The following is a 230,686-nucleotide window of genomic DNA, read 5'->3' as shown; positions in this document are numbered from 1 at the left end:
TGCCCGGGGGCGCGACGGTGGTGGAGGAGGTCATCGGAGGCTTCCGGTGTCGAGGGTCGTCAGGAGGTCGCCTGCGCCGAGGGCGCGGCGCGGGGGCGCGGCGGGCGGCCACGGTCGTCCACGCCCGCCGCGCCCCGGCCGTCAGCCGTTGAGCGTCCTCTCGATCGCCGCGTCGAGCGCTGCGGCGATCTCGGTGACGTCACCGCCCTGGGCGAGCCTCACGAACGAGTCCTCGAGCACGCCCGAGGCCTCGACGTCGGCCCACTTCGGGGAGGCCGGCGTGCTGATCGCCTCGGCGGCAGCAGCCGCGGAGGCCTGCGCGAACACGCCGTCCGGCATGAGGTCTGCCTGCGAGACCTTCGCGGGGACGAGGCCGGCCTCGGCCAGGAGCCCCTGGTACTCGTCCGAGAGCATGATCTTCAGCGCCTCGTAGGCCAGCTCCTTGTTCGCCGAGCGCATGGGGATCGCGATGTTGGAGCCGCCCGCGAGGACGGGGGCCGCCTCACCCGCGGTCTTGCCGGGCGCAGCGAAGGCCGACAGGTTCTCCGGCGAGCCGATGCCCGAGCCGCAGCCCGGCACCTCGGCGTCCTCGTCCGCGCCGATCGATCCCGACACCCACGCCGGGGCGGCGAGGTAGGCGACCTGGCCGGCGCAGAACGGCACCTGCGGCTCCTGCTCGTCGGAGTCGGCGGGCGCGCGGTTGGCGGTGAGCATCACGTCCTGGAGCTGCTCGAGGCCCTTGATGCCCTCGGGGGTGGAGAAGCCGCCCTCCCAGGTGCCGTCGGAGGCCTGCGTGGCGATCTGCCCGCCGTTGGCCCACACGAACGTCATGCCGTTGCGCCAGTCCTTGCCCGGCGTCCAGAGGCCGGAGACGGTGTCGGTCGTGGCGGCCTTGACGGTGGCCACGTACTCGTCCCAGGTGGTGGGCACCGGCGTGTCACCGACGACTTCCTTGGAGTACACGACCACGCGGGCGCCCGAGTAGTACGGCGCGGCGTAGAACTTGCCGTCGTAGGTGCCGTCCTCCACGAAGCTGGGCAGCAGGTCGTCGCCGCCGAGCTCCTCGTACCGGTCCGTGAGGTCCTCGAAGGCACCGGCAGAGGTGAACGCCGCGGCCTGCGTGTTGCCGATCTCGATGAGGTCGGGGCTGTCGGAGCCCGACAGCGCGGTCGTGTACTTGTCCACGAGCCCGCCCCAGGACTGCTCCTCGATCGTGAGCGTGGAGCCAGGGTTCTCGGCCTCGAAGGTCGTCTTGAGGTACTCGCGGGCCTCGTCGGGCGTGTCGGAGCCGACGAGCCAGACGCGGATGTCGCCGGCGCCGCCCTCGGACGTGCCGTCGGTGCCGGTGCCGGTGCTGCCGGACGCGCAGGCGCTCAGGCCGAGCGCCAGGGTGGTGGTCGTGGCCACGGTGGTGGCGACGAGACGGTTCCTCTTCACTGGGGTAGTTCCTCTCGCTGGTGCCGGCGGCGTGCCGCCGGCCGGGTGGCGCTGCACCGTGCGGTGCTCCCTGCGTCGTCGCAGGCGGGGTGGTGACGTCGTCGTCGGTGAGGTCGTTCGTGGGTCAGGGACGATGCCGGGCCGGCGGGGTCACGAGATCCCCAGCTGGGCGGCGAGGACGAGCACGGCGGCGCCCGAGAGCACCACGTCCTCGTCGAGGGTCGCCATCCGCACACGCAGGCCGGTGTGGACGGCGGGCATGGTGCGCTCGACGACGGCGGCCTCGGCCGCCTCGCGCAGGGCGCCGTCGAGCAGGTCGGCAGGGCCGCTGAGCAGCACCTCGCCGAGGTTCAGGGCGGAGACCACGGGGGCGAGCGTGACTCCGAGCGTGCGGCCCACGGCGGCGAGCGCCACGTCGGCCGCCTCGGTGTCGAGGCCGGCGACGGCACGGCGCAGGGCCGGGGCGGAGAGCAGGGTCTCGAGGCAGCCGCGGCGTCCGCAGGCGCACGGCAGACCGTCGTCGGCGACGGTGACGTGGCCGAGCTCGCCGGCCGCGTGACGCACGCCGTGGACGCGCGCGCCGTCGACCATGACGCCGGCACCGACGCCCTGGCCGACGGCGACCAGCAGCATGGAGCCTTCGGCGCCGCCGAAGGTGTACTCCCCCAGGGCTGCGACGTCGGCGTCGTTGGCGACGTGGACGGGCAGGTCGAGGCGCTCCGACAGGAGCGCGGCGAGCGGCAGGTCGGTCCAGCGGCGGTTGGGGGCCTCGAGCACGCGCCCGTCGACGTCGATGACACCGGGCGACCCGATGCCGACGCCGACGACCGGCTGGGTCGCGGCGTCGAGGAGCCCGCGCGTGAACTCCTCCACCAGGTCGACGAGCTCGTCGCCGGTGCGGTCGTCCACCTCCAGGCAGCGGCGCTCCACGGCCTCGCCGGTCAGGGTGAGCACGGCACCGCGCATCACGGTGTCGTCCGACAGGTCGACGGCCACGATCTGGAACGCGTGGGTGCGCATCCCGACGAGCATCGCCGGCTTGCCGACCCCTCCCCCGCGCTGCACGCCCAGCTCTTCCACGAGCCCTTCCGCGATGAGCACGCTCACGAGGTCGGAGATGGTGACGCGAGTGAGGGAGGTGGCGCGGGCGAGGTCGGCGCGCGAGGTGGGGCCTGCGTGGAACAGGTGCTGGAGCACCATCGCGCGGTTGTGGGCGCGGGTGTGCTCGGGGAGCACCTTGGCGGTGGCACGCAGGCCGAACCCGAGTGCTCGCCGGGTGGCGCCGGTACCGGTCGTCGCGGACATGTTTGTTAGTAAAGCGGCTTAACCAAGGTCGGTCCATACCCTGTCGACGCCGATGCCGAATCGTGACCGCCTCGAAACACGGCCGTCGCAAGCCTCTCCCGCCCACGACACAGACAGGGCATGAGCACCCCCCGCACCGCTCCGACCGGCAGCACCCGGGCGGCAGCCCGCCCCCGCGAGGCCGCTGCCCGGGCCTCGGCAGCCCTGCTCCTGGCCGTCTCCCTCGTCACCGTCACCGCCGCCTGCGGCGCCCCGCCGCACGGTGCCGCCGAGAGCCTCGCCGGCGACCACGTCGCCCCGGGCGGCGCGGTGGTCCAGCACCACGCCTCTGCCGGAGCGCCCGACGCCGCAGCCGCCGGCACCGCCGACACCGCTGAGACCCCGGCCACCGGCGCCGCTGCTCCCGAGGCCGCCGAGGGCACGGGCCCCGAGGGCGCCGTCCACGGCACCGCCGAGGAGACCGCCCGCGAGGTGATCACCCGCGGCACCGCCTCCGTCGTCTCCGCCGACCCGGCCGCCGCCGCCCAGCGGCTCTCCGTGCTCACCGAGGAGGCCGGAGGGCACGTCGAGAGCCGCGAGGAACGGCGCGGATCCCCCTCCACCGCACCCAGCGCCACGCTCGTGCTGCGCCTGCCGGCCGATCATGTGAGCCGCACCGTCGACGCCCTGGCCGATCTCGGTGAGGTCGCCGACGTCTCCGTCACCAGGGAGGACGTCACCGCCACCGGACGCGACCTCGACGCCCGCGTCGCCGCCCTCACCACGTCCACCGACCGGCTGCGGGAGCTCATGGTCCAGGCCGCCGACACCGCCGACCTGCTGCGCGTCGAGAAGGAGCTCTCCGACCGCCAGGCCGAGCTCGACGCGCTGCGCTCCCGGCGGGCGTCGCTCAGCGAGCAGGTCGCGATGTCCACGCTCGAGGTCTGGATCACCGCGGACGCGAGCGCGCTGGCCGCGACCGCGCCTCCCCCGCCCGGGTTCCTGGGCGGGCTCAGCGCAGGCTGGGAGGCGCTGGTGGTCGCCGGCCGCTGGGCGCTCGTGGTGGTGGGCACGCTGCTGCCGTGGGCCGCGGCGGCAGGGGTGCTCCTGGCCGTCGGCCGCCTGGGGTGGCGCGCCCTCCTCGAGGTCCGTGCCCGTCGCAGCGGCTCGGCCCCCGCCCCCACCGCCCCCTGAGGCTGACGGCGAGAGCGAGGGCACGGGCGGGCACGGGGGCGGGCGGTGTCAGTCCACGACAGCCAGGGCGTCGATCTCCACGAGCATCTCCTCGCGCGGCAGCCCCACGAACACCGTGGTGCGGCTGGGCAGCACGCCCGACGGGGAGTGCGCCGCCACGAAGGCGCCGTAGGCCTCGTTCATCGCCGCGAAGTCCTCGCGCTTCGTCAGGTACACCCGCAGCATCACCACGTCGTCGAACGTCGCGCCCGAGGCCTCGACGATCGCACGGACGTTCTCCAGCGTGCGCGTCGTCTGGGCGGCCACGTCCCCCGGGTACAGGTACTCGCCCGTGGCCGGGTCCTGCGGGCCCTGACCGCTCACCTGGACGAACGGCCCCTTGCGCACCCCCTGGTGGAAGGTGTGCGCGGGCGCCGGCGCGCCGGTGGTGGACAGTGCGGTCTTGACGGTCATGCGAGGTCCTCCCGGAGGTCGAGCGGGTAGTGCGCGACGACGGCGTCGCCGCGCGTGACGACTGCGGTGCGCCACCGGTCGAGCGTGGTGCACGGGTGCGAGACGCCGAAGGCGACGACGTCCCCGGGCTCGATCCCCTGGTCTTCCGTCACGGCGAGGTAGGCGTGCTGGTCGTTGAGGGCGGTGACCCGCGCGCCCGCGAGCTCCCGCGGGGTGCCGAGGCGTCCGTCCTCCCCCACGGGCCGGACGGCGAGCGGCGTGGGCAGGTCGATGTCGTACGAGACGTCGCGCCGTCCGACGCCGCACACGACGAGGCCCGGCTCGGGCACCGAGAGCACCTGGCCCCACACGGTGATGGCCGGGCGCAGCGGGGCCGCGCCCAGCCGCGTCCACGGGTCGGTGCGCGCGTAGTGGCCGTGGTCGTGCGTGACGTAGGCGCCGGACCGCAGCACCACCCGGGTCGCGGCGCCTGCCGGCGCGACGAGCTCGCGCAGCACCACGTCGGCGAACGCGCTGCCGCCCGCGCTGAGCACGACGGGCCCCTCGACCAGGCCGGCCACCCCCGCCGCCGCCTCGCGCAGCCCGGCGCACCACGCGCCGACGGCGGCGAGCTCCGCCTCGCTCGTGCCGGCGGCCACGGGTCCCTCGTAGCCGGCCACGCCGACGAGCCGCAGACCGGCGTCGTGGACGGCGCGACCCAGCGCGACGGCGGCCTCGACACCGCGCACCCCCGTCCGCCCGCCGGGCACGCCGAGCTCGACCAGCACGCCCAGGCGCGCCGTCGTCGCCGCCGACGCGCCCGCGAAGGCGCGGGCGAGCAGCTCGACGCCGCGCGCCGAGTCGACGTAGAGCCACACCTCGGCGGCCGCACCGGCGTCGAGGACCTCACGCAGCCACGCCAGCTCCCGCGGGTCCACGAGCTCGTTCGCCAGCAGCGCCCGCACGCCGTCCCGCTCCCGGGGCAGCCCCCAGCGCACCAGCGTGCGCAGCTGCGCCGGCGTCGCCACGGTGCCGCCCCACGCGCCGGCAGCCAGCTGCCGGGCGAACAGGTCGCGGGACATCGCCGTCTTCACGTGCGGAGCGTGCTCGGCACCCGCCGCGGCGACGGCGGCCGCCACGGTGGCGAGGTTGTGCTCCAGCGCGTCGTCGTCGAGCGTCAGGAGGGGCCAGGAGTACGCGGGGTCGTCGATCCGGGTCACGCGAGCGACCCTACTGGCGTCCCGGCGCCCGCGGGACGCCCACGGGCGCCGGCCGCAGCGGCCGTCCCGGTGTCGCCCCGGTGAGCCGGCCGCGGGCGAGCACGGGCACCCCCGCCACCACGACGTCGTCGATGCCCGACGCCGGCCGGCGCGGGTCGGCGTACGTGGCCTGGTCCTGCACGGCCTGCGGGTCGACGAGCACGACGTCGCCCGCGGCCCCGGGCGCGAGCGAGCCGTGCCCCGCCAGCCGGAACCGGCGCGCCGCACGGGCAGACATGTGCTCGACGGCGTCGGCCCAGCTCCACCGTGGGACCGCCTCCTCCTGCGGGCCGGGCAGGCCGAGCAGGTCGGCCCCGGCGCCGTCGTGCAGGTCGGTGGCGCGCCCCAGCACCCGGCCCGCCAGCAACCGGGCGAAGGCGCCCCAGCCGCGCGGGTGCGGGAACCCGCCGCCCCCCACCTCGCCGCCCGCCTCGGCCGCGAGGCCGAACGGCGCGTAGATCGCGTCGGACCCGGCGACCTGCGCCGGGTGGTCGGCCAGCACGCGCACCGACTCGGCGCTGTTGGTGGGCGGCTGCGCGAACACGCACGAGGCGCGCAGCCGGGAGGCGACCAGCAGGCGCAGCGCCGCGTCGGCAGGCCGCACACCGAGGCCCTCGGCCACCTGCGGCACCGTGAGCCCCTCCGCCCAGCGCAGCGCCTCCCCCGTCACCGGGTCTGTGCCCGGCACCCAGGCGAGCGTGGTGCGGGGCCACAGGTCGTCGAGCGTGGCCAGGTGCGCGTGCAGGCGGTCGGCCGTGGCGGGGCCGGTGAGCGCCGCGAGGGTCGCGTCCGGGTCGGCGAGCGGGAGCCAGGTGGGCAGGGCCACCATGGCGAGGATCGAGCAGCCCCGCAGGTAGGGGTAGGAGTCGAAGGTGACGTCGAGACCGGCCAGGCCGGCATCCTCGACCATCGCGCCCAGCGCGTCGGAGGGACCGTGAAGGTGGGAGACGTGCGTGGCCACGCCCGTGGCGCGGGCGATGCGCACCAGCTCGGCGAAGGCCGTGGGGGCGGCGGCCTCGTAGCCGCGCATGTGGGAGACGTGCGGCAGCCCGCGCTCCGCCACCACCCGGGCGAGGGCCACGAGCTCGGCCTCGTCGGCCCAGGCGGCGGGGACGTACTCGAGCCCGGTGGAGAGGCCGACGGCGCCGTCGTCGAGCGCCTGCCCCACGATCGCGGCCATGCGGCCGGTCTCGTCGGCCGTCGCGGGCCGCTGGGCGGCTCCCATGACGAGGAGGCGCACGGTGCCGTGCGGGACGAGCGTGGCCACGTTGACCGCCGTCGTGCCGTCGTACGTGGCCAGCAGCTCGGCGACGCTGCCGCCGCGGAAGGTCGGGTGGACGCCGTCGATCCCGGCGAAGTATTGCGCCGCCCAGGCGCAGGTGCGCTCGTCCGACGGGGCGAAACCCACGCCGTCCTGCCCGACGACGATGCTGGTGACGCCCTGGCGCAGCATCGCCAGCTGCACGTCCGGGTCGAGCACGGCGGCGGCGCCGTGCACGTGGGCGTCCACGAACCCCGGCACGGCGACGCGTCCGCCCGCGTCCAGCACCCGGACGCCCGGCGGCGCGGGCCTGCCGGAGGGCACGACGGCGGAGACCCGGCCGCCGGCCAGGTGCAGGTCGTGCGGGGCGCTCAGGCCGCGGTCGGGCTGCGGGAGCAGGGCGCCGCGCACCACGAGGTCCGTCATGCGCCGTCCTTCCCGTCGTCAGGGGCTCCGGCCGGTGCGGGCTCCTCGACCCAGCCCCCGACGCCCTCCCAGCCGCCCGCGGCGAGCTCGGCGTCGAGGTCGCGCGGGTGGCCGGCCACCCCCGGGCGGGTCTGCCAGGGCCGGGGCCCGTCGAGCGGGCGGTGCTCCACGCCGGCGGCGTCCAGGCGTGGCAGGTGGTCGCGCCGGAGCCGCTCGACGAACGCCGTGGTGGCGGGCGTACAGGGACCGCGCCGCCCCGGCAGGGTGCTGGTCCAGGCCGCCTCGGCGAACGCGGCGAGTCGCGGGAAGGTGGCGTAGTCCACCCGGCGGGCGGAGTCGAGGTGCTCGGTCCACACCTGCGCCTGCACCCCGAGCAGCCGCCCGGGCCCGTCCGGCACGTCCATCCCCGCGGGGAACGGCTCGAAGCCGTGCACGTCCTCGAGGGTGCGCACGAACCCCACGGGCACGGGTTCGCCGGGGTGGTCGGACTGGCGGTGGTCGAGGTAGACGGACTGCTCCGGCGCCATCACCACGTCGTGCCCGGCCGCGAGCGCCCGTGCCCCGACCGCCCACCCGCGCCAGCAGGTGACCACGGCGTCGGCGGGAAGGTCCGGCCCGAAGGCCTCGTCCCACACGACCGCACGCCGCCCGTGGGCGCGCAGGTGCGCGGCGAGGCGCGCCAGGAACCAGCCGTGCAGGCGGGCGACGTCCGGCTCACCCGCATCGTCCACGAGGCCGAGCCGAGCGGCCCGCGCGACGACCTGGGGGCTGGCGCGCCAGAGCGTCGTGGGCACCTCGTCGCCACCGAGGGCCACCCAGGGCGCGTCGAACACCTCGCAGACCTCGTCGAGCACGTCGCGGAAGAACGCGAGCGCCTCCGGGGACGGGTCGAGCACGTCCGTGCTGACGCCCCACGTGGTCCGTACCTCGTGCGGCACCTTGCGCGTGCCCAGCTCGGGGTAGGCGGCGACGGCTGCCTCGACGTGGCCGGGCACGTCGATCTCGGGCACCACGGTGACCCCGCGCTCGCGGGCGTAGGCGACGATCTCGCGCAGGTCGGACTTGGTGTACCAGCCGCCGTGCGGCTGCCCGTCCGGCGTGCCGGTGCGCCACGTGCCGACGGTGGACTCGCGCCGCCAGCCGCCGACCTCGGTCAGCCGGGGGTACCGCTCGATCTCGACGCGCCAGCCCTGGTCGTCCGTCAGGTGCAGCTGCAGGACGTTGAGGTGGTGGGCGGCGGCCAGGTCCACGAAGCGCAGCACGTCCGCCTTGGGCAGGAAGTGGCGGGCGACGTCGAGCAGCACACCGCGCCAGGGGAACCTCGGTGCGTCCTGCACCGTGCCCACGGGCAGCACCAGCGGCGCTCCGGACGCCGCCCGGCGGAACGCCTGCGGGCCGGCGAGCTGGCGCAGCGTCTGGGCGGCGGCGTGCGCCCCGGCGAGGTCGGCGCACGCGGCGTGCACGAGGGCGGTGCGCCCGCCGGTCTCGAGCCGGTAGCCGCCCACCGGCAGCGCCGGGTCCAGGTCGAGGACGACGGCGGTACCGCCCGCCGGGAGCCGAGCCGGCGCCTGAGCCGGTGGCCGGACCGGTGCCTGAGCGGGTGCCTGCACCGGGAGGAGCGTGACGGCGAACGCCTCGTCGATCACTCGCCGCCACCAGCGCGCCGCCGGCGCGAGCTCGGGCGCGCAGACAAGCGGGGTCCCGTCGGGCACCACCACGGAGCCCTCTCCCCCGCTCGCCGTCGCGGGAGCAGGGACGAGTCCGAGGTTCGGGTCGGTCGGCGGAGCAGCCACGCGGCCACCCTAGCGATGTGGTGGAGGCCACAGCTCCCCTGGCACCGTGGTCGCGTGCCCGCTGGTCCGGCCTCGTCGGCAGACGGCCGGCACTACCGGCGGGCCGCCCTCCGGGCGCCCGCCCGCCTCGGCCGCTGCACCACCAGGAGCGCGGCGACCGCCACCGCCGTCGTGGCCACCAGCGTCGGCCATCGCACGGGCACCACGCCCAGCACGTCCAGGCCCAGGGCCATCACCATCTGCCCGCTGACCACGGTGATGGTCAGCACGAACGTGCCCAGGTGGCGCACCGCGTACGCCGCCGCGATCGTGATCAGGGTGCCCAGCGGGCCGCCCAGGTACAGCCACCACTGCGACGGCAGACGTACGCCGTCGAGCAGCCCGAACGGCACCAGCACGGCGCACACCGCCGAGATGCCCACCAGGCCGCCGGTGACCGACGTCAGCGTGGCCAGCACCGGGTCGCCCGTCAGGTGCGTCACCCGTCCGTTGCCCACCTGCTGGACGCACAGCAGCGCACCGCTCAGGAACAACGCCGCCACCGCGACCACCACCGGCCAGCCCGCACCCGACGCCGACGCGCCGCCCAGCACCGCGAACCCCAGGCCCGCCAGCGCCAGCGCGCCCGCCAGGAGCCGCCGCGGCGACAACCGGATCGGGGCCGGCACGGCGACGCCGCGCGCGTCCAGGGCCAGGCCCGCGATCGTCTGCCCTGCGACCGTGCACACGGACGCCACCGCCACGCCCACCAGCGGGATGCCCGCGGACATCGCCACCACCAACGGGACGCTGCACAACCCCACCGCGAACCACCACCAGGCGGCCGCGCCGCGCAGCAGGCTGACGGTGACCGCCACACGCCGTCGGGCCACCACGAGCAGCACGGCTGCCAGGAGCGTGCCCACGTACGAGAACCACGTGGCGAGCACCGGCCCCGTCCCCGCCGTGGCGAGGTCGCCGTTGAGTCGGCCCTGCAGCGAGATGAGCGCACCGCTGCCCACCGCCACCAGCACCGCGACGGTCAACCGGGCGCCCACCCGCGGGTCCGTGGCCCCCTCGGCGGCCGGGTGGGCGTCGCCCGGCGTCACGGCGGGGCGCACGAGCTCGTCGCGCGCGGGTCGGGGTCGGTTCACAGGGCGCCTCTCGGGGTGTCAGCTCTCGGAGAGGGCGACGCTACCGGGGCTGAGGGCCCCCGCGCCGACGCCACCATGGTGACCGCGCGCCGCGGCGTGCGCGAGCGGTGCCCCGGCCACCGCCGGGGCCACCGTCAGTGGCACACGAAGGTCATCGTGACGCCGCTCCAGGACGCCACGGGGATCATGCGGCAGCCCGCGCCGCCGTCCGACGCCCCGCTCCCGCCCGAGGACGCACCGGTGCTGGAGGACCCGCCGCCGGAGGACCCGGCGGCCGCACGACGTGCCGCGGCCTGGCGGGCAGCGGCCTCCTCGGCGGCGACGACCTCGGCGTGAGAGGCCCGCACCGCCTCCGCGGCGGCCCCCAGCTCACGCACGCGGTCGGCGGCGCCAGGGTCGAGCCCGAGCGCCGCGCCACGCACCTCGGGGGCGGTCGCGGCGTCCGAGGGCACGAGCGCGCCCAGCTCCTCGACGGCCGCGGCCGCCGCCGCCAGGCGCGCGCGGGGCTCCTCCCCCGCGCGCTCGTGCTGGTGCGGCGTGGCGCGTGCCGGCTCGACGACGGCCGGCGCGACCGCGGCCAGCAGCCCCACGTAACCGCGCGCAGCAGCGTGGACCTCGGTCTCCTGCGCGCGAGCCTCCGCCGCCACCGCTGCCAGCCGAGCCACCTCGGCGTCACGCACCCGCTCCGCCTCGGCCAGCGCGGCGTCGTCGCCCGTGCCGACGTACCGGGCGGCCAGGACGTCGGCGAGCGGCTTCTCGTCGAGGTCCGGCGCGAGGGACGGGAGCGGCTGCTCCTCGGACGTCAGCACGGCCGCCAGCGCCTCGACCCCTGCGCTCAGGCGCCCTGCCGTCTCCTCGTCGGCGACCTCCATCGCCGCCTCGGTGAACGGCAGCGCCACGTCGTCGAGCAGGTCGCGTGCGGCGGACTGCGCGTCCTGCCGTGCGGCGACGGCTGCGCGGGCCTCCTCCAGGGCGTCCGTGAGCAGCCGGGCGTCGGCAGCGGCGAGCGCCGTGAGCCGCTCGACGCGCTGCCGCTCCAGGTGCGCGGGCACCAGCACGGCGGCTGCCACGGTCGCCGGGACGAGCACGGCGAGCGCCGCGACGAGAGCCACGAGCGCGGGCCGGCGGCGCCGTGCTGGCGATCGGCCGGCGCCGGAAGGCTGGGTCAGGGCGTCCATGTCGCCGAGCGTAGGGCGCGAGCCGGCCCGTGCGGCCCCGGCCCGGGGCGGAAGGTTCCGCCGTCCGCACGGGCGGCCCAGGACACCGCGGCGCGAACAGCAGGAGGGCGAACAGCACGAAGGCCGCACCCCGAGGGGTGCGGCCTTCGTACGACAACTGTCGGTGGTGGAGCTGCAGGGAATCGAACCCTGGTCCGGTGACGCTTGTCGAGGACTTCTCCGGGCGCAGTCTGCTGTGGATTTTCTCGGCCCCTACGCTTGCGCAGACACATTCGTAGACGGGCCCAGTCGTCTAAGAGTCCCCCTAGCCCCGACGACGTGGGCTAGGAGCAGTGGCTCTCTAGATGACGCGAGCTACCGGGTCGAGAGCGATCCCGGGCTCACGGACTTCGAGGCTCGCTCAGGCGGCGAGGGCGAAGTCGTTGCGCGACTTATCGGCAACTATTGGTTCGCAGGCAATGCGTTTACGAGATGAGCCTGCATCCTCGGCCCGCTTCTCCTCGAGGCACGACCACCGTCGAAACCGATCAGCCCCATGTGCAGTTGTCAATCTTGCCCTGACCGAGGCCAGGTCCCGGGGCGTGCCCCGGGAGTCCCATCGTAGTGGGTCAACCGGACGTGGTGCGAGCGTATTCCGCCGCAGCCCCGGCTCAGCCCAGCATCTCCTTGTGCCGCATGGCACGCTGCGCCTCGCGCATGTCCTGCTTCTCGCGCAGCGTCTGCCGCTTGTCGTACTCCTTCTTGCCTCGGGCGAGGGCGATCTCCACCTTGGCCCGCCCGTCGAGGAAGTACAGCGACAGCGGCACCACGGTGTGGCCCTTCTCCTGAGCCTTGGACTGCAGGCGCAGGATCTCGTCCTTGTGCAGCAGCAGCTTGCGCTTGCGCCGCGGCGCGTGGTTGTTCCAGGTGCCCTGGAAGTACTCGGGGATGTGCACGCCCTCGAGCCACGCCTCGCCACGGTCCACCAGCACGAACCCGTCCACGAGCGACGCCCGGCCCATGCGCAGGGCCTTGACCTCGGTGCCGGAGAGCACGATGCCCGCCTCGTAGACGTCCTCGATCACGTAGTCGTGGCGCGCCTTCTTGTTGTTCGCCACGATCTGGCGCGCCGGTCCCTGCGGGGCCTTCGGCTTCTGCTTCGGCTGAGCCTGCGGTACCTGCTTGGGCGCCTTGGCCACGGTGTGCTCCTTCCTCGTCGCACGCTCCTGCCGGTGCTACGAGGCACGACGGCGGAGCGCGACGTCCCAGGATACGCGCAGCGCCGCGGGGAGCCAGGGAATTCCTGGTCCCCGCGGCGCGGGCGGCCGGGCCCGGTTAGTCCCGGCGGGTCCGCCGCGGCGCGGTCGTCGCCGCACGCGTCACGGCAGCCAGGCCACCGGGTTGGTGGAGGAGCCGTTGACGTACACCTCGAAGTGCAGGTGCGGTCCGGTGATGCGGCCGGTGCCGCCGGAGTACCCGATGATCTGCCCCTTGCGCACCCACTGGCCCACCTGGGCGCGGCCGTTGTTCGCCAGGTGCAGGTAGCGGGTGCGCACGTTCTGGCCGTTGTAGCTGCCGTGGTTGATGCGCACGTTGCACCCGGGACCGTCGGCGCAGTAGGAGGCGTCGACCTCGCCGTCCTGCGCGGCGTAGATGGGCGCCCCGTAGCCGGCGCGGAAGTCCGAGCCCGCGTGCAGCATCCACACGCCGTACGTGGGGCTCAGGCGCATCCCGTAGTGGCTCGTCACCACGCGGGAGTCAGTGGGCCATCCGAGGAAGCTCCTGGAGCTGGAGCCCCCGCCGCCCCCGCCGCCCCCGCCGGCGGAGCCGCCTCCGCCACCGCCGGACCCGCCACCGGAGGTGCTGCCCGACCCTCCGCCCGACCCGCTGCCCGCGTTGGCCTGCTCCCGGGCGGCGGCGGCCGCCGCCGCCTCCTGCGCACGCCGCGCCGCGATCTCGGCGTCGCGCTGCTTCTGCTGCTGGATGAGCTGCTTGATGTCCGCCTCGACGGCAGCCTGCTCCTTCTTGTTCTGCTCGATCTCCTGCAGGGCTGTCGCGCGCTCGGCCTCGACCTCGGCCTTGAGCCGGCGCTGCTGGGCGATGAGCCCCTCGACCTCGGACTTGCGCTGCTGGGCCTGCTGCTGGGCGCTGCGGGCGACCACCACGTTGTCGTCGGCCGCCTTCTTCAGCTGCCCGATGGTCTGCCGGATCGCCTCCAGACGGGCCTGCTGGTTGCGCGCGACGGCCTCGGCGTCCTGCAGCTCGGTGAGCGTGCGCGCCTGGCTGCGGGCGGCGGAGGACGTGACGGCGTAGCTCTGCAGGAACTCCTCGGTGCTCTGCGCACCGGTCACCAGGCCGAGGGCGGAGACCTCGCCCTTGCCGCGCGCGGCCTCCCGCGCCATCTGCACGATGTCGGCGCGGGCCGCGTCGACCTGGCCGGCGCCCGCCTGGATCTGCGCGGTGACGGACGCCTCCTCGTCCTGCGCGTCCTGCAGGCGCTGGGCGAGGATCTCCGCCTCGCGGCGCGCCTTCTCGAGCTTCGCCTGCGCGGCGGCCAGCTCCGCCTCCGCGAGCGGCAGCCTGCCCTCCACCTCGTTGAGTGCGAGCACGGCCTGGCTGAGCTTCGCGTTGGAGTGCTCCAGGTCGTTCTGCAGCTCCTCGCGCTCGGCCTTCTTGGCCCGCGCCTGCGCCTCGGCCGCAGCACGCCGGTCGTCGATGTCGTCCGCGACGGCCGTGGCCGCCACCCCGAGCCCCAGGGTCGCGGCGAGCACCCCGGCCATCGCGGCCCGGAGGATCCTGGTCGTTCTCATGTCACACCCTCGTGTAGCGGTTGAGCGTCACCACGGACGACACCACCGCGAGCGCGACGGCGATGCCGACCAGGAGGGGGGCGACCTGCAGGACGTCGGTGGTGCCGATGTAGGCCACCCAGTCCACGGACTTCTCGAGCCAGTCGGTCACCAGGTACCGCACTCCCAGCCACAGGCCACCGACGGCGAGCAACGAGCCCACGACGGCGGCGATGGCCCCCTCCAGGATGAACGGCAGCTGGACGAACAGGTTGGAGGCACCGACCAGCCGCATGATGCCGGTCTCGCGCTTCCGGGACACCGCCGAGAGGCGGATCGTCGTCGTGATGAGCAGGCCGGCCGTCAGCAGCATGACGACGGCCAGGCCCGCCGCGATGAGCGAGGCGCGGTTCAGGGCGAGGAACAGCGGCTGGAAGACCGCCCGCTGGTCCTCGACCACCTCGACACCGTCACGGCCGGACAGGACGTCGGAGACCACCTCGAAGCTCTCGGGGTCGGCCAGCTTGAGCCGGAACGACGCCTGCATGTCGTCCTCGGTGAGCTGCGTGCCCTGGTACCCGTCGGGGTAGCGCTCCTGGAACGCGGCGAACGCGTCGCCCTTGGACTCGAAGTAGGTGTGTGCCACCTCGGAGCCGAGCTCGGTGGAGATGACGTTCTCGATCGTGTCGATCTGCTCGGGCGTGGCCTCCCCCGCCGCGCACGTGGCGGCGGTCGAGCCGGTGGGGCACAGGAAGACGGAGACCTCGACGAGGTCGTACCAGTCGCCCTTGAGCTTGTCGACCTGCTTCTGGATCAGGGCCGCGGAGCCCACGAACCCGAGGGAGACGAAGGTGACGAGCACGACGGAGACGACCATCGAGAGGTTGCGGCGCAGACCGTGCGCCACCTCGGTGAGGACGAACTGGAGACGCACCGCTCAGCCCTCCCGGCCCGCGCGGACCGCGTTCTCGCGCAGCACCTGCTGCACGACGTCGTCGGCGTCCGACGGCGGGCGGCCCGCGGGGTCGGTGCGGCGACCGGCGCCGTAGGGCGCCGGGCGGCCATAGGTGACGGGCTCTGCCGGGGTCGGCGGCTCAGGCGTGGGCTCCGCGGCGGGCTGCGGCACGACCTGCTGGACCGTCTGCTGGAGCGGCTGCTGGACCGTCTGCCGCTCGTGCACGGGCGCCACCTGCGGCAGCGTCCCGGTGTGCGTGGCGGCCCACTGCGGCCGCATCGGGGTCGCGGGCACGGCGGGGACGGGGGCCGACGGCGTCGGCTGGCCCGGAGCGGTCACGGTGCCGAGGCTGATGCGCCGCTCGGCACGGCTGAGGGCGCCCTGGCGACGCCGGCGCGTCGGAGCGGCGGGGCTGGCGGGCGCCGTCGGGGCGCTGACAGCGGGCAGCGGAGCGCTGGCGGTCGGCACCGGAGCGCCGGCGGCCGCCTCCTGCGCGGCCCGGGCGGCGGCAGCCTCCGCAGCCCGCTCGGCCTCGATGTCTCCCACCTCGGGCGTGATCTCGATGCGCGGCTCGGCCGAGCGGGCCACCTTCACCGGGGCGTCGAGCACCGGCGTGGCCGCGACGTCGGGCAGGATCCGCTCCCGCTCGCCGTACACGCCGGCGGCCTCGTCGCGCACCACGTGCCCCGCGGACAGCTCGACGACGCGCTTGCGCATCTCGTTGACGATCTCGTCGTCGTGGGTGGCCATGATGACGGTGGTGCCGGTGCGGTTGATCCGCTCCAGCAGGCGCATGATGCCCAGCGACGTGGTGGGGTCCAGGTTTCCGGTGGGCTCGTCGCACAGCAGGATCGGCGGCCGGTTGACGAACGCGCGGGCGATCGCCACGCGCTGCTGCTCACCACCGGACAGCTCGTGCGGGCGGCGCTTCTCCTTGCCGTCGAGGCCCACCATCTCCAGCACCTCGGGCACGGTCGTCTTGATGACGTGACGGGGCCGGCCGATCACCTGGAGCGCGAACGCGACGTTCTCGTAGACCGTCTTGCCGGGCAGCAGGCGGAAGTCCTGGAAGACCATGCCGATGTTGCGGCGCAGCGACGGCACCTTCCAGTAGGACAGGCGCGAGAGGTCGCGGCCGGCCACGTAGACCTTGCCGCGGGTGGGACGCTCCTCGCGCAGGGCCAGGCGCAGGAAGGTCGACTTGCCGGAGCCGGAGGCGCCGACGAGGAAGACGAACTCGCCACGGGCGATGTCCACGCTCGCCTCATCGAGCGCAGGCCTCGCCCCCCTGGCGTAGACCTTCGTCACGTTCTCGAATCGGATCACGGCGCGGGCTCCCGTGCTCGGGGACAGTGCTGCGGGACCGACGACGACCGGCGGTCCCGGTCAACGAGAGTCGCACGCACGCCGCCCGCGCCGGGGCAGTGACACGCGGCGTGCCGCGGATCACCGCGTCGCCCGGGGCAACGTCACCCGCTGCGCGGCGTTGACGACGGGCACCACCGCTCCCCCGACCGTCCCGGCACCCGGGGCCGGAGAGACGGCGGAGGGACCCGGCGCGGCTGCGCCCGGTCCCTCCGTGGTCCGCGGTCACCCCGTGCTGGGGCCACCTCGCGTCGCGCTCGTGGCTCAGGCGTCGGCGGTCTGCGCCGAGCGGCGCCAGCGGATGCCCGCCTCGATGAAGTCGTCGATCGCGCCGTCGAACACCGCGGCCGGGTTGCCCGACTCGTGCTCCGTGCGCAGGTCCTTGACCATCTGGTACGGCTGCAGCACGTAGGAGCGCATCTGGTCGCCCCAGCTCGCCTTGATGTCGCCGGCGAGCTCCTTCTTCTTGGCCGCCTCCTCCTGCTGGCGCACCAGCAGCAGGCGCGACTGGAGCACGCGCAGGGCGGCGGCGCGGTTCTGGATCTGCGACTTCTCGTTCTGCATCGACACGACGATGCCCGTGGGGATGTGCGTCATGCGCACGGCGGAGTCGGTCGTGTTGACCGACTGCCCGCCCGGGCCCGAGGAGCGGAACACGTCCACCTTGATCTCCGACTCGGGGATCTCGATGGAGTCGGTCTGCTCGATGAGCGGGATCACCTCGACCGCCGCGAACGACGTCTGGCGGCGGCCCTGGTTGTCGAACGGCGAGATCCGCACGAGGCGGTGGGTGCCGGCCTCGACCGACAGGTTGCCGAACGCGTAGGGCGCGTTGACCTCGAACGTGGCGGACTTGAGGCCGGCCTCCTCGGCGTACGAGGTGTCCATGACCCGCGTGGGGTAGCCGTGCCGCTCGGCCCAGCGCAGGTACATGCGCATGAGCATCTCGGCGAAGTCTGCGGCGTCGACGCCGCCGGCGCCGGCGCGGATGGTGACGACGGCCTCGCGGGCGTCGTACTCGCCGGCGAGGAGCGTGCGGATCTCGAGCGCGTCGAGGTCCTTGCGGATGGCGGCGACCTCGGCCTCGGCCTCCTCCAGCGTCGCCTCGTCCTCCATCTCCTGGCCCATCTCGACCAGGGTCTCGACGTCGTCGATGCGCTGGCCGAGGTCCTTGACGCGGTTCAGCTCGGCCTGCGTGGCCGAGAGCGCGGAGGTGACCTTCTGGGCAGCCTCGGGGTCGTCCCACAGGTCGGGGGCCGAGGCCTGCTCGGAGAGCTCGGCGACCTTCCGGCGCAGCACCTCGGGGTCGCTCACACCCTCGATGGACTCGAGGGTGGCGCGGAGCGCCTTGATCTCTGCGGGGAAGTCGATGGATGCCACGAGGTTCAAGGTTACCCGCGCCGAGCGGGTCGGGCGTCCGGCGGCGCCGGGTGCGGTGCGGCGCCGCCGGAGGGGCGGGTCAGGCGACGGGCCGCTCGGGCAGGGTGCGCCCGAACTGCTGCGCCGTCTGGCGGGCGGTGGGCACCCCGACGTCGGGGTCGGCGCCGAGCTCCACGAGCGCCTCGATCACGGTGTCGTTGGCCTTGAAGACGGCGCCGGCGAGCGGCGACTGGCCGCGCAGGTTGAGGGCGTCGACGTCGGCGCCGCGGGCCGCGAGCCCGCGGACCAGCTCGGCGTGCCCGTGGTAGGCGGCGAGCATGAGGAGGCTGTCGCCCTGCTCGTTGGTGAGGTTGGGGTCCACGCCCGCGTCGACGAACTCCAGCAGCAGGTCGGCGCCCGCCCGGGCGAGGTCGAACATCTGCGCGAGGTCCACGGGCAGCCGGTCCGGCTTCTCGGAGGTGCCTGCCGTGGGGTCCGGGCCGGGGGTGTTGGCGTCGCTCATGGCCGTGACGTTACCGATCGTGGCGGCGGCTCGCCTCGCGCCCGGCGCGCGACGGCCGGGCGGCGAGGGCGTGGACGGCGGTGCGCGCACGCAGCGGCAGCACCGAGCCCAGCAGGGCCATCGTGCGGGCCTTGACCGAGCGCACCACCACCTTGTCCTTGCCGGCGAACAGGGCGTCGCAGGCGTCCCTCGCCACCTTGGCGGGGCTGTCCTTGGGGCCCCGGCCCATCGGCGTGGTGGTCTGGGGGCCGCCCGCGAAGTAGTCGGTGGCGGTGGGGCCGGGCAGCAGGGCGGTGACGGTGACACCGGTACGGCGCAGCTCGTGGCGCAGCGCCTCGGCGAACGAGAGGGCGAAGGCCTTGGAGGCCGCATAGGTGGCGTAGTAGGGCCCGGGCATCAGGGCTGCCACGGACGACGTGACCAGCACCCTCCCCCGCCCGCGCTCCGCCATGGGCGGTACCAGCCGCTTGGCCAGGTGCACCAGGGCGGTGACGTTGACCGCGACGACGTCGAGGTCCTTCTCCAGCGGCGTGTCCACGAACGCCCCGGAGTTGCCGACGCCGGCGTTGAGCGCCAGCACCTCGACCGGGCGCCCGACGGCGAGCACCGCCTCCTCCAGCGCCCGCAGCCCCGCCGTGGTGCGCAGGTCCGCCTGCACGGGCTGCACCCACGCCCCCGCCTCGGCGAGGTCGCGGGGACGGGCGAGGTCGCGGGGAGGGGCGAGGTCGCGGGTCGCGGCGGCGACGTCGTCCTCGGCGGTGGCGACGACGTCGAACCCGCGGGCGACGAGCTCGCGCGCCAGCTCCAGGCCGATGCCGCTGGACGCGCCGGTGACGACGGCGAGCGGCCGGGCGGACGCCTGGTGGTGCAGGACGCCGGGCGTTCGGTCCGTGGTCGCGCCTGGGACGTTCCTGGGGTCGGTGGTCACCGGTACAGGTGACCCGCGGCCAGCGCGGGTCGCAATCCGAGAGCGAGCCCGGGCCACCCGTCCAGGGTGGGTGCGAACAGAGGCCGGCCACCTCCTCCGGAGGTTCTCCACAGGCCGTTCCCGGAGGTCACCCAGTTCCCCTACCCTCTGGGCTTGGCTCCGCAGCAGGCGGCGCTGCAGCGGCTGGGACGGTCGCGCACCGAAGCACCGACCAGAGGAAACGCATGACTGTCGCGAGCCAGGACGCAGGGGCGACGCTCCTCGAGCGCGAGGTCCGCGAGCTCGTGCGCCGCCGCGGGATCGACCCGGTCCGCGAGCGCCCCGAGCTCGCCAGCCTCGTGGCCGAGGCCGTGGGCGACTACGTCGAGCGCAGCGCGCGCGGGCTCGTGCCGCCGCTGCACGACGCCGACGCCACCGCGCGCGTCATCGTCGACGCCCTGGCGGGGCTGGGCCCGCTGCAGCAGTACCTGGACGACCCGTCCGTCGAGGAGATCTGGGTCAACTCACCCGCCCAGGTGTTCGTGGCACGCGGCGGGGTGTCCGAGCTGACGACGACCCTCCTGACCACCCAGCAGGTGCGCGACCTGGTGGAGCGCATGCTCAAGGCCAGCGGGCGGCGCCTGGACCTCAGCTCGCCGTTCGTCGACGCGGCGCTGCCCGACGGTTCCCGGCTCCACGTGGTCATCCCCGACGTCACCCGCGAGCACATGGCGGTCAACATCCGCAAGCACGTGGTGCGCGCGACCCGGCTGGAGCACCTCGTCCGGCTGGGCTCGCTCACGCCGCACGCGGCGGCGTTCCTGGACGCGGCCGTGCGCGCCGGCCTGAACATCCTCGTGGCCGGGGCGACGCAGAGCGGCAAGACGACGATGCTCAACGCGTTGTCGGGCTCGATCCCGTCGGGTCAGCGCGTCATCACGTGCGAGGAGGTGTTCGAGCTGCGGCTCGACGTCCGCGACCTGGTGGCGATGCAGTGCCGCCAGCCGAGCCTCGAGGGCACCGGCGAGATCCCGTTGCGCCGCCTGGTGAAGGAGGCCCTGCGGATGCGGCCCGACCGCATCGTCATCGGCGAGGTCCGCGAGGCGGAGAGCTTCGACATGCTCGTGGCGCTGAACGCGGGGATCCCGGGGACGTGCACGCTGCACGCGAACAGCGCCCGGGAGGCCATCAACAAGATGTGCACCCTGCCGCTGCTGGCGGGCGAGAACGTCACGCACCACTTCGTGGTGCCGACGGTGGCCTCGGCGATCGACGTCGTCGTGCACCTGGGGGTGACGCCTGACGGCGAGCGGCAGGTCCGGGAGATCGTGGCCGTCACCGGCCGGGTCGAGGAGGGCAGGGTCGAGACGGCGGGTCTGTTCCACCGCCTGCCGGCCTCGCAGGGCGGGCAGCTGGTGCGGGGTGACGGTTTCCCCACGGGCGAGGAGCGGTTCGCCCGGGTCGGTGTGGACGTGCGTGCGCTGCTCGCGTCGTCGACGGCGGAGGTGGCGGGCTGACATGGGCGTGCTCGTCGGGCTGGTGCTGGGGCTGGGGCTCTTCTGCGTCTGGTGGTCCTTCTGGGAGCCGCCGGCGAGATCGACACGCGTCGCCGCACGCCGTGCCCGCACGCAGGACCTACTGGTCCAGGCGGGGGCGAGCGGTGTGACACCTGGTGCGCTCTACGGCGCGAGCGCCGCGGTCGCGTCCGTCGTCTTCCTGGCCGTGCTGGCCACCACCCGGTCACCCGCCATCGCCGTGTGCTTCACCGTCATGGCCGCTGCCGCGCCGTCCGCCCTCGTCCGCGCTCGGGCGCGCAAGCGGCGGCGGGACCTGCGGGACGTGTGGCCGGAGGTGGTGGACCATCTGGCTTCCGGCGTCCGCGCCGGGCTCTCCCTCCCCGAGGCGGTGAGCCAGCTGGGCGAGCGGGGGCCGGCGGAGCTGCGGGAGCCGTTCACGCGGTTCGCCGCCGACTACCGGGCCACGGGCCGCTTCTCCGAGTGCCTCGACCTGCTCAAGGCACGGCTGGCCGACCCGGTGGCGGACCGGATCATCGAGGCGCTGCGGCTCACGCGGGAGGTGGGCGGTACCGACCTGGGGCGCCTGCTGCGCACCCTGTCGACGTTCCTGCGCGAGGACGCACGCACCCGCGGCGAGCTGGAGGCCAGGCAGTCCTGGACCGTCAACGGGGCCCGGCTGGCGGCTGCCGGGCCGTGGCTCGTGCTGGCGTTCCTCGCGACCCGGCCGGAGACGGCGCGCGCGTACGACTCCGCCGCGGGCGTGGCCGTGCTGGCCGGAGGAGCGGCGTGCTCGGTGGTGGCCTACCAGATCATGATCCAGATCGGCCGGCTGCCCGAGGAAGGCCGGGTGCTGCGATGAGCGAGTGGTTCTCGCCTCTCGGGGCGCTGCTGGGACTGGTGGGCGGTCTGGGCGTGCTGCTGGTCGTCGTCGGTGTGCGGGCGCGCCGCATGACGTTGGTGGAGCGGCTCGCCCCTGCCCTGCGACCGCGGGACTCGACCAGCGGGCTGCTGCGCGAGATGCCTGTCCGCTCACCGTTCCCCGTGGTGGAGCGGCTCTTGGCACCGTGGGCTGCGGACGTGGCCCACTGGTTCGAGCGTCTGGGCTCGCCGCGGGCCGAGGTGCGGCGGCGGCTGGACCGGGCCGGGTCGTCGGAGACCGTCGACCAGTTCCGTGCACGCCAGGTGGTGTGGACGGTCGCGGGTCTCACGGCCGGCCTCGCGCTCGCCCTCCTCATCGGGGCGACGCGCGGGTTCGCTGTGCTGCCGCTGCTCCTGCTGGTCGTGATCAGCGGGGCGTGCGGGTTCGTGGCCTGCGACCAGGCGCTCAGCCGCCAGATCACGCAGCGCGAGGAACGCATGGCGGCGGAGTTCCCGACTGTCGCCGAGCTCCTCGCCCTCGCCGTGACCGCTGGGGAGGCGCCGGTGTCGGCGCTGGAACGGGTCGCCACGACCGCGCGCGGCGAGCTCTCGGTGGAGATCGGGCACATGCTCGCGGCGGTGCGTGCCGGTGCCCCCATCGCGACGGCGCTGGTCGACATGGCCGACCGCACCGGCCTGCCCTCGCTGACCCGCTTCGCGGAGGGGGTCGCCGTCGCCCTCGAGCGCGGCACACCGCTCGCGGAGGTGCTGCGCGCACAGGCGCAGGACGTCCGGGAGGCGGGGCGCCGCGCTCTCATGGAGGCGGGTGGCAAGAAGGAGGTCGCGATGCTCGTCCCGGTCGTCTTCCTCATCCTCCCCGTGACCGTCGTCTTCGCCGTCTTCCCCTCGTTCGCCACGCTCCGCATCGGTCTGTGACCGATGCAGCCCAGGAAAGGAACCCCCATGACCGAACTTCGCGACACCCCCGCCTCGACGGAGCACGACACGGCGCTGCCCGCCGTCCACGACCCTGAGCGCGGGGACGTGCCCGGCTGGGTGCTCGTCACCCTCATGACGGCGGGCCTCGTCGTCGCCCTGTGGGCTATCGCCGGGCCTCTCCTGGAGGACGCGTTCCGTCAGGCGATCTCGAGCGTCACGGGGTGAGGGCGGTGCCGCGTGGCGGCGTCCGCGCCCCTGGCTCGGCGGGTGCGAGCAGCTCAGAACCCGACCCGGGTCATGGCGGTGCCGACGAGCGGGGGTCGGCCGTGGCCGAGTTCGCCATGGTCGCGGCCCTCGTCGTCGCGATCTTCCTCGCCGTTGCCCAGGTGGGGTTCGTGCAGCACGTCCGCGCGCTGGCGATCGACGCCGCGGCCGAGGGTGCGCGTGTCGCCGCACGCGCAGACCGCACGGCGGCTGACGGCGCCGCGCGGACCCGTGAGCTGCTCAGCACGTCGTTGTCGGCCCGCTACGCGAGCGACGTGACCGTCGGCCGCACCCACGTGGACGGCCTGCCGGTGGTGGAGGTGACGGTGCGGACGCCGTTCCCGGTGGTCGGCGTCCTCGGGCCGTCGGGGGCCATGACCGTCCAGGGTCACGCGCTGGAGGAGGGATGAGCGTGCAGGACGAGCCACCGCAGCAGCAGGGCGACGGCGAGCGCGGCAGCGCCGTGGTCGAGTTCATCGGCACGGCGGTGCTCCTCCTGATCCCCCTGATCTACCTCGTGCTGGTGGCCGGGCGGTTGCAGGCAGGAGCCTTCGCGGCCGAGGGCGCCGCGCGGGAGGCTGCCCGCGCGATGGTGACGGCGTCGAGCACCGGTCAGGGGCTCGCCCGGGCCCACACGGCGACGGCCATCGCCTTCGCGGACCAGGGCTTCGACCGCGGGGCGGCGCACGAGCCGGGCGTGCTGACGTTCGAGTGCTCGGCGGACCCGTGCCTGACCCCGGACGCGAGCGTGGGCGTGCGGGTACGGCTGGAGGTGCCGCTGCCGTTCGTGCCCAGCGGCCTGCGCGGCTGGGTCCCGCTGGCCGTCCCGGTCGAGGCGGGCCACGTGGCGGTCGTGGACCGTTACGCCGACGTCGGCGGGTAGCCACCGGCGTCCCGGGCTCCCCGCGGCACCCGGTGAGACGCCCCGGCCTGGCCACGTGCTCAGGGCTAGTCTCGCGACCATGACGTCCCTCCCCCGCGGCGCCTGGCAGGACGTCGCCCGCGCCACCGGACTGCTCTCCCCCGGCGGCGAGGTCGCCGCCACGGTCTTCGCGGAGATGTCCGCGCTGGCCGCGCGCACGGGAGCGATCAACCTGGGCCAGGGGTTCCCCGACGTCGACGGGCCGGACGACGTCAAAGCAGCCGCGGTCGCGGCGATCCAGGCGGGCGTCAACCAGTACCCGCCCGGGCCTGGCATCCCCGAGCTGCGCGCCGCCGTCGCCGACCACCAGCGGCGCCGCTACGGGCTCGACGTCGACCCGGACACCGAGGTGCTGGTCACCACCGGGGCCACCGAGGCCCTGGCCGCCTCGGTGCTCGCACTCGCCGGACCTGGCGACGAGGTGATCACGCTCGAACCGTTCTACGACGCGCACGCCGCCGTCGTCGCGCTCGCCGGCGCCACGCACGTGCCGGTCGCGCTCGCACCCACCCCCGAGGGCTTCCGTCTCGACGTCGAGGCCCTGCGCGCCGCGGCCAGCGACCGTACCCGGATCATCCTGGTCAACACCCCGCACAACCCCACCGGCACGGTGCTGACGCGCGCCGAGCTGGAGGTGGTGGCGCAGGTGGCGCGCGAGCGGGACGCGATCGTGGTCACGGACGAGGTCTACGAGCACCTCACGTTCGACGGTGCGGTGCACGTGCCGGTCGCGACCCTGCCGGGCATGGCCGAGCGCACGCTGACGATCTCCTCCAGCGGCAAGACGTTCAGCCTCACCGGGTGGAAGATCGGGTGGGTGCACGGCCCTGCGGAGCTGGTGACGGCGGCGCGCACGGTGAAGCAGTTCCTGACGTTCGTCTCGGGGGCGCCGTTCCAGCCAGCGATCGCGCAGGCGCTGGCCGACGACGAGACGCCGCGTGCGCTGGCCAGGTCGCTGGCGGCGCGCCGGGACCTGCTGTGCAGCGGGCTGCGCGAGGCGGGCTTCGACGTGATCGTGCCTCGCGGCACGTACTTCGTCGTGGCGGACGGCGCGCGCCTGGTGGAGCGGCTCGGTCTCACGGACGTCGAGGGGTCACCGGCCGGCGGCGTCGAGCTGTGCCGCCGGCTGCCCGAGCTCGCCGGGGTGGTGGCGATCCCGATGACGGCGTTCTGCCGGGCCGGCTCGGCGACGCACGAGCGTCTTCGCACGGCGGTGCGGTTCACGTTCGTCAAGCAGGAGCACGTGCTGCGGGAAGCGGTGGACCGCCTGGTCGCGTTGCGCCACCCGTAGGCCCGGCGCCCCGAGCCACCCGGGCGCGCGAGGCGCGGACGCAGGCCCAGGCCGACCGCCGTCGTGCACCGCCCTCGCCCACCGCCGTACGCCGACCCCAGGCGGCGACCACCGGTGGTCCTTCGAGCGGCCGTGCCGCTGTCAGCCGCAGACGCCGGGCAGCAGGGACGGTGTCGGGCTGGGCGACGGCTCCTCGGCCGCGGGGGCGCTGGAGCCGGGCGACGGCACACCGGTGTCGCCCGGGGCCGGCTCGTCCGGCGGCGGGCTGGCGGCGTCGGGCGCGGACGGCGCCGGCGACCCGGACGGGCCGGTGGAGCTGCCCCCTGCGTCGCCACCGCCGTCGGACGGCTCGGGCTCCTGGGACGGATCCCAGCCCGGTGGCTGGTCGGCGGCGATGCGTTCCCAGATCTTGTCCGTCTCGCGCTCGACCCACACCACGCGGTTGGGGTCGCGCGGCGCGTTGACCACGGGCAGCGAGGTGAACACGATGTCGGCCGGGTCGATGCCGCGCACGCTCCAGGCGAGGCCGGCGAGCGCCGCGGGGTCGGCGAGGCCGGGGTTGGTGGAGATGGACTTGAGCACGGCCTGGACGAGCCGGTAGAGGCGCGGCGAGTCGGTGATGACGTTCTGGGCGAGGATCTCGCGGACCATCGCGTCGACGAAGGACTGCTGGCGCTGGATGCGAGCGAGGTCGCTGCCCAGCTCCAGGCCCATGCCGCGGCCCTTGCGGGCGCGGAGGAAGTTGATGGACTGGTAGCCGTCGAGGCGCACCTCGCCGGCGGGCAGGTCGAGGTCCACGTGGTTGTTGCCCTTGACGGGCTCGGGGAGGCACATGGGCACCCCGCCGATGGCGTCGACCACGCCGATGACGCCGTTCATCTTGACGACGACGTGGTCGGTGATGGGCACCCCGGTGAGGGTCTCGACGGTGCGGATGGTGCATGCGGCGGCGCCGGTGACGTCCTTGCTGGGCCCGCCGCCGATGGCGAAGGCGGAGTTGAACATGGCGTTGCGGCGCGGGGAGCTCTGGCCGCCGCCGGGCAGCGGGCAGGCCGGGATGTCGACGAGGGAGTCGCGCGGGATAGAGACGATCTCCATGCGGCTGCGGTCCCCGGCGACGTGCACGAGCAGCGTGGTGTCAGAGTGGAACTCGTCGCCGTCCCCGGCGAGCGCGTCGTTGCCCTCGCCGCGGTAGTCGGTGCCCATGACGAGGATGTTGAGGGCTCGTCCGCTGAACGGGTCGTCAGGGTCGCGCGACGGCGTCGCCCTGTCGGTGCCGAGGAGCGCGTCGACGTCGGAGACGTCGATGTCGTCCTTGAAGTCGAGGTATGCGGCGACGGCGCCGGTTCCGGCGAACGCGAGCACGGCGGTGAGGACCATGGCGGTGCCGCGCGCGATGCGGTGGGCACGCCGGTGGGCCGCGTGCCGCGGCAGGGTGGTGGGCACGCTCCGACCCTAGGGGGTGGGAGGCCGATCACGCCGGTGGGGACGGGGTGTGGCGGGGCCCGGGCCGCGGTGGCGGCCCGGGCCCTGCCGGGTAGGTGGTGCCGGTGGGTGGGTCAGGGGCGCAGCGCGGCGACACCCAGGTCGGGGTTGTCGGTGAAGAACCCGTCCATGCCGGCGCGCAGGAACGCACGGATCTCGCCCTCGACGTCGCCGATGCCGTGGGGGTCGGCAGAGGAGCGGTGCTCGGCGGGCAGGAACTGGTTCTCCCGGCGGAAGGTCCAGCCGTGCACCTCGAGACCGGCGCGGTGCGCGTCGCGGATCACCGGCGTCGGGCGGCCGAGGGTGCCGTCGGCCTGGCGCGGGATCATGACGTTCTTCTCGAGCCCGACGGCGTCGGCGTAGCGGGCGATCTCGCGCAGGCCGGCGGGGGTGACCAGGTCGGCGTAGGTGCGCCGGTCCCCGGCGGCGACCAGGTCGTAGGGTGCGCCGCTGCTGGAGACCAGCTGCGCGAGACGCACCTTGGTGAGCCGGTCGAGCTTGCGCAGGTTGCCGGTCTCGAACGACTGCACGATGACAGGCGCCTTGGCGGAGTCGAGGCCGTTGTTGCGCAGCTCGTGGACGAGGGGTTCCTCGAGGGGCAGGCCGATGGAGGCGAAGTACGTGGGGTGCTTGGTCTCGGGGTAGACGCCGACGGGCTTGCCGGTGAGGGTGCGCGAGTGGCGTGCGAGGTCCATGACCTCGTCGAGCGTGGGCACCTGGTAGAGGCCGTCGAACTCGGTGTTCTGGGGCCGGGTCGCGGGGATGCGCTCCTTGGCGCGCAGGGTGCGCAGCTCGGCGAGGGTGAAGTCCTCGGTGAACCAGCCGGTGACGGGCCGCCCGTCGATGGTCTTGGTGGTGCGGCGGTCGGCGAACTCGGGGTGGTCGGCGACGTTCGTGGTGGCGCCGATCTCGTTCTCGTGGCGGGCCACGAGAACGCCGTCCTTGGTGGCGACGACGTCGGGCTCGATGTAGTCGGCGCCCTGGAGGATGGCCTCCTGGTAGGCGGCCAGGGTGTGCTCGGGGCGGTAGCCGGAGGCGCCACGGTGGGCGACGACGGGCACGCCGGCGTCCTGCGAGCGCACCTTCTTGAGCTCGACCACCACCATCTCGGTGTCGTCGGGCGTGCCGGGCACGCGCGAGTCGTTGCCGGGATAGTTGTTGTCGTTGCCGATCAACACGCGGCCGTCCTTGAGGCGCAGCACCGTCTCGAACGACTGGACGGGCAGCGAGTACGTCTCTCCCAGCCCGTAGCCCTCGCCGGCGTCGATGCGGTGCGGGTTCTCGATCCGCAGGGCGTCGAGCACGAGCGACTTGGTGACGTACCCCTCGTGGTCGGTGCGGCGCAGGTCCACCTCGTAGACGCGCTTGGTCACGGAGGCGGCGCCCTGGAAGTCGTCACGCTCCACGAACCAGAACCGGTCCTTGCCCACGGTGAACGAGTCGCCGATCACGTTGGCCTCCTGGTCGGCCTGGTAGCTCCAGGTCCGGCCGGTGTACTGGCCCTTGCGGGTGTCGAACTCGAGCACCTCGCGGCGCCGCTGGTCCGGGTCGTCCGGGTAGACGCCCTCGGCCACCGGGTACAGGTAGCGACCGTCGGGCGAGGCGGACATGGCCTCGAAGCCTCGGCTGGAGCGCACGGTGGGCTCCTCGTCCTGCCCCCGGTACGGGTTGTCGGCCGCCTTGCGGCCGCCCGGCATGGGGTACGGCTTCGACAGCAGCGTGCCGTCGGCGTCGAAGTGGAGGATGAAGGGCCCGAACTCCTCCCCCACCCAGAACGTGCCGTCCTTGGCGAGCACCACGGACTCGACGTCGAAGTCTGCGCCGGTGAGCAGCCGGTCGGGCGTGTCCTCGTTGACGATCGGGAAGTCGAGCACCCGGTTGCGGTCGTTGTAGGTGATGTGGCGCAGCACGTCGATGTCACCGCTGCCCGTGCCCGGCTTGCCGCCCTTGCCCTTGCCCTTGCCCTTCGCCGCCTCGCCGGTGTCCCAGTGCGGTTTGACCAGGTAGTTGCGCAGCAGGAAGTCGGCGGAGTTGCTCTTGGAGCCGAACCCGTTGTCCGGCTGGGCCCAGAAGGTGCCGTCGCCGTTGTCGACCATGGCGGAGAAGCCGGGGATCACCTGGCCGGGCAGCGGGCCCTGGCGCCCGTTGGCGGGTGTCATGGCGGCGCCCGACGGCGGCCCGTCCGCGAGGAAGTCGGCCGGCAGCGTGGCGCGGCCGACCAGGGTGGGCTGGACGTGGGTGGTGGTGGAGCCCTTCCCACCACGAGCGGCGTCGCCGTGGCCGGCGCCCTTCTCGGCGGCGACCGCGGCCGAGGGAAGCAGGAGCGTCGCGGCGATGGTGGCCGCGACCGTGCGCACGAGTGTGGTTCGCATGCCCGGATCTCACCCCGACCGGGTGAGGGCGCCACCACGAGCCTGTGAACCGCCGTCGGCGAGCGGGTGAATTCCTGGATGCCCGCTGGGCGTCGTGGTGCCCTGGCGTCAGGCGGCCAGGTGCCACCCGCCCTTGCGGAAGGCGGGCGTGGCGGCGGCGAGCACCACGATGGCACCCAGCACCGCGGCGAGCATGACCACCGACATCGCCACCGCGCCACCGCCCAGCAGGCCGACGAGCGGGCTGACCAGGCCGGACACCCCGGACTGCACGGCGCCGATCACGGCGGCGGCCGACCCGGCGATCTCCCCGTGCCGGGACATGGCGAGCGCCGAGGCGTTCGCGGGGATCAGCCCCTGGAAGGCGAGCACGCACCACAGCACCACGAGGAGCCCCAGCAGCCCGCCGGCCTCGGTGACGGCGACGACCAGGAGCAGCACGGCGCACAGGGCCTGGAGCACGAGGCCGGCGCGCAGGAGACGCACCGGGGCCACACGGCGCACCAGCGCGGCGTTGATCTGGGCGGAGACCACCAGCCCGAGCCCGTTGACGGCGAACAGGAGCGCGAACTGGCCCTTGCCGAGACCGAAGTGCTCCTGGAACACGAACGGGGAGCCGACCACGTAGCTCATGAGCACGGCCATGCCGAGGCCGGGGATGACGGCCAGCGCCATGAACTGGCGGTCGCGCAGGAGGGTGCCGTAGCCGGTGAGCGCGGAGCGGGCACCACCCGGGCGACGCCGCGCGGGCGGCAGCGTCTCGGGCATGACGAGGAGGACGACGAGACCCAGCACGACGCCGAGGAGGGCGAGGACGGCGAAGATCCAGCGCCAGGAGGTGTGGGCGGCGATGGCCGAGCCCAGCGTCGGCGCGAGCATGGGTGCGACACCGATGACGAGCATGAGCCGGGACAGGATGCGGGCGGCCTCGGCCCCCACGAACCGGTCGCGGACCACCGCGACGGCGGCCACGCCGCACGCGGCGTTGCAGAAGCCCTGGAGCAGGCGCAGCGCGATGAGCACGCCCATGTCGGTGGCGACGGCGCACAGGATCGAGGTGACGACCTGCAGCACCAGGCCCCACAGCAGCGGGGTGCGGCGGCCGAACCTGTCGGAGAGCGGCCCGATGACCAGCTGCCCGACACCACCGCCCACGAGCATGGCGGAGATGGTCAGCTGCGCGAGCGTGTCGGTCGAGCCGAGCTCCCGGGCGACGTCGGGCAGCGACGGCAGGTACATGTCGACGGTGAACGCCGGCAGCGCGGCCAGCGCCCCGAGCATGAGCACCCACTTGGCCGCGCTGCGGCCGTGCGCGCGTGAGGACGGAAGCTGGTCGGGCATGGCCGCCATCCTAGTCGAAACGTTACGAGCCCTTCGCCGTCGGAGGCTGACGGGAAGATGGAGGCATGTGCGGCAGATACGCCTCCTTCCGTGACGCCCAGGACCTCGCCGACGACGTCGCCCTCGCCGAGCTCGCCGAGGACGCCCGGCTCCTGCCGCCGTCGTGGAACGTCGCTCCCACCGACGACGTGCGCATCGTGGTGGAACGCCCCGCTCGCGTCGAGGGCCGCAGCACGGGCGAGATCACGCGGTCGCTGCAGGTCGCCCGCTGGGGGCTGGTGCCCGGCTGGGCCAAGGACCCCTCCGTCGGCCCGCGCATGATCAACGCCCGCTCCGAGACGCTGCTCACCAAGCGGGCCTTCGCCAAGCCGCTCGCCGTGCGCCGCTGCCTGGTGCCGGCTGACGGCTACTACGAGTGGCGCCGGCTGCCGCTGCCGCCCGGCGCCGCGCCCCGGGCGAAGGCGGCCAAGCAGCCGTACTGGATCCACCGCGGCGACGACCCGGTGCTGCTCGCCGGGCTGTACGAGTTCTGGCGCGACCCGTCCAGGGCCGACGACGACCCGGACCGCTGGCTCGTCTCCACCACGATCGTCACCACCGCCGCGAGCGCCCCGATGGCGCACCTGCACGACCGGATGCCCGTGGCGCTGCCCGGCGAGGCGTGGGACGAGTGGCTCGACCCCGCGGTGGGTGCCGAGCAGGCTGCCCGGCTGCTGGGCTCCCCGCTCGAGGAGTTCGACCTGCGCCCCGTGCGCCCGCTGGTGAGCTCGGTGCGCAACGACGGGCCGAGCCTTCTCGATCCGGAGCCCGAGCCGCTCGACGCCGACCTCCCCCGCACGCCGGCAGCACCGGCACCGCCGCGGTCCCGGTAGCTGTCAGGCAGTCAGGCCGTCACGCCCCGGTGTAGGAGCGCTGGAGCCGCACCGGCCGCAGGGAGCCGAGCCCCTGGACCTCCGTCTCGGGCTGCTCGGTGAGGGCGTAGCGCGACGAGGTGGCCAGCAGGGCCGCGGTGGGCGGGTCCACGAGGACCTGGCCGGAGTCGGAGAGCTCGGTCAGCCGCGAGGCGAGGTTGACCGAGGGGCCGAACACGTCGCCGAACCGGGAGAGCACCCGGCCCCAGACGAACCCGACGCGCACGGGGATCTCCATGCCGCTGGGGTGGGGGGTGGCCAGGCCGAGGGCCACCTCGGCCCCCGTGGTGACGTCGTCGGCGATGAACAGGACGGCGTCGCCCACCGTCTTGACCACGCGCCCGCCGGCCTCGATGACGACGTCGCGGGCCCGGGTCTCGAAGTTCTGCACGAACTCGCTGAGCTCGTGCGACCCGAGGCCGGCGGTGCGCTTGGTGAAGCTGACGATGTCGGCGAACCCGACGGCGCGCCTCAGGGGCAGCTGGTGCTCGTCGGCGCGGTCCTCGCCGCGAGCGCCGGCGAACTCGGTGGCGAGCCGGCCGGTGACGGCGGCGAGCTGGCGGCGCCAGGCGTGCTCGAGCTGGCGGGCGAGCACGTCGGCCAGCCGCGGCATGCGGTCGATGGTCGTGAGGCGGGCGCTGACGTCGTCGAGCGAGTACTCGCGCCCGAGATGCTCGACGAAGGCCTCGACCTGCCACAGCGCGAGACGCTCGGTGCTGTGGCCGAGGGAGCGCACGAGGGTGCGCAGGGCCTGCTCGTCGAGGTTCTCGTCGGACGAGAGCTCGGCGATCTCGCGCAGGGCGTCCATGTCGGACTCGGTGAACCAGCGGGCGGTGGGGTGCTGCACGGGCAGGCCCAGCCAGCGCCAGTAGCCGGCGATGAACTCCGCCGAGAGTCCGGTGCCCTCCACGAGGTCGTCGAGCGTGTACCGGCGGGGGCCGCCGAGGATCTCCTGGTCGATGCGGGCCGCGGTGTCGACGCTGGCGTCGGGCGAGACCGCGGGTTCGCCGGCGCCGGTGGAGGTGTCGCTCGTCACGTCGCCAGTCTAGGGGCGCAGCCTGGGAGCGGGCCGGGAGCGCTCAGACCGTGGCCGGGGTGGCGGCGTCGAGCAGCGTCGCGGCGGCGGCGCCCGCCTCCCGGGCGACGTGCGGGTCGCCGCTGATCGCCGCCGTGGTCTGGGCACCCTCGGCCAGGAGCGCGATCTGCACGGCGGCCTGGGGGGTGCCCCCGGCGGCGACGACGAGCTCGGTGACGAACTCCCGGAAGGCTGCCTTCTGGCGGCGCACGGCGTCGGCGACGGCGGGGGTGGTGGAGCCGAGCTCGCCGAAGGCGTTGATGAAGCCGCAGCCGCGGAACCCGGGCTCGCAGAACCAGGCGTCGAGGAAGTCGAAGACGGAGAGCACCTTGGCGCGGGCGTCGCCGGCGCGGTCGGCGCTGGCCTCGAGGGCCTCCTGGAGCGCGCGGGCCCGCCGCCGCAGCACGGCCACGACCAGCTCGTCCTTGGATCCCACCAGCGCGTAGATCTTCTTGAGCGAGACGCCGGCGGCCTCCCGCACGGCGTCCATGCCGACGGCCTGGATCCCACGAGCGTAGAAGAGGTCGTCGGCGGCCTCCACGAGGCGCTCGCGCAGCTCGTCGTCCGCGGTTCGTCCGCTGGTCACATCTTCCCCCTTGCGCTGAGAACGATCGTTCTCTACCGTACTGCACATCAGGGGAGAACGCTCGTTCTCCCCGCGATCGAAGTGGAGCAAGGTCATGGCACACATCACCGTCGGCACCGAGAACAGCACCGCCGTCGAGCTCTACTACGAGGACCACGGCACCGGCCAGCCCGTCGTCCTCATCCACGGATACCCGCTGGACGGCACGAGCTGGGAGCTGCAGGCGCGCGAGCTGCTGGACGCCGGGTACCGCGTCATCACCTACGACCGCCGCGGGTTCGGCCGCTCCTCCAAGGTGGGCGCGGGCTACGACTACGACACGTTCGCCGCCGATCTCGACGCCGTGCTCACCACCCTCGACCTGCACGACGTGATCCTCGTCGGCTTCTCCATGGGCACCGGTGAGCTCGCCCGCTACACCCGCACGTACGGCACCGGCCGCGTCGCCAGGCTCGCGTTCCTCGCCTCGCTCGAGCCGTTCCTCGTCCAGCGCGACGACAACCCCGAGGGCGTCCCGCAGGAGGTGTTCGACGGCATCGTCGAGGCGGCCCGCAGCGACCGCTACGCCTGGTTCACCAAGTTCTACGAGGACTTCTACAACCTCGAGGAGAACCTGGGCTCCCGCATCAGCCAGGAGGTGGTGACCGCGAGCTGGAACACCGCCACCGCGAGCGCCCCCGTCGCCGCGTACGCGGTGGTCCCGAGCTGGATCGAGGACTTCCGCGCCGACGTCGAGGCGGTGCGCGAGGCGGGCCTGCCGACCCTGATCCTGCACGGCACGGCCGACAACATCCTGCCCGTCGACGCCACGGCCCGCCGCTTCCACGCCCTGGTGCCGGACGCCGAGTACGTCGAGATCGAGGGAGCGCCCCACGGGCTCCTGTGGACGCACGCCGGCGAGGTGAACGAGGCCCTGCTGCGCTTCGTCACGGCCTGACGCCCGCCCGTCCCCGCCGCCAGGCGGGGCCGGGCGGGCTCACGCCCGACGCAGGTGGTGGACGTCGCCGGCGGCGACGACGCGCTCCCCGTCGCCCCCGGCGACGACGAGCGCGCCGTCGTCGTCCACACGCACGGCGACGCCCTCGATCACCCCGGCACCGCCGGCCAGCTCCACGCGCACGCCCTGCCCCAGCGTGGCCGACGCCGCCGCGTACTCCTCGGCCAGCGGCGTCTCCCCGCCCGCACCGGCCGCGCCGACGCCGTGCGCCTCCCAGCGGGCGACGACGGCGGCGAGCTCGCGCAGCAGCGCGACCAGCAGCCCCGTCCGGTCGCCCGCGAGGCACCGCGCACCAGACCCGCCGCCACCGGCCCCCGCGAGGGCCAGCGACGTGGCCGTGGGCACCGGCAGCTCGTCGGCCGTCTGGGACACGTTGAGGCCGATGCCGACGACGACGTCCACCGACCCCGGTCGCCCCGCCTCACCCCGCGCCGGGGGCCGGGCGCCCGGGGCTGCGGGCACGACCTGGGCCAGCACGCCGGCCACCTTGCGCCAGGCCCCGAGCCCCGGCACGGGTCCGGCCGCGGGCAGGAGCACGTCGTTGGGCCACTTGAGCGCGGCCGCCACGCCGGCGTCGCGCAGCACGCGCACCACGGCCAGCCCGCTCAGCAGCGGCAGCCAGCCGAGCCGCTCCGGCGGCACCTGCGGGCGCAGCAGGGCCGAGACGGTCAGAGCGGCCCCGGGCGGCGTCGTCCAGGTGCGGCCGGCGCGACCCAGGCCCGCCGTCTGGTGCTCCGCCACGAGCGCCGCCGGCGCGGGGAGGCCGCCCGGCCCGCTGCCGGCACCGGTCCGGGCGGCGTGCGAGGCGAGCTCGACGAGCCGCGCGTTGGTGGAGGGCACGGACGGGACGACGTCGAGGCTCGCCCACGCCCCGGCGGGGCGCAGCAGCTCGCGGCGGAGGCGGTCGGCGTCGAGGGGCTCGCGGGCAGGGGTGCTCACCCGGGCATCCTGCCGCACCCACCGCACCGCGCACGCCCCGCCCCGCATGGCGGTTGTGGGGAACCGCCAAAGAACTGGGCCCGGGCGCGTCGCGCCGCGCATCGCTGTGTGCGACTCCCCCAACTAGGCTCACCTGCGTGAACGACGCCACCGAGACCCTCGCCGGCACCGCCGCCAAGCTCGCCGACCTCGAGCGCCGCCGTGCCGCAGCCATCACCGAGCCGGAGGAGACCGCGCAGGCCAAGCAGCACGCGCGCGGCAAGAAGACGGCCCGTGAGCGCATCGAGGCGCTGCTCGACGAGGGCTCGTTCGTCGAGCTGGACGCGCTGGCCGCGCACCGCAGCCGCAACTTCGGCCTCGACAAGAAGCGCATCCCGGGCGACGGCGTGGTGACCGGCTACGGGACGGTGGACGGGCGCCAGGTGTGCGTGTTCAGCCAGGACTTCACGGTGTTCGGCGGCTCGCTGGGCGAGGTGCACGGGCAGAAGATCGCCAAGGTGCAGGACCTGGCGCTGCGCACGGGCGTGCCCATCATCGGCATCTCCGACGGCGGCGGGGCCCGCATCCAGGAAGGCGTCGCGGCGCTGACGCAGTTCGCGGAGATGTTCCGGCGCAACGTGGCGGCGTCGGGCGTGATCCCGCAGATCTCCCTCATCCTGGGTCCGAGCGCGGGCGGCGCGGTCTACTCCCCCGCGCTGACGGACTTCATCGTCATGGCCGACGGCACGTCGAACATGTTCATCACCGGCCCGGACGTGATCCGTGCGGTGACGGGCGAGGACGTCGACTTCGAGACGCTCGGCGGCGCGCGCACGCACAACGAGAGGTCGGGCGTGGCGCACTACATGGCCGCCGACGAGGACGACGCGATCGACTACGTGCGCCACCTGATCGGCTACCTGCCGCAGAACAACCTCTCCGACGCGCCGTCGTTCCCGCCGGAGGACATCGACCTGGAGCCGTCCGACGACGACGAGGCGCTCGACGTCCTCGTCCCGGACAGCGACAACCAGCCCTACGACATGCGCACGGTGATCGAGTCGGTGCTGGACCCGGACTCGTTCCTGGAGGTGCAGCCGCTGTTCGCGGGCAACGTGCTGGTGGGCTTCGGGCACGTGGAGGGCCAGGCGGTGGGCATCGTCGCCAACCAGCCGATGGTCATGGCCGGCACGCTGGACATCGACGCCGCCGAGAAGGCCGCCCGGTTCGTGCGCACCTGCGACGCGTTCAACATCCCCGTCCTGACGTTCGTGGACGTGCCCGGCTTCCTGCCCGGCGTGGGCCAGGAGCACCAGGGGATCATCCGCCGCGGCGCCAAGCTGATCTACGCCTACGCCGAGGCCACCGTGCCGCTGGTCACGGTCATCACCCGCAAGGCGTACGGCGGGGCGTACATCGTCATGGGCTCCAAGCAGCTGGGCGCGGACGTGAACCTGGCGTGGCCGACGGCGCAGGTGGCCGTCATGGGCGCCGGCGGTGCGGTCAACATCCTCCAGCGCCGCGCGCTGGCCGACGTCGAGAAGGCCGGGGGCGACGTCGAGGCGGAGCGCGCGCGCCTGACCGCGGAGTACGAGGAGGCCATCGTCAACCCGTGGGACGCAGCCGAGCGCGGTTACGTGGACGCGGTGATCCGCCCCTCGGAGACCCGTGGACAGGTGGTGCGGGCGCTGCGGGCCCTGCGCACCAAGCGCGCCAGCCTGCCGCCCAAGAAGCACGGCAACATCCCGCTGTGACCACCCCCCGCACCTGAGGGACAATCGCCCGATGAGTCACGAGGACGCCACGCACGGCCCGGCGCCGCTGAACGCCGTCGACCCCGAGCCCATGCACCGCGCGGTCGACGCGCTGGCCGCCGCCCTGCACGAGTACGTGGGCACCGCCGTCGGCGTGCGGGCCGAGTTCGGCGCGGCCGAGGCCGACGAGGACCCGCGGATCCTCGCCCTGGAGAACCGGGTGGGGACGCTGAACGCGGGCCTGTTCGACGCGCTGCACGACGCGCTGGGCATGCACCCGGACCTGACCAGCTCGGTGTGGGAGCCGGAGGACGACGACCACGAGCACCCGCACGAGCACGAGCTGCCCGAGGGCATCGAGCGTGCGGAGGCCTTCTACCTGGGCTTCGTGGTCGCCGCACCGCGCGAAGGGGCGGACATGACGCTCGACGGCGTCATCGACATGCTGGACGAGGCCGGCGAGCAGGCCACGGCGCGGCTGGCCGAGGGCGGCTACGACGTCGTGGAGTGGGCCGCCTCGCGCGGCGCCGCCCCGGGGTTCGGCGACGACGAGGACGAGGAGGACGACGAGTGACCGGTGAGCAGGCGGGCGACCGCCCGGGCGAGGCCGCACGGGCCGTGCGCATCGTGCGCGGCGAGCCCGACGAGGTGGAGGTCGCCGCGCTGGTGGCGGGACTCGCCGCCGTGGCGGCCTCCAACGGGCTCCCGGACGACGTCGAGCCGATCGACGAGTGGACCAACCGGTCCCGCTCCGTGCGGGGCAACGGTGCCGGCGTGACCGCGAAGAGCTTCGGCGGCCGCTCGGGGCGGCACCACGCCGACGCCTGGCGCTGGAGCCTGCGCTCCTGAAACACCCTCACCTCCCTGCGGGCAGGTGAGTAGGCTCACGCCCGTGACCGACGCGCACCCCACCCGCACGCCCACCGCGATCGACGCCGTCGCCGACTCCTACGTCGAGCGCGCGGCCGCGCTCGACCCGCTCACCGCGACGGCGATCGGGCTGGCCGGCTACGACCACCTCATGACCGACCTCTCGCCGGCCGGGCGCGAGGCGCAGGCGGACCTGGACCGGGCCACGCTGCGCGAGCTGGGCGCCCTCGAACCGGCCGACGACGTCGACCGCGTGACGCTCGCGGCGATGCGCGAGCGCCTGGGTCTGGCCCTCGAGCTGCACGACGCCGCCGAGGACCTCGCGGACCTCAACAACATCGCCTCGCCGCTCCAGGGCCTGCGCGACGTGTTCGACATCATGCCGACGGGCACGGTGGAGGCGTGGGAGAACGTCGCTGCCCGCCTCAACCTGCTGCCCGGCGCGATCGACGGGTACGTCGCCGCGCTGCGCGAGGCCGCGGACCGCGGCAACGTCGCCGCGGTGCGGCAGGTGCGCGAGGGCGTGGCCCAGGCGCGCGAGCTGGCCGGCGCCGGCTCGTTCTTCACGAGCCTGGTCTCCGGCCCCGAGGCCGCGGCCGTCCTCGACGACTCCGCGGCGTGCTCGCTGGTGCGCAAGGAGCTGGAGCACGGCGCCGCCGCGGCGCGGGAGGCGTACGGGCGCCTCGCCGACTTCCTCGAGCGCGACCTGGCCCCGCGGGCCCCGGAGGCCGACGCCGTGGGTCGCGAGCGCTACGCCCGGTTCTCCCGCGCGTTCCTCGGCGCCGAGGTCGACCTGGAGGAGACGTACGCGTGGGGCCTGGACGAGCTCGCGCGCGTCGTGGCCGAGCAGACCGCCGTGGCCCGCGAGATCGCCGGCCCGGGCGCCACGGTCGAGGACGCGGTGGCCCGGCTCGACGCCGACCCCCGCTACCAGCTGCACGGCACCGACGCGCTGCGCGCCTGGATGCAGGAGACGGCCGACCAGGCTGTGGCCGACCTGCACGGCGCCCACTTCGACATCCCGGAGCCGGTGCGCACCATCGAGTGCATGATCGCGCCCACGCAGACCGGCGGGATCTACTACACGCCACCCAGCGACGACTTCTCCCGGCCCGGCCGCATGTGGTGGTCGGTGCCGCCGGAGGTCACCACGTTCAGCACGTGGCGCGAGAAGACGACGGTGTTCCACGAGGGCGTGCCGGGTCACCACCTGCAGGCCGGCGCCGCGGTGGTGGAGCGGCACACGCTCAACCGCTGGCGCCGCCTCATGTGCTGGGTGTCCGGGCACGGTGAGGGCTGGGCGCTGTACGCCGAGCGGCTCATGGACGAGCTGGGCTACCTGGACGACCCGGGCGACCGGCTGGGCATGCTCGACGCGCAGCGGATGCGTGCCGCCCGCGTGGTGTTCGACATCGGGGTGCACCTGGGCCTGCCCGCGCCCGCGGAGTGGGGCGGGGGCACCTGGGACGCGCAGAAGGCCTGGCCGTTCCTGAAGGCGAACGTCAACATGGCCGAGGGGTTCGTGCGCTTCGAGTACACCCGGTACCTGGGGTGGCCGGGCCAGGCGCCGAGCTACAAGGTGGGTCAGCGCCTGTGGGAGCAGGCGCGCGAGGACGCCCGCCTCGCCGCGCGGGCGCGCGGCGAGGACCTCGACGTCCGGGCGTTCCACGCCCGCGCCCTGGCCCTGGGCTCGGTGGGCCTCGACGTCATGCGCGACGCGCTCGCCTGACGGCGCGGGCGCGACGACGGCGGGAGGGGCATGGGCGGCATCCTGACGGGGTTCGCGATCATCGCGGTGGTGGTCGCGGCCGGGTACGTCAGCGGCCGCCTGCGCATCGGTGGGCCGGGCGCGCAGGAGGCGCTCAACCGGATCGCGTTCTTCGTGGCGAGCCCGGCGCTGCTGTTCACGGTGATCGCGGACGCCGACCTGGCCGAGCTGTTCCACGCCCCCCTGCTGGTGCAGGCCTGCGCGGCGCTCGCCACGGCGGGCCTGTTCCTCCTGGTGCACGCGGCTCGCCTGCGCCTGACGGCGTCCGAGGCCACCGTGGGCGCGGTCTCGGCCGGCTACGTCAACGCCAACAACATCGGGCTGCCCGTGGCGGTGTACGTGCTGGCCGACCCGACGGCCGTGGTGCCGGTGATCCTGCTGCAGCTCCTGGTGCTGGCCCCGGTGACCCTGCTGCTGCTCGACGCGCAGACCGCGGGCCGCGTCTCGTGGGGGTTCGTGCTGGCCCAGCCGGTGCGCAACCCGATCATCCTGGGGTCGGTGGCCGGGGCCGTGGTGTCTGCCACGGGGTGGTCGCTGCCCGACGTCGTGCTCGCTCCCCTGGAGATCCTGGGCGGCGCCGCGATCCCGATGATGCTCATGGCGTTCGGCATGTCGCTGCACGGCTCGCGGCCCCTGGCGCGCGGCACGTCGCGCGCGGCCACCGCCACCGCCTCGGTGCTCAAGGCGCTCGTCATGCCCGTGCTGGCCTACCTGCTGGCCCGGTACGCGTTCCGGCTCGACGACGCCGCGGTGCTCGCCTCGGTCGTCCTTGCCGGGCTGCCCACGGCCCAGAACGTGTACAACTACGCCGCCCGGTTCCGACGCGGTGAGGTGCTGGCCCGCGACACGATCCTGGTCACCACGGTGGTGTCCCCTGCCGTGCTGCTGACTGCGGCGCTCCTGCTCGGCTGACCGGCGGATAGGCTGGCCACGTGCCGCACGTCGTCCTCGCCTCCGCCTCCCCCGCCCGCCTGACCACGCTGCGCTCTGCCGGCGTGGAGCCCACCGTCGTCGTCTCCGGCGTCGACGAGGAGGCCACGCTCGCCGCCGCCCGCGAGCGGTTCGGGGGGCTGGAGCCTGCCGACGCCGTGCTGGTGCTCGCGCAGGCCAAGGCGGAGGACGTCGCCCGGCGGCTGGAGGACGAGGAGGCGGTGGCCGACATGCTCGGCGCGCAGGTCTCCGACGCCGTCGTGATCGGCTGCGACTCCATGCTCGAGCTGCCCTCGGACGAGGGCGAGGGCGGCAGCCAGGTGCTGGGCAAGCCCGCCGACGCCGACGAGGCCGTCGCCCGCTGGAAGGCCATGCGCGGCCGCTCCGGCGTGCTCCACACCGGCCACTGGCTGGTCGACGTCCGCGACGCCGACGCGGGTGGCACCGGCGCCACCCTGGGCGCGACGTCGTCCACCACCGTGCACTTCGCCGACGTCGACGACGAGGAGATCACCGCCTACGTCGCCACGGGCGAACCGCTGCACGTGGCCGGGGCCTTCACGATCGACGGTCTCGGCGGCCCGTACGTCGAGCGCATCGAGGGCGACCACCACGGCGTGGTGGGCCTCTCGCTGCCGCTGCTGCGCGAGCTGCTCGCCGAGATCGACATCCCGTTCCACACCCTGCGGGACTGAGGCCGCGGCCTGGGCCCCGGCGTCCTCGGGCAGGCCCGGCGGGCTCAGCTCCCGACGAGCGCGAGCTCGGCGGGTCCCAGCTCCGGCACGGGGCGGGAGTAGAAGTACCCCTGCCCGTGCGTGCACCCGCGGCTGCGCAGCCAGTCGGCCTGCTCGGCCGTCTCGATGCCCTCGGCCACGACCTCGATCCGCAGCGCGTCGGCCATGGCCAGGATCGCCGTGACCACCGGCATCGGCTGGTCCGGCCCGGTCAGGGCCCGCACGAACGAACGGTCGATCTTGAGGATGTCCACGCGTAGCTGGTCGAGCCGGCTCAGGCTCGAGTAGCCGGTGCCGAAGTCGTCGATCGCCAGGCGCACCCCGGCGTCGGTGAGGCTCATGAGGTTCTCCCGGACCGACCGCGAAGACAGGCTGTAGTTGCTCTCCACCAGCTCGATCATCAAGCGGTCGGGCGTCAGCCCGGCGTCGGCGACGTGCCGCAGCACCCGCCCGGCGTACGAGGGGTCCTGCAGCTCGGTGCCCGAGGCGTTGACGCTGACTGCCACGGGGCGCCCGTCCACCGTGGTGGGCCAGGTCGCCGCGGTGCGGCAGGCGGTGGCCACGACCCAGTCGCCGAGCTCGAGCATGGCGCCGGTCTGCTCCGCCAGGTGGATGAACTCGTCCGGCGGGACGGTGCGGCCCCCCGGCTGCACCCAGCGCACGAGGGCCTCCGCCTTGTCCACCGTGCCCGTCGTCAGGTCCACGACCGGCTGGTAGTGCAGCACGAACTCGCCGCGCGCCAGAGCGTCACGGATGTCCGAGCCGCTGCGCACGGTGCTGGCCCCCACCGCCGCGACCGTCTGCCCGTAGCCGCGGCGCTTGGCCTGGAAGATCGCGCCGTCGGCCCGCAGCATGAGCATGGTCAGCGTCTCCCCGGCCGCGCACCAGGCCACGCCGGCCGTGAAGGTCAGCTCGGGGGTGGCGGCCCGCATCTTGGCGAGGATCGCCTCCAGCCCCTCCGGGCTGATGTCGTCCACCATCAGGGTGAACTCGTCGCCGCCGTGGCGGGCGAGCAGGGCGCCGTCGGGCAGCACGGCGGTCCACGCCCGGCCGAGCCGCAGGATGAGGTCGTCGCCGTAGTCGCTCCCCCGCCGCTCGTTGACGGAGTCCAGGCCGTCCAGGTCGATCACGACGAGCGCGGCGCGGCTGCTGCCGTCGTACCCCTGCAGGAACGCCTGGGCTCGTCGCTCGAACCCGCGCCGGTTGGTCAGGCCGCTGGTGAAGTCCCGCTCCGCCAGGTCACCGGCCCGCACCAGCCACCCGATGACGACGGCCAGCGCCACTCCCACACCGACGCCGCGCACCACCGACGGCGCGTCGAACGAGCCGTGCGCGTACAGGGTCACGAGCGCCAGGACGCCGACGGCGATGCTGTGGCTCCACGCTACCGAGCGGGGATACAGGTAGAAGGTGGGCAGCGTGACCAGCAGGTACAGGATGGCGACCGAGGCCGCGCCGGGCCCGCTCTGGGTCAGGAGCACGGCCAGGGTCACCAGGCCGGCCCCCACCGTGGTGGCCACGTTCACCACCCACGGCACCACGCGCCGCATCCGCAGGAACAGCGGTGCGAGGGCCAGGACGAGGAGGTTCCCGGCCAGGCGCCACACGTCGCCGTCCCCCGACTGCGCGAGGTGGATGCCGTTGGCGGCCAGCCCGATGATCGCGCTGGACCCGTAGAGGATCGCCAGGAGCCGCCCGATGACGGGCCCGCTCGCCACCGCCGGCCTCCGGCAGGTTCGCTCCAGACGTGTGCTGCGCCGTGCATCCCTGCTGCTCATACCACGCAGATCGGCACCTGAGAGCCGAACCTGAGCAGGGGCGGTGGCGGGCTTGCGCCACGGCACGGCCCGGGGCGTGGCGCGGAAGGTCCTGGACGATTCCACCAACCGCGAGGCCCCCGGCAGCGCTCACGTCCCTGACGCCATGTCGGATCCCTCCAAAGCGCCCGGACCGCGCTTGGCACCGCGTACAGACTTCTGACGGGAGCCCCCGCGCGGCTCCGGAGCGCGCACGGCCAGGCGTTACGGTGAGCCGTGCCCATCACCAAGGTCCTCATCGCCAACCGCGGCGAGATCGCCGTCCGTGTCGCGCGCGCGTGCGCCGACGCCGGGCTCGCGTCCGTCGCGGTCTACGCCGACCCCGACCGCGAGGCGCTCCACGTGCGCCTGGCCGACGAGGCGTTCGCCCTGGGCGGCGCCCGCGCGCAGGAGACCTACCTCGACGCGGCCAAGCTGCTCGACGTCGCCCGCCGCTCGGGCGCCGACGCGGTCCACCCGGGGTACGGGTTCCTGTCCGAGAACGCGCAGTTCGCCCAGGCCGTCATCGACGCGGGCCTGGTGTGGATCGGCCCGCCGCCGGCCGCGATCGAGTCGCTCGGCGACAAGGTCAGCGCGCGGCACATCGCACAGAAGGCGGGCGCTCCCCTGGTCGCGGGCACGCCGGACCCGGTGCAGGACGCCGCCGAGGTGCGGGCGTTCGCTGCGGAGCACGGCCTTCCCATCGCCATCAAGGCGGCGTTCGGCGGCGGCGGCCGCGGCCTCAAGGTCGCGCGCACCGCGGACGAGATCGACGAGCTGTACGAGTCCGCCGTGCGTGAGGCCGTCGCGGCGTTCGGCCGGGGCGAGTGCTTCGTGGAGCGCTACCTCGACCGGCCCCGCCACGTGGAGACGCAGTGCCTGGCCGACGCCCACGGCAACGTCGTCGTGGTCTCGACGCGGGACTGCTCCCTCCAGCGCCGCCACCAGAAGCTCGTCGAGGAGGCACCCGCGCCGTTCCTCACCCCCGAGCAGGAGGCGGAGCTCGACCGTGCCTCCAAGGCCATCCTGCGCGAGGCGGGCTACGTCGGTGCCGGGACGTGCGAGTTCCTCGTCGGCCAGGACGGCACCATCTCGTTCCTCGAGGTCAACACCCGTCTCCAGGTGGAGCACCCCGTGAGCGAGGAGGTCACCGGCATCGACCTCGTGCGCGAGCAGCTGCGCATCGCCGCGGGCGAGCCCCTGGGCTACGACTCGACCACGGTGCGGGGCCACTCCCTGGAGTTCCGCATCAACGGCGAGGACCCCGCCGCCGGGTTCCTCCCCGCGCCCGGCAAGATCAGCACGCTGCGCTGGCCGTCCGGCCCGGGCGTGCGCGTCGACACCGGCGTGGTCGAAGGTGACGCCGTCTCCGGCGCGTTCGACTCGATGATCGCCAAGCTGATCGTCACCGGGGCCACCCGTGCCCAGGCGGTGGAGCGCGCCCGACGGGCCCTGCGCGAGCTCGAGGTGCAGGGCATCCCCACGGTGGTGCCCTTCCACCGGGCGGTGCTCGAGGCCGAGGACTTCGTGCCGAAGGACGGCGAGCCGTTCCGGGTGCACACCCGCTGGATCGAGACCGACTTCGCGGACACGCTCACCACGCTGGCTCCGGCCACGCCGTCGGTCCCCGAGCCGGAGGCCGAGGAGCTGCAGCCGCAGTCCGAGCGTGTCGTCGTCGAGGTGGGCGGACGCCGCCTCGAGGTGGTGCTCCCCGCGGGCCTCGGCGTCGCTGCCGGCCGTGCCCGCACCGCCAACGCGCGTGGGGCCGCACGGCGTCCCGCCCGCCGCGGCGCGGCGCGGGCCGGTGCCGCGAACGGCACCACGCTCGCCTCCCCCATGCAGGGCACCATCGTCAAGGTGGCGGTCGGGGAGGGCGCGGAGGTGGCCGAGGGCGACCTCGTCGTCGTGCTCGAGGCGATGAAGATGGAGCAGCCGCTGCTCGCGCACCGTGCCGGCACGGTGCGGTCGCTCGCCATCGCGCCGGGCGACGGCGTCACCGCCGGTGCGGCGATCTGCGAGATCGTCTGACCTGACCACGACGGAGGGGGGCGCACGCCGCGGCGTGCGCCCCCCTCCGTCGTGTGCGGCGCAGTCAGCGTGCGCGGCGCCGTCAGGCTCTCGCGGCCGGGGCCTCGGCGTCCGCCGACGACGCCGGAGCCGACGCCGGAGCCGCCACCTGCGCGAGCGAGCGCCGGGCACCCGGCAGCGCGAGCACCGTCACCACGAAGGCCACGAGCAGCGCCCCCGCCACCACCAGCAGCGACTCCACGCTGTACCGGTCGGCGAGCGGCCCGAAGACGACCATGCTGGCGGGCATCGCGACCGTCATCACGATGCCGACGAACCCGAAGACCCGGCCCTGCATCTCGGGCTCGACCGTCTCCTGGAGGATGGTCACGGCCGGCGCGTTCATGCACGAGAACGCAGTACCCACCAGGAGGCCGAGGGCGAAGAACACCCACATGTTGGTCGCCAGGCCCAACCCGGTGGTCAGGACCCCGGCGGCCAGGATCGCCCCGACCAGCAGGGCGACGCGGTTGGTGACCCGGGTACCGACCACGGCCATCACGACACCGCCGGCGAGCATGCCCACGGCCCAGAAGATCTCGTTCGCGGTGAGCTTCCAGACCTCGTCGCCGAAGGTGCGGGTCACCATCAGCGGTGTCAGGTAGGACGGCGCGCCGACGAGCACCATGGTCACGCCGAACAGCACCATCAGCCAGCGCACGGGGCCGTGCCGCCCGATGTAGCGGACGCCCGCCACGAGGTCGCCCAGGTAGGAGACGGGGGCGCCGTCCGCCCCGGTGTCCTTGCGCACGATCCGCGGCACGGAGACCAGGAGCAGCATGCCGATGCCGATCACGGCGGTGACGACGTCGACGAAGAACACCGCGACGATGTCGAGGTTGGCGTAGATGGCTGCCGCCACCACGGGGGCGAGCAGCATCATGCCGGACTGGATCGACTGGTTGATCCCGTTGATCCGGATGAGCTGGGACTGCGGCACGATCTGCGGGATCATCGCACTGACCGCCGGCGTCTGGATGCCGGCGAACGTGGAGCGCACGGCCAGGGCCGCGAAGATCACCCACAGGTCGTCGACGCCGGAGAGCATCAGCAGCGCCAGGGCGAGGGTGGCGGTGGCGATCGCGGCGTCGGCACCGATGATGAGCAGCTTGCGGTGGTGCCGGTCGGCCCACACCCCGCCGAAGACGGAGACGAACGCCTGCGGCAGCATGCCGAACACGATCGACCACATCATCACGGTGCCGGACTGCGTCTGGATGGTCAGGTGCCACATGACGGCGTACTGCACCAGCATCGAGCCCAGCAGCGACACCGTCTGGCCGGTGAGGAAGACGGCGACGTTCCGCTTCCAGCCGGGCATGCTCTCGTCCATGTCGGGGGCAGACCGCGCCGGGTCGCGGAACTCATCGGTGGTCGTGTCGCTCACCGGGACATCCTCACCGTTAGCCTGACGAGGTGCCCAACCCTTTTCCGTCTCGTGACGCGCTGCACCGCCACGGCGGTGACGGGTGGGTGGAGTGCACGTTCGGCACCGCGGACGGCGGCGAGCCGCACCGGCACTGGGGCCGATTCGGGGCGGCCGGGCTGCTGCTGGCCCGCCGGGACCGGTCAGGGGCCGTGTCAGACGTGGTGCTGCAGCACCGGGCCCTCTGGTCGGACCAGGGCGGCACGTGGGGCGTGCCGGGCGGCGCGCTGGACGCGGGCGAGAGCGCCGAGCAGGGTGCGCTGCGCGAGACGCGCGAGGAGGCGGGCATCGACCCGGCCGCCGTGGCGGTGCGCGGCACCCACGTGCTCGACCACGGCGTGTGGCGGTACACCACGGTGGTGGCGGAGGTCGCGCCGGGGGCGCAGGTGGTGCCCGCCGCCACCGACCCGGAGAGCCTCGAGGTGCGCTGGGCGAGGGTCGGCGAGCTCGCGGGGCTGCCTCTGATGCCGGCGTTCCGCGAGGCGCTGCCAACCCTCCTGGCTCTCCTGGACGGCTGACTGCCCTCAGCCCACCGACGCCTCGACCACGACCTCCTGCCCCTCGACCGCCAGGCGCGTGACGTCGAGGCCGGGGGCCTTCTGCTCGAGCAGCGCCGCGACGTCGACCGCCACCGTGGCGTCGCTGCGGATGTCCACCGCCCCGGCGGGCAGTCCCTGCCTGACCAGGGCGCGCTCGAGGGGCTCGGCGGCCAGGCGCAGCAGCTTGTGCGCGGGCAGGCCGGCGGCGTTGACCTCGACCCCCACCGTGGCCACGCCCGCGGCGAAGGACAGGACGCGCAGCTCGGCACGCACCACCGGGGCCAGCCGTGCAGCCAGCCGCAGCGGGCCCGGCAGGTCGTCCAGGCGGCGCAGGTCGGCGCTGACGCGCACCACGCCGTCGTCGGCCGCCACGGAGGTGACCACGGGCGGGACGTCGACGTCGGCCAGGCGGGCCAGGCCGAGGGCCTCGGCGGGGGTGAGTCGCAGGAGCATGCCCCGAACCTACCCGCCCGGCCACCACCCGCCGGACACCCGAGGCTGCCCCGGTGGGCCTAGCCGTCCTGGCCGCGGACCTGTCCGTGCAGCACCCGGGCGCCCTCGCCGATCGACCCGGACAGCGACGGGTAGACGGTGAACGCGCTGGCGACGTCGTGCACCGTGAGACGGTTCGCCACGGCGAGGGTGATCGGGAAGATCAGCTCGCTGGCGCGGGGCGCGACGACGACGCCCCCGCGCACGGTGCCCTGCGGGTGGGCGAACAGCTTCACGAACCCGTCGCGCATGCCCAGCATCTTGGCGCGCGGGTTGCGCGCCAGCGGCAGCGTGGTGGTCACGTACCGCAGCCCCTGCTCCTGGAGCTGCTTCTCGCTGTAGCCGACGGTGGCGATCTCGGGGGCGGTGAAGATGTTGGCGGCCACGGTGCCCAGACGCAGCGGCTCGACGGCGTCGCCCAGAGCGTGGGCCATGGCGATGCGACCCTGCTGGGCCGCGACGGAGGCGAGCGGCAGCACCCCGGTGCAGTCGCCCGCCGCGTAGACGCCACGCACCGTGGTGCGCGAGACCTTGTCCACGACGACGTGGCCGCTCGGGGTGAGGGCCACGCCCACCTCCTCCAGCCCGAGGCCGGAGGTCGAGGGCACCGCACCGACGGCGATGAGCACGTGCGAGCCCTCGACCACGCGGCCGTCGGCCAGGGTCACTGCCACCCCGTCGGCCGTGCGCTCGGCGGAGGCGGCGCGCGAGCGGGACATGACCTCCATGCCGCGGGAGCGGAACACGCCCTCCAGCAGCTCGGCGGCGTCCTCGTCCTCGCCCGGCAGCACCCGGTCGCGCGAGGAGACCAGCACCACCTCGGAGCCCAGGGCACGGTAGGCGCCCGCGAACTCGGCACCCGTGACGCCCGAGCCCACCACGATCAGCCGCTCCGGCAGCGCGTCGAGCTGGTAGAGCTGGGTCCACGTGAGGATGCGCTCGCCGTCGGGCACGGCCGTGGGCAGCGTGCGGGGCGTGGCGCCCGTGGCCACGAGCACCGTGTCGGCCTCGTCGAGCGCCACGTCGCGCCCGTCGTGGGACACCACCACGCGCGACTTGCTCTCCAGGCGGCCGGCGCCGGTCACGATCTCGACGCCCTCGCGCTCCAGCCGGGCGCGGATGTCGGCCGACTGGGCTGCCGCGAGCGCCAGCACGCGCGTGTTCACCGCCGAGAGGTCCACCTGGGCGGGGCCGGCGCCCGAGCGGATCCCGAGGTCGGGGGCCCGCTCGGCGATGGTGAGCCACTCGGCGGTGGCGATGAGCGTCTTGGAGGGCACCACGTCCGTCAGGACGGCCGCCCCGCCGAGGCCCTGCTTCTCCACGACGGTGACGCGGGCGCCGAGCCTGCGTGCCACGAGAGCGGCCTCGTAGCCGCCGGGGCCACCGCCCAGCACGACGACGTGCTGGCCCTCGCGGACGGCGCGCACGGCGTCCTCCGGGGTGGTGACGGGGGCGGGCTCGGGCACGGGGGTGTGAGCAGTCGCATGGCTTCGCACGGCCGCCATTGTTCCAGCACCGTCGGCTAATGTCGGCACCATGGCAAGCCAGACCCCTTCCGTGCCCGACCTCGACGACCCGTCGACGGACCCGTTCGACGTCGCCCGCGCCGCCGCGGACCACATCGCCGAGGCCACGGGCGTGCCCGGCCACGACATCGCCCTGGTGCTGGGCTCCGGCTGGGGAGGGGCCGCCGAGCTCCTCGGCGAGGTGGTCGCGGAGATCCCCTCCGACGAGATCCCGGGCTTCTCCAAGCCCGCCGTGGCGGGTCACGTGCCCACCACGCGCTCGATCCGCGTGGAGCGGGCCGACGGCTCGACCCGCCACGTGCTGGTCCTCGGCTCGCGCACCCACCTGTACGAGGGCAAGGGCGTGCGCCGCGTCGCCCACGGGGTGCGCACCGCTGCCGCCGCCGGCTGCACGAGCGTGGTGCTGACCAACGGCTGCGGCGGCCTGCACGTGTCGTGGCGTCCCGGCCAGGTCGTGCTCATCAAGGACCACATCAGCCTCACCGCGGCCTCCCCGCTCGAGGGGCCCACGTTCGTGGACCTCACCGACCTCTACACCCCGCGCCTGCGGGAGCTGGCCAAGCAGGTGGACCCGACGCTGCCGGAGGGCGTGTACGCCCAGTTCCGGGGGCCGCACTACGAGACGCCGGCCGAGGTGCGCATGGCGGGTGTCATGGGTGCGGACCTGGTGGGCATGTCCACCGCGCTGGAGGCCGTCGCGGCCCGCCACTGCGGCATGGAGGTGCTGGGCATGTCCCTCGTGACGAACCTGGCGGCCGGTATCAGCCCCGAGCCGCTGTCCCACGAGGAGGTGCTGCAGGCGGGCGCCGAGGCCGGGCCCGTCATCAGCGACCTGCTCGCCCGCGTCGTCAAGCTCGTCTGAGGGACCGGAGGACCACCGTGACCGCGCACGTGAACGACGGCGCTCCCGGCGCCACCGGCAGCGCCGGGCTGCAGGACCTGCTCGAGGCGGCCGCCGCCTGGGAGCGCGACGACGTCGACGAGAACGACAGGGCGGAGCTGCGCGCGCTCGTCGAGCGCGTCACGGCCGAGGGTGAGGCGGCGCGGGCCGCCGTCACCGAGCTGCGCGACCGCTTCGCCGGGACGCTGCAGTTCGGCACCGCCGGCCTGCGCGGCGCGATGGCCGCAGGCCCGAACCGCATGAACCGGGCCGTGGTCACGGCCGCGGCGGCCGGGCTGGGCACGTACCTGCGTGACGCCGTCGGCGCCGAGGGGCCCGCGCCTCGCGTCGTCGTCGGCTACGACGCCCGGCACCGCTCCGCCGACTTCGCCCGCGACACCGCGGCCGTGATGACGGCGCAGGGCATCGAGGTGCACGTGCTGCCCCGGCCGCTGCCCACCCCGGTGCTCGCCTTCGCGGTGCGGCACCTGGAGGCCGACGCCGGCGTCATGGTCACCGCGTCCCACAACCCGGCGGCCGACAACGGCTACAAGGTGTACCTGGGCGGGCGCGTCGTCACCGACGCCGGCCAGGGCGCGCAGATCGTGCCGCCCTACGACGCGCTGATCGCCGAGCGCATCGCCGCCGTCGGCCCCGCCGCGGCCGTGGAGCGCGCGGGCTCCGGCTGGCAGGTGCTCGGCGACGACGTCGTCGACGCCTACGTCGCCGCCGTCGGCGCGCTGTCCGACGGCGCCGCACGCGACCTGCGGATCGTCACGACGTCGCTGCACGGCGTCGGCGGCCCCACCCTGGCGCGCGTGCTGGCCGAGGCCGGTTTCACCGACGTCGTCCCGGTTGCCGAGCAGGCCGACCCCGACCCTGACTTCCGCACCGTCGCCTTCCCCAACCCGGAGGAGAAGGGGGCGATCGACCTGGCGCTGGCGCTGGCCCAGGAGGTCGACGCCGACCTGGTCATCGCGAACGACCCGGACGCCGACCGCTGCGCCGTGGCCGTCCGCGACCGCCGCACCGGCACCTACCAGGGCACGGAGACCTCCCGGTCACAGGGGTGGCGCATGCTCCACGGCGACGAGGTGGGCGCGCTGCTGGGCCACGAGGTCGCCACCAGCGGGCGGGCGACAGGCTCCGGTGCGACGCCTGTGCTGGCCAACAGCGTCGTCTCCTCCCGGCTGCTGGCCTCGGTCGCCGCGAAGCACGGCCTGGCGCACGCCACGACGCTGACGGGGTTCAAGTGGATCTCACGCACCCCCGGCCTGGTGTTCGGCTACGAGGAGGCACTCGGCTACTGCGTCGACCCGGCGAGCGTGCGCGACAAGGACGGCATCTCCGCCGCCCTCGTCGTGGCCCAGCTCGCGAACCGGCTCAAGGCGCAGGGGCGCACCCTCGTCGACCAGCTCGACGACCTCGCACGTGAGCACGGCCTGTTCCTCACGGACCAGCTCTCGGTGCGCTTCGAGGACCTGTCGCGCATCGGTGAGACGATGGCCCGGCTGCGCTCGGCCCCGCCGCGCACGCTCGCCGGCGCACCCGTGGTCACCGTGATCGACCTCTCCGAGGGCACCGACGAGCTGCCGCCCACCGACGGGGTCGCGCTCCTGACCGACGACGACACCCGCGTCGTCGTGCGGCCGTCCGGCACCGAGCCCAAGGTCAAGTGCTACCTCGAGGTGGTGCGCCCGGTGGACCCCGGCGCCACCTTCGAGCAGGTGGGCGAGACGCGCGCGGTCGCGCAGGACGCGCTGGCCACGCTCAAGCAGGAGGTCGCCGCGGCCCTCGGGCTGTGACGCGTCCTCGTCCCTGACGCAGACGGCGCCGGCCCTGCCCCTGACAGGGCCGGGCCGGCGCCGTCTCGCACGACCGGGTCGGTGTGGCGGGACGGCAGCACCTCGCGCGGCCGGACCGGCGCCGGGCCGCGCTGGCTCAGGCGTGCGCGAGCTCCGCGTCGTCCCGCTCGACCGCCTCGCGCCACTGCGCCTTCTCGGCCCGCCAGCGCTCGTCATCCGCGCCACGACGCCAGTAGCCGGACGCCGAGAGCCGCTCCGGCGGCACGCCCAGCTCCGCGCGCGCCCAGCGGCGCAGCACCCGCACGCAGCCGGCCTCGCCGTGGATGAAGGCGTGCGGCACACCGGACGGCAGCGTGCCGGCGGCGTGCGCCCGCACGACGGCGTCCTCGAGCGACTCTCCCCCCTTGACCACCCAGGTCACGCGCGTCGCCGCGGGGCCGGGCAGGTCCTGCTTCTCCGCCTCGTCGTCGACCTCGACGAACGCGTGCACGACGGCGTCCTCGGGCATCGCCTCGATCGACGCCGCGATGGCCGGCAGGGCGGAGGCGTCGCCCACCAGCAGGTGCCAGGGCGCCTCGGGGTCCGGGGCGTAGCCGCCGCCCGGGCCCAGGAACGTCACCGGGTCACCCGGCCGGGCCCGTGCGGCCCACGGCCCACCCAGCCCCTCGTCACCGTGGAGCAGCACGTCGAGGTCCCACTCCGCCTCGCGGACGGCGCGCACCGTGTACGTGCGCAGCAGGGGGCGGCCCTGCGGCACGCCGTCGACCACCGGCGGCTCCGCCATGACGAGCTTGACGTAGCGGTCGGTGAACGGCGGCACGTCGAGGCCGCGCAGAGCCTCTCCTCCGACGGTGACACGGACCATGTGCGGGGTCAGCCGGCGGGTGGCCGTGACGGTCACCGTGTGCGGGACCCGCGTGCGTGCGGGCGGGGCGGAGGTCGTGGCGTCCTGAGTCATGGTGAGGCGAGCCTAACCTGATCGGCGACAGACGGGAACGCCCCGGCGCCCTCACGGCACCGGGGCGCTCCCGTCCGCCGGCGTCCCGGCCGCGGCGTCCGTCAGTAGCCGCCGTCGCCCGCGGCCGCTGCCTGCGCGCCGTCGCCGAACCCGGCCAGCACCGCGGCCGTGCCGGAGAGCCCCAGGCGGGTCGCCCCCGCCTCGATGACCGCCAGCGCGTCCGGCAGCGTGCGCACCCCGCCCGAGGCCTTGACGCCAAGGCGGCCGCCCACCGTGTCGGCCATGAGCGCCACCGCGTGCACCGAGGCCCCGCCGGCCGGGTGGAAGCCCGTCGACGTCTTGACATAGTCAGCCCCGGCGGCCTCCGCGGCGCGGCAGGCCCCCACGATCTGCTCGTCGCTCAGCGCCGCCGACTCGATGATCACCTTCAGCAGGCGGTCGCCCGGCACCGCCGCACGCACGGCGGCGACGTCCGCCTGCACCGCGTCGAAGTCACCGGTGCGCGCCACCCCCACGTCGATGACCATGTCCACCTCGTCCGCGCCGTCGGCCACCGACTGCGCCGCCTCGGCCGCCTTCACCGACGAGACGTGCTTGCCCGACGGGAACCCGCACACCGTGGCCACCTTCAGGCGACCAGCCGCCACCTCGCGGGCGTGCGCCACGAACGTCGGCGACACGCACACCGAGAAGACGCCGAGCGCGGCCCCCTCCTCCACGAGCGCCGTCACGTCGTCGGCCGTGGCCTCCGGCTTGAGCAGCGTGTGGTCGACGAACGACGCGAGCTCCTCGGGGGTGGTGGGGACGGGTGCGCTCACAGCTGGGCTCCTTCGATCTTCTGGTATCCGGGCACGACGAGCTCGTCGACGATCGCGCGCCGCTCGTCGTGGTGGACGAACGCGCCCCAGGCCGCCGCGATGGTCACGTCGGCCAGGTCGTCGATCGTCCAGCCCGCCTCGGTGACCAGACGGGTCATCTCGTGCGTCATGGACGTGCGCGACATCAGGCGGTTGTCGGTGTTGAGGGTGACCGCGAAGTCCAGCTCCTTGAGCCGGGTCACCGGGTGGTCGGCGACCGACGTGGCCGCCGTCGCCGAGGTCTGCAGGTTCGAGACCGGGCAGATCTCGAGCGGGATCTGGTGGTCGCGCACCCAGTGGGCGAGCGAGCCCAGCGTCGCCAGGGGCGAGCCGTCCGCGTCGGTGCCGAACGTGATGTCGTCCACGATCCGCACGCCGTGCCCGATCCGGTCCGCCTGGCCGCGGTGGACCGCCTGGGCGATCGACGGCACGCCGGCGGCCTCGCCCGCGTGGATCGTCACCGGGAAGTCGTTCTCCGCCAGGAACCGCCACACCTCCGCGTGCCGGTCCGGCGGGAACCCGTCCTCCGGGCCCGCCAGGTCGAACCCGACCACCCCGGCGTCCCGGTAGGCCACCGCCAGCTCGCCGATCTCGATCCAGCGGTCGGCGTGCCGCATCGCGGTCAGCAGCTGCCCCACCCGGATCGTCCGGCCCGCCGCGGCGGCCTCGCGGACGCCCTCGTCGATGCCGGCCTGCACCGCCTCCACCGTGTCCGGCAGGGTCATGCCCGCCCGCAGGTGCTGCTCCGGCGCCCACCGCTGCTCCGCGTACACCACACCGTCGGCGGCCAGGTCCAGCACCGCCTCCTTCGCCACGCGCGCGAGAGCCTCGGGGGTCTGCATCACGGCCACGGTGTGCTCGAACGTCTCCAGGTAGCGCACGAGGGAACCGGAGTCCGCAGCCTGCTGGAACCACTCGCCCAGCGCGGCGGCGTCGGCGGCGGGCAGCTCGTGCCCCACCGCGTCGGCCAGCTCGAGCACGGTCTGCGGTCGCAGACCACCGTCGAGGTGGTCGTGCAGCAGGACCTTCGGCAACGACGGGATCAGGTCCACGAGGGCGGGATCGCTCATGCGCCCCAACCTACTGGCCGCGCCCGCCGCGCACCGACTCGGCGGGCGCGGCGGGCGTCACACCTCCTGCTCGTCCTCGTCCACCACGTACTCGTCGACGACGTCCTCGTAGACGGGCTCGTCGTCGCCCAGGCCGGGAACCTCCTCGGCCTGCTCCGCGACGTCGGCCTCGTCCGCCTCGCCGGCCAGGTCAGGCCGCGGCGTGCGCGGCCGGTACTCCTCGGCCAGCGCCTCGTTCGAGGGCGGCTCCTGGGGGGCCAGCGCCTCCTCCAGCAGGTTCACCGTCTCGCGCGCCGCGACGTCGTCGGGATCCACCTCACGCAGCTCGGGGTCGCGCAGGTCAGGCTGCTCGAGCCCGGTGTCGCGCCAGCTGTCGTGGCCGGGCTGGGTGCTCATGTGGGCCTCCTTCGCACGAGGGGGAATCGGACGCCCCCATCGTGGGACCGCCCCGTCGCGCCCGCACATCGGCGTGCGGCGACCCGAGGCTCAGCGCGGCAGCAAGGCCCAGACCACGTGCGGCCAGCCGCCGAGCGCCACGGTGAGCGCGGCCCGCGCCCCCGGCGCGGCCGACGCCGGGGCGAGGAAGACCCCGGCCGGGACGCCGTGCACCGTGCCCGACGACGGTTCGTACAGCCGCAGCGCACCCGTGCCGGCGTCGACCCCCACGAGCAGCACGACGTGGCGCGGCACGGCGGCCTGCCACCCCTGGCGCAGCGAGCCGCCGCTGTACAGCGGCACCGGCACGCCCGCGGCCGCGGCCGCCACCGCTGCGCACAGCACGGCTCGCCCGCTGGCCCCGCGCCCCACCACGCGGTGCGTGTACCGGACGGACCGGTCACGCGGGCCGAACCGGGCCACGCGCGCCGCCGCCCAAGGCGGGGTGCCGTACCGTCGCGGCCACGGCACCGGCCCCGCCACGCTCGTGCGGCGCAGCACACGGTGCTGCAGCGCCGCGAAGCGGGGGCCAGGATCTCGGGCCACCTCGAGCGCCAGCCGCGGGTCGGCGGCCAGCGCGAGCATCGTGAGCACCGCCGAGCCGCACGTGGTCTCGTCCACCTGGCGTGCCGGGACGGGGCGCGCACCGTCGAGGTGAGGCAGCACCGCGGGTGACCGGCCCGCAGAGCGCGCCCGCTCCCCCGCCGCCCGGAGGCCGAGCGGGTCCAGCACGCTGCGTCGTGCGGCGGGCGATGCGCCCTCGAGCCCCCGCGCCACGTCGTCGGGGACCGCCGCCGCAGCCGCCGCAGCCGCCGGAGGCCGAGGCAGCGGCCCCGAGAACAGACCGAGCCGGGCGAGCAGCGCACTCAGGTGCAGATCCCCGCGCACGCGCGCCGCCCAGCTCGGCCCGAACCCTCGGGCTCTCAGTGGATCCGGTCGATGACCACGGGGCGCGACACCACGGTGGCCCCCGGAGGAGCCACCTTCCAGGCGCCCTCGAGCGCCTGGCGCGCACGCCCGAACCGCTCCGGGGTGTCGGTGTGCAGCGTGAGGATCGGCTCACCCGCCCGGACGACGTCACCCGGCTTCGCGTGGATCTCGATGCCCGCGGCCGCCTGCACCGGGTCCTCCCGGCGCGCGCGCCCGGCACCCAGCCGCCAGGAGGCCACGCCGACGGCGTAGGCGTCCAGGGCGGTCAGCACGCCGTCGGCGTCCGCGAGCACGTCCTCGGTCGCCTGCGCCGTGGGCAGCTCGCCGTCCGGGTCGCCGCCCTGCGCCTGGATCATGCGGCGCCACGTGTCCATGGCACGCCCGTCGGCCAGCGCCGAGCGCACCTCGTCGGCGTCGACCGGCCGCCCGGCGGCGCCCAGCATCTCCACGGCCAGCGCGACCGTCAGCTCCACGACGTCCTCAGGACCGCCGCCCGCCAGCACCTCGACCGCCTCGCGCACCTCGAGCCCGTTGCCCACGGTGCGGCCCAGGGGGGTCGACATGTCCGTCAGCAGCGCCACCGTCGTCACCCCGGCGTCCGTGCCGAGGTCCACCATCGTCCGCGCCAGCTCCCTGGCGTCCGCCAGGTCCTTCATGAAGGCCCCGGAGCCGACCTTCACGTCGAGCACCAGCGCCCCGGTGCCCTCCGCGATCTTCTTGCTCATGATCGAGCTCGCGATCAGCGGGATCGACTCGACCGTGCCCGTGACGTCGCGCAGCGCGTACAGCTTCTTGTCGGCCGGGGTCAGGCCCGGCCCGGCCGCGCACACGACGGCGCCCACGGAGTCGAGCTGCGCCAGCACCTCGTCGTTGCTCAGCGACGCCCGCCACCCGGGGATGGCCTCCATCTTGTCGAGCGTGCCGCCCGTGTGCCCCAGCCCGCGACCCGAGAGCTGCGGCACCGCCACCCCGAACGACGCCACCAGCGGGGCCAGCATCAGCGTGATCTTGTCGCCCACGCCACCGGTCGAGTGCTTGTCCGCCGTCGGCACCCCGAGCGAGGAGTAGTCCATCCGCTCGCCCGACGCGATCATCGCCTGCGTCCACTGGACGACCTCGCCGCGGCTCATCCCGTTGAGGTAGATCGCCATCGCCAGCGACGCCATCTGCTCCTCGGCCACCACGCCGCGCGTGTAGGCGTCGATCACCCAGTCGATCTGGGCGTTCGACAGGTGCTGACGGTCACGCTTGGTGCGGATGACGTCGACGGCGTCGAAGAGCTCCGTGGGGGTCGGCCGGATACCGACGAACCGTCCGGTGCTCGCGGGGCTGCTCACTGGTTGTCCTCCTGGTGATGGTGCACGACGTCGAGGTCCTGCGCGTCGAACGCCTGCGGCAGCACCTCCGTCATCGGAACGATGCCACGCGGGGTCTCGACCAGCAGCCCGGGGCCGCCGTGCTCCCACAGCAGCTGCCGGCACCGGCCGCAGGGCATGACGGTACGGCCGTCGCCACCCACGCAGACGAAGGCCACGAGGCGGCCGCCGCCGCCCGCGACGAGGTCGGAGACGAGGCCGCACTCGGCGCACAGGGTCACGCCGTACCCGGCGTTCTCCACGTTGCAGCCCACGACCACACGGCCGTCGTCGACGACGGCGGCCGCCCCGACCGGGTAGTGCGAGTAGGGCGCGTACGCACGCGCCATGATCTCCCGGGCCCGGGCGCGCAGCGCGTCCCAGTCCACGCCCGTGCCGGCGTCGACGACGCCCGCTCCGTGGGCCACGGTCACTCCTTCTCGTAGGCGACGCCGCTGGCCGCCGGGCCGCGCGAGCGGCCCACCAGCCCCGCCACCGCGAGCAGCGTGATCACGTACGGGAGCATCAGCATGAACTGGCTGGGCACGGGGGCGCCCACGACGCTGAGGATCGACTGGAGGTTCGAGGCGAAACCGAACAGCAGGCCGGCGAACGCCGCGCGCAGCGGGTCCCACTTGCCGAAGATGACCGCGGCCAGGGCGATGAAGCCGGCACCCGCCGTCATCTCGCGCCCGAACTGGCCGATCGACACGACCGTGTAGAACGCCCCGCCGATGCCGGCCACGGCACCCGCCATGAGCAGCGCCCGGTAACGGGTGGCGTTGACCTTGATGCCCACGGTGTCGGCGGCCTTGGGGTGCTCGCCGACGGCACGCACGCGCAGGCCCCACCGCGTGCGGTACAGGCCGAACCACACCGCCGCCGTGACCACGAACATCAGGTAGACCACGACGGTCTGGTTGAAGACGGCCGGCCCGATGACCGGGATCCGCTCCAGCAGCGGGATGCCGACCCGCGGGAAGCGCGGGGTCGTGTTGAGCGCCTGCGCGTTGGGGACGAGCAGCTGGGAGTAGAGGAAGCTCGTGATGCCGATGACCAGCACGTTGAGGACCACACCCACGATCACCTGGTTGACGCGGTAGGTGATGGCGAAGACGCCGAGCACGAGCGCGACCAGCACGCCCGCCAGCATGGCGGCGACGAGGCCGGCCCACGGGCTGCGGGTGATGGACCCGACCAGCGCCGAGGTGAACGCGGCCAGGAGGAGCTGCGCCTCGATGGCGATGTTCACCACGCCGGCGCGCTCACCGATGACACCGCCCAGGGCGCCGTAGACGATCGGGATCGACAGCGCGATCGCGCCCGAGATCAGGCCTGTGATCGACAGGTCACGGGGGCTGCCCGCGCCGGCCCAGGCGAGGAACGCCACCAGGCCCACGACGGCGAACGGCACGGTCACCCACGCCGGCACGTGCCGTCGCAGGGCCGAGGTCAGCACGAACGCGACCGCCGTCAGAGCCGCCATGACCACGACGCCGCCCCAGGCGACCACAGGGCCCGGGACCACGATCACCGGGATCTCGAAGAAGTCGTGGGAAGAGCCCAGCGCGAACCGCACGTCACCGGGGTGGTGGGCCGCGACGAGCAGCAGCGCCAGCAGTCCCGTCAGCACCGCCAGGATGACGGGCGCCTTGGACGAGACCGTCTCGACGGTGCGGTGCTCGACCGGCGCGTCCGGAGCGGGCGCGCCGGGAGCCGGGTCGACGGCCTGGGCGGTCATGCGGACACCTTCTTCCTCGCGCCGGGCTTCGAGCCGGGCTGCGGCAGCCGGAAGATCGCGCGCACCAGCGGCGGCGCGGCGATGAACAGGACGATGAGCGACTGGACCACGAGGACGATCTCGATGGGGATGCCCTCGGCGGCCTGCATGGCAGAGCCGCCGGCCTTGAACGCGCCGAACAGCAGGCCCGCCCACAGCACGCCCACCGGCGAGGACCCGCCCAGGAGCGCCACCGTGATGGCGTCGAAGCCGATGCCGGCGTCGATGTCGCTCGAGAAGCCGGTCGTGACCGTGCCGAGCACCTGCGTGACACCTGCGAGGCCCACCAGCGCACCGGCGACCAGCATGGAGGTCACCGTCGTGCGGGGCACGTCGATGCCCGCCACGCGGGCGGCACGCGGGTTCTCCCCGACGGTCCGGAACGCGAAGCCCGTGCTGGAGCGGTTCATCAGCCACCAGCAGGCGGCGACCGCGAGCAGGGCGAGCACGAAGCCCCAGTGCAGGTTGTAGCGCTCACCCACGAGAGGGGGCAGGATCGCCGACTCCTGCATGGGCGGCGTCTTCGGGTTGGCGGACCCTGGGGCCTGCAGCAGGCCGGGCGTGGCCAGCAGGTACGACAGCAGGTAGAACGCGATGTAGTTGAGCATGATCGTGACGATCACCTCGTGAGCGCCGGTGCGGGCCTTGAGGAAGCCCGCGATGCCGGCCCACAGGGCGCCCGCGGCCAGGCCCGCGACGAGCGCGAGCAGCAGGTGCAGCGGGAACGGCAGCCCGGTGACCCCGAAGCCCACCCAGCCGGCGGCGGTGGCGGAGACCAGCATCTGCCCCTGGCCACCGATGTTGAACAGACCGGCGCGGAACGCGACGGCGACACCCAGGCCGGCCGCGATCAGCGGCGTCGCGTAGTTGAGCGTCTCGGTCAGCGGGCGGATGCCACGGGCGAACGAGTCGGCACGGAAGTTGTACACGGCTCCCTGGAAGAGCGCCGAGTAGGCGCCTCCGATGGCGTCGCCGAGCGCCGCGAACGTGTCGGTGGGCCGCGCGAAGAAGTACTGCGCCGCCTCCTGCACGCCCGAGTCCGTGAAGGCGATCATGATCGATCCGACCACGATCGCCAGCAGGAGGGCGCCCACGGCCACCGCGGGGCTGCCCGCGAAGATCTCCCGCACGGCGTCGCGCCAGCGGTCGTCGCCCTGCGGGGCGAGCGCCTGGGGCTCCTGGCGCGCGAGCTCCTGCTCGAGCTCCTCGGCGAGGCCGGGCTCGGCCTGGGTGTCTGCCTTGTCGAGCGCCTCGCTGAGCGAGTCCTCTCGACGGGGGTTCGGCTCGCTCATGCCGCCTCTCCTTCGGGGGCGATGCCGGCCATCATCAGGCCGAGCACGTCGCGCGGCGTGGTGGACGGCACGATGCCGACCACGGAGCCGCGGTACATGACCATGATCCGGTCGGCCAGCGCGACCGCCTCGTCCAGCTCCGTGGACACGACGATGACGGGCACGCCGGCGTCGCGCGTGGCGACGATGCGCTTGTGGATGAACTCGATGGACCCGACGTCCACGCCACGCGTGGGCTGGGCCGCGACCAGCAGCCGCAGGTCTCGTGACAGCTCGCGGGCCAGCACGACCTTCTGCTGGTTGCCGCCCGAGAGCCGGCCCACCTTGGTGTCGATGCCCTGCGTGCGCACGTCGAACTCGGCGACCTTCTCGTGCGCGAACCGGTCGCGCTCGCCGAGCTGGAGCGCTCCGCGGCGCACGAACGGAGGCCCGTCCGACCGGTCGAGCATGAGGTTCTCGGCGATGCTGAACTCGCCGACGAGGCCGTCATGGTTGCGGTCCTCGGGGACGAAGCCGACGCCTGCGTCGAGCACCTGGCGCACGCTGCGCCCCACGAGCTCATTGCCGTCGAGGCGGATGCTGCCCGCGACGTCCTCCTGCAGGCCCAGCAGCGCCTCGGTGAGCTCCGTCTGGCCGTTGCCCTGGACGCCGGCGATGGCGAGGACCTCGCCCCCGCGCACCTCGAACGACACGTCGTCGACCATGACCTGGCCGTCCGGGCTGGTGACCACGAGGCCCGAGACCTCGAGCGCGTTGTCCCGCAGCACGGGGGCGTCCTTGTGGACGGTGAGCTCGACGGCGCGGCCCACCATGAGGGACGCGAGCTCCGCGTCGGTCGCCGTCGGGGACGCCTCGCCCACCACGCGGCCGTGGCGGACGACGGTGATGCGGTCGGCGACCTCGCGGACCTCGCGGAGCTTGTGCGTGATGAACACGATGGCGGCGCCCTCGTCGCGCAGCTGGCGCATGATGCCCATGAGCTCGTCGGTCTCCTGGGGGGTGAGCACCGCCGTCGGCTCGTCGAACACCAGCACGTCGGCGTCGCGCGCGAGCGACTTGATGATCTCCACCCGCTGCTGGACACCCACCGGGAGGTCCTCGACGACGGCGTCGGGGTCCACGTGGAAGCCGAAGCGGGCCGCGATCTCGCGCACCTGCGTGCGCGCGGCCTCCAGGTCGAGCCGGCCGCCGCCGCGGGTGTGCTCGTGGCCGAGCATCACGTTCTCCGCGACGGTGAACACGGGCACGAGCATGAAGTGCTGGTGCACCATGCCGATGCCGGCGGCCATGGCGTCGCCGGGGCCTGCGAAGCGCTGCACCTGGCCGTCGAGCACGATCTCGCCCTCGTCGGCCGTGTAGAGGCCGTACAGGACGTTCATGAGCGTCGACTTGCCGGCGCCGTTCTCGCCGAGCAGGCAGTGGATCTCTCCCGGCTCGACCACCAGGTCGATGTGGTCGTTGGCCACGAGCGCGCCGAAGCGCTTCGTGATGCCGCGGAGCTCGAGCCTCATCTGGGTTCCCTCGGTACTGGTCGGGGCGTGCTGGGTGGGTGGTGCTGGGTCGCGGGTGGTGCTGGTGGCCGGGCGGCCCGGCCGGGACACGCGAACGGTCCCGGGCGGCGTGGGCCGCCCGGGACCATTCTCATGCACGCATGATGGCAGAGCGCTCGACGCCGGGCGTCAGCGCACCGACGTCACTCGGCGAGGTAGGACGTGACCTTCAGCTCACCCGAGACGATCTGCTGCTTGAGCGCCTCGACCTCCTCCACGAGCGCCGGGTCCACCTTGGACTCGAAGTCGTGCAGCGGGGCGATGTCCACGCCCTCGTTCTCGAGGGTGCCGACGTACGGCTCCGGGTCGAAGGTGCCCTCGCCCGCGGCCTGCACGGCCTCCTCGGTGGAGACGTCCATCTTCTTGAGGATGGAGGTCAGCACCAGCGCCTGGCTGGACGGGTCGGTCACGTACAGGTCGGCGTCGGCGCCGATGAGCGCGACGTCGCGGCCCGAGTCCTGGATCGCGGCGATGGCCGACTGGTAGATCGGGCCACCCACGGGGAGGATCACGTCGACACCCTGGTCGATGATGTTCTTCGCCGTCGTCTTGGCCGTCTCGTTGGCCTCGAAGCCACCGGTGAACTGGTCCATGCCGACGACCTCGACGCTGGTGCCCTTGACCTCGTTGTAGTGGTCGACGCCCTGCTTGAAGCCGTCCATGAAGATCGTCACGGTCGGGTACTCGGCGCCGCCGAAGGTGCCGACCTTGCCCGACTGCGAGTAGCCCGCGGCCAGGTAGCCGGCGAGGTAGGCGGCCTGCGCCGTGTCGTACAGCAGCGGCTTGATGTTCGGGGCGTCGGTCTCGCCGTCGAAGTCGTTGTCCGCCGCGTCGTCGATGATGATGTACTCGACGTCCGGGTTGGCGTTGGCCGACTCGACGGTGGTCGCCGACAGGGCGTAGCCGACGGTGACGATGACGTTGCAGCCCTGGTCGACGAGCGACTGGACGTTGCCCTTGAAGTCGGTCTCCGACTGCGACTGCACCTGCTTGAGCTCGGTGCCGAGGGAGTCGGCGGCGGCCTGCACGCCCTCGTAGGAGAGCTGGTTGAAGCTCTTGTCGTCGAACCCACCCTGGTCCGAGACGATGCAGGGCAGGAAGTCCGACGACGCGGCGTCGCCGGTCGCCTCCCCACCGCTCTGCTCCGGGGCCTGGCCACACGCTGCGAAAGCCAGCGCCGCGACGCCGGCGAGCGCGGCGAACCGCGTAGTCCTCTTCACTTTCGAGCTCCTGTCAGACGGGGTCTGCGCGAGGCTGCGGACGTCGCGGCCTCGGTCATCGGGGCAGCCTAGCGAGTGCCCCGTGACGGGAACGTTTCGCGGGGGTCACCGCGGGACTTCGTGACCTGATCGCAACGCTCCCGGTCATCCTGTGCCACGCGGGCCGCCTCACTCCGGGGCGAGCACCCCCGCGCCCAGGCCGGCCATCAGCCGCACCCCGACGCCGATCGCGCGCTCGTCCACCACCAGGTCGCCCTGGTGCAGGTCGTACCGGCGCTGCCCGGGTGTGGCCGTGCCGAGCCGGAACATGGCACCGGGCACCTTGGTGAGGTACCAGGCGAAGTCCTCGCCGCCCAGCGACTGCTCGGTCAGCACCACGCCCTGGGGGCCGAGCACGGCGCGGGCCGCCGCCTCGATCTCGGCCGTGACGGCACCGTCGTTGTCGACCGGCGGGACCCCGCGCGTCAGGTGCACCGTGACGTCCACCTCGTAGGGCGCCACGACCTGCTCGACCGCGTCGTGCAGCACCCGGCCGGCGCGCTCCCACGCGCGCACGTCGAGGCAGCGCAGCGTGCCGGTCACCGTGCCGGTCGCGGGGATCGCGTTGTGCACGTTGCCCGCGTGCACCGAGCCCCACGTGAGGTTGACGCCGGAGCGGGGGTCCAGGCGGCGGCCGAGCACGGCGGGCACCTGGGTCACGACCTGGCCGAGCGCGTAGACGACGTCGCCCGTCAGGTGCGGGCGCGACGTGTGCCCGCCGGCCGAGGAGACGGTCACCGACACGGCGTCCGAGGCCGACGTGATGGGGCCCATGCGGGTGCCCACGTGCCCGACGTCGAGCTTGGGCTCGCAGTGCAGGGCCACGATCCGGTCCACGCCGTCGAGCGCGCCCTGCGCCAGGACGTCGTGCGCGCCGCCCGGCATCACCTCCTCGGCCGGCTGGAACACCAGCCGCACGGGCCGGGACAGCAGGCCCTGGGCGTCGAGCGCGGCCAGGACCAGCCCCGTACCGAGCAGCACCGTGGTGTGCACGTCGTGGCCGCACGCGTGCGCGAGGCCCGGGACGGTGGACTGCCAGCCGCACCCGCAGCGGTCCTGCAGGGGCAGCGCGTCCATGTCGGCCCGCAGCGCCAGGCGGCCCACGGGCTCGCCCTCGGCGTCCACGGCGTCCTGCGGGCCGACGTCGCACACCAGCCCGGTGCCCTGCAGCGGGCGCGGGCTCAGACCTGCTGCCCGCAGGCGCTCGAGCACCGCCGCCGTCGTGCGGACCTCCGCTCGCCCCACCTCGGGGTGCGCGTGCAGGTCTCGCCGGAACGCGACCAGCTCCTCGTGGAGGCCGGCGGCGAGCTTCTCGATCCGTGCGTGCAGGTCCGTGACGGTCATCCGGTCCAGGCTCACAGCAGATCGTCCATCCCGCGCTCGCGGAGCGCGTCCACCACCGAGCGCACCTGCTGCGCCCGGGAGCGGGTGGTCACCAGCAGGGCGTCGGGGGTGTCGACGACGACGAGGTCGTCGACGCCAAGGAGCGCGACGACGCGGTCCGCCCCCTGGACGACCACGTTGCCGCCCGTCTCGACCCGCACCACCTCGCTGCCCACGCCCACCAGCTTGTCGCCCGACCCGTCGACGCTCGGCAGGAGCGCGGCGAGCGAGTTGAAGTCCCCGACGTCGTCCCACCCGAAGGTGCCGGGCACGACGGCGACCCCGCCGGTCGCAGCGACCGGCTCCGCCACCGCGTGGTCGATGGCGATCTTCTCCAGGCCCGGCCAGACCCGCTCCACGACCGCTGCCCGCTCAGGGGTGTCCCAGGCGCGCGCGATCTCGCGCAGGCCGTCGTGCAGCGCCGGCCGCTGGGCGGCGAGGTGGTCGAGCAGCACCGAGGTGCGGGAGACGAAGATGCCGGCGTTCCACCGGTACTCCCCCGAGGCGAGGTACTCGCGGGCCGTCGCGGCGTCGGGCTTCTCGGTGAAGCCGCGGGCGTGCAGCGCGGTGGGTGCGCCGTCGATCCCCAGCGGGTCGCCGCTGCGCACGTAGCCGAACGCGACGGACGGGCGCGACGCGGCGATGCCGACGGTGACGACGTAGCCGGCGCGGGCGGCGACCACGGCCTCGCGCACCGCCTGCTCGAACGCGGCGCGGCCCGAGACCACCTGGTCGGCGGCGAACGAGCCCACCACGACGTCGCCGTGGCGCTCGGCCAGCACGGCCGCCGCCAGACCGATCGCCGCCATCGAGTCGCGCGGGAGCGGCTCGGCCAGCACGGCGTCGTCCCCGAGCCCGGGCAGCTGCTCGCGCGCCGCCGCGACGTGCCCCTCCCCCGTGACCAGCACGACGCCGTCCGGCCCCGCGAGCGGGACGAGGCGGTCCACCGTCGCCTGCAGGAGGCTGCGGCCCGACCCGGTCAGGTCGTGCAGGAACTTGGGGGCGCCGGCCCGCGAGAGGGGCCACAGGCGTGTCCCGGAGCCGCCGGCGGGCACGACCGCGTAGAAGTCGTCGATGGCAGCGCGCTCCGTCATGCTCGGCAGCATAGTGACGGCGCCCGGCGCCGACCCCCGCAGCCGCTGGCCGGACCGGTGGGCCGGGAAGCCGTCAACGCCGCCGCGAGGTGACGCGTTCCGCCGGGCGCGACAGCAAGGCTGTGGGATGGCTCACAAACCGGACGCCACGACCGCCCTGACCCCCGTCGGCCGGTCCTCGACACGACCCGATGTCATTACAGTGGCACCCAAGACGGTCAGCGTGGGGGCGTCGTCGCAGCGCCACCCAGACCTGGCCGCAGCTGCACAGCCACGACACAGATCGACACTGACCGGAGGCTCCCACCGTGCCTGAAGCACCCGGCGGCACGCTCTACCGCGGCCGCGAAGGCATGTGGTCGTGGGTCGCGCACCGCGTGACCGGCGTCCTCATCTTCTTCTTCCTGCTCGTGCACGTCCTGGACACCTCCCTGGTGCGTGTGAGCCCCGAGGCCTACAACGTGGTCATCAGCGCCTACAAGACGCCGATCATGGGCCTCGGCGAGGCCGGCCTCGTGGCCGCCATCGTCTTCCACGCGTTCAACGGCGTGCGCGTGATCCTCGTGGACTACTGGTCCAAGGGCCCGCGCTACCACCGCGTCATGCTGTACGTGGTGCTGGGCCTGTTCGTCGTGACCATGGCCGGCTTCCTGCCGCGCCATCTCATGAACGTCTTCGGAGGTGGCCACTGATGACCACGACGCCTTCCGCGCAGGTGATCCCCTCGCCCCGCGACCCGTACGCGCGCCGCAAGACCACGCGCGGCAACTACGAGCTCTACAGCTGGGTCTTCATGCGCGCCTCCGGCGTGCTGCTGATCGTGCTGATCTTCGGCCACCTCTTCGTCAACCTCATGGTCGGCGAGGGCGTGCACCGCATCGACTTCGCGTTCGTCGGCGGCAAGTGGACCAGCCCCTTCTGGCAGGTCTGGGACCTGCTGATGCTGTGGCTCGCCATGTTCCACGGCACCAACGGCGTGCGCACGATCATCAACGACTACGCCTCCCGGGACCTGACGCGCGGCATCCTCAAGACGCTGCTCTACCTCGCCTTCGTGATCACGGTCGCGCTCGGCACCCTGGTGATCTTCACGTTCGAGCCGTGCCCGGCGAACGCCGACCCGGCGCTGCTCGCGTCGATCTGCTTCGAGTGACAAAGGACTGATAACCACGATGCAGACACACCAGTACGACGTCGTCATCGTCGGCGCGGGCGGCGCCGGCATGCGCGCAGCGCTCGAGGCGTCCAAGGACGCCCGCACCGCCGTCATCTCCAAGCTCTACCCGACCCGCTCCCACACCGGCGCCGCCCAGGGCGGCATGTGCGCCGCCCTCGCGAACGTCGAGGAGGACAACTGGGAGTGGCACACGTTCGACACGGTCAAGGGCGGCGACTACCTCGTCGACCAGGACGCCGCGGAGATCATGGCCAAGGAGGCCATCGACGCCGTCCTCGACCTCGAGCGCATGGGCCTGCCGTTCAACCGCACGCCCGAGGGCAAGATCGACCAGCGCCGGTTCGGCGGCCACACCCGCAACCACGGCGAGGCCGCGGTGCGCCGCGCCTGCTACGCCGCGGACCGCACCGGCCACATGATCCTGCAGACGCTCTACCAGAACTGCGTCAAGCAGGACGTGGAGTTCTACAACGAGTTCTACGTGCTCGACCTGCTGACCGACCACGACCTCACCACCGAGGAGCTCGAGGACGGCGCCGAGGTCAACGCCACCGGAGTCGTCGCCTACGACCTCGCCACCGGCGAGATCCACGTCTTCCAGGCCAAGGCGATCGTGTTCGCCACCGGCGGCGCCGGCAAGATCTTCAAGACGACGTCCAACGCCCACACCCTGACCGGTGACGGCATGGCGCTCGCCTACCGCCGCGGGCTGCCGCTGGAGGACATGGAGTTCTTCCAGTTCCACCCGACGGGCCTCGCCGGCCTCGGCATCCTCCTGTCGGAGGCCGCCCGAGGCGAGGGCGGCATCCTGCGCAACGGCGAGGGCGAGCGCTTCATGGAGCGCTACGCCCCCACCATCAAGGACCTCGCCCCCCGCGACATCGTCGCCCGGTCGATGGCCAACGAGGTGCGCGAGGGCCGCGGCGCCGGCCCCAACAAGGACTACGTGCTGCTCGACCTGACCCACCTGGAGCCGGCGCACATCGACGCCAAGCTCCCGGACATCACCGAGTTCGCGCGCACCTACCTGGGCGTGGAGCCCTACACCGAGCCCGTGCCCGTCTACCCCACCGCGCACTACGCGATGGGCGGCGTGCCCACCAACGTCGACGGCGAGGTGCTGCGCGACAGCCACAACGTCGTCAAGGGCCTCTACGCCGCCGGCGAGGTCGCCTGCGTCTCGGTGCACGGCTCCAACCGCCTCGGTACCAACTCGCTCCTCGACATCAACGTCTTCGGCAAGCGTTCCGGCCGCTCCGCCGCCGCGTACGCCAAGACCGTCGCTCAGCACAAGCCGCTCCCGGAGAACCCGGCCGAGCGCGTCGTCCAGCAGCTCGAGGAGATGCGCGGTCGCCCCGACGGCGAGCGCGTCGCCGACATCCGCAAGGCGCTCCAGGAGACCATGGACGCCAACGCCCAGGTGTTCCGCACCGGCGAGTCGCTCAACACCGCGCTCTCCGACATCCGCGAGCTGCAGAAGCGGTACAAGAACGTCTCGGTCCAGGACAAGGGCAAGCTGTTCAACACCGACCTGCTCGAGGCGATCGAGCTGGGCTTCCTGCTCGACATCGCCGAGGTCACCGTGCTGGCGGCCATCAACCGCAAGGAGTCCCGCGGCGGCCACTACCGCGAGGACTACCCCCAGCGCGACGACGCCAACTACATGCAGCACACCATGGCGTACCGCCGCCCGACGTCGGCCTCCGACGTCGCCGACGGGCACATCGAGGGCTACTTCGACCACGTCGAGGAGTTCGACGGCTACAAGGTCGTCCTCGGGTCCAAGCCCGTCACCCAGACCCGCTACGAGCCGATGGAGCGGAAGTACTGATGACTGCCGTCGCTGAGAACACCCGCGCCGACGCCGGGACGCAGACCGACGACGCCCCCGGCGCCGTCGCCTCGTTCGAGGTCACCCTCAAGATCCGGCGCTACAACCCCGAGTCCGAGCACGGCGAGAACGTGATCTGGGACGAGTTCACCGTCCAGGCGCACGGCACCGACCGCGTCCTCGACGCCCTGCACAAGATCAAGTGGGAGCAGGACGGCAGCCTCACGTTCCGCCGCTCCTGCGCCCACGGCATCTGCGGGTCCGACGCCATGCGCATCAACGGCCGCAACCGGCTCGCGTGCAAGACGCTCCTCAAGGACGTCAACCCCGACAAGCCGATCACCGTCGAGCCCATCAAGGGCCTGCCCGTGGTCAAGGACCTCGTGGTCGACATGGAGCCGTTCTTCGCCTCCTACCGCGAGATCATGCCGTTCCTCATCACGTCGGGGAACGAGCCCAGCCGGGAGCGCATCCAGTCCCAGGCCGACCGTGACCGGTTCGACGACACCACCAAGTGCATCCTCTGCGCCGCGTGCACGTCGTCCTGCCCCGTCTTCTGGACCGACGGCCAGTACTTCGGCCCGGCCGCCATCGTCAACGCGCACCGCTTCATCTTCGACAGCCGCGACGAGGGTGCCCAGCAGCGCCTCGAGATCCTCAACGACAAGGAAGGCGTGTGGCGCTGCCGCACCACCTTCAACTGCACGGAGGCGTGCCCCCGTGGCATCCAGGTCACCAAGGCCATCCAGGAGGTCAAGCGCGCGATGATCACTCGCGCGTTCTGAGCCTCGTCGGGACCCCAGCCGCGCGCTGAGGTTCGCCGGGCGGGGCCGGGTGCCGATCCGCAGCAGCGTCCACGGGCGCTGCGCGCCCTCCACCTCGGGAGGGAGTGCCGCGGACCGGCACCCGGCCCCGCCCTTCGTCGTCTCACCGTGGCGGCGCCCCCTCCTGCGCCGGGCCGTGCTCGGGAGGCTGGGGTCAGGAGAGCAGCGCTCGGCGGTATCCGCGCACGAACGGGCTCCAGGGGCGGCCCTGGCCCTGGCCCTGCTGCACGATGCGGTCCACCTCCTCGGCGTGACGCCGAGCCGTGAGCTCGTGCTCGGCACGCTCCAGCTCGTCCAGGCGTGGCGGGTCGTACATCCACGCGCACACCATCAGCAGCACCCGGGCCACGAAGTTCACCAGCACAAGGATCGTCACCACCGCGGCACCAGCCGCCAGGAGCGCGTTCCGGTCGCCCGAGCCCACCACCACCGACGTACCCACCCAGCGCAGCACGCCGGCCACGACGCCCGCCGTCAGGCACCCGAGCACGAGGTCGCGACGACCGGGCCGCACTCCCCCGACCAGCACCACGATCCCTGCGACCACGAGCGCGTCGATGACCACGCCGACCGCGGCCGCACCCGCACCGATGGCCACCGCCACCGGCCACGAGCCGCCCAGCCAGTCCTCCACGACGTTGCCGACGGCGCGGGAGGACACCGAGGCCGCCGCCGACGCGACGATGCCCGTCCCCAGCACCAGGAAGCCCACCAGCTGCCACACCCGGGCCAGCAGGGCGTTGTCCTCCTGCGCGAGCACCCCGAACATCGCTCGCACCGACCTGCGCAGCGCTGCCATGACCCCCAGCGCGGAGACCAGGCCGACCACCAGGGCGACCAGCGTGGCGGTGTTGAAGGCCGAGGGCAGCGTGATCTCGTCCGGCTGCAGCACCGCCGTCTCGGGGTCGGAGCCGATCAGGCCAGGCACCCAGACGTCGACCTGGGCGAACACGGCGTCTCGCAGGTCGCTCCGGGCCCCCAGCAGCGACGAGAAGATCGACCAGCCGATCGTCAGCGCCGCGAAGAGGGAGAAGAGGGCGGAGTAGGCGATGCCACCGCAGAGCTGGGCGCCGTTGCGCGCGCCGTACCAGGCGAGCGTCCGCCCCGGGCGCGAGTCCTTCCACCACTCCAGGGCCCGCTGCGCGCGCTCCTTCAGCCGGGCGACGAGCCCCGGGGGCGTGTCAGGTTCGCGCGGGGTGACGGTGCTGGTCGCGGCGGTGCTCACGCGCCGACCCTAGGAAGAGTTCAGGCGTCTCGCAGGGCGAAGCGCCTCTGCTTGCGCCACACGCCGTCGTCCCCGTGCTCGTACTGCCACAGCGCGGTGACGTCGAACTCCGCGTCGAAGTCGGCCATCTCCTCGAACGCCCGGTCCAGGGCCTCGTCCGGGACCTCGTGCGCGACGGTGACGTGCGGGTGGTAGTTGAAGCGCAGCTCCTGGGCCAGCACGCCCGAGCGGGCGGACTGCTCGAGGAGCTCGCACTCCGCGATCCCCGCGACCACGTTGACGAACACGACGGGCGAGATCGGCCGGAAGGTGCCCGAGCCGCGCAGGTGGACCCGGAACGCCGGCATGTCGGCGGTCACCTTCTCCAGGTGCTCCCACACGGCCGGCAGCACGGCCTCGTCCACCACGGTGGGTCCCACCACGGTGATGTGCGGCGGGATGTCCCCCGCCAGCGGGTCGCCGAACCGTGCGCGCGCGGCCTGCAGCTGGGCGCTCCACGGTTCCGGCACCTCGATGGCGATGCCGATGCGGGCCTGGGCAGGCCCGCGCTCGGGAAGGTTCACGCCCGGACCCCTCAGCCCTGGCTCGCGGGCAGCAGCCCGAACCGCTCGTACACGCGCGAGAGCACCGGCCGGGCCATCGCACGGGCGCGCTGCGCGCCGTCGGCCAGCACCTTGTCGAGCTGCGCGGGGTCGGCCAGGTACGTGGCGGCACGCTCCTGGAACGGGACCAGGAACTCCACGACCGCGTCAGCGAGGTCCTTCTTCAGGTAGCCGTACCCCCGGCCGTCGTACTCCGCGGCGATCGTGTCGACGTCACGGCCGGTCACGGCCGAGAAGATCGTCAGGAGGTTGGAGATGCCCGGCTTGGCCTGCGGGTCGTAGCGCACGCCGTAGGTCTCGTCGGCGTCCGTCACGGCGGCCTTGATGGCCTTGGCGGCCTTCTTCGGGTCCTCGAGCAGCCAGACGACGCCCTTGCCGCCGTTGTTCGACTTGCTCATCTTCGCGGTGGGCTCGGAGAGGTCCTGGATCTTGGCGGTCGCCTTGACGATGTGCGCCTCCGGCACCACCACCGTGCCCTCGCCGAAGCGGGCGTTGAGCCGCTCGGCCAGGTCCCGCGTCAGCTCCAGGTGCTGGCGCTGGTCCTCCCCGACGGGCACCAGCGCCGAGTCGTAGAGCAGGATGTCGGCAGCCATGAGCACCGGGTAGGTGAACAGGCCCACGGTGGTGCCGTCGGTCCCCTGCTTGGCCGACTTGTCCTTGAACTGGGTCATGCGGCTGGCCTCGCCGAACCCCGTCTGGCAGCTCAGGAGCCACGCGAGCTCGGTGTGCTCGGGCACGTGCGACTGCACGAACAGCACGGACCGCTCGGGGTCGACACCGCCCGCGAGGTACTGGGCCGCCGTCCGGCGGGTGCGCTCGCGCAGCGCCGCCGGGTCCGGGTTCACCGTCAGGGCGTGCAGGTCCACCACGCAGTACAGCGCCTCGTTGTGCTCCTGGAGAGCCACCCACTGGGTGAGCGCGCCCAGGTAGTTGCCGAGGTGCAGCGAGTCGCTCGTGGGCTGCATGCCGGACAGGATGCGGGGGCGGCCTCCGGCCGTCGGGACGGCGGTAGGTGCGGCGTCGGACATGGGCTCCATTCTGGCAGGTGTGGAGGGGCGCACCGAAACGTGCGCCACGTCGTGGTGCTGATCGCGCCCGACGGACGCGCGCCCGGGCGGTCGCGACCGGTCAGGTGGCCTCGTCGTCGAACGGGGCGGGCTCCTCCGGCGCCCTGGTGCGCACCGCCCCCGCCGCAGCGCCCGCGGCCGCGGCGCCGGCCGTGCCGGCAGCGGCCGAGCGGGCGGCCCCACGCTCGCCGGGGCCGGGCAGCAGCGGGCCGTCCTCGAGCAGCGCCTCGCGCACGATCCGGCGCGGGTCGTACTGGCGCGGGTCCAGCTTGGACCAGTCGACGTCGTCCAGCTCCCCGCCCAGCTCGTCACCGACCCGCGTGCGGGCGTCCTGGACGAACGCCCGCCCTCGCCGCACGAGGGACGCCAGCTGTGACGCGTACTCGGGCAGGCGCTCCGGGCCGATGAGCACCACCGCGAGCACCGCGATGATCAGCAGCTCGCCGCCGTTGATGTCGAACACGTCTGCCAGCCTAACCGGGGAGGGTGAACGGCCGGTGGCGTGCCGGCACCGGCAGCGAGCCCGTCACTCGCTCGCCTGCTCGTCGAGGACGACGCGCAGGTCCCGCTCGGTGTCGCCGGTCCGCACGCGCAGCGTCACCGCGTCGCCCGGGGCCTTGGCCCGGATCGCGACGATGAGCTCGTCGCTGCGCGAGACGGGGCGGCCGTCGATGGCGAGGATGACGTCCCCCGGGCGGATGCCCGCCGCGTCGGCGGGACCGCCGGGCGTCACCGCCGCGCGCCCCTGCTGCTCGGTCGTCGAGACCTGCACCCCTTCGCCGCGGTAGCTGCCGTCGAGCAGCACACCGATGACCGGGTAGGTGGCCGTGCCCGTCGCGATGAGCTGCTCGGTCGTGTGCCGCGCCTGGTTGGAGGGGATCGCGAAGCCCAGCCCGATGCTGCCGGTGGCCTGCTGCGCACCGGGCGGCTGCGCGATCGCGGAGTTGATGCCCACGACCTCGCCGCGGGCGTCCACGAGCGGCCCGCCGGAGTTGCCGGGGTTGATCGCCGCGTCCGTCTGCACCGCGTCGATGAAGGCGGCCTGCGCCGCCTCCCCCGCCTGCACCGGGCGGTGCGTGGCACTGACGATCCCGGTGGTGACGGTCGACTCCAGCCCGAGAGGCGCGCCCACCGCGATCACGGCGTCACCGACGGCGACCTGGTCCGAGTCCCCGAGCACGAGCGGCGTCAGGCCGGTCTCCTCGACCTTGAGCACGGCGAGGTCGTAGTCGGCGGTGCGGCCCACGAGCCGCGCCTCCACCTCGTGGCCGTCGGAGAACGTCACGGTGACGGCAGCCCCCTGGGCGGCCGGGGCCACCACGTGGTTGTTGGTCAGCAGGTAGCCGTCCTCGCGGACCACGAACCCAGAACCTGTCGAGACCCCGGTGGCGCCGGCCACCTCGATCGACACCACGCTGGGCAGCACTGCTGCGGCCAGCGCCGCGACCGACCCGGCCGGGCGGGAGGCGGGTCCCGCGGTGGAGACGGGCAGCGCGTTGTCCGACGTGCGGCCGTGCCGCAGCGTCTCGCTCACCCGGTCGCCCGCGAACCCGCCGACCAGGCCGAGCACCAGCGAGAGGGTCGCCAGGCCCACCACCGTGCGCCCCGGCACGCGCGGACGGTCCGCGCGCCGCGGCCGCACCGTCGCCCCGGGTGCGTGGTCTGCCGGTGCGACGCCGGCGCCCGCGGGGCCGTCGTCCGGCCCGGCGCCCGCTCCGGCCGAGGTCGTCGCCGTCGTCGGGGCAGCACCGGGCACCGCAGATCCGGAGGCCACAGGACCGGCTGGCGACGGGACCGGTGCCGGAGAGGCGCCAGGCACCGCGAGGGCGCCAGGCACCGGGGACGCCGCTGGTGCGGGCGGGGCAGCTGGTACGGGGACGGCCGCCGCGGGCCGCACGGGCCGCACGAGGGGCTCGGGCGGGGCGAAGAGGTCGGTCTGCGGGGTGGGCGCCTCGCCCGTCGGCTCGTGCGTCATGGCTGGGGCTGGGCTCCTGTCGCTGTTCCCGTGACTACGGACCACCCGCGGGCGATCCGCGGCAGGACGCCCGCATCGTAGCCGTCACCCGGGAACGCCGTGAGCACCTGCTCCAGCACCTCCTGCGGCACGTCGGCAGCGACGTCGACGACGACGTCGTCGCACTGCCACGCCACGTGCCACGGCTCGCTCGAGAGCACGGCGACCTCGCGACCCCCGAGCCGCTGCGTCGTGCCCGTGCCCGGGGCGAGACGCCCCACCTGCTCGCGCACGACGACGTGCCCGGCCTCGCCCGACAGGTCCAGCTCGAGGATCTCCCCCCGGGCACCCACCAGGCGCAGCGCGGTCACGTCGAGCCCGGCCGGCAGCGCGTCCGGGCTGACCCAGCCCTGCCGCCCCACCCAGTCGAGCGCTGCGGCGTCGCGCGCGTCGGTGCCCGGGCCCAGGCCGGCGGCCACCGCCGCAGCCCCGGGCGGCACGACGCTGCCGAGGACGTCCTGCCCCGCCGCGGCGGCGTCCGGCCCCGTGCGAGCCAGCAGCGTCAGCACGTGCTGGGGCGAGGGGTCGGGCACCACGACGGGCACGTTCCCGACGGCGAAGAGCGCCGCAGCCGCGGCACCGAGCCCCCCGACGCCGACGCCGACGGCCCGGCGCACCCGCCGCCGTCGGGCCGAGGCAGCGAGGTCACCGGTCAGCGTGCCCTCCCACGGCGCACGGGCCGACCAGGGTCCCGGCTGCGGGCGCTCGCGCAGCGGGTCGCCCTGGGTCGGCGGCACCGTGGCCGACAGGGCCAGCAGGCGAGCGGTGAGGTCGGGCGCCGCGTGGACCTCCTGCGCCGCCGCGAGCGCCCTGCGCGCCTCGCGCGCCGCCTCCAGCTCGGCCGCGCACAGCCCGCACACCGCGACGTGGGACAGCGCGCGCTCCGCCTGGTCGGGAGGCAGCTGGCCGTCGGCGAGCGCGCTCAGCCACGACCCGAGGTGGCCGGCCGTCATGCACCGCTCCGGCGGTGCTCGAGCTCCTGGCGCAGCTGGGCGCGGGCCCGGTGGATGCGCGAGCGCACCGTGCCCAGCTTGACCCCGAGCGTGACCGCGATCTCCTCGTAGGACAGGCCCTCGATGTCGCACAGGACGACGGCGGCCCGGTACTCGGGCCGCAGCGCGTCGAGCGCCGCCTGGACGTCGTGGTCGAGGTTGGCGTGCTCGAACCCGCGCTCCGGGCGCCCGAAGGCGTCGTCGTCGGCCACGCGGGTGGCGTCGTCGCCCATGGACTCCATCCGCACGCGCCGGCTGCGTCGCACGGAGTCCAGGAACAGGTTGGTGGTGATGCGGTGCAGCCAGCCCTCGAACGTGCCGGGCGTGTACCCGGACAACGAGCGGAAGACGCGCAGGAACGTCTCCTGGGTGAGGTCCTCGGCGTCGTGCCGGTTGCCCGTGAGGCGGTAGGCCAGGCGGTAGACGCGGGCGGAGTGCTCGCGCACGATCTCGTCCCACGTCGGCGGGGTCCACGGCTCGGCCGCGGGCGCGACGTCACGGCCGGCGTCGGCGGCGTGCTGCGCGGCGGGAGTGACCTGGTCCACGGTGCTCATCACGCTCCATCGTGCCACGTGGCGCTAGCATCCAGGCGGGTCCGCCACCACGCCGGGGTGCACCTTCACGAGACGTCCGCGTCCCCGTGACCCGCAGCACCTCGTCCACCCGCACGTCAGCCAGCCCGGAGGTTCCCATCAGCGCCGACCTCGACCCCACGGCCGTCCGGTCGCGCACCGCCGGATGGGTGTACAGCGAGGGGTTCGTGCCCGAGGACGACGTGCTGCTGCGTGCACGCGAGCGCGCGGCCGAGCTGGGGTGCCCCGCCGTGCTGCCCGGCGCCGGTGCGCTGCTGAGCGTCGTCGCCGCGGCGCTGCAGGCCCGGGCCGTGGTCGAGGTCGGCACCGGGACAGGGGTCGCGTCCCTGTGGCTGCTGCGCGGCATGCCGTCCGACGGCGTGCTGACCACGATCGACGCCGAGCTCGAGCACCTGCGTGCCGCGCGGACCGCGTTCGCCGAGGAGGGCGTGGCGCCGGCCCGCACCCGTGCGATCCCGGGCCGCCCGCTGGACGTGCTGCCCCGCCTGACCGACGCCGCGTACGACCTCGTGCTGGTGGGCGGCGAGCCGCACGCCTACGCCGACCACGTGGCCGAGGCGTTGCGCCTGCTGCGCCCGGGAGGCGTCGTCGCCGTCGACGGCGCCCTGCACGGCGGCCGCGTGGCCGACCCGGCCCGGCGGGACGAGGTCACGACACTGGTGCGCGAGGTGGGCCGCTCGCTGCGGGCGGACGAGCGACTGGTGCCCGCCCTCGTGCCGTCGGGGGACGGCCTCCTCCTCGCCGTCCGGCGCTGACCACCGGCCACGGGCGCCGGCGGGGGCGCCGCTCACGACGGGGTCCTGGAGACACAGCGAGCGCGGGGCAGGTCACCTGCCCCGCGCTCGCGCGGTCCGGACGGGGCGCTCAGGCCACGACGGCCTGGAGAGCCTCACCGAGCTCGGTCGCCTCCGTGGCGTTCAGCTCGACCACCAGACGGCCACCGCCCTCCAGCGGGACCCGCATGACGATGCCACGTCCCTCCTTGGTGACCTCCAGCGGCCCGTCACCCGTCCGCGGCTTCATCGCAGCCATCTGTGGCTCTCCATTCCGTTGTCCGGTCCTTACGGCCTGGACCATTCTAGTTCACAGGGGGACACGGCCCGGAACCCCTGTGCCCGGGATGCCGCGGATCCGCGCGGCAGGCGCGCCGGGCACGGGCCCCGCCGCTCACGCCAGGCCGCGCAGCACCGCGGCCGGCGACGCCTCGTCACGCACCACCGCCACCATGTCCAGCACGCGCCGGGTGGCCGCGACGTCGTGCGCCCGGAAGACGCGCGCGCCCATCCAGGCCGCGAGCGCCGTGGCGGCCAGCGTGCCCTCGAGCCGCTCGGCCGGCGGCAGGCCGAGGGTCTCCCCCACGAAGTCCTTGCGGCTGAGCGCCATGAGCAGCGGGTGGCCGAGGGTTGCGAGCTCGGACGTGCGGCGCAGCAGGTGGAGGGAGTGCCAGGTGTTCTTGCCGAAGTCGTGGGTGGGGTCCACCAGCACGCTGGCGGGGGGCACCCCGCAGGCCACGGCCCGGGCGGCCGCGCGTCGCAGGGTGCCCAGCACGTCGAGCAGCACGCCGTCGCGCGGGTCGGTGCCGGCCGGGGCGTCGGCGGGCAGCGGGTAGTCGACCCGGTAGGGGTCGGTGCGCGGGGCGGCGCCGCCGGTGTGGGAGCAGACGACGCCGACGCCCGCCTCCCCCGCGACCTCGACGAGGTGGGGGTCGTGGCCGGCCCAGGTGTCGTTGAGCAGGTCCGCGCCCGCGGCCACCGCCTCGCGCGCGACGCCGGAGCGCCACGTGTCCACGGAGATCACCAGGTCGGGCAGCGCCTCGCGCACGCGGGCCACGAACGGCACCACGCGGCGGACCTCCTCGGCCTCGTCGACCTCCGGCCCGACCCCGGCGCGCACGCCGCCGACGTCGAGGATCTCGGCGCCCTCCTCCCACGCTCGGTGGGCGGCGTCGAGGGCGGCGGCGTCGTCGGCGAGCCGCGCCGGGGCGTAGAACGAGTCGGTGGTGCGGTTGACGATGGCCATGACCACGCCGCGGCGGGAGCCGTCGGCGCCGAGCCCCAGCTCACGGCCGCGCAGCACGAGCGGGGTGCCCGCCGCGGGGACGGCGCTCACTCCGACGACGTCGCCGCGGCCGCCTGGTCCTGGCGCAGCGCCTCGACCGCCTCACGCTCCTCGGCAGCCAGCCGCGCTCCGCGCTCGATCACGTAGTCCACGGCCTCGCGGGGGTCGTCGGTGAGGTGCAGGAGGTCCGGGTCGGCCTCGCCGATCATGCCGCGGTCGAGCACGGCGGTGCGGATCCACTCGAGCAGGCCGCCCCAGTAGTCGGTGCCCACGAGGGCCAGGGGGAAGCCGGTCACCTTGTGGGTCTGCACGAGCGTGAGCGCCTCGAACAGCTCGTCGAAGGTGCCGAACCCGCCCGGCATCACCACGAAGCCCTGCGCGTACTTGACGAACATCGTCTTGCGGGCGAAGAAGTACCGGAAGTTGACGCCCAGGTTGACGTACTCGTTCATGCCCTGCTCGAAGGGCAGCTCGATGCCCAGCCCGACGGACTTGCCGCCGGCCTCGGCGGCCCCCTTGTTGGCGGCCTCCATGATGCCGGGGCCACCGCCCGTGATCACGGCGTAGCCCGCCTCGACGAGCATGCGCCCCACCTCGACGGCGGCGGCGTAGTCGGCGTGGTCGCGCGGGGTGCGGGCGGAGCCGAACACCGAGACCGCCGGGCCGAGCTCGGCCAGGGCACCGAACCCCTCGACGAACTCCGACTGGATGCGCATGACGCGCCACGGGTCGGAGTGGAGCCAGTCGGCGCCCTCCCCCGCGGCGAGGAGGCGCTGGTCGGTGGTCTGTGCGGGGATCTGCGTGCCGCGCAGCAGCACCGGCCCCTTGCGGTAGCCGGCGCCCTTCTGGGCCACGCCGTCGTCAGAGCTGCTCATGCCTGGAGCCTACGGGTGCCCGATCACGCCTCGCCCGCCGGGCCCGTCCCGAGCAGCCAGGCCCGCAGCGCGTCCCGGCACAGGGCGAGCTGGCGTACCGGCACGTGCTCGTCGTCCTTGTGCGCGAGCAGCGGGTCCCCGGGGCCGAAGTTCACCGCCGGCACCCCCAGCTCGGCGAACCGGGCGACGTCGGTCCACCCGTACTTGGGCTTGGGGGCGCCGCCGGTGAGGGCGAGCACGGCGTCGGCGAACTCGCGGGCGAGCGGGTCGTCGAGCCCGGGGCGGGCACCGCTGGCCGCATCGGTCACCTCCACCTCGAACCCGTCGAAGACCTCACGCAGGTGGGCCTCGGCACCGGCGAGAGACAGGGCCGGCGCGAACCGGTAGTTCACGGTGACGGTGCAGCGGTCGGGCACCACGTTGCCGGCCACGCCGCCGGAGATCCCGACGGCGTTGAGCCCCTCGCGGTAGACCAGCCCGTCGACCTCCACCTCGCGCGGCTCGTAGGCCGCCAGGCGGGCGAGCACCGGCGCGGCGGCGTGGATGGCGTTGCTGCCCGTCCAGGCCCGCGCCGAGTGGGCGGCGACGCCACGGGTGCGCACCTCGACGCGCATGGTGCCGTTGCAGCCGCCCTCGATACCGGCGTCGGACGGCTCGCCCAGGATGGCGAAGTCGCCCGACAGCAGGTCGGGGCGGTGGCGGGCCAGGCGGCCCAGGCCGTTCTTCTCTGCCTCGACCTCCTCGTTGTCGTAGAACACCCACGTGACGTCGCTGGCCGGCTCGCTGCCCGGGCGGCCCAGCTCGGCGGCGAGCGCCAGCATGACGGCGACCCCGCCCTTCATGTCCACGGTGCCGCGGCCCCACAGCGCGGCGTCGTCCCCCTCGCCCACCAGCCGGGTGGGCAGGTTCGGCGGGTCGCTCAGCGGCACGGTGTCGATGTGCCCGGCCACGACGACGCGCCGGGCCCGGCCCAGAGCGGTGCGCGCCACGACGCAGTCCCCGTCACGGACCACCTCCAGGTGGGGCTCGGCAGCCAGGGCCGCCTCGATCGCGTCCGCGAGCGCCGCCTCTCCCCCGCTGACCGACTCGGCGTCGCACACCGCTGCGAGCAGCCCCACGAGGTCGGTACCCGGTCCGTCGACCGCCTCCTGCACGAGGGCACGCAGGTCGGTGCCGGGCCGGCGGGGAGCGGGTGCGGTGTCGGTGGAGGGCATGCCGCGACCCTAGCGTCCGTCGGTAGGGTTGCCGCCATGAGCGACACCCGCACCGCCGCCCGTACCGCGTGGGGCTACGGCCTCGCCACCGTGACCGTCCCGGAGCTGCTCGGGACCGAGGCCCCCTCCACCCTGGACGTCTGGTACCCGGCCCCGGCCCTGGGCGAGCCGGCGCACAGCGCCCCGTCGCAGGGGGCGCCCGAGGAGCGCGACTCGCTCGAAGCGCTGGTGGGCCGGGACGAGGCCCGCGGCGTGGAGACCTCCGTCGTGCGCACCGTGGTCGACCTGGACGCCCCGCCGGCGGACGCCGCCGACGCCTACCTGCGCCTGCACCTTCTCTCGCACCGCCTGGTCGCCCCCAACACGATCAACCTCGACGGCATCTTCGGCGTGCTCACCAACGTCGTCTGGACCGACCACGGCCCGTGCGCCGTCGACGGGTTCGAGACCACCCGTGCGCGGCTGCGTGCGACGAGCGGGCGCCCCGTCACCGTCTACGGCGTGGACAAGTTCCCGCGCATGGTCGACTACGTGGTGCCCTCCGGCGTGCGCATCGCCGACGCCGACCGCGTGCGCCTGGGCGCCCACCTGGCCCCCGGCACCACCGTGATGCACGAGGGCTTCGTGAACTTCAACGCCGGCACGCTCGGCGCCTCGATGGTCGAGGGCCGCATCGCGCAGGGCGTCGTGGTGCACGACGGCGCCGACATCGGCGGCGGGGCGTCCATCATGGGCACGCTGTCGGGCGGCGGCACGGAACGCGTCGTCATCGGCGAGCGCGCGCTGCTGGGCGCCAACGCCGGCGCGGGCATCGCCCTCGGGGCGGACTGCGTGGTCGAGGCCGGCCTGTACGTCACCGCCGGCACCAAGGTGACCGTGCTGGGCGAGCAGGGTCCCGACGGCGGACCTCGCGTGGTCAAGGCCCGCGAGCTGTCCGGTGTCCCGGGCCTGCTCTTCCGCCGCAACTCGTCGACGGGCACCGTCGAGGTGCTCGCCCGCGGCGGCGTCGGCATCGAGCTCAACGCGGCGCTGCACGCCCAGTGACCGCGGCCCCGGCCCCTCTCCCGTCACCGCGCCCACCCGCCTCGGTGCTCCCATGACGCCTCGTCCCCCAGCCCGGCCCGGCGGACCCCTGTCCCCCGCGCGGCTCGCGCACGGCAGGCGCCGCCGACGCCGGCGCGTGGTCGGCGCGCTGACCGCCGTCGTGCTCGTCGCGGCGGGGACGGGCGCCGTCGTCCACCTGGTGGACCGGCTGGGCGCGCGACCCGTGTCCGAGCGGTGCGCGGCAGACCTCGACGGCACGGACTGGTACCTGTCGCTGGTGCAGGCCGAGAACGCGGCCCTCGTCGCGGGGACGGCGCTGCAGCGCGGCATGCCCGCACGCGCCGCCACGATCGGCCTGGCGACGGCCCTGCAGGAGTCCAAGCTCGTCAACATCACCTACGGCGACCGTGACTCCCTGGGGCTGTTCCAGCAGCGCCCGTCCCAGGGCTGGGGCACCCCGGAGCAGGTCCAGGACCCGGTGCACGCCACCGGGGCGTTCTACGACGCCCTCGCACGCGTCCCCGGGTACGAGGAGATGGAGGTCACCGTCGCAGCCCAGACGGTGCAGCGCTCGGGCTTCCCCGACGCGTACGCCCAGCACGAGACCCGGTCGCGTGCGTGGGCGTCAGCCCTCACGGGCCACTCCCCCGCCGCCCTGTCGTGCGAGCTCGACCCCGTGCCGGACGACGAGACCCTGGCCTCGGACGTGGCCGTGCAGAGGCTCCAGGAGCGGGCGCTGCGGGACCTCGGGCTGCCCGCCGAGGCCCTGCGCGCCGGCGAGGACGAGGACGGCGTGGTGCCCGTGACGGTCGACGCCGCCGGGCTGCCCCTGGACGAGGCCGCGGCCGCCGCGTGGGCCGTCGCCCACTGGGCCGTGGCCACCGCGTCCGTCACCGACGTGGTCGAGGTGCGCGTGGAAGACCGCCTCTGGACCCGCGAGGGCGCCGTGCGCGCCGCCCGCGACTACCGGGACGCCTGGGAGCGCGCGGACGGGGCCGGGAGCGGTGCGGGGGACGGAGAGAGCGACGTGCAGGCCGGCACCGTCGAGCTCCGGGTCGCCGTCACGGACTGAGCGGCAGCAGCCGGCCCGCACCGAACCACCCGCACCGGGCCGCATGCACGCCGACCCGCCGCGCAGCCCGCCGCGCGGTGGGTCAGCGGACGGCGACCGGGACGTCGTCGAGCGCCACCCGCACGGTGTCGCCGAAGCCCACCTTGTCCTCCGCCCGGTGCTGCACGCGCACCAGGTCCCCGTCGACCGTGCGCACCAGGGTGCGGCGCAGGCTGCCGAGGAACATCGACTCCTCCACCGTGCCGGGCACCCCCTGGGTGGCCGTCGCGTCCAGGAGACGCACGTTCTCCGGGCGCAGGAACGCCTCCGCCGGGCCGTCGGCACGGTCCCCGAGCACGGGCACCACCGTGCCGAGCACGTGGGCGGCGCCTCCGGTGACCTGGGCGGGCACCACGCTGGACAGGCCGACGAACGCGGCGACCGTGGGGGTCGCGGGGCGCAGGTAGAGCTCCTCGGGGGTGCCGAGCTGCTCGATGCGCCCGGAGTCCATGACGGCGATGCGGTCGGAGACGGCGAGCGCCTCCTCCTGGTCGTGCGTGACGAAGATCGTGGTGATCCCGAGCCGCAGCTGCAGCCGCCGGATCTCGTCCCGCAGCCCGGAGCGCACCTTGGCGTCGAGCGCGGACAGCGGCTCGTCGAGCAGCAGCACCTTGGGGGCGGTCACGAGGGCGCGGGCCAGGGCGACGCGCTGCTGCTGGCCGCCGGACAGCTGGTGCGGGTAGCGCTCGGCCAGGTGTCCCAGGCCCACCAGCTCCAGCGCCTCGGCGGCCCGGCGTGCGGCCTCGGCCCGGGGCACCCGGCGTCGGCGCAGGCCGAACATCGTGTTCGCCACCACCGTCAGGTGCGGGAACAGCGAGTACGCCTGGAACACCATGCCGATGTCACGGCGGTGGGTCGCCACCCCTGACACGTCCTGGCCGCCGATGCGCACGGCGCCCTCGGTGGCGTGCTCGAGGCCGGCGAGCACGCGCAGCGCCGTCGTCTTCCCGCAGCCCGAGGGTCCCAGCAGCGACACGAGCTCGCCGGGCCGCACCTGCAGGTCGAGGCCGCGCAGCACCCGGGTGGACCCGTAGTCCTTGACGACGCCCTCGAACGTGACGGCGACCCCTTCGCGGGCGAGGACGGCGGGCTCGGCCGACGTGGCGGTGGTGGTCATCTCAGGGTCCTTCCGTACGGGCTCCGCGGCCGCCACGCGCCCCGACCCGCCCGATGAGCAGGAGCAGCACGAGCACGAGCAGCAGGGAGAGCAACGACAGGATCACCGCGGCGTACGCGTCCTGCCGGTTGACGACGAGCAGCGCGGTCTGCAGGTTCTGCCGCGCGAGCAGGGAGGCGATGGTGAACTCGCCGAGCACCACGGCCACCGAGATGAGGGAGGCCGCGAGGAGACCGCCGCGCAGGTTGGGAGCCAGGACGCGCAGCAGCACCGTGGGCCAGCCGGCGCCGAGCGTCCGCGCGGCCTCGGCCAGCGTGCGGACCCCGGTGGCGTCGATCGACGCCTGGATGGCCCGGTAGGCGTACGGCATCGCCGTCACGCCGTAGGCCAGGGCGAGGGGCCACACCCCCGTGCCGAAGGTGCGCCCGATGAACAGGTACACGGGCGCCAGGCCCACCACCAGGACGATCGCGGGCAGCGAGATCGGAAGCAGGGCCACCAGCTCCAGCGGGCGGCGCAGCGCGGGGAACCGCAGCGTCACCAGGATCATCGTGGGCGCGAGCAGCAGCAGAACGATCGCGACGGTCACGGCGGCCAGCACCAGCGAGTTGCGCAGGCCCTGCCACAGCGGGGCGTACCGCGCGGCGTTGTCCGGGTCCAGCAGGGCCGCCCAGCGGGCGAGGGAGTGCCCGTCCCCGTCGCGGAGCGTGAACTCGAGCATCGACAGGATCGGGAGGGCGAACAGCCCGCCCACGACGATCGCGACCGCCCAGCGCGTGACCGGGCCGGGGCCCAGACCTCGCACCTGGCCGTGCCGTCGTTCCGTGCGCCCCCGCTCTGCCGGTGGCGCCGCGTGCGGCTCGGGCGCGGCCCCGGTCGCCGGCTGCGGCACGGGGGCGGGCTGGGCGACGTCGGCGGCGCTCACGGCTGCCACCTCGCGGCCCGGCGCTGCACCAGCGAGTACAGCCACATCACCACGGCCATGACCACCACCATGCCCAGCGCGAGCGCGCCGGCCAGGTTCTGGCGGCCCAGCACCGTCTCGCTCACGAGCGCGGCACGGATCTGCAGGGGCACGATCTGTGCTCCCTGGCTGGCCAGGGCCGCCGCCGTGGCGAAGGAGGAGAACGCGTTGGCGAACAGCAGCAGGAGGCTCGCGAGGAACGACGGCGCCAGCACGGGCAGACCGACGTGCCGCCAGAACCCGGCACGTGTGTCACCCAGGGTGAGCGCGGCCTCGTACCACTGCCGCTGCAGGCCGGCGAGGGCCGGCAGGAACGTGATGACCATGAGGGGCACCTGGAAGTAGACGTAGGGCGCGATCAGCCCCGGCACGTCGTAGATCCACGCGCCGCTGGCGAAGATGTCGAGGCCGAAGGAGTCGCGGAGCCACACGGTGACCATGCCCTGCAGGCCGATCGTGGCGATGAAGGCGAAGGCGAGGGTGACCCCGCCGAACTGTGCGAGCACGCTCGAGGCGGCCTCGACGAGCGTCCGTGCCGGGTGCCCGGACCGCAGGCCGAGCAGGGCGTAGCAGACGGCCGCACCGAGCACCGCGCCGATCAGGGCGGTGAGGGCGGAGAGCCACAGGGAGGCGCCGAAGGTCCGCAGGATCACCGGGTCGCCGAGGGCGCTGAGGTTGTGCCAGGTGAAGCCGCCGTCGCGGTCCAGGAACCCGGTGCCGACGGCGAGCGCCGTCGGCAGCGCCAGGAACAGCAGCACGTACGCGGCGAAGGGCACCAGGCCCAGCGCCGCGAGCAGCCCCGTCCGCGGCCGGGGCGCCCGGGCGGGGTCCGGCCGTCCCTCGTGGCGGGCGGGCACGCCCACGGCGGGTGCCGTGGGCGTGCCCTCGCTCACGGTCGTCACTGGACGGCCGCGGCCCAGGTCTGACCGAGGAGCTCACCGGCGGCCGTGCTCTGCTCCTGCGTCGGCACGACAGTCTCGGCCGGCGGCTCGGGCAGCGCCGCGTACAGGTCGGCGTCGATCGTGCCAGCGGCCTCCATCGCCTCGGCGCGCACCGGGCGGGCACCGCCCTTGAGCCACAGGTTCTGGACCTCGTCGCTGTAGAGGAACTCCTGCCACAGGCGTGCGGCGGCCGGGTGCGGGGCGTCCTTGTTGATCGCCTGGTTGTAGTACCCGGCGTACCCGGTGCCGGGCAGCACGACCGTCTTCCAGGCGGCGTTGTCCGACTGGTGCGCGGCGTTCAGGTAGTCCCAGTCGAACACCACGGGGGTCTCGCCCGAGGCGACGGTGGCGGTGGTGACGTCGACCTTGAGCAGGTTGCCGGCCTTCTGGAGGTCACCGAAGAAGTCGACGCCGGCCTGGAAGTCGTCGAGGGTCCCGCCGTTCTGGACGGTGGCCAGCCCCACGGCGGCGAACGCGGCGCCAGCCTGGGTCGGGTCCCCGTTGAGCGCCACGGCACCCTTGTACTCGGGCTTGAGCAGGTCCTGCAGCGAGGTCGGCTCGGGGAACTTCGAGGAGTCGTACCCGATCGACATGTAGCCGCCGTAGTCGCCCACGAACAGGCCGGACGGCTCCTTGAGCTCCTCAGGGATGTCGTCCCACGTCTGCACCTTGTAGGGAGCGAAGACGTCGGTGTTCTCCAGGGCGACGGCCAGGCCCAGGTCGAACACGTCGGGCGCCGTGTCCAGGCCCTTGTTCGTCTTGGCGGCCTGGATCTCCTCGGCCGAGGAGACGTCGGGCGACTGCTCGTTGACGGTGATCTCCGGGTACCGCTCCTTGAACAGGTCGATGATCTCGCCGTAGTTGGCCCAGTCGCGGGGCAGGGCGATGACGTTGAGCGCGCCCTCGGCCTTGGCGGCGGCCTCGAGGTCGGCGAAGGTGCCGAAGTCGGCGAGCGAGGTGGCCGAGGCGGCAGCAGCCGACGTCTCGGACGCCTCCGAGCTCGCGGAGCAGGCGGACAGGGCCAGCGCGGCGGCCGCGGCGAGCGCCACGGCGCCCGAGGTGCGGCGCGCGGTAGTGCGAAGCATGAGGTCTTCTCCCGTGGTGCGGCGGGCGGCCGTGCCGGTGCGGCACGCGGTCACCCTGGTCGCCTGGACGCTAGGCCCGGGCGGTGAACTGCCGCCGCCGCGCAGGTGAACGATGGGCGACCGCCCGGCGTCCGCGGGTACTTCACCCGGTGCACGACGACGGCCCCGTCCCTGGTGGGGACGGGGCCGTCGTCGTGCCTGGTGCGCGAGGCGTCAGCGCTGCTCGGCGGGCACGTAGTCGCGCTCGGTGGCGCCGGTGTAGATCTGGCGCGGGCGGCCGATCTTCGTCGACGGGTCCTTCATCATCTCGCGCCACTGGGCGATCCAGCCGGGCATGCGGCCCAGCGCGAACAGCGGCGTGAACATGGCCGGCGAGAAGCCGATGGCCTTGTAGATCAGGCCCGTGTAGAAGTCGACGTTCGGGTAGAGCTTGCGCTCGACGAAGTAGTCGTCGTTGAGGGCGATCTCCTCGAGCCCGAGAGCGATGTCGAGCAGCTCGTCCTTGACGCCGAGCGACTCGAGCACGGCGTCCGCGTGCTTCTTCACGATGGCGGCGCGCGGGTCGTACGACTTGTAGACCCGGTGCCCGAAGCCCATGAGGCGGACGCCGTCCTCCTTGTTCTTCACCTTCTTCATGAAGGTCTCGACGGAGTCGCCGCCCGAGCGGATGCGCTCGAGCATGAGCAGCACCGCCTCGTTGGCACCACCGTGCGACGGGCCGGACAGGGCGTTGATGCCGGCGGCGACGGAGGCGTAGAGGTTCGCGTTCGAGGAGCCCACGATGCGCACCGTCGACGTGGAGCAGTTCTGCTCGTGGTCGGCGTGCAGGATGAGCAGCTTGTCCATCGCCGAGGCGACGACCGGGTCGGCCTCCCACTGCTGGTACGGCACGGCGAACGACATGCGCAGGAAGTCCTCGACGTAGCCGCGCGCGTAGTCGGGGTACAGCAGCGGCTCGTCCGTCATCGAGCGGTGCACGTACGAGGTGATGGTGCGGATCTTGGCGAGGATCAGCACGGTGGCCAGGTCGACCGCCTCGTCGTCGTGCGGGTCGAGCGACTCGGGGTAGAACGTGGCGAGCGCGTTCATGGCCGAGGCCATCACCGACATGGGGTGGCCGCCGCGCGGGAACGCCGAGAGGAACGCACGGAACTGCTCGGGCACGAGCGTGTGGCGGTTGACCCGCTCCGTGAACGCCTCGAGCGCGGCCGCGTCGGGCAGCTCGCCGTAGACGAGCAGGTAGGCGACCTCGAGGAACGTGGACCGCTCCGCGAGCTGCTCGATCGGGTAGCCGCGGTAGCGCAGGATGCCCTGGTCTCCGTCGATGTACGTGATCGCCGACGAGGTCGACGCGGTGTTCATGAAGCCGGGGTCGTAGGTGACCAGGCCGGTCTCCTTCAGGAGCGACGAGACGACGATCCCGCCGTTGCCCTCGCTCGCCTCCACGGTGGGCAGCTCGAGGCTGCGCTCGCCGGCGGTGAGCTCGACCTTGCTGCCCGGCACGGACTGCGGGGTAGTCGTCATGGTGTCCTTCCTGGCGAGCAGGGGCTCCGGTGTGGCGAGTCCCTGCGCTGGTACGTGGCGCACGCCGTGGCTGCGTGCTCGGCGACGTCGCCGCGGCACCTCGCCGCCGACTCGCGTCGGCATCGTGCGCAAGGGCAGCGTCGGCCTGGGGTGAAACCTACCCCCGCCGAGCCTCATCATTCCAATCCGGAGTGCACACCGGATGCTCACATGCTCCCGTGATCCCCGCCTCTCGGGCAAGAGGTGGGCAGGAACTCGTCAAAGCTCGATCCTGCCGCGACCATGCGGCGGTGCAGCGACGCCGGTCGGGTCATTCGCCCCGGAGCCGGCGCGCGGCGTCCTCGACCGCGTCGTCGGGCGCCGTCAGCGCGACCCGCACGTGCTGCGCCCCGGCCCGGCCGTAGAACTCCCCGGGTGCCACCAGGATGCCCAGCCGCGCCAGCCGGGCCACGAGCTCCCGGCTGCCGGGCGCGTCCTGCGGGTCGGCCGGGCGAGCCCACAGGTACAGGCCCGCCTCGGAGTGGTCCACCACCCACCCGGCGTCCCGCAGCGCGCCCAGCAGCACCTCGCGACGCCGCCCGTACAGCGCCCGCTGGGCGTCCACGTGCGCGTCGTCGTCCAGCGCCGCACGCATCGCCTCCTGGACGGGGCGCGGCACGATCATGCCCAGGTGCTTGCGCGTCGCCAGGAGATCCGCCACCAGCCGCCGGTCCCCCGCCACGAACGCGGCACGGTAGCCCGCCAGGTTCGACTGCTTGGACAGCGAGTAGGCGACCAGCAACCCCTCGTGGGAGCCGCCCGCGACCTCCGGGTCCAGCAGGCTCGGCACCCGCGACACGCCGCCAGGCCCCACCCAGCGGTCCGCCCACGGCAGCTGGGCGTAGCACTCGTCCGAGACGACGACGGCACCGAGGGCACGCGCCGCCTCCACCACCCGGCGCAGCCGCTCGGGGCTCGCCACCGCGCCCGTCGGGTTCGACGGCGAGTTGACCCACACCAGCCGCACGTCGGTGCGCCCGGCCCACTCCTCGACGTCGTCGGTCGCCAGCGGCGTCGCCCCGGCGAACCGGGCACCGACGTCGTACGTGGGGTAGGCCACCGCGGGGTGCACCACGACGTCCCCCGGCCCCAGGCGCAGCAGCGACGGCAGCAGCCCCACCAGCTCCTTGGAGCCCAGGGTGGGCAGCACGCCCGCCGGGTCCAGACCGGGCACCTGGCGGCGGCGCGCGAACCACGCCGCGACCGACTCTCGCAGCGCAGGCGTGCCGTACGTCAACGGGTACCGGGGGGCGTCCGACGCCGCGGCCAGCGCGTCACGCACCACGGCCGGGGTCGGGTCCACCGGCGTGCCGATCGACAGGTCGACCAGCCCGCGCGGGTGGGAACGAGCCGTGGCGGTCACGTCCGCCAGGGTGTCCCACGGGTAGGGAAGGTCGCGGAGGTCAGCGAGTCCCATACGAGGTGCCGGCCGCTCAGGCCTGCGGAGGCAGGGCCTCGATCACCGCGTGGTCCTTGTCGATCTGGCCCATCTTCGCGGCACCGCCAGGCGAGCCCAGGTCGTCGAAGAACTCCACGTTCGCGTTGTAGTAGTCCTTCCACTGCTCCGGCACGTCGTCCTCGTAGTAGATCGCCTCGACCGGGCACACCGGCTCGCAGGCACCGCAGTCGACGCACTCGTCCGGGTGGATGTACAGCGAGCGCTTGCCCTCGTAGATGCAGTCGACAGGGCATTCCTCGATGCACGCCTTGTCCTTGACGTCGACGCACGGCTGGGCGATCACGTAGGTCACGAGGGGAACCTTCCGTCACGATGAGGGGGCCGCGCGGCGCGAGCGCCGCGGCGGCCGCACGAGGATGCACGGTCTTGTCCGAACTCTAGTATCGCCCCCGGGGCCCCGGACGCCGGGTCCTGGCCCCACCGTCTCGAAAGGTGGTCCGTGTGAGCGACGACACGCCCGCGTGGCGGCACCTGCCGGCGGGAGCCCGCGTCGTGGTGCGCCGACGCCTGTCCCCGGACGAGGCCCGCGAAGCGCGCGACGCCGGGCGGGGAGCGGTGTGGACCGACGTCATCGGCGTCGTCCTGGAGACCGACGACGCCGGGCTGCGGCTGCGTACCGACGCCGCGTCGTCGGGCCGCTCCGACGAGGTGCGGGTGCCGGGGCCGGCCATCGAGGCCGTCAAGCGCATCCCGCCCCGCCCGCCACGGCGGGCACCGCGGCACCCCTGACCGCCCAGAGCACCAGGGCGCCGCCCGCACCGCGGACGCCGGCCGACCGCAAGCAGCGTCCGGCGGGGGCTACAGGCCCAGCAGCACCTCGTCCGCCGTCATGCCCACCACGACCGCCCCGGCCGCGCACCGCTCGCGCAGCGCTGCTGGCCAGTCGCCCGCCAGGGCGACCGGCGGCTCGTCCTGCACGCCCCGCGCCCGCGCCGCCCCGGGCTCGGCCGGCATCTCCCGGCGGACGGCGCGCACCCCGTCCGCCGCGTGGAAGAACCCGTGCACCGGCGCCCCCGTCTCCAGCGCCGCCACCAGCATCTCCAGGTCCCGCACCGCCCGGCGCAGCGCGGGCGCCACCCAGGCCGCGTTCTCGACCACCATCGCCTCGGTCCGGGCCGGGTCCGTGAGCGCGACCCGGGTGCCGTCCCGGAAGCTGCCGGCGGCCAGGCCCAGCGCCACCTCCCGCACCGGGGTGCCCGCCACCGCGTTGAGCAGCTGGGTCGCCAGCACGTGGGGCACGTGGCTGACCAGGGCGGCCGCCTCGTCGTGCAGCTCGTCCGTGAGCACCGCCACCGTGCCCTCGAGCGGCCCCGTCAGCAGGCGCAGCAGCGCCGCCAGGCGCCCGCCCGCGGTCGCCCGGGTCACCGTCACCGCCCACGGCACACCACGCACGAGGTCGGCGCTCGAGGCACCGAACCCGCTGCGCTCGGTGCCGGCCATGGGGTGCGCTCCCACGTACCGCTCCCCCAGGCCGGCAGCCTCCACCGCGCGACGCACCGGTCCCTTGACCGAGCCCACGTCGGTGACGGTCGCGTCCGCCGTGCCGGCCACGTGCCGAGCCACCTCCCGCGCGGTGGGCTCCATGACCCGCAGGGGCACTGCCAGCACCACCAGGTCGGCCCCGGCGAGCACGCCCGGCACGTCGTCGGCCGTCTCGAGGCCCGCGTCCCGCGCCGCGTCCAGGGCGGCGGGGTCGGCGTCGTAGCCCACCACCGCCAGCCCTCGCGCGTGCAGGAGCCGCGCGAGCGAACCGCCCACCAGCCCCAGCCCCAGCACCGCGACGCGCGAGACGTCCGCGCTCACCACAGCAGCCCCCTCGCCTGCGCCTCGGCGTCGTCGCCCGCCACGACGCCGGCCACCGGCACGTGGTCGGGCAGCACGCCGTCCAATCCGCCGTCGCCCGGCTGGGCCGGGTAGGCGCCCAGCGTCTTGAGCGAGTCCCCGGCGGCCAGGAGGTCCTGGAGCAGCCCCCGCACCGAGGGGGCCCACGGCGCGGCGTCGAGCGTCACCACGAACACGTACTGCAGCGCCCGGGCCTTGAGCGGCCGGGTCACCAGGCTCGACATGTTCACGCCCCGCTCACCGAACGCCGCGGTGACCCGCGCCAGCACACCGGGTCCCGTCACCACCGGGGTGATCGCCAGCATCGTGCGCCACTGCGCCGCCACGGACGCGCCCTGCTCGCGCGCCTGCGCCAGCACGGCGGCCGCCTCGTCCCGCCGCGCCAGCACCAGGAACCGCGTGCGCGCGCCGCCCACGTCCTCCACCGCGGACGCGAGCCGCTCCAGGCCGTACAGCTCACCGCACAGCCGGGGGCCGAACGCCACCTGGTGCGCTGCCACGTCCCGGCACGCCGCGGCGTTCGACGGCGCAGGCACCGGCCGCAGCCCGCGCTCCGCCACGAACCGCGACACCTGCGCCAGCCCGTGCGGGTGGGCCACAGCCTCCGTCAGCTCCCCGTGCCCCGGGCGCACGAACGCGTCGAACGACACGGGCAGCACCACCTCGTCGACCGCGACGACGCCGGCGCTGCCCACCAGCGCGTCCAGCGAGGGCACCACGTACCCCTCCACCGAGCTCTCGATCGCCACCACGCCGCGGTCCGCCGCGCCCGAGGCGACGGCGTCGTGCACCTGGGCGACCGTGTCGAGCGGGCGCTCCACCACGGTCTCCCCAGAGCGCCGTCCCCACCCGCGCACCGCCTCGTGGGTGAAGGTGCCCTCCGGGCCGAGGTACGCGACCGTGGTCACGCGCCGGCCCACCGTGGCGCCAGCGCCTGCGGTCCCGGCACGAACTCCGAGCCCGGCAGCACCGCGAGCGTGCGGTGCGCGACGCCGCGCGCGTCCAGCTCGGCCACCAGGGCGTCGAGCACCTCCACGCGCGGGCAGCGGAACGACGTGAAGAACACGTGGGGCCCCAGCGCGGAAGGGTGCGAGCGCAGGTGCTGCAGGTCGATCCCGGCCTCCGCGATCACCGCCAGCGTCGGCTGGAGCGAACCCCGGTGGTCGTCGTAGGGGCCGAACGCCAGCCACACCTGCGCCGGGTCCTCGAAGCGCGGCCACTCCTCGCGCGACTCCAGGAGTCCGTACCAGACGGGCGGGAGAGCTGCCAGGTGCTCGGCGCCCGGCAGCTCCGTCAGCGCCGCCGGCACGCGGGACCGCTCCAGGACGAGGGACCCCGAGGGCCCCGCCACCGCCAGGCGCTCCTCGACCGGCGTGCGCGTGGGCACCAGCCGCGGCGAGACGCCCAGCGTGCGCAGCAGGTCGCGGCAGTCGCGCAGACCAGCCTCGTCGATGACGACCGCCCCGCCCGTCGCCCCCGGGCGACCCACCCACGTCCACTGGGACGGCACCGCGACCGCTGCCGTGAGGATCAGCGACGCGTCGCCCGCCAGGAGCACCTGCTCGAGGCCCGGGGCCGGAAGCTCCGGGTGCCCCACGTGGACGACGGCAGCGAGGTCCGCGATGCTCGCGACCGTCGCCAGCGTCTCCGCCGAGGTGCCCAGGTCCAGCAGCTCCACCTGCTCGTCGGCACCCGCGTCGCTCTCCGGGCGCACCCCGTGCACGCCCGACCAGCGGCCCAGGTGCGCCGCGAGCGCCGCATGGGCGGGCGACTCGCGCTCGGTACGGCCCAGCATCAGCCGTCCGCCGGCGCCGGCGCGCCCTCGGCAGGCGGCGGTCCGGTGGGCTCGGGGGCCGCGCAGACGATCCCGTTGTCAGGCTTGTAGGTCCAGGAGTACGTCTCGTCCTTGACCATCCGCCCCTCGAGGAACACCTGGCGGAAGTACGAGATCGCGAACCCGTCGTTGCCCTTCGGGTAGCTCTCGCAGCCGGGCCCCGACTTGGTGACCACGGTGGCCGGCACGATGTTGCGCTTCTCGCCCGACCGCTCCTTGACCTCGTAGTACTTGGTGCTCCAGATCTGCACGTGCAGGCGGCCGTCGGCCACCCACGACTGCATGAGCGCTCCGTAGGGGGTGTCGTTCTTGAACCGCATGTCGATCGAGCCCACGTAGATGGTCGCCTCGCGCCCTGCCGGGTAGCGGGAGAACCAGTACGAGTGCTGGCGGTGCTCGACGTCCTCGAACCCGGCGAAGAACCCGGCGTTGTACGTGGTGGTGGCCATCTGCGACAGACCACCGCCCACGCCCTCGGTGTGCAGGCCGTTGCTGACCACGCCGGCTGCATAGTAGCCGTTGGCGACCGTGATGGGCGAGAGGGTGTCCAGGAGCGAGAAGGTGGCGCCCGGCTCGATCAGGGTGCCGTTGACCAGCTGCGCGCCGCGCACGAGGTTGCGGGTACGGACCGGCTCGCTCGTCAGCGGGGTGCTGAAGCTGCTCACCACCTCCTTGATCCCGAGCTTCTCGAGACCCTCCCGCGTGTGCTCCGGGTCCCGCTCCACGAGCTCGACGCTCGCCGTCCGCTCCGTCCCGAGCGCGGCGGTGCGCACGGCCTCCGCGAGCGCGGCCGGGTCCAGCGTGGTGCCCGGCTTGCCGCCCACGATCTGCGGGGTTCCGTTGACGAACTCGAAGTGCGCGTCGTCCGGCTCCGTGAGCAGGTTCCGCGTGCGGTCCACGACCGCCGTGACGAGCTTGTCCGCGTCGAGCACCGGGGCCAGCTCCCCGCCCGAGGGCTCGAACGACGCGAGCGCCGCGAGCGTCTGGGGGGGCAGCTCGGGCCGCTGGTCGCCCACCTGGACGACGACGGGAGCCGAGATCATGGTCCGTGCCTGCTCGAGGGCGGCGTCGGTCTTGGCCTGCGTGATCTCCGGGGCGACCGCCTCGGTGGGCAGCTCGTAGGGTCCCTGCTCCACGAGCCACTTCTCGCGCAGCACCGCCGTGGCGCCCTCGGCCTCGACGCGCGTGCCGTCCTGGGCGGGGGTCGCGACGGCCTCGCCGTCCGTGAACGCCACGGTGCCGTCGACCGGCTCGGTGGCGAGCCCGTCCACGAGCTGCTCCACGGTGGCGTCGAGGCGGGCGCCGTCGACCCGCACCACGGGATCGGTGTCGGCGCCGCCGGTCAGGTGCGCCCACAGCCGGCCCGGGGAGAGCGAGAACCCGGTCAGCCCGTCGACGGTGCCCGCGGCGTCGAACCGGAGACCGGCCGACGCCGGGTCGAGCGTCGTGGACGCCTCCCCGGCCACGACCTCGACAGGCTCGGCGGCACGTGGCCCCAGACCAGCCTCGAGCTGCGAGACGGCCTCGTCGCGCGAGAGGCCGCCCAGGTCGATGCCCGCGACGTGCGTGCCCGTCGGCACCCGGTCGGCGAACGCCCACTGGGCCCCGGCGTACACCCCGGCGAGCACGATCACCGCGACGCCCGCCCACAGGAGCGCCTTGGGGGCGCGGCTCGGCTGACCGTCGCCCACCAGGCCGGAGAGCGGGTCCGCCGGCGGGGCGCCAGGCCCTGACGCGCCCGCGGGCACCCCGGGGGCGGTGCCCAGGCCCGCCTGCGCGGGCGGCACGGCCGCCGGCGGGGCGTCCTTGCCCCGTCCCGCGCCCTGCGCTGCGCTCGCCGCGGGGCCGGCCGCGGGGCCGGCGATCGTGCCGACCACCGCAGGCAGCGCCATCGTGGGCTCGCCCTCGGAGTACTGCGCCGTGGGGACGGCAGGCTCCTCGGGCCGCTCGTACGCCTTGACCGGGGGCACGTACGGCGTCTCGTCGTCGTCCTGCGCGGCAGCCGACGGCTCCGAGGGCGCCGAGGGCGCCGGGCTCGTCTCCTGCGCCGGGGCGGGCGCCTCGTCGCCGTCGTCCTCGGGCGCCGCAGGGCCGTCCGCGCTCCCGGACGCCGCAGGGCCGTCCGCGCTCCCGGACGCCGCAGGGCCGTCCGCGCTCTCGGGCGCCGCGCTCCCGGGGCGCGCCTCGTCCGCGTCCGGCGGCACGGACGAGGTCTGAGCCGGGGTGCTCGGCTCGGGGACGGCGTCGTCGGCCGTGGACCCGGCGTCAGGTCCGGCTGCGGTGGTCGGCTCGGGCGCGTTGCCGCGCTCGGTCGGGTGGCCCATCGGCACGCTCCGTGCGGTGATGTTCTGCGGCCGCCGCCGGCAGGCGGCAGCCCGGGGTCTGCTCGGGGAGCGCGCGGCGGGCGACGGTGCTGGGCGTGCCCGAGCGCACTCCGGGGAATCCTACGTCGCCGGGCACGCAGGGCAGCCGGACCTCTCTCCACGCGGGCGTGGAGGTTCGGCGGAGGTTTGCCGTCAGTCCGCCTCGGGGACGGCTTCCGCGAACCACCGACGCGGGAGGAACGCGGCGACCGCGAAGAGCAGGACTCCCCCGTAGCTCCACAGGAGGCCGGCCCACCCGAACGGCAGCCCCGCCGCGGGGTCCGGCACCAGCACGTCCCCGCCTCGACCGGGCAGCGCCAGCACCTGGACGGCCGCGACCCATCCCACGCCGGCCGCGAGCAGCGTCCCGTACCCGCTCCAGGCGCGGCACAGCACGGCAGTCGACGCCGTCAGCGCGAGCGCCACCACCACACCGAGCGGCAGCTCGTGCCACACCGTGCGGTGCGTGGCGGTGCCGAGCGCCCCCATCACGGCCCCCAGGAGCACCGCCAGCACGGTGCGCACCACGACGGCCCGCAGCGGTGGGCGCTGCTGCTCCCGAGGGCGCGCGCCAGAGGGGTGGAGGTCGCTGCTCATCCCGCCGAGCCTACCGAGGCGGCCTGGGCGTCCGCTGCGCCCGCCGTCACCAGGTACCGCTCGTGGGCCCGCAGCGGGGCGACGACGGCGTTCGACAGGGCGTACCAGCCGAGCACACCCGCGCCCGCCAGGTGCGCAGACGGCGCGGTCGGCACGGTGACGTGCTGCACCTGCGTCGCGTGGGCACGCAGCGCGCCCACCACGCGGTCCAGCACGGGGCCGAGCGGCACGGTGGCCAGCGCCCCCGGGGGCAGATCCCCGAGCGCCGCGTCATCACGAGCCAGCGCGGGCAACGGGTCGTCGTCCGCGGGGAAGGTCAGGCCGGCCCGGGCGGCGGCCCCGCGGACGTCGGCGGCAGCGGCCAGCGCCGACCTCGCAGCACGCAGCTCGCCGGCCGCCGCCACCGCCTGCCACAGCTGCGGCCGCCAGGGGCTGCCCGGCAGGGCGGCGTCGTCGGACGCGGCGAGGTGCAGCGCCCGCACCGTGACGGCGTGAGCGCGCACGTGGTCCGGGTGCCCGTAGCCGCCGCCGCGCTCATAGGTGGCGACGACGGCGGGGCGCAGGCGTCGCAGGAGCGCTGCGAGGCGCAGCGCCGCGTCGTCGATCGGCACGGTGGCGAAGCCCGCACGGGCCTCCGGGTCGGGGCCCGCCACACCCGGCGCGACCCACGCCATGCCCGAGTCCTCGTACCGCGCCCCTGGACGTCCGGACGCTGCCGGCTGCGCGGTGCCCGGGACGTCGACCTGGTCGAGGAACCGGTGCCCGACGGCGCCGGCCTCCCCGCCGCCGAGGGCGAGCAGCGCCGTGGCGAGCTCCGCCTCGCGGTGCGCCGCCAGGGCGACGCCGTCACCCTCCAGGTGGGCCAGGCCCTCCGACGTCGTGCCCGGGAGCGCGATCACCTCGCCTCGTTCCCCGCGCGTGCACGTCACCACGGTGACGGGCAGCCCCGCGGCCGCCCACGTCGCGATCAGCCCGCCCGTCGAGAGCGTCTCGTCGTCCGGGTGCGCGTGGACGGCCACGAGCCCGCCCGCCGGCACCACGCGAGACGGGGCGGGAGACACGAGAGGGGACGGGGTCGCGCGCTCGGCGTCCGCCCCCGAGGCGGCTCGCGGTGACGAGCCCTCCTCGGGACGTGCGGCCTCCCCCGCCGGACGCGAGGTGCCACCTGCCGTGCGCGCGACGCCGTCCCCCGTCGCCATCACAGGATCAGCTGCGGCGCGCCCGGGCGGCGGCGCGGGCACGCTCGGTGGCGTCCAGCACCACCTTGCGGATGCGCACGACCTCCGGCGTCACCTCGACGCACTCGTCCTCCTGCGCGAACTCGAGCGACTCCTCGAGCGTGAGCTTGCGCGGCGGGATGAGGTTCTCGAAGTTGTCGGCGGTCGAGGACCGCATGTTCGTCAGCTTCTTCTCCTTGGTGATGTTGACGTCCATGTCCTCGTTGCGGGAGTTCTCGCCGACGATCATCCCCTCGTAGACCTCCTGGGTGGGGTCGACGAAGAACGAGCCGCGCTCCTGCAGGTTGATCATGGCGAACGGCGTCACCTTGCCGGCACGGTCCGCGACGAGCGAGCCGGTGCTGCGCGACTCGATCGGGCCGTGCCACGGCTCGTAGCCCTCGGAGATCGAGGCCGCGATGCCGGTGCCGCGCGTCTCGGTGAGGAACTTGGTGCGGAAGCCGATCAGACCGCGCGCCGGGATCATGAACTCCATGCGGACCCAGCCGGTGCCGTGGTTCGACATCGTCTCCATGCGGCCCTTGCGCTGGGCGAGGAGCTGGGTGACAGCGCCGAGGTACTCCTCCGGCACGTCGATGGTCATGCGCTCCATCGGCTCGACGACCTTGCCGTCGACGGTCTTGGTGACCACCTGCGGCTTGCCCACCGTCAGCTCGAAGCCCTCGCGGCGCATCTGCTCGACGAGGATCGCCAGCGCCAGCTCGCCACGGCCCTGCACCTCCCAGGCGTCCGGGCGCTCGGTGGGCAGCACGCGCAGCGACACGTTGCCGATGAGCTCCGCGTCCAGGCGGTCCTTCACCTGACGGGCGGTGACCTTGTGGCCCTTGCCGCCCTTGCCGGCCAGCGGCGAGGTGTTGATGCCGATGGTCATCGAGATCGCCGGGTCGTCGACCGTGATGAGCGGGAGCGGACGCGGGTCGTCGACGTCGGTGAGGGTCTCGCCGATCATGATGTCGGCGATGCCCGCCACGGCGACGATGTCGCCGGGGCCGGCCGACTCCGTCGGGACGCGGTCGAGCGCCTTGGTCTCCAGCAGCTCGGTGATCTTGACGCTGCTCAGCGTGCCGTCGTGGCGGGCCCAGGCGACCTGCTGGCCCTTGCGCAGCGTGCCGTTGAAGATGCGCAGCAGCGCGAGACGCCCGAGGAACGGCGACGCGTCGAGGTTGGTGACGTGCGCCTGCAGCGGCATCGCCTCGTCGTACGTCGGTGCCGGGATCTTCTCCAGGATGGTGGCGAAGAGCGGCTCGAGGTTGTCGTTGGCGGGCAGGCCGCCGTCGGCCGGCTGCTCCAGCGACGCGCGCCCGGCCTTGGCCGAGGCGTACACGACCGGCACGTCGAGGATGGCGTCGAGGTCCAGGTCCGGCACCTCGTCCGACAGGTCGCTCGCCAGGCCCAGCAGGAGGTCGGTGGTCTCGGCCACGACCTCGGTGATGCGGGCGTCGGGGCGGTCCACCTTGTTGACCACGACGATGACCGGCAGCTTGGCGGCCAGCGCCTTGCGCAGCACGAAGCGCGTCTGCGGCAGCGGGCCCTCCGAGGCGTCCACCAGCAGCACCACGCCGTCCACCATCGACAGGCCGCGCTCGACCTCGCCACCGAAGTCGGCGTGGCCCGGGGTGTCGATCACGTTGATCGTGATGCCCTCGGCCTCGCCGTGCTCGGCCGCCGACGGGCCGGTGTACCGGACCGCCGTGTTCTTGGCGAGGATCGTGATGCCCTTCTCACGCTCGAGGTCGCCGGAGTCCATGACCCGGTCCTCGACGTGCTGGTGGGCGCCGAACGCGCCCGCCTGCTTGAGCATCGCGTCCACGAGGGTGGTCTTGCCGTGGTCGACGTGGGCGACGATCGCGACGTTGCGCAGGTCGGAGCGCACAGCCATCTAGGGTTCTCGTTTCCTCGGGTGGGCGGCCGGCGCTGCCGGCCCGCGGGCGTGGCCCGAGCACGACGGCGCGGCTGGGCCGGCGCGATGCTGGAGGGCCGCCCGGGTGCCTGACGGCGGAGCCGCCGACGTTCCCGGGCGGCCCCATCCTACCCGCCGGAGGGCGGGGTGGGCTGCCGTCGCCAGTGCAGACGACGACGCCGGCCGTCCGGCTCGGGGAACAGCTCCTCGAACTGCTCGGTCAGCGACGTCGTCACGTGCTCGCTCACCTGCTCGGTGAGCTCCTCGGCGAACGCCTCGCGGGCAGCCCGCCGCTCGGCCCGCACGAGCGCGCGGTGCTCCACGCGCAGGGCCTTGACCGTGGCCACGCACATGCCGATCAGCACCACCGAGAAGGGCAGCGCGATGAGGATCGACGCCGTCTGCAGCGCGGCCAGACCACCCGCCAGGAGCAGCGCGATCGCCAGCAGCCCCGCGAGCACGGCCCAGAAGATGCGCAACCAGCGCCGCGGGTTGGGGTCGCCGCCCGAGGACAGCATCGCCAGCACGAGGGACCCGGAGTCCGCCGAGGTCACGAAGAACACAACGATGAGCACGATGCCGATCACGGCCAGCACCGGCCCCAGCGGCAGCCCCTCCAAGAGCTGGAACAGGGCGGTGTCGGAGTTCACGCCGTCCGGTCCCACCATGCTGCCCGGCTGCTGCAGCTCCCGGTACAGGCCCGAGCCGCCGAAGATGCCGAACCACAGGGTGGTCACCAGGCTCGGCACCAGCAGCGTGCCCAGCACGAACTCGCGCACCGTGCGGCCGCGCGAGATGCGGGCGATGAAGACCCCCACGAAGGGCGCCCACGAGATCCACCAGCCCCAGTAGAAGATCGTCCAGGACGACTGCCACGCCAGCCCGGCCTCACCCTGGAACGCCGTGGTGTCGAACGTCAGGCGCAGCACGTTCTGCAGGTAGTACCCCAGGGACTGCACCCACTCGCGCAGCAGGAACAGGGTGGGCCCCAGCAGCAGCACGACGACGGCGAGCACCCCCGCCAGCACCATGTTGCCGTTGGAGAGCCACTTGATGCCCTTGCCGACGCCCGAGACGACAGAGATCGTGGCGATGGCCGTGATGCCGGCGATCAAGGCGATCTGCATGCCGACCGTCGGTTCGCCCGCCCCCAGGAAGCCCAGGCCCGCGGCGATCTGGAGCACGCCGAAGCCCAGCGACGTCGCGACGCCGAACACCGTGCCGACGACCGCGGCGACGTCGATGGCGTCACCGAGCCGGCCGCGCACCCGCTTGCCCAGCAGCGGCTCCAGCGCCCAGCGGATCGAGACCGAGCGGCCCTTGCGGTGCACGGCATAGGCCAGCGCCAGGCCCGCGGCGGCGTAGATAGCCCACGCGTGGATGCCCCAGTGGAGGAAGCTCTGCCCGATCGCGGCCTGCGCCAGCGCCGCGTCGGACCCCTCGACGCCCGGCTTCGGGGACGCGTAGTGCGACAGCGGCTCCGCCACGCCCCAGTAGACGAGCCCGATGCCCATGCCCGTCGCGAACAGCATCGCGAACCACACGGGCAGCTTGAACGACGGCTCGTCCTCGTCCTTGCCCAGCACGATGTCGCCGAACCGGCTCATCCCCATCCACAGGGAGAACACCACGAGGCCGGCGACCAGGAGCACGTAGTACCAGCCGAACGCGCCGATCACGTTGGCCTGGAGGAAGTCCATGACGCGGGTCGTCCCACCCGTCGCCAGGACCGCCAGGAGGACGAAGACCACGATGATGCCGGCGGCCGGGTAGAACACCCCGGAGGCCGGCTTGCCTGTTCTCGTCATCCTCCCAGCGTCCCTATCCGGAGGGCACGGGGCAAACCGGGAGGCCCGCCGCGCACGCCGTCGGTGCAGCGCACGGAGCCGAGCGCGGCTGCGACCGGGGCACGACGAGGTGCAGGACAGGGGCGGGGCAGGGGCTGGACCGAGGGCACGACCGGGGCACGACGAGGGGCCCCGCGCAGAGGGACGACGACGGCGGCCGCCCCTCGTGAGGAGGGGCGGCCGCCGTCGTGCGTGCGCGGCGTCAGCCCGCGATCGTGCCCGTCTCCAGGCTGGAGCCCGGGATGGCAGCGAGCAGGTCACGCGTGTACTGCTGGCGCGGGTTGTCGAACACCTCGTCGGTGGCGGCGTGCTCCACGACCTTGCCGGACTGCATGACCACGACCTCGTCCGCGATCTGACGGACCACCGCGAGGTCGTGGGTGATGAACAGGTACGACAGCCCGAGCTGGGCCTGCAGGTCGTTCAGGAGCGTCAGCACCTGGGCCTGCACCAGCACGTCGAGCGCCGAGACCGCCTCGTCCAGGACGATGACCTCGGGGTTGAGCGCGAGCGCACGCGCCACGGCGATGCGCTGACGCTGACCGCCCGAGAGCTCGTTCGGGTAGCGGCGCATGGTCGACGCCGGCAGCGCCACCATCTCGAGCAGCTCGCGCACGCGCGCCTCGCGCTCCTTGGCGTCCCCGGTCTTGTGGAGCCGCAGCGGCTCCTCGAGGGTCCGGTAGATCGACACCATCGGGTCGAGCGAGCCGTACGGGTTCTGGAACACGGGCTGGACGCGACGACGGAACGCGAACTGCTCACGGGACGAGAGCGCCGTGACGTCCTGCCCGTCGAACTCGACCGTGCCCGACGTCGGCTCCAGGAGGCCCAGCACCATGTTGGCCGCGGTGGACTTGCCCGAGCCCGACTCCCCCACGAGGGCCAGGGTCCGGCCACGCGGCAGGGCGAAGCTCACGTCGTCCACTGCGGTGAAGTCCGTGTGCGACCCCGGGCGCGAGCCCCGGATCTTGAACTTCTTCGTGAGGTTGCGTGCCACCACGACGTCGTCACCCGGGCGGGCCGAGCCGTGCGCCGTGAGCTGGTCCGGAGAGACCTGCCCACGCTCGTGCGCGCTCTGGATCCGCCGCGAGGCCAGCGACGGGGCCGCCGACACCAGACGCCGCGTGTACGGGTGCTGCGGGTTGGAGAGGATCTCCCGCGACGGGCCCGACTCCACGACGCGCCCCTTGTACATCACCACGAGGTGCTCGGCACGCTCCGCGGCGAGCCCCAGGTCGTGGGTGATGAACAGGACGGCCGTGCCCAGCTCGTGGGTGAGGCCCTCGAGGTGGTCCAGGATCTTCTTCTGGACCGTGACGTCGAGCGCCGAGGTGGGCTCGTCGGCGATCAGCAGCTTCGGCCGCGAGGCCAGCCCGATCGCGATCAGCGCACGCTGGCGCATGCCGCCCGAGAACTCGTGCGGGAACTGCGCCGCCCGCCGCTCGGCGTCCGGCAGGCCCGCCTCGGCCAGCAGCTCCGCGACGCGGGTGCGGCGCTGCGCCTTGTTGCCCTTGAAGCCGTTGGCGACCAGAGCCTCCTCGACCTGCTTGCCGATGCGCCACACTGGGTTCAGGTTCGACATCGGGTCCTGCGGGACGAGGCCGATCTCCTTGCCTCGCACGTCCTCGACCTGCTTGCGGTCCAGGCCGACGAGCTCGCGGCCGGCGAAGCGGATGCTGCCGCCGGTCACGCGCCCGGTGCCGGGCAGCAGGTCGATGATCGCGTGCGCGGTCGTCGACTTGCCCGAGCCGGACTCGCCGACGATCGCGACCGACTGGCCGGGGTAGACCGTCAGGTCCACGCCCTTGACCGCCTCGACCTCGCCCGCGGCCGTGGTGAAGGAGATCCGCAGGTCGCTGATCTGCAGCAGCGGCTCGACGGCGCCCGCGGAGCGCTCGGGCCAGGGGTTCGTCTCGATGTTGGTCACGCTGGTCATCGCTTCCGTGCCTTCGGGTCGAGGGCGTCACGCACGACGTCGCCCAGCATGATGAAGCCGAGCACCGTCAGCGCCAGGGCACCGGCGGGGTAGAACAGGATCTCCGGCCTGACGCGCAGGGACTGCTGGGCCATCGAGATGTCGCCACCCCAGGAGACCAGCCACGGCGGGAGGCCGATGCCGAGGAACGTGAGCGTGGCCTCGGCGACGATGTACGTGCCCAGCGCGACCGTCGCGTAGACGATGATCGGCGCGGCCGAGTTCGGCAGCACGTGGCGGAGCAGGATCGCCCCGCGGCTCATGCCCAGCGCGCGGGCGGCCGTGACGAACTCGTTGTTCTTCACGCTCATGACCGAGCCGCGAGTGATGCGGGCGATCGACGTCCATCCGAACGAGGCCAGCACGGCGGCCACCGTCCAGGTGTTGCGCTCGGGCAGCACGCTCATGATGACGATGGCGGCGAGCACCAGCGGCACGGCGAAGAAGATGTCCGTCAGGCGCGAGAGCACCGTGTCGAACCAGCCGCCGAAGTAGCCGGCGATGGCACCCACCGTGGTGCCCAGGATGACGACGGCGAGCGTGGTCAGTACGCCCACGACGACGGACGCACGCGCCCCGTAGATGGTGCGGGCGTAGATGTCGCAGCCCTGACGGTCGAACCCGAAGATGTGCCCGGGCGCCGGGTCCCCGAGCGAGTTCGCCAGCTGGCAGACACGGGGCCCCTGGCTGGTGAAGAGCCCGGGGAACATCGCGACCAGCGACACCAGCACGATGATGGTGGCAGAGACCCAGAACAGCGGCCGGCGGCGCATGTCGCGCCAGGCCTCGTTCCAGAGGCTGGAGGGGGCCTCGGTGGTGTCCACGGCGTCGACGGCGCCGAGCTTGGCCTGGTCGGCGGGGGCGGTGTACCGCTCCTGTCCCGGCCGGGGCGTGGCGGGGTGCATGGGGTTCTCAGGCATAACGGATCCTCGGGTCCAGCGCCGCGTACAGCAGGTCGACCAGCAGGTTGGCCACGATGTAGACGAGCACGAGCAGCGTCGTCAGGGACACCACGAGCGTGTTCTCGCCCGTGGTGATCGCACGGAACAGGGTGCCGCCCACACCGGGGATGTTGAAGATGCCCTCGGTGACGATGGCCCCGCCCATGAGGGCTCCGAGGTCCGCGCCGAGGAACGTGACCACCGGGATGAGGGAGTTGCGCAGCACGTGCCGGGTCGTGACCTGGGCCCGCGGCAGGCCCTTGGCCCGCGCGGTGCGCACGTAGTCGGCCGAGATGTTCTCGGCGACGGAGGTGCGCGTGAGGCGCAGGACGTACGCGAGCGACGTGGCGGCGAGCACCATGGCCGGCATCAGCAGGCTCACGAAGTTCGGGTCGCGCCCGGCGGTGATGGGCAGCCAGCCGAGCTGGACCCCGACGACGAACTGCATGACGAAGCCGAGCACGAAGGTCGGCACGGCGATCACGAGGAGGCTCAGCACGAGCACGGTGCCGTCGAAGACGCCGCCCTTGCGCAGGCCGGCGACCAGACCGAAGCCGATGCCGAAGATCGCCTCGATGACCAGCGCCATGAGCGCCAGGCGGAAGGTGATCGGCACCGCCTCGGCGATGATGTCGATGACCGGGCGGTGGCTGAACGTCATCCCGAAGTCCAACGTCACGACGCCCTTGAGGTAGAGCAGGTACTGGACGATGAAGGGCTTGTCCAGGTTGTACTGGGAGCGGATCTGCTCCTGGACCGCGGCAGACAGCCCGCGCTCGCCGCCGAGCGCGGCGACGGGGTCGCCCGGCAGGGCGAAGACCATCGCGTACAGCAGGAGCGTGGCCCCCAGGAACACGGGGATCACTTGGAGAAGTCTGCGGCCGATGTACCACAGCATGATGGGCGCCTCGGTGGGTTGTGAGACCGACGGGACATGACGGAGGGTGGGACACCCGGGAGCGTCCCACCCTCCGTTCTTGGCTGGCGGTGAGCCTAGAGGCTCAGACCGTTCCAGTGCTAATCGCGGGGATCAGCCCTGCTTCGTCACCTCGTAGAGGATCGGAGCGCTGTCCCAGCCGAACTGGACGTTCTCGACGGCCTCGCCGTAGCCGGCGGTCGTCGAGTTGTACCAGAGCGGGATGCCGGGCAGCTGCGCGAACAGGATCTCCTGGGCGCGCTGGTAGATCTCCTGCGACTCCTCCGGCGTGGCGGCCGCGCCGCCCTCGGTCAGGAGCTGGTCGAACTCGGGGTTGGACCAGAAGCCGTGGTTGGAGCCGGCACCCGTGCGGTAGATCGGGCCGAGGAAGTTGCTCATCGACGGGTAGTCCGCCTGCCAGCCAGCACGGAAGACGCCGGGCACGGCCTGGCCCGTGCGGGCGTTCAGGAACTCCGCGAAGGTCGGGTACGGGTAGAACTCGCAGCCGATCTCGAGGACCTGGCGGATGTTGTTGCACACCGCGTCGACCCACGTCTGGTGGTCCGAGTCGGCGTTCGAGGCGATCTGCAGGGTGTAGTCGGCACCGACGGGGCTCTCGGCCTCGGCCTCGTCCCACAGCTGCTTGGCGCGCGTGGCGTCGTAGTCGAGCACCTCGGAGCCGGGGATCTTCTCCGAGTAGCCCGGGACGACCGGCGACGTGAAGTCGTGGGCCGGGATGCGCGAGCCGTTGAAGATCGTCTCGGTGATCTGCTCACGGTCGATCGCGTGCGAGATCGCCTGGCGGCGCTTGATGCCGGCGTCGCCCTGGAACTCGGGCAGGTACTCCGGCACGGTCATCGTCTGGATGATCGCGGCCGGGATCGAGACGGCGCGGTCGCCCAGGTCGTCCTCGAACGTGCCCATGGCGCTGGCGGGGACGTTCTGGATGATGTCGAGGTTGCCGGCCTGGAGGTCCAGGTACGCGGTGTCCTCGTTGTCGTAGATGACGTAGTCGACGCCGTCGTTCTGCGCCGCGCGCGGGCCGTCAGCCGGGTACTCCGGGTTGGGGCGCAGCGAGATCTGGCGGTTGTGGTTCCACTCCTCGACCACGTACGGGCCGTTGCTCACCGGCTGCTCGCCCAGCGTGTCCGGGTCCTCGAAGAAGGCCTCGGGCAGCGGGTAGTAGGCCGAGTAGCCCAGGCGCAGCGGGAACTCCGCGTCGGGCGACTTCAGCGTGACGGTGAAGGTGTGGTCGTCGACGACGTTGAGGCCGCTGGCCGGGCCGTCCGCCAGGCCGTCGTCGTCCGTGCCCTCGATGTACGAGTAGAAGTACGACTGCGTCTGGGCGTTCTGGCGCAGGATGCCGTAGTTCCACGCGTCCACGAAGCTGTTCGCGGTGACCGGCGAGCCGTCGCTGAACTTCCAGCCGTCGGCGATCGTGATCGTCCACGTCTGGTCGTCGTCGGACTCGATCGACTCGGCGATCTCGTTGTGGTGCGAGCCGTCGGCGCCGTAGTACACCAGGCCCGAGAAGATCTGCGTGACGACGAGACCGCCGCCGACCTCGTTCGTGTTGGTGGGCACGAGCGGGTTCTGCGGCTCCGTGCCGCTGACCGTGACGAACGCGGTCCCGGCGCCAGAGGCGCCGTCGTCGCCGCCGGTCGAGCCGCCCGAGCAGGCGGCGAGGGCGAGGGCGCCGGCGACGGTCATCGCCGTCACGCCGGCATAACGCCTGAGCTTCATGTGTTTCCTCCGAGAAGGGCATCGGCGGCTGTTTGGCCGTCGTCCGGCCGACGAGCCCGCGTCCGTGGCCGGGGCGGGGCTCGCGCGGCAGGGTCCAGCAAGCGCGAACGGGGCCGAGCGTATGCCGCACGTCACCCGGATTGCCAGGTCTGTCCGCTTCCAGGTGGCGAACGTTATCGAGTCGGTATATCGGCTTAACAGGGCCGTCACAGGCTCTGGACCCGTCTCGCCCTCATCGGTGGGCGACGACGACGAGCTCCCCCACGCCCTCCCCCACCGGTTCGCGGTGCCACCCGCCGTAGACGGCGTCGACCACGAGCCCCGCCCCCGAGAGGTCGGCCCGCAGGCGCTGCTCGGTGCGGAAGACGAGCTGGCCCTCGTCCACCGTCTCGGTGCCGTCGGCGAACACGCGGTGGTCGTGGAAGGTGACCACGCCGTCGGTGACGTCCTGGACGTCGTACCAGCCGACGCCCTGCGTGCCGTCGGTCAGCACCACGGCGGCGCGCGAGTCGACGGGGTTCCACCGGAGCCACGCCCGGGCCGCCGGGTCGCGCGTGTCGAAGGCGAGCGTCCCGCCCGGCACCAGCACCCGGCGCAGGTCGGTGAGGGTCTCGGCCCAGTCCCGCGGGTCGACGATGGCCTGCACCACGTGCCCCGTCAGGAGGGCGACGTCGAACTCGGCGTCCGCCACCGCCGAGGACGTGCCCTCCACCCAGATGACGTCGTCGGCGCCCGGCTTGGCCCGCGCCCTGGCCAGCGCACCTGGGTCCGGGTCCACCCCGGTGACGAGGTGGCCGGCGCGGGCGAGCGCGAGCGTGAGGCGGCCGGTGCCGCAGCCGAGGTCGAGCACCCGTGACTCCCCGCGCTCGCTGGCCAGCGCCAGGTAGAAGTCGTCGTCGGCGGCCCAGTCGTTCTCGGCGTCGTACCAGTCCGCCCGCTGCTCGTCGCTCAGCCGGCCGGTCATCCTCCGACGGTATGCGCTGGGCCCGGCCGCCGCCCGCAGGTGCCCGCGTGTCCTGCATCGTGGACGCCCGCCGCCCACCCGCAGGGCGCACCCGGCCCGTGCGCAGCCTCCGCCGGCAGGGTCGCCGGGGCTACCTCTCGTCGACGAGGCGCCCGTCGTGCAGCCGCAGCACGTGGTCCGCCCGCTCGACCAGCTCCGGGTCGTGGGTGCTGACCACCGCGGCCAGCCCCTCGCCGCGGACCAGCCCGTGCACGAGGTCCATGATCGTGCGGGCCGTGCCGGAGTCGAGCTGCCCCGTCGGCTCGTCCGCCAGCAGGACCCGCGGCGCCGCCACCAGAGCCCGCGCGATCCCGACGCGCTGCTGCTGCCCGCCGGACAGCTCGTACGGCCGCTGGGCGGCGTGCCCGGCGAGCCCCACGAGCCCGAGCGCCCGCGCCACCCGGGCGGCCCGCTCCGCCGGCGCCGTCCGTGCCAGGCGCAGCGGCACCTCGACGTTCTCGGCCGCCGAGAGCACGGGGACCAGCCCGAAGGACTGGAACACGTAGCCGATCTCCTCGCGCCGCGCGGCCAGCACCTGCTCCTCGGGCATCGCCGTCAGCTCCCGCTCGGGCCCGCCGTCGGTGGCCGGCCCGAGCCACACCCGGCCCGACGTCGGCCGGTCCAGGCCGCCGAGCAGGTGGAGCAGGGTCGTCTTCCCCGAGCCCGAGGGACCCGTGACCACGACGAGCCGGCCCGGCGGGACGCTCAGGCTCACGTCCGCCAGCGCCCGGACGCCCACCGCGCCGGACCCGAAGGTCCGCGAGAGCCCCTCCGCGCGCAGCGCGACCGACGGCGCGCCGGGCTCCCCCGCCACCGCACCGTCGCGGCCACCATGTGCGTGAGCGCTCATCGTTCCTCCTGCTGGGCGGGGCGGACCTGGACGTGGTCGGGCTCGAGCGCGAGGCGCACGCGGTCGCGCAGGTCCAGCGCCGCCACGAAGTCGGGCGGGAGCTGCATCCGGCCCACCCGGTCCAGGACGGCGAACTCCTCGGCCACGTGCCGTTCGGCGCCGTGCTCGTCCACCTCGCTGCGGCGCAGCACCTCCGTGGAGGTGCGACCGTCGCGGATCTGCACGGTGCGTGCCACGTGCTCGGACACCGTGGGGTCGTGCGTGACCACGAGCGTGGTCACGCCGGTGGCCTCGTTGACGGCCCGCAGCGCCTCGAGGACCTCGGCGCTCGTGGCCTCGTCCAGCTCGCCCGTGGGCTCGTCGGCCAGCAGCACCCGCGGCGCGTTGGCCATCGCCACGGCCACCGCCACGCGCTGCTGCTGCCCGCCCGACATCTGGCCCGGCCGGCGGTCGGCGACGTCGTGCACGTCGAGCAGGTGGAGCAGCTCGGCCACCCGGGCGTCCGCCGCGGCCCTCCTGCCGGCGCCCCGTCCGCCCCCGCGGCCGGCCAGCTCGAGGGGCACCCGGACGTTCTCGGCCGCCGTCAGGTACGGCAGGAGGTTCCGGGAGGTCTGCTGCCACACGAACCCCACGGTGTGACGCTGGTAGGCGACGCGCTCGCGCCGCCCCGTCGCGAGCAGGTCGGTCCCGGCGACCACCGCCGACCCCGCCGTGGGGGTGTCGAGCCCCGAGAGGATGCTCAGAAGGGTGGACTTGCCCGAGCCCGAGGCGCCGACCAGGGCGACCAGCTCGCCCGGCTCGACGTCCAGGGTCAGGCCCTGCAGCGCCTGGACCTCCACGCCCTCGGCGGCGAAGACGCGGACCAGGTCGCGGCAGCGGATCTCCCCGCCGGCGGGCGGCCGGCCCGGGCCGGCGGACGACCGGTCGTCCTGGACGGGCACGTGGACGGGCATGTCAGCGCTCCTCCCCGGCGCGCAGCCGCTCGGCCAGCGCACCGTCGGTGGACGTCGGGGCGGTCGCCGCGGCCAGTGCCGCGCCGCCCGCCACCAGGGCGAGGAAGCCGCCGGCGACGGCGGCCAGGACGAGAGGGTCGAGCCGCAGCGGCGGCGGGGCGTCCCCGCCGGTCAGGGCGGTGAGGTCCACGGCCGCGAGCACGAGGACGGGCAGCGCCCACGCCAGCGCCGCGCCGACGCCCAGCGCCACGGCCGCCCACGGCCCGAGCTCCCAGGCGGCCAGGGCACGGCCCGCACGGCGCGGCATCCCCAGGGTGCGCAGCAGCGCCAGCAGCCGCCCCCGCTCCGGGGCACCGAGCAGCAGCGTGGTGCCCACGACGCCGACGCACCCCAGCGCGGCCAGGGCCACGACCGCCACAGAGGTGGCGCGCAGCCCGGCGGCCACGGGCGAGCCGAGCAGCGCGTCGGCCTGCACGGCCGGGTCGTCCACCACCGCGGTGGGCAGCAGGCCCCGGACGGCGGCGACGACGGCGGGCCGGTCGGCGTCGTCGTCGAGCGCGACGAGGGCCAGCCGCGGGCGGGGCTGATCGCCCAGCACGCCCGCTGCCTGCGCTGCGTCGACCACCACGTGCGGGCCGGCCGAGGCCACGCCCGGCAGCAGGTCCACGGTGGCGAGCACGTCGGTGGGCACGACCCGGCCGGCCACGAGCCCGACGTCGGGCGTGCCCGCCCGCACCCCGGTGGCCGCGGTCGTGAGCGCGGCCAGCCCGCCCGGACCGGACCCGTCGCCCCCGGTCCCGCCGGCAGCCTCCGCCCCGCCGTCACCGGCCGCCGCGGCAGCGCGCGCCGCGAGGTCGGCGACGGCCGGCACCGCGCCCGGCACGCCGTCCTGCACCCGCGCCAGCGCGGCGGCGTCGACCGCCAGCACACCGGCGCTCGACCCGCCCACCCCGACCCGCAGGGTGCGTGACCCGAGGTCCGCGACCGTGGCCACCTCGGCGACGCCCTCGACGTCCCGCAGCGCCGCCACCCTGTCCGGCCCGAGGACGGGACCGGCGACACGCAGGTCGGCGCCCACCGCCGCCCACGCCTGGTGCGTGACCCCCTGCGCGAGCGTGGACTGCAGCACCGCCCCGGCCCCGGCGACACCCACGGCCAGCACCAGGGCCAGCAGCGGCACGACACCCCCGGCGGCGTCCCGGGTCGCGCGGGCCGCACCGAGGAACGGCACCAGGTCGCGGCGACGTGCCAGGAGCACCTCGAGCGCGCGGGCGCCCAGCGGCGCCAGCCGCACCGCGACGAGGGAGACCGCGAGCGCCAGCAGGAGCGGGGCCACGGCGAGCACCGGGTCCACGCCGTCGCGGTCCGTAGCGACGGCCCCGCGCTGGAGGAGCAGCGACGACGACGCTGCGGCGGCGGCGAGCACGAGCGCCTCCCCGACCAGGCGGGCGCGGCCGCGGGCCGGCCCGGCGAGGTCGGCCCGGCCCGCGCGCAGCCCGCGGGGCACGCCGGCGGCGGCCAGCACCGCGGCCGGCGCCAGGCCTGCGAGCAGGGCGCCCGCCACCTGGCCGGCCGTGACCGGGGCGGTGGGGCCGGCCGGTACGAGCAGCAGCCCCGCGGCGAGCCCTGCGGCAGCGGCCGGGAGCCCCACGACCAGGCCCTCCAGCGCCGTCAGAGCGCGCAGCCGCCCGGGCGAGGCACCGCGGGCGGACAGCAGCGCGAGGGTCCCCCTGCGCCGCTCGGCCACCAGGCGGGCGGCGAGCACCAGCACCGCCAGCGTCACCCCGACCGGCCCGGAGGCCAGCACCGCGACGACGGCGTCCACGCCGGCCCGCTGCCCGGCCAGGCGCTCGAGCGTCCCCACCACCTCCGTGGTGCCCTGGAACGTCACCGGGTCGCCCGGCACCACCTCCAGGGTCCGGCCTGTCAGCCCTCGGAGCTGGGCCAGGAGCGGGGCCACGTCGTCGGGGCCGGTCCGCGGCGAGGCCCCCACGTCGAGCGGGAACCAGGCGCGGGTCGTCGCTCCCGTCGCGGCCGCCACGCGCAGCATCGACGGGTCCACGTAGGCGGCTGCCTGCGCCGACCTGCCCATGTTCAGGTCGTCCACCACCAGGGGCCGCTCCCCCGCCGGCTGGTGCGCCCAGTAGGCGCCGTCAGGGTCCACCGCCTCGTAGGTGCCCACGAGCACCACCGCGGGCACGAACGGGTTGCCGTCGACGGGGTGCTCCTGCCCGACCTGCCAGCCGAGCTCCTCGGCCGCCGGGACGGACAGGGCCACCTCGACGGGCCCGTCCGCCCCCCAGCCCACCCCGCCGAAGGCCGGGGTGACGGCGGTCGCCCCGGGCCAGCGGCCCTCGACCACCCGCACGTGGTCGAGCACGCGGGCGGCGGCACGCAGCAGGAGCGTCGGGTGCCGCACGTCGCTGGCGGGGCCGGCCTCGGTGCCGAGCTCGCCGGTGGTCACGCCGAGGTCAGGGGCCCCGAGGACGGACCGCAGGGGCTCGGGCTGGGCGGCACGCAGCGCCTCCAGCCCGTCGAGGTACTCGGCCCACCGCGGGGCCGGTGCCCCCGGCCCCGCGTCCGTGAGACCTGCCGCGCCCGCCACCCCGGCCCGCGTGGTGACGACGTCCCGGGTCAGCGGCGTCAGGGCCGACGTCTCGTGGACCACCTGCCGGGCGTGGATCCCCGTGACGGCCCGCGGGGCGGCGGACGCCACGAGCGCGGCGAGCAGCGCGACCACGGCCAGGAGCGCCGTCGGGCCCCACGAGGCGCGCAGGCCCCGGCGCACCAGCAGCAGCATCGCCCTCATCGCACCTCCTCCCGCCAGGTGGTGTCCCGGGCCTGCCCGGCCACGCGCGCCCCGGTGGCCGCGGCCACGGCGACGACCCCGGCGGCCAGCAGCGCGAGCCCCGCCGCGGTAGGCACCGTCGCGGGCACGACCTCCACGTCCAGCAGCCCGGCACCGGGCACCGTCGCGCGGGCGAGCAGGGGCACGGCGGACAGCGCGACCAGGGCGCCGGCACCGGCGCCGAGCACCACCGCCGCCCCGCCCGCCGCGAGCAGCTCGCCCGCCCGGGCCCACGCCTGCGCGCGCGGCCCCGTGCCGACCGCGCGCAGGACGACCACCTCGCCCCGCCGGGCCCGCAGCGTGGCGACGGCGACGGCGAGCACCCCGCCGAGCCCGAGCACCACCGTGCCGGCCGCAGCGACCCACGCCGCCCGCCGCACGGACCCCGACGGGTCGGCGACGGCGCCCGGCGAGGAGCCCGGCCGGGCGGTGACGACCTGTGCCCCGGGCACGGCGTCGGCCACCCGGGCGGCGAGCGCGGCGGCGGTGCCCGGCTCCCCGTGCCCCGGCACGGCGGCGACCCACACCTCGGCCGCCCCCGCGCCCTCCGGCAGCCGCGCCGCCAGCGCCCCGAGGTCCACGAGCACGGCGGCCTGCGACGACGCCCCTGGCACGGCGGGCACCACGAGGGCCGTGGTCACGGGGAGCGTGGCCCCGTGGGCGCGCAGGTCCAGGCGGTCGCCCGGTGCGAGTCCGAGGCGGTCGGCCAGGGCGCGCGAGACGACGGCGGGCAGGGCGCCGTCCTGCGGCGCGGAGACCTCGATCGCGGCGGCCAGCCGCTCGACGTCGACGCCCGGCGCCCGCACCACCCGAGGCACCTGCGCGGCAGGCAGCGCCAGCACCCGCACCGGGTCCTGCCCCACGGCGGCTGCGACCTCGCGCGCCGGGGCGGCCGCGGCCACCCCCTCGAGCCCCGTGAGCCCGTCGAGCCCCGTCACCGGCCCCTGGGTACCGGGCGACGTGCCCGGGCGCACGCGCACGTCCGTGCCGACGCGCAGGGCCGCCGCGTCGTCGCGCACCCGTTCCGCCGTCCCCGCGAAGGCCCCGGCCAGCACCACGGACCCCGCCGCCAGGACCAGCAGCACCACCGGCACGGCCACCACGCCGAGCCCCCGTGCCACCTGCCGTGCCACCAGGGCGCCCACCACGCCCCGTCCCCGGGAGGCCACCCGCTCCCCCGCCGCAGCGAGCGGGCCCAGCAGCGCGAGCACCACGACCGCCGACGCGGCCAGCGCGAGCGCCGGCGCCGCCGCGGCCAAGGGATCCGTGCGCACCCCCTGAGTGGTGCCCACCAGCGGGGAACCCGCACGGTGGAGCCGCTCGGCGCACAGCAGCGCCAGCGCCACGGTGAGCACCACGGTGGCGCCCGCAGCCGCGCGGCGGACCCTGCCGGACCGCTCGGTCGCACCACGACGTGCCACCGCCCGCGCCCCGGCCACCGCCACCGCGCCCAGCACGACGACCGCCACCGTTCCCACCCCGAGAGCCACCGCCAGCAGCGGGAGAGCCACCGTGGCCACCGTGGCCGCTCCTGCCGCCGCCCCCGCAGCGCCGCCCGCGACACCGGGGACCACCACCGCGGCCACCGCCGTGCCGGCCAGCGCCCCCGCGAGCGCCACCACCGACGCCTCGAGCGTCGCCGCGCCGGCGATCTGCCGCACGGACGCGCCGCGCGACACCAGCAGGGCGACCTCCTCACCCCGGACCGCACCCACGAGCCGCGCCACCTGCACGAGGGCGACCAGGCTGACGAGCCCGAGGAGCGTCACCGGCACCAGCGCCACAGCGCCCGCGGCCGTCAGCGCGGCGTCGAGCTCCGCGGACGGCGGGCCCAGCGAGTCCTCGACCGTCAGGCCGCGGACGGCGACGGCCTCGTCGGTGCGCAGCGCCCCGCGCAGCCCGGCCGAGCCCGCCGCCACCGCACGCAGGTCGCCCGGCACCAGCGCGGCGACGGCCGGTCGCAGGGTCCAGGTGACGAACGGGGCCGACGGCTCCCGGGGGTCGGCGACCTGCGAGCGCACCACGTCCAGGGGCACCCCGGGGAACAGGTCCGCGACCACCGCCCGCACACGCTCGTCCTGCGCCACGGCGTCCTCGGCCAGGCGGGTCGTCACCGTGACCGACGCACCCTCGGGCAGACCGGTCCGCGCGGCCGCCGCCGCCGACGCCTGGACCGACCCGAGCGTGGCACCCAGGCCCGCGGTCACCGCCGCGACCAGCAGGCACAGCAGCACGAGCAGCCCGCGGTGCGCACCGGCCCGGCGCGCCAGCAGACGGCTGCGGCTCACGTCGTCGTCCCCTCGTCGACGCGGCGAGCGGGACCGCACGGGCGAACCCGCACGACCCCGCCGACCGCTCCCGGATCAGCCCCCGAGGACCCCGCCCGCGCGGGAGGCGTTGCCGCCCTGAGCACCGGGCACCGCACGCGAGGGCGGCGTCGCGGCGTCCACGTGCAGCTCGGCCACCTCCTCGCCGAGCTCCTTGAGGAGCGCGTGGCGCTCCTCGCGGCGACGCCGCTGCTCCCCCGGCTCCGGCACCGGGGCCGCCGCGATGAGCCGGCGCGTGTACTCCTCGCTCGGCTTGCGCAGCACCTCCTCGCGCGGCCCCTGCTCCACGATGCGCCCGTTCTGCAGCACCACCACCCGGTGCGCGAGCGTGTCGATCACGGCCAGGTCGTGGCTGACGAACAGGCACGCGAACTGGTAGCGCTCCTGCAGCGCCGTGAACATCTTCAGGACGCTCGCCTGCACGGACACGTCCAGGGCCGACGTCGGCTCGTCCGCCACCAGCAGCTCCGGGTCCAGCACCAGGGCGCGGGCGATGCTCACACGCTGACGCTGACCGCCCGACAGCTCGTGCGGGTAGCGGTTGAAGGCGCTGCGCGGCAGCTCGACGGCGTCCAGCAGCTCGTACACCCGCTCCCGGCGCGCCTTCTCGTCACCCACCTTGTGCACCACCATCGGCTCGGCGATCACGTCACCGATCGGGAACCGCGGGTTGAGCGAGGCCGCCGGGTCCTGGAAGACCACGCCGATGCGCCTGCGCAGCTCCTTGAGCCGCCGGCCGCCCTGCTTCGCCAGGTCGTGCCCCAGGATCGAGACCGACCCGGACACGGCGGGCATGAGCCCCAGCGCCACCTTGCCGATCGTGGACTTGCCCGACCCGGACTCGCCCACCAGGCCCACGATCTCGCCCTGCGCCACGGAGAACGACACGTCGTCGACAGCACGGAACGCCGGCCTGCCCAGGCGCTGGTACTCGATCACCAGGTTCTGCAGGTCGAGCGCCGGGGCCTCCTGCCGGGCGGGCGCCGAGACCTCGGCCACGCTGCCGAACTGGCCCGGGCCGTTCCCGAGGTGCGGCACCGCGGCCAGGAGCCGCTTCGTGTACTCGTGCTGCGGGTCGTTGAGCACCTGCTCCGTGGTGCCCTCCTCGACCAGGTCGCCCTTGAGCATCACCGCCACACGGTCGGCCATGTCGGCCACCACGCCCATGTTGTGGGTGATGAGCAGGATGCCCGTGTCGAGCTTGTCCTTCAGGGAGCGCAGCAGGTCCAGGATGTCGGCCTGCACGGTGACGTCCAGGGCCGTGGTGGGCTCGTCGGCGATGATCACCTTCGGGTCGCACGAGATCGCCATCGCGATCACCACGCGCTGGCGCTGACCGCCCGAGAGCTCGTGCGGGTACTGCTTGAGCCGCCGCTCCGGCTCGGGGATGCCCACCATGGCCAGCAGCTCCGCCGCGCGGGCGCTCGCCTGCTTGCCGTAGGCGATGCCGTGCAGCTGCAGCGCCTCGGTGAGCTGGTCCCCGATGGTGAGCACCGGGTTCAGCGCCGTCATGGGTTCCTGGAACACCATCGCGACGTCGTTGCCGCGCAGGGTGCGCAGCCCCCGCGCGTCGAGCCGCGACAGGTCCTTGTCCCCCACGCGGACGGTGCCCGAGACCCGGGCGTTCTTGGGAAGAAGGCCGAGCGCCGTCATCGACGTGACGGACTTGCCGGAGCCCGACTCCCCCACGAGGGCCACGACCTCGCCCGGGTGCACCTGGAGGGAGATCCCCTTGACGGCGCGCACGTCGCCGAACTCGGTGCCGAACGTGACCTGCAGGTCCTCGAAGGAGAGCACCGCCCCGCTGCGCGCGGTGGCCGGCTCGGTGATGGTGGTGTCGGTGGTCATCAGGCCTTGGTCCTGTTCTGGCGGGGGTCGAACGCGTCACGCAGGCCGTCACCCAGGAAGTTCACGCACAGCGCGATCGCCAGGATGAGCACGCCCGGCCACCAGAACAGCCAGGGCCGGGTGGTGAACGCGTTCTGGTAGGTGGAGATCAGCGTCCCGAGCGACGTGTCGGGGGCCTGGACGCCGAACCCGAGGAAGCTCAGGGACGTCTCCAGCAGGATGGCCGAGGCGATCGCCAGCGTGGCCGCGACGATGATGACGCCGACGGCGTTGGGCAGCACGTGCTTGAAGATGATGCGGTTCGCGCTCGTGCCCACGGCCCGCGCCGCCGTCACGAAGTCCCGCTCGCGCAGGGACAGCACCTCGCCGCGCACCAGCCGCGCCAGCCCGGTCCACGTCACCAGGCCCAGCATCAGCGTCAGGCCCCACACGCCCCAGCCCGAGGCGATCTTGCCGAGCACCGCGGCCAGCACGAGCAGCGGGATCACGATGAACAGGTCCGTCAGCCGCATCAGCACCGACTCCACCCAGCCGCGGTAGAACCCGGCGAGCGCACCGATCACCGTGCCGATCACGGTCGAGATCACGCCGACGCCGAACGCGATGATGAGCGAGCGCTGCGTGCCTCGCATGACCAGCGCGAAGTAGTCCTTGCCGATCGTGTCCTGCCCGAAGGGGTGCGCCCAGGTGGGCGACCCGTCGCCGATCTTCGGGTACGTGAGGATGTAGTTCTTGTTCCACCAGCCGGGGATCGGCCCGATGCCGATGGACGTGAACGCCACGACGACGATCACCGCCAGCACCACGAGCGACGTCATGGCGCCGCGGTGGCGCAGGAACCGGCGCAGCACGAGCTGCCCCTGGCTGTACGACCTGTCCTCCTCCGGCAGCGGCGTCTGGTCGACGCCGGCGGCCATGCCGATGGCGTCGACGCCCGCCTGGGCGGGGACGGGCTCGAAGTCCTCCCCGCGGGGGCTGGTGTTCCTGATCTCACTCATGGCGGTCTCCGGTGGTGCGAGGCTCGGCGGCAGGTCGGACGGTGCTCGGCACGGGAGCGTGCACGGCGGTCACCGCCTGATCCGCGGGTCGAGGGAGGCGTAGATGATGTCCGCCACCAGGTTCATCAGGACGGCCGCGACACCCGTGACCAGGAAGAACGCCATCACCGGCGCCGGGTCCACGTGGTTGAGGCCGTCGGCGAACAGGGCACCCATGCCCTTCCAGCCGAACACCCGCTCGGTGATGACTGCGCCGCCGATCAGGCCGGCGAAGTCGAACGCCACGATCGTGGTGATCGGGATGAGGGCGTTGCGGAACGCGTGCTTGGTGATCACGGCACGCTCCGACAGCCCCTTGGCCCGCGCCGTGCGCACGTAGTCCTGGCCCATCACCTCGAGCATCGAGGAGCGCGTGTAACGGCTGTAGGAGGCCACCGAGATCAGGGTGAGCAGCACCGTCGGCAGCAGGATCTGCGCCCCCATGTCCAGCACCGACTCCCAGAAGCCACCGGTGAAGTTGGGCGTCGCCGCACCGATCGTGGAGATGGGGCGGGACTTGAGGCCCAGGAAGCTCGACCAGTGCGCCACGAGGATGTCGAAGACGACGGCCAGGCTCGTCAGCACACCCGTGACCAGGGTGACGAGCATGGCCTGCCGGCGGGCGTAGCCGCCCCAGGCGTACCCGATGCCGAGCGAGACCACCACGGCCAGCAGGAACAGCCCGATCAGCGACAGCCACGACGGGTCGAGCAGGACCGGCGCGAAGACGAAGTATGCGACCACGCCGACCACGGCCGTGGTGAGCGCGCCGTACAGCACGCGCCGGTTGCCGAAGCCGGTCACCAGGGCGGTGACGACGACGCCGGCGCCGGCCGAGACGAGCAGCACCATGCCGGCGCCGAACATCGGGTTGCGGTACCAGTCGAGCGCGTTGAGCACGAACATCACCACGGTGACGAACGCGAACGTCCCGCCCGCCGTCAGCAGGCGCCGCCGCCTGTCGCCACCCAGCACGGCCTGCAGCACGAAGCCCAGCACCGCCGCGGACACCAGGATCGTGACCGGTTGGTACTGGCCCGTGGCGATCCAGTCGTTGTACCGGATCGCGCCGTACTCCTTGAGCAGCACCGCCGCCCAGAACACCGGCAGGGAGAAGAAGAGGAAGGCCCCGAACGTCACGGAGTAGTCGAAGCCGGAGTACTGGCGGATGGCGGTGAGGATGCCGAGCGCCACGCCGACCACGATGGCCAGGAGGGTCGCCAGGGTCACCAGGCGCAGCGTCGCGCCCGCCGCCTGGGTGGTCAGGCTCAGCACGTCGACGTTGTTGGCGGTCACGCCGAGGTCGCACTGGCCGGTGAAGCACCCGCCCACGCCCTTGAGCCAGTTCCAGTAGCGCTCGTACCAGGGCAGGTCGAGCCCCATGAACGCGATCCGCGCGTCGATGAGCTGCTGCTTGTTGGTGGCGTTGGACTCGCGCAGGTCCTTCAGGGGGTCGCCCGAGTTGATCGTCAGGACGAACATCAGGAACGAGGCGGCGAGGAGCACGACCGCGGAGACCGCGACGCGCCGCAGGATGAACTTGAGCACGGGTGGGCCCTTCGGAGACGGCCGCGGGGCGGCGACGTCTGCTGGGTGGGGAGACCTGCGGGCCGGCGGCCGCGTGGGCGGGCCGACAGGTCGGCGGTACGGGCGGGCGGTGTCACGCCGCAGGGGGCAGGGTGAGACCCCTGCCCCCTGCGGTGCGGCACGTCGGCCGACGAGGGCCGGGGCACCGTCACCGGTGCCCCGGTCGTCTCACGTCAGGAGGCGCGAGACCACTGCTCGGCGTTCCAGACGGCACCGCTCTGGGCGGCGCTGTCACGGACGTTCTGCAGCGTCGAGCTGTAGGCCGCCACGCCCGGGTGGGCGAACAGCGGGATGCCGTACAGCGTGTCCCACAGCTTCTTCTCGATGATCTTCACCTGCTCGGTGTGGACCTCAGGGTCGGCCGAGGAGGCCAGGGTCTCCCAGGCGGCGTCGACCTCGGCGTCGGAGTACTTGCCGTAGTTCTGGGTACCGGTCGAGGAGTAGATGTTCTGGCCCGAGGCGATCTGGCCCGAGCCGGCCCAGGCGAACAGCGCCACCTCGTAGTCACCGTTCGGCAGGACCGTGTCGAAGAAGTCCGCCGAGCCGACGTCCTGGACCTCGAAGCCCACCTGGTCGCACGAGGCCTTGATCGACGCGACCTCCTCCGCGCGGCGCGGGTTGGGGGCCGAGTAGCCGATGCGGACCTGGACCGGAGCGGTCGCGCCCGCCTCCTCGAACTTGGCCTTGGCCTGGTCGAGGTCGACCTGGTCGTAGCGGCCGTCGTAGGCCGCCTCGACGACCTCGTCGTAGCCGTCCTGGAACGGGAAGACCTCACGGGCGTTCATGACCTCGGCCGAGTCGTCGACCGGCTTGATCAGGTTGTCGACGATCTCCTGGCGCGGCACGCAGTAGGCGAACGCCTCGCGCAGCGGCAGGCTGTCGGCGAACGGACCGGCACCGAAGTTGAAGTCCAGGTGCTCCCACGTGAGCGTCTGGCCGGTGGTGATGGTGATCGAGCTGCCGATCGCCTCGAGCTGGGCGACGGTGTCGACCGTGGCCTGCGGCTCGATGACGTCGAGGTCACCGTTCTGCAGCGCCTGGACGTGGGTGTCGGCCGGCGCGAAGCGGAACGTGAGCTCGCGCGTGGCGGCCGGGGTGCCCCAGTAGTTCTCGTTGGCGGTCAGCGTGATCGACTGACCGGCGACCCAGCCGCCCTCCTTGAAGGTGTACGGGCCGGAGACGGGGACCAGCGCCGGGTCGGGCAGCTCGCCCGGGGTCTGCGAGAGCCAGCCGGTGTTCCAGAACTCGGCGGCCGGCTGCAGCACGGACATGTCGAGGTTGTGGATCGCCTCGACGAGCTGCTCGGTGGAGACGCCGGCCTGCTCGGCCACGACGTGCGCGGGGAACGGACCGCTGATCTGGATCTCCCAGTCGGCGTAGACGCGCTCGTAGTCGTACTGGAACGACTTGGCGTCGGCCGAGTCGGCCTTCGGGCCCTCGGGCACGTAGTCACCCAGGGTGAGACCCGAGATGTGGTTGAACAGGGCCGTCTCGCTGCCGTCTGTGGTGACGGTGCCGTCGGTGGTGATCGCCTGGGCGGCCCAGTCGAGCAGGAAGTCGGCGTACGTGATGGGCGTGCCGTCCGACCAGGTGGCGTCGTCGGCGATCGTGTAGCGGACCTGCAGCGGGTCCTCGGAGATGGCCTCGTACGTGCCGAACGCCTCGTCACGGCAGACCGACCCGTCCACGCCCCAGTACCAGAACCCGCCGATGAGACGGTCGGTCACGGCCGTGTTGTAGGTGGAGTAGGTCTCCGGGGTGTTGGAGTTGTACCCGAGGAACTCGGCCTCACCGACGGAGTAGCTGATGTTCCCGTCGGCGGTCTCGACACCGCCCAGGTCGGGCTTGCAGCTTCCGGTGGGCTCGACGGTCGCGGCGGTCGGGCTCGTGTTCCCGTCCGCCTCGTCGTTCTGAGCAGGGCTGGTGCAGGCCGAGAGCAGCAGGGCTCCGGCGGCGAGCGCCGAGACGGCGGCTCCGGCACGAGTGATTCTCACGTGAACTCTCCTCTGGGGACGGGCACCCGACTGGCAGCGAAGCGTGACCGGGGTCACCCCTCGCTCGGGTTCCGCAGAACATACGAGGCCGACTGTCCACGATGTGAGCTTTCCGGCAGTCGCAACCGGATCGTTACCGAGTTGATTGCGACCTGAATCACAACTGTTACTCACTTAACAGCCCGTTAACAGTTGGCATCGAGAGGCTCGGGTGCTGTAACACGCCAACCTTCGATGCTCACCGGCGGCGCCCACGCGTGTCACCAGATTTTCCGGCCGGGCCCCGGCCGCACCCCGAGGTCCCGGCCGCGGGCCGCCCCGCCGACCGTCCGACCCGGCCCGCACTCCCCTACCATCGAGCGTGCTCCGCTCCCGCCTGCACGAGGGCTTCCGCTGGCTCGGTGACGCGACCGACCCGGACCTGCGCGCCGACCCGACGGGCTGGTGGCGCGACGCTGACCTGCTGGCCGGACTGGGCCCCGCGCTGGCAGCCCTGTTCTCCGAGACACCGCCGTCCGTGGTCACCGGGCCCCAGTCGCGCGGATCCCTGCTCGGCACCCTCGTCGCGGTCCACCTCGGCGTCAGCTTCGTCGAGCTCCTCAAGGATCCCGGCCCCGCCGCCGACTCCGACGCTTGGCTGCAGGTCCCCGCCCCGCCCGACTACCGCGACCGTCACCTGCGGCTGGGCGTGCGCCGCAACCTGCTCGGCCCTGGCGACCGGGTGCTCTTCGTGGACGACTGGGTCGCCACCGGCGCGCAGGTGGAGGCGGCGCACACGCTGGTCGCGCGCAGCGGCGCGGCCTGGCTGGGGGCCGCCGTGATCGTCGACGCGGCCGAGCGCTCCCACCTCCGGCGCAAGGTGGACCTGCGCAGCCTGCTGCACGTCCGCGAGCTGTAGCGAGCCCGCCTCAGACCGAGCGCGTGCCGACCTCCGCCTGGATGGCACGGATCGTGGCCCCGGCCGCCTTCACGGCGACCAGCCTCTTGGCGATCTCCTCGGCCGCGCTGACCCGCCCCGCGCCGTACGCCGGCGTCCCCGATGCGGTCCCGTGCTTCGGCGTCGGCCCCGAACAGCGGCAGCACCCGCTCGGCGGAGGCGGCCGCCCAGCGCGCGACCGCGGGCGTCGGAGCGAGGACGGGCTACACGTTGAAGCGGAACTCCACCGAGTTCCGGCACGGAGGACCATCTGCGGGCAGTGGGGCGACGATGGGGCATCGCCCGCTCGCAAACTGCGGCGCATGCTGAGCCACGCTGAGACCGTTCGTCTGTACGGGCCCTGGCGAGGCCGCACACCTTCGGACGCCGCCCACCTCCTGCGCGACTACTCGCGACGCTGGTGGATCGCCGGCGGGTGGGCGATCGACGCGTTCAGCGGAACCGCTCGTGAACACGGGGATCTCGACATCAGCATCCCCCGCAGCGACCTCAGCGCATTCGTCGCATTTATGAACGGCCGACTCGACGTGTGGGCCGCCGCCGGCAGCCTCACCCCGATCACCGACAACGCGCACGCGGCTGTCCCCGACGCCTGCGGCAACCTCTGGCTCCGGGCAAGTGGCGCAGATCCTTGGGAGTACGACGTCCTCCTAGGGCGTGTCTCCCATATTCGTGAGTCGGCGCGCTGCATAGTCGCCGCGTGACGTCGACTCGGTTCCAGTCGCTTACGGATGCGCAGTGGGAGCGGATCGAACCGCTGCTGCCCTCGAACTCCGGTCAGCGTGGCCACCCGTTCTGGGACAACCGGAAGGTGGTCGAGGGGATCATCTATCGATACCGGACCGGGATCCCCTGGCGAGACCTGCCTCGTGAGCACTTCGGGTCGTGGAAGACGGTGTGGAAGCGGCACCGCCGGTATGCGGGTGACGGAACGTGGGACAGGGTGCTTGCCGGGTTGCTGGCAGCCGCGGACGCTGAGGGCAAGATCGACTGGACAGTGTCGGTGGACGCGACGATCAACCGTGCGCACCAGCACGCGACGAACACGACCCGCCCGGATCAGGACACAGGGGGCACGAGCGAATCACACGAATCCATCTGACGGGTTCGTCCCCGGCTCGCTCGGCGGGAAGCGTGAACCTGCGGGTCACGGCATCGGTAGGTCGCGTGGCGGGCTGACGTCCAAGATCCACCACGCGGTGGACGGGCGGGGGCGTCCGTTGGCCGCGGTCATCACCGGCGGGCAGCGCAACGACGGTGCCATGCTCACCGAGGTGCTCGCCGACATCCGTGTCCGGCGCTGTGGGACGCGGCCGTCCGCGCACCACACCTAACGCTGTAATTGCCGACCGCGCCTACGCCACCGGACCCGTTCGGGAGCACCTGCGCTCCCGTGGGATCAAGGCCGTCATTCCCGAGAAGAAGGACTCCGCCGCCGCCCGCCTGCGCAAGGGCTCAGCCGGCGGGCGTCCACCGGCACTGGACGCGGAGAAATACAAGCGGCGCAACGTCGTGGAACGCGGCTTCGCCCTGACCAAGCAATGGTGCGGGCTGGCGACCCGCTACGACAAACTCGCCATCACCTACCGTGCCGCTGTCGTCCTGTCCGCTTGCATCGTGTGGACCAAGGTGTGACCGGTCCTCAACTGCGACGCCAGTAGGTCGGCCGCCACCAGTACAACGTCGTGCGATCCTCGGGCCACGGCGCGCTGCGGACCGACCAGGGCTCGAACCTGTCGACGGCCGGATCGAGGGGACGCCAACCAGCGTCGACTGGTTCAGACAATGTTGCAGCGCGCACCATCCGGACAAACCGGGGCTCGATCGCCCCGAGGTCGGCGTAAGCGCGCTGAGCATCGATCAGGGAAGGTCGGTTCGCGCCACCGCTCCAGTCCGGCCACCGCAGTTGAATTGGATCGTCTTCCCAGAAGCACACATCGCAGATCTCGAAGCTGCCCGGCGGCTCGCCGAACACTAGGTGCCCACAGCACGGGCACGGGTAGCTCGGCTCACCTACGTCCACGAGCGCTCAGCCTCGCCACCCGACACCCGCTGGTCAACTCAATGGGAGACACGCCCTAGACAGCGTCGACGGCGACACATGGCGCTTCAAGCGGGATCGCACGATCTCCCGACCCATCGACCAGACACTGTGGACCTCGGAGGGGATCCTGCATCTGCGTCCGGAGGTCCAACTTCTCCTGAAGGCGAAACACGTTCGTCCACAGGACACGCACGATCTGAAACGATGCCTGCCTGCGCTCGATGCGAGCAGTCGGGAATGGCTGAGTCGGTCACTACAACGAGCACACCCCGGTCACCCCTGGCTCGACCTCATGCAGGCGTTGTAGGACTTGAACTCGACCGGGTCCTGGGGCGTTCGATGTACCCGAACACTCGGAGCGCGTGACAGGGATGCCGTGCTCTAGACGTTGGTGAGTGTGGCTAGGTGGTCGAGTGCCGCGGGTCTCCAACCAGTCGGATCGTCGCCGGGCGGGACGAAGGCCAGGGAGTACCAGAGCACCAGGACGTTCCACCACTGACGCTCCTCCGGCCCCAGTGGCTGGACTGACTGGTATCCCGCAAGGAAGGCTGTGCGCACCTCGGCAGTAACCGGACCCCAATCGTGGAATTGCGTTCCCAGCAGCACCGCAGATCGTGCAATCTCGTCGATACGAAAGTCGAGCCGAACCTCGTCGAAATCGATGAAAGCGGTAATTACAGGGCCATCACACAGAATATTCGCCGAGCGAATGTCGCCATGGACGAGCTGGTGTCTTGCAGGCACTCGGGGCGCGTCAGCAGCGATCTTTCGCAGTGCAGCGCACGCTTCCGGCGGAACGTGCTCACCTGCGGTCTTCAACCACTGGTCGATTCGGGCAGTGAGTGGCTCAGGCTTCGAGAGCCAGGTGGCGAGGTCCCCCGCCTCGGGATAGGACTCGAGCGCCCGATGCAACCGGGCCAGCGCAGCGCCAGCGGCGTGAACCTGCTCAGCATTATCAACATCGAGATGCTCGCCAACGATTTCCTGCTGCAACCCCATCGAGGCGTCCCCCAGCTGCACCTGAGTCTCGCCATCCAGTGCAGCGACCGGGACGGAGACCGGGAGATCGCGGGAACCGAGCCATGCGGTCAGCCGTGCGATCGCAGAGAGACGCTTGAAGCGCTCAGGGGTCACTGACCACTTGGCGATAAACGGGCCATCCGGGCCGACAACCCAGGCGAGGGCGTTGCGGTCACTCATCACAAGCCGCTCGCAAGAGGTCACCTCGATGTCCCAGTGAGTCTTCAGGGCTTCGGCCACCCAACGACCAGCAGACAGGGCATCTGGGAAGCCGAAACGCTGCTGAAGAGCGGCCACCGGCTCATCGGACTCCCACAGCATCGCTAGCTGCGGGGTCAGCGATCGGCTCATGCCGCAATTCAAGCACGCCCCGGCGACAACGGTCGGGCCGCCAGGCGCAGCAGACCCTCACTGCGCCGGCCCGGGTGGCAGAGACGGAGGCGGAGGAGTAGATCCGCCCGCCACGGCGGTCGTCAGCGGTCCACGGCCACGCCGCCCTGCTGCACCGCGGCGCACGACGCTGGCTGCTCACCTGGTGGCAAGCTCGGCCCCACCTAGGAAGATCTAGGCGGGAGCAGGAAGTCCCTGCTCAAAACAGCGTTCCAAACAGCGCTGCCCGTCTTTGACGGCGACTGATCCGTGGAGTCGATGACGTGACCCTCGTAGTCTCCGAGGTCCTCGAACTGCGACCACATCACATCGATGGGCTCCGCCTCGACCAGCGCTTCCGGCGCTGTCCGCCCCTGCGCGCGCTGAAGCGTCTCAGTGCGACCCGGACGGAGCACGACGTAGTGAACCGCCGGGACATTCTGGCTGTTCTCAGTAGGCACGAAGTGGTTGATCATCCACGGCCCGACGATGCCATCCACCACGGTCACGAACCCGCCTTCGGCGTATGCGAAAGCCGCGTCCCGGATCACTCGCATCACCGTCTGATTCTGCTCATCGGACTCCGGCAGGTAAGGAGGAATCGCACCAGCCGCGATGTATCTCCAGAAATCATCGGTATGCAGATGCACAGCGCGGTCGTACTGTCGGGCCAGCTCGCGTGCCGTGGTCGACTTACCTGCGCCCGGAGGACCGGTCAGAACGATGACATCGGCAACCACGACCCAACCCTACAACCCGAGCACGTTCTACCTGCCGCCGTTGAGAGTTCCCACGCCAGGACACGAATCATGTATTGAAGCGGAACTCAACGACGTCGCCGTCCTGCATGACGTAGTCCTTGCCCTCGACACGTGCCTTGCCCGCCGCGCGGGCCGCCGCCACGGAGCCGGCCTCGACCAGGTCGTCGAACGAGATGACCTCGGCCTTGATGAATCCGCGCTCGAAGTCGGTGTGGATCACGCCGGCCGCCTGCGGCGCCGTCCACCCCTTGCGGATGGTCCAGGCGCGCGACTCCTTGGGGCCCGCCGTCAGGTAGGTCTGCAGGCCCAGGGTCTCGAAGCCGACGCGGGCGAGCTGGTCGAGGCCCGCCTCCGCCTGGCCGTTGGCCTCCAGCATCTCCCGGGCCTCGTCGGGTTCGAGCTCCACCAGCTCGGACTCGAACTTGGCGTCGAGGAAGATCGCCTGGGCGGGCGCCACCAGCTCGCGCAGCTCGGCCTGCATGGCCTCGTCGGCCAGGCCGGCGTCGTCGGTGTTGAAGACGTAGATGAACGGCTTGGCCGTCATGAGCTGGAACGAGGCGACGTCGGCCAGGTCGAGACCGGCGGCCTTCGCGCCCTGGAAGAGCGTGGTGCCCTGCTCCAAGATCTCCTGGGCCTTCTTGCCGGCCTCCAGGAGGGCGGGGTCGCCCTTCTTGATCTTGACCTCCTTCTCGATGCGCGGCAGCGCCTTCTCGAGGGTCTGGAGGTCGGCCAGGATCAGCTCGGTCGAGATGGTCTCGATGTCGCCGCGGGCGTCGGTGGATCCCTCGACGCGCACCACGTCGGGGTCGGAGAACACCCGGGTCACCTGGCAGATCGCGTCGGCCTCGCGGATGTTCGCGAGGAACTTGTTGCCCAGGCCCTCACCCTCCGAGGCGCCCTTGACGATGCCCGCGATGTCCACGAACGACACGGTGGCCGGCAGGATCCGCTCGCTGCCGAAGATCTCCGCGAGCTTCTCCAGCCGCGGGTCCGGCAGGGGCACCACTCCCACGTTGGGCTCGATCGTGGCGAACGGGTAGTTCGCCGCGAGCACCTGGTTGCGGGTCAGAGCGTTGAAGAGCGTGGACTTGCCGACGTTGGGCAGGCCGACGATGCCGATGGTGAGAGCCACGTCGGAAGAGTCTACGGGTCGCGGCCCGCCCCGCGGCCGGGAGGGCCGCGACGACCGTCATCTCACCTCGACGTCCTTGTGCCACGACTCGGTGGCGTAGGCGGTCTCCCAGCCGAGCGAGGTGTACAGCCCGTCGGCCCCGGTGGGGCTGTCGGCGTCGACCTCGAGGCTCACCCGGCTCCGCCCGCGGCGCGCGGCGTCCGCGACGACGGCGTACAGCAGCCCCTTGGCCACGCCGCGGCCGCGCGCCCGCCGGTGCACGCCGATGTACTCGACGTACGTGCCCGGGTCGTCGGACTCCGGCGCGGTGACGGACGCCACGAGGGCCCCGGCCGGCAGCGGCGGGGCCTGCGGGTCCTGCGGGTCGTCGACGAACGCCAGCCACCAGTGGTCCCACCGGTGCCCCGGGTCCTCCCGCAGCCGCTGCAGGAACTCGGCGAACCCCTCCCGGTAGGAGTTGAAGTGGTCCTGGAAGGAGTCCTCCAGCACCTGGTGCACCGTCTGGAGGTCCACGGCGACGGGGACGCCGTTCTCGTGCGCGGCGACGCGTCGCACGGTCACCCCGGCGCGGGGCGGCGGGAACGCCCCGTCCTCCGCCTCGGCCGGGCTGACCGGGCGGCGCATCTGCAGCCAGGTGCGCACGTGCTCGTAGCCCGACGCCGCGAGCCAGCGCCGCTGGTCGGCGTCGTCCGCGTAGGGGCCGGCGTCGAGCTGGGCGGCGCCGACGCCGCGCAGGGCGGCCAGCTCGCGCCCCTGCGCGTCCACCCAGGCGTACATTCCCGCCGCTACCGCGTCGGGGTCGGGGCCGGACCGGTCGACGCGCACCTCGACGACGACGCGGCCCGCCGCCCGGTCGTGCACGGAGGCCCACCCGCGCACGGTGCCCTGCGGGTCCACCGCCACGGCCTGGCGGCGCGTCCACGACCGAGGGCCCGCCACCTCGCCCGCCACGGCACCCGGGTCGGGCGTCCCGCTGCCGGTGGCGGCACGGCGCTCGGCCGCCGCCAGGTCGGCCAGCACCGGGACGTCGTCGAGGTGGGGCACGCGCGCCGTCCACCCTGCGGGGAGGGGCACGTCGAGCGGGGCGGGCACGGTCATGGGCAGGTCGTCGTCGGGCACCCGACCAGTCTTCCAGCGGACGAGCCACCACACCCGGCCAGCCCCGCGCTCCCACCCGCGCACCCATCGGCCGGACCCCACGACAGCCGGCCCCACGACGGCGCGGGTCTCACGACGGCGCGGGCCCCGCCGTCGTGAGACCTGAGCCCTCTCAGGCGTACGACTGCACGCGCTGGAGCAGCTCCGGGGCACGCCGGTCATAGGTGGCGGCGCCCCAGCGGACGCCGAGCACCAGCACCAGCACCCCGAGGGCCGGAGCCACTACGAGCGTGACCCACCCGAGCACCGGGCTGGGCAGGAGCATCGCCAGCAGGGCGAGGGTGAGCGCCGGCGCGGACAGCAGCAGCGTCAGGCCGCTGCACACCGCCTGGGCGAGCATCGTGGCGCCCGTCGCGCCCTGCGGCTGCTTGAGCGGGCTCTCCCCCGGCTTGGCCACCGGGTAGAGCCACCGCACGGCCACCGCGCTGGAGACGCCTGTCGACAGCGCCAGCGTGCCCAGGCTCAGGCCGAGCAGCGCCGGCAGCGCGCCCCAGCTGCCGGTCACGGCCGTCGAGACCACCGCGTAGGCCGACACGAGCGGCGTCCCGATCAGCAGGACGGGCAGGGCACGCCCCCACCGGTCCGCCCGCCCGGCGGTGCCGGTGGCCACGTGCAGCGCGAACGCCGTGTGGTCGTAGGCGATGTCGTTGGAGATGCTGAACCCGAGGACCCACGCGGTGAGCGGCGCCAGCATCAGCACCACCACGCTGGCACCCGGTCCGGCGCCCTGCCCCGCGAAGATCATCACCACGGGCAGGAGGGGGATCACCGCCATGGACGCCGAGTAGCGCGGGTCGCGCCGCCAGTAGGTCAGCGCCCGCGCGGCGACGGCACCGGTCGGTGTGGCGGGCAGCCGTCCCAGCATCCCGAGCCCCTTGCCCCGTGCCCCGCTGGAACCGCTCGTGCTGGGCGTCTCCAGCGTGCGGCGCAGCGCCCGGTCCCACACGGCGGCGGCCAGGGCCAGCGTGAGCAGCCCGACGCCGAGCCGGCCCGCCGCCGAGCCCCACGCGCCGTCGTGCACGGCGGCGGCGAAGCCCCACGGCGCGCCGAGCGGCGTCCATGCCACCACGGCGGCGAGGTCGCGGAGCACCGGACCTGTCGCGTCGCCGTCGACCGCGAACCCGCTCGCACGCTGCGCGAACCACCCGAACGCGGGGCCCACGAGCATGAGGGGCACGAGCGCCGCGACCGCCAGCACCTCGCGCGAGCGGCGAGACTCCAGCAAGGGCGCCAGCGCCGTGGTGACGGCACGGGACCCCACCACGCACAGCGCCACGGCGAGCACCGCACCGACCAGCGCCGCGACGAGGGCCGCCGGGCTGCGCCACCACGCGAAGGCGACGCCGAGGGCGGCGAGCGCCGTCGTCAGGCCTGGCACCGACACGACCCCCGCCACGGTCAGGCCCGCGAGGAGCGACCGGCGCGGGATGCCGTAGGTGACGAAGCGGTGCGGGTCCAGGGTGGCGTCCACGCCGTAGGCGAAGACGGGCACCACGCACCACGCGAGGACGACGACGGCGCCCACGACCACCAGCACGGCGCCCGTCGTGACCGGGTCCACCGTGCCCCCGGCGACGGCTCCCGCCACCGCGAGGGCCACGAGGAACAGGCCGTAGGCCCCGCCGGCGATGATCCCGATGGTCTGCCACACGCTCCGGCGGAGCGTGTTGGCCATGAGGGTCAGCTTGAGGCGGACGAGCTGCGCAACCACGCCAGGCCCTCCCCGTCCTTGCGCCCGCCGACCAGGTCGACGAACCGGTCCTCGAGGCTCTGCTCGCCCCGCACCTCGTCGACCGTGCCCGCCGCGAGCACGTGCCCGCCCGCCACGACGGCGACGTGCGAGCACATGCGCTGCACGAGGTCCATGACGTGGCTCGAGACGACGACGGTGCCGCCGTCGTCCACGTACCCGCGCAGGATGTCGCGGATGTTGGCGGCGCTGACCGGGTCCACCGCCTCGAAGGGCTCGTCGAGCACGAGCACGCGCGGCGCGTGGATGAGGGCGGCGGCGAGGGCGACCTTCTTGGTCATGCCGGCCGAGTAGTCGACGACGAAGGTGTCGCGGTCGGCGACCAGGTCCATGGCGACCAGGAGGTCCTCGGCGCGCGCCGCGACCGTCTCGCGGTCGAGCCCGCGCAGCAGACCTGCGTAGGTGATGAGCTGGGCACCGGTGAGACGGTCGAAGAGCCGCACGCCGTCGGGCAGCACGCCCAGCAGGCGCTTGGCGGCGTCGGTGTCGGCCCACATGTCGGTGCCGAGCACCGTGGCGACGCCGAAGTCCGGGCGCAGCAGGCCCGTCGCCATCGACAGGGTGGTGGTCTTGCCCGCCCCGTTGGGGCCGACCAGGCCGTAGAACGAGCCGGCGGGGACGTCGAGGTCCACGCCCGCGACGGCGATCTTCTGCCCGAAGCGCTTCCACAGGCCGCGCAGGCTCAGCGCGGCGGACGGGTCAGGCGGGGCGGCGGGTGCGGCGGGTGCGGCGGGTGCGGCGGGTGCGGTCGCAGGCCCGGGAGGGCCGGCCGGCGTAGGGGCGCTCAGGGGGATCACCTGTTCGTCGTGAGGTCGGCGGTGCTGCTCGTGTCAGTCGTGACAGTACGCAGTCGCCCCTGCCTCTCGCCAAGCCCTCCACAGGCGGCGCCTGCGCCCGGGCGGGTTTCACCCGTGCGGCGCGGGCACCCACCTCCGTGTCGGTGCCCCGTGGGACGCTGCGGGCATGACGACGACGACCTGGATCTGCCTGCTGCTGGGCGCGCTCGCCGTGGGCGTGCTGGTGGGCTGGCTCGTGGCCGCCAACCGGTCCGGCGCCGCACGCCGCTCGGCCGACATCGAGCTGGCCCGCGGGCACGCCGAGATCGAGGGGCTGCGCCGCGAGGCCGCCGGCCTGCGCGAGCAGCTCGACCTCGTGCGGGACGAGGCCGAGCGCCGTGTCGCCGAGGCCCGCGCCGACGCCGAGCGGCGCCTACAGGCCCTCAAGGAGGAGTCGGAGCAGCGGCTGCGTGCCGTCAAGGAGGACCAGGAGGCGGAGCGGCAGCGCTTCCAGTCCGTGGCGGGGCAGGCGCTGGCGGCCAACTCCCAGCAGTTCCTGGAGCTGGCGCAGCAGACCCTCAAGGCCTCCACGGTGAAGAACGAGGAGGTGCTGGTCCAGCGCGAGCAGGCCTTCAAGGCGCTGGTCGAGCCGCTGAGCAAGGCGGTCGAGAAGGTGCGTGAGGAGGTCGCCGAGGCGGAGAAGGCCCGCATCGAGGGCCACTCCACGCTCTCGGAGCACCTGCGCCGGCTGGCCGAGGCCAACGCCGAGCTGCACAAGGGGACCAGCGACCTCGTCACCGCGCTGCGCTCCTCCCAGACGCGCGGCGCCTGGGGCGAGCTGCAGCTGCGTCGCGTCGTCGAGGCCGCCGGCATGCTGCAGCGCGTCGACTTCACCGAGCAGGCACAGGTCTCCACCGACGACGGCCTGCTGCGCCCCGACATGGTGGTGCACCTGGCGGGTGGCAAGAGCGTCGTCGTCGACTCCAAGGTCGCGTTCCTCGGCTACCTCGAGGCGCAGCAGGCCACCGACGAGGACTACCGCCAGCAGCGCCTGGACGCCCACGTGCGGCACATGCGCAAGCACGTGGACGACCTGGCCGCCAAGAAGTACTGGGACCAGTTCTCCCCCGCGCCCGAGTTCGTGGTGATGTTCGTGCCTGCCGAGGCGTTCTTGTCCGCGGCGGTCGAGCGCGAGCCCGACCTGCTGGAGTACGCGGCGCGCAAGAACGTCATCGTGGCCACGCCCATGACGATGGTGGCGCTGCTGCGCACCGTCGCCTACGCCTGGCGGCAGGACGCCCTGGCTGAGAACGCCCAGAAGGTCCTCACCGTCGGCAAGGAGCTCTACTCCCGCCTGGTGACGATGACCGGCCACATCACCAAGACCGGGCGAGCGCTGGAGTCGGCCACCAAGAGCTACAACTCGATGATCGGCTCGCTGGAGCGCAACGTCCTGACCTCGGCCCGGCGCATGGTCGAGCTCGACGTGGTGGACGAGAAGGACGACATCGAGGAGGTCAAGGGCATCGAGGAGGTGCCCCGGCCCATCACCAAGCCCGAGCTCCTGGCCGCGGAGGAGGAACGGGTCGTGGCCATCGACACGGTCTCTGTCACGGAGCGCACAGCCACCCTCGAGCAGCTCGTCGCAGCCGACCAGCGCGCCCTCGACGAGGCGGCCGATCGCGCCGCCGACGACGAGGTCGCAGCAGGCTGAGCCGCGGCGGGCCGAGCCGCGGCGAACCGGCCTGCCCCGGCAGCACCGAGCACGACGACGGCCGCCTCCCTCATCGTGGGGAGGCGGCCGTCGTCCGTGGTGCGCCTCCAGGCGCGGCGCAGTCCTGCCGGGCCGGACGTCAGACCGGCGTCACGGGGAGCGACGTGCGCTGCTCGCGGCGCGGCCGCTTCTCCTCCTGACCGGCAGCCTTGAGGCCACGAGCCAGCTCGCGCGGCAGGGAGAACATCAGGTCCTCCGTGGCCGTGCGGACCTCCTCGACCTCACCGAACCCGTGAGCGGCCAGGTGCTTGATGACGTCCTGCACCAGGATCTCCGGGACGGACGCGCCCGAGGTGACGCCCACCGTGGTGGCGCCCTCCAACCAGGCGTCGTCGATCTCCGCGGCACGGTCCACGCGGTAGGCGGAACCGGCACCCGCCTGCAGCGCCACCTCGACGAGGCGCACCGAGTTCGAGGAGTTGGCCGAGCCCACCACGATGACGACGTCGGCCTCCGGGGCGAGCTTCTTGACCGCGACCTGGCGGTTCTGCGTCGCGTAGCAGATGTCGTCGCTCGGCGGGTCCTGCAGGGACGGGAACTTCTCGCGCAGGCGGCGCACCGTCTCCATGGTCTCGTCCACCGACAGGGTGGTCTGCGAGATCCACACGACCTTCGCCGGGTCGCGCACCACCACCTGGTCCACCTCGTCGGGCGAGTTCACCACCTGGACGTGGTCGGGCGCCTCGCCCGCCGTGCCCTCGACCTCCTCGTGACCGGTGTGGCCGATCAGCAGGATGTCGTAGTCGTCCTTGGCGAACCGCACGGCCTCCTTGTGCACCTTGGTCACCAGGGGGCAGGTCGCGTCGATCGTGTCGAGGCTGCGCGCGGCGGCAGCCTGGCGCACCGCGGGCGAGACCCCGTGGGCGGAGAACACGAGGCGGGCGCCCTCGGGCACCTCGTCGGTGTCGTTGACGAAGATCGCGCCGCGCTCGCGCAGCGTCTCGACGACGTGCTTGTTGTGCACGATCTCCTTGCGCACGTACACGGGCGCGCCGTAGGTGTCCAGGGCCTTCTCGACGGCGACGACGGCCCGGTCCACGCCGGCGCAGTAGCCGCGCGGGGCGGCCAGCAGCACACGCTTCGTGGAGGTGGCGGTGGTCGGGTCGCTGGTCGTGACGGTCACCCGGCCAGTCTAGGTGGAGTGCTGTGACCGGCTCCCGGGCGGAGTTGTCCAGATTCGGTGAACGCCGTCACTCGCGGGGACCGGTCGCCGGCCTGTGGGCGGCGTCAGGCATGCTGGGCGCGTGACCGACCAGCCCGATGCCACCCCCCAGCCGCTGCCCGAGAAGGCCGCCGACACGACGGCGCAGCGCCCGTGGCCGGTGCGGCTGCTGGCGGACAAGATCCGCGGGTACGTGGACCGGATGTCGCCCGTGTGGGTCGAGGGCCAGGTGGTGGAGCACACGTACCGGCCGACGTCGGGCATGCAGTTCCTGACGCTGCGCGACACCGACGTCGAGGCGTCCCTGCCGGTGCACATGCTGACCCGCATCATGGGCGCGCTGCCGGCGAGGCCGGAGAAGGGCGACCACGTGGTGGTGCAGGCCAAGCCCGAGTTCTGGGTCAAGACGGGGCGCATGTCGATGCGGGCCACCGACGTACGCATGGTGGGCGTGGGCGAGCTGCTGGCACGCATCGAGCAGCTGCGGCGTGTGCTGGCGGCCGAGGGCCTGTTCGACGCCGAGCGCAAGAAGCCACTGCCGTTCCTGCCCCGTGTGGTGGGGCTGGTGTGCGGGCGCGAGTCCAAGGCCGAGCACGACGTCGTCGTCAACGCCCGTGCCCGGTGGCCGCAGGTGCGCTTCGAGATCCGCGAGGTGGCGGTGCAGGGCGTGAACGCGGTGCGCGAGGTGAGCGAGGCGATCGCCGAGCTGGACGCGATGGCGGACGTCGAGGTCATCGTGGTGGCGCGCGGCGGCGGCGCGGTCGAGGACCTGCTGCCGTTCAGCAACGAGACGCTCGTGCGCGCTGCCGCAGCAGCGCGCACGCCGCTGGTGTCCGCGATCGGGCACGAGACGGACGCGCCGCTGCTCGATCTCGTGGCCGACTACCGTGCCTCGACCCCCACGGACGCGGCCAAGCGGGTGGTGCCCGACGTCGCTGAGGAGCGCCTGGGCGTGGAGCGGTGCCGCCGCAGCATGCGCAGGGCGATCACCGAGATGCTGGACCGTGAGCAGCGGGGGCTCGACGGCGTCCGCTCGCGCCCGGTGCTGGCCCGCCCGCAGACGATGCTCGAGGCGCGTGAGCGCGACGTCGCCCATGCGCTGGGCCGGGCACGCCACTGCCTCGACGCGGCGCTGCTGCGCGCCGCCGGCGAGGTGGGCCGGCTGGAGGCTCAGGTGCGGGCCTTGTCCCCTGCGTCCACGCTGGAGCGCGGCTACGCCGTCGTGCAGCGCCAGGACGGCCACGTGGTCCGCGAGCCCGACGAGGCAGGACCGGGCACGCGGGTGCGCCTGCGCCTGGCGCGCGGCGAGCTGGCAGCCACCGTCGACGGCGACTGAGCGGGGGGACGCGCCCGGCCCGGCTCGCGCGGCCCGGGACGCACGCTTCAGCGCGCCCGCTCGACCCGCCGCTCGTCCCAGACGGGTTCCGGCGTCTCGCGGACGACGCCGTCGGACCCGAACACGAGGAACCTGTCGAACGACCGGGCGAACCAGCGGTCGTGGGTGACGGCCAGCACGGTGCCCTCGAACGCCTCCAGCCCCTCCTGGAGGGCCTCGGCGGACTCCAGGTCGAGGTTGTCCGTGGGCTCGTCGAGCAGCAGCGCGGTGCAGCCGCTCAGCTCGAGCTGCAGGATCTGGAAGCGCGCCTGCTGGCCGCCCGAGAGGCGGTCGAAGGGGCGCTCGGCCGCCGCGGTGAGCTCGTATCGCCGCAGCGAGGACATCGCGGGCCCGAGCTGGAGGGCGTGGTCGGCCCAGAGGATGTCGACGAGGGTGCGCCCCGCCAGCTCGGGGTGGGCGTGCGTCTGGGCGAAGTGCCCGGGCACCACGCGGGCCCCGAGCCGCCACGTCCCTGTGTGCGCGACGTCGCCCCCGGCCAGCAGGCGCAGGAAGTGGGACTTGCCGGAGCCGTTGGAGCCGAGCACGGCCACCCGCTCGCCGTAGAACACCTCGAGGTCGAACGGCTTCATGAGCCCGGTGAGCCCCAGCCCCTCGCACGTCACGGCGCGCAGACCGGTGCGTCCGCCGCGCAGCCGCATCGTGATGTCCTGGTCGCGCGGCGGCTCGGGCGGCGGGCCGGCTTCCTCGAACTTGGCCAGGCGTGTCTGGGCGGCGCGGTACCGCGAGGCCATCTCGTGGCTGACGGCGGCCGCCTGACGCAGGGTGACCACGAGCTTCTTGAGCTGGGCGTGCTTCTCGTCCCACCGGCGGCGCAGCTCCTCGAAGCGGGCGAACCGCTCCCGCCGCGCCTCGTGGAAGGTGGCGAACGAGGCGCCGTGCACCCAGGCGTCAGCACCGGTGGGGCCGGGTTCGAGCGCGACGATGCGGTCGGCGGCACGGGCCAGCAGCTCGCGGTCGTGGCTCACGAACAGCACCGTCTTGCGGGTGGCCCGCAGCTGCTCCTCCAGCCAGCGCTTGCCGGGCACGTCGAGGTAGTTGTCGGGCTCGTCGAGCAGCAGCACCTCGTCGGGGCCGCGCAGCAGGGCCTCCAGGACGAGCCGCTTCTGCTCGCCGCCGGACAGGGTGCGCACCTCGCGCCACTGGGCTCGCTCGTACGGCACGCCGAGGGCCGCCACGGTGCACTCGTCCCACAGCGTCTCCGCCTCGTAGCCGCGGACGTCGGCCCAGTCCGCGAGCGCCTGGGCGTAGGCCATCTGCGCGGGTTCGTCGTCCACCTCCATGACGGCCTGCTCGGCGGTGTCGACGGCGCGGGCGGCGTCGCGGATCTGCGGGGGTGCCACGGACACCAGCAGGTCGCGCACCGTGGACGCGTCGCGCACCGAGCCGACGAACTGCGGCATGACGCCGAGCCCGCCGGTGACGGTCACGCTGCCGGCGTCGGGGGCCAGCTCCCCGGTGACCAGGCGCAGCAGCGTCGTCTTGCCGGCCCCGTTGGGGCCGACCAGCGCGGTGGCGCTGCCCTCCCCCACCCGGAACGAGACGTCGTCGAGGAGCGTGCGGCCGTCGGGCAGCACGTACTCGACGTGCGCCACCTCGAGATGTCCCATGCGGGTGATGGTCTCCGGCCGGGCGCGCCCCGGGCAAACGGATAACGACCGCGGCCGACGCCGAGATCGACGCCGAGGTTGTCCCCGGGGTGTTGTTGACTGTCCCTCGTGAGCGACACCAGCCCCGCCCGGTCCGACCTGCCCGACCTGCCCGACCCCGCCTCGCTGAGCTATGAGCAGGCGCGCGACGAGCTGTTGCTCGTGGTGCAGCGCCTGGAGGCCGGAGGGGAGGCGCTCGAGACCTCGCTCGCCCTGTGGGAGCGGGGCGAGGCGCTCGCGGCGCGCTGCCAGGAGTGGCTCGACGGCGCGCGCGAGCGGCTCGCCGCCGCGCAGGCGTCCGACGGCACGGCGGGGACCACCGCGGCCGGTGGCGGCTTCGGGGAGGACGTGGACGCCTGACACCACGCTTCCGAGCCGCCCTGCCCTGATCGTCGAGAGGAAGACCCTGATGACTGCTGCCACCACTCCCGCGCCCACGACGCCCATCGAGGCCTGGACCGCGCTGCGGGCGGGCAACCACCGGTTCGTGGCCGGTGAGCCTGCCCACCCGTCGCAGAACGCGGACCGACGCCGGGAGCTGCGCGCCGCGCAGCACCCGCACACCGTGATCTTCGGCTGCTCCGACTCGCGGGTGGCAGCCGAGATCATCTTCGACCAGGGCCTGGGCGACGTGTTCGTGGTCCGGACGGCCGGTCACGTGCTGGACACCACCGTGATCGGCTCGATCGAGTACGGCACCGAGGTGCTGGGGGCGTCGCTGGTGGTGGTGCTGGGGCACGACTCGTGCGGGGCGGTGGCCGCGACGGCCCACACCCTGGCCACGGGCGAGCAGCCCCCGGGGTTCGTGCGCGCCGTCGTGGACCGCGTCATGCCGTCGGTCGCGGGGATCACCTCACGCCCGGGTGCCCGGGCCACCGACGCGTTCGACCCGGACACCCTGCGCACCGAGCACGTGCGCCACACGGTGGAGATGCTGCGCGGTTACTCGGCGGCGCTGCGGGACGGCGTGGAGGCGGGGCGCCTGGCGATCGTGGGAGTCGAGTACGACCTGGCCGAGGGCAGCGCCCGCCTGGTGGAGGTGGCCGGCGAGGTCGGCGAGGCCCCGCAGGTCTGAGCGCTCGCCCGGCCGGTCGGTGCCGCACGCTCGCGCGGGTTCGAGCCACGCGCGGGTGTGCGGCACGATAGGTCCATGACTTCCGACAGCGTCGTCGACGCCGCCACGGGCGCCGACGAGATCGAGTACCGCATCGAGCACGACACGATGGGCGAGGTCCGGGTCCCGGCCCACGCCCTGTACCGCGCCCAGACGCAGCGTGCGGTCGAGAACTTCCCGATCTCGGGCACCCCGCTCGAGCGGGGGCACATCGAGGCCCTGGCCCGCGTCAAGAAGGCCGCGGCCCGGGCGAACGCCGAGCTGGGCGTCCTGGACCAGGACGTCGCGGACGCGATCGTGGCCGCGGCGGACGAGGTGGCGAGCGGCCGCCACGACGCCCACTTCCCGGTGGACGTCTACCAGACCGGCTCGGGCACGTCGTCGAACATGAACACCAACGAGGTGCTCGCCACGCTGGCCTCGCGCTCGCTGGGCAAGGACGTGCACCCGAACGACCACGTCAACGCCTCGCAGTCGTCGAACGACGTGTTCCCCACGTCGGTGCACGTGGCGGCGACGGCGGGTGTGGTGAACGACCTGGTGCCGGCGCTGACGCACCTGGCGGACGCGCTGCAGGCCAAGGCGGACGAGTTCGCCACGGTGGTGAAGTCGGGTCGCACGCACCTGATGGACGCGACCCCGGTCACGCTGGGGCAGGAGTTCGGCGGCTACGCGGCGGCGATCCGTTACGGCATCGAGCGGGTCGAGGCCGCGCTGCCTCGTGCCGCGGAGGTGCCGCTGGGCGGTACCGCGGTGGGTACCGGCATCAACACGCCGGCCGGGTTCCCGCAGCGGGTCATCGAGCTGCTGCGCGAGGACACGGGCCTGCCGCTGACGGAGGCGCGCGACCACTTCGAGGCGCAGTCGTCGCGTGACGGCCTGGTGGAGCTGAGCGGCGCGCTGCGCACGATCGCGGTGTCGCTGACGAAGATCAACAACGACCTGCGCTGGATGGGCTCGGGCCCGAACACGGGGCTGGGCGAGATCTTCATCCCGGACCTGCAGCCGGGCAGCTCGATCATGCCGGGCAAGGTCAACCCGGTGGTGCCGGAGGCGGTGCTGATGGTGTGCGCGCGCGTGATCGGCAACGACGCCACGGTGGCGTGGGCGGGTGCGAGCGGCTCGTTCGAGCTGAACGTGCAGATCCCCGTGATCGCGCAGGGCGTGCTGGAGTCGATCCGCCTGCTGGCCAACGGCTCGCGGGTGCTGGCGGACAAGACGGTGGCGGGCATCACGGCGAACGTGGAGCGCGCGCGGGCGTTCGCGGAGTCGTCGCCGTCGATCGTGACGCCGCTGAACCGGGTGATCGGCTACGAGGCCGCGGCCAAGGTGGCCAAGCACTCGGTGAAGGAGGGGGTCACGGTGCGCGAGGCCGTGATCGCGCTGGGCTTCGTGGAGCGGGGCGAGGTCACGGAGGAGCAGCTCGACAAGGCGCTCGACGTGCTGTCGATGACGAAGCCGCCGACCAAGGCCTGATCGTCCTGCTCGTGGGCGGGAGCTCGCCGCGCCCTCCGGGGTGCGGCGGCCTCCCGCCCGCGGCGTCTCCGGGTGGCGGGTCCTGCGGGTGGCGGGGTCCGAGTGCCGGCGACCGGGCTCGGTGGCGTCATGACGACGGGGCGAGCCCTCCCGCAACCGTAGACTGAGGCAAGCATGTCAGCCTCAGCCCCTGCGCCCCACCCGCTCTCCCCCGTCCGTGCCGCCGCCCGCGAGCTGCTCGACCCCACCCTGCTGCGCGACTCCCTGCGCGTCGCCCGGGCCGACGCCACGGCTGCCGCCGCGGTGCGGGTGGGGTTGGCGGCGGGCCTCGCCATCACGGTGCCTGCCCTCGCCGGCCACCGCGAGGCCGCCGCGTTCGCAGCCCTGGGCGCCCTGACGTCGCTGTACGGGCGCCACGACACCTACCGGCGCCGCGCCGCCGTCCTCACGCTCGTGGGCGTGCTCATGACCGGCTCCGTCGCCGCCTTCACCGTGGTCGCCGCCCTCGGAACCCCCACCGCCGTCACCTTCCTGCTGATGTCGCTGCTGGCCGCGGCGAGCACCGCCCTGGTGCTGCTGCTGCGCACCGGTGCCCCCGGGGCCACGATCGTCGTCTTCTGCGCCGGTGCCGGCGTGGCCGGCGCGCCCGCCCTGGCCGACGTCGCGCCCCGCACGCTCGCCGGCGCCTTCGGCGCCCTCCTGGCCTGGGTCGTCTGCATGGCCGGCGCCCTCGTGCGCCCGACGGCGCCCGCACGGCTCGCCGTCCGCCGTGCCGGGGCGGCCGTCGCCCACGCCCTCGCCTCCGGCGACGCCGGCAGCCGCGCCGCCGCCGAGGCCGCCCTCGACGCCGCCACCGCCGCGCTCGCCGACGACGCCTCCTGGCGCCGCACGCGCCCCACCGCACTGACGCTGGCCACCGACGTCGCGACGATGCGCTCCCTGCTGCGCGACAGCACCGGCCCCGCGCCCGGCGCCGCTCTCCCGGCCCGCACCACCCTGCGTGCCCAGGCCCGCGCGGCGGCGCCCGGCCCGGGATGGCGGCTGGCCACCGCGCGGGTCGCGGCAGGGGGCGTCGCTGCCTCGGCCGTCTCGACGCTGCTCGGCCTCGGTCACGCCTCGTGGGCGGTGATGGGTTCCACCGCCGTGCTGCAGGGCACCACGGCGCGCCACATGGCGGTCCGCGCGCTGCAGCGCGCAGCGGGCACCGCCGTCGGCGCCCTGGGCGTCGCCTACCCGCTGCTCGCCGCGGACCTCGGCTTCTGGACGACGGCGGCCGTGGTGGTCGCCTGCCAGGTCCTCACCGAGGTGGTGGTGGCGCGCCACTACGGGCTGGCGCAGGTGCTCATCGCGCCGATGGCGCTGCTCATGACGGCGCTGGGCGCCCCCGCTGACCCGGCCTCGCTGGCCACGGACCGGGCGCTCGACACCGCCGTCGGGGCCGGGGCGGGCCTGCTGGCCGTGCTGCTGGTGCACCGGTACGGGCGACGGCGGGCCGCCGTCCGGCCCTGGCACCGCCGCCGACAGCGCCACCCGAAGGCAGCGTCGACCGAGAACCGCGCCGACTGAGGGCAGCGCCGACTGAGGGCAGCGCCGCTCGCAGGAGAGGCGTGCGGGCGCAGGGGCAGTGCCGGCTCAGGCCGGCTCAGGCCGGCTCAGGCCGGCTCAGGCCGGCTCAGGTCGTGGCGCCCTGCCCCGTGGGGGCGTCCGCGCCGGGGCCCTCGTCCGCGGCGGTGTCGCCGACGGGGGTCGCTCGGGGGTCGAGCACCTGGGCCACGATCGCCTCGATGGCGAACGCGCTGGCCTCGCCGAGGTCCACGGCCGTGGGGTCGAGCAGCCACTGCACCTGCAGCCCGTCCATCACCGCGAGGATGCTCGCGGCGGCACGCTCGACCGTCTCGGGCGCCTCGACCCCCCGTTCGGCGCAGAGAACGCGGAACGCCTCGACCACCTCGGTGCGCAGGGTGCGGTAGCGCTCCTCGAAGAACGAGCGGGCGGGGTGGTCGTCGGTGACGGACTCGGCCGAGAGCACGGCGTAGGCCTGGACGATGCCGGCACGGTCGGCATTGAGGAACGCGGTGCGCACCAGGTGCCGGAACAGGTCGACGCCGTCGGGGATGTGCTGCTCGGCGAGCTCGGCGACGTCGCTCTCGTCGCGGTAGCGCAGCACCTCGAGCAGGAGCTGGTTCTTGGACCCGAAGTGGTGGAGGATCCCGGCGTGGGTCATGTTGACCTGCTCGGCGATCTCGGTCAGCGGGCCCTTGTTGTAGCCCTTGGCCCCGAAGGTGGCCATGGCTGCCCGCAGGATCTCGCGGCGCCGCTCGAGGGTCTCGGGCCGCGAGCGCGGCTCTCGCCTCGTGGAGCTCATGGCGGTCGATCACGTCCTGTTCTGGGAAGGCTGCGGCGAGTCTACGCCCGGCTCTGGCAGGTCCGGCGGCAGTCCGTTGCCGATTCGTGATGGTGAAGTCCGGTCCCTCGTCTTCTCAAACTTACTTACCGGACTGTAACGTGCACGCATCGCTCGTCCGGAGCGGTCCCGCCGGGGTCATCGACGCCCCCGGAACGCGCGCCGGGCCAGCACAGCACCCCCGGTGCGCCGCCGCGTGCAGCGCCCACCACCTCCACGAGGAGTCAACGATGAGGTTGAAGATCCCTGCCGCCGTCGCCGCCGGAACGGTGGCGGCCCTGCTGCTCGCCGCCTGCTCGGGCGGCGCGTCGGGCGGCGAGCCCGCCCAGGGCGCGGGCGGAGCCGGCGCCGCGCTGACGATCGCCAAGCCCGACGGCGCCATCGCCACCGAGTCCAACAACCCGTGGGTGGGCGACTCGTCCGCCATGAAGCTCGGGTACATCAACGCGATCCTCGAGCCCCTGGCGTTCGTCAACCTGGTGGACCCCACCGACGAGGTGCGCCCGTGGCTCGCCCAGGAGCTCACCTGGAACGACGACTACACCTCCCTGACCGTCGTCGCCCGTGACGGCGTCACCTGGAACGACGGCGAACCCTTCACGGCCGAGGACATCGCGTTCACGTTCCGCCTCCTGACGGAGAAGCCCGAGCTCGACAACGCGGCCCTGGGCATCCAGGACGTCACGGTCGACGGCGACGCGGTGACCATCACGTTCGGCAGCTCCATGTACGTCAAGCAGGACAAGGTGCTGCACAAGCACATCGTCCCGGCGCACGTGTGGGAAGCGGTCGACGACCCCACCACCGACCCGAACCTCGACCCGGTCGGCACCGGCCCGTACGTGCTCAGCCAGTACTCCTCGCAGAGCGTCCAGCTCACCGCGCGCGACGACTACTGGGGCGGCGACCTGGCGGTGCCGACCCTCTACTACGTGTCGTACAACGACAACACGGCGCTGACCACCGCCCTGGCCAACGGTGACGCGGACTGGGCCCAGGCGTTCATCCCGAACGTCCAGTCGGCCTATCTCGACAAGGACCCGGCCAACGTCTACTGGGCGGCTGCGGGCCTGGGCATCGACGCGATGTTCGTCAACACCGCCACCAAGCCGTTCGACGACGTCGCGTTCCGCAAGGCCATGAACCTGGTCGTGGACCGCAAGAAGCACCAGCAGATCGCCCGCGAGGGCGGGGTGCCGGAGCTGACCTCGGTCACCGGCCTGCCCACGCCCGCCGGTGACGCCTTCATCACCGACGCCTACCAGGGCCAGGACTACGCCGTCGACGTGGATGCCGCGCGCAAGATCCTCACCGACGCCGGCTACACGGGCGTGGGCGAGTCGCTCGTGGACCCGGACGGCGAGCCGGTGAGCTTCGCGCTCACGGTGCCGCAGGGCTGGAGCGACTACGTGACGGGCATCAGCCTCATCGCCGACTCCGCCAAGGAGCTGGGCGCCCAGGCCACGGTGGACACGCCCGACTCGGACACGTGGTGGGCAGCCAAGGGCGAGGGCGACTTCCAGGCGATCCTGCACTGGACCGACACCGGCGCCACGCCGTACGACCTGTACAGCGACACCATGGACGGGCGCTGGCTCAAGCCGCTCGGCGAGGCCGCGGACTACAACTTCGGCCGGTTCGACAGCCCGGAGGCCACGGCCGCGCTCGACGCGTACGCCGGCGCCACCGACGACGCCGCCCGGGCCCAGGCGCTCGAGACGGTCCAGCAGGTCTTCGTCGAGCAGGTGCCCGTGATCCCGGTGGGGACCCGCCCGTTCATCGGCGAGTTCAACACGCGCAGCTACGTGGGCTGGCCGGGCGAGGACGACCCGTACGCCAACCCCGACCCGACGCAGCCGTCGGCCGTGCTGATCCTCACCTCGCTCGAGCCCGCGAGCTGAGGCCCCTCCCCCCGTCGCGGCGGCGGCGCGCACGAGGCCCGGTCCCCAGGGCCTGGTCCCGCGCGCGCCGCCGCCGCGACGGCCGAACGAAGGAACGAGCGTGACGAGCGACAACGTGCTGACCGTGTCCGGGTTCAGCGTGCTCTACGACGTCGAGCCACCGGTCGAGGCGGTCAAGGACGTCTCCCTGGAGCTGCGGCGCGGGGAGATCCTGGGCCTGGCCGGCGAGTCCGGCTGCGGCAAGACGACGCTGGCGTACGGCATCCAGAGGCTGCTGCGGCCACCGGCGGTGATCACCTCCGGATCCGCCGTGTTCCACGACGAGTCCGGGACCGACGTGGACCTCGGCTCCCTGACGGACGAGCAGATGCGGCGCTTCCGCTGGGACAAGGTGTCGATGGTGTTCCAGGGGGCGATGAACGCCCTCAACCCGGTCATGACGATCGGCGAGCAGCTCGGGGACGTCTTCACCACGCACCGTCCGGGGACGAGCCGTGCCGAGCGCACCGCCCGGTGCGGCGACCTGCTGGAGATGGTGGGCGTGGGCCGCGAGCGCCTGCGCTCCTACCCGCACGAGCTGTCGGGCGGCATGCGCCAGCGCGTGATGATCGCGATGGCGCTGGCGCTGCGGCCGCAGCTGATGGTGATGGACGAGCCGACGACGGCGCTGGACGTGCTGGTGCAGCGGGAGATCCTGCAGCAGATCTCGCAGCTGCGTGCCGAGTTGGGCTTCTCGGTCGTGCTCATCACGCACGACCTGCCGCTCCTGCTGGAGATCAGCGACCGCATCGCGGTGATGAAGGACGGGCGGGTGGTCGAGGTGGGCACGGCGTCGGACATCTACCACCGAGCGCAGCACGAGTACACGCGCCGTCTGCTCGGCTCGTTCCCGAGCCTCACGGGCGACCGGGGGGACTTCGTGCGCACCGGTGCCGGGACCAGCGAGGAGGTGGCGTCATGAGCGTGCTCGAGCTCTCGCACGTGACCAAGCGCTACCGCGTGCGGGGCGCCGGCGACATGCTGGCGCTCGACGACGTGAGCGTGACGATCGCGTCGGGGCGCACGGTGGCGCTGGTGGGCCAGTCCGGGTCGGGCAAGTCGACGATCGCGAAGATCATCACCCAGCTGGAGCGGGCGACGTCGGGCCAGGTGCTGCTGGACGGCGCGCCGGTCCCCCGTCGCGGGCGGGCGCTGCGGCGCTACCGCCAGCAGGTGCGGATGGTGTTCCAGGACCCGTTCGCCTCGCTGAACCCGTACCACACGGTGCGTCACCACCTGGAGCGGCCGCTGCGGCTGGACCACGTGGTGCCGGCCGAGGAGGTCGAGGCGGAGGTGCACCGCCTGCTGGAGCGCGTGCGGCTGGACCCCGCGGCCACGGTGGACCGCCGGCCGCACGAGCTGAGCGGCGGGCAGCGGCAGCGGGTGGCGATCGCGCGGGCGCTGGCCTCGCGCCCCTCGCTCCTGGTGGCCGACGAGCCGGTGTCGATGCTCGACGTGTCGATCCGGCTGGGGGTGCTGAACCTGCTGGCGGACCTGCAGCGGGAGCGCGACCTGGGCGTCCTCTACATCACGCACGACCTGGCCACGGCCCGGCACTTCAGCGACGAGATCGTGGTGCTGCACCGCGGGCGGGTGGTGGAGCGCGGCCCTGCCGACGACGTCATCCTGCGCCCGCAGCACGAGTACACGCAGGCGCTGCTGGCCGCCTCCCCGGACCCGGACAAGCACTTCGCGCAGACGAGAGAGGGGACCCGGCGATGACGACCGTGCGGTTCTTCGCGCGCCGCGCCGCCTTCTACCTGTTCACGGCCTGGGCGGCCATCACCATCAACTTCTTCCTGCCGCGGATGATGAAGGGCGACCCGGTCTCCGCGTACATGGCCAGGAACCAGGGCCGCATCAGCCCGGAGGCTGCGGCGTCGCTGCGCACGCTGTTCGGTCTGGACTCCGACAGGACGCTGCTGCAGCAGTACGGCGACTACTGGGTGCTGATGCTCTCGGGCGACCTGGGCCGCGCGTTCTCCAAGGGCCTCGCGCCCGTCACGGAGGTCATCGCGGTGGCCCTGCCGTGGACGATCGGCCTGGTGGGCGTCGCCACGGTGCTGAGCTTCGTGATCGGCACGTCGCTGGGTGCCCTCATCGGGTGGAACCGCGGCAGCCGGGCCGACGTGGTGGTGCCGGTGGCGACGTTCTTCTCCACGGTGCCGTACTTCTGGATGGGCCTGATCGCGATCGCGTTCTTCTCCACCACGCTGGGCTGGTTCCCGGCCTCGCACGCCTACGACAAGGGGGCGGTGCCCGCCCTGACCCTCGACTTCGTGGGCCAGGTGATCCGGCACGGCACCCTCCCCGCGCTGACCATCGTGCTGGCGTCGCTCGGCGGCTGGGTGCTGGGGATGCGCAACATGATGATCACGGTGCTCGACGAGGACTACGTCACGGTGGCGCAGGCCAAGGGGCTGAGCAACCGGCGGGTGCTGACCCGGTACGCGGCGCGCAACGCGGTGCTGCCCCAGCTGTCCAGCTTCGCCCTGGCCCTCGGGTTCATCGTGGGCGGCACGCTCGTCATGGAGCTCGTCTTCTCCTACCCCGGCGTCGGCAAGCTGCTGCTCGACGCCACCGCGGCCAAGGACTACCCGCTGATGCAGGGCCTGTTCCTGGTCATCACCCTCACGGTGCTCGTGGCGAACGTCCTGGCCGACGTCGCCTACGCCGTGCTCGACCCGCGCACGCGCCAGACGGAGGCATGACGTGTCCACCACCTCCCTCGCCCAGGCCGCCGAGAGCGGCACGCCGACGACGCCGGAGCCGACCACGCCGGTGGCCGCACGCCGCGGGCGCGGCGCCGCGGGCGCGTTCGCGATGTTCCGCAACGCCAAGTCGATCACCGGGCTGGCGATCCTCGGGTTCTTCGTGCTGCTGGCGGCGCTCGGCGACGTCATCGCGCCCTACGGCCCGCTCGACAAGGACTTCGACGCCCTCAAGCAGCCGCCCTCGGCGGCCCACTGGCTGGGCACCACGCACATGGGCGAGGACGTCTTCAGCCAGATCGTGCTGGGCACCCGCGGGGTGCTCGTGGTCGGGTTCACCGCGGGCCTGATCGCCACGATCATCGCCGTGGTGGTGGGCGTGACGGCCGGCTACGTGGGCGGCTGGCGCAGCGAGTCACTCTCGGCGCTGACCAACGTGTTCCTGGTGCTGCCGGGCCTGCCGCTGATGATCATCGTGGCCTCCCAGCAGGAGAACCCGAGCCTGCTGCTCGTCTCGGCCGTGCTGGCGCTGACCGGGTGGGCGTGGGGCGGGCGGGTGCTGCGCGCCCAGACGCTGTCGCTGCGCAACCGGGACTTCGTCCAGGCGGCGCGGGCCAACGGCGAGCCGCTGTGGCGGATCATCACCGTGGAGATGCTGCCCAACCTGACGGCGATCATCGCGTCGTCCTTCGTGGGCACGGTGACCGCGGCAGTGCTGGGCCTGACCACCCTGGCGTTCATCGGCGTCATCCCGATCACCAACCTCAACTGGGGCACGATCCTGTACTGGGCCCAGCAGAACGGCGCGTTCCCCGACTTCTGGTGGTGGTACGTGCCCGCGGGCCTGGCCATCGCCCTGCTCGGCACCGCGCTCTCGCTCGTCAACTTCGGCATCGACGAGTACGTGAACCCGCGCCTGCGGTCCGCGGGCGAGCGTGCCCGTGCGCTGCGCAAGAAGGGCCTCCGTGCGACCAGCGCCGTGACGGCCGTGCGCCCGGCGGCGCGCCCCGCAGCCCGCGCCGGCACGCGCGCCGACGCCGCCCCCGCCGCGGGCACGGCGGACGCCCGGCCGACCTCCACCCCCTCCCCCACCGAGGAGCCCCTCCCGTGACCGCACCCCAGACGGACGTCCTGCCCTACCTCGACCCGGCGCTCCCGGTGGCCGAGCGCGTGCGCGACCTGCTCAGCCGCATGACCGCCGAGGAGAAGGTGGGTCAGATGCTGCAGCTGGACGCGCGCGACGACCTGGCCGACCACGTGCTGCGCCGTCAGGTGGGCTCGATCCTGCACGCCTCGCCCGAGCGGGTGCTGCAGGCGCACGACCTCACCGACGCCACCCGGCTGCGCATCCCCCTGCTCATCGGGGAGGACTGCATCCACGGCCACTCGTTCTTCGAGGGCGCCACGATCTTCCCCACCCAGCTCGGCATGGCCGCCTCGTGGGACGCCGACCTGGTCGAGCGCATGGCCCGGGCCACAGCCGTGGAGGTCTCGGCCACGGGGATCCACTGGACGTTCTCGCCGGTGCTGTGCATCGCCCGTGACCTGCGCTGGGGGCGGGTGGACGAGACGTTCGGCGAGGACCCGCTGCTGATCGGCGAGCTGGCGTCGGCCGCCGTGCGCGGCTACCAGGGCCAGGGCCTGACCGACCCCACGGCGATCCTCGCCACCGCCAAGCACTTCGCCGGGTACTCGGAGACGCAGGGTGGCCGCGACGCGTCGGAGGCCGACATCTCCCGGCGCAAGCTGCGCTCCTGGTTCCTGCCGCCGTTCGAGCGGGTCGCCCGGGAGGGCTGCCGCACGTTCATGCTCGGCTACCAGACCACCGACGGCGTGCCCATCACCGTCAACGACTGGCTCCTCTCGGAGGTGCTGCGCGGCGAGTGGGGCTACACCGGCACCCTCGTCACCGACTGGGACAACGTCGGCCGCATGGTGTGGGAGCAGAAGGTGCAGCCCGACCACGCGCACGCCGCCGCGGCCGCCGTGAAGGCGGGCAACGACATGGTCATGACGACGCCGGACTTCTTCGAGGGCGCGCTCAAGGCCATCGACCTGGGGCTCATGGCGGAGGCGGACCTCGACCGGGCCGTGGAGCGCATCCTCACGCTCAAGTTCGAGCTGGGGCTGTTCGAGGACCGGCGCCGCCCCTCCCGCGAGCGCATCGCCGCGGTGGTGGGCTCGCACCAGGACCTCAACCTGGAGGTGGCGCGCCGGTCCCTGGTGCTGCTGCGCAACGAGCCCGTGGACGGCCGGCCGGCGCTGCCGCTGGGCGGCGACCTCGTGGCGGGGCCCGCGGGACGAGCCGTCGCCGCGGACGGGCAGGCGGTGGTCCCGCGCCGCGTGGCCGTCGTCGGGCCGCTGGCGGACGACGCCCAGACGCAGCTGGGCGACTGGGCGGGCAACAGCGGCCAGGCGGGCTGGATCCCTGACGGGCACCCGCGGGAGATGATCACCACGGTGCTCGACGGCCTGCGCGAGCTGGTGCCGGCGGGCTGGGAGGTCAGCCACGCCCGCGGTGCCGACATCCTCACGCTCGAGCCGGACCCGGAGGGGGCCACGTTCCCCGACGGGCAGCCGCGGCCCCCGGTCGTGGTGCCGTGCCCGCCGGACGAGAGGCTGATCGCCGAGGCGGTCGCGGCGGCGCGCGAGGCCGACCACGTGGTGGCCGTGGTGGGTGACCGCATCGAGCTCGTCGGCGAGGGTCGCTCCACCGCGACGCTCGAGCTGATGGGCGGGCAGGTGGCGATGCTGGAGGCGCTGTCCGCGGCGTGCCGGGAGACGGGCACCCCGCTCGTCGTCGTGCTGCTGGCGTCCAAGCCGCTGGTGCTGCCGCCGGCCGCGCTGGAGGCGGCGGCGCTGGTGTGGGCCGCCAACCCCGGCATGCAGGGCGGGCGGGCGCTGGCCGAGCTGCTGCTCGGCCTGGTGGAGCCGTCCGGCCGCCTGCCGATCTCGTTCGCCCGGCACGTGGGACAGCAGCCCACCTACTACAACCAGGTGCGCGGGCAGCACGGCAGCCGGTACGCGGACCTGACGCAGAGCCCGGCGTTCGCGTTCGGCGAGGGCCTGAGCTACACCACCGTGGCCTACTCGGACCTGGAGGTGCTCTCCCCCGTCGTCGGTCGCGACGAGGTGGTGCGGGCGCGCGTCACCGTGACCAACACGGGGCGCCGGCCGGCGCGCGAGACGGTGCAGCTGTACGTCAGCGACCTGGTGACCTCGGCGAGCTGGGCGGACAAGGAGCTCAAGGCGTTCCGGCAGGTGGACCTCGAGCCGGGTGCCCGCCGGGTGGTCGAGCTCGAGCTGCCCGTGGCCGACTGCACCATCGTGGACGCGACCGGTGCCCGCGTCGTCGAGCCGGGCGACTTCGAGCTGCTGGTGGGCCCGTCGTCGCGCGACGCGGTGCTGCTGCGGGCCGGCTTCGCCGTGCGCTGACGCCCCGGCGCCGCCCGTTCAGCCCCTGGTGTCCACCTGGTGACGACGCCGCCCCCGGACCACGCGGTCCGGGGGCGGCGTACGCCGGCCGGCGGCGTCACAGGTCGAACGTCTCCAGCATGTCGGTCACGAGCGCGGCGATGGGCGAGCGCTCCGAGCGGGTCAGGGTCACGTGCGCGAACAGCGGGTGACCCTTGAGCTTCTCGATCACGGCGGCGACGCCGTCGTGACGGCCCACCCGCAGGTTGTCGCGCTGGGCGACGTCGTGCGTGAGCACCACCCGGGAGTTCTGCCCGATGCGGGACAGCACGGTCAGGAGCACGTTGCGCTCGAGCGACTGCGCCTCGTCGACGATGACGAACGCGTCGTGCAGCGACCGGCCCCGGATGTGGGTGAGCGGCAGCACCTCGAGCATCTCGCGGTGGATCACCTCGTCGACCACCTCGGGGGCGACCAGCGCGCCGAGGGTGTCGTAGACGGCCTGCCCCCAGGGGTTCATCTTCTCCGACTCGCTGCCGGGCAGGTAGCCGAGGTCCTGGCCCCCCACCGCGTACAGGGGCCGAAAGACGACGATCTTGCGGTGCTGACCGCGCTCGAGCACCGCTTCCAGGCCCGCGCACAGGGCGAGCGCGGACTTGCCCGTGCCCGCCCGGCCCCCGAGCGACACGATGCCGATCTCGTCGTCGAGCAGCAGGTCGATCGCCACCCGCTGCTCGGCGGAGCGGCCGTGCACGCCGAACAGCTCCTGGTCGCCGCGCACGAGCCGCACCTTCTTGTCGGCGGTGACCCGGCCCAGGGCCGAGCCGCGCGGGGAGTGGACCACCAGGCCGGTGTGCACCAGCAGCGGGGAAGCCGCCTCCACGACGGCGGGGTCGAGCTCGGTGATCTCGAGCTGCTCGTTCTCCCACAGCGTGGACATCTGCTCGTCGGAGACGTCGATCGCGGACATGCCCGTCCAGCCGGAGTCCACGGCCAGCTCGGCGCGGTACTCCTCGGCGTCCAGCCCCACGGCCGACGCCTTGACGCGCATCGGCAGGTCCTTGGAGACCACGGTGACCTGGAGGCCCTCGGAGGCGAGGTTCGCGGCGACGGCGAGGATCCGGGTGTCGTTGTCCCCGAGCCGGAACCCGGCGGGCAGCACCTGGGGGTCGATGTGGTTGAGCTCGACCCGCAGCGTGCCGCCCGCGTCGCCGACCGGGACGGGCGCGTCGAGCCGTCCGTGCTCGACGCGCAGCTCGTCGAGGATCCGCAGGGCCTTGCGGGCGAAGTAGCCCAGCTCTGCGTGGTGACGCTTGGCCTCGAGCTCGGTGACGACGACGACCGGCAGGACGACGTCGTGCTCGGCGAACCTGTACAGGGCCCGCGGGTCCGACAGGAGCACCGAGGTGTCGACGACGAAGGTTCGCCGGCTGTCGCCCTGGGGCTCGGAGGTGCCGGAGACGGGGTTGTGAGAGGTACGGACCACGGGGATGCTCCCTCCGGCGCGTCAGCGCCGTCGCCGCCCGCGTCCCCTGCCCTCGCCCCACGGGACGCCGCCCCGTGGTTCTCGGTGCAGGGCGGCACGGGCACGTAGGTGAGGCAGGCGACCGGCTCCGGGAGCCGCGCCCGGGCGCGCGGTGTGCCGTCGGGCCGCGACCGGCCGTCCAGCTCCCCACCCGAACCAGGGCGTCGATCCCATCGGCTGGCCTCCCGGAGGACGGCGAGGCACCGTCCCTGTCGCCAAACTACGACGGTGTGATTCTCGCCACCACTCCCACGCCGCCGTGTCACGGAGATGTCACCCGGATTTCACGTTGGCGGGCGAGCGGCGGCGGTGGGCAGCATGGGGGCATGAGCGACACGTTCGTCGTCCTGCTGAGGGCCGTGAACCTGGGACCGCACCACCGCGTGCCCGCGGCCGACCTGCGCGCGGCCGCCACGGCGGCAGGGCTCGCCGACGCGCGCACCTACGCCGCCAGCGGCAACCTCGTCGCGACGGCGGGCGCCTCCGGCGCGACGTCGGAGACCGCCGTCGCGGACCTCGTCTCCCGAGCCCTGGAGGAGCGGCTCGGCGAGCCCTTCCCCGCCGTCGCCCTCTCCCTCGAGCGCCTGGAGGCCGTCGTGGCCGCCAACCCGTTCACCGCCGCCGCGCGCGACCACCCCGCGCAGCTGCAGGTGCACGTGCCCTTCGGCACGCTCGACGCCGCGGGCGTCGCCCGGCTGGCTCTCGCCAACCCGGGACGAGAGCTGCTCACCGTGGCCTCCGGAGTCCTGTACGTGCACTACGTCGACGGCATCGGCACCTCCCGCATCACCGCGAAGGTGCTCGAACGGGCTGCCGGCACCGTGCTGACGGGGCGCAGCTGGAGCACCACGACCCGACTGCTCACGATGGCGCGCGGCGGCCGGGGCGGCGCGACCTGAGGAGCGGCGAGAGCTCCCGCGGGCCGCGCCCACGGCACCGAGGGCTTCCCGGAGGCTCCCACCAGCGCTCCTACCAGCCCGCTCACCCGGCCGGGCGCGCCCGTCCGCTGTACTGTCTCGTCGAGAGTCCCGACCACCCCGGCACGGCACGTAAGATCGTCGCGGCGTGCCGGGAAGTCTGGTCGGCGATCTTGTGGTGGACCACCACGAGTCCCGTCAGTCGACCCCTGAGGACCCCTGTGAGCCGAGCCGTCGCGTCCGCGAGCCCGATCCCGCCCGCCCGCCACCCCCACGACCTGCCCGAGGCCCGCTGATGCTGCCCGTGCTGCTGGGTCTCGTCGTCCTGCTCGCCCTGGCTGCGCCCCTGCTGGGCCGCGTCATGGGCCGCGAGGCGGGCTGGCCGCTCGCCGCCGGCCTGGCGGCGCTGGCCGCCTGGGTCGGCCTCGCGCCCCCGCCCGAGGGCACCACCTGGTCGGTGCCCTGGATCCCCGGCATCGACGTGGCGCTGCGCCTGCGCGCCGACGGCCTCGGCGTGCTGTTCCTGGTGCTGGTGCTCGGCGTCGGCGCGCTCGTGCTCGCCTACTCCGCCCGGTACCTGGCGCGCGGGCCGCACCCGGGCTTCTACGGCCTGATGACCGGCTTCGCGGCGGCCATGACGCTCCTGGTCCTCACCGACGACCTCATCGTGCTGTTCGTCGCGTGGGAGATGACGACGCTGTGCTCGTTCTTCCTCATCTCCCGCACCGGCCCGCAGGCGCACGCCCCCGCGGTGCGCACGCTCCTGGTGACCGTCGGCGGCGGGCTGTGCCTGCTCGGTGCCGTCATCGCGGTGGCCGTGCGCACCGGCACCACGCAGCTGCACGCCGCCCTCCAGCACGAGGCCTGGCAGAGCGACCCGGCGTTCGCCGGTGCCGTCGCCGCCCTGGTCGCGGTCGCGGCGTTCACCAAGGCTGCCCAGTTCCCGTTCCACGCGTGGCTGCCCGACGCGATGGTGGCGCCCACCCCGGTCAGCGCGTACCTGCACGCCGCCGCAATGGTCAAGGCCGGCATCTACCTGCTGCTGCGCTTCTCGGCCGCCCTCGCCGACGTCCCGGTGTGGACGGTGCTGCTGGTCGGCATCGGGCTGCTCACCAGCGTCATGGGTGCCGTGTTCGCCCTGCAGCGCAACGACCTCAAGGAGCTGCTGGCCTACTCGACCGTCAGCCAGCTCGGCCTCATCGTCGCCACGATCGGCATCGGCACGCCCGAGGCCCTGGCCGCCGCGTCGGTGCACACCCTGGCCCACGCGCTGTTCAAGTCGGCCGCGTTCATGGTGGTGGGCATCCTCGACCACAGCACCGGCACGCGTGACGTGCGCCTGCTCGGCGGCGTCGGCCGGGCCATGCCGTGGACCTCGGTGATCCTGGTGCTCTCGGCCGCCTCGATGGCCGGCCTGCCGCCCCTGGCAGGCTTCGTCTCCAAGGAGGCCATCCTCGCCTCCTTCGTCGAGGCTCCGACGCCGGCCGGCACCGCCCTGGCCGTCGTCGTCGCCGTGGGCGCCGTGTTCACCTTCGCCTACTGCGCGCGCATGGTGCTGCGCACCCTGCCCGGCACCGCGTCGGCCGACATCCCGCGCAAGCCGCACGAGGAAGGCCCCGGGCTGCTCGTCCCGGCCCTGCTGCCGGCACTGGCCGGCGTCGTCATCGGGCTGGCCGCCTGGTCGCTGGACGACCTCGCCGCCACCGCGGCGAGCGCCGCCGCCGGCGAGGAGACGCACCCGCACCTGGCCCTCTGGCACGGCCTCACCGTGGCGCTCGCCCTCTCCATGGGGGTCTGGGTGCTCGGTGGCCTCCTGGCCTGGAAGGCGGCACGCGTCGAGCGTGCCCTGGACCGGCGCCTGTTCCCGATCACGGGTGTCCAGGCTGTCGCGGCCTGGCAGCGCGGCACGATCGCGCTCGGTGTGCGCGTCGGCGACCTGACCCGCAGCGACGCCCCCGCCCGCCACCTCGCGGTCCCGTTCGTCGGCACCGTCGTCATCGCGGCCGTGGCCCTCGGCTCCGTCGGGGGCCTCGGGCCCTCGCTCACGCACGTGGAGGGCACCGACTGGCTGCTCCTGGCCGTGGTGGCCGCCGGCGTCGCCACCGTGGTGCGGGCGCGCTCCCGCCTCGGCGCCGTGGTGACCGTCGGCATCGTCGGCTTCGGTGTCGCGCTCCTGTTCTTCACGCTCGGTGCCGCGGACGTCGCCCTGACCCAGCTGCTCGTCGAGGTGCTGACCGTCGTGGTGATCGTCCTGCTGCTGCGCCGCCTGCCGCGCACCTTCGCCCGGCCCTCGCGCGGCCGTGCTGCCGGGGCCGGGGTGCTCGCCGTGGTCACGGGCCTCGTGGCCGCCGCCGGCACGTGGGCGCTGACCGGCCGGCGCGAGATGTCCCCCGCCGGGCGCTACTTCCTCGAGAACGTCTACGCGGACACCGGCGGCACCAACGTCGTCAACACGATCCTCGTCGACTACCGCGCGCTGGACACCCTCGGTGAGCTGACCGTGCTGGGCCTGACCGGCCTGGTGATCGCGGTGCTGCTGGACGCGACCCGGATCCTGCCCACCAAGGAGGACGCCGAGCCGCGCCTGATCCGCACCGGCCCGCTGGCCGACCCGGGGCCCAACGGCGTCTTCACCCGCGCGACCAGCCGCCTGTTCGCGCCGGTCATGGTGCTCGTGTCGCTGTGGTTCCTGCTGCGGGGCCACAACGCTCCGGGCGGAGGCTTCATCGCGGCGCTGGTCGCCGCGTCCGGCTTCGCCCTCGCCTACCTCGCGGCGGCGGGCGACGCCGACCGGTCCAAGGTGGCGTTCCGCCTCGTGGGCTCCGGCATCGGCATCGCCGTCCTGACCGGTCTCGCCGGCCTGGCCGACGGGTCGTTCCTGCGGCCCCTGCACGCCGACGTCCTCGGCGTGCACCTGACCTCGGCCGTGGTGTTCGACGTCGGCGTGTACCTGGCCGTCATCGGCGTGGTCGTCGCCGCCCTCGACCTCCTCGGGAGCGAACCACCACCCCGCCGCACCGCACCACCGCCCCGACCGGCCGCCCCGCGGCCGGCTCCCGCCCAGCCGGAGCCCGTGGCTCCCGGGAAGGAGAGCGCATGATCGTCGCCATCATCGTCGGCCTGCTCGCCGCCGGCGGCGTCTACCTCGTCCTGCAGCGGGAGATGCTGAGGATCGCCCTCGGCTTCGCGCTGCTCAGCCACGCCGTCAACGTGCTGCTGGTGGCCGCCGGCGGCACGGGCCGCCGCGACCAGCCGCTCGACGGCGCCGTGGACCCCCAGACGACGGCCGACCCGCTCCCCCAGGCGTTCGTGCTGACGGCCATCGTCATCGCCTTCGCGATCACCGTCTACATGCTGGCGCTGTCCGTCGTGGGCCGCCGCGACGACGACACGAGGGACCTGTCCGACGCCGCGCGCTCCGAGGTCGTCGCCTCCGACGACCCACTCGACGTGGCAGAGATCGCGCGCGCCTACGGGGCCGCCGCACCCGAGATCCACAAGGAGCCCACCCCGTGAGCGCCGCGATCCCCATGCTGGTGGCCGTCCCCCTCGTGGTGGCCGCGCTGCTCGTCCTCCTGCCCCTCGGGCCCCGCCGCTCCGACGCCGTCCTGCTGACCACGCTCGCCGCCTCTGTCGGTGCGGGCGTGTGGCTCGTGACCGCCACGGCGGACGGATCCGCCGTCGGGCACGCCGTCGGCCTGTGGGGGCCCGGCATCGCCATCCCCTTCGTCGCCGACCAGCTCGCGGCCCTCCTGCTGACCGTCACCGGCATCCTGTCGCTCGCCTGCTCGGCGTTCGCCATCGCCTCCGGCCACGCCCACCTGCGGTTCTTCGCGCCGCTCGTGCTGGTGCTGACGGCCGGCGTCAACGGAGCCCTGCTGACCGCCGACCTCTTCAACCTCTTCGTGTTCATCGAGGTCATGCTGCTGCCGTCCTACGGCCTGCTCGTGATGTCGTTCTCGGGCCGCGCCCCCCTGCGGCGCCTGACCGGCTCGCGGCTGTACGTGACCATGAACCTGCTGGTCTCCACCGTGTTCCTCGCCGGGGTGGCCCTGACCTACGGCGTGGCCGGCACCGTCAACCTGGCCGAGCTGGCCGGCGCCGCCCGCGAGTCCACGACCGTGGCGGTCGCCGTCGCCCTGTGCCTCTTCGCCCTGTCGATGAAGGCCGCGATCGTCCCGGCGCACGGCTGGCTCACCCGGACGTACCCGGACGCCTCGCCCGCCGTGACGGCGCTGTTCTCGGGTCTGCACACCAAGGTCGCCGTGTACGCGATCTACCGGGTGTACGCCGTCGTGTTCGACGGCATGCAGGAGTACCTGTGGGTGGGCGTGCTGATGTTCTCGATCACCATGGCCGTGGGCGTCATGGGCGCCGTGGGCGAGGGCTCCACGCGCTCCATCCTCGCCTTCCACATGGTCAGCCAGATCGGCTACATCCTGCTCGGCGTCGCCCTCTTCGGACCCCTCGGTCTCACGGCAGGCATCTTCTACCTGCTGCACCACATGATCGTGAAGGCGTCGCTCTTCCTGTCCACCGGGGCCGTGGAGGTCAGGTACGGCACCGGGCCGCTCGGGTCGGTCACCGGCGTGGCCCGCGCCGAGCCGCTGCTGGCCGTCGCGTTCTTCGTCGCCGCGATGTCGCTGGCCGGCATCCCGCCGTTCTCCGGGTTCGTGGCCAAGCTGACCCTCATCTGGGCCGCGCTCGACGCCGGCGAGATCGCCGCCGTCGTGGTGATGCTGGTCGTCAGCATCGTGACCCTCATGTCCATGATGAAGATCTGGTCGGGCATGTTCTGGGCCCGCAAGGGCGCCGCGCGCAGCGGGGGCCTCGCCCCCGACCACGCGACCGGCGAGTTCGACGAGACCGTCGCGCGGGACGCCACCACCATCCTCGCCGTGCAGCCGCGACGGCGCGTCGGCCTCGGCCTCGCGCTGCCGTCGGTGGCCCTGGCCGCCCTGACCGTGGTGCTCGGCCTGGGCGCCGAGGGGCTGCTCGCGCTGTGCGAGGTGGCCGCGGGCAACCTGCTCGACACCACGACCTACGTGCAGGCGGTGATGAACGGATGAGCTGGATCACGTGGCCCCTGCGCTGGGCCTGGTTCGTGCTGTGGTTCCTGGGCCAGGTCGTGGCCTCCAACGTCAAGGTGATCCGCGACAGCGTGACGCCCGGGCAGGCGTCCACGCCCTGTGTCGCCCGCTATCCCAGCCGGTGCCGCACGGAGGCCGAGGTCACGTTGCTCGGCGCCGCGATCACCCTGACGCCCGGCACCCTCACCCTGGGCGCGCGCGCCGGCGAGGGCGACCGGCCCGAGGCCGACGCCCCCGGCGGTGCCGGCGGTGCCGGCGGTGCCGACGGGGCCGACGAGGCCCGCTGGACCCTGTACGTGCACGGCATGTACGCCGACGGCCCCGACGAGCTGCGCGCCGAGGTGCGCCGGATCGAGGAGCACATGCTGCGCGCCACGCGCCGGGAAGGAGCCGACCGATGACCGCCGTGCTGTGGGTCGCCGTCGTGCTGGTGACCCTGTCCATGCTCCCGGCCGTGCACCGCATGGTCCGCGGCCCCCGCGACGCCGACCGGGCCGTCGCGGCCGACCTGTTCTTCTTCGGCGTCATCGCGCTCGTGGCGCTGCTCGGCACGCTGCTCGGCGCGACCGGGACGCTGGACCTCGTGCTCGTCGCGTCCCTCGTCGGGTTCCTCTCGGCGCTCTCGCTCGCACGGGTCATGACCCGAGGACGGAGGTGACGGCATGACACAGGTCCTCGCCGTGATCGGGCAGGTGCTCGTGGTGCTCGGAGCGCTGACGTTCCTCAGCGCCGGGCTCGGGCTCCTGCGCTTCCCCGACCTGTACACGCGCGCCTCGGCGGTCTCCACGGCTGCCGGGTTCGGCATCGTCCAGGTGGTGGTGGGCGTGCTCCTGCTGCAGCCCGCCCTCGACTCGACCGTCAAGGTGGTGATCGCGGTCGCGCTGCAGCTCGCCACCTCCGCCGTCGGCTCCATGGCCCTGGCGCGCTCCGCCTACCTGACCGGACCCGACCTCGCGCCCAGCACCACGGTGGACGAGATCGCTGCCGAGGGCGGCGACGGGCTCACCGGGGCGGGTACGCCGGACGACCGGCCGGCTGCGCCGCAGCCGCAGGCCTGACCGGCACCGCCGCGGTCACCGACCGCCGACGCACCGAGCACGACGCACGCACGCGCCGCAGGGCTCTCAGCCCTGCGGCGCGTGCCGTTCCAGGAACTCGTAGACCTCGGTCTGGTCGACGCCGGGGCTGGCGCCCTGCGGCATCGCGGCCAGCATCGAGGCGTGCGGGCGGGCGCTCGGGAAGGCGTGCCCGGCCCACTTGGCGGCCAGCGGCTGCGGCGGGCGGCGGCAGCACGACTCGTCGGGGCAGCGCGAGGTGGCGCGGGCCGTGGTCTCCCGGCCGAGGAACCACTTCACCTGGGCGAACGGCACGCCCACGGACACGGAGAACTGCCCGTCGGGCGTGTCGGTCACCCGCGAGGTGCACCAGTAGGTACCCGTCACGGTGTCGGTGTACTGGTAGTACGGGCTGAGCCTGTCAGGCACGTCGAAGACGACCCGGGCGGTCCAGTGCTTGCAGACGTACTGCCCCTCGACCGTCCCCAGGGCGTCGGTGGGGAACCGCACGCCGTCGTTCTCGTACGCCTTGTGGATGACGCCGGACTCGTGGACCTTCATGAAGTGCACGGGGACGCCGAGCTGGCGGGTGGCCAGGTTGGTGAACCGGTGCGCCGCCGTCTCGTAGGAGACGGCGAAGGCGTCGCGCAGGTCCTCCAACGAGATCGCCCGCTGCTCCTTGGCCGCGCGCAGGTACCGGACGGCGTCGCGCTCGGGCAGCAGGAGCGCCGCGCACAGGTAGTTGGCCTCGACGCGCTGGCGCAGCAGCTCGGAGTAGTCGCGTGGCTCGGCGTGCTCGAGCACGTGGGACGCGAGGGCCTGCAGGAGCGCGGAGCGGGCGTCGGAGCGGCCGCGGATGCCGTTGCTGGGCAGGTAGACGCGGTGGTGGCGGCGGTCGATGACGGCGCGGGTGGAGTGGGGCAGGTCGGGCACGTAGTGGATCTGGAACCCGAGGTGGGCGGCGAGATCGCTGGCCTGTCGCTGGGGCAGGGGCCCGCCGTGGTGCCCCACGCCGTCCAGGAGGCGGCGGGCCACCTCCTCCAGCTCGGGGAAGTAGTTGTCCTGCGCGCGCATGTCGTGGCGCAGGTCGGTGTTGGCGCGCCGCGCCTCCTCGGGGGTCAGGGCTCGCTCGGTGTGCAGGCGCTCGATCTCGCGCTGGAGGGCCACGATCGCCTCGAGCGCGTCTCCGGGCAGCGACTTGCCGACGCGGACGGGGTGGATGCCGAGGGAGCTGAACAGCGGGCCGCGCTGGGCGCGCTCGAGCTCGATCTCGAGCGCGTCGCGGTGCGACGGCGGCTCCGGGGCGAGCAGGTCGTCGATGGAGGCGCCGAGCGCCCGGGCGACGGCCTGCAGGCGCGCGATCGTGGGCTCGCGGCGGCCGTTCTCGAGCAGGGAGACCTGGGAGGGCGCCTTGCCGATGGCGGCGGCGAGCTCCTCGAGGGTCATGCCGCGGCGTGTGCGCAGGTGGCGGACCCGGCGCCCGATGGTCAGGGCGTCGGGCTCGTCCTGGAGCGGCACCGCCGGGGTCGCCGGCGCGGGCGGTGCCGCAAGGTCTCTCGACGTCGAGATAGCCATAACTGAGGGTGACACACGTCACCCTTTCCCTCAAGGAGAAGAACGGCAGAACTTCTCCCCGGGCCACCCTGGCGCAGGCCCGGCGAGGGCGAGGAAGGTCGAAGTCACAGGCGCTCGCAGAGCACTCGACAGCACTCGACCTGGAGGACACGATGACGACCCTCACCGACCGCCCCTCGGACAAGACGCCGGACAGGACCCCGGGCGCGACCGCGGGCACGGCCACCGGCCGCCCCGCCCGCCCGGGCGACGCCGTCCAGACCGCCGAGCAGCTCGCCGAGCAGTGGGCCACCGACCCGCGATGGGCCGGCGTCGAGCGCACGTACAGCCCGCAGGACGTCGTCGTGCTGCGCGGTTCGCTGCAGGAGGAGCACACCCTCGCCCGCCGCGGCGCCCAGCAGCTGTGGGAGAAGCTCCGCTCGGAGGACTTCGTCAACGCCCTCGGCGCCCTGACGGGCAACCAGGCCGTGCAGCAGGTCAAGGCCGGCCTCCAGGCCATCTACCTCTCCGGCTGGCAGGTGGCCGGCGACGCCAACGCCGCGGGGCAGACCTACCCCGACCAGTCGCTGTACCCGGCCAACTCCGTGCCCACCGTGGTGCGCCGCATCAACAACGCCCTGCTGCGCGCCGACCAGGTCGAGTTCTCCGAGGGCGTCAAGAGCGTCGAGGAGTGGCTGGTGCCCGTCGTGGCCGACGCCGAGGCCGGGTTCGGCGGCCCCCTCAACGCCTACGAGCTCATGAAGTCGATGATCGCCGCCGGTGCCGCGGGCGTGCACTGGGAGGACCAGCTCGCCAGCGAGAAGAAGTGCGGCCACCTGGGCGGCAAGGTGCTGGTGCCCACCCAGCAGCACGTGCGCACCCTCAACGCCGCCCGCCTGGCCGCCGACGTCGCGGACGTCCCCTCGATCGTCATCGCCCGCACGGACGCCGAGGCCGCCACCCTCATCACCTCCGACGTCGACGAGCGCGACCGGCCCTTCATCACCGGCGAGCGCACCGCCGAGGGCTTCTACAAGGTGACCAACGGCCTCGAGCCGTCCATCGCCCGCGCCAAGGCGTACGCCCCGTACTCCGACCTCATCTGGATGGAGACCGGCACCCCCGACCTCGAGCTGGCCAAGCGGTTCGCCGAGGGGGTCAAGGCCGAGTTCCCCGACCAGATGCTCGCCTACAACTGCTCGCCGTCGTTCAACTGGAAGAAGCACCTGGACGACGACACCATCGCCAGGTTCCAGCGCGAGCTCGGCGCCATGGGCTACAAGTTCCAGTTCATCACCCTGGCCGGGTTCCACGCCCTGAACTACTCCATGTTCGACCTCGCCCACGGCTACGCCCGTGAGCAGATGGCCGCCTACGTGCGGCTCCAGGAGGAAGAGTTCGCCGCCGAGAGCCGCGGGTACACCGCGACCAAGCACCAGCGCGAGGTCGGCACCGGATACTTCGACAAGATCGCCACCGCGCTGAACCCCGACGCCGCCACCCTGGCGCTCGCCGGCTCCACCGAGACGGCCCAGTTCCACTGACCGGCCCCCGGCGGGCCGCGCTCCCCGCGGCGCGCCGGCACCCACAGCCAGGAGGCACGCATGACGACCGCGACCGACAAGCCCACCGACCCCACGCACGAGCCCACCCGCACTGAGGAGCGGACGGCCGGGCCGGCGTCGGGCACCACCGTGACCCCCACCCGCCGCGCCACGGACCGCGACGCCGAGATCCTCACGCCCGAGGCCCTGGACTTCCTGGCGCTGCTGCACGAGCGGTTCGCCGACGCCCAGGCCGAGATCCTGGCCGCCCGTGCCCAGCGCGTGCGGGCCATCGCCGACGGGGAGGACCCGGACTTCAACCCGTGCACCCGCCCGGTGCGCGACGACCCCTCGTGGCGCGTCGCCGGGTCCACCGGCGCTCCCGGCCTGGAGGACCGCCGGATCGAGATCACCGGGCCCACGGACCCGAAGATGACGATCAACGCCCTCAACTCGGGGGCCAGGGTGTGGCTCGCCGACGCCGAGGACGCCTCCTCGCCCACGTGGGAGAACGTGGTCGGCGGGCAGCTCTCGCTGAGGGACGCGATCCGCGGCGAGCTGGCGTTCACCAGCGAGGCGGGCAAGAGCTACGCGCTGCGCTCGACCGAGCTGAGGGACCTGCCCACCATCGTGTTCCGCCCGCGCGGCTGGCACCTGCCCGAGGCGCACCTGCGCGTGCGGCACCCGGACGGCAGCGTCACCGCGGCGTCGGGGTCGCTGGTCGACTTCGGCCTGTACCTCTTCCACAACGCGGCCGAGCTGGTGGCCCGCGGCCGGGGGCCGTACTTCTACCTGCCCAAGCTGGAGGGCTACCGCGAGGCGCGGCTGTGGAACCAGGTGTTCGAGACGGCGCAGGACGCGCTGGGCATCCCGCGCGGCACGATCCGGGCCACGGTGCTGATCGAGACGCTGCCCGCCGCCTTCGAGATGGAGGAGATCCTCTACGAGCTGCGCGAGCACGCGGCCGGCCTCAACGCGGGCCGGTGGGACTACCTGTTCTCCGTCATCAAGTGCCTGCGCACCCGCGGGTCGAGCTACGTGCTGCCCGACCGCAACCAGGTGACCATGACCGCCCCGTTCATGCGGGCGTACACCGAGCTGCTGGTGGCCACCTGCCACCGGCGCGGGGCCCACGCGATCGGCGGGATGAGCGCGTTCATCCCCGACCGCAGGCGGCCCGAGGTCACCGAGCGCGCTCTGGAGAAGGTCGCCGCCGACAAGCGCAGGGAGGCCGCCGACGGGTTCGACGGGTCGTGGGTGGCGCACCCCGACCTCATCGACACCGCGCGCGCCCAGTTCGACGCCGTCCTGGGCGACCGCCCGCACCAGGTGGACCGTCGCCGCGACGACGTCCGGGTGGGGCAGGCGGACCTGCTGGACGTCGCCTCGGCGAGCCGTGAGGGCGCGACCGTGACGGAGTCGGGCCTGCGCTCCAACGTCTCGGTGGGAGTGCGCTACATCGCCTCCTGGTTGCGGGGCACGGGCGCCGCGGCGATCGACGGGCTCATGGAGGACGCCGCCACGGCCGAGATCTCGCGGTCCCAGGTGTGGCAGTGGATCGCGTCCGGCACCCGCACGGAGCAGGGCCCGGTGACGCGCGAGCGCACCGAGCAGGTGCTCCAGGAGGTGCTGGCCGGCCTCGAGCGCTTCGACGGCGACCGGTATGACGACGCGGCGGCCGTGTTCCGTGAGGTGGCGCTCGGCGAGGGCTTCCCGCCCTTCCTCACCGACGCCGCGTACGACAGGTTCCTGGCGGGCTGAGGGCGGCCCGTGCGCGCGAGGCCGGTCCGGGGTGCTCCGGGCCGGCCTCGCGCGTGCGACCGCTGGGGACGGGGTGCGCGGCCCCCCGCGCACCTCTGGCACTCTTCTCCCGGGCGCGCACCGGACCGGACGCGCCGCCAGATCCAGAGGAGGCCGGGTGGACCCGCGGGACGACGCGCGTGAGTCGGGGCGCATCCTGCTGCTGTCGCTCGGGTTCGTGGTGATCGGTCTGATGCTCGTGGGCATGGTCGCATCTGCCAGCGCGGTGCACCTGGACCGCAAGCGCCTGTTCGACGTCACGGACCTGGTCGCTGCCGACGCCGCGGACTCCGCCCCGCCGGCCCAGGTGCTGGCCGGCCTCGACGGCCCGGCGGCGGCGAGCCGGCTGCCGCTGACGGACGCCGACGTGCGCGCGAGCGTCCAGCGCTACCTCGTCGAGCACGGCGGCAGCGCCGGCTCGCTGCGCGACCTGCGGGTGGTCGAGGCGTCGGCGCCCGACGGCGCCACGGCCCGCGTGACGCTCGCGGCCACCTCGCACCCGCCGCTGGTGCGCTGGTTCACCCGCGCGTTCGACGCCGGCATCGGGCTGTCCGCGACGTCGACGGCGCGGGCCGCGCTCCAGTAGGCAGCACCGCGGCCACGCTCCGGCAGCCAGCACCGCGGCCACGCTCGGGGGCCCCGCGTGGGCCGCGCTCTCGCGGGCGCGTCGGGCGGCCGGCACCCGGGCGCACGGGCTGCCGCAGTTCCCTCGCCCGGGCCGGCACGCTAGGTTGCCTCCCGGTGGTCGCCGTCGACCGCCGGACCGGGGCCGGGAGGCCCGGACGTCGCCGGGAGGACCGCGTGGACATCGCGCTGTGGGTCGTGACGGGGCTGCTCGCAGCCCTCTACCTCGTCGTCGGGGCCGTCAAGGTGCTGCGCGGCCCGGCGCTGGCGGAGCGCATGCCGTGGGCGGGCGCCATGCCCGGCTGGGCGGTGCGGCTCATCGGGCTGGTCGAGATGGCCGGGGCGGCAGGGCTGGTGGTGCCGCAGGCGACGGGCGAGATGGTGTGGCTGACGCCGCTGGCCGCCACGTGCCTGGCGGCGCTGCAGCTGCTGGCCATCGCGGTGCACGTGCGGCGCCGGGAGACGCAGCAGCTGGCGATCAACGCGACCCTCGTGGTGCTGGCCCTCGTGCTCGCGGCGGGGCGCTTCACGCAGTGGGACCTGGCGGCGCCCGTGGCGTGAGCCACCCGTCTCATCTTTGCGTCCCAAGTAGTGAGATTGCATCGCTGAGCGGGACGCACGACGCCGGTCCCGTGGTTGCGTAGACGTGCGCGCCCGCCGGTGCGCCCGCAGCCACCGCCCGTGGCCGGACCCGCGACCGCAGGAGGACACATGCCCGCCCAGCTCGACCCGTCGCCGAAGCTCGCCGAGTACGCCCACCCCGAGCGGCTGGTGACCACGGCGTGGCTCGCCGAGCACCTGGACGACCCGGGGCTCGTCGTCGTCGAGTCCGACGAGGACGTGCTGCTCTACGAGACCGGCCACATCCCCGGCGCGGTCAAGGTGGACTGGCACACCGATCTGCTGCTGCCCGTCGAGCGCGACTACCTGGACGGCGAGGGCTTCGCCGCCCTGCTCGGCTCCAAGGGCATCACCCGCGACACGACGATCGTGCTCTACGGCGACAAGAACAACTGGTGGGCCGCCTACACCGCCTGGGTGTTCACGCTGTTCGGCCACGAGGACGTGCGCCTGCTCGACGGCGGCCGCAACCTCTGGACCGCCGAGGGCCGCGAGCTGACCACCGACATCCCGCAGCGCGAGCGGGTGGACTACCCCGTCGTGGAGCGCGACGACACCACCTACCGCGCCTTCAAGGAGGACGTGCTGGCCCACCTCGGGCGCGGCCCGCTGGTCGACATCCGCTCCAACCCGGAGTACACGGGCGAGCGCATCGCCATCCCGGACTACCCCGAGGAGGGCGTGCTGCGCGGCGGCCACATCCCCACCGCGCGCAACGTGCCGTGGGCGCAGGCCGTGGCCGAGGACGGCACGTACAAGCCGCGCGCCGAGCTCGAGGCCATCTACCAGGGCTCCCCCGAGGCCGGCGGCCTGGGCATCACGGCCGACGACGCCGTCGTCACCTACTGCCGCATCGGCGAGCGCTCCTCGCACACCTGGTTCGCCCTGAAGTTCCTGCTCGGCATCGAGAACGTGCGCAACTACGACGGCTCGTGGACGGAGTGGGGCAACTCGGTGCGCGTGCCGATCGCAGCGGGCGCCGAGCCCGGCGAGGTGCCTGCCCGCGCCGGCGCGGCCGCCTGACCGGGCACGAGGCCCGAGCCCCGGTGAGCACAGGGCCGGCGGCGGCGACCGGTGCCGCCGCCGGCCCTCCGCCGCCTGACCACCTGCGAGAGACTGGGACCATGACCGACACCGCGACGCCCGCGCTGCCCGAGCAGCTCGCCGAGATCCGCGAGGACTTCCTCGCCCTCACCGAGCGGGACCGGCTCCAGCTGCTCCTGGAGTTCGCGGGCGAGCTGCCCGACCTGCCGGAGCGGTACGCGAGCCAGCCGGGACTGCTGGAGAAGGTGGAGGAGTGCCAGTCGCCGGTGCGCGCCTTCGCCGAGGTGCGCGACGGCGTCGTGCACTTCTACGCGACGGCACCGCAGGAGGCTCCCACCACGCGCGGGTTCGCCTCCATCCTCGCGCAGGGGCTGAGCGGGCTCACGCCGCAGCAGGTCCTGGACGTGCCGGAGGACTTCCCCCTGTCGCTCGGCCTGACCCGGGCGGTGAGCCCGCTGCGCCTCAACGGCATGGCGGGGATGCTCACGCGGGCCAAGCGCCAGGTGCGCGAGCAGCTGCCCTGACCGTCGCGCGTCAGAAGTCGAAGAGGTCCTCGAGCCAGGAGTCCCGCTTCTTCTTGCGGCCGTAGGCGTCGCGGCCGTCGTACCGCGGGTCCCGACGGCGGTCGTCGTACCGCTCGCCGCCGTAGCGGGGCTGGTCGTACCGCTGCTGCTCGTACCCGCCCGGCGGCACCGCGCGGTAGTCCGGGGGCGGCGCCGACGCCGGCGGCTCGGGCCGGGACGCCGGCTCGGCGGCGATCTCCGCCTCCATCGACCGGTCGATGATCTTGTCGAGCTCGCCACGGTCCAGCCACACCCCACGGCAGGTGGGGCAGTAGTCGATCTCGACACCCTTGCGCTCGCTCATCACGAGCGTGGTCCCGTCGGTGGGGCACTGCACGGTGAAACCCTCCCTTGTCGGCTCCCTGCCCAACGGACCGGGGCTGTGCCGGGTTCCGCGGGCGTCTACACCTCGAACCGGTAGCCGGCCCCCGGGTGCGTGAGGATGTGGCGCGGGTGGGCCGGGTCCGCCTCGAGCTTGCGACGCAGCTGCGCGCTGTAGACGCGCAGGTAGTTCGTCTCCGAGGAGTACGACGGCCCCCACACGTCGTGCAGCAGCTGCTGCCTGCCCACCATGCGCCCTCGGTTCCGCACGAGCACCTCGAGCAGGCCCCACTCGGTAGGGCTCAGCCGCACCGCGCGCCCGGACCGCGTCACCGTGCGGCGTGCGAGGTCGATGATCAGCTCGCCCGCCTCCACGACCGGCTCGTCCGCCTCGGCCGGCTGCGCACGCCGCACGGCGGCCCGCAGCCGGGCGAGCAGCTCGTTCATGGCGAACGGCTTGGTCACGTAGTCGTCGGCGCCGGCGTCGAGCGCGTCGACCTTGTCCTCCCCGAGCTGCCGCGCCGAGAGCACGACGATCGGCACGCGCGACCAGCCCCGGATGCCCGCGACGACGTCGAGCCCCGGCATGTCCGGCAGGCCCAGGTCGAGCACGACGACGTCGGGGCGGGCGGAGGCGGCGGCGTCGAGCCCCGCCGCGCCGGTGCCCGCCACCGTGACCTCCCAGCCATGGGCGCGCAGGTTGATCGCCAGCGCCCGCGCCAGCCCGGCGTCGTCGTCCACGACGAGCACGCGGTTGCCGCCCGTCATCGCGCGGACCCCCGGCCCGTGAGCGGACCGGCGTCGGGCCCGGTCCGCGCTGCGACGGGCACCGTGACCACCATCGTGAGCCCCCCGCCGGGCGTGTCCTCGGCGGTGACGGCGGCTCCCACGGCGTCCGCGAGCCCGTCCGCGACGGCCAGGCCCAGCCCGAGGCCGGTGCCGGAGGCGTCGCCCAGACGCTGGAAGGGCTCGAACATGGTCGCCTTGCGGGCGTCGGGCACGCCCGGCCCGGTGTCCACGACCCGGACCACGACGTCGTCGTGCCCGGTGCCGGCCACGACTCGTGGCCGCGCGCCCGAGTGCCGCACCGCGTTGGACACCAGGTTGGCGACGACCCGCTCGAGCAGGCCCGGATCCGTCCGGACCAGCGGCAGGTCCTCGGGCACGTCGAGGTCCACGTCGCCCAGCCACGGCTCGACGGCCAGCAGCACGACCTCTTCCAGCGACACCGGACGCAGGACGGGCCGTACGGCCCCGGTCTGCAGGCGCGAGAGGTCCAGCAGGTCGTCGATGAGGCGCTCGAGCCGCCGGGTCGAGTCGGCGAGGGTCGCCTCGAGCGCCTCGGTGTCCTCGGCGTCGAGCTCCACGTCCGGGCTGGTGAGGCCGTCGACGGCGGTGCGGATGGAGGCCAGCGGCGTGCGCAGGTCGTGCGAGACGGCGGCGAGGAGCGCCGTGCGCGTCGCCTCGGCCTGCTCGAGCGCCACCGCCTGGGCGGCGGCCTCACGCAGCCGGCGGTGCTCGAGCACCATGCGCGCCTGGGCGCCGAACGCCTCGACCGCCTGCCGGTCGCTCGCGGGCAGCACCCGGCCCGTGAGCACCAGCCGGTGCTCGTCGTCGATCCGCACCTGCGACTCCCCGGCGACCGGCGACGGCCGGCCCTGGCCCCCTGCCCGGGCCTCCGTCCCGGCACCGCGGCCTGCCACCGCCGCGGCCCGCCAGCGCCCGTCGCGGCGCACGTCCAGCCGCACCTGCTCGAGCCCGAACGTCTCGGCCAGCCGCTCCACGACCGCCTGCGCGGTGTCCTCGCCCGAGAGCACCGAGCGTGACAGCGCCGCCAGCGTCGAGGCCTCGGCCCGAGCGCGGTACGCCTCCACGGTCCGCCGCGCAGCGAGGTCCACGACGGAGGCGACGGCCGCCGCCACCACCACGAAGACGCCCAGCGCGAGCAGCTGGCCGGGGCTGGCCACCGTGAGCCGCCCGGTGGGCTCGGTGAAGAACCAGTTGAGGCACGCGAACGAGACCAGGGCGGCGAGCAGCGCCGGCCACAGGCCGCCCAGGATCGCGACGCCCACCACGAGGGCCAGGAAGAACATGAGCGGGCTGGAGAGGTCCTCGGGCGCCCGGTCCAGCACGAGCAGCAGCGCCGCGAGGGCCGGCGGACCGACGGCGGCCGCTCCGAGGCCCAGCACGCGCCGCACCGGGGACAGGGCCGACCAGCGGGCCCGCGAGCGCCGCCCGGCACCCGCCCGCTCATGGGTCACCAGGTGCACGTCGACCGCTCCGGAGAGCCGGGCGATCTCGGCGCTCGTGGAGCCGAGGAACGCCTGCCGCCAGCGCGAGTGCCGTGAGACCCCGACGACGATCATCGTGGCGTTCACGCCGCGGGCGAAGTCGACGACGGCGGAGGCGACGTCCTCGCCGACCACCGTGTGGAAGGTGCCGTCGAGCGACTCGACGAACGCCCGCTGGGCGGCGATCGTGCCGGGTGCCGCGACGGGCAGGCCGTCGGTGGGCAGCACGTGCACGGCCAGGAGCTCCGACCCGGCGGCACGCTGTGCGATGCGGGCGCCCCGCCGCACGAGCGTCTCCGTCTCGGGCCCGCCGGTCACGGCGACCACGATGCGCTCGCGGGCGGGCCAGGTGCCGGTGATGGCGTGGTCGGAGCGGTAGCGGGTCAGCGCGTCGTCGACCCGGTCGGCGAGCCACAGCAGGGCGAGCTCGCGCAGCGCCGTGAGGTTGCCCTCGCGGAAGAAGGAGGTGAGCGACGCGTCGATCTGCTCGGCCCGGTACACGTTGCCGTGGGCGAGGCGGCGGCGCAGCTGCTGCGGAGACAGGTCGACCAGCTGGATCTGGTCGGCGTCGCGCACCACCTGGTCGGGCACGGTTTCGCGCTGCCGCACGCCGGTGACGGCCTCGACGTCGTCTGTGAGGGACGCGAGGTGCTGGACGTTGACGGTGGTCACCACGTCGATGCCGGCGTCGAGGAGGTCGTGGACGTCCTGCCAGCGCTTGGCGTGCCGGGACCCGGGCGCGTTGGTGTGCGCGAGCTCGTCGACGAGGGCGACCTCGGGCGCGCGGGCGAGCACGGCGTCGGTGTCCATCTCGGTGAGGGTGGTGCCGCGGTAGGTCACGGTGCGGCGCGGCACCACCTCCAGGCCCTCGAGCATGGCCGCGGTCGCGGCGCGCTCGTGCGTCTCCACGAGTCCCACGACCACGTCGGTGCCGCGCGCCCGCCGGCGCGCGGCCTCGTCGAGCATCGCGTACGTCTTGCCGACTCCGGGCGCGGCACCGAGGTAGACCGACAGCCGGCCTCGTCTCCGCGCGCCCCGAGCCCGGGGAGCGCCGTCGTCGTCGTGCACGGTGCGATCGTGCCTCACTCGAGCCGCTCGAGCGCGAGGTTGAGCTCCAGAACGTTCACGCGCGGGTCGCCGAGCACGCCGAGCGGGCGCCCGGCGGTGTGCGCGGCGACCAGGTCGCGCACGACGGCGGGGTCCAGGCCCCGTGCGGCTGCGACGCGCGGCACCTGCAGCGCGGCGTACTGCGGGCTCACGTGCGGGTCGAGCCCCGAGCCGGAGGCGGTGACGGCGTCGGCCGGCACGTCGGCGAGGCCGACACCCTCCTCCGCCGCGACCTGCTCCCGTCGCGCGGCGACGGTCGCCGCCAGGTCGGCGTTCTGGGGGCCGAGGTGGGAGCCGCCCGAGGCCAGCGTGTCGTACCCGTCGCCCGCGGCCGAGGGACGGGGGTGGAACCACTCGGCGCCCTCGAAGCCCTGCCCGACCAGGGCCGAGCCCACGGCCTGGGAGCGTTCGGTGGTGCGAGCGCCGTCGGACGTGAGGAGGGACCCGGCGGCCCGCCAGGGGAAGGCGATCTGGGCGACGCCCGTGACGGCGAGCGGGTAGGCGAGGCCGAGCAGGAGCGTGAAGGCCACGAGCATGCGCAGCCCGGCCCCGGCGTGGCGGCCCAGGGCGACGAGCGTGGAAGAGGCCGCGGCCCCGGTCGAGGCGGTGGGCGGGGTGGAGGTGGGTGTCATGGCGTCAGACTCCGGGGATCAGCGAGACGAGCAGGTCGAGGAGCTTGATGCCGACGAACGGCGCCACCAGCCCCCCGAGCCCGTAGAGGAGCAGGTTGCGGCGCAGCAGGACCGCCGCCGACGCCGGGCGGTACCGCACGCCCCGCAGCGAGAGCGGCACGAGGGCCACGATGATCAGCGCGTTGAAGACGACCGCGCTGAGCACGGCCGACTCGGGGCTGGCCAACCGCATGACGTCGAGCACGTCCAGCTGCGGGAACACCCCCACGAACATCGCCGGGAGGATCGCGAAGTACTTCGCGACGTCGTTGGCCACGGAGAAGGTGGTCAGCGCCCCGCGGGTGATGAGCAGCTGCTTCCCGATCTGGACGATCTCGATGAGCTTGGTGGGGTCGGAGTCGAGGTCGACCATGTTGCCGGCCTCCTTCGCGGCCGACGTGCCGGAGTTCATCGCGACCCCGACGTCGGCCTGCGCGAGCGCCGGGGCGTCGTTGGTGCCGTCGCCGGCCATCGCGACCAACCGCCCACCCTCCTGCTCGCGCCGGATGAGGGCGAGCTTGTCCTCCGGGGTCGCCTCGGCGAGGACGTCGTCCACCCCCGCCTCCGCCGCGATCGCCTGCGCGGTGACCCGGTTGTCGCCGGTCACCATGACCGTTCGGATGCCCATGGCGCGCAGCTCGTCGAACCGCTCGCGCATGCCCTCCTTGACGACGTCCTTGAGGTGGACGACGCCGAGCACGCGCGCGGGGCGCTCGCCCCGCTGCTCCGCGACGACGAGCGGGGTGCCGCCGGAGCGGGAGACGCCGTCGACCAGGGCGGCGAGCTCCTCGGCGTCCGCGGCGGGCACGTGCGCCTCGGTCGACTGCAGCCAGGCGCGCACGGCCGAGCCGGCACCCTTGCGGACGCGGTACGGCTCGCCCGGGTGCCCCGCCCCCGGCTCGGCATCCAGGTCGACCCCGGACATCCGCGTCTGGGCCGAGAACGGCACCTGCTCCGCGCCGGGCGGCAGCTCGGCGGAACCACCCAGGACGGCGTCGACGAGGTCGACGACCGAACGCCCCTCGGGGGTCTCGTCCGCGAGCGACGACAGGCGGGCGGCCCGGGCCAGCTCGGCCTCGGTCACGGCACCCACGGGGAGCACGCGCGTGGCGCGGCGGTTGCCGTACGTGACGGTGCCGGTCTTGTCGAGCAGCAGCACGTCCACGTCGCCCGCCGCCTCGACGGCGCGGCCCGACATCGCCAGCACGTTGCGCTGCACCAGGCGGTCCATGCCGGCGATCCCGATGGCGCTGAGCAGCGCGCCGATCGTCGTCGGGACGAGGCACACGAGCAGGGCGACGAGCACGAGGAGCGGCTGCCGCGCACCGCTGTAGACAGCGAAGGGCTGGAGGGTGGCGACGGCGAGCAGGAACACGATGGTCAGCGAGGTCAGCAGCACGTCGAGCGCCGTCTCGTTCGGCGTGCGCCGGCGCTCGCTGCCCTCGACCAGGGCGATCATCCGGTCGACGAACGTGGAGCCCGTCGGCGCGGTGATGCGCACGACGACACGGTCGCTGAGGACCACGGTGCCGCCGGTCACCGCCGAGCGGTCGCCGCCCGACTCGCGGATCACGGGGGCGGACTCCCCCGTGACCGCCGACTCGTCGACCGCGGCGACGCCTTCGACGACGTCCCCGTCACCGGGGATCGTCTCCCCGGCCTCGACCACGACGAGGTCGCCGACACGGAGGGTCGCGGACGGCACGACGGTGGTCTCGATCTCCGCCCGCCTCGACCCGTACCGCAGGGGTTCCGCGGGTGCGACCACCTTGCGCGCGGTGGTGTGCTGCTGGGCCGCCCGGAGCGTGGAGGCCTGGGCCTTGCCGCGCGACTCGGCGACCGACTCGGCCAGCGTGGCGCACAGGACGGTGAGCCACAGCCACGCGGCGACCCACCAGGCGAAGACGCCCGGCTCGGCCACGGCCAGCAGCGTGGTGGCCGCGGCTCCTACCTCGACGACGAACATCACCGGGGTGCGCACCATCCGGCGGGGGTCGAGCTTGCGCAGGGCGCCGGGCAGGGCGGAGCGGACCTGGGCCCAGGTCAGGGCACGGCCGCCGCGCACGGGGCGGCGGTGGCCGCCGTCGGTCCGCGGCGCCGTGCGCGACGACGGGGACCCGGCAACGGTGGGCGAGGTACGCACGGGTGCGCTCATGACAGGGACTCCACGACGGGACCGAGGGACAGGACCGGGACGTAGGTGAGGCCGACGACCACCAGCGCGACGGCGCCGACGAGGCCCGCGAACAAGGGCTGGTGGGTGGGCAGCGTGCCCGCGGACGGCGGGACGGTGCGCTGCGAGGCCAGGCGCCCGGCGAGCGCCAGGACGAGGGCGATCGGCACGAACCGGCCGGCGAGCATCGCCAGGCCGAGCAGGGTCTCGTAGTACGGCGTTCCTGAGGTGAGGCCTCCGAACGCCGAGCCGTTGTTGTTGCCGGCCGAGGCGAACGCGTACAGCACCTCGGACAGCCCGTGCGGGCCGGGCTCCTGGATGCCGGCGAGGCCGGGTCCGAGCACCACGGACAGCGCCGTGCCGACCAGGACGACGGCGGGCGTGGTCAGCACGTACAGGGCCACGAGCGTCATCTCGCCCTGGCCGATCTTCTTGCCGAGGTACTCGGGCGTGCGCCCCACCATCAGACCGGCGACGAACACGGCGACGACGGCGAGCACGAGCATCCCGTACAGGCCGGCACCGACGCCGCCCGGGGCGATCTCGCCGAGCAGCATCGTGAAGAGGACGACGCCGCCGCCCGGGGCGGTGAAGCTGTCGTGCATCGCGTTGACCGCGCCTGTCGACGTCCCGGTGGTGGAGGCGGCGAACAAGGCGCTGGCCGGGATGCCGAACCGCACCTCCTTGCCCTCCGTGGCGGCGCCCGCGAGCTGAGGCACCAGGCCTGGGCCCGCCGTCTCGGCCCAGGTGGTGAGCGCGACGGCCACGGCCCACAGCCCGGCCATCACGCCGAGGACGGCCCACCCTTGCCGGCGGTCGCCGACGAGAAGGCCGAAGGCCCGCGGCAGCGAGAACGGGACCACCAGCATGAGGAAGACCGCCAGGAGGTTGGTGACGGGGTTCGGGTTCTCGAGCGGGTGCGCGGAGTTGGCGTTGAAGAAGCCGCCGCCGTTGGTGCCGAGCTGCTTGATCGCCTCCTGCGAGGCGACCGGCCCTCCGAGGACGGTCTGGGTGCCGCCGGAGAGCGTGGTCACGGCGGTGTGCGGGTCGAGGTTCTGGACGACGCCGTTCGCCACGAGCACGAGGGCGGCGACGAACGAGACCGGGAGCAGCACGCGCGTGACGCCCCGCGTCAGGTCGGCCCAGAAGTTGCCGACGCGCGCGTCGGTGCCGGACCGGGCGAAGCCGCGCACGAGAGCGACGGCCACCGCCATGCCGACCGCGGCCGAGGCGAAGTTCTGGACGGCCAGGCCGGCCATCTGCAGCAGGTGCCCGGCCACGGCCTCCCCGGAGTACCACTGCCAGTTGGTGTTGGTGGTGAAGCTGACGGCGGTGTTCCACGCACCGGCGGGATCGAGGCCCGTGAAGCCGAGGTTCCAGGGCAGGTGCGCCTGCAGACGGCCGAGCCCGAACAGCAGGAGCACCGAGGCGAGGGAGAAGCCCAGCAGGGAGAGCAGGTACGTGCTCCAGCGCTGCTCGGCGTCGGGGTCGACGCGCACGGACCGGTAGAGCAGACGCTCGACGCGCCAGTGCCGAGGGCTGGAGTAGACGCGGGCGAGGTACGCGCCGAAGGGGGCGTGGACCGCAGCGAGGAGGATCAGCAGCACGCCCACCTGCGCGAGCGCGATGCCGACGGTGGTGGTCACGAGGCTCGTCACCGCGCCTTGCCGCCGCGCAGCAGCGCGAGGAGGAGGTAGGCGAGCAGGGCGGCCGTCACGAGGAGGGCCGCGAGATCGGGGGCGTTCACGGACGCCCCCGGCCGCTGCGGCGGGCGACGAGGGCGACCGCGGCGAAGAACACCACGGTCAGCACGAGGTAGGCCAGGTCGGTCATGCGTCCTGGTCTACGCGCCGCGGCAGGCCCTGCAGGGGGCCTTTGACGGATCCCTGACGCCGCACCCGGCAACGCTGACGCACCGCTTCCGTCGATGTCCGGGCGGCCGGGAGGTACCGCCCTGACGCGGCGTCAGGGCGGTACCCCAGGGTCAGCGCTGGACTCGCGCGCTGCCGCCTCTGGCGAGCTTGGCCACCTCGGCCAGCGTCGCCGTGGTGGTGTCCCCTGGCGTCGTCATCGCGAGGGCCCCGTGCGCGGCGCCGAACTCCACGGCCTCCTGGAGCGACCCGAGCTCCATGAGCCCGTAGGCGAGGCCGGAGGCGAACGAGTCGCCGCCGCCCACGCGGTCGTAGATCTCCAGGGCCGGGCGGTGCGTCGCCTCGACGAAGCCCTCGGCGCGCGACCAGGCGATCGCGCCCCAGTCGTTGACCGTCGCCGTGCGCACCCCGCGCAGCGTCGTCGCGACGACCTGGAAGTTCTCGTACTCCGCCGCGGCCTTGTCGATCATCGCGCGGAAGGCTCCGGTGTCGAGGTCGGTGAGGTTCTCGTCCACGCCCTCGACCTCGAATCCGAGCGAGGCCGTGAAGTCCTCCTCGTTGCCGATCATGACGTCGACGTGGGAGGCCAGGCGCCGGTTGACCTCCTGCGCGCGCGCCGGCCCGCCGATGCCCTTCCAGAGCGAGGGGCGGTAGTTGAGGTCGTAGGAGACGACGGTGCCGTGCTTGCGCGCCGCGGTCATCGCGGCCTCGGCCACCTCGGCGCTGGACTCCGAGAGCGCGGCGAAGATGCCGCCGGTGTGGAACCAGCGCACCCCCTGGGAGAACAGGGCGTCCCAGTCGACATCGTCGGGCCGCATCTGCGCGATCGCCGTGTTGCCGCGGTCGGAGACGCCGACGGCCCCGCGCACGCCGAAGCCGCGCTCGGTGAAGTTGAGCCCGTTGCGCACGGTGCGGCCGATGCCGTCGTACTCGTGCCACCGGATCCAGCTCGTGTCGAGGCCGCCGGTGAGGATGAAGTCCTCCACGAGACGGCCCACCTCGTTGTCCGCGAGCGCCGTGACGACGGCGCCGCGCAGGCCGAAGGCGCGACGCAGGCCGCGGGCGACGTTGTACTCGCCACCGCCCTCCCAGACGTCGAAGGTGCGGGTGGTGCGGATGCGGCGGTCGCCGGGGTCGAGGCGGAGCATGACCTCGCCGAGGGCGACGACGTCGTAGCGGCACTCGGTGGCGGGGCGCGTGCTGACAGACGGGTTCACGGGTCAGGCCTCCCGGTAGCTGGGGTCGGCGGCGAGGCCCACGGCCTCGCGGGTGCGGCGGGTGATCTCGGCCCAGTCGCCGGCGGTGACCAGCGCGCGGTCGACCATCCAGGAGCCGCCGGCGGCGAGGACGGCGTCCAGGGCGAGGTAGTCGTGCAGGTTGGCGGCGCTGACGCCGCCGGTGGGCATGAACCGCATCTGCGGGAAGGGCCCGGAGAGCGCCTTGACGGCGGCGGGGCCGCCGACGACGGAGGCGGGGAAGAGCTTGACGACGTCGAGCCCGAGGTCGACGGCGCGCATGAGGTCGGAGGCCGTGGCCACGCCGGGCAGGATCGGCACGCCGCGCTCCTGCGCGCGGCGCACGACGGGTTCGAAGAGGCCGGGCGAGACGAGGAACCGGGCGCCGGCCTCGACGACCTGGTCGACCTGTGCGGCGGTGACGACGGTCCCGGCCCCGACGAGCACGTCGGGCTGGGCGGCGACGGCCTCGAGCGCGGCGAGCGCTCCGGGCGTGCGCAGGGTGACCTCCGCGACGGGCAGGCCGCCGGCGACGAGGGAGTCGGCGAGCCGGGCGCCCTCGTCCGCGCCGTCGACGACGACGACGGGGACGACGCGCAGCTCACCGATGCGGTCGAGGACTGGGTCCATCGTGGGCTCCGTCTTCTCGCGCCGGACACCGTCGCCCGGAGCGTTTCGTATGGGTGAACGCATGTTGTACGCTACGCAACGCACCGTACCGGAAGGGACGCCCTCATGTCAGCGAGCCCCCTCGGCAGCGTCGACAAGGCGCTCCAGGCCCTCGACGCGCTCGCCCGTGCCGGCGCCGGCGGCGCCCCGCTGGCAGCGCTCGCCACCGAGGTCGAGGTCAACAAGACCACCCTGCACCGCACGCTCGCCGCCCTGCGGCACCGCGGCTACGCCGAGCAGGCACCCGACGGTGCCTACCGCCTGGGACCCGCCGCCCTGGCCCTCGGCAGCGCGTTCCTCCAGGAGGAGAACCTCCCCCAGCTCCTGCGTCCGGCGCTGACCGCCGTCTCGGCGGAGGTGGACGAGCTGGTGCACCTCGGCGCGCTCGCCGGGCGCGAGATCGTCTACCTCGACAAGGTCGAGCCGCAGCGGGCGGTGCGCGTCTGGTCCGCCGTCGGGCGCCACCGCCCCGCCGCGACCACCGCGCTGGGCCGGGCCTGGCTCGCGGCCACCGAGGCCACGACCGGGCCGTTCGACGACGCCGCGCTCGCCCGCCTCGCGGCCGGCGACTGCTCGCCCGCCGACCTGCGCCGGGCGCTCGACACCGCCCACCGCCAGGGATACGCCCAGGAGGACGAGGAGAACGAGCCGGGCATCGCGTGCGTGGCGGTGGCGGTGCTGCGCCAGGGGCGCCCCGTCGCCGCGGTGAGCGTGACCGCACCGGTCGAACGGATGGCGGGCGACTCCCGCGCGCCGCGCGTCGCCGCGCTGCTGCGCTCGCTGCCGGCGCTGCTGCCGGCTGGGCTCTCCGTGGCCGCGCCGCAGGCGGGTGGCGCCCGGTGACGGCAGGTCGCCGGCCAGGTCACGATCGCGCGGCGAAGCCCGCGACGCGCGCCGCCGGTGCGGGGGTCGTGAGAAGGTGGACGGCATGACGGTGCTCGTGGCCTGCAACGCCTCCCCGCACGGTGACGCCGCCCTGCGGGCCGGCATCGCCGAGGCGTCCCGCCGCCGGCTTCCCCTGTCGGTGCTGGTGCTCAACCCGCGCGGCGACGACGACGGCGTGCCGGAGCCCCTGGCGGGTCGGCTCGCCGACCTGCCCGAGGGCCTGCACCTGGAGCCGGTGACCTTCCGCGAGAAGGACGCCGAGCCTGCCGACGCGATCCTCGACGCCGCCGAGGCCGCCGGAGCCACCCTGGTGGTCGTCGGCGCCCGCAAGCGCTCGAGCCTGGGCACGTTCGTCATGGGCACCACCACCCAGCGAGTGCTGCTCGACGCCTCGGTCCCCGTCCTCGTCGTCAAGGACGTCTACGACCAGCCCTGACGCGCCGCCCCGGGAAGGCGCCGGCCACGAGGAGGGTTGACCCCGACGTGACGGACCTCGGCCGCCCCGGGCCACCCCTGCGGATCGCCCTGCGCCCCCTGGCGCCCCACGTGCGCTCCTACCTCGCCACCGAGTCCGGCGGCGCCACCCTGCTGCTGGGCGCCTCGGTGCTCGCGCTGCTGTGGGCCAACTCCCCCTGGGGCGGCACCTATCACGCCTTCTGGGACACCTGGCTCGGTGTCGACGTCGGCGGCTGGTCGTGGGGCATGGACCTGCACGCGTGGGTCAACGACGCGACCATGGCGGTCTTCTTCCTGGTCATCGGCCTGGAGATCAGCCGTGAGGCCACCACGGGCGAGCTGCGCGACCGGCGCGCCATCGCCGTCCCCGCGCTCGGGGCGCTCGGCGGCCTGCTGGTGCCGGCCCTGATCTTCCTCGCGTTCAACGCCGGCACCGAAGCGGCGCACGGCTGGGGCATCGTCATGTCCACCGACACCGCCTTCCTCGTCGGCGTGCTCGCGCTGTTCGGCCCCCGGTGCCCGGACCAGCTCCGCCTGTTCCTGCTCACCCTCGCCGTGGTGGACGACATCGGGGCCATCACCGTCATGGCCGTGGCGTACACCGACCAGGTGAACGTCCCCGGGCTGCTGGTGGCGGCGGCGCTCGTGGGCGTCCTGGTGTGGCTGCGCTGGGTGCGCGAGTGGCGCCTGGCCCCCTACGTGGCCACCGGGGTCGCCCTGTGGTTCGCCGTCCACGCCTCCGGCGTGCACGCCACCCTCGCCGGAGTGCTCGTGGGCCTGCTGGTCCCGGCCTCGCTCGCCCGCCGCGAGGAGGTGGTGGCCGTGCACGGGTACGCCAAGCGCCTCGCGCACGAGACGACGGCGGAGCAGCAGCACCTGACGGAGGTGGCCTCCCGCGCCGCCGTCCCGGCCAACGACCGCCTCCAACGGGTGCTGCACCCGTGGAGCGCGTACGCGGTGGTACCGCTGTTCGGTCTCGCCAACGCGGGCGTGCGCGTGGACGCCGAGACCCTGCGCGCCGCGGCCACCTCTCCCCTGACCATCGGCACCGCCGTCGCGCTCGTGGTCGGCAACGCCGTCGGCATCTTCGCCGCGTCCTCGCTCGCGCTGCGGCTCGGCCTGGGCGACCTGCCCGGGCGGGTCCGCTACTCCCACCTGCTGGGCGGCGCCATGCTGGCAGGCATCGGGTTCACGATCTCGCTGTTCATCACCGAGCTGGCGTTCGACGACGAGGTGCTGGTGGAGCAGGCCAAGATCGGCATCCTGGTGGGGTCCGCCGTCTCGGCGGTGCTCGGGTCGCTGGTGCTGCGGTCGATGGGTGAGCGCTGGCCCCTGTGCTCACCTGCCTCCCCGGACGGCCCGCCGGCCGCGCTGCCCGCCGGGGACTGGGCCAACCCGTCGGAGCCGGCCGAGCCGGTCCGTCCCGAGCCGGTCCGTCCCGAGCCGGTCAGCGAGGACGGCCCGCCCGCGCGGTAGCGGCGGCGACGGCGTCCCGCACGCGCTCGGGGGTGACGCGCCCGCGCAGCGGCACCCCGCCGACGAAGACCGTGGGGGTGCCCTCGACCCCGGCGGCGAGGCCGTCGCCGTAGTCGCGCCGCACCCGCTCGGACCACCGCTGCGCCGCCGGTCCGGCGACGGCGCCCGGGTCGGGGACACCGGCACGCTCGGCGGCCGCCACGAGGTCGGCGTCAGCCAGGCGGTCCTGGTGCGCGTACAGCTCCTCGACCATCTCCCAGAACCGGCCCTGCGCGCCGGCTGCCTCCACGGCGAGCGCGGCCACGAGGGCGTGGGGGTGCACCTCGAAGAGCGGGAAGTGGCGGAGCACGAGCCGCACGGTGCCGCCGGACGAGGCGACGACGTCGCGCAGCACGGGCGTCGCGTCACGGCAGTAGGGACACTCCAGGTCGGCGAACTCCACGACGGTCACCGGGGCCGCCGGGTCGCCCAGCACGTGCGCCCCCTCGGGGACGAGCAGCCCCTGGTCCACGACCGTCTCGCTCATGGGGTCAGCCTCGCACCCTCGCGCCGCGTGGTCGATCGCACACCGCCCGACCTCTTGTGGTCAGACCACTATGTCCCTACGCTGGGCGACACCACGACCCCCGGGGGACACATGCCCAGCACCACGCCCGCTCCCCCGTCGGCAGGGCTCCACGAGCCGGCCGACGGTGTCGAGCCGAACCACGAGCCCGAGCCTGCCGCGCTCGACGACACCCTCGTGGGCGAGCGCCCCACCGGCCTGTTCCACTCCCGCCGGTGGCTCTTCGGCGAGATGCTCGTCGGCGCGCTCATCAGCCTCACCGCCGCGTTCGTGCTGTCGGTCGACGCCGTGCACCTGGCCGCGAACCCCGACCAGGCCCTCGCCTGCGACATCAACACGATCGTCTCGTGCGGCGCCGTCGCCCAGTCCTGGCAGGCGTCGGTGTTCGGGTTCCCCAACTCGTTCCTGGGGCTGGTGGCCGAGCCGGTGGTCATCACCGTCGCCGTGGCCGGCCTGGCCGGCGTGCGGTTCCCCCGCTGGTTCATGATCGCGGCACAGACGGTCTACCTGTTCGGGTTCGTCTTCGCGTACTGGCTGTTCTACGAGGCGGTCGTCAACATCCACGCGCTGTGCCCCTGGTGCCTGACGGTGCAGCTGGCCACGACGCTGGTGTTCTTCTCGATGCTGCACCTCAACATCGTGGAGGACAACCTCCGCTGGCCGCGCCGGGTCCAGGCGTTCGCGATGTCGCTGGTGCGCTCCGGCGGGCTGGGGATCCTGCTGACGGCCTGGCTGCTCTTGACCGTCGCGGTGGTGCTGCTCAAGTACGGCACGGCGCTGTTCGCCTGACCTGCGCCGGGACCCGGGCGACCGGGTCTCCCGCTCACGGTGTGACGCAGGTTACGGTTAGCCGCCATGAGCTCCTTCGCCGACTTCGTCTCCCAGGCCGGGTCCTTCGTCTGGGGCCCCTTCCTGCTCATCCCCCTGCTGCTCGGGACGGGCCTGTTCCTGACGATCCGCCTGGGCGGGCTGCAGTTCCGCAAGCTCGGGCCCGCACTGCGCCTGGCGCTCGTCCAGCGCTCCGAGAAGCCGCGGGACGGCTCCGGGGACACCGCCCGCGGCGACATCTCGCACTACCAGGCGCTGACCACGGCGCTGGCGGCCACGGTGGGTGTCGGCAACATCGCGGGCGTCGCCACGGCCATCGGCCTCGGTGGCCCCGGCGCCCTGTTCTGGATGTGGGTCACCGGCCTGGTCGGCATGGCGTCGAAGTACTCCGAGGCCTTCCTGGGCTCCCGCTTCCGCGTGACCGACGAGAAGGGCGAGCAGCGCGGCGGCCCGCAGGAGTACCTCAAGCAGGGCATCCGCGGCCCGCTCGGCAAGGTGCTCGCCGTGGCGTTCGCGCTCTTCGCCGCGCTCGCCGCGTTCGGCATCGGCAACATGACCCAGACCAACACCATCGCGCACTCGCTCGACGACACGTTCGGCGTGCCGCCGCTGGTGACCGGCATCGTCATCACCGTGCTGGTCGGCGTCGTGCTGGTGGGCGGCATCAAGCGCATCGGCGCGGTCACGGCCTCGTTCGTGCCCGCGATGATCCTCTTCTACCTCCTGGCCGGCCTGCTGGTGCTCGCCACCAACGTCACCGCCATCCCCGACGCGCTGGCCCTCGTCTTCACCGACGCGTTCACCGGGACTGCCGCCACCGGCGGGTTCGTGGGCTCCACGGTGGCCCTCGCTCTCCAGTTCGGCGTGGCCCGCGGCCTCTTCTCCAACGAGTCGGGCCTGGGCTCGGCGGCCATCGTCGCGGCGGCCGCCAAGTCGCACCACCCCGTGCGCCAGGGCCTGGTGTCGATGACGCAGACGTTCATCGACACCATCGTCGTGGTCACGTTCACCGGCCTGGTCATCATCACCTCGGGCGCCTGGTACTCCGGCTCGGCAGGCGCGGCGATGACGGCCGAGGCCATGTCGTCGGGCCCGCTGGCCCAGGTGGGCGGGGCCGTCGTCGCCATCGCCGTCGTGTTCTTCGCGCTGTCCACGGTGATCGGCTGGGCCTACTACGGCGAGCGCTGCGCCACCAGCCTGTTCGGCATCCGCGTCTCGCTCCCCTACCGGGCCGTGTTCACGCTGGTGTGCCTCGTGGGCGCCCTGTGGGAGCTCGACCTCGTGTGGGGCGTGGCGGACATCCTCAACGGCCTGATGGCCCTGCCCAACCTGGTGGGCCTGCTCCTGCTGTCCGGCCTGGTGGCGCGGGAGACCCGGGCCTACCTCAAGGCGGACCCGGACCTCACGCAGCCGCCGTCGTCCCTGGGCGACTACACGCCCTCGCGCTGACGCCCAGCACCGGGACCGGTCGAGGCCCCCGCCGACGTCTCGGCGGGGGCCTCGACCCGTCTCACACCAGCCGGCCGCCCACCACGACGGCGACCGCCGTGCCGAGGACGACGACGGCCAGCACGGCGTCGCGCCGTCCCACCGGCACCGGCCGCCACACCGTGCGCGGCCCTGCCGAGAGCCCGCGCGACTCCATCGCGAGCGCGATCCGCTCCGAGGCGCGCACCGACCCCACCAGCAGCGTGAAGGCCGCCCGGCCGAAGTCGCGCACACCCAGGCGGGGCCGCCCGTCCCGCCCGAGGGGCGCCCGCACCGCCTGCGCGGCCCGGATCGTGGCCCAGCGCCGCGGCATCGCCACCAGCATCCGGTGGCCGGCGAGCATCGAGTAGGCGTACCGCGGCGACAGCCGGGCGTGCTGGGCGAGGCTCGCCATGAGGTCGCGCGGCGGCGTGGTGGCCAGGAACGCGACGGTCAGCACGCCGATCACCATGCCGCGCAGGGCGAGGGCCACGCCCATGACCAGGCCCTCGACGGTCACGCGGACGGCGGAGCCCTCCACGAGAGGCTCCCCCGGCCGGCTCACCGCGTTCACCATGACGAGGCCCACGGCGAACAGCAGGAACGGCACCTGGGCCAGGGCGAGCGTGCGCACGTCGAGGCGGGCGGCACCGTAGGCGGCCACCAGGCCCAGCAGGTACAGCGTGAGCAGCACCCGCACGTCCAGCAGGAACAGCGTGGCCAGGGAGACCACGAGCAGCAGCGCCATCTTGACCGTGGGGTTGGCCCGTTCCAGCCAGCTCATACCGGCACCACCGCCGTGGCCGGGCGGGCCAGGCCCGCCACCGCGTCGTCGAGCCCCTGCAGCACCGCGCGCAGCTCGCCGGACCCGCCGACCTCGGCCGCCAGGTGCTGCACCAGGCGGGGCGGGTGCAGCCGAGCGGCGGCGAGCAGGCGCTGGTCGCGCACCAGGTCGAGCGGCCCGACGTCGGCCAGCACCGTGCCCTGCCCCACCACGAGCACCCGGTCGGCGTAGCCGGCCACGGTGCGCAGGTCGTGGCACGTGAACATCACGCCCCGCCCCTGCGCCGCGGCACCTGCCAGCGCCCGGGCCGCCGCGACGGTGCCGTGCCGGTCGAGGCCGAACGTCGGCTCGTCCGCCAGGAGGAAGGGCCGCTCGTGCACCAGCACCGCGGCCAGGCTCAGACGGCGCTTCTGACCGCCCGAGAGGCGGAACGGGTTGTGCTCGGCGTGGTCCAGCAGCCCGAGCTCGCGCAGCACCTCCTCGACCAGCACCTCGGTCTGCGGCCCCGGAGGCAGGCCGACAGCCACCTCCTCGCGCACCGTGGTGCGCGAGAGCTGGTGCTCGGGGTTCTGGAGCACCAACCCGGGCCGGGGACCTTCGAGCGTGCCGGCGAGCGGCTCCTGCACCCCCGCCAGGCAGGTCAGCAGGCTCGACTTGCCCCCGCCGTTGGCGCCCACCACCGCGACGAGCTCACCGGCGCGCAGCTCGAGGTCGACGTCGCGCAGCACGGGCGTCACGGGCCGGCGGCGCGTGGGCCGCGGGGACCCGATCGGTGCGACGGCCAGGCCGCGCGCCCGCAGCACCGCGGCCCCGGGCTCAGACCCAGGTCCGGGCTCAGGCTCGGGCGCCGTCTGCTCCTCGGCTCGGGCCGCGAGCGCCCGCAGCCCGTCGCGCACGACGCCGGAGGTCAGGTCCCCGGACCCGAGGACGACGCGCAGCTCGGCGTCCAGGGGCAGCCAGCAACCCTGCGCGAGCAGGTCCGCCCCCGCCCGGTCGAGCACGTCGGCAGCCGGGCCGTCGTGGACCACGCGGCCGTTGCGGTCCACCACGACCCAGCGCCCGGGCAGCCCGCTCGTGCCGTCCGGCCCGGCGTACTCGTCGAGCCGGTGCTCCACCAGCACGCACGCCGCCGTGCCCGCGCGGGTGACGCGGTCGACGGCGGCGCGCACGGCCTGGACGCCGTCGCCGTCGAGCATCGCCGTCGGCTCGTCCAGGAGCAGCAGGCGCGGGCGCGGGGCGACCGCTGCCGCCAGGGCCACGCGCTGCAGCTCCCCGCCCGAGAGGGTGTCCGTGCTGCGGCCCTCCAGGTGGGCGGCCCCTGCCAGGTCGAGGGCGTCGCGCACCGCCCCCGCGATCTGCTCGGGGGCGGTGCCCAGGTTCTCGAGCGGGAAGGCGACCTCGTCGGCCACCTCGGTGAGGCACACGCCCGTCTCCGGGTCCTGCGCGACGACGCCGACGGTGTCCGCCAGGTCGGCGACGCCGGTCGCGTGGACGTCGCGGCCCGCCACCGCCACCGTGCCCGTCATCTCGGCGTGCACGGCGTGCGGGACGGCGCCGTGCAGGCAGCGCAGCAGGGTGGACTTGCCGGCCCCGGACGGCCCCACGACGAGCACCTGCTCGCCCGGCTCGATGCGCAGGTCGACCGGGCCGAGGCCGTCCCCGGTGGCGAAGACGGCCTCGAGCCCGCGGACCTCGACCAGCGGGGCGGGGTCAGCGCTCACGGCGCGCCACCGGCGCCCGGCGGTCGGCCTGGTCGCGCACGATCGCGAAGTTGTCGAGCGCCCCCGTGCGCACGAGCGCGTCCACCACCACGCGGGCCAGCAGACCACCGAGCAGCACACCGGATGCGAGCTGGAGCCCCAGGCGCAGCAGCAGGATGTCCTGCCCCCACCAGTCGAACCGGAACGCCGAGAACACGAACACCAGCCCCGCGCCCATGAGGCCCGAGACGGCGTACCGGGCCCAGCCGAACCGGCGGTAGCGGCCGGCGGCGAACGGCAGCTCGCTGCCCAGACCCTGGATGGCGGCCACGACCAGCAGGATGGGTCCCACCGGAGAGCCGAGGAACACCACCTCGATCACCGAGGCGATCACCTCCGCGACGATCCCGACGAACGGCCGGCGCAGGATCGCGATGGCGATCGGTGCCACGATGAGCCAGCCGCCCAGCAGCACGTGCTGGGCCAGGTCGCCGGCCGGCCCCATGAGCACGGCCAGGCCGTTCCACGCCTGGACGAGAGCCCAGTAGAGGAACCCGAAGACGACACCGAGCATCACCATCAGCACGATGTCCTTGAGCTCGAGGCGCGGCGCCCGCCGCGCGGTCTCAGGCCGTGACATCGCGGTGGCTCGGGCTGTTGACCGAGACGGTCAGGTGGCTGGTGACGTGCTGGACGGTGCGGCCCACGCGGGCCCACCCGCCCACCACGGTCTCCAGCACGGTGCCCAGGTCGCCCTCGAGGCGGGTGACGAAGTGCTCCGAGGCGCGGAACGTGCCGTTGGCGCGCGCCGTCTCGATGGCCGCGTAGATGTCCCGCATGTGGTCGGGCTCCACGCCCGCCCGCACGTCGTCGGCCAGGGGGTACAGCGCCCACTCGGCCGCGGCGAAGCGGCCGACCGTGCGGCCGGCGGGCGGCTCGACCGGGCGCGGGCCGGCGCCTCCGGGCAGGTCGCACACCACCTCGCCCGGGCAGCCGCGCGACAGGTGCACGGTGATGGAGGCGTGCTCGCCCGAGGCGGCGACCGCCTGGGCGAGGTCGGTCAGCCAGCGCAGCAGGTCCGCCTCGGAGCCGCCCGCGTAGGTGCTGACCGCGCCCCGCTCAGCCGAGCGCCACGGTGACGCCGCCGGAGAACAGCGAGTCGTGCAGCTCGAGCGACGCGAGCGTGACGTCGGTCGGGACGTCGAACACGAGGATCCCCTCGACGGTGTTGCCCGGGTTGATCTCCTTGAGGAACGCGTTGGAGTCCTCCAGGTAGATCCCGGCCTCGGTGTCGGCGGAGAACTGCCGACCGGCCGCGTCGTACGCCTTCTGCGCGTCGTCGTAGAACATCTGCGCGCGGTCGCCGATGTTGGCGACCGTCAGGTGCACCAGCACGAACTGGCCCTGCGGCGCCTTGTTGAGGAACTCGTCGCCCACCTGCGCCACGCCGGGCTCGACCGCCGTCACCGTGAACTCGAACTTTCCGTCGCGCACGGCGGTGCCGACGCCGGCGGACTGCTCAGCGGGCGCCTCGGCGGGCGCCTCGGCCGGGGTCTCGGCGGCCGCGTCGACGGTGTCCGTCCCGTCCGTCCCGGCGGCCACCGACGCCGTCGTGCCAGGCGCGGCGGGAGCGTCGTCGCCGCCGCTTCCGATCGCCGCCACGACGGCGACGACGGCCACCGCGCCCAGCGCGGTGAGCACCTTGTGCCGGCCGAACCAGCTGCGGTTCGCCTTCGCGACGGCCTTGGCCTCGCGCACCTGGCGCTTGAGGTCCGCCTGCGTGGGCGCGGCGGTCTGCCCGGGCTGCGGGGAGGACGGCTGGCCGGGCTGAGAGAGCTGCTCGCTCATGATGACTCCTCGGGATAAGGGGGTGGATTGACGTCGTCAACCCTCGTGGCGCGACCCCCTGACGCACATCGCCCGGTCGGGCAGGACCTGCTGCCCGACCGGGCAGGACGCACGCAGAGATCTCACCCGGTCGGGCGAGGCCCGGTGTCGGCGCACGCCCGTACGCTGCCGGGCATGCATCCCCCGTCGCCCTCGCCGCCGGCCGCCGCCCCTGCTGGCCACGGCGGCGTCCGTCGCGGGCGGCTCGCACGCTGGGTCGCCCGCTGGGGCACCGCGGTGGCCGTCACGACGTCGGCGTGCAGCTCGATCATGGCCGTCGCGTACATCGACGGCCCGGACGCGCCGCTGTCGAACATGAGCATGCTCGCGTTCCTCGTCGGGGCCACCCTGGCCGGCCTGCTCGTGCTGCGCCGCAAGCACCCCGTGGCGCTGACGCTGGGGGCGTCGGCCGCCAGCCTCCTGCTCCAGCTCGACTCCTTCGCGGCGCTGCTCGCGCTCTCGTGGGTGGTGACCACGGCACGCGCACGCACGGCCGTGCTGTGCGGCGTCGCCGCCGGCTCCGCCACGGCCGTGGCGCTGGTCCGCGACCTCGCCCGCGAGCCCGGCGGGCGGGTCTTCGCCGTCCACGACACCGTCACCGGCGAGCTCACCAGCTACCCGGGCCCGTGGGAGTTCCTCGTGTGGGGCGTCGTCCTCGTCGCAGCAGCGGTAGGAGCGGGGCTCCTGCGGCGGTTCCGCGCCGCGGCCGACGACTCCCGGGCCGCGCAGGCCACGGCTGTCGCGGTGCTCCAGGACCGGATGACGCGGCAGGAGGAGCGGGAGCTCATCGCCCGCGAGGTCCACGACACCGTGGCGCACCACATCGCAGCCATCTCGCTCCAGGCGTCGGCCATCGAGGTCACGCACGGCGACCCGGAGACCAAGCAGGCGGCCCGTCAGGTGCGGGCCTCCGCCCAGCACGCCATCGCCGAGATGCGGTCCCTGATCGCCACGCTGCGCACGGGGGACGAGACGGGCATGCCGGGGGCGAGCCTCGAGGACCTGGTCCCCCTGCTCGACGGCCTGCGCGAGCAGGGGCACACCGTCTCCGGCACCGTGTTCGTCTCGGACGCCGAGCACGCACCCACCGCCCTGACCCGGGCGACGTTCCGCATCGTCCAGGAGTCGGTCACCAACGCGCTCAAGCACGCCCCGGGCGCCCCGGTGGAGGTGAACGTGCGCGCCGGGCGCGACCACGGCGTCCACGTGCGCGTCAGCAACCCGCTGGTGCCCGGCGCCCCGACCTTCCCGGGCACCGGCTCGGGGGTCACCGGCATGGTGGAACGTGCCGAGGCGCTCGGCGGCCGCCTCGTCGTGGAACCCGGCCCCGACCGGTACACCGTCACGGCCGACCTGCCCTGGGCCGCCGTCCCGGCGACGTAGCGCACCGCTGTCGGCCAGGGCGGCTACGCTCCGGCAGCGTGACACGAGTGCTGGTCGTCGACGACGACCCGATGGTCCGCAGGCTGCTGACCACGGTGCTGACCGCCCAGGGCATCACCGTGGTGGGCGAGGCGAGCGACGGCGACGAGGTGCCCGCCCAGGTGGCAGCCCACCGCCCCGACGTCGTCCTCATGGACCTGCACATGCGCCGGGTCGGAGGCATCGCGGCCATCGAGGCCCTGCACCGCACCCCGCACCCGCCGGCCGTCGTGGCACTGACCTCGTTCGGCACCGACGAGACCGTCCTGGCGGCGGTACGGGCCGGCGCCCAGGGGTTCCTCGGCAAGGACGACGACCCCGAGCAGATCGCCGCGCACGTGCGAGCCGTCGCCGACGGCGCCGGGGCGCTCGGCCAGGACGCGGCGGGAGCGCTCATCCGGCACCTGTCCGGCGCAGCCGCCGAGGCCGCCCCGCGCGAGGAGGCCCGTGCGGCGCTCGCACGACTGACGGAGCGCGAGCGGGCGATCGCGGCGTGGCTGCCCCACGGACTGTCGAACCCGCAGATCGCAGCCCGCGTCTACGTCTCCGACAGCACCGTGAAGTCGCACCTGAGCAGCGCGATGACCAAGCTCGGCCTGAGCGGCCGCGAACAGCTGGCCGTCCTGGTGGACCGGGCCGGGCTCGCCGCCCCCATCCCCTGAGACGAGCGCGGGCCCGCCAGCGCGCCCGGAGCCGTCAGCCGAGCTCGGGCACGTCGTCCGACCGGAGCCACTCCGTGCGCAGGGAGGCCAGGGTGCCGTCGGCCTCGAGCGCGTCGACCGCCTCGGAGACGCAGGCCGTGAGCGCGGAGTCCTTGTCGAGCACCAGCCCGAGCTGCTCGGGCTCGCCCGGCTGCGGCAGGGTGCCCACCACCTGGGTGTCGGGGAAGTAGACGGTCGACGCGGCGACGCCCTGGTCCACGTCCATCACCATGGCGTCGACCTGCCCGGACGACAGCGCCTGCATGCCGTCGCCGGCCGCGCTGAACGGCACCACCTCGACGGCGTCGCCCCACGCGGCCTCGGCGGCGTCGAGGGACGTCTGGGCCGCGGTGACGCCCACCTTGGCACCCTCGAGGTCCGCCAGGGTGGTGGCGCCCGCGTACGGGCCGTCGTCCGCCACGATCACGCCCTGCCGCGTGGTCAGGTAGGGGCTGGAGAAGTCGACCGCGGTGCGGCGCTGCTCGGTGATCGTCGTCTGGTAGGCGGCGAGGTCGAACGGCTTCTCGGCCGGCGCCACGATCTGGTCGAACGTGACGTCGACCCACTCGACGTCGTCGTGCTCGTAGCCCAGGCGCTCGGCCACGGCGTACACCAGCGCGGACTCGAAGCCCTCGCCGCTGGTGCGCTCGCCCACGTACCAGGGCTCGTACGGGTCGCTCGCACCCACGGTGAGCACGCCGTCGGTCAGGGTGGGCAGCGCGCCAGGCTCGCAGGCGGCGGCCGACGGCGACGGCGAGCCGGCGTCCGTCGTCGTGCCCGGCGTCGAGCACCCGGTCAGGGCCAGCGCGGTGACGCCGACGGCGGCGACGGACAGGATCGGGCGGGGCAGGCGCACGGCGAGGCCTTTCGAGACGCGGGAGTGACCGCGACCGAGCCTAGGCGCGCCCCGGCGGGCCGCCCAGCGCACGGGCCGTGGACCGCGTCACACCCGACGAGAGCGGCTCAGGGGGCGGTCTCGAGCTCTCCCGCGGGGCGGGGCCGGCTGATGAGGTAGCCCTGGGCGACGTCGCACCCCAGCTCGCGCAGCCGGTCGAGCTGGCTGGTGCGCTCGACGCCCTCCGCCACGACGGTCAGCCCCATCGTGTGCGCGGCCTTGATCACGCCGGACAGGAGCTGGGCGTCGGCCTCGTCGGAGTCGATGCGCGAGACGATGCTCTGGTCGATCTTCAGGGTGCTCACCGGCAGGCTGCGCATGCGGCCCAACGACGAGTAGCCCACGCCGAAGTCGTCGAGATGGACCGAGACGCCGGCCTCCTGGAGACGGTGGAGCTGCTCGATGGCGAGCGGGAGGTCGGCGATCGCGGCGGTCTCGGTGACCTCCACCTGGAGCAGACGCGGCGGGATGCCCGCCTCCTCCAGGGCCGCGAGCACCTGCTCGGGCAGGCCCGGCTCGGCGAGCTGCACCGGGGAGACGTTGACGGCCACCGCCCAGTCGCGGCCGGCGTCCTGCCAGGCGCGCGCCTGGGCGCACGCGGCCCGCAGCACCCACTCCCCCAGCGCGACGATCTGGCCGGTGACCTCGGCCACCGGGATCGCCTCACCCGGGGAGATGACGCCCAGCTCCTCGTCCGTCCAGCGCAGCAGCGCCTCCACGGACTCGACCCGGCCGGTGCGCAGGTCGAGCTTGGGCTGGAAGTGCAGGTGCAGGTCCCCGTGCGCGATGGCGTGCTCCAGACGCCGGCGCAGGGTGGCGCGGCGCCCCGGGGCCCCGGCCTCCTCCACGCGCAACCACCGCGCGACGCGTGACTTGCCGGCGCGCTTGGCGCGGAACATGGCGCGGTCCGCCCGCTCCAGGAGCTCGTCGAGCACCCCGTAGACGGGCTCGTCACCCGTCAGCTCGGAGCCCAGCGCGATACCCACGCTGGCCGAGACCTCCACCCGGTGGTCCTCGACGGTGAACTTCTCCTGCGCGGCCACCACCACACGGTCGGCCACGGCGGTGGCCTCCTCCGGGTCGATGTCGGTGAGCAGCACGGCGAACTCGTCACCGCCGAGCCGCCCGATGAGGTCCTGCGGGCGCACGCACCCGTCGAGGCGGCGGGCGAACGCCACCAGGAGCTCGTCGCCGGCCTTGTGCCCGAGGGTGTCGTTGACCTGCTTGAAGCCGTCGAGGTCGGCGTACAGGACGGCCACCCTGGCGGGGTCGGTGCCCGTGGCGAGCAGGCGCGTGCCGTGCTCGTCGAGCATGCGCCGGTTCGGCAGCCCGGTGAGCGGGTCGCGCATGGCGATCTCCTGGTAGACCAGGCCGATCTCCCGGAAGATCGCCGCCACCGAGGCGACACCGGTGGTGCCGTCCTGGTGCAGCACCAGCACGTCGTCGTCGCGCAGCCACTCGCGCTGGGCCAGCAGCATCCCCGCGGCGTCGCGCAGCGGCAGGTCCGCGTCGACGCGCAGGCTGTGCGCGTCGACGACGTCGCCCGCCACGGCGCGCGACAGCAGCGCGCGGCCGTAGCCGAGACGGCCGCTCAGCTGCCGTTCCAGGCTGCTGCGGCTCAGCAGCGCCGGCGGACCCTCCAGCCCCACGACCGCGACGGCGCGCAGCTGCGGGTGCTCGCGGAAGATCCGCTCGACGAGGGAGACCGCGTCGGCGGCGTCGACCTGCGGGACAGGTGCGCTGAGCTCGCCGATCGTGCGGCCTGCCGATCGGTCGGTCTGTCCTGTGGTGGCCAGGTTGCCGGCGACGGCGGTACCGGGCATCGGGAGAGTCACGCCCTCTCCGATCGGCACGGCCCTGCCGGAGTAGAGGGACACGTGGGTGAACAACGGGTGTACCCCTGCGGTGCGGGCCACACGCCGCAGGGACGCGAAGGGGGTCAGCCCTGGCAGCCGCCCTCGGCCGGCGCCTCGTCGGCCACGTGGACGAGCACCGAGTGGCCGACGTGGTCGAGGGCCAGCTGGAGCAGCGCCCGCACGTGCGTGTCGTCGATCTCGTAGTGGGACTCGCGCCCCACCCGCTGCACGCTCACGACCCGGTGGGCGCGCAGCAGCCGTAGCGCGTGCGACGCTCCGGACTCGCTGACGCCCGCAGCCTCGGCCAGGTCACGCACCCGCAGCGGGCCCTCCAGGAGGGCGGTGAGGATGCGCAGCCGCCCCGGGTCGCCCAGGAGCGCGAAGACGTCGGCGACGTCGGCCACCGCGTCGTCGGACGGCATCCGTCGCCGCACCCGGGAGACGTTCTCCCTCAGCACGTCGTCGTGGTGCTCCGCCCGCTCAGGCATGGTGCGCCTCCTCGTCGCCGAACCGCTCGGCCTCGCACTGGATGGTGGCGTGGGTGACCTCGAACCGCTCGCGCAGCACCGCGTGCACGCCGGTCAGGACCGTATCGCGGTCGGCGCCGGCCTCGACGACGACGTGGGCGCTGGCGCTGTCCATGCCGGAGGTGATGGTCCAGACGTGGAGGTCGTGGACGGCGGCGACGCCGGGCACGGCGAGGAGGGCGTCACGCACCTGCGCGATCTCGACCTCGGGCGGAGCCACCTCCAGGAGGATGCGCAGCGCCTGGCGGCTGAGCCTCCAGGTGCGGGGCAGGATGAACAGGCCGATCGCGACGCCGACGAGGGGGTCGACGTACGACCAGCCGGTGGTCCACAGCACCACCGCGGCGACGACCACGCCGACCGATCCGAGCAGGTCCCCGAGCACCTCGAGGTGCGCGCCGCGCACGTTGAGGCTCTCCTTGGCACCGGCCGCCAGCAGCCGGAAGCTGATGACGTTGACCACCAGCCCCAGGACGGCCGTGACCAGCAGCGGAAGCCCTGGCACCTCGGGCGGCTCGGAGAACCGGCGCACGGCCTCGACCAGCACCCACCCGGCCACACCGAACAGCAGCACGCCGTTGGCGAGGGCGGCCAGCACCTCGAGCCGGTACAGGCCGTAGGTGCGCTGCGGGTCGGTGGAGCGGCTCGCGACGAGGATGGCGGCCATGGCCATGCCCAGACCGATGACGTCGGTGCCCATGTGGGCGGCGTCGGAGATGAGGGCGAGGGACCCGGTCCAGAACCCGACCACGAACTCCACCACCATGAAGGTGGCCGTGAGGGAGAACGCGATCACCAGCGGGCGCAGGTGGCGCCTTCCGCTGGAGACGGCCGGCCCGTGGGCGTGCCCGGCGCCCATCAGAGGATGGTCCTGGACGAGCACGCTCGAGCACTGTTCATATGAACACTCTTTCAGATGTTCATATGAGCTGTCCAGGGTCCGACCCCGGTCACACCGAGAAGCGCGCCACCACCCCGCGCAGCTCCCCCACCAGGTCGCCCATGGCCGCCGCGTGCCGGCGCGCCTCGTCCGCCGCCCGGGTGACGCCCTCCGCCGTGTCGCTCACACCGGTGATGCTCGCCGCGATCTGCCCGCTGCCACCGGCCGCCTCGGCCACACCCCGGGTCATCTCCGCCGTCGTCGCGCTCTGCTGCTCGATCGCCGCCGCGATGGTCGACTGGTGGTCGCCGATCTGCGCGATCACCGCCGAGATTCGGCCGATGGCCGCCACCGCCGTCGCCGTCTGACCCTGGATCGCCTCGACCTGGCGAGAGACCTCCTCCGTGGCCCGCGCCGTCTCCTGCGCGAGCTCCTTGACCTCGCCCGCCACGACGGCGAAGCCCTTGCCCGCCTCCCCCGCCCGGGCGGCCTCGATGGTCGCGTTCAGCGCGAGCAGGTTCGTCTGCTCCGCGATCGCCGTGATCGCCTTGACCACCGTGCCGATCTGCTGCGACGCCTCGCCGAGCCGAGCCATCCGCTCGTCCGTGCTCTGCGTGAACTCGCCCGCCTGCCGCGCCACCTCGGCCGCCTCGGCGGTGCTGCGAGCGATCTCCTGGATCGACTGGCCCATCTGCTCGGCCCCCGCGGCGACAGCCTCGACGTTGCGGCTGACCTCCTGCGCCGCGCTCGCCACCACACCGACCTGGCTCGACGAGCGCGCCGAACCGTCCGCGAGACCGTCCGCCACCACGGCCAGCTCCTGCGACGCGGTGGACAGGCGGTCGCTGCTCGCCGCGACGGTGCTGATCGCCGTCGCGAGCCCCGCGCTCGTCTCGTTGAGCGCCGTCGCCATCACCGCGAACTCGTCACCCGACGTGACCGGCACGCGGTAGGTGAGGTCACCGGAAGCGACGGCTCGCAGACCAGCCACCTGCTCCGCCACGGCGCGGGTCACCCGGCGGTTCAGGCGCCAGCCCACCAGGAGAGCCAGGGCCACCGCACCGACGAGCAGCACCAGCAGCGCCGTCCGCGCCTGACTCACCTGCCCGGCGAAGGCCGTCCCGTTCTGCAGGTCCGCCATCGCCTCCTCGCTCGCAGCGTCCAGCAGCTCCTCGTAGGACTTGCGGGCCGAGCGGCTCTCCTCCAGAGCCATGGCCGTCGCGGCAGCAGGGTCCGTGGCGTACAGCGCCTGCTCCTGCTCGACGACGGCGCGCCACGCCGCGATCCCGGACGCGATCTCGGCGACGGCCGCCCGCCGCTCGTCGTCCTCGGCCAGCGAGGCCGCCGTCTCCAGATCGGCGTCGATGGTGCGGAAGCGGTCCACGATCTGGTCCACGTACTCCGTGTCACCGGTGATCAGGAACCCGCGCTCGTCGTTCGCCACCGCCTTGGCCGTCACCGCGGCGTGCTGCAGCGCTGCGACATAGGCAGCCTCGTGGCCCACCTCGTCGTCCCGGGTGGCCTGCAGGGTGCCCGTGGCGACATAGCCGGTCACCCCGACCAGGACGGCCATGAGCGCTCCGGTCAGCGTGGCGACGAGGATCTTCCACCTCAGGGACAGACGGGAGTACAGGCCGGTGCGGGGCATGGAGACACCTCGAAGGATGACGACGGGGGGGTTCTCCCGAGGCATCGGCAGCGCCCCGAGACCCCTGAGCCGTCCGGCACGTGGCCTACGTCGCTCTCCGCGACGCCCCCACCGCTCACCGCGGAGGCCCGCGCCGCCTGGCCGGCACGTGCCCCCCTGGGAACATTCACGCCCGCGGCCCGGTTGTACCGGGTGTCGCACCGGTCACGACCCCCGGGCTTCACCTTCAGCCGCTACGAGCGGCCGCGCGCCGAGAGGCGTCTGCCGGTGCGACACACGTGGGACGGGCGGTCGGGGCATGCCGGCCGCCCGTTCTCTCGTCTCGTGGGGCCCCTCCAGGAGCCGTGGCTCAGGAGCACGCCGCCACGTCCGAGCGCGACGCGGTGAGCAGCCTGCTCGGCACATGACGCCGGCGGGGCCCGCCCCCGCGAGCCCCGCCCGCGTCGGCCTTCAGACGCGCCGGCGCAGCCAGTCGATCCTGGCCGCGCGTGCGCGGCGCGACAGGTCGGCCTGCGGGAAGACGGCGTCGAAGCCGTGGAAGCCGCCTCCCCACACGTGCAGCTCGGCATCCCCGCCGGCGGCCCAGATGCGGCTGGCATAGTCGACGACCTCGTCGCGGAACGTCTCCGCGGAGCCTGCATCGAGGTAGGTGTCAGGCAGACCGGACAGGTCGGCCGCCCGTGCCGGCGAGACGGCGGCGGGTACCTCGTCCTGGTCGATGCCCTCCAGCACCTGCCCCCACGCGAACGCGTTCGTCTCTCGCGACCAGATGTCCGGGGCGGTGAACTGCGCGCTGGAGACCGTGACGTTGCGATGGTCGAGCATCGGGCACAACAGCACCTGAGCGCGCACGGGCAGGTCGCGCTCACGAGCCAGCAGCGCCACCCCGGCCGCAAGTCCGCCACCGGCGCTCGTTCCTGCGACGACGAGGCGCGCCGGGTCGATGCCCAGCTCCTCGGCCTCGCGAGCGAGCCAGCTCAGCGCGGCGTACGCATCCTCGACCAGCGTGTCCCCGCGGACCTCGGGCGCGAGGCGGTACTCCACGCTCGCGACGACGACGTCGAGCTGCTCGAGCCACTCCAAGGGGATGTCGATCTGCGCGAAACGGTCGCCCATCACCATGCCTCCGCCGTGGAGCCACAGCACGGCGGGACGAGCGCGGTCCGCACCGGCCGGCGAGAAGATCGAGAGCGCGAGCGCAGCACCGTCCGCGGCCGTCACGGTGAGCTCCCGCCGGCGGATCGGCCGCCCCTCGAGCAAGGGCTCGACCGGTGCGGACGAGTACGGCCGGATGTGCGGCAGCACGTCCAGGTCGAGGACCACCGGTGCTGGAAGGGCCGCGTAGAGCTCGGCGAGCTCGGGATCGACAGCGGGTCGCGCAGTCTTCGCGGTCACGCGAGCACCGCCTTGCCGGTCACGGGCACGAGGTCGGTGTACTCAGGGTCCTTCGCGAGCAGGCCGTCGAACCGCGCCACGATGGCCCGCGCCGCGTCCGTGTCGAACTCCCGTCGATGGTCCTCGGCGCTCGTCCAGCCCTCGACCAGGTGCACCACGTCCGGGTCGGACGCGGAGCGGCTGACGAGGTACACGAGGCAGAACCGGGTCGACGCGGGGCTGCCCGGATCGAGGCCCGAGCGGACGACGTCGAACAGCTCGTCGCCGCGTCCCGGGTGTGCGGTCATGGTGGCGGAGAAGCCGTATCCGATGGTCATGGTCGTTCCTTTCAGTGAGGTCAGTGAGGTCAGTGAGGTCAGAGGTAGGTGTGCGGACGCCGTCGGACGCGCGGCGACGAGCCAGCCGGCACCGGCTCGGCCGCCGCGCCCAGCCGTCCGGTCACAGGTCGTCCGGTCACAGGTCGTGACCACCCGAGGCTTCGACGTCCTGGCCGGTGATCCAGCCGGCGTCGCCCGAGGTGAGGAACGCGATGACCTTGCCGACGTCCTCCGGCTCGCCGATCCTCCCCAGCGCGACCCGCGCGGCGAGGTCGGGGATGATCTCGGGGAAACGGGTGAACGCGTCGTCGCCGAGCCGGGTGCGCGTGACGCCGGGTGACACCGAGTTCACGCGGATACCGCGAGGAGCGAGCTCCTTGGCCAGGTATCGGGTCAGGACCACGAGGCCGCCCTTCATCGCCCCGTAGACCGAGTAGCCGACGGTCAGCCCGGTCGGGTGCGTCGAGGTGCTGGTCGTGTTGACGATGGCGCCGCCGTCTGCGACCAGGGGCACGAGCTCCTTGGTCAGGAAGAAGGGCGCCTTGAGCAGGATGCTCTGAAGTCGGTCCCAGAACTCCTCGGTCGCCTCCTCGAGGGTGGCGGCCGCGCCGACGCCCGCGTTGTTGACCAGCGACGTGATCCGTTCCTCCCCCCACCCGGCGAGCACCTGCGCGACACGCTCGCGGAACGCCGGGTACGACGAGATGTCGGCGACGTCCAGGCCGAGCGCTGCGGCACGCCCTCCCTGCTGCTCGATCTGCGCGACGACCTCCTGTGCGCCCTCCGGGTGACTGCGGTAGGTCACGATCACCGCCGCGCCGCGGCGCGCGATCTCCACGGCCGCCGCTTGCCCGATCCCCGCACTGCCGCCGATGACCAATGAGACGTCCACTGTGCGCTCCTCCTGTTGGCTGGTGCGACCAGCACACCACCCGAGCGCCCTGAGCCCTAGACGGATCGTCGCAGGCTCTTGCCTGATCCTGCTCGGATCGGTCGAATCGCGTAGGAGAGCGCCTACCCCGGTGCTTCAATCGCCGAATGGAGCTGGAAGACGTCTGCAGGCTCATCGACCGCCTCGCCGGCGCGGAGACGACGATCGTCGACGGCATCGTGGCCTCCCGGGTCGAGACCGAGGGCCCGCCGGAGGGATCCGTGACCGGCACGTCGTTCGTGCTCATGGCCCGCGGTTCGAAACGCATGGCGGTCGGCGAGCAGGTGTTCGAGTACGGCGCCGGGCAGTGCCTCGTCACATCCGTCGAGGTGCCTGTGATGGGCCACTTCTTCGGAGTGAGCGCGCGCCGGCCGGCGCTCGGCTTCGCCATGACCCTGCGGCCCGCGATCATCGCCGAGCTGCTGCTGGAGAGCCCTCCGTCACCGCGCGGCCCCGTGCCAGCCGGTATCGCGGTCGCCGACGCCTCGCCCGACGTGATCGATGCCGTGGGCCGGACGGTACGGCTCATCGAGAGGCCGCAGGACCGCGCGGTGCTGGGCGCGATCTTCGAACGGGAGCTGCACTGGCTGGCGCTCACCGGCCCGCTCGGCCCCGTGGTGCGCCAGCTCGGCCTCGCTGACAGCAGCCTCAGCCGTGTGGGGCACGCGGTGCGATGGATCCGCGAGCACTACGCCGATCCCTTCCGCATCGAGGATCTCGCACGGCTCGCCCGGATGAGTCCGTCGGCTTTTCATCGCAGCTTCCGCGCGATCACCGCGCTCAGCCCTGTCCAGTACCAGAAGCGGCTGCGCCTCCAGGAGGCGCGTGTGCGGCTCCTCGCCGACCCGAGCGACATCGCAGGTGCCGCCTACGCCGTCGGCTACGAGAGCGCGTCACAGTTCAGTCGCGAGTACCGTCGCCAGTTCGGCGCTCCCCCGTCCGTCGACGCCGCGCTGCTTCGCGAGGTCGGGCTGACCTCGACGTGAGCGTCGTGGGCGGGCTGCCGGGTCGAGCCGTCCGCGGGCTCGGTCGCGTTCGTCGGGGACGAGACCGGAGCCCGACAACGACGAAGGCCCCCAGGGAATCCCTGGGGGCCTTCGTTCAGAACCACTCTCGTGATCCTGTGTGGTAGCGGGGGCAGGATTTGAACCTGCGACCTCTGGGTTATGAGCCCAGCGAGCTACCGAGCTGCTCCACCCCGCGTCGACTCCCTGAACATTACGCCATGTCCGCCCCAGGTCCAAATCGGCGCCTGAGGCAAAACCGCAGGTCGGGGCCTGCGTGCGACGAGCGTCACACCCAGACCCCGACCTGCGGCCCGGATGTCAGCCTCCCGCACCGTCCAGCGCGTCCTCCGCTGCCACGGCCCGCTCCAGGGCGGCCTGGAGCCGCTCCTGCGCCTGGCCGTAGGCGGCGAAGTCGCCCTGCTGGAGAGCCTGCTGACCGGCCTGCATGGCGGCGTTGGCCTCCTGCAGCGCCGAGTCGAGCTCGGCCCGCGGGTCGCCCGGCGCTGCCGGGGCCGGGGCCGGAGCCGTGTCGGTCGGCTCCGGCTCGGTCGTCTCCGTCGGCGTGGGCTGCGTGGGCTCAGCCGTCGGCTCCGCCGCCGGGCTGCCCAGGTCGGTGCCCGGGTCCGCCGGTGTGATCGGCGCCTCGTCCTCGGCCTCGCCACCGGCGTCACCGGCAGCCGCACCCGAGTCGCCCCCGAACACCTGGTCCAGGGCCTCGTCGAGCGTCGCGGCGTACCCGGTCTGGTCACCGAAGGCGACGAGCACGCGGCGCAGCAGCGGGAACTGCGTGCCGGTGGCGGACTGGATGTACACCGGCTGGACGTACAGCAGGCCGCCGCCCACGGGCAGCGTCAGCTGGTTGCCGCGCACCACGCTCGAGGAACCGCGCTCCAGGATGTTGAGCTGCTCGGAGATGATCGGGTTGGAGTCGAAGTTGTTCTGCACCTGGCCCGGACCGGGGACGGTCAGGTCTCGGGGCAGCTCCAGGAGCCTCAGCCGGCCGTAGTCGGGGGACTTCTCCCCCGCAGTCGACCCTGCCTCCGCGTCCGCGGCGAGGAACCCGGTGAGGATCTCGCGGTCGGAGTTGCCACCCGGGATGAACGTCGACGTCAGGGAGAACGACGACTGCTCCTGGCCCGGCATCTGCAGCGTCAGGTAGTACGGCGGCTGCAGGGGCTTGGGCTCCGTCTGGACCGTGGGGTCCTGCGGGTTGCGCCAGAAGTCCTGGCCCGAGAAGAACTGGCCGGGCTCGGTCACGTGGTACTGCGTGAGCAGCGACCGCTGGACCTTGAACAGGTCCTCCGGGTAGCGCAGGTGGCTCATCAGGTCGCCCGAGATGTCCGCCAGGGGGCGCACGGAGCCGGGGAACACGTTCTCCCAGGCCTGCAGCATCGGGTCCTCGGGCTCCCACGCGTAGAGCGTCACAGAGCCGTCGTAGGCGTCCACGGTCGCCTTGACCGAGTTGCGGATGTAGTTGACCTCCTGCGGCAGCTCCACCGGCAGGCCCTGGGCCTGCGCGGTGAGGGTGTCCGCGGTGGACTCACGCATCGGCGTCGAGGTCGAGTACGGGTACGCGTTCGTGGTGGTGTAGGCGTCCACGATCCACTTGACGCGACCGTCGACCACCGCGGGGTACACGCGGTTGTCGAGGGTGAGCCACGGCGCGACCTTGGCCACGCGCTGCTGCGGGTCACGGTCGTAGAGGATCTGCGACTCGCTCGTGACGCGCTCGGAGAACAGGATCTCCTGCGAGCCGAACTTCAGCGCGTACAGCACCTTGGACAGGAACGAGCCGACGCTCGGGCCGGCCGTGCGCTCCTGGGTGGGGAACGTGTAGTTGACCTGACCGCCACCCTCGGCGTCGTCCGCCTGGTAGTCGAGCTCCCACGGCGTGGAGCCCTCGGGGGCACCGACGATCGAGTACGTGGTGGTGGCCGGGCTGAAGTAGATGCGCGGCTCGTAGCCGCCCTCGAACATGTCGGTCAGCGCGCCCTGGGTGGGGATGCCGCCCTCGAAGAACGCGGGCCGGCCGTCGGGGCCCGGCTGGTTGCCGTAGGCGGCGACGACGCCGTAGCCGTGCGTGAACACGGTGTGGTCGTTGACCCAGTTGCGCTGGTTGTTGCCCAGGCCGTCGAGGTTGAGCTCGCGCACCGCGATCACGGTGTCGCGCGACTCCCCGTCCACCGTGTAGCGGTCCACGGCCAGGTTGTTCGTGAAGTTGTAGTACTGCTTGTTCTGCTGCAGCTGGCGGAACGAGGGGCTGACCACCTGCGGGTCGAGCAGCCGCACCGACGCCGTGGTCTCGGCGTCCTCGCGCAGCGCGCCCGCCTCCGCCTGGGTGGTGGCGTCGTACTGCTGCGTCTCCACGTTGTCGAGCCCGAACGCCTTGTGCGTCGCGTCGATGTTGCGCTGGATGTACTCGGCCTCGTACTCCTGCGCGTTCGGGGTCACCTGGAAGCGCTGCACGACGGCGGGGTAGATGCCGCCGATCGCCACGGCGGAGACCACCATGAGGCCGACGCCGATGGCCGGCAGGCGCCAGTTGCCGCGGAACGCGGCCACCACGAACGTGGCTGCCACGAGCAGCGCGACACCGGTGAGGATCGCCTTGGAGGGGATCACCGCGTGCACGTCGGCGTAGGAGGCGCCATCGAACCGGTCACCGGAGGACAGCAGGATCGAGTACCGGTCGAGCCAGTAGTTCGCGGCGATCAGCAGCATGAACACGGCTGCGAGCACCGACAGGTGGATGCGCGCCGCACGGGTGGTGCGCGCCGTCCCGTCGGGCACGGGGCCCACACGCAGACCGCCGTACAGGTAGTGGGTGACCAGCGCGGCGATGGCCGAGACGACCACCACGGCCATGAGCATGCTGACGGCGAAGCGCAGCGCGGGGAGCTGGAAGACGTAGAAGCCCACGTCGAGCCCGTGCTGCGGGTCGGTGGTGCCGAACGGCACGGAGTTCAGGGCCAGCAGCACGGTGCGCCACTGCGCGGCCGCGGCCACACCGGCGAAGAACCCGACGACCAGCGGGGCGGCGATCGTCACCACGCGGCGCAGCGGCTCGACCGCCTCGCGGTACTGGTCCAGCGTGGCCTGCTCCGGCGTCGACGGCGCGTACACCGGCCGGGACCGGTACGCGGCGGAGAACGACCAGAACACGACGCTGGCCATGAGCACGAACGCGACGGCGAACAGGGCGGCCCGGGCGATCCACTGCGTCCACACGACCCGACCGAAGTCGAGCGCCTGGAACCACATGATCTCGGTCCAGAACTGCGCCAGGATCAGCAGCGCCGCGACGATGGCCGCGAGCACCACGAGCGCGACGACGAGCGGGCTGCGGCCTCGCCGTGGCGGCGGGCTGGGACGACGGGGTGGGGCGAACGACACAGGTACCTCGCTGGGGTGGATCAGGTGTCGCGCGTGTGCACGACCGGTAAGGGGAACGTCTGTGGTCCGCCCCAGGTTCCCACCGTTCGCCCGCGCACGTCAGCCGGTGGCCGTCGTGCCGCGTGGCAGAGGCCTGCCGCACCGCCGCTGCCGGTGCCCGGAAGCGCCCGGCAGGACGCTCCGCAACCGCCGTCAGGAGCAGGTGGGCAGCGCCTCGCCGCGGCCTGCGCCGATGGCCTCGACGGCGTCGCGCGCCTCGGCCAGCGTGGCCACCCGCACCACGCGCAGCCCCTCCGGCACCTCGCCCACCACCTGCGGGCAGTTGTCCGCCGGGGCCAGGAACCAGGCCGCTCCGTCACGCACCGCGCCGCGCAGCTTCTGCTCGATGCCCCCGATGGGCCCCACCGCGCCGTCGACGTCCATGGTGCCGGTGCCCGCCACCACCTGGCCCTGCAGCTCGTCCTCGGGCGTGAGCACGTCGATGATCGCCAGGGCGAACATCATCCCGGCGCTCGGCCCGCCGATGTCCTCGATGCGGATCGAGACGTCGATCGGGAAGTCGTACTGCGAGCTGACGAGGATGCCGAGGGCGGCACGCGAGCCGCCGTCCGTCGTCGTGATCGTCAGGTCCTGCGGGCGCCCGTCGCGCTCGACACCGAGCACGACGTCGTCGCCGGGCGTGACCTGGTCCAGCTCGCCCAGCAGGTCGGCGTGCGTGGCCACCGGTCGCCCGTCGAGGCTGCGCACGACGTCGCCCTCCTCGACGACCCCAGCCGCCCCCGACCCCTCTGGCGTGCCGGCGACGGTCAGCGTGGCCGGCACGTCGTACCCCAGCTCGGTGAGGGCCGCGGCCGTCGCGTTCTCCTGCGAGCTGGTCATCTGCGCGGCGCTCTCCTCGCGCTGCTGCTCCTGCGTGACCCCGGCGGGGAACACGGCCTCCACCGGCAGCGCCGCCCGCGCCGGGGACGCCCACGCGGCGAGCACGTCACCGGCGTACACGTTGCTGACCGGGCCGCCGCCCACCGAGACCGTGGTCAGCCGCAGCTGGCCCGACGCCGGGTAGGTCTCGGCGCCCTCGATCTCCACCAGGGGCATCTCGCGCGCGTCCTGCCCCGAGCCGACGCGCTGCGAGCCCAGGGTGTCCTCCGTGGGGCCCGGCGCCCGGACGGCGTAGCCGGTGGGCAGCACGAGGGCCACGGCGGACAGCAGGGCGGTGGCCAGGAGCGAGGCGCTCAGCACCAGGGCGCGCGGCCCCACCGGGGCAGGGGCAGCCGGCTCGGGGAAGCCCACGGAGCCGTTGTCCTCGCCACCCAGGCCGGCACCGGTACGGGGGTCGGTCGACGTCACCCGCCCATCATCCCCGCTCCGCCTGGGAACCTGCCCCACCGCGGCCCTCCCCGGCGCCGGTGCGCTGTGGGCGAAAGCCGCCACCGGGCACCCCACGGCCCCCGCCGCCCTGGTTACGGTGAGGACCGACGCGAGGAGCCCACCCATGAACCATCCCGACGACGACGAGCGCCGTCTGCGCGAGCTGCTGGGCCAGCTGTTCGGCGACCGCGCCGACGAGGTCATCGCCCAGATGCGCGCGCAGGGCATCGACCCGGCAGCCCTGGCCGGCGGCGGCGCCATGCCCGACCCGGCGACGATGCAGCACGTCCTGGCGCAGGTGCAGCGCATGCTGTCCGCCTCGGGCGACGGTCCCGTCAACACCGACGTCGCGCACGACCTCGCCCGCCAGGTCGCGGTCGCGGAGGGCGACCCGTCCCTGACGGGCACCCAGGCGCGGCAGGCGACCGACGCCCTCACCGTCGCCGAGCTGTGGCTCGACGCCGCCACGACCCTGCCGCCGTCGGGCGGCCAGAAGCACGCCTGGAGCCGCTCCGAGTGGGTCGAGGCCACGCTGCCCGCGTGGAACCGCCTCGTCGCCCCCGTCGCCGCGTCCATGGCCGACGCCCTGGCCACCGTGCTGGCCGACCAGCTCCCCGGCGACCTCGACGTCAGCCTCGAGCTGCCCGGCCTGCCCGCCGGCGCCCTCGGGCCCTCCGGGCTCGGCCTCGAGCAGCTCGGCCTCGGCGGCCTCGACCCCGCCCAGCTGCTGCGCCGCCTGGGTGCCGCGGCCTTCGGCATGCAGGTGGGCCAGGCTGCCGGCACCCTCTCGCGGGAGGTGTTCGGCGCCACCGACGTGGGCCTGCCGCTGCTGCCCGGCCCCGGCACGGTGCTGATGCCCACCAACGTCGCCGCGTTCGCCGACGGCCTCGACGCCCCCGCCGACGAGGTGCGGCACTTCCTCGCCGTGCGCGAGGCCGCCCACGCCCGCCTGTTCACCCACGTGCCGTGGGTGCGCTCGCACCTGACCGGGCTCGTCGAGCAGTACGCGCGCGGCATCACCATCGACCTCGACACCCTCGAGGAGCAGGTGCGGGACGTCGAGGTGTCCGACCCCGAGGCGCTGCGCCGGGCGCTCGCGGGCGGCGGCATCTTCGGCCTGCAGCCCACCCCCGAGCAGCAGGCCACCCTGCTGCGCCTGGAGACGGCGCTCGCCCTCGTAGAGGGGTGGGTGGACGAGGTCAGCGCCCAGGCCGCCCTGCCGCACCTGCCGCACGCCGTGCCGCTGCGCGAGATGCTGCGGCGCCGTCGGGCCGCGGGCGGGCCGGCCGAGCAGACCTTCTCCTCCCTGGTCGGGCTGGAGCTGCGGCCCCGCCGCTCGCGCGACGCGGCCGCGCTGTTCGCGCACGTGGCCGTCGCGGGCGGCCCCGAGGGGCGCGACCACGTCTGGGACCACCCAGACCTGCTGCCCGGCCCCGGCGACCTCGACGACCCCGCCGGCTACCTCGCACGCCGCGAGGCGCAGGCCACGGCCCACTCCGACGTCGACGAGGCGCTCGCACAGATCCTGGGCGACGACGACCAGCACTGACCGGCACCGACCGGCACCGACCGGTCCTGACCGGCCCGTTCCCCGGGCCCGGCCAGACCTCGGACACCGAGGTCAGACGTCGGCGCCCGGGGGCTCGTCCTGGACGAAGCTCACGCCCTCCAGGAACCCCCGCGCCCGGTCCGTGCGCGGGTAGCCCTCCAGGAGCCGCCAGAACTCCGGGCCGTGCCCCGGGTGCAGCAGGTGGGCCAGCTCGTGCAGCAGCACGTAGTCCAGCACCCACGACGGCATGCCCTGCAACCGGGTGGAGATGCGGATCGAGCCGTCCACCAGGGTGCACGAGCCCCAGCGCCGGCCCTGGTTGGCCGACCAGCGCACGCTCGTGGGCCGCGCCGCCCCCGCCAGGTAGCGCTCCGACAGGTCCCGGGCCCGAGCCACCAGCTCGTCGTCCGACGGCCGCCGACGGCGCTCCTTGTGCTCCAGGCGGGCCAGCATCTTGGCGACCCACTCCTGCTCCTGGGCACGCGAGAAGCGCGCCGGGATCGCGACGATCGTGCGATCGCCGTCGCGGTAGGCGCTCACGGTGGCGGTCCGCCGTCGGCTGCGGCGCACCTCCACGGACGTCTCGACGGACGCCGGCGCGTCATGGGCCACTCCCCGACCGTACCTAACAAACCCCAAGGTTGTGGTGAGAGACACATCGAGACGCGCACGGCACGCGGCTCACGTGGGCTGTGGACGACGCACGAGCCGCGCCCGCAGGCACTGGCACGCTGACCGCATGCCACCCGTCGCCCCGCCTCCGGCCGCCCCACCCCCGCTCACCACGACCGCCGCCCAGGCACCGGCGGCACCCGCCGTACCGCCCACCGGCCGGCGCGCACACCCCGCGCCCCCGCTCGACGACGTCCGGCTGCGGCCCGGCACCCCCGTGCTCGACCGCGGCCACGGCGAGGTCCAGCTCGGCACCGACCCCCGCTGGGCCGTGCGCGTGGGCGGTCTCGACGACGCCGAGGTGGCCTGGCTCCGCGAGCTCGCCGTCCGCCGCCACACCTCGCCGACGGCCGCCGCCCGACGCCGCGGCATCGACCCCGGCCGCCGCGACGAGATCGCCCTCCTGCTCCACCACGGCGGGTTCCTCCAGCACACCGGCACCACCGACCGGCAGCCCCCCGCGGTCGCCACCGTGACCGCGACCGCCGACGGCGCCGCCGACTCCCCCACGCTCGGTGCCCTGCGCGCCGACGGGGCCGGTCGCGCGACGCTCGCCACCCGCGCTCGGCGGTGCGTGGGCGTCGCCGGGCTCGGCCGCACGGGTGCCGCCGTCGCCCTGCACCTGGCCACCGCGGGCGTGGGCACCCTCGTGCTCCAGGACGCCTCGCCCGTGCAGACCACCGACCTGGGGCTCGGCGCCTACCGCCCCGGCGACGTCGGACGTCCTCGTCACGAGACCCTCGCCGCCACGCTGGCGCAGGTGGCACCGCGCTGCCGCGTGCGGACCGACGGCGCTCCCGACGTCGTCGTGCTCGTCGAGACGCACTCCCCCGCGCCCGCCCGCTACGCACGGCTCGTCGGCGAGGGGGTGCCGCACCTGCCGGTCACCGTGCGGGAGGCCGACGTCGTCGTCGGACCCTTCGTGCTGCCCGGCACCACCGCGTGCGCGCGGTGCGCCGACCTGCACCGCACCGACGACGACCCCGTGTGGCCCGCGCTGGCCGCACAGCTCAGAGGAGGGACCGAGCCGCCCCAGGAGACGACGCTCGCGGCAGCCGGGGCGAGCCTCGCCTGCGCCCAGGTGCTCGCCCACCTCGACGGGTTGCGGCCGACGTCGGCCGGGGCCCTGCTCGAGGTGGCGCTGCCCGAGACGTTGCCCGAGGTGCGGCGGGTACCACCCCACCCGCGGTGCGGGTGCACGACGCTGAGGCCGGCAGCACGGGCGCTCGGCCCTGCGGGGCCCCGTCGACAGGATGAGCACCAGGCCGGCGCCTGAGCCTCACCCAGGAGATCCCGGGTGAGGCTCAGGCGGCCGCCGTCCGCGACTCGGCGGGCACGACCGAGGCCGCGCTCACGGCCGGCACGGCGGCCGGCGACGGCGACGGCGCCGGCGAGGGCGCCGTCGCCGCGGGAGCCGCGGCCGCCTGCTCCGTCTTGCGCGGCCGGCCACGGCCGCGCTTGCGCGCCACGACGGCGCCGTCGACGAACACCTCGCCACCCCACACGCCCCACGGCTCGGCGCGCTCGATCGCGCCCTCCAGGCAGCCGGCCTGCAGCGGGCAGGTGCGGCACAGCGCCTTGGCCTGCTCCACCTGCGCGGTGTGCTCGGCGAACCAGAGCTCGGGGTCGTTGGTACGGCAGGGCAGCATGCCCTGCAGCAGCGAGTCGAAGGCGACCTTGTCGGCCGCCGCGGTGGGTACGGGTTGGTGCGGGGTCCAGGCGGCGGTCCCGGGAGCCGTCTCCAGGTGCCGCTCGTCCAGCAGGTGCGCGAGACGCACGATGTCCTCCGTCAGGTTCTCAAACGAACGTCGTTGTGTGCGTTCAGGACCTGCGGTGGACCTCTGGTGGTACCAGTGGTCCCGGTGACCTGGCCCGGTGAGGGCCGGTTCCCGTCCTCGAAAAGACGAAGGCCGCGGATCCTGGGTGGACTCCGCGGCCTGGTTCCGGCTTAAGCCGGTTGCCCCCAGGGTACGGAGTCGGGTGCGAGAGCGAGATCGACGTGTCCCGGTCGCTTGCCGTGAAGCTGCGTCAGGGCAGAGGTGTCCCCTGCCACGCCGGACGTGCCCACCAGCCCACGCATGCGGAACGGAACGGTCCGCAGGGAGCCGTAGCTCGCGTTCAGGCCGTTCGTCGACACGGTGTTCTTCAAGATCTCCATCGCTGCACCCACCTCCTCACTGTTCTCGGGCTCGCACCTCTCGGCGCGCGCCCCCGGTCAAGGACTCTCCGAGGATAGACCGCCACCCCCAGAGCGCCACATCTTTTTTCGGGTGTTTTTTCCGGCCCCTCCGCAGGACCCCGCGAGCCACCCGCAGGAACGGCTCTCAGGAGCCGCCGTCGGAGGCCCCCGAGGCCGCCTGCGCGACGATGGCGAGCACGGACTCGCCGTACTTGTCGATCTTGGCAGGGCCGATGCCGTTGACGCGGGCGAGCTGCATCGTGGACGTCGGGCGGATCTCCGCGATGGCCGCGAGCGTCGCGTCCGACAGCACCGTGTACGCCGGCTTGTCCGTCTCCTGCGCCACCGAGCGGCGCCACTCGCGCAGCGCGTCGAACAGCGCGACGTCGTGCTCGCCCGTCAGCAGGTCACGGGCCTGCCCCTTCTTGGCCCGGGGCGTGCGGGAGCGGTCTGCAGGGTCGTCCGGCCACAACCCGTCGAAGAACCGCGTGCGCTTGCGCGACGCCCGCCCGCCCGGGTTGCGGGAACGGGCGAACGACACCTCCAGGTGCACGCGCGCACGGGTGACCCCCACGTAGAGCAGGCGGCGCTCCTCCGCCACCGCCTCGTCCGTCTCCGCCAGCGAGATGGGCATGAGCCCCTCGCTCATCCCTGCCAGGAACACGGCGTCCCACTCCAGACCCTTGGCCGCGTGCAGCGACGCGAGAGTCACACCCTCGACCGTGGGGGCGTGCTGCGCCGCCGAGCGCTCCTCCAGCTCCGCCACCAGCGTCGCGATCGTCGCCGGCTCTCCGTCGGCTCCCGGCGCACGCGCGAGGTCGTCCGCGAGCGCCACCAGGGCCTGCATCGAGTCCCAGCGCTCCCGGGCGGCACCCCGGGCGGCGGGCGGCTTCTCCGACCAGCCCGCCGTGGTCAGCACGTCGCGCACCTGCTCCGGCATCGGCTGGTCCGGGTCGGCGGAGCGGGCGGCGCCGCGCAGCAGCACGATCGCGTCGCGGACCTCCTTGCGCTGGAAGAACCGCTCGCCACCGCGCACCTGGTAGCCGATCCCGGCGTCGGACAGGGCGGCCTCGAAGGCCTCGGACTGCGCGTTGGTGCGGTACAGCACCGCGATCTCGCTCGGGCGGGTGCCCGCGGCGATGAGCCGGCCCGCCCGGGCGGCGATGCCCGCGGCCTCCGACTCGTCGTCGTCGTAGGTGGTGAAGCCGACCGGAGGGCCGGCGGGGCGCTGGGCGCGCAGCTCGAGCGCCCCGGTCACCCGGCCGCGGCGCAGCACCTCGTTGGCCAGGTGCACCACCTGCGGGGTGGAGCGGTAGTCACGCACCAGGCGGATCTCCTGCGCGTCCTTGAACCGCCGGCGGAAGTCGAGCAGGTACCGCGGGGTGGCGCCGGTGAACGAGTAGATGGTCTGGGACGGGTCGCCGACGACGCACAGCTCCCTGCGGTCCCCCAGCCACTGGTCCAGGAGGAACTGCTGCAGCGGCGAGACGTCCTGGTACTCGTCGACGACGAAGTGGCGGTACTGCGAGCGCACCTCGTCGGCCACCGACCGGTTCTCCGCCAGGATGCCGGCGAGGATCTGCAGCACGTCCTCGAAGTCGATGACGCCGCGCTCGTTCTTCACGTCCTCGTACGCGGTGGCCAGCCGGGCGACGGTCTGCAGGTCGTACCCGGCGGGCGCCGGGCGGCCGTCGGTCAGGGCGCGGCGCACGTAGTCGTCCGGGCTGACGAGGGACACCTTGGCCCACTCGATCTCCGAGGCGAGGTCGCGGACCGCCACGCGGTCGACGCTGATGCCGATGCGCCGTGCCGCCTCCGCCACGGCGGGAGCCTTGTACTCGGCGATGCGCGACGGCGCCCCGCCGATGACGCGCGGCCAGAAGTACGAGAGCTGGCGCAGCGCGGCCGCGTGGAAGGTGCGGGCCTGCACGCCCGCGACACCCAGCTCGCGCAGACGGGTGCGCATCTCCCCCGCAGCACGCGCCGTGAAGGTCACCGCCAGCACCGACGTCGGCTTGTACACGCCCGTGCGCACCCCGTAGGCGATGCGGTGCGTGATCGCGCGGGTCTTGCCCGTCCCGGCGCCCGCGAGCACGACGACAGGCCCCCTGAGCGCGGTGGCGACCTCCCGCTGCTCGGGGTCGAGCGCCTCGAGGATCGCGTCGGGATGGCCTGCGGGCAGAGAAGAGTTGGTCTGGGTGGACATCGGTTGCGATTCTTGCAGCCGCGCCCGACACCGCGAGCCCACCGTCCCCAGGGAGGACCACCGCATGACCGCCCAGCCCACGCTCCCCGCGCCCGGCACCATCACGATGTACTCGACGGCGTGGTGCGGCTACTGCCGCCGGCTGCGCACCCAGCTCGACTCCGAGGGCATCGGCTACCAGGTGATCGACATCGAGGAGCAGCCCGAGACGGCCGAGTACGTCGAGCAGGTCAACGGCGGCAACCGGACGGTCCCGACGGTCGTGTACCCCGACGGCTCGGCGGCGACCAACCCGTCGCTGCAGGACGTCAAGAAGGCCCTCGCCGTCTGACGACGCCCCCTCACCCCGTTGTGGGCGGGAGACTCGCCGCAGAACCCTCGGTCCTGCGGCGAGTCTCCCGCCCACAACGTTCGGGGTGCGCGCCACGTCGAGGCGCGGTGCTCACCAGGTGGACGGCAGCTCCTCGCCGTACCACTCCTCGATCAGCGCCCGCGCGATGGACACCCGGCCCGGCAGCAGCACATCGCCCGCCTCGACCGCCGCCAGCAGCTCCGCCCGCGTGAACCAGCGTGCCGCCGTGACCTCCACGCCGTCGGGCGCGACGTCGCCCGCCCGCCCCGCGACCCGCGCGCGGAAGCCCACCATCAGCGACGCCGGGAACGGCCACGCCTGCGAGCCGCGGTAGACGACGTCCCCGGGCCCGTCCGCCACCGTGACCCGCACCTCCTCGGCCACCTCGCGGCGCACCGCCTGCTCCAGGCTCTCCCCCGGCTCCACGAACCCGGCCAGCGTCGAGTAGCGCCCGGGCGGCCAGTGCGCCGCGTGCCCCAGCAGGATCCGGTCCGCGTCGTCGACCACCGCCATGATCACCGCCGGGTCGGTGCGCGGGTACAGCTCGCGCTCCTCCACCGGGCACCAGCGCACCCACCCCGCGCGGCGCACCTGGGTCGGTGCCCCGCAGCGCGGGCAGTGGCGGTGCACCGCGTGCCAGTTGACCAGCGCCACCGCCTCCGTCGCCAGCCCCTGCTGCAGCTCGTCCAGCCCTTCGAGCCCTCGCAGACCGAGCCAGCCGTCCGCCCCCTGCGCGGCATGACCCGCGAGCCTCTCGACGCCGTCGAGCACCGCCAGCGCGTCCGCCGTGGGGGGCAGCGCCAGCACCACGTAGGCCGCGCCGTCGTGCGTGCCGAGGAACAGCCACGACGGCGGCTCCTGCGCCGGCGGGGCGTCGCGCACGACGTCGGACGGCTCGTCCGCGGCGTCCGGCCGCGGCTGCGGCGCCGGCCCCGCGTCCGCCGGGGCCGGCAGCCCCGTCGGAGGCACCACCACCAGCCGTGACGGACCCGCCACCGCGAACCGGTCGCCGTGCATCACCAGCACCCGCGTCGCCGGGTCCCGGTGCAGGCGCGGGAGCAGGTCCTCCTCACGGCGCTCGGCGGCACGGTCGTGGACCGCACGGGCGAGCGGCAGGTCCAGGGCGGGCACGGGAGGCAGAGGGATGGCCACTACCTGACCGTAACCCGGGCACCGACACACCACCCCGGAGTCCCCAGCACCCCCGCGACGCCGCTACCGTGAACGGGTGCCACGCTCACCCCTCACGCTCGCCGCGCTCTCCACGGCGGCCGTGCCGGGCCTCGACGCCCGGTCGGTCCGCTCCGAGGAGGTGCCCGGCGACTACGACGTCGCCGTCGTCACGGCGGCCGACGGCACCGAGTGGGAGGTCCGCGCCCCACGCTCCACCATGGCCGGCGCCGCGCTCGAGGCCGAGACAGAGCTGCTCGAGGCGCTCCACCTGTACCACGAGGCCGGCGTGCTGCCCTTCGCCGTGCCCCGCACCGCGGGGTCGGCACCGCTGCCCGAGGGCGGGCGCGCCGTCGTGCACAAGCACCTGTCCGGGACGGCGCTCGACATCGAGTCGCTCACCCCCGGGCCCGGGCTCGCCGCCGACATCGGCCGCACCCTCGCCGCCGTCCACGAGCTGCCCGTCTCCGTCGTCGAGTCGTGCGGGCTGCCCTCGTACACCGCCGAGGAGTACCGCGAGCGCCGGCTCGTCGAGCTGGACGAGGCCGCCGCCACCGGACGGGTGCCCACGGCGCTGCTGCGGCGCTGGGAGGCCGCGCTCGAGGACGTCGCCCTGTGGCGGTTCAGGCCCGTCGTCGTGCACGGCGACCTCGCCGCAGACCAGGTGCTCGTCACCGGGTCGCGCGTCGCGGCCGTCACCGGCTGGTCCGACGCCCGCGTCGCCGACCCGGCCGACGACCTCGCCTGGCTGCTGGTGGCCGCCCCTCCCGAGGCGGTGGACTCGATCATGGAGGCGTACCAGCTGCGCCGCACCGAGCTGCAGGACCCGCGGCTCGTGGACCGGGCGCTGCTCGTGGGTGAGCTGGCCCTGGCGCGCTGGCTGCTGCACGGCGTGCGGCACCACCTCGACGACGTCGTGGAGGACGCCGTGGCGATGCTGACGGACCTGGACGAGGCCACCCGCGAGGACGACACCGCCTGAGGGGCCCAGGCAGGAGGCCCCGGCCCGCAGCAGCAGAACCGCAGCCGCAGCGCCCAGGCGTCCTGCTGAGACGCCGGCCGGGGGGATCTAGGCGGGTGCACGCTCGCCGCGGATCAGGGCCTCCAGCTCCTCCTCGGCCAGCAGCCGTTCGGGCCGCACGGTCTCGCCGGTCGCCACGTAGCAGAACGCGGCCGAGACCTTCTCGAGGGGCAGCCCGCTCCAGCGCGACCATGCCAGCCGGTACACGGCGAGCTGCACCTCGCGCGCCGCACGGGCGGTCGCGTCGGTGGGCGGACGGCCGGTCTTCCAGTCCACGACCACCACGGCGTCGGGTCCACGCTCGGGGTCGGTGAAGACGGCGTCCATGCGGGAACGCGTCATGACACCGGCGAGGGGCGTCTCGACGTCCTGCTCGACGGCCACCGGGGTGCGCCCAGCCCACTCGCTCGCCATGAAACGCTCCTGGAGGGCGTCGAGGTCGGCGTCGTCGGGCAGGTCGCCGTCGTCCGCGCCGGGCAGGTCCTCGACGTCGACGAGCGAGGAGGACGTGAACCACCGTTCCACCCACTCGTGGAACCGGGTGCCTCGCCGGGCGTGGACCGTGGGCTGCGAGGGCACGGGCCTGCGGAGCTGGAGGGCGAACGCGTCGCGGTCCGTCGCGAGCCGCACGAGGCCCGACGCCGAGACGTGGGCGGGCATCTCGACCTCGCCGCCGGTGCGCTCGTCACGCTCGGCCAGCAGCATGCGGGCGAGCTCGACGACGTCGTGGCCCGCCCCGTCGTGCAGCACGTCGGCGGGAGCGGTCAGCTCCCCGGCGGGGACGTCGGGGCGGGCGTGGGCGGCGGCCTCCACCAGGCCGGCGGTCGCGCGCAGCACCTGGCGGGGCGTGGCGGTCTCGACGTCGTCGGCCGCGGGCCAGGTGGCGACCTGCTCGACGTCGTCCCGCGGGTTGGTGGTGTCCGGCTCGGGCGCCGCGGCCCAGCCGTCGGCGCTCACCAGACCGGCCTCGGCGAGCTCGGTGAGGAACGGCGAGACCCTGCGCGGCTTGCTGCCCGTGCCCCACCAGTGGGCGGTGAGCAGCAGCTCGCGCCGGGCCCGGGTGAAGGCCACGTAGGCCAGGCGCCGCTCCTCCGACAGGGCATGCTCCCCGCACGCCGCACGGAACTCGTCGCGGAGCGTCACCAGGTCCTTGGTGTCGGCTGCCGCCTCCCAGCGGAAGGCGGGCAGGTCGTCGGCGTCACCGCGCAGCGGGTACGGCAGCGAACCGGCCTCGGTGAGCCAGCCGCTGTCGGTCCGCTGCCCGTTCGAGGACTCCGCGATGGTGGGGAAGACCCCGTCGACCATCCCGGGCACGGCCACGACGTCCCACTCCAGCCCCTTGGCGGCATGGGCGGTGATGACCTGCACGGCGTCCGGGTCGGGTTCTCGCACCGGCATGTCCAGACCGCGCTCCTGGTTCTGCGCCACGCCCAGCCAGGCGAGGAACGCGCCCAGAGTGGCGATGTCCGCGGACTGCGCGAACGTCGCCGCCACGTCGCGGAACGCGTCGAGGTGCTCCCGGCCGCGCCGGCTCACGCCCTCGGCGTGCTGGGTCAGTGCTGCGACCGCCTCCGCGGTGGCCACCTCGACGTCCAGGCCGAGCGCTCGCTCCGCCTGCACGACGAGCTCGGGCAACGAGAGGTAGGTCAGGCCGCGCAGCCCGCGCAGCACCCGGCCCAGCGCCGTCAGGCGCGCGTGCGCCTCGGCGCTCAGCACCCGCCCGTCGCGGGCGGGACGCCCGGGGGCGGGCAGGTCGTCGAGGGCGTCCACCAGCGAGCGGTGGTCGACGACGTCGCCCTCCACCACCGCGGGATCCTCGTCGGCGTCGACCGGGCGCCCCTCGGCCTCCGCGTCGTCCCCGGTCCGGGCCGCGCCGGCAGCCGCCCGCCGGGGGTCGTCCGCGCGGGCGAGGTCGTGGGCCCAGGACCCGAGAGCGTGCAGGTCCGCGGCGCCCAGGTTGACGCGCGGCCCGGTCAGCAGGCGCAGCAGGGAGTCGCCGCGGGACGGGTCGTGCACCGCCTCCAGCAGCGCGACGACGTCGACCACCTCGGGCGTGGAGAGCAGACCGCCCAGGCCGACCACCTCGACAGGCAGGCCACGCTTGCGCAGCGCCACCTCGACCGCCGGGAACTGGGAACGGGCGCGGCACAGCACGGCCGCCGTGGTGCGGCCGCCCGGGTGGCTGCCCGGGCGCCACCGTGCCGCCACCCACTCGGCCACGACCTCGGCCTCCTCCTCGAGCGTGCTGGCCACCTGCGCGGCCACCACCCCCGTGCCCGCCCCGGGGCGCAGGTCCAGCGGCGGCACCTCGACACGGGCCGTGCCACCGACGTCGGTCGCCCCCCGCAGGGGCGCCGAGGCCACGTTCGCGGCGGCGAGCACCGCGGCGTCGTTGCGCCACGACGTCGACAGGTAGCGCACCCCCGCCGGGACGCCGTCGGCCCGCCGGAACCGCTCGGGGAAGCGGGCCAGGCCCGACGCCGAGGCTCCGCGCCAGCCGTAGATCGACTGGTGCGGGTCGCCCACCGCGGTGACCGCGTGCCCGCCGCCGAACAGCCCGGCCAGCAGCTCCACCTGCGCGTAGGAGGTGTCCTGGTACTCGTCGAGCAGCACCACGCGGAACCGGGAGCGCTCGATGGCCCCGACCTGCGGCACGGTCCGCGCCAGCTCGGCGGCGAACGCGATCTGGTCGCCGAAGTCCAGTGCGTCGGCGGTGCGCTTGCGGCGCCGGTACTCGGCGACGAGATCCAGGAGCCGGCGGCGCTCGGCCACCGCGGCGACCAGCTTCTCGACGTCACCGGTGCGCTTGCGCTGCCGAGGCCCCAGCGGCAGCGCCTCCAGCCGCTCGAGCATCGTGTCGAGCGCCTGGCGGGCCTCGTCCACCCCCACCAGGTGCTCGCCCAGCTCGCCCGAGAGCCCGATCACCGCACCGATCACGCCAGAGACGGCACGGTCGGTGCCCAGGTCCTCGTCCCACGACTCGACGAGCTGCGCCGCCAGCTGCCACTGGTTGGCCTCGCCGAGCAGGCGCGACCCCGGCTCGACACCGAGCCGCAGCCCGTGGTCCGTCACCAGGGAGGCAGCGTACGCGTTGTACGTGGCCACCGTGGGGCGGGCCAGCAGGTCGATCGTCGCGTCGGCGGCGCCGCCGGCACGGCCCCGGGCCCGCGCCAGCTGGGCCAGGCGCGAGGTCACCCGCACCTGCAGCTCACCGGCGGCCTTGCGCGTGAACGTCAGGCCCAGCACCTGCTCCGGCTCCACGAGTCCGTTGGCGATCAGCCACACGACACGGGCAGCCATGGTCTCCGTCTTGCCCGACCCGGCGCCCGCCACCACGAGCGTCGGCTCCAGCGGCGCCTCGATCACCGCGACCTGCTCGTCGGTCGGTTCCGGCCGGCCGACGAGGCGGGCGATCTCCCGCGCCGAGAGCCTGGCACCCTCGGCGTCCTCCGGCAGGCTGCCACCGGTGCCCGCGCCACCGGGTCCGCCGTCCAGCGCCGACCAGTCGTCCAGCCGCGCCCCGCCCTGCGCGGAGACGGGCTCGGACCCGGCGGCGACAGCGCCCAGGTCCAGCCAGAGCTGTTCCTCCTCGCTGCTCATGCTCGTCCTCGCTCCGCTCCGGGTGCGCACGACGAACCACGCGCACCGTGCTGTCCGGCTCGCTCGCTCACGGGATCACGTTCCTTCCCTCGGGCTGCAGCGGGCACGACCGGCGCACCGGGCACATGGGGCACAGGTCGTTGGGGTGGGCGTCGAACCGGGCGGCCGCCATCGCGTCCGCGGCACCCTCGACCAGCGCGCTGGCCCAGCTCGACCCGTCGGGCGCTGGCGACAGGGCGGCCTGCGTCCTGACCGTAGGGCCCACGGTGGGGGTCCCCACGAACACGAGCCGGGCGCCCGCGCTGCGCGTCCCTTCAGGAAGGTCCAGCGCCCCGCCCTCGACGGCGAGCTGGTACGCGCCGAGCTGGGCGTGCTCGGCGACCTTCTCCTTGCTCGGTGCGCTGCGCCCCGTCTTGAGGTCGGCCACCACCACCGATCCGTCACCGGCGTCCTCGACCCGGTCGATCTTGCCGCGCAGGCGGGCCCGCCCCACCTCGAGGTCGAGCTCCGCCTCGACGGCGACCGGGCGGCCCGTCTCCGCGGTGTACTGCGCCAGCCGCTCCACCATGCGCTCGGCCCGCTGCCGCAGCTGCCGGGCAGGCCATCCGTCGGGCAGCGCGAGCTGTGGCCACCGGCGGTCGAGCTCGGCGCGCAGCTCGTGGAGCGAGGCCACCGGGAGATCCTCGGCGATGGCGTGCACGAGCGTCCCGAGCGTCTGGCTCGTGTCCTCCGCCGCGGTGCCGCCCGCGGACTCGAACGCCCACCGCAGCGCGCAGGTGGTCACCGTCTCGACCTTGGACGGCGAGACCGGCACCGTGTCGTCCTCTCCCCACAGCGGCTCCTGGCTCGACGCCCCGGCGACCCCGTACCAGGTGCGCGGGTCCGCCTCCGGGACGCCCGCCGCGGCGAGGTCGGCCAGCAGCACCGCGGCGACGGCGGTCGGGCCGCCGTCCCGCGCTCCCGCCGGCCCGGCGGGGAGCGTCCCGCCCGGCGTCGCGCCGGCACCCGGCGCGCTCAGCCCGCCCGGCCCGCCGGCCACGGCGCGCACGAGCTCGGCACGCGCCGTGGCCACGACGCCGCGCAGGTCGAGCGGGGCACCGACCTCGACCCGTCGCGGGTCGCGGCCGTCCGCGCCGCCGTCCTCTCCCGGGGGCACCACGAGGTCGCAGAAGACGCTCGGCGCCTCTTCCGCGTCCTCGACCGCGGTGACGAGCAGCCGCCGCCGTGCGCGTGACGTCGCCACGGCGAACGCGCGCAGCTCGTCGGCCAGCACCTGCTTGCGGGCCTCCGGTCCCAGACCGTGCGCGTCCTCGGACCGTCCGGACAGCAGCTCCACCAGGGCCTGGGAGCCCAGCAGCGAGTCCCGCAGGCGCAGGTCCGGCCACACGCCGTCCTGCACGCCGGCGACCACCACGAAGTCCCACTCCCGGCCGGCCGCGCCGGCGGGGGTCAGCGCCTCGACCGCGTGCGCGCCCGACGCCGCGGCGGCCAGGGAGTCGGAAGGCAGGTCCTGCGACGAGAGGTAGTCGACGAACGCTGCGACCGGCGCACCCGGCATCCTGTCGACGTACGTCTCGGCCGCACGGAACAGCGCCAGCACGGCATCGAGGTCACGATCGGCCCGGACACCCGCCGGGCCGCCCGCGAGCGCCGCGTCACGCCACCGATCGGCCAGGCCGGTCGCCGCCCACACGGCCCACAGCACCGTCTGTGCCGTGGCGCCAGGCTCGGTCGACGCCGCGCGCCCCGCGGCCAGCACCCGCGCGACCGCCACGGGCCCTCGTCGCACGGCGGACGGCAGCGTCGCGGCCCGCGCGGGGTCGCCGAGCACCTCGACCAGCAGGGCGTCGGAGGAGCGCCCCCCGCCGCTCGCGAGCTCCTCGGCCCGCAGCGCGCGGCGCAGGCGACGCAGCCCGACGGCGTCGAGACCGCCCACCGGGGAGGTGAGCAGGGCCGCGGCCGTGTCCGGGTCGAGCAGCGGGTACGGCTCGGGGCTCGCCGGGGGCTCGCCCCCCGGAGAACGCCGCTCGTCCTCCGAGGAGCGCGCCTCCCTCGCGTCGTCGGTAGCGTCCGGCGCCTGCGGGCCATCGGCGTCATCGGTATCCCCCGGGGATCCCGCCGTCAGCTCGTGGAGCAACGCGTCGAGGCTGCCGGGCGGCGCGGCGGCGCACACGCGCAGCGCCGCGAGCAGCGGTGCGACGGCGGGCTCCTCGCGCAGCGGCACGTCCGAGCCCAGGAGCGCGACGGGCACCGAGGCCGCCACGAGGTCGCGGCGCAGCGACGCGAGCCGGTCTCCGCTGCGTGCGACGACCGCCATGCGCTCCCACGGCGTGCCGTGCAGCAGGTGCTCCACGCGCAGCTCGCGGGCCACGTACGCCGCCTCCTGCGCCGCTCCGGACAGGACGGCCACGGCGACTCCTGCCGGCGGCCCGCCCGCCGACGCCTCGGGCTCCGCGGCCCCGGCCTCCGCCCCGCGCTGGAACGGCGCGCCGACGGTGGGGATCCGGGAGGTCACCTCGCGCGTGACCTGGCGCAGCGCGGCGTGCTGCCGCCACACGGTGCCCAGCACGACGACGTCGGCGCCGAACGCCCCCAGCGCGGCGGGCACCCCGGCCTCCGCGGGGCCAGACGGGCGCGGCGGCGCCGCCGCACGGCCCACGAGCCCCGGCGTCGCCCCGCGGAATCCCTGGACGGCCGAGTCGGGGTCGGCGAGGAGCACGAGCCGGGCCCCCGCGTCGTGCAGCACGTGCAGCAGGCGGGCCGTGGCGACCGTCGCCTCCTGGTAGTCGTCCACGACGACGAGGTCCCACTCCGGCCTGGGGACGCCGGGCACCTCCGCCTCCCACGCGGCCAGCGTCTGGGCCGCCTCGTCGACCACGACCGCCGGGTCGTAGCGGGCTCCCGCGTCGGGCGTTCCGAGCCGCAGCGCCGTGACGTCCAGGTACTCCTCGTAGAGCTGCGCGGCCATGACCCACTCGGGACGGTCGTGCCGGCGCCCCAGCGCGTCGAGCTCCACCGGGCCGACGCCGCGCTCGGCCGCGCGCATCAGCAGGTCGCGCAGCTCCTGGCGCAGGCCGCGCAGGCCGAGGGCGTCCTCCGGGAGGCCGGGCGGCAGCACCAGGGGCGCGCCCTCCCCCTCGAGGTGGCCCGCCAGGAGCTCGGCGAGCACGAGGTCCTGCTCCGGGCCCGACACCAGGGTGGGCACCGCCTCCCCGAGAGCGCCCGCCCGCGTACGGAGCACCGCGAACGCGGCCGAGGCCGCCGTACGCACCATCGGCGCGCCGAGCGTACGGCCCGACGCCGCCGCGACCTGGTCCCGCAGCCGGGCCGCCGAGCGGCGCGACGCCGCCAGCACGAGCACGCGAGCGGGCTCCAGGCCCCAGGTCGTGACCGCCTCGACGGCGACGGTGGCCGCGACGGTCGTGCGGCCGGTGCCCGGCGCGCCCACCACGAGCGTGGCGGGGGCGGACGCCGCCGTCTCCACCGCCGCACGCTGCGACGGGTCGAGCACGACGTCCGCCGCCGCGGCGTGCGCGGGCAGCACGAGGCGTGGTGCGGCGGTCGGGGTCATGGGCACATCCGATCACGGGCCACCGACACCGGTGTCGGCCCTCGGCGAAAAGGGGACCTGCCCGGCGCCGCCGGCACGACGTGCCTGGTTAGGATCGAGGCGGCTTCGGGCCCAGCGCTCCGAGTCCCGGCAAGTCACCCGCGCGGCAGCCCGCGCCTGCGAAGGAGAGAACGTGGAAGTCACGATCGGTGTGCAGAACCTGCCTCGCGAGCTGGCCCTGGAGACGGACCTCACCGCCGACGAGGTCGCCGCAGCCCTGAAGAAGGCCCTGGCCGACGGCGGCATCCTCGAGCTCACGGACACCCGCGGCCGTCGCGTCGTCGTGCCCGCCGCGACGATCGGCTACGTCGAGGTCGGCCCGGAGGAGACCCGGCGCGTGGGCTTCGGCTCGCTCTGACCACGACCGCCCGAAGCGGTCCGCCACCCCGGTGGCGAGGAACGGACGAGGGCCGGTGGCTGCTGCCACCGGCCCTCGTCCGTCTGTCGGCACCGCTCCGTTGCCCCGGCACCGCGCCCAGCACCCGCGCGAGAGCGGCCGTCGACCGCCGCGTCGGCGCCCGACGGGCGCAGGCGTCAGGCCGCCAGGCCCATCCGGTCCATCCGACGCGTGTGCTCGGCCGTCAGCTCGCCCAGCACCCACGCCGTGACGTCCGCGGACGAGCCGACCGCCGCGCCTGCGCCGTCCGTGACGCCGGCCGCCCGGGCCGCCGCACGGGCCAGCTCCCCGAGCGCCGGGCTGCGGCCCAGCAGCTCCTGGGCGAGCGACAGGGACTCGCCCACCACGCGCCGTCCCCACAGGGCGAGCCGCGAGGCGAGGACCGGGTCCGCCGCGGCGGCGGACCGCACCAGCGTCGTCGCCGAGTCGTCCTCGTGCTCCTCGTCCGCGAGCGCCGGCAGGACGGCGTCCGCACCGCCCGGCGACAGGCCGCGGGCCAGCAGGCGGCACAGGTCGCCCGAGACGCCGTGGCCGACGACGCCCGTCAGCAGGCCCTCCCACCAGGTCGAGGCCGGCGTGCGCTGCTCGAACGCGTCCAGCAGGCCGTCGAAGGGGGACATCAGCGCCACGGCGTCGGCCCCGCGCGCCTCGCCCAGCGCGAGCAGGTCCTCCTGGTGCCGCACCACCCGGCCGGCGATGCGGGCCAGGCGCTGGGCGCCGTCGAGGTCGGGGGCGCCGGCCGCCTGCGCCGCGAGCAGCGAGAACGTGCGCAGCCGGAGGTACGCGGCCAGGCCGACCAGGTCGAGGACGTGCTCGTCGGCAGGGGTCGGCTCGCTCATCGGGCCAGGATACGGGCGCGGGAGGCGCCGTCGCGTAGACTGGGTGCGTACCACGGTTGCCCGGTCGTCCCGTGCAGATCTTCCGCGACGGCCCGCGGAGACCCGGTTCCGGCCGGGATCCCGCGGCGTCGCGACGTCCTTCCGCGATCGGCTGCCGTCCACCCGGTGCAGCGCGCCGGTGGCAGCGCCTGCGGGCCTCCCGGCCCCGGCCTCCCAGGTCGCGCCGCGCCGACTACAGACCGAAGGCACTTGTGACCACCACAGAGAACACCGTCCCCGACGGCGCGCAGGTCGTCGACCCGGGCGCCGCCGACGCCGCGGCGGGCAGCACCGTCTCCTCCATCCAGGCCCAGGACGTCTCGTTCGCCGACTTCGGGGTGCGCCCCGAGATCGTCGAGGCGCTGGCCGAGGTGGGCATCACGCACCCGTTCCCCATCCAGGCGATGACCCTGCCGGTCGCGCTGCAGGGCCACGACATCATCGGCCAGGCCAAGACCGGCACCGGCAAGACGCTGGGCTTCGGCGTCCCGCTGCTGCACCGTGTCGTCGCCCCGGGCGAGCCCGGGTACGACGAGCTGCCCGCCCCGGGCAAGCCGCAGGCCATCGTCGTCGCACCGACGCGCGAGCTGGCCGTCCAGGTCGCCAACGACCTCGCCAACGCCTCGCGCAAGCGCAGCGTGCGCATCGTGCAGATCTACGGCGGCCGCGCGTACGAGCCGCAGATCGAGGCCCTCGAGAAGGGCGTCGAGGTCGTCGTCGGCACGCCGGGCCGCATGGTGGACCTGCTCAACCAGGGCCACCTCAACCTGACGCGCGCGCAGACCGTGGTGCTGGACGAGGCGGACGAGATGCTGGACCTCGGGTTCCTGCCCGACGTCGAGCGGATCCTGTCCCGCACCCCGGCCAAGCGGCACACCATGCTGTTCTCGGCCACCATGCCGGGCCCGGTCGTGTCGATGGCGCGCCGCTACATGTCGCAGCCCACGCACATCCGTGCCGCGGACCCGGACGACGGCGGCGCGACCGTCAAGAACACGCGCCAGGTCGTCTACCGCGCGCACGCGCTGGACAAGGTCGAGGTCCTGGCCCGCATCCTCCAGGCGGACGGCCGCGGCCGCACGATCGTGTTCGCGCGCACCAAGCGCACCGCCGCCAAGGTGTCCGACGAGCTGCGCGAGCGCGGGTTCGCCGCGGGCGCCATCCACGGCGACCTGGGCCAGGGCGCCCGCGAGCAGGCGCTGCGCGCCTTCCGCAACGGCCACATCGACGTGCTGGTGGCCACGGACGTGGCCGCGCGCGGCATCGACGTCGAGGACGTCACGCACGTGGTGAACTACCAGTGCCCCGAGGACGAGCGCACGTACCTGCACCGCATCGGCCGTACGGGCCGCGCGGGCAACAAGGGCACCGCCGTCACGTTCGTGGACTGGGACGACGTGCCGCGCTGGCAGCTCATCGACCGGACGCTCGACCTCGGCTTCGCCGAGCCCGTCGAGACGTACTCCTCCTCGCCGCACCTGTTCTCCGACCTCGGCATCCCCGAGGGCACCAAGGGCCGGCTGCCCAAGGAGAAGCGCAAGCTGGGCGGCCTGGAGGCCGAGGAGCTCGAGGACCTCGGCGAGACCGGCAAGCGGCACACGCCGCGCCAGGGCTCCGAGGGCGGCTCGCGCTCCGGGTCCCGCGAGGGCTCCCGCGACGGCGGCGGCTCGCGGGGCGGCCGTGGTGGCCGTCCTCGCTCCGGTGGTGGCGAGCGCCGCCGCAACGAGGGCACCTCGGCCGACGCGGGCGCGACGGCGGCCGGCGGCGCGGGCGGCGCGAGCGCGGCCGGCGGCGCGGGTGAGGGGGGCGACGGCGAGCGCCGTCGTCGGCCCCGCAACCGCCGCCGCACGCGCGGGGGCAAGCCTGCGGGCGGGCCGCAGCAGACCTCCACGGAGGGCTGACGCCCGCCCAGGACGACACCGAAGGGCCCGGGCCCGGCAGCACTGCTGCCGGGCCCGGGCCCTTCGCTCACGGGTGCCGGGCGCCTTCCCCGCTCACGGGCGGGGGCGCTGCTGGGGCACCCGCCCCTCGCCGTGGTGGACGTCGAGGTCGCGCACCTCGTCGCGCCCACCGGGCCCGTCGGCCACCAGGTCGAGGAGCCGGGCCCGGATCTTGCTCCGCAGCGCGGTCGCCCCGAGCCAGAGCAGCACCCCGAGGGCTGCGGCCCAGCCCACCTGCACCGCGGCCGAGAGCGCGTCGGGCAGGTCGAAGACGAACAGCACCAGGGTGAGCAGGACGAGCGCGACAGCACAGACGGCAGGGGTGGACCTCATGGGCCACAACCTAGAGGCATGCGGTGGCGCGACCGCGCCATCGGCACCATCCCGCCACGGTCCCTCCTCGGGCCCGCGACGCACGGCCACGAGAGCCGGGCCGAGCGCCCCGCCCCGAGGCCCGGTTACCGTTGCCGGGTGCGCCTGGAGTTCACCGCCCCGCTCTGGCAGTGGTCCGCCCGCCGTGAGGCGTGGTGGTTCGTGACCGTGCCTCCCGAGCTGTCCGACGAGCTCGCCGAGCTCCCCCTGCCGCCGCGCGGGTTCGGCTCGATCAAGGTGACCGCGACGATCGGGGGCACGCGCTGGTCCACGTCGGTGTTCCCCAGCGACGAGCAGGGCGGCTACGTGCTGCCGGTCAAGCGCGCCGTCCGCGCCGCCGAGCAGATCCCCGACGGCGGCACGGTCGGCGTCGTCCTCGAACCGGTCCGCTAGGCGCTGCGCACCACTCCCCCGTGCCCCGGCCGAGCCGGCCCCTCAGGCGGCGCGGACGAACTCCGTGACGGCGGTGGCGATCATCTGCACGGCGATCGCCGCCAGCAGCAGACCGGCGATGCGCGTCACCAGCGTGACGCCCGAGTCGCGCAGCACGCGCTGGATGACGTTGGCGAACCGCATCGCCAGGTAGGTGCACACGTGGACCGCGACGATGGCCACGGCGATGGCGACCCAGTGCGCCACGGCGCTGTCGCCGTCGGCCACCTTCTGCTGCACGAACACCATCGTGGCCACGATGACGCCCGGCCCCGCGAGCAGCGGGGTGCCCAGCGGCACGAGCGCCACGTTGACCGACCCGCCCTTGGCCGGCTCAGGCTCCTCCATCTTGCCGGTGAGCAGCTCCATGGCCACGAACAGCAGCAGCAGGCCGCCCGACGCCTGCAGGGCCGGCAGCGAGATGCCCATGTAGTGCAGCACCTGCTGCCCGAACACCGCGAACACCACGATGACGCCGAACGCCACGAGGATCGCCTGCCGGGCAGCCCGGTTGCGCTGCTTGGGGGTCATGCGCGAGGTCAGGGCCAGGAACACCGGCACGGTGCCGGGCGGGTCCATGATCACGAAGAGGGTCACGAAGACCTCGGTGAAGAGGACGACGTTGATCACGTCGCTCATGGGCGGATCACGTCCAGCAACCCCTGCTCCTCGATCTGCGCCAGCACGTGCGGCGCGGTGGTGTTCTCTCCGAGACGGTTCGGCTTGCCCGCCCCGTGGTAGTCGCTCGACCCGGTGACCAGCAGCCCCAGGGACCGGGTCACCTGCCGCAGCCGGGCCCGCGTGGCCTCGTCGTGGTCGCGGTGGTCCACCTCGAGCCCGGCCAGCCCCGCGGCGGCCAGCTCCTCGATGGTGGCCTCGGTGACTACGCGCCCCCGCTGCGCCGCGCCCGGGTGGGCGAGCACCGGCACACCGCCCGCAGCCCGGACGGCGCGCACGGCGCTGACGGCGTCGGGCGCGTGGTGCGGCACGTAGTAGCGGGTGCCCGGCCGCAGCACGGTGGCGAACGCCTCGTCCCGGTCGGCCACCACCCCGGCGGCCACGAGGGCGTCGGCCAGGTGCGGCCGCCCCACGGTGGCGCCAGGGCCCGTCTGCGCCAGGACGTCCTCCCAGGTGATCGGGTAGTCCTGCGCGAGGAGGGCGGCCATGCGCTCGAGCCGCCCGCGCCGCGCGGTGCGCGTGCGCTCCAGCTCCGCGAGCAGCGCCGGGTGCGTGGGGTCGTGCAGGTAGGCCAGCAGGTGGACGCTCACGTGGTCCGCGGTGGCCGAGATCTCGGCACCGCGCACCAGGGCGACCCCCACGCGTGCGGCGGCGGCGGCAGCCTCGTCCCAGCCCGCCGCCGTGTCGTGGTCGGTGAGGCCGACGACGGCGAGGCCCGCCGCCGCGGCGTCCTCCACGACCTGCGCCGGCGTGCCCGTACCGTCGGACGCCGTCGAGTGCGTGTGGAGGTCGATCACGGACCAAGGATAGGGACGCGCCGGTGCAGGTCCAGGCCGCCACGAGCGGCGGACGACGCACGTCACAGCACCGCCACCGCCCGACGGCCGTCCGGCAGCCGTTCCACGCCAGTTCGACGATGCGGTCCCGAGCGCCCCGCCCGGCGTGAAGACGGTCCGCACGACCGCTTCACCGATCCTGCGGCGCCCCTCCCGCGCGCCGCCGCGCCGCACGGCGCACCATCGAGAGATGAGCTCCTCCCCCACGCCCCCCGCCGTGGTGCTCGTGCACGGGATGCGGACGTCGTCGGCGATCTGGGCACCGCAGCTGCGCTACCTGCACGACGCCGGCCACGACGCCGTCGCCGTGGACCTGCCCGCCCACGGCGCGCGCCACGAGGACCGCTTCACCCTGCCTGCCGCGTTCGACGTCGTCGACGACGCGGTCCGCTCGTTCGGCCCCGGTCGCCCGGTCGCCCTGGTGGGCCTGAGCCTCGGCGGCTACACCAGCCTCGCGTACGCGGCGCGCGAGGCGTCGCGCGCCGGCACGTCGTCGTCCCGGCTCGTGGGCGTGGTGGCCGCCGCCTGCTGCTCCGACCCGCGCGGCAAGCCCGTGGCGCTGTTCCGCGACGTCGCGCACGCCACCGTCGGAGGTCTGGGCGCCGCACGCCGCGGCACCCGGGCCGCCCTGGCACGCCTGCGGGCAGGTGCGCTCGGCGGACGCTCCCGCGCCCCCGGCACCGACGTCCCCGCCATCGCCGGGGACACCACCGCCCCCGAGACGTTCCGGCCCGGCTGGCAGGTCGTCACCGACGCCCTCACACAGCTCGCAGGCCGTTCCTCCGTGGCCGACCTGCGTGCGGCACGCGTCCCCGTGTGGCTCGTCAACGGGGCCCGCGACCGGCTCCGGCTCGAGGAGCAGCGGCACCTGGCCGCCGCGGCCGACGGCACCCTCGTCGTCGTGCCCGGCGCCGGCCACGACGTCAACAGCCACGCCCCCGAGGCGTTCAACCGGGTGCTCTCCCAGGCCCTGCGCGACTTCGGCCGGGGCTGACCCGGCCGGGCGGTACGCCGGTCGTCGCGGCCGGGGCCTCCCGCAGGCACGGCCCCGGGTGCGAGACTGGGACGCATGACCGACGACATCACCACGCCCGAGACCGAGCCCGCCGAGACCGCGAAGCCCTCTCAGGCGCCCAGCGACCACCGCAACCGGCCGAGCTCCAAGGCGTTCGTCGAGTTCATCACCTCCCGCTGGGCCCCGCGCGCCGACCTCCACGTCGAGCCGTCGCCGGCCGTGCCCTTCACCGCCGAGCGGCGCGCACGCCTCTCCGCCTCCTTCCGCGGCGCCCGGCTCGTGATCCCCGCCGGATCGCTCAAGACCCGCTCGAACGACACCGACTACCGGTTCCGCCCCCACTCGGCCTTCGCGCACCTGACCGGGTTCGGCACCGACCACGAGCCCGACGCCGTGCTGGTCATGCACCCCGTGCGCGACGGCGAGGGCGACGACGGCTCCGGCCACCACGCGGTGCTCTACGTGCGCCCCCTCGCCGCCCGCGACACCGAGGAGTTCTACGCCGACTCCCGCTACGGCGAGTTCTGGGTGGGCGCCCGCCCCTCGCTGGACGACGTCACCACGCAGACCGGCATCGAGGCCCGCCACGTCGACGAGCTGCGCGACGCCCTGGCCAAGGACGTCGGGGCCGGCGTGACCCTGCTGGTCGTGACCGGCGCCGACGAGAGCGTGGAGACTCTCGTCGAGGCCATCCGTGCCGAGGCCGGGGTGGAGGACGCCGAGACCGGCGAGCTCACCGACGAGGCGCTCGTCGTGACCACCAGCGAGCTGCGCCTGATCAAGGACGCGCTCGAGATCGAGCACATGCGCGAGGCGGTGGACCGCACCATCGAGGGCTTCGCCGAGGTGGTCCGCGCGCTGCCCCGCGCCGTCGCGCACCGCCGGGGCGAGCGCGTCGTGGAGACCACGTTCGACGCCCACGCCCGCCTGGAGGGCAACGCCGTCGGGTACGAGACCATCGCGGCCGCCGGCGAGCACGCCACCACGCTGCACTGGATCACCAACGACGGGCAGGTGCGCCCCGGCGAGCTGCTGCTGCTCGACGCCGGCGTGGAGGTCGACTCCCTCTACACCGCCGACGTCACCCGCACCCTGCCCGTGGACGGCACCTTCACCGACGTGCAGCGCCGCGTGTACCAGGCGGTGCTCGACGCCGCCGACGCCGCGTTCGCCGTCGCCCGGCCCGGCACGCGCTTCCGCGACCTGCACGCCGCCGCCATGGAGGTCATCGCAGCCCGGCTCGAGGAGTGGGGCCTGCTGCCCGACGGCGTCACGGCCGAGGTGGCGCTGACGCCCGAGGGGCAGCAGCACCGCCGCTGGATGGTGCACGGCACCTCCCACCACCTCGGGCTCGACGTGCACGACTGCGCGCAGGCCCGCCGCGAGCTCTACCAGGACGCCGTGCTGGAGCCGGGCATGGTGTTCACCATCGAGCCCGGCCTGTACTTCAAGGCGGACGACCTCGCGGTGCCGGAGGAGTACCGCGGGATCGGCGTGCGCATCGAGGACGACGTGCTGGTCACGGCGGACGGCCACGAGAACCTCTCGGCCGCTCTGCCCCGCGACCCGGACGCCGTCGAGGCGTGGATGGCGTCGCTGCGCGGCTGAGGCGCTCCCCCCCCCCGCCGCCTGTACGGCAGAAGGTCCCTGGTCCGGCAGATCGGTCTGCCGGACCAGGGACCTTCTGCCGGACGGGCGAGAGCCGGCGCGAGCGCGGTCTCAGCCCTGGGGGCGCGGGTCGTCGTCCGCCGGCGGGCGCGGCGAGGCCGACGGCGGGGCGTACGGGTCCGCGGGAGGCGCCTGCGGGGCGGGCCGGTCGCCGCTCGACGGGGGCTGCGTGGCGCCGTAGCGGGGCGCCTGGTCAGGCGTGCTCCCGGAGGACGGGTCGGGTGTCTGCGCCGGCTGGCCGGGCTGGCCCGCAGCACCCGCACCCGCACCCGCACCCGCACCCGCACCCGCACCCGGCAGCATCGCGCCGTAGCGCGGCTCGCCCGTCGGGGTCGTCCAGCGCGGGTCGGGCGCGCGGGGCGCGGGCGGGGCGGCGGGCGCCGCAGCCTGGCGCGCCTTGCCCAGCCCGCTGGGCGAGCGCATGAGCATCTGCCGCGCCTCGCCGGCGGCCTCGGCGGTGCACAGGATGGCGTAGGTGGCGGCCACGATCTGGGACTGGGACGTGAAGTCGCGCCGGCCGCCGGTGAACGCGTAGGACAGCACGGAGAAGAGGAGGCCGAACCCGGCACCGAGCGCGACGGCGATGAAGATGACGCCGTTGGCGACCCCGCCCCCGCCGAACAGGGACAGCAGCAGGCCCACGAAGAGGCCGAACCACGCGCCGGACATGGCGCCCGCGAGCGCCACCCGGCCGTAGGTGAGGCGGCCGGTGACGCGCTCGACCATCTTGAGGTCGGTGCCGACGATCGTGACGTTCTCGACGGGGAACTTGTTGTCGGAGAGGTAGTCGACGGCCTGCTGCGCCTCGAGATAGGTCTCGTAGGCGGCGACCTCGTCCCCCTTCGGGGGCGTGGGCACGCGGGGCACCGGCTGGGGTCGCGAGAAGCTCATCTGCCCAGTCTGGCGCAAGCCACCCCCGGTCACCACCAGGTCGGGCGGGTGTCGTGGCCTGTCGTGCCTGCGCGGGGCGCCGGACGCGCGTCCGGGTCATGGTCCGGGGGCACGCGTAGGCTGACCTGCGTGAGCGCCGGAACCCGAGTCTTCGTGGCACGCCTCGCCGGGACCCAGGTCTTCGACCCGATCGGTGACCTGGTGGGGCGGGTGCGCGACGTCGTCGTCCTCGTGCGGGCCAAGGGCGCACCGCGCGTGGTGGGCCTGGTGGTGGAGGTGCCGGGGCGCAGACGCGTGTTCCTGCCGATGACGCGGGTGACGAGCATCGACGCCGGCCAGGTGATCTCGACGGGTCTGCTGAACATGCGGCGGTTCGAGCAGCGGGCGATGGAGTCGTTGGTGCTGGGCGAGCTGCTGGACCGCACGGTGCGGTTCAAGGACGGCTCGGGCGAGGCCACGGTCGAGGACCTGGCGATCGCGCGGCAGCGCAACGGCGACTGGCTGGTGGACCAGCTGTTCGTGCGGCGCCGCCAGGCGGGCAAGTCCACCCTGGGCATCCGGCGCCGGGGTGCGACGCTCGTGGTGGGCATCGACGCGGTGACGGGGCTGGCGGCGGCCGAGCAGGAGCAGGGCGCGGCCCGGCTGCTGGAGGCGTACGAGGACATGCGCCCGGCGGACCTCGCGGACGTGCTGCACGAGCTGGGCGGCACGCGCCGGCTGGAGGTGGCCACGGCGCTGGACAACGAGCGGCTCGCGGACGTGCTGGAGGAGCTGCCGGAGGACGACCAGGTGGCGATCCTCTCGGGCCTGGACCGGGACCGTGCGGCGGACGTGCTCGAGGCGATGCAGCCGGACGACGCGGCGGACCTGCTGCACGAGCTGCCGGACGCGCAGGCGGCGCAGCTGCTGGAGCTGATGGAGCCCGAGGAGGCGGAGGACGTGCGCCGCCTGCTGGCGTACGGCGAGGACACGGCCGGTGGTCTGATGACGACGGAGCCGGTGATCCTGGGGCCGGAGACGACGATCGCGACGGCGCTGGCCCAGATCCGCAAGCAGGACCTTCCGCCGGCGCTGGCGTCGATGGTGTTCGTGGTGCGGCCTCCGCTGGAGGTGCCGACGGGCCGGTTCCTGGGGGTGGCGCACTTCCAGCGGCTGCTGCGGGAGCCTCCGCACGCGGCGGTGGGCTCGGTGCTGGAGACGGACACGGAGTGGCTGACGCCGGACGCCCCGCTGGGCCGGGTGACGCGCCTGCTGGCGGCGTACGACCTGCTGGCGCTGCCGGTGCTGGACGAGGAGAAGCGGCTGCTGGGCGCGGTGTCGGTGGACGACGTGCTGGACCACATCCTCCCGGACGACTGGCGCGAGTCGGACGACGAGAGCATCGACGAGGCTCCGACGAGCGGGACGGAGGCGACCCGTGGCTGACCGCCTCGACACGCCGAAGGAGGCGCGCCGCCAGCTGGTGCCGCGTCTGGAGCTGGACCAGGACGCGGTGGGCAAGGCCACCGAGGGCATCGCCCGGTTCTTGGGCACGCCGCGGTTCCTCATCTACCTGACGGTGTTCTGCGCGCTGTGGCTGGGGTGGAACGCGTGGGGCCCGGAGCACCTGCGCTTCGACTCGGCGGAGTTCGGGTTCACGGCGCTGACGCTGATGCTGTCGCTGCAGGCGTCGTACGCGGCGCCGCTGATCCTGCTGGCGCAGAACCGGCAGGACGACCGTGACCGGGTGATGGCGGAGCAGGACCGGCAGCGGGGCGAGCGCAACCTGGCCGACACGGAGTACCTGGCCCGGGAGATGGCGGCGCTGCGCCTGGCGCTCTCGGAGGTGGCGACCCGCGACTTCGTGCGATCGGAGCTGCGCAACCTGCTGGAGGAGCTGGAGGAGCAGCGCGAGGCGGAGCGGGCCGAGCAGGAGCGGGCCGAGCAGGAGCGCGCTGACCAGGAGCGGTCCCAGCGCGTGACCTCTGTGGACGGCTCCGCGGACCGCGCGGCGTCCGACCACGCCTAGGATCAAGGTATGACCACACTCGCCGACAGGGTCCGCGAGGCCCTCACCACCGTCGTCGACCCGGAGATCCGCCGGCCCATCACGGAGCTGGGCATGGTGCGGTCGGTCGACGTGGAGGACGCCGCCGACGGCGCGCACGTGCGCGTGGGCGTGGACCTGACGGTGGCGACCTGCCCGATGCGCAGCACGCTCGTGGAGAACGTCACCGCGGCGGTCCGGGGGGTCGACGGCGTGGCGGGGGCCGCGGTGGACCTGGGGGTGATGACGCCGGAGCAGCGCCAGGAGCTGCGCACCATGCTGCGGGGCGGCACGGGCGACCCGGTGATCCCGTTCTCCCAGCCGGGGTCCCTCACCAAGGTGTACGCGATCGCGTCGGGCAAGGGCGGGGTGGGCAAGTCGTCCGTGACGGCGAACCTGGCGGTGGCGCTGGCCGCCGAGGGCCTGAACGTGGGCGTGGTGGACGCCG

General features: G+C 74.0%; 199 protein-coding genes, 1 tRNA gene, 1 other RNA gene and 2 pseudogenes (2 of these 203 running past the window's edge). 76 read left to right on the top strand and 127 right to left on the bottom strand.

The features are described from left to right. The 3 genes from DNL40_RS01860 to DNL40_RS01850 all read right to left on the bottom strand — a co-directional run. Window positions 1-34, bottom strand: partial view of a carbohydrate ABC transporter permease gene (locus DNL40_RS01860; protein WP_111249513.1) — the beginning only. 917 nt of this gene lie to the left of the window's left edge; 34 of the gene's 951 nt are visible here — the first part of the coding sequence; the start codon lies at window positions 32-34; the stop codon falls past the left edge of the window. A gap of 107 nt (window positions 35-141) precedes the next feature. Further along, a complete protein-coding gene (locus tag DNL40_RS01855; RefSeq protein WP_111249512.1) occupies window positions 142-1,437 on the bottom strand; it encodes an extracellular solute-binding protein in 1,296 nt (431 codons plus the stop codon). A 150-nt stretch (window positions 1,438-1,587) separates the two neighbouring features. Continuing rightward, a complete protein-coding gene (locus tag DNL40_RS01850; protein WP_111249511.1) occupies window positions 1,588-2,742 on the bottom strand; it encodes an ROK family transcriptional regulator in 1,155 nt (384 codons plus the stop codon). Between the two features lie 120 nt (window positions 2,743-2,862). Between DNL40_RS01850 and DNL40_RS01845 the strand changes: the two genes are divergently transcribed. Next, the gene (locus DNL40_RS01845) at window positions 2,863-3,915 is read left to right on the top strand and encodes a DUF4349 domain-containing protein (protein WP_111249510.1); all 1,053 of its coding nucleotides are present in this window, start codon (window positions 2,863-2,865) and stop codon (window positions 3,913-3,915) included. 48 nt (window positions 3,916-3,963) lie between these two features. Here DNL40_RS01845 and DNL40_RS01840 read toward each other — a convergent pair whose 3' ends face one another. From DNL40_RS01840 to DNL40_RS01770, 14 genes and pseudogenes are all read right to left on the bottom strand, one after another. Next, complete coding sequence (locus DNL40_RS01840; protein ID WP_111249509.1) at window positions 3,964-4,368, bottom strand: RidA family protein; 405 nt, start codon at window positions 4,366-4,368, stop codon at window positions 3,964-3,966. Next, window positions 4,365-5,567 carry an alanine racemase gene (locus DNL40_RS01835; RefSeq protein WP_111249508.1) on the bottom strand — a complete coding sequence of 401 codons (1,203 nt, stop codon included), beginning with the start codon at window positions 5,565-5,567 and terminating at the stop codon, window positions 4,365-4,367. The genes DNL40_RS01840 and DNL40_RS01835 overlap by 4 nt, the downstream gene beginning before the upstream one ends. A gap of 10 nt (window positions 5,568-5,577) precedes the next feature. Further along, window positions 5,578-7,293 carry an N-acyl-D-amino-acid deacylase family protein gene (locus DNL40_RS01830; protein WP_111249507.1) on the bottom strand — a complete coding sequence of 572 codons (1,716 nt, stop codon included), beginning with the start codon at window positions 7,291-7,293 and terminating at the stop codon, window positions 5,578-5,580. Next, window positions 7,290-9,086 carry a beta-N-acetylhexosaminidase gene (locus tag DNL40_RS01825; protein WP_111249506.1) on the bottom strand — a complete coding sequence of 599 codons (1,797 nt, stop codon included), beginning with the start codon at window positions 9,084-9,086 and terminating at the stop codon, window positions 7,290-7,292. Before DNL40_RS01825 ends, DNL40_RS01830 begins: the two co-directional genes overlap by 4 nt. A 92-nt stretch (window positions 9,087-9,178) precedes the next feature. Continuing rightward, window positions 9,179-10,219 carry a DMT family transporter gene (locus DNL40_RS16870; RefSeq protein ID WP_111249505.1) on the bottom strand — a complete coding sequence of 347 codons (1,041 nt, stop codon included), beginning with the start codon at window positions 10,217-10,219 and terminating at the stop codon, window positions 9,179-9,181. A gap of 134 nt (window positions 10,220-10,353) precedes the next feature. Continuing rightward, window positions 10,354-11,397, bottom strand: a complete 1,044-nt coding sequence (locus DNL40_RS01815; protein ID WP_146251992.1) for a hypothetical protein — start codon at window positions 11,395-11,397, stop codon at window positions 10,354-10,356. Window positions 11,398-11,561: 164 nt separating this feature from the next. Further along, window positions 11,562-11,932: a transfer-messenger RNA gene (gene ssrA, locus DNL40_RS01810) on the bottom strand. 115 nt (window positions 11,933-12,047) lie between these two features. After that, window positions 12,048-12,575, bottom strand: a complete 528-nt coding sequence (gene smpB / locus DNL40_RS01805) for an SsrA-binding protein SmpB (protein WP_111249503.1) — start codon at window positions 12,573-12,575, stop codon at window positions 12,048-12,050. Window positions 12,576-12,755: 180 nt separating this feature from the next. Continuing rightward, window positions 12,756-14,186 (bottom strand): M23 family metallopeptidase, encoded by a 1,431-nt coding sequence (locus DNL40_RS01800; RefSeq protein WP_111249502.1) that lies wholly within the window; start codon window positions 14,184-14,186, stop codon window positions 12,756-12,758. Between the two features lies 1 nt (window position 14,187). Further along, window positions 14,188-15,099, bottom strand: a complete 912-nt coding sequence (gene ftsX, locus DNL40_RS01795; RefSeq protein WP_111249501.1) for a permease-like cell division protein FtsX — start codon at window positions 15,097-15,099, stop codon at window positions 14,188-14,190. A gap of 669 nt (window positions 15,100-15,768) precedes the next feature. Next, window positions 15,769-16,446, bottom strand: a pseudogene (gene ftsE, locus DNL40_RS01785) (cell division ATP-binding protein FtsE); the annotation flags it as partial. 303 nt (window positions 16,447-16,749) lie between these two features. Next, complete coding sequence (gene prfB, locus DNL40_RS01780; protein ID WP_111249500.1) at window positions 16,750-17,865, bottom strand: peptide chain release factor 2; 1,116 nt, start codon at window positions 17,863-17,865, stop codon at window positions 16,750-16,752. Between the two features lie 79 nt (window positions 17,866-17,944). Then, the gene (locus DNL40_RS01775) at window positions 17,945-18,367 is read right to left on the bottom strand and encodes an ankyrin repeat domain-containing protein (RefSeq protein WP_111249499.1); all 423 of its coding nucleotides are present in this window, start codon (window positions 18,365-18,367) and stop codon (window positions 17,945-17,947) included. A gap of 10 nt (window positions 18,368-18,377) precedes the next feature. Further along, window positions 18,378-19,295, bottom strand: coding sequence for an SDR family NAD(P)-dependent oxidoreductase (locus tag DNL40_RS01770; protein ID WP_245885577.1), 918 nt, complete (start codon window positions 19,293-19,295; stop codon window positions 18,378-18,380). Between the two features lie 224 nt (window positions 19,296-19,519). Between DNL40_RS01770 and DNL40_RS01765 the strand changes: the two genes are divergently transcribed. The 7 genes from DNL40_RS01765 (at window position 19,520) to DNL40_RS01735 (ending at window position 25,065) form a co-directional block, all read left to right on the top strand. Continuing rightward, entirely contained in the window at window positions 19,520-20,791 is a 1,272-nt protein-coding gene (locus DNL40_RS01765) for a TadA family conjugal transfer-associated ATPase (RefSeq protein WP_111249498.1), read from the top strand. Window position 20,792: 1 nt separating this feature from the next. Next, window positions 20,793-21,650 (top strand): type II secretion system F family protein, encoded by an 858-nt coding sequence (locus DNL40_RS01760; protein WP_111249497.1) that lies wholly within the window; start codon window positions 20,793-20,795, stop codon window positions 21,648-21,650. Then, window positions 21,647-22,585: a type II secretion system F family protein gene (locus tag DNL40_RS01755; protein WP_111249496.1), complete on the top strand. Its 939-nt coding sequence runs from the start codon at window positions 21,647-21,649 to the stop codon at window positions 22,583-22,585. Before DNL40_RS01760 ends, DNL40_RS01755 begins: the two co-directional genes overlap by 4 nt. 27 nt (window positions 22,586-22,612) lie before the next feature. Then, the gene (locus DNL40_RS01750) at window positions 22,613-22,813 is read left to right on the top strand and encodes a hypothetical protein (RefSeq protein ID WP_111249495.1); all 201 of its coding nucleotides are present in this window, start codon (window positions 22,613-22,615) and stop codon (window positions 22,811-22,813) included. A gap of 101 nt (window positions 22,814-22,914) precedes the next feature. Next, complete coding sequence (locus tag DNL40_RS01745) at window positions 22,915-23,262, top strand: TadE/TadG family type IV pilus assembly protein (RefSeq protein WP_111249494.1); 348 nt, start codon at window positions 22,915-22,917, stop codon at window positions 23,260-23,262. A 2-nt stretch (window positions 23,263-23,264) separates the two neighbouring features. Next, on the top strand, window positions 23,265-23,735 hold the full coding sequence (locus DNL40_RS01740) for a pilus assembly protein (RefSeq protein ID WP_245885576.1): 471 nt from the start codon (window positions 23,265-23,267) through the stop codon (window positions 23,733-23,735). Window positions 23,736-23,814: 79 nt separating this feature from the next. Next, window positions 23,815-25,065: a pyridoxal phosphate-dependent aminotransferase gene (locus DNL40_RS01735; protein ID WP_111249492.1), complete on the top strand. Its 1,251-nt coding sequence runs from the start codon at window positions 23,815-23,817 to the stop codon at window positions 25,063-25,065. A gap of 141 nt (window positions 25,066-25,206) precedes the next feature. On the opposite strand, the gene DNL40_RS01730 is transcribed toward DNL40_RS01735, so the two are convergent. The 3 genes from DNL40_RS01730 to DNL40_RS01720 all read right to left on the bottom strand — a co-directional run bounded on the left by DNL40_RS01730 (window position 25,207) and on the right by DNL40_RS01720 (window position 30,341). Beyond that, window positions 25,207-26,511: an LCP family protein gene (locus DNL40_RS01730; protein WP_245885575.1), complete on the bottom strand. Its 1,305-nt coding sequence runs from the start codon at window positions 26,509-26,511 to the stop codon at window positions 25,207-25,209. 113 nt (window positions 26,512-26,624) lie between these two features. Next, window positions 26,625-28,922: an esterase-like activity of phytase family protein gene (locus DNL40_RS01725; RefSeq protein ID WP_111249491.1), complete on the bottom strand. Its 2,298-nt coding sequence runs from the start codon at window positions 28,920-28,922 to the stop codon at window positions 26,625-26,627. Window positions 28,923-29,030: 108 nt separating this feature from the next. Further along, window positions 29,031-30,341 (bottom strand): multidrug effflux MFS transporter, encoded by a 1,311-nt coding sequence (locus DNL40_RS01720; protein WP_281268418.1) that lies wholly within the window; start codon window positions 30,339-30,341, stop codon window positions 29,031-29,033. On the opposite strand from DNL40_RS01720, the gene DNL40_RS01715 reads away from it, so the two are divergent. After that, on the top strand, window positions 30,329-31,135 hold the full coding sequence (locus DNL40_RS01715) for an SOS response-associated peptidase (protein ID WP_111249489.1): 807 nt from the start codon (window positions 30,329-30,331) through the stop codon (window positions 31,133-31,135). The two genes, DNL40_RS01720 and DNL40_RS01715, sit on opposite strands and share 13 nt — an antisense overlap. Before the next feature lie 19 nt (window positions 31,136-31,154). Here DNL40_RS01715 and DNL40_RS01710 read toward each other — a convergent pair whose 3' ends face one another. Together DNL40_RS01710 and DNL40_RS01705 are read right to left on the bottom strand one after the other, a co-directional pair. Further along, window positions 31,155-32,210: an adenylate/guanylate cyclase domain-containing protein gene (locus tag DNL40_RS01710; protein ID WP_111249488.1), complete on the bottom strand. Its 1,056-nt coding sequence runs from the start codon at window positions 32,208-32,210 to the stop codon at window positions 31,155-31,157. Between the two features lie 43 nt (window positions 32,211-32,253). Next, window positions 32,254-32,835 carry a TetR/AcrR family transcriptional regulator gene (locus DNL40_RS01705; RefSeq protein WP_245885572.1) on the bottom strand — a complete coding sequence of 194 codons (582 nt, stop codon included), beginning with the start codon at window positions 32,833-32,835 and terminating at the stop codon, window positions 32,254-32,256. A gap of 94 nt (window positions 32,836-32,929) precedes the next feature. On the opposite strand from DNL40_RS01705, the gene DNL40_RS01700 reads away from it, so the two are divergent. After that, window positions 32,930-33,772, top strand: coding sequence for an alpha/beta fold hydrolase (locus DNL40_RS01700; RefSeq protein ID WP_111249486.1), 843 nt, complete (start codon window positions 32,930-32,932; stop codon window positions 33,770-33,772). Between the two features lie 39 nt (window positions 33,773-33,811). Here the strand turns inward: DNL40_RS01700 and DNL40_RS01695 are convergent, their stop codons facing one another. Then, window positions 33,812-34,771 carry a biotin--[acetyl-CoA-carboxylase] ligase gene (locus DNL40_RS01695; RefSeq protein WP_245885571.1) on the bottom strand — a complete coding sequence of 320 codons (960 nt, stop codon included), beginning with the start codon at window positions 34,769-34,771 and terminating at the stop codon, window positions 33,812-33,814. A 137-nt stretch (window positions 34,772-34,908) separates the two neighbouring features. On the opposite strand from DNL40_RS01695, the gene DNL40_RS01690 reads away from it, so the two are divergent. The 6 genes from DNL40_RS01690 to DNL40_RS01665 are packed head-to-tail and all read left to right on the top strand — an operon-like array spanning window position 34,909 to window position 40,767. Next, on the top strand, window positions 34,909-36,504 hold the full coding sequence (locus DNL40_RS01690; protein ID WP_111249484.1) for an acyl-CoA carboxylase subunit beta: 1,596 nt from the start codon (window positions 34,909-34,911) through the stop codon (window positions 36,502-36,504). Between the two features lie 31 nt (window positions 36,505-36,535). Beyond that, window positions 36,536-37,078 carry a hypothetical protein gene (locus DNL40_RS01685; protein ID WP_111249483.1) on the top strand — a complete coding sequence of 181 codons (543 nt, stop codon included), beginning with the start codon at window positions 36,536-36,538 and terminating at the stop codon, window positions 37,076-37,078. Next, window positions 37,075-37,353, top strand: coding sequence for an acyl-CoA carboxylase epsilon subunit (locus DNL40_RS01680; RefSeq protein WP_245885570.1), 279 nt, complete (start codon window positions 37,075-37,077; stop codon window positions 37,351-37,353). Before DNL40_RS01685 ends, DNL40_RS01680 begins: the two co-directional genes overlap by 4 nt. 43 nt (window positions 37,354-37,396) lie before the next feature. Continuing rightward, window positions 37,397-39,103, top strand: a complete 1,707-nt coding sequence (locus tag DNL40_RS01675) for a DUF885 domain-containing protein (RefSeq protein WP_111249482.1) — start codon at window positions 37,397-37,399, stop codon at window positions 39,101-39,103. 30 nt (window positions 39,104-39,133) lie between these two features. After that, entirely contained in the window at window positions 39,134-40,054 is a 921-nt protein-coding gene (locus DNL40_RS01670) for an AEC family transporter (RefSeq protein WP_111249481.1), read from the top strand. A 20-nt stretch (window positions 40,055-40,074) separates the two neighbouring features. Further along, on the top strand, window positions 40,075-40,767 hold the full coding sequence (locus tag DNL40_RS01665) for a Maf family protein (protein WP_111249480.1): 693 nt from the start codon (window positions 40,075-40,077) through the stop codon (window positions 40,765-40,767). Between the two features lie 44 nt (window positions 40,768-40,811). On the opposite strand, the gene DNL40_RS01660 is transcribed toward DNL40_RS01665, so the two are convergent. Then, window positions 40,812-42,524 carry a putative bifunctional diguanylate cyclase/phosphodiesterase gene (locus tag DNL40_RS01660; RefSeq protein WP_146251991.1) on the bottom strand — a complete coding sequence of 571 codons (1,713 nt, stop codon included), beginning with the start codon at window positions 42,522-42,524 and terminating at the stop codon, window positions 40,812-40,814. Window positions 42,525-42,839: 315 nt separating this feature from the next. On the opposite strand from DNL40_RS01660, the gene DNL40_RS01655 reads away from it, so the two are divergent. Continuing rightward, the gene (locus DNL40_RS01655; RefSeq protein WP_179950885.1) at window positions 42,840-44,630 is read left to right on the top strand and encodes an ATP-binding protein; all 1,791 of its coding nucleotides are present in this window, start codon (window positions 42,840-42,842) and stop codon (window positions 44,628-44,630) included. Window positions 44,631-44,712: 82 nt separating this feature from the next. Here DNL40_RS01655 and DNL40_RS01650 read toward each other — a convergent pair whose 3' ends face one another. Then, window positions 44,713-46,056, bottom strand: coding sequence for an MFS transporter (locus tag DNL40_RS01650; RefSeq protein WP_245885569.1), 1,344 nt, complete (start codon window positions 46,054-46,056; stop codon window positions 44,713-44,715). A gap of 29 nt (window positions 46,057-46,085) precedes the next feature. On the opposite strand from DNL40_RS01650, the gene DNL40_RS01645 reads away from it, so the two are divergent. Beyond that, on the top strand, window positions 46,086-46,613 hold the full coding sequence (locus DNL40_RS01645) for an NUDIX domain-containing protein (protein WP_111249478.1): 528 nt from the start codon (window positions 46,086-46,088) through the stop codon (window positions 46,611-46,613). Between the two features lie 6 nt (window positions 46,614-46,619). On the opposite strand, the gene DNL40_RS01640 is transcribed toward DNL40_RS01645, so the two are convergent. Beyond that, complete coding sequence (locus DNL40_RS01640; protein ID WP_111249477.1) at window positions 46,620-47,087, bottom strand: hypothetical protein; 468 nt, start codon at window positions 47,085-47,087, stop codon at window positions 46,620-46,622. A gap of 59 nt (window positions 47,088-47,146) precedes the next feature. Continuing rightward, window positions 47,147-48,553 (bottom strand): NAD(P)H-quinone dehydrogenase, encoded by a 1,407-nt coding sequence (locus DNL40_RS01635; RefSeq protein ID WP_245885631.1) that lies wholly within the window; start codon window positions 48,551-48,553, stop codon window positions 47,147-47,149. Between the two features lie 109 nt (window positions 48,554-48,662). Between DNL40_RS01635 and DNL40_RS01630 the strand changes: the two genes are divergently transcribed. Together DNL40_RS01630 and DNL40_RS01625 are read left to right on the top strand one after the other, a co-directional pair. Continuing rightward, window positions 48,663-49,514, top strand: a complete 852-nt coding sequence (locus tag DNL40_RS01630) for a purine-nucleoside phosphorylase (RefSeq protein ID WP_111249475.1) — start codon at window positions 48,663-48,665, stop codon at window positions 49,512-49,514. A gap of 17 nt (window positions 49,515-49,531) precedes the next feature. Beyond that, window positions 49,532-51,337 (top strand): phospho-sugar mutase, encoded by a 1,806-nt coding sequence (locus DNL40_RS01625; RefSeq protein WP_111249474.1) that lies wholly within the window; start codon window positions 49,532-49,534, stop codon window positions 51,335-51,337. Window positions 51,338-51,473: 136 nt separating this feature from the next. On the opposite strand, the gene DNL40_RS01620 is transcribed toward DNL40_RS01625, so the two are convergent. The 13 genes from DNL40_RS01620 to DNL40_RS01560 form a co-directional block, all read right to left on the bottom strand. Further along, window positions 51,474-52,295 carry a siderophore-interacting protein gene (locus tag DNL40_RS01620; RefSeq protein WP_111249473.1) on the bottom strand — a complete coding sequence of 274 codons (822 nt, stop codon included), beginning with the start codon at window positions 52,293-52,295 and terminating at the stop codon, window positions 51,474-51,476. A gap of 101 nt (window positions 52,296-52,396) precedes the next feature. Beyond that, window positions 52,397-53,113, bottom strand: a complete 717-nt coding sequence (gene deoC, locus DNL40_RS01615) for a deoxyribose-phosphate aldolase (protein ID WP_111249472.1) — start codon at window positions 53,111-53,113, stop codon at window positions 52,397-52,399. After that, complete coding sequence (locus DNL40_RS01610) at window positions 53,110-54,222, bottom strand: adenosine deaminase (protein WP_111249471.1); 1,113 nt, start codon at window positions 54,220-54,222, stop codon at window positions 53,110-53,112. The genes deoC and DNL40_RS01610 overlap by 4 nt, the downstream gene beginning before the upstream one ends. A 57-nt stretch (window positions 54,223-54,279) precedes the next feature. Continuing rightward, a complete protein-coding gene (locus tag DNL40_RS01605) occupies window positions 54,280-54,618 on the bottom strand; it encodes a hypothetical protein (protein WP_111249470.1) in 339 nt (112 codons plus the stop codon). A gap of 90 nt (window positions 54,619-54,708) precedes the next feature. Then, window positions 54,709-55,545: a hypothetical protein gene (locus tag DNL40_RS01600; RefSeq protein WP_111249469.1), complete on the bottom strand. Its 837-nt coding sequence runs from the start codon at window positions 55,543-55,545 to the stop codon at window positions 54,709-54,711. Between the two features lie 35 nt (window positions 55,546-55,580). Further along, entirely contained in the window at window positions 55,581-56,924 is a 1,344-nt protein-coding gene (locus tag DNL40_RS01595; protein WP_245885568.1) for a thymidine phosphorylase, read from the bottom strand. Further along, window positions 56,921-57,370, bottom strand: a complete 450-nt coding sequence (locus DNL40_RS01590) for a cytidine deaminase (protein ID WP_281268408.1) — start codon at window positions 57,368-57,370, stop codon at window positions 56,921-56,923. Before DNL40_RS01590 ends, DNL40_RS01595 begins: the two co-directional genes overlap by 4 nt. A 2-nt stretch (window positions 57,371-57,372) precedes the next feature. Next, window positions 57,373-58,683, bottom strand: coding sequence for an ABC transporter permease (locus tag DNL40_RS01585; protein ID WP_111249468.1), 1,311 nt, complete (start codon window positions 58,681-58,683; stop codon window positions 57,373-57,375). After that, window positions 58,680-60,014: an ABC transporter permease gene (locus DNL40_RS01580; protein WP_111249467.1), complete on the bottom strand. Its 1,335-nt coding sequence runs from the start codon at window positions 60,012-60,014 to the stop codon at window positions 58,680-58,682. The genes DNL40_RS01585 and DNL40_RS01580 overlap by 4 nt, the downstream gene beginning before the upstream one ends. Further along, complete coding sequence (locus DNL40_RS01575) at window positions 60,011-61,525, bottom strand: ABC transporter ATP-binding protein (RefSeq protein WP_111249466.1); 1,515 nt, start codon at window positions 61,523-61,525, stop codon at window positions 60,011-60,013. The genes DNL40_RS01580 and DNL40_RS01575 overlap by 4 nt, the downstream gene beginning before the upstream one ends. A gap of 182 nt (window positions 61,526-61,707) precedes the next feature. Beyond that, window positions 61,708-62,784, bottom strand: a complete 1,077-nt coding sequence (locus DNL40_RS01570) for a BMP family lipoprotein (RefSeq protein ID WP_111249465.1) — start codon at window positions 62,782-62,784, stop codon at window positions 61,708-61,710. Window positions 62,785-62,952: 168 nt separating this feature from the next. Continuing rightward, complete coding sequence (locus DNL40_RS01565) at window positions 62,953-64,167, bottom strand: amidohydrolase (protein ID WP_111249882.1); 1,215 nt, start codon at window positions 64,165-64,167, stop codon at window positions 62,953-62,955. Window positions 64,168-64,178: 11 nt separating this feature from the next. Then, window positions 64,179-65,300, bottom strand: a complete 1,122-nt coding sequence (locus DNL40_RS01560) for a mannose-1-phosphate guanylyltransferase (RefSeq protein WP_111249881.1) — start codon at window positions 65,298-65,300, stop codon at window positions 64,179-64,181. Window positions 65,301-65,608: 308 nt separating this feature from the next. Between DNL40_RS01560 and sdhC the strand changes: the two genes are divergently transcribed. Genes sdhC through DNL40_RS01540 form a run of 4 tightly spaced genes read left to right on the top strand, consistent with a single transcriptional unit; the run spans window position 65,609 to window position 69,093 of the window. After that, window positions 65,609-65,992 (top strand): succinate dehydrogenase, cytochrome b556 subunit, encoded by a 384-nt coding sequence (sdhC, locus tag DNL40_RS01555; protein WP_111249464.1) that lies wholly within the window; start codon window positions 65,609-65,611, stop codon window positions 65,990-65,992. Further along, complete coding sequence (locus DNL40_RS01550) at window positions 65,992-66,453, top strand: succinate dehydrogenase hydrophobic membrane anchor subunit (RefSeq protein ID WP_111249463.1); 462 nt, start codon at window positions 65,992-65,994, stop codon at window positions 66,451-66,453. The genes sdhC and DNL40_RS01550 overlap by 1 nt, the downstream gene beginning before the upstream one ends. A 19-nt stretch (window positions 66,454-66,472) precedes the next feature. After that, window positions 66,473-68,308, top strand: a complete 1,836-nt coding sequence (gene sdhA, locus DNL40_RS01545) for a succinate dehydrogenase flavoprotein subunit (RefSeq protein ID WP_111249462.1) — start codon at window positions 66,473-66,475, stop codon at window positions 68,306-68,308. Beyond that, complete coding sequence (locus DNL40_RS01540) at window positions 68,308-69,093, top strand: succinate dehydrogenase iron-sulfur subunit (protein ID WP_111249461.1); 786 nt, start codon at window positions 68,308-68,310, stop codon at window positions 69,091-69,093. The genes sdhA and DNL40_RS01540 overlap by 1 nt, the downstream gene beginning before the upstream one ends. A gap of 193 nt (window positions 69,094-69,286) precedes the next feature. Here the strand turns inward: DNL40_RS01540 and DNL40_RS01535 are convergent, their stop codons facing one another. The 7 genes from DNL40_RS01535 to sigE form a co-directional block, all read right to left on the bottom strand. Next, on the bottom strand, window positions 69,287-70,357 hold the full coding sequence (locus DNL40_RS01535) for a YihY/virulence factor BrkB family protein (protein WP_245885566.1): 1,071 nt from the start codon (window positions 70,355-70,357) through the stop codon (window positions 69,287-69,289). 20 nt (window positions 70,358-70,377) lie between these two features. Next, on the bottom strand, window positions 70,378-70,920 hold the full coding sequence (locus DNL40_RS01530) for a 2'-5' RNA ligase family protein (RefSeq protein WP_111249460.1): 543 nt from the start codon (window positions 70,918-70,920) through the stop codon (window positions 70,378-70,380). A gap of 11 nt (window positions 70,921-70,931) precedes the next feature. After that, a complete protein-coding gene (trpS, locus tag DNL40_RS01525; protein WP_111249459.1) occupies window positions 70,932-71,987 on the bottom strand; it encodes a tryptophan--tRNA ligase in 1,056 nt (351 codons plus the stop codon). A 100-nt stretch (window positions 71,988-72,087) separates the two neighbouring features. Beyond that, window positions 72,088-72,489 (bottom strand): twin-arginine translocase TatA/TatE family subunit, encoded by a 402-nt coding sequence (locus DNL40_RS01520; RefSeq protein WP_111249458.1) that lies wholly within the window; start codon window positions 72,487-72,489, stop codon window positions 72,088-72,090. Window positions 72,490-72,552: 63 nt separating this feature from the next. After that, a complete protein-coding gene (locus DNL40_RS01515; protein WP_342766628.1) occupies window positions 72,553-73,638 on the bottom strand; it encodes a S1C family serine protease in 1,086 nt (361 codons plus the stop codon). A 359-nt stretch (window positions 73,639-73,997) separates the two neighbouring features. Next, window positions 73,998-74,993, bottom strand: coding sequence for a zf-HC2 domain-containing protein (locus tag DNL40_RS01510; protein WP_111249456.1), 996 nt, complete (start codon window positions 74,991-74,993; stop codon window positions 73,998-74,000). Further along, a complete protein-coding gene (gene sigE, locus DNL40_RS01505) occupies window positions 74,990-75,586 on the bottom strand; it encodes an RNA polymerase sigma factor SigE (protein WP_111249455.1) in 597 nt (198 codons plus the stop codon). Before sigE ends, DNL40_RS01510 begins: the two co-directional genes overlap by 4 nt. Window positions 75,587-75,723: 137 nt before the next feature. Here sigE and DNL40_RS01500 point away from each other — a divergent pair, with 137 nt between their 5' ends. Further along, window positions 75,724-76,380: an O-methyltransferase gene (locus DNL40_RS01500; protein WP_179950917.1), complete on the top strand. Its 657-nt coding sequence runs from the start codon at window positions 75,724-75,726 to the stop codon at window positions 76,378-76,380. Between the two features lie 109 nt (window positions 76,381-76,489). On the opposite strand, the gene DNL40_RS01495 is transcribed toward DNL40_RS01500, so the two are convergent. The 4 genes from DNL40_RS01495 to dapE all read right to left on the bottom strand — a co-directional run bounded on the left by DNL40_RS01495 (window position 76,490) and on the right by dapE (window position 79,772). After that, complete coding sequence (locus DNL40_RS01495) at window positions 76,490-76,657, bottom strand: DUF3117 domain-containing protein (RefSeq protein WP_111249454.1); 168 nt, start codon at window positions 76,655-76,657, stop codon at window positions 76,490-76,492. A 135-nt stretch (window positions 76,658-76,792) separates the two neighbouring features. After that, on the bottom strand, window positions 76,793-77,734 hold the full coding sequence (folP, locus tag DNL40_RS01490; protein ID WP_218925974.1) for a dihydropteroate synthase: 942 nt from the start codon (window positions 77,732-77,734) through the stop codon (window positions 76,793-76,795). After that, window positions 77,731-78,558, bottom strand: a complete 828-nt coding sequence (locus DNL40_RS01485; RefSeq protein WP_111249453.1) for an LOG family protein — start codon at window positions 78,556-78,558, stop codon at window positions 77,731-77,733. The genes folP and DNL40_RS01485 overlap by 4 nt, the downstream gene beginning before the upstream one ends. Before the next feature lie 23 nt (window positions 78,559-78,581). Further along, entirely contained in the window at window positions 78,582-79,772 is a 1,191-nt protein-coding gene (gene dapE, locus DNL40_RS01480; protein WP_111249452.1) for a succinyl-diaminopimelate desuccinylase, read from the bottom strand. 36 nt (window positions 79,773-79,808) lie between these two features. Between dapE and dapD the strand changes: the two genes are divergently transcribed. Both dapD and DNL40_RS16285 read left to right on the top strand, forming a co-directional pair. Then, complete coding sequence (dapD, locus tag DNL40_RS01475) at window positions 79,809-80,816, top strand: 2,3,4,5-tetrahydropyridine-2,6-dicarboxylate N-succinyltransferase (RefSeq protein ID WP_111249451.1); 1,008 nt, start codon at window positions 79,809-79,811, stop codon at window positions 80,814-80,816. Window positions 80,817-80,952: 136 nt separating this feature from the next. Further along, on the top strand, window positions 80,953-81,888 hold the full coding sequence (locus tag DNL40_RS16285) for a hypothetical protein (RefSeq protein WP_179950884.1): 936 nt from the start codon (window positions 80,953-80,955) through the stop codon (window positions 81,886-81,888). Between the two features lie 82 nt (window positions 81,889-81,970). Here DNL40_RS16285 and DNL40_RS01465 read toward each other — a convergent pair whose 3' ends face one another. The 7 genes from DNL40_RS01465 to fdxA form a co-directional block, all read right to left on the bottom strand. After that, on the bottom strand, window positions 81,971-83,044 hold the full coding sequence (locus DNL40_RS01465; protein WP_111249450.1) for an ABC transporter ATP-binding protein: 1,074 nt from the start codon (window positions 83,042-83,044) through the stop codon (window positions 81,971-81,973). 1 nt (window position 83,045) lies between these two features. Continuing rightward, window positions 83,046-83,849, bottom strand: coding sequence for an ABC transporter permease (locus tag DNL40_RS01460; RefSeq protein ID WP_245885628.1), 804 nt, complete (start codon window positions 83,847-83,849; stop codon window positions 83,046-83,048). A gap of 116 nt (window positions 83,850-83,965) precedes the next feature. Next, on the bottom strand, window positions 83,966-84,901 hold the full coding sequence (locus DNL40_RS01455) for an ABC transporter permease (RefSeq protein ID WP_425450742.1): 936 nt from the start codon (window positions 84,899-84,901) through the stop codon (window positions 83,966-83,968). Between the two features lie 5 nt (window positions 84,902-84,906). Next, entirely contained in the window at window positions 84,907-86,034 is a 1,128-nt protein-coding gene (locus tag DNL40_RS01450; protein ID WP_111249876.1) for an ABC transporter substrate-binding protein, read from the bottom strand. Between the two features lie 213 nt (window positions 86,035-86,247). Next, window positions 86,248-87,558 carry a citrate synthase gene (locus tag DNL40_RS01445; RefSeq protein WP_111249448.1) on the bottom strand — a complete coding sequence of 437 codons (1,311 nt, stop codon included), beginning with the start codon at window positions 87,556-87,558 and terminating at the stop codon, window positions 86,248-86,250. Window positions 87,559-87,868: 310 nt separating this feature from the next. After that, entirely contained in the window at window positions 87,869-89,014 is a 1,146-nt protein-coding gene (gene dapC / locus DNL40_RS01440) for a succinyldiaminopimelate transaminase (RefSeq protein WP_111249447.1), read from the bottom strand. Window positions 89,015-89,030: 16 nt separating this feature from the next. Next, window positions 89,031-89,348, bottom strand: a complete 318-nt coding sequence (gene fdxA, locus DNL40_RS01435; protein WP_111249446.1) for a ferredoxin — start codon at window positions 89,346-89,348, stop codon at window positions 89,031-89,033. Between the two features lie 149 nt (window positions 89,349-89,497). On the opposite strand from fdxA, the gene DNL40_RS01430 reads away from it, so the two are divergent. Continuing rightward, window positions 89,498-89,785, top strand: a complete 288-nt coding sequence (locus tag DNL40_RS01430) for a DUF6725 family protein (protein ID WP_111249445.1) — start codon at window positions 89,498-89,500, stop codon at window positions 89,783-89,785. A gap of 69 nt (window positions 89,786-89,854) precedes the next feature. On the opposite strand, the gene DNL40_RS01425 is transcribed toward DNL40_RS01430, so the two are convergent. The 21 genes from DNL40_RS01425 to DNL40_RS01325 all read right to left on the bottom strand — a co-directional run bounded on the left by DNL40_RS01425 (window position 89,855) and on the right by DNL40_RS01325 (window position 120,699). After that, window positions 89,855-90,859 carry a prephenate dehydrogenase gene (locus DNL40_RS01425; RefSeq protein WP_245885565.1) on the bottom strand — a complete coding sequence of 335 codons (1,005 nt, stop codon included), beginning with the start codon at window positions 90,857-90,859 and terminating at the stop codon, window positions 89,855-89,857. After that, window positions 90,856-91,806: a prephenate dehydratase gene (locus DNL40_RS01420; protein WP_245885564.1), complete on the bottom strand. Its 951-nt coding sequence runs from the start codon at window positions 91,804-91,806 to the stop codon at window positions 90,856-90,858. The genes DNL40_RS01425 and DNL40_RS01420 overlap by 4 nt, the downstream gene beginning before the upstream one ends. Next, a complete protein-coding gene (locus DNL40_RS01415) occupies window positions 91,803-92,693 on the bottom strand; it encodes an ACT domain-containing protein (RefSeq protein ID WP_111249442.1) in 891 nt (296 codons plus the stop codon). Before DNL40_RS01415 ends, DNL40_RS01420 begins: the two co-directional genes overlap by 4 nt. Beyond that, window positions 92,693-95,056, bottom strand: a complete 2,364-nt coding sequence (locus tag DNL40_RS01410; protein WP_111249441.1) for a VanW family protein — start codon at window positions 95,054-95,056, stop codon at window positions 92,693-92,695. The genes DNL40_RS01415 and DNL40_RS01410 overlap by 1 nt, the downstream gene beginning before the upstream one ends. A gap of 192 nt (window positions 95,057-95,248) precedes the next feature. Then, entirely contained in the window at window positions 95,249-95,692 is a 444-nt protein-coding gene (locus DNL40_RS01405) for a hypothetical protein (protein WP_245885563.1), read from the bottom strand. Then, window positions 95,689-96,753, bottom strand: coding sequence for a PIG-L family deacetylase (locus tag DNL40_RS01400; RefSeq protein WP_245885562.1), 1,065 nt, complete (start codon window positions 96,751-96,753; stop codon window positions 95,689-95,691). Before DNL40_RS01400 ends, DNL40_RS01405 begins: the two co-directional genes overlap by 4 nt. Before the next feature lie 145 nt (window positions 96,754-96,898). Further along, window positions 96,899-98,809, bottom strand: a complete 1,911-nt coding sequence (typA, locus tag DNL40_RS01395; RefSeq protein WP_111249440.1) for a translational GTPase TypA — start codon at window positions 98,807-98,809, stop codon at window positions 96,899-96,901. 149 nt (window positions 98,810-98,958) lie between these two features. Continuing rightward, window positions 98,959-100,638 carry a BCCT family transporter gene (locus tag DNL40_RS01390; RefSeq protein ID WP_111249439.1) on the bottom strand — a complete coding sequence of 560 codons (1,680 nt, stop codon included), beginning with the start codon at window positions 100,636-100,638 and terminating at the stop codon, window positions 98,959-98,961. 241 nt (window positions 100,639-100,879) lie between these two features. After that, window positions 100,880-102,613, bottom strand: a complete 1,734-nt coding sequence (locus DNL40_RS01385; protein ID WP_111249438.1) for a dipeptide ABC transporter ATP-binding protein — start codon at window positions 102,611-102,613, stop codon at window positions 100,880-100,882. After that, complete coding sequence (locus tag DNL40_RS01380) at window positions 102,610-103,572, bottom strand: ABC transporter permease (protein WP_111249437.1); 963 nt, start codon at window positions 103,570-103,572, stop codon at window positions 102,610-102,612. Before DNL40_RS01380 ends, DNL40_RS01385 begins: the two co-directional genes overlap by 4 nt. Beyond that, window positions 103,565-104,491 carry an ABC transporter permease gene (locus DNL40_RS01375; protein WP_111249436.1) on the bottom strand — a complete coding sequence of 309 codons (927 nt, stop codon included), beginning with the start codon at window positions 104,489-104,491 and terminating at the stop codon, window positions 103,565-103,567. The genes DNL40_RS01380 and DNL40_RS01375 overlap by 8 nt, the downstream gene beginning before the upstream one ends. A 132-nt stretch (window positions 104,492-104,623) precedes the next feature. Further along, complete coding sequence (locus tag DNL40_RS01370) at window positions 104,624-106,252, bottom strand: peptide ABC transporter substrate-binding protein (RefSeq protein WP_111249435.1); 1,629 nt, start codon at window positions 106,250-106,252, stop codon at window positions 104,624-104,626. A 232-nt stretch (window positions 106,253-106,484) separates the two neighbouring features. After that, entirely contained in the window at window positions 106,485-107,216 is a 732-nt protein-coding gene (locus DNL40_RS01365) for a class I SAM-dependent methyltransferase (protein WP_111249434.1), read from the bottom strand. Window positions 107,217-107,346: 130 nt separating this feature from the next. Further along, on the bottom strand, window positions 107,347-108,105 hold the full coding sequence (locus DNL40_RS01360) for an ABC transporter ATP-binding protein (protein WP_111249433.1): 759 nt from the start codon (window positions 108,103-108,105) through the stop codon (window positions 107,347-107,349). After that, a complete protein-coding gene (locus DNL40_RS01355) occupies window positions 108,102-109,058 on the bottom strand; it encodes an ABC transporter ATP-binding protein (RefSeq protein WP_111249432.1) in 957 nt (318 codons plus the stop codon). The genes DNL40_RS01360 and DNL40_RS01355 overlap by 4 nt, the downstream gene beginning before the upstream one ends. A gap of 1 nt (window position 109,059) precedes the next feature. Beyond that, window positions 109,060-111,867 (bottom strand): FtsX-like permease family protein, encoded by a 2,808-nt coding sequence (locus tag DNL40_RS01350; RefSeq protein ID WP_146251990.1) that lies wholly within the window; start codon window positions 111,865-111,867, stop codon window positions 109,060-109,062. Next, entirely contained in the window at window positions 111,864-114,194 is a 2,331-nt protein-coding gene (locus DNL40_RS16570; RefSeq protein WP_111249430.1) for an ABC transporter permease family protein, read from the bottom strand. The genes DNL40_RS01350 and DNL40_RS16570 overlap by 4 nt, the downstream gene beginning before the upstream one ends. 75 nt (window positions 114,195-114,269) lie before the next feature. After that, on the bottom strand, window positions 114,270-116,081 hold the full coding sequence (locus DNL40_RS01340; protein ID WP_111249429.1) for an ABC transporter ATP-binding protein: 1,812 nt from the start codon (window positions 116,079-116,081) through the stop codon (window positions 114,270-114,272). Then, window positions 116,081-117,079 carry an ABC transporter permease gene (locus DNL40_RS01335; RefSeq protein ID WP_111249428.1) on the bottom strand — a complete coding sequence of 333 codons (999 nt, stop codon included), beginning with the start codon at window positions 117,077-117,079 and terminating at the stop codon, window positions 116,081-116,083. Before DNL40_RS01335 ends, DNL40_RS01340 begins: the two co-directional genes overlap by 1 nt. A 69-nt stretch (window positions 117,080-117,148) precedes the next feature. Further along, entirely contained in the window at window positions 117,149-118,666 is a 1,518-nt protein-coding gene (locus tag DNL40_RS01330) for an ABC transporter permease (RefSeq protein ID WP_111249427.1), read from the bottom strand. A 212-nt stretch (window positions 118,667-118,878) separates the two neighbouring features. Then, window positions 118,879-120,699 carry an ABC transporter family substrate-binding protein gene (locus DNL40_RS01325; protein WP_111249426.1) on the bottom strand — a complete coding sequence of 607 codons (1,821 nt, stop codon included), beginning with the start codon at window positions 120,697-120,699 and terminating at the stop codon, window positions 118,879-118,881. A 361-nt stretch (window positions 120,700-121,060) separates the two neighbouring features. Between DNL40_RS01325 and DNL40_RS01320 the strand changes: the two genes are divergently transcribed. The 3 genes and pseudogenes from DNL40_RS01320 (at window position 121,061) to DNL40_RS01310 (ending at window position 123,271) form a co-directional block, all read left to right on the top strand. After that, entirely contained in the window at window positions 121,061-121,597 is a 537-nt protein-coding gene (locus DNL40_RS01320; protein ID WP_111249425.1) for a phosphoribosyltransferase family protein, read from the top strand. A 341-nt stretch (window positions 121,598-121,938) separates the two neighbouring features. Beyond that, entirely contained in the window at window positions 121,939-122,340 is a 402-nt protein-coding gene (locus tag DNL40_RS16130; protein WP_146251989.1) for a nucleotidyltransferase domain-containing protein, read from the top strand. Next, window positions 122,337-123,271, top strand: a pseudogene (locus DNL40_RS01310) (IS5 family transposase). The gene DNL40_RS16130 and the pseudogene DNL40_RS01310 overlap by 4 nt, the downstream one beginning before the upstream one ends. A gap of 7 nt (window positions 123,272-123,278) precedes the next feature. On the opposite strand, the gene DNL40_RS01305 reads toward DNL40_RS01310, so the two are convergent. The 7 genes from DNL40_RS01305 to DNL40_RS01275 all read right to left on the bottom strand — a co-directional run bounded on the left by DNL40_RS01305 (window position 123,279) and on the right by DNL40_RS01275 (window position 130,667). Further along, window positions 123,279-123,659, bottom strand: coding sequence for a CPCC family cysteine-rich protein (locus DNL40_RS01305; RefSeq protein ID WP_111249423.1), 381 nt, complete (start codon window positions 123,657-123,659; stop codon window positions 123,279-123,281). 402 nt (window positions 123,660-124,061) lie between these two features. Then, window positions 124,062-125,051, bottom strand: a complete 990-nt coding sequence (locus DNL40_RS01300; protein WP_111249422.1) for a phosphotransferase — start codon at window positions 125,049-125,051, stop codon at window positions 124,062-124,064. A gap of 203 nt (window positions 125,052-125,254) precedes the next feature. Next, on the bottom strand, window positions 125,255-125,809 hold the full coding sequence (locus DNL40_RS01295) for an AAA family ATPase (protein ID WP_111249421.1): 555 nt from the start codon (window positions 125,807-125,809) through the stop codon (window positions 125,255-125,257). 67 nt (window positions 125,810-125,876) lie between these two features. After that, window positions 125,877-126,962: a redox-regulated ATPase YchF gene (gene ychF / locus DNL40_RS01290; RefSeq protein ID WP_111249420.1), complete on the bottom strand. Its 1,086-nt coding sequence runs from the start codon at window positions 126,960-126,962 to the stop codon at window positions 125,877-125,879. Window positions 126,963-127,019: 57 nt separating this feature from the next. Continuing rightward, window positions 127,020-128,081, bottom strand: a complete 1,062-nt coding sequence (locus DNL40_RS01285) for a GNAT family N-acetyltransferase (protein ID WP_245885559.1) — start codon at window positions 128,079-128,081, stop codon at window positions 127,020-127,022. Between the two features lie 151 nt (window positions 128,082-128,232). Continuing rightward, entirely contained in the window at window positions 128,233-129,831 is a 1,599-nt protein-coding gene (locus tag DNL40_RS01280; protein ID WP_111249419.1) for a hypothetical protein, read from the bottom strand. Next, window positions 129,801-130,667, bottom strand: a complete 867-nt coding sequence (locus tag DNL40_RS01275) for an ABC transporter ATP-binding protein (RefSeq protein ID WP_111249418.1) — start codon at window positions 130,665-130,667, stop codon at window positions 129,801-129,803. Before DNL40_RS01275 ends, DNL40_RS01280 begins: the two co-directional genes overlap by 31 nt. A gap of 166 nt (window positions 130,668-130,833) precedes the next feature. Here DNL40_RS01275 and DNL40_RS01270 point away from each other — a divergent pair, with 166 nt between their 5' ends. Continuing rightward, complete coding sequence (locus tag DNL40_RS01270; RefSeq protein ID WP_111249417.1) at window positions 130,834-132,360, top strand: DNA recombination protein RmuC; 1,527 nt, start codon at window positions 130,834-130,836, stop codon at window positions 132,358-132,360. Between the two features lie 139 nt (window positions 132,361-132,499). Here DNL40_RS01270 and DNL40_RS01265 read toward each other — a convergent pair whose 3' ends face one another. After that, window positions 132,500-133,543, bottom strand: coding sequence for a 4-hydroxy-3-methylbut-2-enyl diphosphate reductase (locus tag DNL40_RS01265; RefSeq protein WP_111249416.1), 1,044 nt, complete (start codon window positions 133,541-133,543; stop codon window positions 132,500-132,502). 121 nt (window positions 133,544-133,664) lie between these two features. Between DNL40_RS01265 and xseA the strand changes: the two genes are divergently transcribed. After that, window positions 133,665-134,918, top strand: coding sequence for an exodeoxyribonuclease VII large subunit (gene xseA / locus DNL40_RS01260; RefSeq protein WP_111249415.1), 1,254 nt, complete (start codon window positions 133,665-133,667; stop codon window positions 134,916-134,918). A gap of 47 nt (window positions 134,919-134,965) precedes the next feature. Here the strand turns inward: xseA and DNL40_RS01255 are convergent, their stop codons facing one another. Continuing rightward, a complete protein-coding gene (locus tag DNL40_RS01255; RefSeq protein WP_111249414.1) occupies window positions 134,966-136,585 on the bottom strand; it encodes an ABC-F family ATP-binding cassette domain-containing protein in 1,620 nt (539 codons plus the stop codon). Window positions 136,586-136,684: 99 nt separating this feature from the next. On the opposite strand from DNL40_RS01255, the gene DNL40_RS01250 reads away from it, so the two are divergent. From DNL40_RS01250 to DNL40_RS01235, 4 genes are all read left to right on the top strand, one after another. After that, complete coding sequence (locus tag DNL40_RS01250) at window positions 136,685-136,984, top strand: exodeoxyribonuclease VII small subunit (protein ID WP_425450750.1); 300 nt, start codon at window positions 136,685-136,687, stop codon at window positions 136,982-136,984. A 49-nt stretch (window positions 136,985-137,033) separates the two neighbouring features. After that, window positions 137,034-137,699, top strand: coding sequence for a carbonic anhydrase (locus DNL40_RS01245; protein WP_111249412.1), 666 nt, complete (start codon window positions 137,034-137,036; stop codon window positions 137,697-137,699). Window positions 137,700-137,774: 75 nt separating this feature from the next. Continuing rightward, window positions 137,775-139,214, top strand: a complete 1,440-nt coding sequence (locus tag DNL40_RS01240) for a class II fumarate hydratase (RefSeq protein WP_111249411.1) — start codon at window positions 137,775-137,777, stop codon at window positions 139,212-139,214. 174 nt (window positions 139,215-139,388) lie between these two features. Then, a complete protein-coding gene (locus DNL40_RS01235; protein WP_111249410.1) occupies window positions 139,389-140,780 on the top strand; it encodes an FUSC family protein in 1,392 nt (463 codons plus the stop codon). A 106-nt stretch (window positions 140,781-140,886) separates the two neighbouring features. Here the strand turns inward: DNL40_RS01235 and DNL40_RS01230 are convergent, their stop codons facing one another. Then, on the bottom strand, window positions 140,887-141,579 hold the full coding sequence (locus DNL40_RS01230; RefSeq protein ID WP_111249409.1) for a TetR/AcrR family transcriptional regulator: 693 nt from the start codon (window positions 141,577-141,579) through the stop codon (window positions 140,887-140,889). 269 nt (window positions 141,580-141,848) lie between these two features. On the opposite strand from DNL40_RS01230, the gene DNL40_RS01225 reads away from it, so the two are divergent. The 6 genes from DNL40_RS01225 (at window position 141,849) to DNL40_RS01200 (ending at window position 149,704) form a co-directional block, all read left to right on the top strand. Beyond that, window positions 141,849-143,519, top strand: coding sequence for an ABC transporter substrate-binding protein (locus DNL40_RS01225; protein WP_111249408.1), 1,671 nt, complete (start codon window positions 141,849-141,851; stop codon window positions 143,517-143,519). A gap of 100 nt (window positions 143,520-143,619) precedes the next feature. Next, entirely contained in the window at window positions 143,620-144,480 is an 861-nt protein-coding gene (locus DNL40_RS01220) for an ABC transporter ATP-binding protein (RefSeq protein WP_179950883.1), read from the top strand. Further along, the gene (locus DNL40_RS01215; RefSeq protein WP_111249407.1) at window positions 144,477-145,280 is read left to right on the top strand and encodes an ABC transporter ATP-binding protein; all 804 of its coding nucleotides are present in this window, start codon (window positions 144,477-144,479) and stop codon (window positions 145,278-145,280) included. The genes DNL40_RS01220 and DNL40_RS01215 overlap by 4 nt, the downstream gene beginning before the upstream one ends. Beyond that, window positions 145,277-146,269: an ABC transporter permease gene (locus DNL40_RS01210; protein ID WP_111249406.1), complete on the top strand. Its 993-nt coding sequence runs from the start codon at window positions 145,277-145,279 to the stop codon at window positions 146,267-146,269. The genes DNL40_RS01215 and DNL40_RS01210 overlap by 4 nt, the downstream gene beginning before the upstream one ends. A gap of 1 nt (window position 146,270) precedes the next feature. Next, window positions 146,271-147,380: an ABC transporter permease gene (locus DNL40_RS01205; protein WP_425450741.1), complete on the top strand. Its 1,110-nt coding sequence runs from the start codon at window positions 146,271-146,273 to the stop codon at window positions 147,378-147,380. Beyond that, a complete protein-coding gene (locus DNL40_RS01200; protein WP_245885558.1) occupies window positions 147,377-149,704 on the top strand; it encodes an exo-beta-d-1,3/1,6-glucosidase in 2,328 nt (775 codons plus the stop codon). Before DNL40_RS01205 ends, DNL40_RS01200 begins: the two co-directional genes overlap by 4 nt. 97 nt (window positions 149,705-149,801) lie before the next feature. On the opposite strand, the gene phoH2 is transcribed toward DNL40_RS01200, so the two are convergent. Continuing rightward, the gene (gene phoH2 / locus DNL40_RS01195; RefSeq protein WP_245885557.1) at window positions 149,802-151,169 is read right to left on the bottom strand and encodes an RNA 5'-3' helicase PhoH2; all 1,368 of its coding nucleotides are present in this window, start codon (window positions 151,167-151,169) and stop codon (window positions 149,802-149,804) included. Between the two features lie 365 nt (window positions 151,170-151,534). Between phoH2 and DNL40_RS01190 the strand changes: the two genes are divergently transcribed. From DNL40_RS01190 to mnhG, 7 genes are all read left to right on the top strand, one after another. After that, window positions 151,535-152,107 carry a DUF1697 domain-containing protein gene (locus DNL40_RS01190; RefSeq protein ID WP_111249404.1) on the top strand — a complete coding sequence of 191 codons (573 nt, stop codon included), beginning with the start codon at window positions 151,535-151,537 and terminating at the stop codon, window positions 152,105-152,107. Between the two features lie 313 nt (window positions 152,108-152,420). Beyond that, on the top strand, window positions 152,421-155,225 hold the full coding sequence (locus tag DNL40_RS01185) for a DUF4040 family protein (protein ID WP_111249403.1): 2,805 nt from the start codon (window positions 152,421-152,423) through the stop codon (window positions 155,223-155,225). Next, window positions 155,222-155,641, top strand: a complete 420-nt coding sequence (locus DNL40_RS01180; RefSeq protein ID WP_111249402.1) for a sodium:proton antiporter — start codon at window positions 155,222-155,224, stop codon at window positions 155,639-155,641. The genes DNL40_RS01185 and DNL40_RS01180 overlap by 4 nt, the downstream gene beginning before the upstream one ends. Then, window positions 155,638-157,194: a monovalent cation/H+ antiporter subunit D family protein gene (locus DNL40_RS01175; protein WP_281268407.1), complete on the top strand. Its 1,557-nt coding sequence runs from the start codon at window positions 155,638-155,640 to the stop codon at window positions 157,192-157,194. Before DNL40_RS01180 ends, DNL40_RS01175 begins: the two co-directional genes overlap by 4 nt. Then, window positions 157,191-157,616, top strand: a complete 426-nt coding sequence (locus tag DNL40_RS01170) for a Na+/H+ antiporter subunit E (RefSeq protein ID WP_111249401.1) — start codon at window positions 157,191-157,193, stop codon at window positions 157,614-157,616. Before DNL40_RS01175 ends, DNL40_RS01170 begins: the two co-directional genes overlap by 4 nt. Then, the gene (locus DNL40_RS01165; protein WP_111249400.1) at window positions 157,613-157,873 is read left to right on the top strand and encodes an MrpF/PhaF family protein; all 261 of its coding nucleotides are present in this window, start codon (window positions 157,613-157,615) and stop codon (window positions 157,871-157,873) included. The genes DNL40_RS01170 and DNL40_RS01165 overlap by 4 nt, the downstream gene beginning before the upstream one ends. Window positions 157,874-157,877: 4 nt before the next feature. After that, window positions 157,878-158,273 (top strand): monovalent cation/H(+) antiporter subunit G, encoded by a 396-nt coding sequence (gene mnhG / locus DNL40_RS01160; protein ID WP_111249399.1) that lies wholly within the window; start codon window positions 157,878-157,880, stop codon window positions 158,271-158,273. A gap of 66 nt (window positions 158,274-158,339) precedes the next feature. Here the strand turns inward: mnhG and DNL40_RS01155 are convergent, their stop codons facing one another. Then, entirely contained in the window at window positions 158,340-159,845 is a 1,506-nt protein-coding gene (locus DNL40_RS01155; protein WP_111249398.1) for an XRE family transcriptional regulator, read from the bottom strand. 152 nt (window positions 159,846-159,997) lie between these two features. On the opposite strand from DNL40_RS01155, the gene aceA reads away from it, so the two are divergent. The 6 genes from aceA (at window position 159,998) to DNL40_RS01125 (ending at window position 165,981) form a co-directional block, all read left to right on the top strand. Further along, the gene (aceA, locus tag DNL40_RS01150; RefSeq protein ID WP_111249397.1) at window positions 159,998-161,368 is read left to right on the top strand and encodes an isocitrate lyase; all 1,371 of its coding nucleotides are present in this window, start codon (window positions 159,998-160,000) and stop codon (window positions 161,366-161,368) included. A 60-nt stretch (window positions 161,369-161,428) separates the two neighbouring features. Next, window positions 161,429-163,129 carry a malate synthase A gene (gene aceB / locus DNL40_RS01145; protein ID WP_111249396.1) on the top strand — a complete coding sequence of 567 codons (1,701 nt, stop codon included), beginning with the start codon at window positions 161,429-161,431 and terminating at the stop codon, window positions 163,127-163,129. Window positions 163,130-163,286: 157 nt separating this feature from the next. After that, a complete protein-coding gene (locus DNL40_RS01140; protein ID WP_111249395.1) occupies window positions 163,287-163,754 on the top strand; it encodes a hypothetical protein in 468 nt (155 codons plus the stop codon). A 215-nt stretch (window positions 163,755-163,969) separates the two neighbouring features. After that, the gene (locus DNL40_RS01135; RefSeq protein ID WP_111249869.1) at window positions 163,970-164,353 is read left to right on the top strand and encodes a DoxX family protein; all 384 of its coding nucleotides are present in this window, start codon (window positions 163,970-163,972) and stop codon (window positions 164,351-164,353) included. Between the two features lie 150 nt (window positions 164,354-164,503). Beyond that, complete coding sequence (locus DNL40_RS01130; RefSeq protein WP_111249394.1) at window positions 164,504-165,436, top strand: sulfurtransferase; 933 nt, start codon at window positions 164,504-164,506, stop codon at window positions 165,434-165,436. A gap of 101 nt (window positions 165,437-165,537) precedes the next feature. Next, window positions 165,538-165,981, top strand: coding sequence for a SufE family protein (locus DNL40_RS01125; RefSeq protein WP_111249393.1), 444 nt, complete (start codon window positions 165,538-165,540; stop codon window positions 165,979-165,981). Window positions 165,982-165,991: 10 nt separating this feature from the next. Here the strand turns inward: DNL40_RS01125 and DNL40_RS01120 are convergent, their stop codons facing one another. The 8 genes from DNL40_RS01120 to eda form a co-directional block, all read right to left on the bottom strand. Then, window positions 165,992-166,357, bottom strand: coding sequence for a TFIIB-type zinc ribbon-containing protein (locus DNL40_RS01120; protein ID WP_111249392.1), 366 nt, complete (start codon window positions 166,355-166,357; stop codon window positions 165,992-165,994). A gap of 65 nt (window positions 166,358-166,422) precedes the next feature. Next, complete coding sequence (locus tag DNL40_RS01115; RefSeq protein WP_111249391.1) at window positions 166,423-167,109, bottom strand: response regulator; 687 nt, start codon at window positions 167,107-167,109, stop codon at window positions 166,423-166,425. After that, window positions 167,106-169,700, bottom strand: a complete 2,595-nt coding sequence (locus DNL40_RS01110; RefSeq protein WP_245885556.1) for a DUF4118 domain-containing protein — start codon at window positions 169,698-169,700, stop codon at window positions 167,106-167,108. The genes DNL40_RS01115 and DNL40_RS01110 overlap by 4 nt, the downstream gene beginning before the upstream one ends. A 14-nt stretch (window positions 169,701-169,714) precedes the next feature. Beyond that, on the bottom strand, window positions 169,715-170,371 hold the full coding sequence (gene kdpC, locus DNL40_RS01105; RefSeq protein WP_111249390.1) for a potassium-transporting ATPase subunit KdpC: 657 nt from the start codon (window positions 170,369-170,371) through the stop codon (window positions 169,715-169,717). Between the two features lie 4 nt (window positions 170,372-170,375). Next, entirely contained in the window at window positions 170,376-172,565 is a 2,190-nt protein-coding gene (gene kdpB, locus DNL40_RS01100; RefSeq protein ID WP_111249389.1) for a potassium-transporting ATPase subunit KdpB, read from the bottom strand. Beyond that, window positions 172,562-174,229, bottom strand: a complete 1,668-nt coding sequence (gene kdpA, locus DNL40_RS01095) for a potassium-transporting ATPase subunit KdpA (RefSeq protein WP_245885555.1) — start codon at window positions 174,227-174,229, stop codon at window positions 172,562-172,564. Before kdpA ends, kdpB begins: the two co-directional genes overlap by 4 nt. Window positions 174,230-174,567: 338 nt before the next feature. Then, window positions 174,568-175,671: a sugar kinase gene (locus DNL40_RS01090; RefSeq protein WP_111249387.1), complete on the bottom strand. Its 1,104-nt coding sequence runs from the start codon at window positions 175,669-175,671 to the stop codon at window positions 174,568-174,570. A 3-nt stretch (window positions 175,672-175,674) separates the two neighbouring features. Beyond that, a complete protein-coding gene (eda, locus tag DNL40_RS01085; protein ID WP_111249386.1) occupies window positions 175,675-176,319 on the bottom strand; it encodes a bifunctional 4-hydroxy-2-oxoglutarate aldolase/2-dehydro-3-deoxy-phosphogluconate aldolase in 645 nt (214 codons plus the stop codon). Between the two features lie 105 nt (window positions 176,320-176,424). Between eda and DNL40_RS01080 the strand changes: the two genes are divergently transcribed. The 3 genes from DNL40_RS01080 (at window position 176,425) to nhaA (ending at window position 179,175) form a co-directional block, all read left to right on the top strand. Further along, window positions 176,425-177,201: an IclR family transcriptional regulator gene (locus DNL40_RS01080; protein ID WP_111249385.1), complete on the top strand. Its 777-nt coding sequence runs from the start codon at window positions 176,425-176,427 to the stop codon at window positions 177,199-177,201. Window positions 177,202-177,286: 85 nt separating this feature from the next. After that, the gene (locus DNL40_RS01075; protein ID WP_111249384.1) at window positions 177,287-177,679 is read left to right on the top strand and encodes a universal stress protein; all 393 of its coding nucleotides are present in this window, start codon (window positions 177,287-177,289) and stop codon (window positions 177,677-177,679) included. 47 nt (window positions 177,680-177,726) lie between these two features. Beyond that, a complete protein-coding gene (nhaA, locus tag DNL40_RS01070) occupies window positions 177,727-179,175 on the top strand; it encodes a Na+/H+ antiporter NhaA (protein WP_111249383.1) in 1,449 nt (482 codons plus the stop codon). Here the strand turns inward: nhaA and DNL40_RS01065 are convergent. Further along, window positions 179,147-179,701, bottom strand: a complete 555-nt coding sequence (locus tag DNL40_RS01065) for a DsbA family protein (RefSeq protein WP_111249382.1) — start codon at window positions 179,699-179,701, stop codon at window positions 179,147-179,149. The genes nhaA and DNL40_RS01065 overlap by 29 nt on opposite strands. A gap of 111 nt (window positions 179,702-179,812) precedes the next feature. Here DNL40_RS01065 and DNL40_RS01060 point away from each other — a divergent pair, with 111 nt between their 5' ends. Together DNL40_RS01060 and DNL40_RS01055 are read left to right on the top strand one after the other, a co-directional pair. Further along, entirely contained in the window at window positions 179,813-180,529 is a 717-nt protein-coding gene (locus tag DNL40_RS01060; RefSeq protein WP_111249381.1) for a vitamin K epoxide reductase family protein, read from the top strand. Between the two features lie 66 nt (window positions 180,530-180,595). Continuing rightward, window positions 180,596-182,017 carry an alanine/glycine:cation symporter family protein gene (locus DNL40_RS01055; RefSeq protein ID WP_111249380.1) on the top strand — a complete coding sequence of 474 codons (1,422 nt, stop codon included), beginning with the start codon at window positions 180,596-180,598 and terminating at the stop codon, window positions 182,015-182,017. A gap of 61 nt (window positions 182,018-182,078) precedes the next feature. On the opposite strand, the gene DNL40_RS01050 is transcribed toward DNL40_RS01055, so the two are convergent. The 5 genes from DNL40_RS01050 to DNL40_RS01030 form a co-directional block, all read right to left on the bottom strand. After that, window positions 182,079-182,819 (bottom strand): energy-coupling factor transporter transmembrane component T family protein, encoded by a 741-nt coding sequence (locus DNL40_RS01050; RefSeq protein ID WP_111249379.1) that lies wholly within the window; start codon window positions 182,817-182,819, stop codon window positions 182,079-182,081. Further along, a complete protein-coding gene (locus DNL40_RS01045) occupies window positions 182,816-184,540 on the bottom strand; it encodes an ABC transporter ATP-binding protein (RefSeq protein ID WP_179950882.1) in 1,725 nt (574 codons plus the stop codon). Before DNL40_RS01045 ends, DNL40_RS01050 begins: the two co-directional genes overlap by 4 nt. Further along, the gene (locus DNL40_RS01040) at window positions 184,530-185,159 is read right to left on the bottom strand and encodes an ECF transporter S component (protein WP_218925972.1); all 630 of its coding nucleotides are present in this window, start codon (window positions 185,157-185,159) and stop codon (window positions 184,530-184,532) included. Before DNL40_RS01040 ends, DNL40_RS01045 begins: the two co-directional genes overlap by 11 nt. Further along, complete coding sequence (locus DNL40_RS01035; RefSeq protein ID WP_245885554.1) at window positions 185,146-185,529, bottom strand: YkoF family thiamine/hydroxymethylpyrimidine-binding protein; 384 nt, start codon at window positions 185,527-185,529, stop codon at window positions 185,146-185,148. Before DNL40_RS01035 ends, DNL40_RS01040 begins: the two co-directional genes overlap by 14 nt. 109 nt (window positions 185,530-185,638) lie before the next feature. Next, a complete protein-coding gene (locus DNL40_RS01030; protein WP_111249376.1) occupies window positions 185,639-186,367 on the bottom strand; it encodes a DUF4352 domain-containing protein in 729 nt (242 codons plus the stop codon). A 174-nt stretch (window positions 186,368-186,541) separates the two neighbouring features. On the opposite strand from DNL40_RS01030, the gene DNL40_RS01025 reads away from it, so the two are divergent. After that, entirely contained in the window at window positions 186,542-187,789 is a 1,248-nt protein-coding gene (locus DNL40_RS01025) for a sensor histidine kinase (RefSeq protein ID WP_146251988.1), read from the top strand. A 38-nt stretch (window positions 187,790-187,827) separates the two neighbouring features. Further along, on the top strand, window positions 187,828-188,490 hold the full coding sequence (locus tag DNL40_RS01020; RefSeq protein WP_111249374.1) for a response regulator transcription factor: 663 nt from the start codon (window positions 187,828-187,830) through the stop codon (window positions 188,488-188,490). Window positions 188,491-188,524: 34 nt separating this feature from the next. Here the strand turns inward: DNL40_RS01020 and DNL40_RS01015 are convergent, their stop codons facing one another. From DNL40_RS01015 to DNL40_RS00980, 8 genes are all read right to left on the bottom strand, one after another. After that, the gene (locus DNL40_RS01015; protein WP_179950881.1) at window positions 188,525-189,385 is read right to left on the bottom strand and encodes an ABC transporter substrate-binding protein; all 861 of its coding nucleotides are present in this window, start codon (window positions 189,383-189,385) and stop codon (window positions 188,525-188,527) included. 107 nt (window positions 189,386-189,492) lie between these two features. Further along, entirely contained in the window at window positions 189,493-191,259 is a 1,767-nt protein-coding gene (locus tag DNL40_RS01010) for a putative bifunctional diguanylate cyclase/phosphodiesterase (RefSeq protein WP_146251987.1), read from the bottom strand. Between the two features lie 104 nt (window positions 191,260-191,363). After that, window positions 191,364-191,768: an ArsR/SmtB family transcription factor gene (locus DNL40_RS01005; protein WP_218925971.1), complete on the bottom strand. Its 405-nt coding sequence runs from the start codon at window positions 191,766-191,768 to the stop codon at window positions 191,364-191,366. Continuing rightward, entirely contained in the window at window positions 191,761-192,666 is a 906-nt protein-coding gene (locus DNL40_RS01000; RefSeq protein ID WP_111249371.1) for a cation diffusion facilitator family transporter, read from the bottom strand. The genes DNL40_RS01005 and DNL40_RS01000 overlap by 8 nt, the downstream gene beginning before the upstream one ends. A gap of 91 nt (window positions 192,667-192,757) precedes the next feature. Then, window positions 192,758-194,335, bottom strand: coding sequence for a methyl-accepting chemotaxis protein (locus DNL40_RS00995; protein ID WP_245885553.1), 1,578 nt, complete (start codon window positions 194,333-194,335; stop codon window positions 192,758-192,760). Between the two features lie 450 nt (window positions 194,336-194,785). After that, complete coding sequence (locus DNL40_RS00990) at window positions 194,786-195,730, bottom strand: alpha/beta hydrolase (protein ID WP_111249369.1); 945 nt, start codon at window positions 195,728-195,730, stop codon at window positions 194,786-194,788. Next, window positions 195,727-196,047, bottom strand: a complete 321-nt coding sequence (locus DNL40_RS00985; RefSeq protein ID WP_111249368.1) for a putative quinol monooxygenase — start codon at window positions 196,045-196,047, stop codon at window positions 195,727-195,729. Before DNL40_RS00985 ends, DNL40_RS00990 begins: the two co-directional genes overlap by 4 nt. 136 nt (window positions 196,048-196,183) lie before the next feature. After that, on the bottom strand, window positions 196,184-196,939 hold the full coding sequence (locus DNL40_RS00980; RefSeq protein WP_111249367.1) for an SDR family NAD(P)-dependent oxidoreductase: 756 nt from the start codon (window positions 196,937-196,939) through the stop codon (window positions 196,184-196,186). A gap of 146 nt (window positions 196,940-197,085) precedes the next feature. Between DNL40_RS00980 and DNL40_RS00975 the strand changes: the two genes are divergently transcribed. Further along, window positions 197,086-197,964, top strand: a complete 879-nt coding sequence (locus DNL40_RS00975) for an AraC family transcriptional regulator (protein ID WP_111249366.1) — start codon at window positions 197,086-197,088, stop codon at window positions 197,962-197,964. A gap of 140 nt (window positions 197,965-198,104) precedes the next feature. Here DNL40_RS00975 and DNL40_RS00970 read toward each other — a convergent pair. From DNL40_RS00970 to DNL40_RS00960, 3 genes are all read right to left on the bottom strand, one after another. Continuing rightward, window positions 198,105-198,181, bottom strand: a tRNA-Met gene (locus tag DNL40_RS00970). A 122-nt stretch (window positions 198,182-198,303) separates the two neighbouring features. Next, the gene (locus DNL40_RS00965; RefSeq protein ID WP_111249365.1) at window positions 198,304-201,378 is read right to left on the bottom strand and encodes a UPF0182 family membrane protein; all 3,075 of its coding nucleotides are present in this window, start codon (window positions 201,376-201,378) and stop codon (window positions 198,304-198,306) included. A 192-nt stretch (window positions 201,379-201,570) separates the two neighbouring features. After that, entirely contained in the window at window positions 201,571-202,725 is a 1,155-nt protein-coding gene (locus tag DNL40_RS00960) for a YlbL family protein (protein ID WP_342766627.1), read from the bottom strand. Between the two features lie 145 nt (window positions 202,726-202,870). Here DNL40_RS00960 and DNL40_RS00955 point away from each other — a divergent pair, with 145 nt between their 5' ends. Then, window positions 202,871-204,295 carry a zinc-dependent metalloprotease gene (locus tag DNL40_RS00955; RefSeq protein ID WP_111249363.1) on the top strand — a complete coding sequence of 475 codons (1,425 nt, stop codon included), beginning with the start codon at window positions 202,871-202,873 and terminating at the stop codon, window positions 204,293-204,295. 72 nt (window positions 204,296-204,367) lie between these two features. Here the strand turns inward: DNL40_RS00955 and DNL40_RS00950 are convergent, their stop codons facing one another. Further along, window positions 204,368-204,907, bottom strand: coding sequence for a M48 metallopeptidase family protein (locus DNL40_RS00950; protein ID WP_245885551.1), 540 nt, complete (start codon window positions 204,905-204,907; stop codon window positions 204,368-204,370). 127 nt (window positions 204,908-205,034) lie between these two features. Between DNL40_RS00950 and DNL40_RS00945 the strand changes: the two genes are divergently transcribed. After that, window positions 205,035-206,243: a ThiF family adenylyltransferase gene (locus tag DNL40_RS00945; protein ID WP_111249361.1), complete on the top strand. Its 1,209-nt coding sequence runs from the start codon at window positions 205,035-205,037 to the stop codon at window positions 206,241-206,243. A 28-nt stretch (window positions 206,244-206,271) separates the two neighbouring features. Here DNL40_RS00945 and DNL40_RS00940 read toward each other — a convergent pair whose 3' ends face one another. Continuing rightward, complete coding sequence (locus tag DNL40_RS00940) at window positions 206,272-206,745, bottom strand: WhiB family transcriptional regulator (RefSeq protein WP_281268404.1); 474 nt, start codon at window positions 206,743-206,745, stop codon at window positions 206,272-206,274. Between the two features lie 546 nt (window positions 206,746-207,291). Further along, window positions 207,292-209,352: an ATP-dependent helicase gene (locus tag DNL40_RS00930; RefSeq protein WP_111249359.1), complete on the bottom strand. Its 2,061-nt coding sequence runs from the start codon at window positions 209,350-209,352 to the stop codon at window positions 207,292-207,294. A gap of 64 nt (window positions 209,353-209,416) precedes the next feature. Between DNL40_RS00930 and DNL40_RS00925 the strand changes: the two genes are divergently transcribed. Beyond that, a complete protein-coding gene (locus tag DNL40_RS00925; protein ID WP_111249358.1) occupies window positions 209,417-209,683 on the top strand; it encodes a mycoredoxin in 267 nt (88 codons plus the stop codon). 111 nt (window positions 209,684-209,794) lie between these two features. Here DNL40_RS00925 and nudC read toward each other — a convergent pair whose 3' ends face one another. Then, window positions 209,795-210,856, bottom strand: a complete 1,062-nt coding sequence (gene nudC / locus DNL40_RS00920; protein WP_245885550.1) for an NAD(+) diphosphatase — start codon at window positions 210,854-210,856, stop codon at window positions 209,795-209,797. A 76-nt stretch (window positions 210,857-210,932) separates the two neighbouring features. On the opposite strand from nudC, the gene DNL40_RS00915 reads away from it, so the two are divergent. After that, window positions 210,933-211,856, top strand: coding sequence for a macrolide 2'-phosphotransferase (locus tag DNL40_RS00915; protein ID WP_111249357.1), 924 nt, complete (start codon window positions 210,933-210,935; stop codon window positions 211,854-211,856). Window positions 211,857-211,943: 87 nt separating this feature from the next. On the opposite strand, the gene DNL40_RS00910 is transcribed toward DNL40_RS00915, so the two are convergent. Both DNL40_RS00910 and DNL40_RS00905 read right to left on the bottom strand, forming a co-directional pair. After that, window positions 211,944-215,495 carry an ATP-dependent helicase gene (locus tag DNL40_RS00910; RefSeq protein ID WP_111249356.1) on the bottom strand — a complete coding sequence of 1,184 codons (3,552 nt, stop codon included), beginning with the start codon at window positions 215,493-215,495 and terminating at the stop codon, window positions 211,944-211,946. 67 nt (window positions 215,496-215,562) lie between these two features. After that, entirely contained in the window at window positions 215,563-219,066 is a 3,504-nt protein-coding gene (locus DNL40_RS00905) for a UrvD/REP family ATP-dependent DNA helicase (protein WP_111249355.1), read from the bottom strand. 172 nt (window positions 219,067-219,238) lie between these two features. On the opposite strand from DNL40_RS00905, the gene DNL40_RS00900 reads away from it, so the two are divergent. After that, entirely contained in the window at window positions 219,239-219,463 is a 225-nt protein-coding gene (locus tag DNL40_RS00900; RefSeq protein ID WP_111249354.1) for a DUF3107 domain-containing protein, read from the top strand. 176 nt (window positions 219,464-219,639) lie between these two features. On the opposite strand, the gene DNL40_RS00895 is transcribed toward DNL40_RS00900, so the two are convergent. Then, entirely contained in the window at window positions 219,640-220,341 is a 702-nt protein-coding gene (locus DNL40_RS00895; protein WP_111249353.1) for a ferritin-like fold-containing protein, read from the bottom strand. Between the two features lie 251 nt (window positions 220,342-220,592). On the opposite strand from DNL40_RS00895, the gene DNL40_RS00890 reads away from it, so the two are divergent. After that, a complete protein-coding gene (locus DNL40_RS00890) occupies window positions 220,593-222,281 on the top strand; it encodes a DEAD/DEAH box helicase (RefSeq protein WP_111249352.1) in 1,689 nt (562 codons plus the stop codon). 93 nt (window positions 222,282-222,374) lie between these two features. On the opposite strand, the gene DNL40_RS00885 is transcribed toward DNL40_RS00890, so the two are convergent. After that, window positions 222,375-222,653, bottom strand: a complete 279-nt coding sequence (locus tag DNL40_RS00885; RefSeq protein ID WP_111249351.1) for a hypothetical protein — start codon at window positions 222,651-222,653, stop codon at window positions 222,375-222,377. Window positions 222,654-222,791: 138 nt separating this feature from the next. Here DNL40_RS00885 and DNL40_RS00880 point away from each other — a divergent pair, with 138 nt between their 5' ends. Beyond that, complete coding sequence (locus DNL40_RS00880; RefSeq protein ID WP_111249865.1) at window positions 222,792-223,085, top strand: DUF1905 domain-containing protein; 294 nt, start codon at window positions 222,792-222,794, stop codon at window positions 223,083-223,085. 42 nt (window positions 223,086-223,127) lie between these two features. On the opposite strand, the gene DNL40_RS00875 is transcribed toward DNL40_RS00880, so the two are convergent. Both DNL40_RS00875 and DNL40_RS00870 read right to left on the bottom strand, forming a co-directional pair. Further along, the gene (locus DNL40_RS00875; RefSeq protein WP_111249350.1) at window positions 223,128-223,763 is read right to left on the bottom strand and encodes a MarC family protein; all 636 of its coding nucleotides are present in this window, start codon (window positions 223,761-223,763) and stop codon (window positions 223,128-223,130) included. Then, the gene (locus DNL40_RS00870) at window positions 223,760-224,599 is read right to left on the bottom strand and encodes a PHP domain-containing protein (protein ID WP_111249349.1); all 840 of its coding nucleotides are present in this window, start codon (window positions 224,597-224,599) and stop codon (window positions 223,760-223,762) included. The genes DNL40_RS00875 and DNL40_RS00870 overlap by 4 nt, the downstream gene beginning before the upstream one ends. A 229-nt stretch (window positions 224,600-224,828) precedes the next feature. On the opposite strand from DNL40_RS00870, the gene DNL40_RS00865 reads away from it, so the two are divergent. Together DNL40_RS00865 and DNL40_RS00860 are read left to right on the top strand one after the other, a co-directional pair. Continuing rightward, window positions 224,829-225,632: an alpha/beta fold hydrolase gene (locus tag DNL40_RS00865; protein WP_111249348.1), complete on the top strand. Its 804-nt coding sequence runs from the start codon at window positions 224,829-224,831 to the stop codon at window positions 225,630-225,632. Between the two features lie 75 nt (window positions 225,633-225,707). Beyond that, window positions 225,708-227,261 (top strand): aminopeptidase P family protein, encoded by a 1,554-nt coding sequence (locus DNL40_RS00860; protein WP_111249347.1) that lies wholly within the window; start codon window positions 225,708-225,710, stop codon window positions 227,259-227,261. A 111-nt stretch (window positions 227,262-227,372) separates the two neighbouring features. On the opposite strand, the gene DNL40_RS00855 is transcribed toward DNL40_RS00860, so the two are convergent. Then, window positions 227,373-228,212 (bottom strand): YflT domain-containing protein, encoded by an 840-nt coding sequence (locus DNL40_RS00855; RefSeq protein ID WP_111249346.1) that lies wholly within the window; start codon window positions 228,210-228,212, stop codon window positions 227,373-227,375. A gap of 129 nt (window positions 228,213-228,341) precedes the next feature. Here DNL40_RS00855 and DNL40_RS00850 point away from each other — a divergent pair, with 129 nt between their 5' ends. The 3 genes in view from DNL40_RS00850 to DNL40_RS00840 are tightly spaced (at most 9 nt apart) and all read left to right on the top strand, a layout consistent with a single transcriptional unit that may run on beyond the window. Further along, window positions 228,342-229,637: a magnesium transporter MgtE N-terminal domain-containing protein gene (locus DNL40_RS00850; protein WP_111249345.1), complete on the top strand. Its 1,296-nt coding sequence runs from the start codon at window positions 228,342-228,344 to the stop codon at window positions 229,635-229,637. Further along, window positions 229,630-230,220, top strand: coding sequence for a DUF1003 domain-containing protein (locus tag DNL40_RS00845; protein WP_111249344.1), 591 nt, complete (start codon window positions 229,630-229,632; stop codon window positions 230,218-230,220). The genes DNL40_RS00850 and DNL40_RS00845 overlap by 8 nt, the downstream gene beginning before the upstream one ends. A 9-nt stretch (window positions 230,221-230,229) precedes the next feature. Then, window positions 230,230-230,686, top strand: partial view of an Mrp/NBP35 family ATP-binding protein gene (locus tag DNL40_RS00840; RefSeq protein ID WP_111249343.1) — the 5' end (the start) only. It continues 704 nt past the right edge of the window; 457 of the gene's 1,161 nt are visible here — the first part of the coding sequence; the start codon lies at window positions 230,230-230,232; its stop codon lies beyond the right edge, outside the window.

Source organism: Xylanimonas oleitrophica (assembly GCF_003244315.1).
Lineage (GTDB): Bacteria > Actinomycetota > Actinomycetes > Actinomycetales > Cellulomonadaceae > Xylanimonas_A > Xylanimonas_A oleitrophica.
The sequence above is the reverse complement of the archived record's forward strand: the minus strand, read 5'-3'. Positions and strand labels throughout refer to the sequence as shown.

Excerpts from the sequence above, each read along its gene's own strand:
- DNL40_RS01850 (WP_111249511.1), bottom strand. The coding sequence starts at position 2,742 with ATGTCCGCGACGACCGGTACCGGCGCCACCCGGCGAGCACTCGGGTTC.
- DNL40_RS01845 (WP_111249510.1), top strand. The coding sequence starts at position 2,863 with ATGAGCACCCCCCGCACCGCTCCGACCGGCAGCACCCGGGCGGCAGCC.
- DNL40_RS01840 (WP_111249509.1), bottom strand. The coding sequence starts at position 4,368 with ATGACCGTCAAGACCGCACTGTCCACCACCGGCGCGCCGGCGCCCGCG.
- DNL40_RS01830 (WP_111249507.1), bottom strand. The coding sequence starts at position 7,293 with ATGACGGACCTCGTGGTGCGCGGCGCCCTGCTCCCGCAGCCCGACCGC.
- DNL40_RS01815 (WP_146251992.1), bottom strand. The coding sequence starts at position 11,397 with ATGGACGCCCTGACCCAGCCTTCCGGCGCCGGCCGATCGCCAGCACGG.
- DNL40_RS01800 (WP_111249502.1), bottom strand. The coding sequence starts at position 14,186 with ATGAGAACGACCAGGATCCTCCGGGCCGCGATGGCCGGGGTGCTCGCC.
- DNL40_RS01775 (WP_111249499.1), bottom strand. The coding sequence starts at position 18,367 with ATGAGCGACGCCAACACCCCCGGCCCGGACCCCACGGCAGGCACCTCC.
- DNL40_RS01765 (WP_111249498.1), top strand. The coding sequence starts at position 19,520 with ATGACTGTCGCGAGCCAGGACGCAGGGGCGACGCTCCTCGAGCGCGAG.
- DNL40_RS01760 (WP_111249497.1), top strand. The coding sequence starts at position 20,793 with ATGGGCGTGCTCGTCGGGCTGGTGCTGGGGCTGGGGCTCTTCTGCGTC.
- DNL40_RS01755 (WP_111249496.1), top strand. The coding sequence starts at position 21,647 with ATGAGCGAGTGGTTCTCGCCTCTCGGGGCGCTGCTGGGACTGGTGGGC.
- DNL40_RS01750 (WP_111249495.1), top strand. The coding sequence starts at position 22,613 with ATGACCGAACTTCGCGACACCCCCGCCTCGACGGAGCACGACACGGCG.
- DNL40_RS01735 (WP_111249492.1), top strand. The coding sequence starts at position 23,815 with ATGACGTCCCTCCCCCGCGGCGCCTGGCAGGACGTCGCCCGCGCCACC.
- DNL40_RS01725 (WP_111249491.1), bottom strand. The coding sequence starts at position 28,922 with ATGCGAACCACACTCGTGCGCACGGTCGCGGCCACCATCGCCGCGACG.
- DNL40_RS01715 (WP_111249489.1), top strand. The coding sequence starts at position 30,329 with ATGTGCGGCAGATACGCCTCCTTCCGTGACGCCCAGGACCTCGCCGAC.
- DNL40_RS01700 (WP_111249486.1), top strand. The coding sequence starts at position 32,930 with ATGGCACACATCACCGTCGGCACCGAGAACAGCACCGCCGTCGAGCTC.
- DNL40_RS01685 (WP_111249483.1), top strand. The coding sequence starts at position 36,536 with ATGAGTCACGAGGACGCCACGCACGGCCCGGCGCCGCTGAACGCCGTC.
- DNL40_RS01670 (WP_111249481.1), top strand. The coding sequence starts at position 39,134 with ATGGGCGGCATCCTGACGGGGTTCGCGATCATCGCGGTGGTGGTCGCG.
- DNL40_RS01640 (WP_111249477.1), bottom strand. The coding sequence starts at position 47,087 with ATGCTCCTGCGACTCACCCCCGCCGAGGCCCTCGGCCTGGCCCGCCTG.
- DNL40_RS01630 (WP_111249475.1), top strand. The coding sequence starts at position 48,663 with ATGGCAAGCCAGACCCCTTCCGTGCCCGACCTCGACGACCCGTCGACG.
- DNL40_RS01620 (WP_111249473.1), bottom strand. The coding sequence starts at position 52,295 with ATGACTCAGGACGCCACGACCTCCGCCCCGCCCGCACGCACGCGGGTC.
- DNL40_RS01610 (WP_111249471.1), bottom strand. The coding sequence starts at position 54,222 with ATGAGCGATCCCGCCCTCGTGGACCTGATCCCGTCGTTGCCGAAGGTC.
- DNL40_RS01605 (WP_111249470.1), bottom strand. The coding sequence starts at position 54,618 with ATGAGCACCCAGCCCGGCCACGACAGCTGGCGCGACACCGGGCTCGAG.
- DNL40_RS01585 (WP_111249468.1), bottom strand. The coding sequence starts at position 58,683 with ATGACCGCCCAGGCCGTCGACCCGGCTCCCGGCGCGCCCGCTCCGGAC.
- DNL40_RS01580 (WP_111249467.1), bottom strand. The coding sequence starts at position 60,014 with ATGAGCGAGCCGAACCCCCGTCGAGAGGACTCGCTCAGCGAGGCGCTC.
- DNL40_RS01575 (WP_111249466.1), bottom strand. The coding sequence starts at position 61,525 with ATGAGGCTCGAGCTCCGCGGCATCACGAAGCGCTTCGGCGCGCTCGTG.
- DNL40_RS01565 (WP_111249882.1), bottom strand. The coding sequence starts at position 64,167 with ATGACCGTCACGGACCTGCACGCACGGATCGAGAAGCTCGCCGCCGGC.
- DNL40_RS01560 (WP_111249881.1), bottom strand. The coding sequence starts at position 65,300 with ATGACGGAGCGCGCTGCCATCGACGACTTCTACGCGGTCGTGCCCGCC.
- DNL40_RS01550 (WP_111249463.1), top strand. The coding sequence starts at position 65,992 with ATGACCACGACGCCTTCCGCGCAGGTGATCCCCTCGCCCCGCGACCCG.
- sdhA (WP_111249462.1), top strand. The coding sequence starts at position 66,473 with ATGCAGACACACCAGTACGACGTCGTCATCGTCGGCGCGGGCGGCGCC.
- DNL40_RS01540 (WP_111249461.1), top strand. The coding sequence starts at position 68,308 with ATGACTGCCGTCGCTGAGAACACCCGCGCCGACGCCGGGACGCAGACC.
- trpS (WP_111249459.1), bottom strand. The coding sequence starts at position 71,987 with ATGTCCGACGCCGCACCTACCGCCGTCCCGACGGCCGGAGGCCGCCCC.
- DNL40_RS01510 (WP_111249456.1), bottom strand. The coding sequence starts at position 74,993 with ATGACGGCCGGCCACCTCGGGTCGTGGCTGAGCGCGCTCGCCGACGGC.
- sigE (WP_111249455.1), bottom strand. The coding sequence starts at position 75,586 with ATGAGCACCGTGGACCAGGTCACTCCCGCCGCGCAGCACGCCGCCGAC.
- DNL40_RS01495 (WP_111249454.1), bottom strand. The coding sequence starts at position 76,657 with ATGGCTGCGATGAAGCCGCGGACGGGTGACGGGCCGCTGGAGGTCACC.
- DNL40_RS01485 (WP_111249453.1), bottom strand. The coding sequence starts at position 78,558 with ATGAGCAGCTCTGACGACGGCGTGGCCCAGAAGGGCGCCGGCTACCGC.
- dapE (WP_111249452.1), bottom strand. The coding sequence starts at position 79,772 with ATGCCCTCCACCGACACCGCACCCGCTCCCCGCCGGCCCGGCACCGAC.
- dapD (WP_111249451.1), top strand. The coding sequence starts at position 79,809 with ATGAGCGACACCCGCACCGCCGCCCGTACCGCGTGGGGCTACGGCCTC.
- DNL40_RS01465 (WP_111249450.1), bottom strand. The coding sequence starts at position 83,044 with ATGACCACCACCGCCACGTCGGCCGAGCCCGCCGTCCTCGCCCGCGAA.
- DNL40_RS01450 (WP_111249876.1), bottom strand. The coding sequence starts at position 86,034 with ATGCTTCGCACTACCGCGCGCCGCACCTCGGGCGCCGTGGCGCTCGCC.
- DNL40_RS01445 (WP_111249448.1), bottom strand. The coding sequence starts at position 87,558 with ATGACGACTACCCCGCAGTCCGTGCCGGGCAGCAAGGTCGAGCTCACC.
- dapC (WP_111249447.1), bottom strand. The coding sequence starts at position 89,014 with ATGGGACTCGCTGACCTCCGCGACCTTCCCTACCCGTGGGACACCCTG.
- DNL40_RS01415 (WP_111249442.1), bottom strand. The coding sequence starts at position 92,693 with ATGCTGGGCCGTACCGAGCGCGAGTCGCCCGCCCATGCGGCGCTCGCG.
- DNL40_RS01410 (WP_111249441.1), bottom strand. The coding sequence starts at position 95,056 with ATGGGCCACCCGACCGAGCGCGGCAACGCGCCCGAGCCGACCACCGCA.
- DNL40_RS01405 (WP_245885563.1), bottom strand. The coding sequence starts at position 95,692 with ATGAGCAGCGACCTCCACCCCTCTGGCGCGCGCCCTCGGGAGCAGCAG.
- typA (WP_111249440.1), bottom strand. The coding sequence starts at position 98,809 with ATGGCTGTGCGCTCCGACCTGCGCAACGTCGCGATCGTCGCCCACGTC.
- DNL40_RS01390 (WP_111249439.1), bottom strand. The coding sequence starts at position 100,638 with ATGACGAGAACAGGCAAGCCGGCCTCCGGGGTGTTCTACCCGGCCGCC.
- DNL40_RS01385 (WP_111249438.1), bottom strand. The coding sequence starts at position 102,613 with ATGACCAGCGTGACCAACATCGAGACGAACCCCTGGCCCGAGCGCTCC.
- DNL40_RS01380 (WP_111249437.1), bottom strand. The coding sequence starts at position 103,572 with ATGCCTGAGAACCCCATGCACCCCGCCACGCCCCGGCCGGGACAGGAG.
- DNL40_RS01375 (WP_111249436.1), bottom strand. The coding sequence starts at position 104,491 with ATGCTGTGGTACATCGGCCGCAGACTTCTCCAAGTGATCCCCGTGTTC.
- DNL40_RS01370 (WP_111249435.1), bottom strand. The coding sequence starts at position 106,252 with ATGAAGCTCAGGCGTTATGCCGGCGTGACGGCGATGACCGTCGCCGGC.
- DNL40_RS01365 (WP_111249434.1), bottom strand. The coding sequence starts at position 107,216 with ATGACCGGCCGGCTGAGCGACGAGCAGCGGGCGGACTGGTACGACGCC.
- DNL40_RS01360 (WP_111249433.1), bottom strand. The coding sequence starts at position 108,105 with ATGAGCGCTCACGCACATGGTGGCCGCGACGGTGCGGTGGCGGGGGAG.
- DNL40_RS01355 (WP_111249432.1), bottom strand. The coding sequence starts at position 109,058 with ATGCCCGTCCACGTGCCCGTCCAGGACGACCGGTCGTCCGCCGGCCCG.
- DNL40_RS01350 (WP_146251990.1), bottom strand. The coding sequence starts at position 111,867 with ATGAGGGCGATGCTGCTGCTGGTGCGCCGGGGCCTGCGCGCCTCGTGG.
- DNL40_RS01340 (WP_111249429.1), bottom strand. The coding sequence starts at position 116,081 with ATGACCACCGACACCACCATCACCGAGCCGGCCACCGCGCGCAGCGGG.
- DNL40_RS01335 (WP_111249428.1), bottom strand. The coding sequence starts at position 117,079 with ATGAGTGAGATCAGGAACACCAGCCCCCGCGGGGAGGACTTCGAGCCC.
- DNL40_RS16130 (WP_146251989.1), top strand. The coding sequence starts at position 121,939 with ATGCTGAGCCACGCTGAGACCGTTCGTCTGTACGGGCCCTGGCGAGGC.
- DNL40_RS01300 (WP_111249422.1), bottom strand. The coding sequence starts at position 125,051 with ATGAGCCGATCGCTGACCCCGCAGCTAGCGATGCTGTGGGAGTCCGAT.
- DNL40_RS01270 (WP_111249417.1), top strand. The coding sequence starts at position 130,834 with ATGACGACGACGACCTGGATCTGCCTGCTGCTGGGCGCGCTCGCCGTG.
- DNL40_RS01255 (WP_111249414.1), bottom strand. The coding sequence starts at position 136,585 with ATGGGACATCTCGAGGTGGCGCACGTCGAGTACGTGCTGCCCGACGGC.
- DNL40_RS01245 (WP_111249412.1), top strand. The coding sequence starts at position 137,034 with ATGACTGCTGCCACCACTCCCGCGCCCACGACGCCCATCGAGGCCTGG.
- DNL40_RS01240 (WP_111249411.1), top strand. The coding sequence starts at position 137,775 with ATGACTTCCGACAGCGTCGTCGACGCCGCCACGGGCGCCGACGAGATC.
- DNL40_RS01235 (WP_111249410.1), top strand. The coding sequence starts at position 139,389 with ATGTCAGCCTCAGCCCCTGCGCCCCACCCGCTCTCCCCCGTCCGTGCC.
- DNL40_RS01230 (WP_111249409.1), bottom strand. The coding sequence starts at position 141,579 with ATGAGCTCCACGAGGCGAGAGCCGCGCTCGCGGCCCGAGACCCTCGAG.
- DNL40_RS01225 (WP_111249408.1), top strand. The coding sequence starts at position 141,849 with ATGAGGTTGAAGATCCCTGCCGCCGTCGCCGCCGGAACGGTGGCGGCC.
- DNL40_RS01215 (WP_111249407.1), top strand. The coding sequence starts at position 144,477 with ATGAGCGTGCTCGAGCTCTCGCACGTGACCAAGCGCTACCGCGTGCGG.
- DNL40_RS01210 (WP_111249406.1), top strand. The coding sequence starts at position 145,277 with ATGACGACCGTGCGGTTCTTCGCGCGCCGCGCCGCCTTCTACCTGTTC.
- DNL40_RS01190 (WP_111249404.1), top strand. The coding sequence starts at position 151,535 with ATGAGCGACACGTTCGTCGTCCTGCTGAGGGCCGTGAACCTGGGACCG.
- DNL40_RS01185 (WP_111249403.1), top strand. The coding sequence starts at position 152,421 with ATGCTGCCCGTGCTGCTGGGTCTCGTCGTCCTGCTCGCCCTGGCTGCG.
- DNL40_RS01180 (WP_111249402.1), top strand. The coding sequence starts at position 155,222 with ATGATCGTCGCCATCATCGTCGGCCTGCTCGCCGCCGGCGGCGTCTAC.
- DNL40_RS01170 (WP_111249401.1), top strand. The coding sequence starts at position 157,191 with ATGAGCTGGATCACGTGGCCCCTGCGCTGGGCCTGGTTCGTGCTGTGG.
- DNL40_RS01165 (WP_111249400.1), top strand. The coding sequence starts at position 157,613 with ATGACCGCCGTGCTGTGGGTCGCCGTCGTGCTGGTGACCCTGTCCATG.
- mnhG (WP_111249399.1), top strand. The coding sequence starts at position 157,878 with ATGACACAGGTCCTCGCCGTGATCGGGCAGGTGCTCGTGGTGCTCGGA.
- DNL40_RS01155 (WP_111249398.1), bottom strand. The coding sequence starts at position 159,845 with ATGGCTATCTCGACGTCGAGAGACCTTGCGGCACCGCCCGCGCCGGCG.
- aceA (WP_111249397.1), top strand. The coding sequence starts at position 159,998 with ATGACGACCCTCACCGACCGCCCCTCGGACAAGACGCCGGACAGGACC.
- aceB (WP_111249396.1), top strand. The coding sequence starts at position 161,429 with ATGACGACCGCGACCGACAAGCCCACCGACCCCACGCACGAGCCCACC.
- DNL40_RS01130 (WP_111249394.1), top strand. The coding sequence starts at position 164,504 with ATGCCCGCCCAGCTCGACCCGTCGCCGAAGCTCGCCGAGTACGCCCAC.
- DNL40_RS01125 (WP_111249393.1), top strand. The coding sequence starts at position 165,538 with ATGACCGACACCGCGACGCCCGCGCTGCCCGAGCAGCTCGCCGAGATC.
- DNL40_RS01115 (WP_111249391.1), bottom strand. The coding sequence starts at position 167,109 with ATGACGGGCGGCAACCGCGTGCTCGTCGTGGACGACGACGCCGGGCTG.
- kdpC (WP_111249390.1), bottom strand. The coding sequence starts at position 170,371 with ATGACACCCACCTCCACCCCGCCCACCGCCTCGACCGGGGCCGCGGCC.
- kdpB (WP_111249389.1), bottom strand. The coding sequence starts at position 172,565 with ATGAGCGCACCCGTGCGTACCTCGCCCACCGTTGCCGGGTCCCCGTCG.
- eda (WP_111249386.1), bottom strand. The coding sequence starts at position 176,319 with ATGGACCCAGTCCTCGACCGCATCGGTGAGCTGCGCGTCGTCCCCGTC.
- DNL40_RS01080 (WP_111249385.1), top strand. The coding sequence starts at position 176,425 with ATGTCAGCGAGCCCCCTCGGCAGCGTCGACAAGGCGCTCCAGGCCCTC.
- DNL40_RS01075 (WP_111249384.1), top strand. The coding sequence starts at position 177,287 with ATGACGGTGCTCGTGGCCTGCAACGCCTCCCCGCACGGTGACGCCGCC.
- DNL40_RS01065 (WP_111249382.1), bottom strand. The coding sequence starts at position 179,701 with ATGAGCGAGACGGTCGTGGACCAGGGGCTGCTCGTCCCCGAGGGGGCG.
- DNL40_RS01060 (WP_111249381.1), top strand. The coding sequence starts at position 179,813 with ATGCCCAGCACCACGCCCGCTCCCCCGTCGGCAGGGCTCCACGAGCCG.
- DNL40_RS01055 (WP_111249380.1), top strand. The coding sequence starts at position 180,596 with ATGAGCTCCTTCGCCGACTTCGTCTCCCAGGCCGGGTCCTTCGTCTGG.
- DNL40_RS01050 (WP_111249379.1), bottom strand. The coding sequence starts at position 182,819 with ATGAGCTGGCTGGAACGGGCCAACCCCACGGTCAAGATGGCGCTGCTG.
- DNL40_RS01040 (WP_218925972.1), bottom strand. The coding sequence starts at position 185,159 with ATGTCACGGCCTGAGACCGCGCGGCGGGCGCCGCGCCTCGAGCTCAAG.
- DNL40_RS01030 (WP_111249376.1), bottom strand. The coding sequence starts at position 186,367 with ATGAGCGAGCAGCTCTCTCAGCCCGGCCAGCCGTCCTCCCCGCAGCCC.
- DNL40_RS01025 (WP_146251988.1), top strand. The coding sequence starts at position 186,542 with ATGCATCCCCCGTCGCCCTCGCCGCCGGCCGCCGCCCCTGCTGGCCAC.
- DNL40_RS01005 (WP_218925971.1), bottom strand. The coding sequence starts at position 191,768 with ATGCCTGAGCGGGCGGAGCACCACGACGACGTGCTGAGGGAGAACGTC.
- DNL40_RS01000 (WP_111249371.1), bottom strand. The coding sequence starts at position 192,666 with ATGGGCGCCGGGCACGCCCACGGGCCGGCCGTCTCCAGCGGAAGGCGC.
- DNL40_RS00995 (WP_245885553.1), bottom strand. The coding sequence starts at position 194,335 with ATGCCCCGCACCGGCCTGTACTCCCGTCTGTCCCTGAGGTGGAAGATC.
- DNL40_RS00985 (WP_111249368.1), bottom strand. The coding sequence starts at position 196,047 with ATGACCATCGGATACGGCTTCTCCGCCACCATGACCGCACACCCGGGA.
- DNL40_RS00975 (WP_111249366.1), top strand. The coding sequence starts at position 197,086 with ATGGAGCTGGAAGACGTCTGCAGGCTCATCGACCGCCTCGCCGGCGCG.
- DNL40_RS00955 (WP_111249363.1), top strand. The coding sequence starts at position 202,871 with ATGAACCATCCCGACGACGACGAGCGCCGTCTGCGCGAGCTGCTGGGC.
- DNL40_RS00945 (WP_111249361.1), top strand. The coding sequence starts at position 205,035 with ATGCCACCCGTCGCCCCGCCTCCGGCCGCCCCACCCCCGCTCACCACG.
- DNL40_RS00930 (WP_111249359.1), bottom strand. The coding sequence starts at position 209,352 with ATGTCCACCCAGACCAACTCTTCTCTGCCCGCAGGCCATCCCGACGCG.
- DNL40_RS00925 (WP_111249358.1), top strand. The coding sequence starts at position 209,417 with ATGACCGCCCAGCCCACGCTCCCCGCGCCCGGCACCATCACGATGTAC.
- DNL40_RS00910 (WP_111249356.1), bottom strand. The coding sequence starts at position 215,495 with ATGAGCAGCGAGGAGGAACAGCTCTGGCTGGACCTGGGCGCTGTCGCC.
- DNL40_RS00905 (WP_111249355.1), bottom strand. The coding sequence starts at position 219,066 with ATGACCCCGACCGCCGCACCACGCCTCGTGCTGCCCGCGCACGCCGCG.
- DNL40_RS00895 (WP_111249353.1), bottom strand. The coding sequence starts at position 220,341 with ATGAGCGAGCCGACCCCTGCCGACGAGCACGTCCTCGACCTGGTCGGC.
- DNL40_RS00885 (WP_111249351.1), bottom strand. The coding sequence starts at position 222,653 with ATGAGGTCCACCCCTGCCGTCTGTGCTGTCGCGCTCGTCCTGCTCACC.
- DNL40_RS00875 (WP_111249350.1), bottom strand. The coding sequence starts at position 223,763 with ATGAGCGACGTGATCAACGTCGTCCTCTTCACCGAGGTCTTCGTGACC.
- DNL40_RS00865 (WP_111249348.1), top strand. The coding sequence starts at position 224,829 with ATGAGCTCCTCCCCCACGCCCCCCGCCGTGGTGCTCGTGCACGGGATG.
- DNL40_RS00860 (WP_111249347.1), top strand. The coding sequence starts at position 225,708 with ATGACCGACGACATCACCACGCCCGAGACCGAGCCCGCCGAGACCGCG.
- DNL40_RS00855 (WP_111249346.1), bottom strand. The coding sequence starts at position 228,212 with ATGAGCTTCTCGCGACCCCAGCCGGTGCCCCGCGTGCCCACGCCCCCG.